Raw genomic sequence first — 217,442 nt, forward strand, 5'->3', positions numbered from 1 at the left:
TCGACCTGGGGCAGCTACGGGACGCGATACGACACCGAACCAAGTTGCGCCTTACCTATCACGCCGAGGGAGGCGAGCGGACGGAACGCACAGTTTGGCCGATCGTCCTGGGCTACTCCGACGCAAGGCGCGTTCTCATCTCATGGTGCGAGCGTCGAGGGAGCTTCCGACACTTTCGCACTGACCGGATCGCAGCGGTGGAGCGAGTCGACCAACGCGTGCCGGAAGCACGCAACGCATTGATGCGCAAATGGAGAGCATGGCGAGCAGCCGAACTAGCGAAAGCCAGATGATCGTCGCTGCGGCCTCTTACTTGCCGGCGCATCCACCCATGCGCCATGACCGCGGGGGCACGCCGGGGCAACTGTCCACGCAGGCTGGCTCTACGCTGCAAGCCGCTCGGCGACGACTGCTCGATTGCGCCCTTGGCGCTTCGCCCGATAGAGAGCCTCGTCCGCGAGCTCGATGAGATCGGCTCCCCGGGTGATCGCCGGAGTATAGCCCGCGATACCGAACGACATGCTGACGCTCGGCAGTTCTACGCTTCCGGTCCGGACCTTAAGGTTCGTGATCGCCGCTCGCAGGCCCTCCACGCGGGCTGCGATCGCCTCCGCGGAGGCTCCTGGGGCTATGATGGTGAACTCCTCGCCGCCATATCGGCAGACGACATCCCCGTCGCGAAAATGCTTCTGCATCTCAGCTGCCACGGATCGGAGCACGGCGTCGCCGGCGTCATGTCCATGCTCGTCGTTGAAGCGCTTGAAGTGATCGACGTCGCACATGATCAGCGCCATCGGCGCTCCGCCCCGGGCCGCTCGCGCGAGCTCCATCGTCAGCGTCTCGTCAAGGTAGCGGCGGTTGAAGAGCGACGTGAGCGGATCGCGGATCGTCTGCTCGCGCAGGTCACGTTGAAGCATGTGGTTCACCAGGGCTGAGCCGACCTCTCGGCTAAGCATGGTCATCCGGAAGCGCTCAGCCGCGGGCAGAATGTCGGCGAGGTGGATCATCCCGATCACTTCGCCCCCGGCCAGCAATGGCTCACAGTGCGACTTCGAGCCTATCGGAACGTGGCTGCACGTCAGGTCCGTGCCCTGCGATTCAACAACGTGGGTGCGGACCAGACGAAGGCCCCAGCAGGCGTGGGGTTCGAACCACTCCGGCAAATCGTCTGCGTCACCCCATTTCGCGATCCGAACCAGCTGATTTCGGCTGTTGCTGTGCGCATAGACGCCGCCCGTCGACCCCGTCAGTACCTGGGGTACGAAGCACTCGATCACCTTGGCAAACTCCGCATCGGAGCGAGACGCCAGCAATCGAAGCGACATCGCATCCAATCGATCTACCACGGCGCTTCGGGTCTCGAGAGCCGATGATCTCTCCTCGAGCGCCAAGTTCGCCAGGTGCAGGTGATCCTCGCTCACTCGCTGCTGCTCCATCGCAGCACCTAGTCGCTCGGCCATCTGATTGTACCCATTGGCGATCGAGGAGAATTCAGCAGCCCCGATCTTGTGGTCGTGCATGCGGGCGGACAGGTCGCCCCTCCCGAATGCGTTCATCGTGTTCAACATCTCGGCCGTCGGCCGCCGTATGGCGCGGACCATGTAGATCTTGGATCCGACGATCAGCAGGATGATGAGGGGAACGCCGAACGCAACCGAACGACGATTATACCGGAATAGCGACTCCGCGCGCGAGGTACGGGCATCCAGGAGTGCGCGCTCGGCCTGCAGCATCTCGTTCTTGCTGTTCTCGACCTGGGCCATCAGCGCTTCTGCCTGTCGGCTGCGCTCCTGCATATCGGCCTTGCTCAACTGGGCGTATTTGCCTGCGCTCAGCTGCGAGAGCCCAAATTGCATGAAGCCGACCCGTTTGCGGACCGCATCGCGAAGCTTCTGAGCTCGGTCATTTTGACGCGAGTTGTCCGCGGTGATGCGGACCAGCTCGTCCAAGTCCCTTGACGCGTCACGAAGAAGAGCAGGGGTGTCCGAGGAGAACGAGGGATCATCGCTGATGATGGAGGCGCGGAGTTCGGACTCCGCGCGGCGGACGAGGTCGACGGGCCGGGAGGTGAGTTCAAGAACGCGCTGCGTATGCTGCACCCAGCGATACCCGCTCTCCATCTCGGATGAGGACAGCATGAGCAAGGATGCCAGTGCGGCCAGCGCCAGGGTCATGACCACCCCTACGGCATAGATCTTCCCCGACAAGGATTTAAGCATTGTCGTTCCCCCGGCAGGCAAGTCGAACGATCGAGCTCGCATCCGACGTCCCGAATGGTCCTACTTGAACCTTGAGCCGGTCCTCGAGCGCTCGAACGACCCCGGACGCCAGCTCGCGCAGCTGATCGATTCGCTCCGACGGCACTTCGGGAAGGGGGGCGTCGTTCAAGACGCACAGCGCGCCGACTGCGGCACCCGATACCATCAGGCGTATGCCGACGTACGAACGAATCTCTGAGGCGCCGAGAACGAGAGGATTACCGGCAAACCGCTCGTCCACGCGGGCATCCTTGACGATCATCGGCGTATCGGCATGTATGGTGTGCCCACAGAACGCCACCGCTCGCGACGTGAAGTCGACATCCAGACCGTGTCGGGCCGGCAGCCACTGGCGAGCGTCGTCAAGCAGCGTCATAGCGGCATAGCGCACCCGGAAGAGGTCCGCTGCGGCATCCACAGCCGTTTGGAGCGGGCCCAAGGGCAGGCTCCGCTCGAGCAGCCTCTGGACGACCTGCTGGCGGTACGCCTCATTCTCGGGATAAGGGGCCGGACTATAGAAATTTGATCTCACCTGCGGACACTTAGCGCCAGCAGCTTGCAGGTTTGCCGCCAGCAGCATCGGGATTTCTACGGATGTGCCAGGTGAAGTGCCCCAGTTTGCTCTCGGCTAGCTGAGCAACTGGCGCACTAGATTGCCTGAAGCAAACGATACTGGCGTCTCAACGCGTCGTTCACGTTCCGCAGGTTGCCCGGTGGCGGTAGCAATCACGCCGCCGCGCTGAGCTCCGCACGGAGGCTCATCTTCGCCCGGAGACTGTCGCGATGCGCATCCCTGCGCTCTGCTCCTTGCCAATCATGATCGACGAGTCAGTGCGTCGAGGCATCAGCTCTTCTGGCGGCTGACGATCTTCTCGCTCTCACATAACGCACAGGTGCCGCGGCGTCGCTCGATGCCGCACGTTCCGCTGAGCTGCCGAACGGCCTGCTCGACAACCACATCAGGGGCGAGTCCTAGGCGCTCGACGATGCATTGGTCACATATGGCTTCCGGTTGCAAACGGGAGATCAGGGCACGTATGTTGTCGAGCGCATGCACGCGTGCACCATAAAAGATTTCAGCCTGCGCGGAAGAGCCCCCGCGCTCCTCATAGCGAAGGAAGTCCGGTAGCAATGTCACCCCTGAGGGTGCGAGGCATGGTTGCCACCCCGGAATTGTCAGGGGAACTTCCGGGGCGGCGGAGCCTGTATAGGATCGGATGCTTAACGACTCCCTCTCGGTCGGTCATATGATCGACGAGTGCAGCCGCACCTCCCAAACCTCTGATCATGCACTCGAGTTGCGCGATGCGCCACTGACGGCGGTACCGTTCGCCCGCAATTCCCTGAGTTTCCGACCCCCGAGAGAGGTGAGGCGAGAGATTGGTCAACGGCTCAGGTGCTCGCGAACGTCCTCAGCTCGATCACCCACGGCATGTAGTGCCTCCGCGAGCTTTTCCTTGGAGACGCCAAAGGACGCCATCCAGTCCTGGACCTCGTAATCCTCGTGGAGGGAGATCCGATTACGATCCTGGGCGCCTGCCTTCAGTCGATCGCCTGCGATTTTCCTCTTGATCCGACGATCGCTCAAACCATCTCTCGGATCAATGCAGTGATGTGGCATGGCAGCCATCTTAGGCTGCCTGTTCGCTCACCGGCCAAAGCCCACTCGGCGACGATTCCAGATCGAACTCCTCCTCGATTGCCCAGGCCGCATCCGAGAGCCTTTCGCCCAGCATCCAGTGTTCGTCGCGCTCCAGACCCGGGGGCAGCTTCTCGGCGATCGCCTTCTCCCGCTCCTCTGCTTCGTGAAGGACGCGAGCACGCACTTCTGCCAGCTCTCGTGGATCCAACATCGATACTCTCCTCGGCGACAACGTTGCGTCCGCTGAGCAGGAAACGGCTATTTCAGGCAGAGAGTTGCCGGCAATGTACCCGGTCCCAATCGCAGAATCGCCTTCAGTCTGCCGGCTACAACCTCAGCCAAGGGTTAAGGCACATCATCGAGGTTAAATTGTAAGAATGTCGGCTAGGCGTTCTTCTGCGGCACAGAGATGCGCGCCATCGAGCTCTTCGGGCAGTGGTCCGTCACAATCCTCGAGTTGAAGAAGATCGAATCAGGGATCGGCTAGCGGTCGGCTCGCGCTGCAGCTGCTACTTCGCCACTGAATCGAAGTGGCGGCTGAGGACGGAGTTCCTTGCGGCCATGCGTTCCCACATCTGCGCGCTCTCACTATGCTTTCGCCGCACGTTCTCGAGCTGCGTTGCATCCGCAGCTTCGCGGTGCTCGCGGGCTCGCTCCAGACAGTAGGTCGGGCTCTCACTCGTTCCGCTATCCTTTTTCGAGAGCGTAGAACGTGATGATCCGCGGATCGTTGCAGCTCAAGTTCTTAACCTCGATTTATTAAGGCCCGGCGAAAGCCGAGTATCCTTCCATGATGGCGCGGCCTGCGGCGGTCGTCGTGACCATCATGCTCGCGGAAACTGGTCACAGGCATATGGATGCCCATGATCGCAGAGCCTTGCATGTTCCAAGAGGTGTTCATAATGTGCGCCTATGAGGGATGATCTACTCGACTTCACGATCCGGGCTTCTGCATTCCTAAAGATTCTTGCTGGGCGGACGCGCAGTATGTTGATCTGGGAGCTTCTAGACGGCGAGAAGTCAGTCACGGCACTGGCCGACGCGGTTGGTGCCAGCGCAACAGCTGTTTCCCAGCAGCTCGCGATCCTGAAAGGGGAGGGTCTCGTATCATCGCGACGGAGCGGTCAGAAGGTATTCTACTCGCTCACGAGCGAGGAGGCGAGGCGCTTCGTATCATCCATTCTGGAGATACTTCGGCATAATGCGAGCACCGCGGACATCGAGTTGGCGCAGCCCCAGGCAGCCTAGGCCTTTCCAGTTGATTTCCCTTGTGCCAGCCGAGAAGTAGCCGCGCGCTCTTCATCTACTTGCCGCGTACAATAAGTTGGCTGGGAGCGCCCGGTGGTGGAGGGGCTTCATTGACGCTATTTCTGCCCGTCAGGGTCCGTCTTGCATGAACCGGGCGATAGTGAGCGAACACTCTATCATCAACGTGGAAGCTGCTGATGAGTAAACTCGATCTCAAGAAGGAACGAAAGGCGTTGTTCAGTGCGACGTTGAACACATTCGAGCTCATTGAAGCGCCAGCGGTTCGCTACCTAATGGCGGACGGGCACGGCGATCCGAACTCGGTCGCAGCCTACAGAGAGGCAGTGGAGAGTCTCTATGCAACGGCCTACGCCATCAAGTTCATGTGCAAGCAGGAGCGGCGGGACTTCGTCGTTGCGCCGCTTGAAGGGCTCTGGTCAGCCCCGGATCCGGAGACCTTCACTCGTCGGCAGAAGGACGATTGGGACTGGACGATGATGATCATGGTCCCAGACTTCGTCGATGAGGATCATCTCGCGCAAGGGAAAGCCAAGAGTGCACGTAAACTGCAACACCTGGCAGAAACACTGAGACTGCAGACGTTGGCGGAGGGGCTCTGCCTGCAGGCGCTCCATGTCGGGTCCTATGACGAAGAAGGGCCGCTCCTGGCGAAATTGCACGACGACATCATGCCAGAGCGCGGCTACACCTTCAACGGACGGCATCACGAAGTCTATCTGGGGGATCCAAGAAAGACTTTGCCTGCAAAGCTGAAAACGATCATCCGTCAGCCCGTCCGAGAGGGGCCTTAAGCGGCCGAACCCGGCCTGTCCGGCCGCCGCGGAATGCCTGCGCATGACCGCTATCTGGCTTCCACATCGTCGACTCCTATCCCCAGCTCAGAGTCGAAGCGTCTGGGGGGGGGTCAGCGGCGGCTGGCGCAGCGGCGTCGTTCTCCTAGGCTTGAATTGAGACCGCTGATCTTAGTGAACAGCATCAATCGAAGGTGCCCCGAAACTTCGCTTCCGCGTCGGCGCGGGTATTGAACTCGATCATGACGCCGCCAGGTGCGCGGAGAAAAAATCTGGATCCTCGCTCATGGTGGAACACATCCGTCTCCGCCACGAACCCGTCACGCTCCAGTCGATGATGCATAGCCTGAACGTCTGCCGTAAGCGTGTTCAGCAGGCCGCCTTGCGGCATCGTCGATAGCCGGGATGCTTGCCGCCTTTGACGAGGGCGGTGCTGGTGCAGGAAGTTTCGGGTTCTACGGCCAGTCCTACGAGCACTCGTATGACTGGCCGCATGGAAATAGTCGGCCGCGTGTCGGGTCGGCGGCGATGGTCGGACGCGGAGAAGCTGGAAATCCTGGCGGAGGCATTCCGGCCTGGGGCCAGGGTCTGCGATGTGATCGCCCGGCGCGAGGTGTCGAGCAGCCTGATCTATACGTGGCGCAAGCAGTTGCGGGTCGGCAAGCTGGCCGGGACTGCAGCGTCGCTGCCGGTGTTCGCCGAGGTTCGGCTCGCGGAGCCGATCGTGCCGGCGTCACCGCCGGTGCCGTGTTCGTCGGGGCGCATCGATATCGCGTTGCCCGGCGGCGTGCGGATCAGCGTCGACGGCGGGGTGGATGCGGATGCGCTGGCACGGGTGTTGTCGGTGCTGCGGTGAGCCCGGCGCCGTTGCCGACGCGGGTTTATCTGGCGTGCGGCGTGACCGACATGCGCAAGGGCTTCGACGGTCTGGCGGTGCTGGTGCAGCAGGTGCTGGCGGAAAACCCGCATTCCGGCGCGCTGTTCGCGTTTCGGGGCAAGCGCGGGCATCTGGTCAAGCTGCTGTGGTTCGACGGGCAAGGCCTTTGCCTGTTTTCCAAGCGGCTCGACCGGGGCCGTTTCGTCTGGCCGGTGACGGCGAGCGGCACGGTGGTGCTGACGCCGGCGCAATTGTCGATGCTGCTGGAGGGCATCGACTGGCGCCGGCCCGAGAGGACCTGCACGCCGACGCTGGCGGGCTGAAACCGGCTGTTTTGCGTCGGTTTTGCTCGCCTGAAGCGCTGCGATCTGCTAGCAAATCCGGGTGTCGGAAGCGCCCGTTTCCCCTATTGATGCCACCGCGCGGATCGCCGCGCTGGAGGCGTCGCTCGCCCGGGCCAATGCCGCGCTCGCCGCCCGCGATCTGCTCATCGACAGCTTGCGCGGGCAGATCGCCCGGCTGCGGCGGATGAAGTTCGGCGCCTCCTCCGAGAAGCTGGGCCGCGAGATCGAGCAGCTCGAACTGGCGCTGGAAGAGCTGGAAGCCGAGCGCGACGCGGCGCCGGTAGAGGCGCGCCCGTCGGAGGCGACGGCGCGGCCGGCACCGGTCCGCAGCCTCCCGGCGCATCTGCCGCGCGAGGACGTTGTCCACGAACCGGCCTCGGGCACCTGCACCTGCCCGGATTGCGGCGGCGCGTTGCGCCGGCTGGGCGTGGATGCCCATGAGATTCTCGACGTGGTGCCGGTGCGCTGGCGGGTGGTGCGCAACGTCCGCCCAAAATATAGCTGCCAGGTCTGCGAAAAGATCGTCCAGGCACCCGCGCCGGCCAGCGCCGTCGCGCGCGGCAAGGCCAGCTTCGCGACGCTCGCGCATGTCGTGATATCCAAGTTCGAGCACCACCTGCCGCTGTACCGGCAGGCAGAAATGATGGCGGCGCAAGGGCTCGATATCGACCGCTCGACGCTGGCCGGCTGGGCCGGACAGGCCGCAGCCTTGCTCGATCCGGTCGTCGCTCGCATCCGTGACGAAGTTCTACACGCCGACAAGATCCATGCCGACGACACCCCGGTGCCGGTGCTCGATCCCGGCCGCGGCAAGACCGCAACCGGGCGGCTATGGGTGTACGCGGCCGACGACCAGGCCTCGGGCAGCGCGGCGCCGCGCGCGACCTGGTATCGCTTCACGCCGGACCGCACCGCGGCGCACCCGCTGGCGCATCTCGCCGGCTTTCGCGGCTTCCTCCAGGCCGATGCCTATGCCGGCTATGACGGGCTCTACCGGGGCGGTGTGACCGAGGTGGCCTGCTGGGCGCATTTCAGGCGCAAGATCTTCGACCTGCATGAGCGCACCGCCACGCCGCTGACCACCGACATTCTGGAGCGGATCGGCGCGCTCTACGCCGTCGAGGCCGAGGTGCGCGGCCAGCCGCCGGATATTCGGCAGCGGGCACGGCAGGAGCGCAGCAAGCCGCTGGTCGGCGCCTTGCGCGACGTGCTCGATGTCGCACTGCGTCGTCTGTCGCCCAAATCCGACATGGCGAAGGCCATCGCCTATGGCACCAAGCGCTGGCCGGCACTGTCGCGCTTCCTGGGCGATGGCCGGCTGGAGATCGACAACAACATCGCGGAACGCGCGCTGCGCGGCATCGCCATCGGCCGCCGCAACTGGCTGTTCGCCGGCTCCCGCGTGGGCGGTGAACGTGCCGCCGCCATCTACACCGTCATCCAGACCTGCAAGGCCAACGGTGTCGACCCGCAGGCCTATATCGCCGACGTCATCGCGAAGATCGCCGATAACTGGCCTGCTAGCCGCTGGGACGAACTCCTGCCGCGGAACTGGGCACCGCCAGCAGATCAACCAACTGCGCAAGCCGCATAATCTGCGGCCTGCTGACTACGCTTACCGTCTGCCACGTCTTCGAGCTCTAGACCGATATGGAATGAGATGGGCCAAATGGCGCGGTTCGGATCGTCTGCTACGTTGTGCGAGAACGGCCGGCCCGGCTTTGCCGCCCCAACCGTCCGAATGGTTGGGGCATCAGCCCGCGCGGATTCGATGACGACATCAAGGCCTGGCCGCTTCAAGATGGCGAAGCGGGCTTCGCGCATCGAGATCGAGAAACCGAGATATCGCTCGAAGAATTTCGAGGTGGCGCTCACGTCGTCGCTGGGGAAGCTCATGTGATTGAGCTCTCCCGATGGTACGAGTGGCACCGTAGGCTCTGGCATAGCAAGTTCCTTCATCCAGCAGGTCGAGCTATGATGCGAGCGTGATCCAACTCCTGCAATTCGCATTCACGGAGTTGAGTTCGTGATGGCCCCCATGCTGGTAACATGTTGCAACCAGCCAGAAACCTGCCTTAGCCCCGCGGTCGAGCCCCCCGTGCTCAATCGGGGCAGTCGCATTAGGGGCAACTGCCATCAAAAAGTGCAGTGCGCTACACCGTCGAGACGCCTCTTCACGGCAAACAGGTTCGGGGCCGCAGAAGGTCGCCCGCAACCACGCCGTTCCCATCCCCCGCAGCTACAATGATGCGAATCTTATGGAAAGAGCGGCTGTCCCGCTGACCGGGCGCGAGATGAAGGGTACGGATCGATCTGCCCTACGCGCTCAGCTAAGATCTTGCCCTCCACTTCGTCCACCAAGGCAATGTTTCCGCCAACATGCCAGGGCAGCGAAGCAGCTCTTCCAATGTCCACTCTAGATGCGCGATGACCTGTTCGAGCACGGGCGCGTCTCCGGAGTCGTCCATGTCGGCGCGGAGCTGTGACAACGCAGCGATATCGGAGGCGAGCTGTTCCAGTTCGGCAAGCATGTGAGCCGAGTACTTGGATTGCAGACCTTCCCCGCTCACTGGGCCTTCAGCTCCACTGCTGCCTTGTCCTTTCACAAGCCATTCTCGCCCTAGAGGTTGAGATGACGTGTCACCGAGCATCGGTTCAAGTCCGAACGAAGTAGCTCGCCATATGGCCACGGACCATCCTCAAATTTTCTTCCACCATCCGATCGTCTACTCGGGCAAGTGTCGGTTCATACAGCGGATCCCGCAAGCGACCGGCTGCAAGTTCGATATTCAGGAACCGCAACGCCGTTGGCGTGTATTCCAATGTCATACATCGTCTTCGGAGGTCGAATGCTGCGTCGGCAGACACGTACCATTTCGCTCAATCAGGTACTTTCACGCTTTGTAAACGACGACGTGTCGGTCCGGCATCGCTTCAGCGCCAGCGGCGTCGTTCGCACCGGCCTGCGCGCGCTCACCGAGCGCCTGGCAGGCCGCCGAGCCGTGTGCGATGAAGCAGCTTGCGGATGATCGATGGGGGACTGGCGCAACAGATCGTCGAAAGCTCGACCGACTTTGCCATCATCAGCTTCGATCGAGACGGGATCATCACGAGCTGGAACCCAGGGGCCAGCTCGATCCTCGGCTGGTCGTCGCAGGAAGCGACCGGGCAGCATGGTCGCATCATCTTCACGGAGGAGGACCAGGCCGCTGGCTCTCCGGAACATGAGATGGAGCGGGCATGGAAGGATGGCCGAGCGATCGACGAGCGTTTTCACCTGAGGAACGATGGCAGCCGGTTCTGGGGATCCGGACTGATGATGCCGCTCAGCGACGGCGCGGGCTTCGTGAAGATCGTCCGCGATCGGACTAGGGAGCGCGAGACCGAGCATCGCCTGGCGGCATTGACCGATGCGCTGCCTGGGTTCGTGTTCGAGGCCGACGCCGATGGTCACTATGTTCAGACGAACGCGCGCTTCAAGACCTACACCGGGCGCGAAGATGCAGGCCTTCTCGGAGACAAGTGGCTGGAGACGATCCATCCTAAACACCGCGACCGAGCGCGAGAGGCCTGGGGCGAAGCAGTTCGCACGGGCAAGACCTTCGAACAGACCTTCATGGTCGCTCGCTCTGATGGCGAATACCGCTGCTTCGCCTGTCGCGGCATTCCTCAGGCCGATGAACAGGGCCGGGTGCTCCGCTGGATTGGAACGTGCATCGATGTGGAAAACGATGCGCAGGCAAAGGCGCTCCTCGAGGACCTCAATCTCTCGCTCGAACATGCCGTCACCGACCAGGTCGCAGCCCTGGAGGAGTCACAGCGGACCTTGGTTGCAGAGGTCGCCGAGCGCGAGCGCATCGAGGAGGCGCTGCGTCAGAGCCAGAAGATGGAGGCGATTGGTCAGCTCACCGGCGGCGTCGCACACGACTTCAACAATCTTCTGACCGTAATCCTTGGCAGCATCAATCTGCTCGAGCGGCCTGACCTCACCGAGGAGAAACGCGAACGATACATCAGTTCGATCAAGGAAACGGCGGAGCGGGCTGCCAAGCTCACGAACCAGCTCCTAGCGTTCGCGCGCCGGCAGCCACTTCAGGCCCAGCATTTCGACGTCGTCGAACGCATCCAGCGGGGAATGGACGTGCTCCGAACGGTGTCGGGGTCTCGCGTCGAGATCAGCCTGCAGATCAACTGCGAGCCCTGCATCGTTGACGCCGATCCGAACCAATTCGAGACTGCTATCCTCAATATGGCCGTCAACGCGCGTGATGCGATGGACGGTGAAGGGCGGCTGACGATCCTCGTGGAGGAGCGCGACGGCATCCCGGCAACCCGCGGTCACGCCGCGGCCGAGGGGCAGTTCGTTTCCATCGCAGTCAGCGACACCGGCACTGGGATCAGCGAGGAGAATCTTGCGAAGGTCTTCGAGCCCTTCTTCACCACCAAGGATGTGGGCAAGGGAACCGGCCTCGGGCTCAGCCAGGTGTTTGGATTCGCGAAGCAGTCAGGCGGCGAGATCGTCATCGACGGCGGTGCTGGCAACGGCGCCACGTTCACGCTATATCTGCCGCGCGCTGACGATCGCGAGAATCGTGGGGATCCCGACATCGCGCCTCCGACTGCGGATGCTCCGCACTCCGGTGGAGGGTGCGTGCTGCTGGTGGAGGACAATCAGCATGTCGGCGAGTTCGCGGCGCACCTTATCGGGGATCTCGGCTACGGCAATATGTGGGTGCCGAGCGGGCATGAAGCTCTGGCACTGATTGAGGCCAACCCGGACAACTTCGACATCGTGTTCACTGACGTGGTCATGCCGGGCATGTCCGGCATCGAACTCGCGGAAACGCTGCGCAGTCGCTTCCCGAACCTGCCGGTGGTGCTGACGAGTGGATACAGTCATGTGCTAGCTGCCGAAGGCTCCCACGGTTTCGAACTGCTACAAAAGCCCTATACCGCGGACGGCCTAGCCCGGGTGCTGCGAAGCGCGACTGGAAGATAACTGGATAGCATGACCGACATGAACGATCCGGAAGCGCGTCGGCTTGCCGCGCTGGCCCGCTACGGCGCGATGGACACGCCGCGAGAACCGGCATTCGACGAGGTGGCGGCACTCGCGGCCAAGCTATGCGACGCACCGATCGCCGTGGTGAACCTCATCGGCGATGGTCGACAGTTCTTCAAGGCAGAGGTCGGTCTCGGTGTCCGCGAGACGCCACTGGAAGGCTCCTTCTGCGCAAAGGCGATCCTCGCGGAAGACTTCCTGCTCGTCCCAGACGCCACGCAGGATCCTCGCTTCGACTGCAATCCTCTCGTCGTGGGCGAGCCGCATCTGCGCTTCTACGCCGGCGCCCTGCTGAAGACGGAGGACGGGCTACCAATCGGCACGCTCTGCGTGCTCGATCATCGCCCCAGGGAGCTCACCGATCTGCAGCAGGAAGCACTACGCGTCTTGGCTCGGCAGGTGATGGCGCAGCTCGAGCTCCGGCGTGCGTTGAACGAGAAGAGCAGGGAGCTAGGGGTGGCAGAGGCGGCCGAGAAGCGGCTCCGTCAGACCCAGGCGGAGCTGGCGGATAGCGAGGCGCGCTTTCGCAACATGGCCGACAACACGCCGGTGATGATGTGGGTCACCGATCCAGATGGATCCTGCACCTACCTCAATCGGGTGTGGTACGACTTCACCGGCCAGAGCGAGGAAGAGGCGCTCGGCTACGGTTGGCTCGATGCCACGCATCCGGATGACAGGGCATCGGCAGAACAGGCGTTCGTCGAGGCCAACGCTGCGCGACGGCCATATCGCGGGGAGTTTCGGCTCCGCCGATCTAACGGAACGTATCGTTGGGCGATCGACGCGGCGACGCCGCGCTTCGGCAACAACGGCGAATATCTTGGATATGTCGGCTCTGTCATTGACATCGACGAGCGCCGAGAGGCTGAAGACGCGCTCCGCAGCGCCAAGAACCTGCTGGAAGCCGTCATGCAGGCCGTCCCGGGCGTGGTGTACGCCAAGGACCGCCATGGCAGGATGCTTGCCGCGAACCGCGGCACCGTAGAGCTGGTCGGCAAGCCGCTCTCCGCGATCCTGGGTCGTACCGATCGCGAGTTCCTCGACGATCCGGAGCAGGGCGAAGCGGTGATGGCGAACGACTCCCGAGTGATGGCCGAGAATCGGACCGAAGCCATAGAGGAGGAGGTGACCTACCCTGATGGACGCTGCGCCACCTGGCTGTCCACCAAGGCCCCCTTCCGTGACGCAGACGGCGTGGTGGTCGGACTCGTAGGCTCGTCCATAGACATAACCGAGCGCAAACGTTCCGAAGAGCGCCTTCGACATAGTGAGGCGCAGTTCCGGCTCATGGCCGACGCGGTGCCGCAGATCGTCTGGATCACCGACGCCCAAGGCAGGATGGAGTTCTTCAACAAGCAGTGGGCGGATTACGTTGGCGTGCCCAACGTTCCGCCGACCGCCGCCGACGTTTCGGCAAGCTATGTTCACCCCGACGACGACGCGCGCACCATGGCAGCGTTTGATCAGGCGCGGCGTTCGGGGGAGGTCGTCCAGGTCGAACACCGTATCCGGCGGGCCGATGGGGTATATCGCTGGTTCCTCGTTCGCGCGGAGCCGTACCGGGACGAGGGGACGGGCGAGATCCTTCGGTGGTTCGGCGCGTCGATGGACATTCAGGACCGGAAGACGGCCGAGGAGGCGCTGGTGGAGCTGAACGACACGCTGGAACGGCGCGTCGAGGCTGCGATGGCGGACCGCGATCGCACGTGGAACAACGCTCGCGACCTTCTGCTCGTAGTCGGAACCGATGGCTTCTTCCGCGCCGTCAATCCGGCTTGGACGCAGATCCTTGGCTGGCGTCCGGAGGAACTCGTCGGGCGATCGTACCTCGACCTCATTCACCCCGAAGATCACCCCTCGAGCCAAGGAGCGCTGGCCACGGCCTCGACACGGGAGTTGCCGGTCTATGAGAACCGCTACCGTCACAAGGACGGCAGCTTCCGCTGGATTTCGTGGGTTGCCGCACCCGAAGCGGACCTGATCTACGCGTCCGGACGGGACGTAACGGCCGACAAGGAGCGCCAAGCCCAGCTTGAGGCCGCGCAGGAACAGCTTCGGCAGGCGCAGAAGATGGAGGCGGTCGGCCAGCTCACCGGTGGTATCGCGCACGACTTCAACAATCTGCTCACCGGCGTGATCGGCTCGCTGGACATGATGCAGCGTCAGTTTGCTAAGGGCGACCTGAGCAAGATGGAGCGATACACGACGACGGCGATCACGTCTGCCAACCGTGCAGCTGCGCTCACCCATCGCCTGCTCGCATTCTCCCGTCGCCAGCCGCTCGACCCCAAGCCCGTCAATGCGAACCGCCTTGTAACGGGAATGGAAGAGCTGCTGCGTAGGACCATCGGCGAAGCAGTGCGACTCGAGATCGTGACTGCTGGAGGCCTGTGGCAGACGCTTTGCGACCCGCACCAGCTGGAGAGTGCGGTCCTCAATCTGGCAATCAACGCGCGCGATGCGATGCCCACCGGGGGCACCTTGACCATCGAGACGTGCAACGCGCATCTCGACGACGCCTACGCGGCTCGGCAACGTGAGGTGAAGCCTGGGCAGTATGTGTGCATCTGCGTGACGGACACCGGCGTTGGCATGTCGGCTGACACGATCAGCAAGGCCTTCGAGCCCTTCTTCACCACCAAGCCGATTGGGCAGGGTACCGGCTTGGGGCTCTCGATGATCTATGGCTTCGCGCGGCAGTCAGAAGGCTATGCAAAGATCTACTCGGAGGTGGAGAAGGGGACCACGTTCAAGCTCTACCTGCCGCGGCATTACGGCGACGGCGAGGAGGAGGATGTCCATGGCGTAGAGCTGGGCGACGAGCTGCGCGCGGAGCGCGGCGAGGTCGTTCTGGTCGTGGAAGACGAGACCGCCGTCCGATCGCTGGTCGTCGATGTTCTGGAGGAGCTGGGGTACCGTGCAATAGAGGCCGTTGACGGTCCGTCCGGTCTGAAGGTGCTGCAGTCCAGACGGCGCATCGACCTGCTCGTCACCGACATCGGCCTGCCCGGCCTGAACGGGCGCCAGCTCGCCGACGCGGCGCGCGAGCGGCGTCCAGAGCTCAAGATCCTGTTCATGACCGGCTATGCCGAGAACGCCACCATCGCCAACGGCTTTCTCGATCCCGGCATGTCGATGATGACGAAGCCGTTTGCGATCGATGCGCTTGCAACGCGCATCCGCAGCATCATCGAGGCGAACTGAGCAGCATGGTCGAGGCAGCGCACGCGCGGCAAGTATGGCGCTGCTGCAAGTCGTAGTACAGCTACCTGGGAACGGGTGCATTCCGTCGCTGTTTCCGCTGAACCCAGGCGACGCATGGCGGCTGCCGCGCGACGCGTATTTGGACGATCCGCCTGCATGACCGACCTCCTCAAGCTGCCGCACCGTCTCGATGCCGAAACGCATACTTGTCGCGCGATCATCGAGACGCCGCGAGGACATCGCTCGAAGTTCGACTACGATGCGGAGAGCGGTCTCTTCGAGCTTGCCGGCGTTCTGCCGGCCGGCATGGCCTTTCCCCTGGCGTTCGGGTTCATACCCGCGACGAAGGCGGAGGACGGGGATCCCGTCGACATTCTCGTGCTCGCCGACGAAGATCTGCCTGTCGGCTGCATGGTGACGGTTCGCCTGCTGGGCGTGATCGAAGCCGAACAGACCGAAGAGGGAAAGACGTGCCGCAATGACCGGCTGATCGGCAAGGTCGCGAAATCCCACACGTATCGCGATGTCGCAAGCCTGCAGGTCCTGGGCTCGGCGTTCACCGACGACCTCGCCCTGTTCTTCCAGACGTACAACCAGCTTCGCGGACGCGAGTTCAAGGTATTGGCGGTCGGAGACGCGCATAGAGCGGTCGAACTGATCCGCGAAGCTCAGCGCTGATGGATCGGCGCAGACGAGAGAGGCGATGGGAGTAGTTCGCGCGCTGATTACGCCCCCGACTCATCACTGCAGGCCTTGATGTCTGAAAATTGGCGATAAACATATTGAAAACACGGCCGTATGCGTCGTCATCGTCTCGCGTGACGAGCTCTTGTATCACGGTGTTGAAACCATTGATCGAGATGAAAGGTTATTCTGATCGCCTGATGTACGACTGGCGGCTAGTAATCCTCAAACAGCACATTCCGGCTTATCTCGGCGTGAGGCACTCGGAGACCGCGCTGGATGCAGCAGTCGGCGATCTATCGATGTTCGATCTGGATCCGCGGGAGGCCTGCCGCTGGTTATGGAGTGGCGATCGCTCTCGCTCTGGTAGGCCTTCTCGTTCGCCTCGCGCTTGGCCCCACCTTTCTCGGTTTTCCCTTCATCACGTTCACGCCCGCGGTACTCGCCGCAGGCTATGTGGCCGGCGCTCGGGCGGGCTTAGCCTGCGCCGCTACGTCTGCAGCCTTAGCTTGGTTCTTCCTTGTGGTTCCGTTCGAGAAATCGGGGGTGACCTCGCCTCATGGCCTCATCGCCATTGGGGTATTCCTCACCAACGCCGTTCTGATCGTGCTCGTCGTCAGTGGAATGAACAGGGCATATGCTCGAGCGGTGTTCATCGAGGAGGAGCGAGCGCGATCGAACGTTCAGCTCGAGCAGCGTGTCGCGGAGCGTACGCGCCAGCTGTCCGAAGCCAATCAGGCTCGGCTGGCCGAAGTGGATGCGCGGCGCGAGGCCGAGGCGCGCGCCGCACAGGCTGACCGGCTAGACGCGGTCGGGCGCCTAACGGGGGGCGTCGCGCACGACTTCAACAACATGCTCGCGGTCATCATCGGGAATCTGGAACTGACGGAGGCAAAGCTCAATCGCGGCGACGTGGATGTGATACGTCACATAGATGGAGCGATGGACGGAGCGCGTCGGAGCGCGACGCTGACTCGCCGACTGCTTGCATTCGCGCGCCTTCAGCCCCTTGACCCAGTGGTCACGCAGATCAACGAACTGATAAAGGGCATCGAGGAACTGCTCATCCGAACCCTTGGCGAGCGCGTCTCGATCGAGTGTAAGCTTGATCCTGATTTGTGGCACGCCTACGTGGATCCGGGGCAACTCGAAGGCGCTCTCGTAAACCTGGCGGTAAATGCGCGAGACGCGATGCCGGATGGCGGATGCCTCCAGATCCGAACCTGCAACGTGAGGGGTTTGCAGGCGAACGACAGCCCGCCAAATCTCGTCGGCCACGATCATGTCGTCATCGAGGTAACTGACACCGGCACCGGCATGTCCGAGGAGGTGCAGGCGCGGGCATTCGAACCCTTCTTCACGACTAAGGAACCGGGTAGAGGTACAGGTCTCGGGCTCAGCCAGCTCTACGGGTTCATGAGGCAGTCTGGCGGCGGCGCGAAAATCCGCTCGAGCCTTGGGAGCGGAACGACCATTTCCCTATTCCTCCCTCGCTGCGAAGCTCCACCCGCGACTCTACAGGCAATACCAGAGGAGAAGGCGGAGACGGCTCCGCGCGCTGAAGGCGGCGAGACAATTCTCGTCGTCGAGGACGAGGACAGGGTGCGCAAGGCGGCTTCCGAGACACTTCAGGAACTTGGCTATCGGATTCTTGAGGCGAGCGACGGAACGCAGGCGCTCGAGCTGCTCTCCAGAGGCATATTGGTTGATCTCGTGTTGAGCGATATCGTCATGCCCGGAATGAGCGGCAGCGAGCTTGCTGACATCGTGCGAAGGCAGCGCCCGGAGATGCTCTTCCTGTTCATGAGCGGCTACTCAGCGGATCAGTTCGGTGAGCGAAACCAAGGAGGCGGCGATCGCATCGACCTGCTCACGAAACCGTTCACGAGAGACAGGCTCGCACGACATGTCCGGAAGCTACTGGATAGCTCCACATGAAAATCGCGATGCTATGCGACGCTCGTCCTGCACCCAGGTGGGGAAGCCTCGGTGCTCCATATGGAGGTCAGCGCCTTGAAGAACGTTTGCGCATGCTTTCGGTGCTGAACCAACCTGATCTGAGTTGGTTCAGAGCACATGCAGCTGTCATATCCTATTTTTGAAGAGCGGCTGGTCATGCGGCTTGCCGCGTTGGCAGAACTGTCTCTCTCGGACCGCGTCAAGGTGCGGGAAGCGGCGCAATCATCCTTTGTCATTTCTGAAGAGAAGCAACTGAAGCTGAGCGGCCCATCCGGTCGAAGCCGACTTCTGGTACTGGATGGGTGGCTTGCGCGGTCGACGTCTCATCGGGATGGTCGGCGGCAGATCATCGGCTTCTACGTGCCGGGCGATGTGATCACTCCCGGTACTGCGCTGAACTTTGCGATCACGACGGATCTCACTTCCGTGGGGCAGGCCACGCTGTGCCCGGCTCCCGAAGGGCAGTCCCTCGCCAGTGCGTATGTAGCGGCAGCAGCGGTCGAACAGGCGTATCTGCATCGGCAGGTGGTGCGCCTTGGGCGCATGAACGCGTTTGAGCGGGTGGAGGACTGGATGTGGGAAATGCGTGATCGGCTCTTGCTCTCAGGAATGGCGCAGCCTGAAGCGTTTCAGCTTCCGATCACGCAGGACATCCTCGCAGACGTTCTCGGCCTCACGCCGGTGCATGTGAATCGAACCTTGAAGCTTCTAAGGGAAGTGGGGGTGCTTACCTGGCGATCGGGATATGTCCGCTTCGCTCATGAAGGAGCCCCTTCGCAAATGGCTTGCGAGGAGCTTGGCCGCCGGACCAGTCGCACGAGGAACGGCACACCATTTGCGGGGCAGGCATGACCTGAGTGAGAACATCTCTCGAGCACTGTTCGGGAGCATGTTCCATGCGTTAGCTCTCGGAAAATCGAGAGGTCCGTGGGTGACTGTAGATCCCGATCGCCGACATGCGGCGGTCGAAAGTTGGCCGCTGGCAGTGGCCGGCAACACTCGGCAGGTGTCTCCCGCTCGCATCGAGGAAGCCAGCATATAGTCTTTGTACCTAGTTGCGGAGCCGTTCACGCCACGGCAGAAAGTGCGACCGGAAGCACGTCCCTTGAGGATGGCCGGGTCGCACTGGCGCCGCAGCTTGCCGTTTTGGCTGCGCGCGACGGCATGAAGAGCCCGTACGTCCCGCGTGCGGGCTCTTCTAGCTTCTGGCCTGCGTAGGGACCGGTGACGGCCGGTGGCAGGCCGACCTGCCGCTCGGGATGACTAGTCGAGATTGGGCTTGCGCCCATGGCCAAGTCACTGGTCCATCTCATGTGCGGGTGTTCACAGGCAAGCGACGACCGCCGACGTACCACCTACCTGCGCGTCGGCAGCGCTCCGTGGCGACAGACGGTCCGATGCTCAATCGAACGTCGCCACGTTGAGCACGTCTCGCACCCAGACAGGCATGTTCCAGCGGTTGCGACCGGCTCCATCGTGCGCGATCAGATACGGGACCGTGCTTCCTGCGTAGATCGCGATTACTGTGTCTGCGGACCAGCGGAGCGGGTCCCGCCCGGCACGTTCTCTGCCGACCGCGGAAGTAGCTGTGGCCTTGCCCTTCATCCTCTCGCCAACCGTCGCCGTCCAGACTTCCCCATCATGCCTGAACGTGATCGAGTAGATGCGCTCTTCCGCCGGCAGGGGAGTGCCGCCGACAAAAGCTGCCATGCCGTAATATGCCTCCTCCTGGTGAGCAGCATCGACCAGGGGAATGAAAAAGCTGGGCATCGAACCTTCCTGGAATCGTGCCTGTCGGATCCGTACCGCTCCCTGATCAGCATATGGATCACAGGGGTCTAGTCTAAACCATCGGTCTTCCGTGTCGGTCACAGGCCTATGCTGCATCGCATAAGCAGCGAACGATATAACTTTCTAGCGAAAACAGGGGGGACATCAAAAGCTTTCGTAGCCCGACCCGTGTGGCCACCTCCGGTAGGAGATGGTTCGTGGAAAATTACAAATCACCGATTTCGTCGCTTCGATGCGGCTCGGTCGCGACATTATCAGCGGCGGTCCTCGCCATGCTGCCGGCGCAGGTACTTGCCGGTAGCCATCCGCCCGACGACCGCCCAGCAACGCCACCGGCCGCATGTCAGCATACTCGATAACCACGGCGATCGCCGGTGCATCGTCGAGATTCCGGCAGAAGTTCTTTTCGCTCGCAGCGAGGTAGATGCTGTCTGGGTCGAGCGTAGCCGCCGCGATCTGCGTCTCCGCAACAGCGACCGACGCCCCCGGAGAGCCACGTATACCTTACGACCTCGGCGAGACTCTTTCCTATTTTCTCGAGCCGACCTTGCACCCTCCAGGTGGAAGCACTGCCACTCGCGCTGCCAACCGGAACAACTTGGCCGCGAACATCAATAGCTCATGGAGACGTTATGCTCATGCTCATCGACCTTGCCGCACGGGAACTCACCGCTTCGCCCATGCTGCAGAGCGCCGGTCCCTTTGTCTACCGTGAAGTGGCGCCAGGAACACCATATATAGTTGTGCACGTCACAAAACAGAACACCGACCAGAACGCCGTGCGCGCGGTCGCCGGGGACAAAGGGCAGCAGACAGGCCAAGCTGCTCGCAGGAGCGATCACGTCGTCCAGCACGTTGTGCTCATGCCAGACCATGACCGAAGGATCACGGCTAACGATGTCGAAGTCAGGGTAGCTCACCCTTATGGAGCGCGCGATGGCGGGCGTGCTGCCAGAATTGCGGATTTTGGCCGGCCAGGGCATGTCGGGGTCCCACATGATCTCGAGATAGGCTCTGCTCGTCCGTCTAGCCTGAGCGATCATCGCAAAGCTGGCGTTGGTCGCCCTCCCGGCGTCAGAAGCGGCAAAGAGGGCGACGATGATGCCAATCACGCTCACCAGCCCCAGGACGGTGACCAGCATGCCACTCAGCCGAGCCCACCAAGCAGCATCGGCCGAAATGGCATTGTATTCGACCGCGATCAGATTGGCGGCTCGCGCTTCGCGCAGCTGGAGGCGAGCAAGGCACAAGGTCGCGCTCTTCTCCTCAGCCTCGCCCTGGCCGTCGCCGCCGCGGTGTGCATCCTTACGGGCCGCCGCGTTCTGACCATAGCGGGTTTCACAGCGTTGATCTTCGCTGTTCTGTACGTCGGCGTAATAGGGATGAGCATTGTACGTGATCGCCCCCACTTTTAGGCTATTCGGATTCTCGTGTGGAAAGCTCCACCCTTAGAAATCCTGGTACGGTCGCTGGAGGCTAGGCCGCCAGCGGGTCCGCGTTCACGGGACCACGCTCGCCGCGACCGGCCACGTTGCGGTCCCCGAGGCGCCTAGCCGCCTCGTGCACGGCGAAGCCGCGCTGCAATATGTTGATCGCCGCATTATGATCCCGCTGGAGGTCAAGGCCGCAACCACATCGGTAGCGGTCCCTACCCAGCTGCGCGGCGTCCACGACGCCGCACGCGGAACACGTCCGGGACGTGTTCCTGGGATCGATCGCGACCACCTCGCCACCGGCTCTCTCAGCCTTGTAGCGCAGCATCGCGATCAGACGGCCCGGAGCGGCATCCGCCAAGCTCCGGTTGAGGCCACGCTTCTGCATGACCTGCACGCCCGGTTCGGCCAGCGAGCCGCTAGCCGATCGGGTCATGTTCTTGAGGTTGAGCGCCTCGACGAAGATCGTCGAGGCGGAACGCGCGATGGCGTTCGCCACGTCGTGCATGCAGGTGGTGCGGATGTTGCGCACGTGCCGCTGTTCCCGCTGCAGCCGGGCTCGGACCTTCCGCCGACGCCGGGATCCCTGCTGGCACCGCGCCAGCGCGCGGGCCGCGCGGCGCAGCGCCTTCTCCCGCTGTCTGCGAGGTCGGTGGTTTTCAAAGAACACGCCATCCGAGGTCGCCGCCAGCCAGTTCACGCCGACGTCCACGCCGATTGCGGTGCTGGCCCTGGAATGACCCGGAGCCGTTTCCGTCTTGATTGTCAACGCTACGCGCCAGACGTTGCCTTCGCGCGTGAATACCGCAGACTTGAGGACCGCATCGTCCGGGAGTGGGCGATGCATCCGCATCCGCAGTCCACCCACGATGCCGCCGCTGAACAGCAGCCGACCGTTCCGAACGCGGAGACCATCCTTCTGGTGGAAGCCGAAACTCCGCCAGCGCGCTTCGCTCCTAAAGCGCGGGAAGCCTGCCTTGCCGGCCTTGGCCTTTACACGCTTGAAGAACGCCCGCATCGCGTCGTCAAGCCGCTTGAGCGTCCACTTTGAGACATCGTAAGGAACACCGCTGTAGGTCGGGTCGAAGCCGCGAATCTCGGTGAGCGCCCTGGTCTGGTCGTTTAGGCCGATGGACACCTTCGCCCGCCGCCAGGCGTCACGGCGCTCCTGCAGCGCCGCGTTGTACAGGAACCGCTGGTCCTTCAGGATCTTCGCCAGCGCCGCGTGCTGCGCACGCGTGGGCTGGAGACGATAGACGTGGGTCAGGATCTGCTGCGGCATTGTGACATAGACCTAGTGGACACGGTATGTTCTTTTAGAGGGGAGGTCGACAGGAAGCCGACTCCGTTCATGACCACGAAGAGCAGGATGACTGACAGCGTTCCTCCAAGGGCATAATCACGACCGCTAAGACTTCTAAAAGCCTCGGCCATCCGCTCCGTAAGATAACTTCCCGTGGAATCGACGTCTTCTTGGATCATGCAGTCGCTGTACCGAGAAGATGCTGCCGAAAGGTTGAGGACGTTCCAGCGAGAGCGCTGACAAGCAACCTGCGAGCTTGCCGTGTCCGGTGGGAAACCCCAAGGACTGTGCTCGCCAGCCGGCGCATCCTACCCGCACGCGTTCCGTAGGACAGGCGCTGATGCCGCACGTAGCGGGGGGTAAACGCCAAAACTGCCTTCGAAAGGAATATGCTTGAGTGGACGCGCGCCAGTCCGGCCGACGGCGCGATCAGCATCGACGTCAGGGCCACCTCAAGACGGCGACGGGCGGCATGGCCGAACTCGAGACGACGCGGTCCATCACCCTGCCGGCCTGGTGAGGATCCATCGCGGACACCGCTACGTGCAATCGCTTCAGGAACTAGGAACCTAACGCTTGGAACGCTTTTCCCGCTTGATCCAGGCTGCTAGCTCAGCGAGGGCGCTGGCCAGGCCAGCCTTGCTGATGGCAACATCCCATGGACGAGCCCTCAGGCTGGCATCGTAGTTGTGGAGGAAGAAGCGCGACTTCGTTGCGCCCAGGCCCTTCTCCGCTGCCATCTTCAACTCTCGACGACATTCGGCAGCAAGGAGGTTGGCTGCAGCTTCCATTTTGCGCCTTCTCGCTTCATCCGCCAGGTTATGAAGGGCTGCATCCAAACCAGCCTGCGAGTTACGAGCGAGAACGATTGGAGCATCCGCATCCGGAGGCGTGTAGAGCCAATCCCGAGCCGCCTCTTCTAAGGCATCGAACGCCGCGATGCTCAGCGTGCGCTCCCGAGCATCTGCTTCACCCTGCGCCCGGCTTCGTTCCCGGTTCCTTGCCCGGCGAAGCGCGCCCTCCACCGGTAGGCCGAGCAGTGTCCTCGCGGGAGCGCCATCCTGCATCATCCGTTCGATTGCCTGAAGCGCGTCTCGCAGCTCCTGCCACCGGGCTTGTGGCGCTTTCAGAAATGCATGAAGCGAGCGCCCCAGATCCGGTATGTTCCGCGTCTCCCACTGGCTGCGATCGAAGGCACCCTGCTCATCGGGAGGTATCAGGCTCAGGATAGTATCCAGAGCCTGATCGACCGTCTTCCTGCGACGCTTGCGGACGAGCCACTGCTCCTGCTGCTTCGCGAGGCTTTCCGCGCGGTCGTCGGCGACCTCGAAGCCGCCGCCACCATCCCGTTGCAGGATGTATTGGTCGCATAGGTACTGCAGGTAGTCTTCGATGGCGTCCCGCGGCAGCTTCCCTACCAGTCCTCTGCTGCGAAGCGCGCGTGCCACGTGCTCCGGCACCTCCATCTCGAACGGCTCGCCGATGCAGTCGGAGATCGATCGTACTGCTGCATCGAGGTCGAAGTTGGGAAGATGGAATTCGTCGCCAATCTCGACCTGGACTCGGCGGATGAGCAACGCAGCCTGCCATCTGGTGCTTGGGACGGTGAAACCGTCCGTAAAAGCGCTAGGCAGAAGGAGCGGCGCGAGCTGGGCGTCAGCCCGTACGCCCTGCAGCTCGTCGAAGCCTGCACCTGTCGTACTGTGACGCGCACGTTGCAGAGCCACTTCAAACTTGCGTGTCTCTGCATCAAGTGCACGCCTCGCGCGCGCCTCCTCTGCTCGAGATGTGGCGGCGAGCCGTTCGGCGGCCCTGCGCCTCATTGCTTCTTCCGCGACGGCGTGTCTGGCGATCTGAGCCTGGAGACGCTCCTTCGCCTCTTCGACCTTGGGGTTGAAGAGCCACTCGCGAGGGGCGCCGTCGATCAGGGCGCGCTCGATCTCCCGCCGATCGCTGCTCTTCCGCCAGGCCGACATGTCGATCTGTAGAGCCGCGATTCCTCGTTCCTGCAGCTTCTCGATCTTCTCGGGCCCGCAGGCATGCGTGACCAGGACCTCGACGAGCAGCTTGCGGCCATCGGGCGCGGTCAGCACCACGTCGGGCACGATGTCGCCCATGAACTTCTCAAGCTCTGCGTGGGTGAAGGTAAACACACGCTCGTCGTAGGTCTGCAGTCGCCGCCTGCCTACCATTGCTGCCACGGATGGCAGAAGCAGGCGCAGCTCTCTTCCAAGCACTTCTTTGGCCCAGCTGTGCGCGTTGGTCTCAGGGTTGTACCCGCACCCCCCGCCCTTGGCATGATGTCCAAAGTGCGGAATGTTGAAGTCGCCCCTGCGTGCGATCAACGTGCCTCCGCAAGCAGGGCAGGAACACTGACAGGCGAGACCTCGGGGAACGCTCGACACATGCACGAGCGATCCATCTGGACGTATGCCGTAGACGAGTTCGGCGCCGAATGCTGCGAAGGCGCTATGATCGACCAGTCCGAAAGGATTCGAGCCGGGACCATCCTCTTCAACCATGGCGTGTATCTACCCGACGTGCTGGATGACCGCAGACCAAGATCGCGATCGCCCCTTCGACAAGAAGGGCGAGCATGCCGAAGGCGTGCGGGAGGTCAAGGGCGCAACAAAGCTGCTTCAGTCCGGACAGGCCGGCCGTTGCCTGCAGGAGCAGTTCGGCTGCGCGGAACGACCGTCCTCCTCCTCTCGTTCCAGGGCGAACTTCTGACAGGTTGAGGCATGAACAGCATCATTGGCTTCATAGCTCCGGCCGCGACGATGATCGCGGCCATGATGACCGCTGCGAACGTCAGCGTGCGCGTGACAGGCTGGGGGTTCGTGATCTTCACGATAGGATCGGTCTGCTGGTCGATCCTGGGCGTCTCCAGCGGACAGACAGGACTTCTCGTCTCCAACGTATTCCTCACCGCCGTCAACGCCATCGGGATCTACCGGTGGCTGGGGCGGCAGGCCAAGTTCGTCGACGGAAGCATGCGGGCTACACGAGTGTCCAAGCAGAAGGCCGGGCCTACCCTCGTAGCCGCCGGCTCGCTCCTGAACGCCTCGGTTCACGACGTGTCGGGACAGGCGATCGGCACCGTTGTCGACGCCATGCTCAGCAGCGAGGACAACAGTCTGGTGTATCTGGTCGTGTCTTGTGGCGGCCTAGGCGGACTTGGAGAAACGCTCCATGCTCTGGATCCCAGGAACTTCACCGTCGAACCGGGAAGAGTGCAGACGAATCTAACCGGGGACGCATTCGACCGTATGCCGGAGGTGCCGGCGGACCGGTGGCCCTCGCGTCTCCCAAGAGTCGCTTAGTGCAGAGCTTGCGACCCGTGGATATCTGCGCCGCAGAGGCTTCTGGCGAAGCCATCGGTCCAATCACCGGAAAGGGGACGGGCCTGATGGATGGTCAGTCTTGGAATCCTGGTTCGCCGCAAGGACCTGATTTCCATTCGCAGGAGGAACGGGGGGCACAGCCTCTTGTTTGTGCAAGCGATCCAAAGCGGAGACTTGAACATGTCGATCGTCGATTCTGTAATCGCAGCCGTCACCCCGCCCGAGACTGAGGATGCACGTCTCAGGGCTACGCAGGAAGCGAAGGCCGTGGCACGTTCAGGTGACTGGCTATCTCAGATCCTTGAGCATCACCGCGGCATCGAAGCGCAGTTCGAGCGGCTGAGAGCGGCCGCTCCGGCAGATCGTCCTCGTGAGCAGAAGCAGCTGGGGCTTCTTCTGACGGCCCATGCGGTTGCTGAGGAAGCTGCAGTATATCCGGCTCTGGCCGCGGATCACCAGGTCGGGCATGCGGAACTGGCCTACCAGGAGCAATCGGCCGCCAAGATGGAAATGGGCCTGCTCGAGCGCCTTGATCCAGCGAGCGACGACTATCACGACAAGCTCGAGCATATCCGCGGCGCTGTCCTGCACCACGTGTATTCGGAAGAAGGCACCTGGTACATCAAGCTGGCCAGATCCGCACCGGCTGCCGACCAGCAACGCATCACGGAACGGTATGCGGAGGAATATGCCCGCTACATGGGCGCCGACGCGCAGCTCTTCTCCCGCTGAAGCGCGGAGAGCGGCAGCACTTCCGGGAATCCTTCTAGACGTGCCTTGCAGTAGCAGGCACGTATAATTCGGAGGCGGGGACCTTCGTCGTTGCCACGCTAGCTTCGGAAATGAAGAATGCACCAAGTCCCCCGAGGCCAATTTTTCCGACCCTGTGTACTGACGGCCGCTATATAGTTGACGATGATCGCCTGGCCGCTAACAAAGGCTGGCGGAGGTCAGCTTTTGGCTTCCGAAATCCTAAAAGGGAAGGGTAGCCCGTTGCTGGAAGAGAATGCATCAAGCCCCGTTGAACTTGCGACTGAGCTCACGGTAGCTTGGCTGATCAATCAGAACAACCGCATCAATGCGGACGAGGTTCCTGAATTCCTGCGCACGATGCACCGCACGATAACCGAGCTCTCGTCGGGCTCGCAACATGCTGAGCCGGAACAGGAGGGGAGCGTACCTACTACCGAGTTCACGCCAGCGGTCTCGGTTCGCAAGTCTCTCTCGTCAAAAGATCACATCATCTCCATGATCGACGGCAAGCCATACCGGACGCTGCGCCGGCATCTCTCGACGCACGGCCTGACCCCCGAGGAATATCGCGAGCGTTACAACCTCAGGGCGGACTACCCGATGGTAGCGCCCAGCTATTCCGAAGCTCGTCGGGCGATGGCTCACAAGATCGGTCTTGGTGCTAAGGGCCGGAAGAGCAAATCGTCCGCTCCTGCTACCGTCAAGCCCAGTGCTCGTAAGGCTCGCAACACCGAGGCCTCGGAGAGCTGACGCTCCCGCGCACCGGGCGGGGGCGTCCGGTGCGCGATTGCCCACGCGCTTTGACTCAGTGCAGGCGCCTTGCAGACGCCTCAAGCGTCTCCACCGCGGCCTCCTTGATGTGGAGCCATGCGTCCACGCGCTCGACGTCTCCCAGCGCTTGCTGATTGTTGATCTGCGCGTCGATGACGATCGTTACCTCGTCACCGTACTGCTCGATCAGTTCATGAGCGATGAGATACGTCTTGATTTGATCTTCTCGGGTCAACGCATACTCCCTTCGCATGAAGTCAGAGAAGGCCGAGGGTGCTGTGGGACACGAACGTCGCCGAACAATGTTCGTCCGAGCCTAAAAATTAGATATTCGCTGAGATCGTTCGGCCGTGTCAGGCCGCAATCGGCAAAGATGCGGCTTCTGCCTGACGCGAATAGCGCCGCTGAATAACTGTCAACGATGTGAGAACGCTGCTCAACGCAGCCTCACTGATATCGCCGTCACGCCGTTTGCCTTTAAGGACGCCATCTTCCAGGAGCCTCTCCAATGCGGAGCGAGCCCGCGACACGCGACTCTTCACGGTGCCCAACATTACGCCGGTAACTTCAGCCGCCTCTTCATACGACATGCCCGCAGCCGCGACCAATATGAGCGCTTCGCGCTGATCTGGGGGAATCTGCTGAAGCGCTCGCATCACGTCACGAAGCTCTACGGTGCTGTCCTGTTCAGCAGGCGCAGCCAGCACGCGATCCGCAACGAGATCGTTCCACTCACCCACGAATCGCCTGCGGCGAACCAGCGTGAAATAATAGTTTCGCAGGATCGTGAATGTCCAGGCTTTGAAGTTTGTACCGGCCTGGAACCGCTGGCGTGCTATCCACGCCTTAAGCATTGTCTCCTGGACAAGGTCGTCGGCGACATCTCGGTCCCCACTTAGACCTCGCGCGAACGCCCGGAGGTCAGGAATGACGGCCTGCAGCTGTTCCCTGAACTGCGTGTCGGTGAGCGTCGTGACGCTCGCCTCGCCTGCAACGGCTTCTTGCATGGTTCCCCAATCCATCAGTGTGATCTGTCGACGGAAACGTTTCGTATGGGCAACCGTTCCTCGCGAGTGCTCTGGGCCTTGGTACTCTTCGGCGGCCAATCGCTCACCCGTTCTCGACAGCGCGCCGCCGACGCAGACAATAGGGACGAACGTGCGCGCCGCTGAGCGTGCGGGGTCAGCAAGCCCCTGCGATGGCGATGAGCCAGGTTGCGCCACGCAAACTCACTAGCACACACGGACTGTTCCCTTTATGTTCTCAAGCCGACTCGGAGCTTGTGGTCGCGGCCAAAACACTTTAGAATGAGTCAAGGGTAAGCGGAGGCAGACCGTGATTTTCGAGCATTGGTCGCGGCGCCTTGGTTTGGCCGCGACTCCACTTTTTGGCCCGCATGCGGCACGCGAGCATGTGGCGATGCTTGACGGGGTCGCCGGCAGCTTCGTTCTCTCGGATGCCGTCGCATCCTCCGTTGACGATGTACGCAACTCAGACGTTGGGCGCAGCTGGTCGTGGTCCGCGATGATGCGGCATCATGTTCTAGTCGATGCGGATAATGTGACGGTTACATCCTCCAGTGGGAGCTCGCCGGATCGCATCCGCCGCCGGGCTGTCGAGGACGATCTTGAGGGTTTCCTTGCCTTCCTGGAGCGCAAGGGCTCACCGTCCGCGGACGTGGTCGATCATGTCATCGGCAGCTTCCAGGGGCTGCGCGCCCGGGTGACAGGATCTGACACAGCTCAGCTCAACGCTTTCCTTGCGTTAATTGCTCTTCGACTGGCAAATCCAACCGTGCCAGCGGACGACATGCCAGACCTGGTTGGACAGCTGTCGGAGAATGCTCAGGCCTTCGGACTTGACCCCAATGGCATCGAGGAAGCGACCGTCTCTGTCGATCTTGCGAGGAAGTTCTTCGCAACGCTGCTGCAGGACAGCCGTAGCGGGCGAGAGCTGCGCATCGACCTTACGGTGCGACACGCTGGAGCGGAGCTGTTCCAGGCGGCGCACCTTGCCCCGCCCGTACAGCCGGCGCAAGGTGAGCTCTGGGGGATGTCTGCTACTGGCGTGCGCGTCCGCCCCCACAGCCTTAAGGAAATCGCCTATACGCCCGTCGGACTTGCGCGGATTCTGGCCGAACAGTCACTGCAAGGGTGTAAGATCGGCGCGGACGGGTACCTGACCATCATGGATCCTACCTGCGGCTCCGGGTCGTTCCTCGTTGAAGCGATCGCGGCTCTTCAGCGCACCGGATGGAAGAGCAAGGTCCGCGTGGTTGGGTACGACATCTCGCCAACAGCGATTGCGACAGCGCGTTTTGCGATCGCCTGCGCAAGGCGCGACGGGATTGATTTCGAGGTAGACGCCGTACTGGAACAGAGGGATTTTCTCGACAACGAGCAGGAGGTCGCGCCTGCTCAGGTGATCCTGATGAATCCGCCCTTTCGATCCTGGCCTGACATGAGCAAGGCCGAACAAGGCGCAGTCCGCGCGAGTCTTGGTGCCGACTACCGGGGGCGCCCCGACAAGAGCATGGCGTTCATCCAGCGCGCCGTGCGGTCGGCCGAAAATGGCGCGATCATATCGGCGCTTCTTCCTGGAGGCGTGCTCGCCAGCGAAAGCGGCCGCGCATGGCGGGAGAGCCTCGCGAAACTGGCGACGCCGAGGATGATCGGCACCTTCGGCGATCACAGTCTGTTCCGCTTCGCGACCGTAAACGCCTGCGCTCTGTCACTAGTGAAGGGCGCCGACGCGAACTTGGCGCACGACAGCGACGTGCAGATGATGTGGGCGTCTGAGATTCAGGGCGCGGCATCAACTGCGCTGCGCACGCTCAGGCGGGAGAGAATGACAGGCGAGCTCGTGAGCGCAGCGCCTGCGTCGCGTGGCGAACTGTCGTGGAATCTCTATGCAACTCCGCTTCAGGATATGCTTCTCAAGCCTAACTGGCTACCAGCTCCCGGGCTTCTCAAAGCAGAGGAGCGCGAGGCGCTTGGGGCACTGCGGACGCGCGTGAATGATCTTTTCACGGTGCACACCGGCGTTCGCGCAGGTGAACGCAAGGCTTTCATCCTCACATCGGCTGAACTGGATGATCTGCCTGCAGCGGAGCGTCACGCGTTCCGCCCGATCGCCGAGAAGCGGTCGATTGCTGGCGGCGCGGTGAACCCGACCGAGTATCTGTTCTCGGTTGGCGAGGACATCATGACCGAGGCTGAGCTGAAAAGGGCAGCCCCGTGCTACTACGAGCGCCATCTGCTCCCCGCCAAGTCCGCTTTAGGAAGCCGCGCTCGCGCCGGCGAGCGTTGGTGGAGGCAATCAGAACCTCGAAACAAATGGCGTACGAGCGCCGAACCTCGGATCGTGAGCCGGCAGTGGATAAAAAACGATGGCTTCGCTGTCGACAGGGATGGGGCCTTTGCGGTCGTCCAGGGGTTCGCATGGTTTCCGACAACTGTCTTGAAGCGCGCGATCAAAGCTGCACCTGACGCCGGCGAGCTGGTGGAAGTGCTAGGTCTATATACCGTGCTCATGAGCTCGGACGTCTTCTTTAGGGTGGCTAGAGAGTACTCAACAAACGCCGGAGGGGGGCAGATCACGTTGCAGCAGAAGCACGTCAATCACGTGCCGCTTCCACTAATACCTGACGTCATCGTTCAGAAGCCGCATTTGCTGGATGAAATTCTGGGCTGGCGCGGGCAGTTCCCGGAGCTCGATCGACGAAACGCGTTCGCAGCCGCGTGCTACGGCTTCACCATCGAAGCATGATGTTGCGCACGCTCACCGCTACGCCAAAAGACCTGGAAGCGATGCGGGATCGACTGAGATCAGAGATACACAGCGCGCTGGAGCTCTCCCGACAAGACTATGTGACGTTCGAGTGCGTCAGCGTTCCAAATGGCCGTGAGCAGACCTATCAATTCGTGTGCGACCGGCACGGAGAACTCGCGCTCGACGACCGAGGCGCTGAGCTGCCCGTACTCGAGATCGTCTCAGGCCGGGGTTGGCGGGCCCTGCTCGGCCTTTCAGTCACCTGGGCGCGCCAAACTGAGAGCCGAAGCCGATTCCTCGGATGCCAACTGATCCTGTTCCTCGAGCGGCTGCCACGCTCACAATCATCTCCTGCCAAGCAGGTCATGCGGCTGGAGTGGGAGGCGCTGGACCTGAATTCGAACTACGACAACGACATCGCACACCCGCATTGGCAGATGGATCTCGCAAACTTCGCCGAGGTACGAACAGACAAGTTCATCCACTCAGAGCCTCGGGTACGGGACAGCATCATCCCTGCGACCGACGTGCCCGACCTGTCATGGTCATCGAAGCTCCACTTGGCAGCAACCGCCAGATGGATGACGGCCCCTTGGGGCAAGGAGCGGCCACTCCCGCACGTATCCGGCCCGCAGAACATGGATGAACTGCTATCCTGGATGGCTTCTTCGTGCCGCTACGTTCGCTTCCAGCTTGAGGAGGCTTTTGGAGAGTGATGGGACGTTTCGACGTGTTGCGCTCCTCGCATCCGCACCATCCCAGCCTGCAGGTTTCCGCCAGATCTCCTTCACGCCACGTCGGCGGTTTACCTGCTCAGCCTTAGCGGCCCGGGAAAACCATCAGGCAACCTGTGAAGTGGCTGAGTCAGGCAGTGAACGCCGCCACCGCACGCGGCGAACTGGGAGATATCCACGACGTCGACGAGGAAGCCCGATGCTCGCAGGATCGTAGCGACGATCTCGGAACTGGCTATCACGCGACGCGCGCCCAGTGATAGGACGTTGCAGCCCAGTCTACCTGCCTCCGTGGCTGGCGCCGGCAAGATGGTGATCCCGCACGCGCGTACCGCACTCACGAAGGTTGGATCAAGGAGGTCGATGCAGCCGATGGCTTCCTGTTGCCCTACCATGCAGAAGATCGTGTCGAGGTGAAGATGGTCGGAGTGGAAAGGGCAGATGATCACCTGCCACCCTGCCTGCCTGAATGGTAAGGCAAACTCCTCAACACCTGCCGCTGAACTGCGCTCACCGGACATGCCGACGAACAGAAGCCCTTGCCGCGCGACACAGACGTCTCCGCCCTCGAGCGTACCCCGCACGATCTGCCTGAATGGAATGCGAGCTGTGTTTAGCGCCGCTATATGAGCATCCACCTCGCCGCGGCGGTGAGGCATCGCCGGGTTGAGGACCACATGGCCGAATGGCGTCGATACGCCAATGTCCCTGGTAAAGCACATGTCTGCCACGTCGGGCGAGGGCTCAAGCACGTGACAGCGTACGTCGTGCCGTCGAAGGAGCCGTATAAGCGCCGCGTGTTGCCCAAGCGCCGTCGACCTGCATGCCGTGAACCCGCCCTCCAGGCTCGAGCGCGTAACCGCGCAGCACGGGACGGGTGCAAGATAGTGGGGTGGACACAGGATCACGTCGGTCAGGCGATCGGTCTCGGCTTGAACGAAGCTACGGACCGCGTTGGGCGGCCGCAAACCGATGCTCGGCCCGTCAAGATGATCGAAGTTGGCCTTCATCACTCCTCCTCGATGTTCGCGAACTATGCCGAGTGGCTTTCGCTGATCTTGCGCTCGAGGTGCCCGCGCTCGTGATCATGCACAAGCTGGCTAAGGGAGGGCTCGTCGAGATCGGCCAAGACATCAGACAGTTTGTCGTGCGGCGCCGCTGAGGGAGCGAAGGACGCTCCGTAGATCTTTCGAAGCGAGCTTACCAAGGTGTTGCCATGCTTGCGGCTGATTTCCCCATTCTTATCACGGTGACGACCGTGGAGGCCCGGCTGTTCCATATATCTTCGTCCTAGCTGCACTGCTTGAGCAGCTGAAACGCGAGACCACGTTTGCGGCTCCCTTCGGCAACGAGCGCTGACACCTTAGTGGCGCTCGATCGACCTGATCCCGCAAACTTCAGTTCGGTCGCCCACCATCCCGTTGGCCTCGCGCCAGAACCGGCACTCAAGTGCTTCACATGACGCTGCTAGCGAGGGGATCCTGCCGAGAAAGACGGCGGCGGGGCGGCATAGCGGTTGGCGAGGCGTCGGCAGTATTCGACGCGGCAGAACATGCGTCCTACGGCGCTAAGATCCTTGTAGAGGTTCCACCTAGGGCAGCTTCTCCCGCGTCAGTTGACCCTTCGCGCCCGTGGGAATCAGCACCCTGCCGCTCGTTGGGGTTCCGATACCACTAGGGTAATAGGGGGCGGCAGGCGCCCGTTTTCGATCAACCTAAGCCGTTCACAGGGTCTGGCGCGTGACATAGAGGCCCGACGCATCCTTCCAACGGTAGCCTGCCTGCAGCACATCGGCGATGCCGCTGATCACTCGGCGGTCCTCGCGCCGCGGCACGCATAGCCGCTGCTCACGATCTTTGCCCATACGGGCTGATATGAGCGTAGCCCGAACCTACATCATGGAATGTGCAAGCGCTGTCGCGGGCCGAAGAGAGGCATACGGTGGAAGGTGCAAGGAGAAGCAAACTTGAGATATGCAACGACGCGATATGAAGCCGGCGAGGGCGATCGCCAGCTTAATCTCTTCTCCTTCGACGGCACCTACAGATGCCTCTCTTTTGCATCTGATGAAGGCGTCGCTGCGGCTCTGATGCCCGGTAGAGCCGAGGCCGACTGTATCGCAATCGAATCCGGGATCCTTCCCGTCGGCGCAACGTTCGCGACCGCTGCCCGTGCCGCTGAGGCAGCGAGCATCCTTGCGCCGACGCAAAGTGACGCGAATCGTAAGGCCCATCCGCTAGAAGAGGTCCGATTGAAGTTTTCGCAGAGCTTGCTGATTGCGAGGAGCGCGCAAATTGACGAGGCTCGAAGCGCGCAGGCGCGACAGCGCCACGCAGACGACGCGCGTCGCTACGAGTCGCTTGTCGCTGCGATAACGCAGGCAGCTTCTCAGGGAGGTCTCCATTGACCCAAGCCCGTGGGGCTCCGCCTCAGCTCAGCCGCAATGTCGCTGCGCTGCCATTGTGACGACACCTCGATGAGAGGAAAACGCCTTCGCATCCTGCACCAGCCATGCCAGGCGTGATAAGTGGGTGATCCCTGGGGCGTGCCCGCCGGTCAAGAGCCTGGTCTGCTCAGCTCGAGAGGAGACGAACCGCTGAACGATCCGGAGGGTTCGACATGTGGGTCTCAATGGCCCTTGTGGCACCCGCAGTAGGGGTTGTGAGCCGGATCGGTCGTGATGCGATAATCCGCGTCGCAGCCGTAAGGGTGCGTTGTGGCTTAAGCTTTCTACGACGAATCGCGTGGGTTGCTCACGCCTATACAAGATGAGGAGTGGAAGGGCGGTGGCCACCCTACACAAAACTCCGCAAAGTTGATTATCAAACCGCACACGACGCGCGTTCTACGCTCTCGTTAGGGCGTCTAACGTGCGTAAACGTGCGCTAGGGGCACGTAAGCGTGCAGATCGCCTCTGCTAATGTGTGCGATTAATTTGGCTTGGAAGGGGATGGTGCCCGGGGACGGAGTCGAACCGCCGACACTGCGATTTTCAGTCGCATGCTCTACCAACTGAGCTACCCGGGCACACCGGCGGAACCGCCGGGGAGCGCGCCTGTTAGTCGGGGAATTCGTGGCTGTCCAGCCCCGATTGCACATTTGTTTGCGCAGGCTCGCCGGGCACGCGATAGCCCTCGCCCAGCCATTGCAGCAGGTCGCGATCCTTGCAGCCGCGGCTGCAGAAAGGCTTGAAGTCGGCGGCGGTGGGCTTGCCGCAGATCGGGCAGGCGTCGCGGGGCATGCGGGTCACTCCTTGGGGGTCACGAACCGGACCGTGCCGCCCATGCGGCGGGCCAGCGTCTCGGTCCAGTCGGGCTCGCGCGCCAGACGTCGGGCGATTCGGCTATCGACCATATGGGTAGCCGGGACCGGCGGGGGAAGGCGTTCCAGCCGGCGCAGTTCGGCCCGGGCGGCGGCGCCGACAGGATCGGCGTGGAGAATCTCGGGAAGCGAGGGGCGGCTGCGGCGGCGGACGATCTGGAGGAAGCCGAAGCCGTTCACCGCGGTGCGCTCGAAGGGCTGGGGCAGGGCGGCGTCGATCGCCTCGGCGACGGCATTGCGGGCGCCTTTGCTGCTCAGCGTCGGGAAATCGATACCGATCGAGCCGCCGATGCCGAACCGCTCGACCGCGCGGGCGACGGCATGGGCGGCGGCGATGGAGAGCGGTTCGAGCGGGCCGGAGCCGTCGACGTCGAACAACGTCATGGCCGGAGTGGGGCTCATCCGCAGCGCACCGCCGGGGAAGGCGATCTCGCCGGTATAGGCTTCGTCGAGCAGCTCGGACCAGCCCGCCTCTTCCAGCAGGTCGGCTTCGTACGGGCCGAGCCGGCGTACCGGCTGGCCGCTGGCGGTGATACGGGCCAGCAGGTCGGGGCCGTCGCCCAGCGGGGCGTCGGCCGGCGCGGGCACGGCCTTGGGGAGCTTGGCGCGGCCCGGTTCGGGGATCGCCTCGCGGACGATCTTCACCCTGAGCGGCGCGCCCTGGGTGATGCCCTTGGGCAGCGGATCGCACAGCACCTCGCCGCCTTGCTCAAGCGTCACCTTGCCGGTGGACTTGTCCGTCAGCCGTGCCGCGCAGATGGCGCCGACCTGGGGCCGCGTGCCCGCCAGTTCGATTCGCGCCTTCCAGATGGTGCCACGCGCGACGAGGGCGGCGCGATTCTCGCCGATCCCCGCCTCGTACAGCCACTCAGCCAAGGGGATAGCCGGCACCGGCGAGCAGGGCGCGCGCCTCGAACACCGGCAGGCCGACCACGCCCGAATGGCTGCCGGAGAGGAAGCGCACGAACGCCTCGGCCTTGCCCTGAATGGCATAGCCGCCCGCCTTGCCCATGCCTTCGCCGCTGGCGACATACCAGTCGATATCGGCATCGCTGAGGCGCTTGAACGCTACGACGGTGTCGGACACGCGGGTGCGGGCCTTGCCGTCCGCGCCGATCACGCAAAGCGCGGAAAGGCAGTGGTGGCGGCGGCCGGAGAGCAGCGCCAGCATCCGGCGCAGATCTGCCTCGTCCGCGGGCTTGCCGAGGATGCGGCGGCCGACGGCGATGGTGGTATCGCCGGCGAGGACGATCTCGTCGGGCGCACGGTCGACCGCATGCGCCTTGGCGGTGGCGACGCGCAGCACATAGGGTCGCGGCAGCTCGCCGGGGCGGACATCCTCGTCCACGTCCGGGGCGGCAACGCGATCAGGCGCGGCGCCGATCCGGGTGAGCAGATCGAGCCGTCGCGGCGAAGTGGAAGCGAGCACGAGCCGCATGGGCGGCACCCGCTTACTTGAAGCGGTAAGTGATGCGGCCCTTGGTCAGGTCGTAGGGCGTCAGCTCGACGAGCACCTCGTCGCCCACCAGGACACGGATGCGGTTCTTGCGCATCTTGCCGGCGGTGTGGCCGAGAATCTCATGGTCGTTCTCGAGCCGGACGCGGAACATGGCGTTGGGGAGAAGCTCCACAACCTGTCCACGCATTTCAAGCAGTTCTTCTTTGGCCAAAAAATGCCTCTCAGGGATTAGCGCGCGTAAAAGTGCGTCGCCCTTACAGCGCTGGAAGGAAAAAGGGAAGGTGGCGCGGAGCGGACGCGTCTCCACGTGATACATGGCTATTTGATGCCGGAAGGGCAAGGCAGACAGCAAATCCCCCTCCCGCGCGCAGGAGGGGGGAAGGTCAGGCCTAGTGCGTGCCGCCGCCGGCCAGGGCCGCGAGGAGCAGCAGGGCGACGATGTTGGTGATCTTGATCATCGGATTGACCGCAGGCCCGGCGGTATCCTTGTACGGATCGCCCACCGTGTCGCCGGTCACCGCGGCCTTGTGGGCGTCGCTGCCCTTGCCGCCGTAATTGCCGTCCTCGATGTACTTCTTGGCATTGTCCCAGGCGCCGCCGCCGCTGGTCATCGAGATGGCGACGAACAGGCCGGAGACGATCACGCCCAGCAGCATCGCGCCCACCGTGGCGAAGCCCTGTTCCTTGCCCGCCACCGCGGCGATCAGGAAGTAGACGATGATCGGGCTCAGCACCGGGAGCAGCGACGGCACGATCATCTCGCGGATCGCCGCCTTGGTGACGATGTCGACCGTGCGGGCATAGTTGGGCCGGCTGGTGCCTGCCATGATGCCCGGATTGTCGCGGAACTGGGCGCGGACGTCCTCCACCACCGATCCGGCGGCGCGGCCGACCGCAGTCATCCCGAACGCGCCGAACAGATAGGGAAGCAGCGCGCCGAGCAGCAGGCCGACAATGATGTACGGGTTGGAGAGCGAGAAGTTGACCGGCCCGGTCAGCCCCAGCGCGTCGCGATAATGATCGAGGTCGGTGGTATAGGCGCCGAACAGCACCAGCGCCGCCAGCGCCGCCGAGCCGATCGCATAGCCCTTGGTCACCGCCTTGGTGGTGTTGCCCACCGCGTCGAGCGCGTCGGTCTTGTGGCGAACCTCGTCTTCCAGACCCGCCATTTCGGCGATGCCGCCGGCATTGTCGGTCACCGGACCATAGGCGTCGAGCGCTACCACCATACCGGCCAGCGCCAGCAGGGAGGTTGCAGCGAAGGCAACCCCGAGGATGCCGGCGATCTGATAGGTGGCGATCACCGCGACGACGATCACCAGCGTCGGCAGCGCGGTCGATTCGAGGCTGATCGCAAGGCCCTGGATGACATTGGTGCCGTGGCCGGTCACCGAGGCCTTGGCGATCGACTTTACCGGGCGGAAATTGGTGCCGGTGTAATATTCGGTGATCCAGACCAGCAGGCCGGTAACGGCCAGCCCGATCATCATGCACCAGAACAGGCCCATGCCGGTGACGTTCGGCATCGCCGCCGCAGCCGCCACGGCATCGGCCGAGAGCGTGCTGCCGTCGAGCAGCGCCGAGGGCTCGCCGAGCGACCCGATCGCATCCTGCATCCGGCCGCCCAGCACATAATAAGTGACGCCGTAGATTGCCGGCACGGAAAGGATCACCGTGGTCCAGAAACCCTTGTAGAGCGCGCCCATGATCGACTGGTTGCTGCCGAGGCGGACCATGTAGGTGCCGAGGATCGAGGTGAGGATGCACACGCCGCCGACGAGCAGCGGCAGCGCCATCAGCCGGGTGAGCAGCGCCGTGTCGATTCCGCGCATCAGCAGCGCGATCGTCACCATGGTGAGGCCGAGCGTGACGACATATGTCTCGAACAGATCGGCCGCCATGCCGGCGCAGTCGCCGACATTGTCGCCGACATTATCGGCGATGACGGCAGGATTGCGGGGATCGTCCTCCGGAATGCCCGCTTCCACCTTGCCGACCAGATCGGCGCCGACGTCGGCCGCCTTGGTGAAGATGCCGCCGCCGAGCCGCGCGAAAATGGAAATGAGCGAGGCGCCGAAGGCCAGCGTGGACAAGGTGAGCACGACGAGACGGTCGCCCGGCGCATGATGCGCCACCTCTACCAGATACCAGAACAGCACCGCGATCGAGAGCAGGCCCAGGCCTGCCACCAGCATGCCGGTGATGGCACCCGAGCGAAAGGCGAGGGTGAGCCCTCCCTGCAGGCTGCCGCGCGCGGCCTCGGCCGTACGCACATTCGCGCGGACCGAGATGTTCATGCCGACGAAACCGGCCACGCCGGACAGGATCGCGCCGATCAGAAAGCCGATCGTGGGGATCAGCCCCAGCGTCAGGAACAGCACGACACCCACCACGGCGCCGACCACGGCGATGGCGGTATATTGCCGCGTCAGATAGGCCTTGGCGCCTTCCTGGATCGCGGCGGCGATGTCCTGCATCTTGGCGTTGCCTGCCGGTGCGCGCAGCACCTGCTGGCTGGTGATGAAGCCATAAGCCACGGCGATCAGGCCGCAGACGATGGCGAAATAGACGATCGTCATAGAGTGACATCCTCCCCTGCACTTGCGGGTCGCGGCGCGCGCCGGATCAGTCCAGTCTCGTCCGCAAGGGCAGAGCGTAAAGCAATAGGGGGTTCGCGCAAGGCGGTTGGGGTAATGGAGGTGCGCGGAATGTCTGCCCAAATTCCAACGTCATCCCCGCGAAGGCGGGGATCCATTCGCCTGTGCGTCAGCGGCTAGAGCCGATCGGGCGACCCCAATGGATCCCCGCCTTCGCGGGGATGCCGGCTGTAGGGGCGCGGGGAGAGGGCAGTTCGTTACCGCGCGCCGGCGATAATCCGGCGGACGCCTTCCAGCACCATGCCATACACCAGGTGCGATGCCGCACCGTACGCATGAATCGACGCCGGTGTTTCCGCCGGACCGCTGCCGAGACCCAGCGCCGGCACCGCGCCTTCGTCAAGCAGGGCGGAGGTGACCACGCCATAGGCACCGCCGAAGCCCGAGGCCGCCTCTGGCCGGTATTCGGTGATCAGGCCGTAGATGCCGCCCAGCACGCCGCCGACGATGTAATGCACCGCCTGTCCCGAGGCTTCGCGATACGGCTCCGGCACCTTGTCGCCCGTCGTTGCCTCGACCACCGCGTCCGCGGCCTTGACCGTCGCCGGGTCGCCCTTGCTCTGGTCTTCCTTGGGGATCAGCTTGCTCGCCTGGCTCTGGAACGCGGCCATTGCAGCCGAGGCGACGAGGCCGGCGGTCACGCCCGCGAGAAGGCCGATCAGGGGACGGGGATTCGATGCCATGCGTGCTGCTCCAAACGGGGATGCGACGGGGCGCCGCACCGGGGAAGGCGCGCCCTGCCGAAAGCGATCAGTAGCGGATGCGCTCCGCCTTGACCTGATCCCTGGCGAGGAACGCCTGGACACTGTCGGCACCCGCCAGATGGCCGGCGCCCACTGCCAAGAACACCGTTCCCGGCTTTTGGAGCCGTGCCTCGATCCATTTCGCCCAGCGCGCATTGCGATCGGTCAGCAGGATCTTCGCCAGTTCCGGCGTGTCGCGCATGCCTTCGTTCATCGTCGCGCCCAGCGCTTCGGGATCGCCGGCGGCCCATTGATCGATCATCCGGCCCAGTTCGCTCCCGAGCTTGGGATAATCTTCCACGGCAGAACCGAGGAAGGCGAGCTGCAGTGCCGGTGGCATGCTGGCGAAATAGCCAAGCTGCTGTTCGGCGGTTTCCAGCCCGATGATTGGCTTGCCGGCGTCCTTGGCGGCGGCAGTCAGCACCTTTTCGGCGCCGCTGGCCGGATCATAGCCGAGCTTGGGCAGCCCGGCGACGCTGAGCGTGATCCCCGCGACCCAGGGCTGCAGCGCATCGAAGGCTGCCGGGGGCACGCCGATGTCCGCCATCGCCTTCAGATAGGCGTCGCGCCTCTCGGCGGGCAACTGCTCGGCGATCGGCTTGGATCCGGCCGGCGCCATGGCGGTCTTCACCAGCAGGCCCTGCATCGCGGCGGGATCCGGCTCGATCAGTTCGAGCACCAGCGTGTCGCTCTTGTCGAACGCCGCCTTCACCGCCGAATCGAACCAGCTCAGGCCCGGCTTCAGCACATGGACGGTGCCGAACAGATAGATGGTGGTATCGGCATCCTTGACCACCCACAGCGCCGGATCGGCCGGGCGGCTCTGCACCGCAGGCGCAGCAGCCGGAGCAGCCGGAGCAGCCTGGCTCCAGGCGAGCGGGCTGAACAGCAGCGCGATCGGCGCGGCGGCGACGGCGAACAGCGACTTCAACTTCACGCCGGAAACTCCCCCGAATGGGCCGGCGGAGCCCCGCGCTGCGCCGGTGTGCTGGTCTTATATCACGCTTTCAACCGCGCCGCATGCCACGCGACATGCTCAGCGAGGAAGGTCGAGACGAAATAATAGCTGTGGTCATAGCCCGGCTGGAGCCGCAGCGTCAGCGGGATGCCCGCGGCCGCGCAGGCATCGGCCAGCAGCTGCGGGCGGAGTTGCTCGGCGAGGAACGCGTCGGCGTCGCCCTGATCGACCAGCAGATCGGGCAGGCGGGCGCCGTCCTCGATCAGCGCCACGGCATCATGGGTGCGCCATGCGGCGGGGTTGTCGCCCAGATAGCCGCCCAGCGCCTTCCGGCCCCAGGCAACCTGGCCCGGCGCGACGATCGGCGCAAAGGCCGAGACGCTGCGGAACCGCTCGGGATTGCGCAAGGCGATGGTAAGCGCACCGTGCCCGCCCATCGAATGGCCGGTAATGCCCTGTCGGGTCAGGTCGGCCATCGGAAACTCGGCGGCGAGGAGCGCGGGCAGTTCGTCCTCGATATAGGTGCGCATGTGGAAATGCTCGGCCCAGGGCGCCTGGGTGGCGTCGACATAGAAGCCGGCGCCCTGGCCGAAATCATAGTCGGGCACGTCGATCACGCCTTCGCCGCGCGGACTCGTGTCGGGGGCGACGAAGATCACGCCGGCTTCGGCGCAGGCGCGGCGATACTCGCCCTTCTCGGTCACGTTGGCATGGGTGCAGGTGAGCCCCGAGAGGTACCAGAGCACCGGCAGCTTCGCCCCGTCCTCATGAGGCGGCACATAGACCGAGAAGGTCATCGGCGTGCCCGTCGCGGCGGAGGCGTGGCGGTACACGCCCTGCACCCCGCCATACGCCCTGTTGGTCGACAGCGTCTCCATCAGGCGCGGACCGGATGGACGGCGCAGAGCTTGTTCCCGGATGGATCACGAAGATAGGCGAGGTAGAGCTGGCGACCGCCGGTTGCGTTGCGAACGCCCGCCGGATCTTCGATCGCGGTGCCGCCCTGCGCAACACCCGCTGCCTGCCAGGCGTCGACCAGATCCGTCGACGCGGCGAAGAAGCCGATCGTCCCGCCATTGGCGCAACTTGCCGGTTCCCCGTTGATCGGGCGGGTGATCAGCAGGCGGCCCCCGCCATGGACGTAGAGGACCCGGCCGGCTTCATCGACGACACCCTCGGGCACGCCCAGCACGCCCAGCGTCGCGTCGTAAAAGGCCTTGGCGGCGTCGATATCGTCTGCGCCGAGCATCACATGGGTGAACATCGCTTGGTCTCCTCTCAGTAGACGACGACGCTGCGGATGCTTTCGCCCGCATGCATCAGGTCGAACCCCTTGTTGATCTCTTCCAGCGTCAGGATGTGCGTGATCATCGGGTCGATCGCGATCTTGCCGTTCATGTACCAGTCGACGATCTTCGGCACATCGGTCCGGCCCTTGGCGCCGCCGAATGCGGTGCCCTTCCAGACGCGACCCGTGACCAGCTGGAACGGGCGGGTGCTGATTTCCTTGCCCGCCTCGGCCACGCCGATGATGATCGATTCGCCCCAGCCGCGATGGCAGCATTCGAGCGCGGTGCGCATCACTTCGGTATTGCCGGTCGCGTCGAAGCTGTAGTCGGCACCGCCGTCGGTCAGCTCGACCACCTTGGCGACGATCTGTTCGCGCGACATGCCCTTGGTGTTGAGGAAGTGGGTCATGCCGAACTTGCGGCCCCATTCCTCGCGGTCCGAGTTGACGTCGATGCCGATGATCTGGCCTGCGCCGGCGAGCCGCGCGCCCTGGATCACGTTGAGGCCGATGCCGCCCAGCCCGAACACCACGACGGTCTCGCCCACCTGCACCTTGGCGGTGTTGACCACCGCGCCGACGCCGGTGGTGACGCCGCAGCCGATATAGCAGCTGGTCTGGAAGGGCGCGTCCTGGCGGATCTTGGCGACGGCGATCTCGGGCAGCACGGTGAAGTTCGAGAAGGTCGAGCAGCCCATGTAATGGAAGATCGGCTGGCCCTTGTAGCTGAAGCGCGTGGTGCCGTCGGGCATCAGGCCCTTGCCCTGGGTGGCGCGGATCGCGGTGCACAGGTTGGTCTTGCCCGACAGGCACGACTTACACTGGCGGCATTCGGGCGTGTAGAGCGGGATCACATGGTCGCCCGGCTTCACGCTGGTGACGCCGGCGCCCACCTCGCGGACGATGCCGGCGCCTTCATGGCCGAGCACCGAGGGAAACAGGCCCTCCGAATCGAGGCCATCCAGCGTGTACGCATCGGTGTGGCACAGGCCGGTGGCCATGATCTCGACCAGCACTTCGCCGGGCTTGGGGCCTTCCAGATCGAGTTCGACGATCTCCAGCGGCTTCTTCGCTTCGAAGGCGACGGCGGCGCGGGTCTTCATGGCCGGTTCTCCTGTAGGGCTTGGTTGGCCCGCCTGATCCTTCAATCGGTGGCGGGTTGCAACCCGTGGCGATTCGTTTCGTTGGCGGCGGGACCATACCGAAGTGCAGTTGCGTGTTCGCGCAGAAAGGCGCTGGTGTGGCAACGCTTATGGGAGACCTGCCGATGCCGCCCCTCGTCCTCGCGCTGCTGATCGGCATCGTCGCCGGCATGCGCACCATGACCGCGCCGATGGCGATTTCCTGGGCGGCCTATGCCGGCTGGCTGCCGCTTTCGGGCACCTGGCTCGGCTGGCTGGGCTGGTGGGGGACGCCGTGGATCTTCACCCTGCTCGCGATCGGCGAATATGTGGCGGACAAGTTGCCGACCACGCCCAGCCGCAAGTCGCCGCCGGGGTTCATCGGGCGGATGCTCTCCGGCGCGCTGTGCGGCGCGGCGATCGGGCTGGCGGCGAGTTCGCTGCCGTTCTGCATTGCCGCCGGCGTGCTGGGCGCGGTGATCGGCACCTTCGGCGGCTATGCGGCGCGGATGGGGCTGTGCCGGGCCTTTGGCGCCGACATGCCCGCCGCACTGGTCGAGGATCTTGCGGCGATCGGAGTCGCGGCGTTCGCGGTGGCGTCGCTGTGAGCCGCCGGTTCGACGCGATCGTGATCGGCGCGGGGCAGGCGGGAACGCCGCTCGCCGGGCGGCTGAGCGATGCAGGCATGTCCGTCGCGCTGATCGAACGGCATCTGCTCGGCGGCACCTGCGTCAACACCGGCTGCAAGCCGACCAAGACCTGGGTCGCCAGCGCCTATGCCGCGCACATGGCCAGGCGCGCCGCCGATTTCGGCGTGACGATCGACGGCGAAGTGAGCATCGACTTCGCCAGGGTGCGGTCGCGCGCGGACAAGATCTCCGCCGATTCGCGCGCGTCGCTGCGCCAGTGGATCGACGGGATGGCGCATTGCACGCTGTTCTTCGGCCAGGCCCGGTTCGAGTCGCCGCGCCGGGTGCGGGTGGGCGAAGAGGTGCTGGAGGCCGACCGCATCTTTCTCAATGTCGGCGGCCGCGCGCTGGTGCCGGACATGCCGGGTGTCGACGACGTGCCGTTCCTCACCAACAGCACGATCCTCAAGCTCGATGCGGTGCCGCGGCACCTGGTGGTGGTCGGCGGCAGCTATATCGGGCTGGAGTTCGGCCAAATGTTCCGCCGCTTCGGCGCCGAGGTGACGATCGTCGAGAAGGGACCCAAGCTGATCGGCCGCGAGGATCCCGAGATATCGGACGCAGTGCGCGACATCCTGGAGGCCGAAGGCATTGCGATCCGCACCGGCGCCGAATGCATCCGCTTTTCGCGCCAAGGCGACGACGTGCTCGTCGGCGTCGACTGCCACGAGGGCAGCCCCGAAGTGCTGGGCAGCCATGTGCTGCTCGCGGTGGGGCGCACGCCCAATATCGACGATCTCGGGCTGGAGGCGGCCGGCGTGGAAACCGATGCGCGCGGCTACATCCAGGTCGACGACCGCCTGCGCACCAATGTCGACGGCATCTGGGCGATGGGCGACTGCAACGGTCGCGGCGCCTTCACCCACACCGCATACAACGACTTCGAGATTGTCGCCGACAATCTGCTCGACGGGGCCGACCGCAAGGTGACCGACCGCATCCCGGCGTACGCGCTCTATATCGACCCGCCGCTCGGTCGCGTCGGCTTGGGCGAGGCGGAGGCCAGGAAGGCGGGGCACCGCATCGAGGTAGGCCGGCGGCCGATGACGCGCGTGGGCCGCGCGGTGGAGAAGGACGAGACGCTCGGCTTCATGAAGCTGGTGAGCGACGCCGATACCGGCAGGATCCTCGGCGGTGCGATCCTGGGCACCAGCGGCGACGAGGCGATCCACGGCGTGCTCGACCTGATGGTGAAGCAGGGTACCGCGACCGACCTGGCGCATGCAGTGCATATCCACCCCACCGTATCCGAGCTATTGCCGACCATCGCCGGCGAGCGGAAGCCGGCCTGACGAGGAGCCGCCCGATGGACGAGGACAGCAAGCTCACCCGCTCCAAGCGCGCCTGGGCCGAGGCGGGCAAGTTCCTTACCGGCCGCACCGCGCGCGCCGAGGCGGAGCGGCTGCCGCCAGGGCAGCATCTGGTGACCAACTGGCCGGTGCTCGATCTCGGCCGCCAGCCCGAGGTGCGCACCGAACGCTGGCGCTTGACGATCGACGGCATGGTCGCCCGGCCGCTGACGCTCGACTGGCCGGCCTTCGAGGCGCTGGCGACCGACGAGCGGGTGAGCGACATCCACTGCGTCACCAGCTGGTCGCGCTATGACAATCGCTGGGCCGGCGTTGCCACGGCGCGGCTGCTGGAGATGGTCGAGCCGCGCGAGGAAGCCGCGGCGGTGATGCTGCACGGCTATGACGGCTACACCACCAACCTGCTGCTCGCCGATTTCGCTGCGCCCGACGCGCTGATCGCGCACCGCTGGGAAGGCAAGCCGCTCCACCGCGACCATGGCGGCCCGGCGCGGCTGGTGGTGCCGCACCTCTATTTCTGGAAGAGCGCCAAGTGGATTTCGCGGATCGAGGTGATCGGGCGCGATCGGCCGGGCTTCTGGGAAGTGAACGGCTATCATCTGCGCGGCGACCCTTGGGCCGAGGAACGCTATTCGCGCTGAGCCGAACGTGAATACGTACCAATCCGCATGCCGTCGACGCGCGCGGCTCCATATTTTGGCTGCATGCGTTGTAGCGTCTGCCATTTCCGCCCCTGTTCGCCACCTGTGGTGCGCGCATGAAGGAGGGTGTTCCCATTCAGGCCCGGGCGGTGCGCGAGCGCGTGTTGCTGGTCGATTCGCAGGACGATTCGCGTCGCGCGCTGCAATTGCTGCTGCAGGGCTGCGGCATGGAAGTGCGCGCCTTCGCTTCTGCCGCCGCCGCGATGGCGGAGGCGACGCTCGACCAGATCCGCACGCTCCTGATCGCACGCGATCTCTCGGATGGCGACGCGATCCACCTGCTGCGGCAGCTTGCCCTGCGCGGGTGGCAGGGCCGCGCGATCCTGATCGGCCGCAGCCATGCCGAACTGGATGAGGACGCCCGCGCCGCGGGCTTTGTCGGTGTGGTGAAGAAGCCGGTCGGGCGGCTCGAGTTGCTCGGCGCGCTGGCGCGATGAACTTTCCGCTGCCGCAGTTCGACGGCCCCGTGCGTCCGGCGCTCGGCGATCGGCTGCGGCTGCGCGTCCCGGAGGCGCTGGCGACGCTGTTGCTGCTGGTATCGGGACTGGCTCTCGCGCCGCTGGTCTCGCGCGGCGAGCGGCATGTGCTGGTCGGCGTGCTGCTCGCCTGGGCGGCGGCAATCCTGCTGCTCGCAGCCTATAGCCGTGCCTTGCGCCGCCGATTGCGCGCCGAGGAGGCGGATGCCCGCCGCCGCGCCGATCGTGCCGACGAACTCGCCGCCGAGCTGAACCTGCTGATCGACGGTGCGGTCGGCTATGCCATCTACACCGTGGATCCCAAGGGCCGCGTATCCTTCTGGAACGAAGGCGCGCGCCGGCTGAAAGGTTGGCAGGAGGAAGAGGTTCTCGGGCGCGACATGGCGCTGTTCTATCCGGGCTCGGCGGTGGCCGCCGGCAAGCCGCGCGCCGATCTCGACGCTGCCTTGCGCGACGGCAAGTTCGAGGAGGAGGACTGGCGCCTTCGCAAGGACGGCAGCGAGTTCCTCGCCCAGGTGCTGATCACCCCCCTGCGCGGCCCAGACGGGCGATTGCGCGGCTATGGCAAGGTGATCCGCGACATTACCGAGCAGCGCGCCAGCGAGCGCCAGGCGACTGCCGCCGCCAACCATCTTCGCTCGATCCTGGCGACGGTGCTCGACGCCATGGTGATCATCGACGAGCGCGGCAACATCGTCTCGTTCAGCGCGGCGGCCGAACGCCTGTTCGGCTATGCCGAGGAAGAGGTGGTCGGCGCCAATATCAGCCTGCTGATGCCGACCAGCGACGGCCATCAGCATGACGGCTATATCCGCCGGTATCTGGAGACCGGCGAGCGACGGATTATCGGCACGGGCCGCACCGTGACCGCCAGGCGCCGCGACGGATCCACCTTCCCGATCGAATTGTCGGTGGGCGAGGCGATCACCGAGGGCGAGCGCGTGTTCACCGGCTTCATCCGCGACCTCAGCGACAAGCAGCAGGCGGAGCAGCGGATCGAGGAACTGCGCTCCGGCCTGATCCATGCCGCCCGGGTGAGCGCGATGGGCACCATGGCCTCCACCCTCGCGCATGAACTCAACCAGCCGATCACCGCCGTCGTCAACTATGTGCAGGGCGTCTCCAACCTGATCGACGGCGACAATCCGGACGACTTGCCGGTGATCCGCGAGGCGCTGGCGGATACCGCCCAGGAAGCGCTGCGCGCGGGCACCATCGTGCGGCGCCTGCGCGAATTCGTCGCGCGCGGCGAGGTGGAGAAAAGCGTCGAGCACATTCCCGACCTGGTCGACGAGGCGTGCAAGCTCGCGCTGATCGGCGCACGCGAGAAGGGGGTGCTGGCCGAGTTCCTGTTCGATCCGATCGCAGGGCCCGTGCTGGTCGATCGCATCCAGATCCAGCAGGTGCTGATCAACCTGATGCGCAATGCCATCGAGGCGATGGCCGAATCGCCCGAGCGCCGGCTGACCGTGTTGAGTCGGGTGGAATCGCCCGGCTTCGTGCGGGTGACGGTGGCGGATACCGGGCCCGGCGTCGCGCCGGAGGTGGCGGAGGACCTGTTCCGCGCCTTCCACAGCACCAAGACGGACGGCATGGGCCTCGGCCTCTCGATCTGCCGCACCATCGTGGAGGCCAATGGCGGCCGCATCTGGCTGGAGCCCCGCGCCGGCGGCGGCAGCTGCTTCCACTTCACCCTCGTCCATGTAGAAGAAGGATCCGCCCCGTGACCGACAAGCGCCTCGTCCATATCGTCGATGACGAGGATGGCGTCCGCCGCTCCGCAAGCTTCATGCTCAAGACTTCGGGGTTCGCGGTGCAGACCTGGCCCTCGGGCGTCGCGTTCCTCAAGGAGGCGCGCCATGTCGAGCCTGGTTGCGTGCTGCTCGACGTGCGGATGCCGGAGATGGACGGGCTGGAGGTGCAGCAGGAACTCCACGCGCGCGGCATCGCGCTGCCGGTAATCGTGCTGACCGGGCACGGCGATGTCTCGCTGGCGGTGAAGGCGATGAAGGCCGGCGCGGTCGACTTCCTCGAAAAGCCGATGGAGAGCGGCGCCCTGATCGACGCGATCAATCGCGGCTTCGAGCGGCTGGAGGCCGCCGAGGACGTCAAGGCGCGCGCGGCCGATGCCGAAACGCTGCTCGGCGCGCTGACCGTGCGCGAACGCGAGGTGCTGGACGGGCTGGCGCAAGGCTATCCGAACAAGACCATCGCCTACGACCTCGGCATCTCGGCGCGGACGGTGGAAGTGCACCGCGCGAACGTGATGGCGAAGCTGGGGGCGAAGAGCCTGTCCGAGGCGCTGCGAATCGCATTTGCAGCGGGGTTGGGGGCAGGCTAAACGATTGCAGTATCGTGCATTCTCCGCGCCTTTGCGGTATAAGGGAAAGGGACTCGGGGGAGTGCGGGATCGACCTTGCTGACAGGGAGCGGGAACGATGACGATGCGACTGGAATCCAACCTTGGCACGGGCATGATGCCCGACGCGGAAGAGAGCATCCGGGCCTGGTCTTCGGGCTTGTTCACTGCCTGGTGCGACGCGGTGGTGACGCCGTGGCACCTGGTGCCCGAGCCGACCACCCACCAGCGCGATGCGGGCGAGCGGCTATCGATTCCGGAGGCGCTGGAAAGCGGGGCGCTGTCGCTCTTCGCCTGAGGCCAGGGTGGCTTCAGGGCAGGGGACAAGGGCTGGTCGCACCACCGGCGAGCGGCTAGAGCGTTCTCAAGTTGACCGTTCACGATCAACGGCTCGGAAAATGCTGCGATCAAACAGCTAGAGCCTTTTCGCCCAAGGCGAAAACGCTCTAGCCTGCAGTGCATGGAAGCACGTCTCTTTCAGCTCGCTTCGTTCACCAGCAGGCGGTTCGCCGGCAACCCGGCGGCGGTGATGCTGTTCGACAGCGATCCGCCGAGCGATCTTTGTCAGGCATTGGCGGCCGAGAACAATCTGGCGGAAACGGCCTTCCTCGTGCCGCAGGGTGAGGACTATCGCCTCCGCTGGTTCACCCCCACGGTCGAGGTGCCGCTCTGCGGCCATGCGACCCTTGCCAGCGCCGCAGTGGTGCTGGAGCGGCTTGCGCCTGAACGGGAGCAGGTGGTGTTCCATTCGGCAAGCGGCCCGTTGACCGTGCGCCGTTCCGGCATCGGCTATGTCATGGACTTCCCGGTGCGCCGCTGTGTGCCGGCCGATGCACCCGCGGGGCTCTCCGAAGCGCTGGGTGCCGTGCCGGAGGAGGTGGTGTGGGACGGCTTCAACTTCGTCGCGCGCCTCGCTTCGGCCGAGGCGGTGCGTCGGCTGGTTCCGGATCTTGCCGCGATCGCCCGGCTCCCCGCCGCCGGCGTGATCGTGACGGCGCCCGGCGAGGGCGACCATGACTGCGTCAGCCGCTATTTCGCCCCCGCCAAAGGCATTCCCGAAGATCCGGTGACTGGCGGCGCGCATTGTGCGCTGGCGCCCTTCTGGTCCGAGCGACTGGGCAAGACCGAACTGCACGCGTTCCAGGCCTCGCCGCGCGGCGGGGAGATGTGGTGCCGGCTTCGCGGGGACCGCGTCGACCTGGAAGGCGCGTGCCTGTTCTATCTCGAAGGCGTGGCGCGGTGGTGACCGTCCATTCCGGTTCCTGCCATTGCGGCGGCGTGCGCTTCACCATTGCGCATGAACCGGACGAACTGACGACCTGCGACTGCTCGCTCTGCGTGAAGCGCAACGCGGTGATGGTGAAGGTGCCGGAAGCGGCGCTTCGGATCGAGGCGGGCGAGGCGCTGCTCGCCACCTATCAATGGAACACGATGCGGGCGAAGCATCATTTCTGCAGCCGCTGCGGCATCTATGTGTTCCACCGCAAGCGCGCCGCACCGGACCAGTATGGCGTCAACGTCTTCTGCCTGGACGGCTTCGATGCTGCCGCGCTGCCCCTGCGAGCTACCGAAGGCGTGGGCATGACGCTGGTCGGGGACGCGCCGCGCCGGGAATGGTCGGGGCCGCGAGAGGCTTCATGATCGGATCTGGGCGATCAGCGGATTGGTTCGGTTACGTCCAGTTAAGGTCAATCCGGGTTCAGCTAGCTTGTCGGGATGAACGAAGGATACAAGTCGGGTGGCACACCGGGGGGCAAGTGGGGCTGCGCCTTGGCTGCGATAGTAGGCGTGCCCCTCTTGGGTTTGATTATCTTACTGAGTGCATGGGGCGATTGCGCTTCAGACGTATCCTGCCACCATGATCCGAACTGGCTTTTGATCTTGGCAGCGTTGGCAACTGCCGCGGTTGTTGGCTTCATATCCCGCGCGCTGATCAACGCTGCGATTCGCCGCTGGACCAACGGCAGCTAACCACCAAGCCTCACCAGTCTGCACATGCCGCTGAGGCGTCGTTATCGCCCGCTGCTAGAGTACCAGCGTAAGGAAGCGGCTGTGTGGATCCTCGCGATAGTCGCCGAAGGGCGCGCAGGGAACGAAGCCGTAGCGGGTGTAAAGCCGGATCGCCGGTTCGAACGCCGGCGCGGTGCCTGTCTCCAGGCTCAGCCGCGTCAGCCCGCGCGCCCGGGCCGTGGCGAGAATATGCTCCAGCATCGTCGCGCCGACGCCCTTGCCGAGCCGTGCGGGCACGGTGCGCATCGACTTCACTTCCCCGTGCGTCGCATCGAGCTGCTTGAGCGCGCCCATGCCGAGCAGGTCCGCCCCCTCCCAGGCGCTCCAGAAGGTGACGTCCGCCGCCTGGAGGCCCGAAAGGTCGAGAAAGTGGCAGCTTTCCGCCGGCGAGTTGGCGAGCATGCCGGTGGCGTGCAGGCACAGGAGATCCTGCACCTGGCCATCGTCCAGCCCGCCTTCCCGGATCGTGATCACAGCGTGTCGATCATCCCGGCCAGCGTCTCCAGGCAGGCATGGGCGAGCAGCTTGCTGCGGATCGGCGACCAGCCGAACTCCGGGTCGGCGTTCGCATCATGGTCCTTGAACGGCATTTCCAGCGTCATCGACACTGCACCGAACCGCTCGGCGAGCTGGTTGGTCGACATGGCGAGGTTGGCCTTGCCCGGGGGCGACTTGTCATAGCCGAGTTCGGTCTGGAAATCGGGCGTGTGCGCGGCGAGGCGACGGCCGAATTCGTAGAACTTCTCGCCGAGTTCGTCGGTCCAGCTCGGAATGCCCTCGAATCCGGCGAGGAAATTGGCCGGAATCGCCTCGTCGCCGTGCACGTCCATGGCAAAGTCCACGCCTGTTGCGTCCATCGCGTTGCGCACCGCGAGCACTTCCGGGCTGCGCTCCGGCGTGGGCGTGTGCCATTCGCGGTTGAGGTTCACCCCCGCCGCATTGGTGCGCAGATGGCCGCGGCGCGAGCCGTCCGGGTTCATGTTGGGCACGCAGTGGAAGGTGGCCTTCTGCCGCAGCGTGCTCGCCACGGCATTATCCTCGTCGGTGAGGAATTCCAGCGCGCCTTCCATCCACCATTCGGCCATGCTCTCGCCCGGATGCTGGCGGGCATAGAGCCAGACCTGCTTGGGGCCTTCGCCGATGCTGAGGCAGTCGATCGGCTGGCCGTCCAGCGTCTCGCCCAGCTGGCGGTGCGTCACGCCCTCGGCAAGCGCGATGCGGCTGACCAGATCATGGTGCCGCTCCATCGAATAGGGCGCGAAATAGGCGAACCAGGTGAGGTCCGTCTGGAAATGATGGGTGAAGCTGAGGATGCCGCCGGCATAGTCCGTCTCCGCCATCCGCCACGATTCGCGGTCCGCCGACCAGCGCGCCTTGTAGCCCGGCCAGCCGAAGGGATAGGCCGAGCTGCCCGCATTGAGGATGCGGAAGGTCAGCGTCCGCCCCTTCGCGCCGGCGACGCGGAAGTGGAACCACTGGAAGAAGTCCGACTGGTGATCGAGGACGATCTCGCAGTCGACCCGGTCGCCTTCGATGGCGACCACGCGGATGTTGCCGCTGTCGAACGCGGCGCTGATCTGGATGCTCATTTGACCGTCGTAGTGATCCCGGACTCGCCGGGGAAGTCCTTGAACAGCGCCGCGGCGAGGCGCTGGGCGGTGGCAGCGGGCTGGTTGTCCTTGATGCCCACGCCCGTCGTCTCGGCGCGGCCTTCCCAGATCACGCTCTCGCCGGCGCGGCGGCGCAGCTGCACCCAGAGCTGCGAGACGAGGATCTCGTTGGTCTTGCGCTTGCCGAGCCCGAAGGAGAAGCCGCCGCCCAGGCCGACGCCGCCGCCCCGGCCGCCGCCGAAGCTGCCGCCGCCCAGGCCGATCGACACCGGCGAGGGTTCGCGCACCACGCCGCGCGAGGCGCGGGTGAACGATACCGAGGCGATATAGCCCGCCGGACGATCGCTGGTTGCCGGGACATAGCCCTGCTTGCTCAGCTCGGCCTGCACCGCATCGGCATAGGCGCGGAACTCCGGCGTCACGTCCATCGCGCCCGACATCGGCATGATCGAGACGGTGGTTCGCTCGAACGGCTCGCTCAGATGATAGCGGGTAACGTCGATCGGCGGGCGACCGCCGGTGGAGGTGCAGCCGGCGGCAAGCGCGGGCAGGGTGGCGAGCAGGGCAAGACGCAGATACGGATTCACGAACACGCACTCCTGTTTCGTGGGCGCAACGGGTGTATCCTGCCGGCACAAGCCGGGTCGAGCGGAATTGCGAGGCCCATCGGCGGTGGAACGTTCGAGGACGGCGATCGGCTGCATCCAGCACACGCGGCCTTGACTTCCCGCCCCCGCGCTTATAGGCGAGCCGCTCTTTCCGGCATTCCAGATAATTTGAGAAGCGAATCGGTCATGAAGATCGTCAATTCATTGAAGTCGCTCAAGGGGCGGCACCGCGACAACCGCGTGATCCGCCGCCGTGGCCGGATCTACGTGATCAACAAGACGCAGAAGCGTTTCAAGGCACGTCAGGGCTGAGCCCACACGTGGGGACTGCGCCGCACGCCGTCATCTTCGACGTCGGCAACGTTCTTTTCCCTTGGGAACCGCGGCGTTTGTACGAGCGCCTGTTCGACAACGAGCAGGCGCTCGACGCGTTTCTGTCGCAGGTCGTCACCAAGGAATGGCATTTCCAGCATGACGCTGGCCGCCCCTTCGTCGAGACATCGGCGGAGCTGAGCGCGCTGTACCCCGAGCATGCCGACAAGATCGCGCTCTGGGGGCCGCAGTTCGGCGACCAGTTGGGGCCGCCGATCCCGGGCATGGCCGAGCTGGTCGAGGAACTCGATTCGGCGGGCGTGCCGCTGTACGGCATCACCAATTTCTCCGGCGAGTTCTGGCGCGCCTGGATGCCGCAGGTCGAATGGCTGTTCGGCCGCTTCCAGGATATCGTCGTCTCGGGCGACGAGAAGCTGGTGAAGCCCGATCCCGCCATCTACGCGCTGGCGCTGGAGCGATTCGGGTTGCAGGGCCCGGACGCGGTGTTCGTCGACGACTTAGCCGTGAATGTCGAAGCCGCGCGGGCGCAGGGCATCCACGGCGTGGTGTTCACCGGCGCCGAGGCGTTCCGCGCCGAGCTGGTGCGGCTGGGCGTGCTTGCCGGCTGAGGGCTGGCAGCTTTCCTTTCCTCCTCCGACTCCGAGCGCCGGCGGCTATCGCGCGGGATTCCTGCTTTCGGTGTACAGCCGGCAAGCTGCCGCAGGGTGGTTGGGTGGTGACAATCGAGGGCACCAGCGACCGCCGCGGTCGGAAGGCCCCGATCGGCCCTCTGGCGCTGCACGACGCGCGGGTTGGGCTGCCCAATCGCGTGCAGTTCCATGGCTCGCCGAATGCCAAACTGGCCTCCATCGACGACGGGCAGTCGCAGGTGATGGCTTCGGTCGATCTGTACCCGTTCAAGGAGATCAGCCGCTCGCTTGGTCGTGCCAACGGCGACAGGCTGCTGCGCTGGGCACGCCCGCGGCTGCGGTACTATTCCACCGCAGCATTCATCCCCTTCGCCGAAGAAGCGAGCGAGATCATACCCCGGAGTGAGTGGCTGCTGCGCGTGGCCTGCAGCGAAGCGGCGGGCCGGGCTTCGGACAGCGTGTTGCGGTGAGCCTGTTGCGGCGGGATGTGATCAGCAGCGTTGCAGATATAAGGGGCGTCGTAGATCTCGTCGACGACGCCCCTTTGCTGTGACCGGACGCCGATCAGGCCGAATAGGCGACGCGGACCAAGCGGCGACGGCGCAGTGCGCCACCGGAAATTGCGAAGCCGCCGATCAGCATGGCCCAGGCGGCGGGTTCGGGGACGGCGGAGTCGCCGCGGATCACCCAGGTTTCTGCATACCAGACATTGCCGCCGGCGGTGCCGAACACGGCGCCACTCTGCGCATCGCCATAGTCGCAGTGCGAGTAGGAGGCGGTGAACCATGCCGAGGCGCAGGCGAAGGAGTTCCATGTTCCGAAATTGGTCACCGAAGGTCCGGCGGCCAGTTCGGTTGCGGTCGGAAGGCGCCAGCCCAGCGTACCTTGATAGCTAAGGTTGATTGCCGAGCCGTCACCACAGGTCTCGCCCTTGTAGCCGCCGCTCGGCGGGCAGGGGCTGGCCCACGCCCAGTCATTCCCTCCGAAAGTGATATAGTTGGCGGTTGGCACCGGCGCGTTGATCTGCGCGAATGCCGGAACGGGCGCGCCAAAGATGATAGCCGCGATGGCTAGCTTATTGATGTTCATCAGAATCCCCTCGATGCATGAATGGCAAGTGATTCTATTTTATGGCGCCCGACGCTAAAATAATCTGATCCATTTCGGGAGTCAAACTGCGGTCATTGCAAGAGAAGGCCTAGATTAAACCTCGTTTCGCTCGCGTAACCGTCGCGAAATTTGGGAAAACTACTGATATTGTTGTGCGTTGGGAGGGTCTTCTAAGGATTCAGAAGCGCGGCAGGCGCAAGTAGAGACTCGCCTGGCTCGGAATGAATAAGAACAATGCGCTGGAGAGGAGGTTTGCCCCCGGGCGATACTGCTCGCGTTCAGCCGTGGTGAACGCGGAAATGCAGGCAAGACACCGGCATCGCGTCTGGCCTGCCGGCACTCGGAAGCCGTGCCGGGTCTACGGGGTTTCCGGTCGTCTCAGAGGAAGTCTACCTGCTCCACCGTGCGAAAATCGCCGTCGGCAGCTCCAGCCCGCGTGCTTCTTCCCGCACCGTCAGCTCGCCGGCCTCGACCGTGCCCCCCTTGTCCGCCATCGCCTGGCGGACCAGTTCGCCGATCGCCAGCGCCGACATGCGCACCGCGTAGACCGTCAGGAACAGGAAGCGCGAATCCGCATCCAGCAGCTTGGCCACGTCGTCGATCAGTGCCGGCAGGCCTTCCTCCAGCTTCCACACCTCGCCGTTGGGCCCGCGGCCCCATTTCGGCGGATCGAGGATGATGCCGTCATAGCGGCGGCCGCGGCGTACTTCGCGCGCGCTGAATTTCATCGCGTCGTCGATCATCCAGCGGATCGGCTTGTCGGTCATGTTCGAGAGCTGGGCGTTGGCCTTGCCCTCCATCACCGATTTCTTGGAGGCGTCGACATGCGTCACCTTCGCGCCCGCCGCCGCCAGCGCCAGCGAGCCGACGCCGGTATAGCCGAACAGGTTCATGCACTCAGGGCTGTCCATGCCGTCGATCCGGCCGCGCATCCAGTCCCATACCGGCGCCATGTCCGGGAAGAAGCCGAGATGGCGGAAGGGCGTGGTCTGGGCGGTGAAGCGCACCTCGCGCCATGCCAGCGGCCAGCCCTCGCGCGGGGTAGGCTTCAGATACTCCCAGCGGCCGCCGCCATCCTCGTCGGAGCCGGGGACGAACTCGGCATGCGCGTCCCAGTCGGCCGAGGCGGGCGCCCACATCGCCTGGGGCTCGGGTCGAATGAAGCGATAGGCGCCGTAGCGCTCCAGCTTGCGGCCATGGCCGGAGTCGATCAGCCCATAGTCCGCCCAGGGTTCGCCGGTGAGGGTGACGAGTTTCATGCCTTCGCGTGCGCCCGCTCGGCGATATAGCCGGTGATCGCGCCGAATTCGGCGGGAAGCGTGTCGTAGCGCTCCTGGCGATCGAACAGGTCGCCGATGCGGTTCGGCACGTGCGGGCGGACGCCAGTGGCGCGCTCGACCGCGTCGCGGAACTTGGCGGGGTGGGCGGTGGCGAGGGTCACTACCGGCACATCGGCGGGCAGGCCGGCGCGCTGGGCGGCGGCGAGGCCGATCGCGGTGTGCGGGTCGATCACCTGCGCGGCCTCGGCACAGGCCCAGCGCATCGCCTCGTTCATGCCGTCGGCATCGATGGCGTCGCTGGTGAACAGCTTCGACGCGCCTTCCCGCTGCACATTGGTGAGCTGCATCGCGCGGGTCGATTCGAAGCCGCGCATCTGATCGGCCACCGGCGCGCCGGCGAGGTCCGCCAGCAGCCGCTCGAAGTTCGAGCTGACCTGGATGTCCATCGAGGGGGCGGCGGTGGGGGTGACGGTGCCCGCCGAATAGTCGCCGGCCGACAGCGCGCGGTGGAGGATGTCGTTGACGTTGGTCGCCACCACCAGCTTCGCCACCGGCAGCCCCATCCGCGCGGCGACATAGCCGGCGAAGACGTCGCCGAAATTGCCGGTGGGCACCGAGAAGGCGACGGCGCGCTCGGGCGCGCCCAGGCGCGCGGCGGCGTAGAAATAATAGACCACCTGCGCCATCAGCCGGGCCCAGTTGATCGAGTTGACCGCGCTCAGCTGGAAACGGCCGGCAAAGTCGCGATCGTTGAACATCGCCTTCACCAGCGCCTGGGCATCGTCGAAGCTGCCGTCGATCGCGATGTTGTGGACATTGGGGGCGAGCACCGTGGTCATCTGCCGGCGCTGGACGTCGGACACGCGGCCCTGCGGGTGCAGCATGAAGATGTCCACGCCGATGCGGCCTGCCACCGCGTCGATCGCCGCGCTGCCGGTGTCGCCCGAGGTCGCGCCGACGATGGTGAGGTGCTGATTGGTGCCGACCAGGAACTTCTCGAACAGCAACCCGAGCAGCTGGAGCGCCACATCCTTGAAGGCGAGGGTCGGGCCGTGGAACAGCTCGAGCAGCCAATGCTGCGCATCGAGCTGGACCAGCGGGGTCACCGCGGCATGGGCGAAGCGGCCATAGGCCTGGGTGCAGAGCTCGCGCAGCTCGTCCTCGCTCAGGTCCGGCGTGACGAAGGGCAGCATGACCCGCACCGCCGTCTCGACATAGGAGAGACCGCGCATGGCGGCGATATCCTCGGCCGAGAAATGCGGCCATTCGGTCGGGACGTAGAGGCCGCCGTCGCTGGCGAGGCCGGTGAGGGTGACGTCGCGAAAGCCCAGCAAGGGCGCGCCGCCGCGGGTGCTGTGATACTGCATGGCCGCCGGCGTTACCGGGCGAGGGGCGACACGACAAGATAGCTGTCCTTGGGGGCGGCTTGCCATTGTTGCGGGGCGGGGTGTTCCGTGCGGGATCCCGCCTGCGTATAGGCGCGTTCCGTACAGCCTTCCCGATGGAGAGAGATGATGGCCTATCCCCAGCCCTGGCATGCCGATGCCGACCGTTATGATGGCCGTATGCCCTATCGCCGCTGCGGTGTGAGCGGGCTCGACCTGCCGGCGATCAGCCTGGGGCTCTGGCAGAATTTCGGCGGCACCGATGTGTTTGAAAATGCCCGCGCGATGCTGCGCCGGGCGTTCGATCGCGGCGTGACCCACTTCGATCTCGCGAACAACTACGGCCCGCCCTATGGCTCCGCCGAAGAGAATTTCGGCCGCGTGCTGGCGACCGACTTCGCGCAGCATCGCGACGAGCTGATCATCTCCACCAAGGCGGGATGGGACATGTGGCCGGGGCCCTATGGGGACGTGGGCGGCAGCAAGAAGTATCTGATCGCCTCGTGCGACCAGAGCCTCAAGCGGATGGGCCTCGACTATGTCGACATCTTCTACTCGCACCGCGTCGACCCGAAGACGCCGCTGGAGGAAACGATGGGCGCGCTCGCCCAGATCCACCGCCAGGGCAAGGCGCTCTACGTGGGCATCTCCAGCTATTCGCCCGAGCTGACCCGGCAGGCGGCCGCGATCCTCGCGGACTACAAGGTGCCGTTGCTGATCCACCAGCCGAGCTATTCGATGCTCAACCGCTGGATCGAGGAGAGCCTGCTCGACACGCTCGAAGACTTGGGCACCGGCTGCATCGCCTTCTCGCCGCTCGCGCAGGGAATGCTGACGCGGAAATACCTCAACGGCGTGCCCGAGGATGCCCGCGCGGCGAAGGGCGGTTCGCTCAACACTGCGCTGCTCTCCGACGAGAATATCGCCCGTATCCGCGCGCTCAACGCCATCGCCGAGCAGCGCGGCCAGACGCTCGCCCAGATGGCGATCGCCTGGGTGCTGCGTGATCCCCGCGTCACCTCGGCGCTGGTCGGCGCGCGGACGGTGCAGCAGCTCGACGATTCGCTCGATGCAGTGAAGAACCTCAGCTTCACGGCCGAGGAACTGGCCGCGATCGACACCCATGCCACCGAAGGCGCGATCGATCTGTGGAAGGTTTCGTCCATGCTCGAGGAGCTGCCCCAGCGATGAGCGTCGCCTTCCGCCGCGAGAGCGACGAGGAACACAAGGAACCCAAGTTCGAGCTGCCGCTGCCGCCGGGACCCAATCTGGTCACGGCGGCGGGGCCGGCGCTGATCGCGGGCAAGGTCGCCGCACTGGAAGCGGCGATCGAGGCCGAGGGCGAGGCGGAGGCCAAGGAGGTGCTGAAGCGTGAGCTCCGCTACTGGAACACCCGCGCCGCCACCGCGCAGGTCGCACCGCCGATCGAGGACGGCGTGGCGGGGATCGGTGCGCGGGTGCGAATCCGGCTCAACGGACGCGAGCGAGTGATCGAGATCGTCGGCCATGACGAGGCTGATCCCGCGGCCGACCGGCTGGCCTTCCAGGCACCGCTGGCGCACGCGCTGCTGGGGGCGGAAGAGGGCGAGCGGGTGGACTTCGGCGGCAAGGCCGAGGCGATCGAGGTGCTGGGGGTGGAGGCGATTTAGGTCCGGCCCCTGAAGATCGGCGCGTTCTGGAGGAGGGCGTGAAGGGCTGAATGTGGTGGCTAGCGGACATCGCGCGCATCTGGCTATGCTACTCCGATGGTCGTCTTCAGCGAACTCTACGGGGGATATGAAATCAGTTGGCGGGAAACCGGCGAGCAGTTTGTTGCGCTCGTTCGTTTGCCTCGGGAAGAGCGCCCACCAGCCTTGATTAGAGCAACGGTCAGCGAGGGCATGTCCGTGCTGAAATCGCGAACTCGCGCGGCTATCGATGCGGGAGAGATTGAGCGCTACAGACCTACGCTCTGAACGTAGGCAGGCGTCCGCTAATGGGGCGGTAGCCGACATCATCGGCGCCCAGGCTCTCAAAAAAGGAAGCAGGGCTCAGACGTCGTAATCGCGCGCTCGTGCGTTCCTGCGGTGCAAGGAAGGAAAAACCGATGAACCCGACACGCACGCCCGGCAACGCGCCCGACCCTGGCGATATGGCCACCGAGCCTCCTTTCGGAACGCCGAAGGATAATCCGGCGGAGCATGAGCTTCCGGACGAGGATGCGGAAGCGCTTGGTGACTTCGCCTAGCCCATCCGCGAAGTTGGCGCCTAGTGGGCGTTTCTGACACGCCGCACTGGATCCCTTTGCCTGGTCTTTCTGCTCCCAAGCCCCCTCCCGCAGGTGGGAGGGGGGTGAGATGAAGGGAGGGCGCTCAGCCCTCCAGCGCGGCCAGATCGAACGCGATCACGTCCTGGCGCTGGGTGCCGAGGCCCGAAATGCCCAGTTCCATCACGTCGCCCGGCTTGAGGAAGATCTTCTCCGGCTTCTGGCCCTCGCCGACGCCCGGGGGCGTGCCGGTGATCAGCAGGTCGCCGGGGTGGAGCGTGATGAAGCGGCTCATGTACGCGATGCATTCCGCCACCGGGAAAATCATCGTCGCGGTGTTGCCGGTCTGCATGCGCTTGCCGTTGAGGTCGAGATACATGTCGAGCGCCTGGCAGTCGGCGATCTCGTCCGGGGTGACCAGCCACGGGCCGACGGGGCCGAAGGTGTCGCAGCCCTTGCCCTTGTCCCACTGGCTGCCAAGCTCCTTCTGGAACGCGCGCTCGGACACGTCGTTGGCGAGGACATAGCCGGCGACATGATCCAGCGCATCGGCCTGGTCGACATGGCGGCAGGTCTTGCCGATGATCACGCCCAGTTCGACTTCCCAGTCGCTCTTCTGCGAGCCCTTGGGGATCATCACGGGATCGTTCGGGCCGGTGAGGCACGAGATCGCCTTGGTGAAGAAGATCGGTTCGGGCGGCGGCTCGAGGCCGGCTTCGCGCGCGTGATCGGCATAGTTGAGCCCGATCGCGAGGAACTTGCCGATACCCGCGACCGGCACGCCGAGGCGCGGATTGCCTTCGACCACCGGCAGCGTAGCGGGATCGACCGCGCGGATCCGCTCGATCACGTCGACGGTGAGATCGGGTACCAGCCCGGTCAGGTCGCGGATACGGCCCTCGGCATCGAGCAGGCCGGGCTTTTCGGCACCGCGCGGGCCATAGCGAAGCAACTTCATGCAAGCGTCCTCATTCAGAAAAGACAGACGATTGCGCACTAGCGCGCATGTCCGCGCGGCCAAAGCGGGATTTGCCGGTTTGGCGGATACAGGAGGCATGGCAGGGGCGAGCGGAAGGCGCTCGGAAGCGGTGGCGGCGAAGCCGCGTCTTCCCCGCAGCCGTCATCCCGGCGGAAGCCGGGATCCAGACGCCGCTCGGGCGCGGCAAGAGCCGCAACGGAGACCCCGATGGATCCCGGCTTTCGCCGGGATGACGGTCGGGGCGGCGCGGGCTGCCTAGCGGCTCAGCTGACCCGGCGGAGGTGCTTGCCGCCATAGCGGTGCCCGAGATAGTCGGCGAGGCGCTGGACATAGTTGCGCGCGTTCGCCGCCTTGTCCGGGCAGCAGGGCAGGGGGTTCTTGCTGATGCCGGCGGCGCGGCGCTCGACCTTCTGGCAGAGCAGCTCGATGTCCTGCCGCGAGAGCAGGTTCTTCTCCCGCATCACGCAGAGCAGACCTTCGAGGATGATCATGCTCTCGTCTGCGGCCTGCACCGGCAGTGCGGGCAGGCCCGGGTCTTGGTCCGGCTGGGTTTCGTTGGGCGACACGACACCTCTCCTTCTCCTGTTTGGATCCAGAGAGTATGCCGATTTTTGCAGCTGGCAAGCGCCTAGTCGAGGCCGCCGCCTAAGGTTCTGTACAGGGTTACCAGATTGGTCGCGCGGGTCAGCCGGGTGGTGACCAGCTGCTGCTCGGCAGCATAGGCGCTGCGCTGCGAATCGAGCGCGGTGAGGAAGGAATCCACCCCCGCCCGGTAGCGCGCGTCGGACAGGCGGGCAGCGACTTCCGCTGCATTCGCCCGCGCGCTCTGCGCTCGCAGCTGCTCGTCGATCGTGCCGCGCTGGGCCAACGCATCGGCGACTTCGCGGAAGGCGGTCTGGATCGTCCTCTGATAGGTCGCCACCGCCGCGTCGCGCGAGGCCCTGGAATAGGCGAGGTTCGCCTGGTTCTTGCCGAAGTTGAAGATGCTGAGCGATGCCGTGGGCGAGACCGCGTAGGTGTCGGTGCCCGATCCGAACAGCTTGCCGATCGTCGATGCGATCGAACCGGCCGTGGCGGTGAGCGAGAGGCTGGGGAAGAACGCCGCGCGGGCGGCGCCGATATTGGCGTTCTGCGCGATCAACTGGTGCTCGGCCTGCAGCACGTCGGGCCGGCGCAGCAGCACTTCCGACGGCACGTTGCCGGGCAGCGCGTCGATCGTTGCCTTTGCGTCGCCCAGCGTCTCGGGCAGCAGCTCGGCCGCGACCGGCGCGCCGGTCAGCAGCTGGAGCGCGTTGATGTCCTGCGCGATCCGCGTCTGCGCCGTCGCCACGTCGTTGCGGGCGGACTCGTAGTTGGTCTCCGCCTGCCGCGATTCGAGTTCGGAGGCCGTGCCGATGCGCAACTGGGCGCGGGTCAGCTCCAGCGACTGCTGGAAGGCCTGCAGCGTGTTCTGCGCGATGGCGAGCTGCTCGCGATCCGAGGCGAGGGTCAGCCAGGCACTGGCGATCTCCCCGATCAGCGAGACGCGCGTGGCACGCTGCGCCTCGGTACTGGCGAAATATTGCTCCTGCGCAGCGCGGCTCAGGTTGCGAACGCGGCCGAACAGGTCAAGCTCGAACGAGGTGATCCCGCCCGAGACGCTGAAGTTCTGCACGTCCTGAACGCCGCCGCCCCCCAGCGCACCGCCCGCGCTCGCCGCGAACTGGGCGGTGTTGGTGTAGGTGCCGGTCCCGCTGACGCCGATCGCGGGGAACAGGTCCGCGCGCTGCGCCCGGTACTGGGCCCGTGCCCGCAGCACGTTGGCGGCGGCGAGGCGCAGATCCTGGTTGTTGTCGAGGCCGAGCTGGATCACCCGGCGCAGGCGATCGTCGACGAAGAAGTCGCGCCAGCCGATCTTGCTGATGTCGGGCGCATCGGTGGCGGCGGCCGGGTAGACGCCGCCTTGCGGCAGCGCCGCCGGCACGGCCGGCTCCGGACGGGCGTATTTCGGAGCGAGGTTGCAGGCCGAGAGCGCGGTGCTCGCGGCCAGCGCGAGAAGCAGGGGGAAGCGGTTGGTCACGGCCGTCAGGCTCCCTGGGGCGCCGAGGCGCCGCCGTCATGGGTGGTTGCGGGGGGCGTCTTGCCCTTGTTGCGGCGGCGATCGAACAGACCGCGCACCACCACGAAGAACATCGGCACGAAGAAGATCGCGAGCACGGTGGCGGAGAGCATGCCGCCCACCACCGAGCGGCCGATCGCATTCTGGCCGCCGGCACCCGCGCCGGTGGTGATCGCCAGCGGCAGCACGCCGAAGATGAAGGCGAGGCTGGTCATCAGGATCGGGCGCAGACGGAGCTTGGCGGCTTCGATCGCCGCGTCGAAGGCGCTCATGCCCTCGCGCATCCGCTCCTCGGCGAATTCGACGATCAGGATCGCATTCTTCGCCGACACGCCGATCGTGGTGATCAGGCCGACCTGCAGGTAAATGTCGTTGTTGAGTCCCGTGAGCTTGGCCGCGAGCAGCGCGCCGACCACGCCGAGCGGCACCACCAGGATGACCGAGATCGGCACTGACCAGCTCTCGTACAGCGCGGCAAGGCAGAGGAACACGATCAGCAGCGACAGCGCGTACAGCGACGGTGCCTGGCCGCCCGACAGGCGTTCCTCGTAGGAAAGGCCCGTCCATTCGAGCGAGGTGCCCGGGGGCAGCTTGGCGTGGATCGCCTCCATCGCCTCCATCGCGACGCCGGTCGACACGCCCGGGGCGGGCGAGCCGAGGATTTCCATCGACGGCAGGCCGTTATAGCGGGTGAGCTGCACCGGTGCCTGCTCCCAGCTGAGCGTGGAGAAGGCAGTGAACGGCGTCATCTCCCCGGTGGCACCGCGAACATACAGGTTCGCAATGTCCTCCGGCGCCAGGCGGTACGGGGAATCCGCCTGGATGTAGACGCGCTTGACGCGGCCGCGGTCGACGAAGTCGTTCACATAGGCGCCGCCCCATGCGGTGGCGATGGTGCTGTTGACCGAGGAGAGGTCGAGGCCGAGCGCCTTGGCCTTGTCCTGATCGATGTCGACCTTGAGCTGGGGCGCGTCCTCCAGCGAGTTCGGGCGCACGCCGACCAGGCGGTGATCCTGCATCGCCATGCCGAGCATCATGTTGCGCGCCTGGAGCAGGCGTTCATGGCCGATGCCGCCGGTATCGACGAGTTGCAGGTCGAAGCCGGTCGCGTTGCCCAGCTCCTGCACCGCGGGCGGGGTGACCGCGAAGATCTGGCCATCGCGATATTGCGAGAAGGCGCCCATCGCGCGGCCGACCATCGACTGCGCCGAATTGGCACTGCCCTTTCGGTCCGCCCAGTCCTTCAGCGGGATGAACACCAGGCCGCTGTTCTGGCCGGCGCCCGCAAAGCTGAAGCCGTTGATGGTGAAGACGCCCTGCACGTTACCCGCTTCCTGCTTGAGGAAATGGTCGCGGACCAGGTCGAGGCCCTTGTCGGTGCGTGCCGAGGTGGCGCCTGCCGGGCCCTGTACCAGCGCGATGGCCATGCCCTGGTCTTCTTCGGGCAGGAAGCCCGAGGGCAGGCGAAGGAACAGGAAGGCCATGCCGCCGATGATCAGCAGATAGACCAGCCCCGAGCGCTTCCAGCTGCGCGCGGTACTGCGCACGCCCTTTTCGTAGCGGCGCTGGCCGTTGTCGAACTTCTCGTTGAACCAGCGGAAGAAGCGCGCGAGCGGGCCGGTACGCTCGGCCGTGTCGGGATCATGCGGCTTGAGGATGGTCGCGCAGAGCGCCGGCGTGAGTACCAGCGCCACGAACACCGAAAGCACCATCGCCGATACGATCGTGATCGAGAACTGGCGGTAGATCACGCCGGTCGAACCGCCGAAGAACGCCATGGGCAGGAACACTGCCGACAGGACGAGGGCGATGCCGACCAGCGCGCTGGTGATCTCGTCCATCGACTTGCGGGCGGCATCGACGGGGCTGAGATGCTCGGTAGTGATCAGGCGCTCGACATTCTCGACGACAACGATCGCGTCGTCGACGAGCAAGCCGATCGCCAGCACCATGCCGAACAGGGTCAGCGTGTTGATCGAATAGCCGGCGATCGCCATCACCGCGAAGGTGCCGAGCAGCACCACCGGCACCGCGATCGTCGGGATCAGCGTGGCGCGGAAGTTCTGCAGGAACAGGAACATCACCAGGAAGACGAGCACCACCGCTTCGACCAGCGTGTGCACCACCTGCTCGACCGACAGGCGGACAAACGGCGTGGTGTCGTACGGGTAGGTGACCTTGATGTCGGCCGGGAAGGTCTTGGCAATCTCGTTCACGCGTGCCTTGACCGCGTCGACCGTGGTCAGCGCGTTGGCGCCGGGAGCGAGCTTGATGCCGATGCCGGAGCCGGGCTTGCCGTTCCACTTCGACTCGAAGCCATAGCTTTCCGCGCCCAGCTCGACGCGCGCGACGTCGGCGAGCCGCACGACCGAGCCGTCGGCACCGCTCTTCAGGCGGATCTGGGAGAACTGGTCGGGCGTGGTGAGGCGCGACTGGACGGAGACGGTGGCGTTGAGCATCTGCTCCTTCGGCGCCGGGCGCGCGCCCAGCTGGCCGGCGGAGACCTGCGCGTTCTGCGCGCGGACCGCGGAGGTCACGTCATCGACGGTGAGCGCGTATTTGGTGAGCTTCACCGGATCGACCCAGATGCGCATCGCGTACTGCGAACCAAAGATCTGGGTGTCGCCGACGCCGTTCACGCGGGACAGCGGATCCTGCAGCTTCGACACGGCATAGTCGGCGAGATCGGTGCCGCTGTGCGAGCCGTCTTCCGAATAGAGACCGATGACTACCAGGAAGTTCTGGGTGGCCTTGGCGACCTGGATGCCCTGCTGCTGCACTTCCTGCGGCAGGAGCGGGGTGGCCGCCTGCAGCTTGTTCTGCACCTGCACCTGCGCGATGTCCGGGTCGGTGCCCTGCTCGAAGGTGAGCGTGATGGTCACCGTGCCGGCGGACGAGGACGAAGACGAGAAGTAGCGAAGGTGGTCGATCCCCTTCATCTGCTGCTCTATGATCTGCGTCGTCGTGTTTTCCAGCGTCTTGGCATCGGCGCCCGGATAGGTCGCGGTGATCGAGACGGCGGGCGGCGCGATGGTGGGGAACTGCGCGATCGGCAGCGAGCGGATGGCGAGGATGCCCGCCAGCATGATGATGATCGCGATGACCCATGCGAAGATGGGGCGATCGATGAAATAGCGCGACATGGGCGTTTACTTCCCCTGGGCGGGCTGGGCGCCCGACTGGCCCTGGGCGGGCTTGCCGCCCGACTGGCCCTGCGCGGGCGCGGCGCCGGGCTGGCCCTGGGCCGGCTTGGCGTTCGGGTTCCAGGGCTGCGGGGTGACCGGCATGCCCGGGCGCAGCATCATCGCGCCCTCGACGATCACCTTGTCACCCGGCTTCACGCCGTCGGTGACGATCCAGGCGTCGCCCGCGGTGCGGCTGGTCTGGATCGGGCGCGGCTCGATCTTGTTCTCGGCGCCCACCACCAGCACCATCGGGTTGCCGCGCTCGTCGCGGCTCACCGCACGCTGCGGCACCAGCATCGCGTTCTGCTGCGTGCCCTCGATCAGGTGCGCGCGGACGAACATGCCGGGGAGGAGCAGGCCGTTGGGGTTGGGGAACAGCGCGCGGATGACCTGGCTGCCGGTCGCCGTGTCTACGGTCACGTCGGCGAAGCGCATCGTGCCCTGCGGGCCGTAATCGGTACCGTCCTCGAGCTTCAGTGCCACCTTGGCGTTGCCGTCGCGGGCGACCTGGCCGGCCATGATCGACTGGCGCAGCTTCAGGATGTCGGCGCTCGACTGCTGGATGTCGACATAGATCGGGTCGAGCCGCTGGATGGTCGTCAGCGGATCGGCCTGGGCGGCGGAGACCAGCGCGCCGGTGGTGAACACGGACCGGCCGATCTTGCCGCTGATCGGCGCACGGATGGTCGTGCGAGCGAGATCGATCTCGGCAGTGGCGAGCGCGGCGCGCTGCGCCGCTACGTCGGCGCGCGCCTGCGCGGCGCTGGCGAGCGCGTTCTCGGCTTCCTGCTTCGAGATCGCGTTGATCTTGACGAGTTCGCCATAGCGGCGGGCGAGCGCCTCGCTGCTGGCAATCGTCGCCTGGGCGCGCGTGAGCGCGGCGCGGGCACTGGCAACGGCGGCGCGATAGGGCGCGGCGTCGATCCGGTAGAGCGGCTGCCCCTGACGCACCATGTCGCCTTCGGTGAACAGCCGTTCGAGGATGATGCCGTTGACCTGCGGGCGGACGTCCGAGCTCTCATAGGGGCTCAGTCGGCCGGGCAGCTCACTGGTGAGCGGCACGGCCTGTTGCTGGACGACGATATAGGAGACCGGCGGCGGCGCCGCCTGCTGGCCGCCGGCGGCGCCGGGGGCCCCGGCGCCCTGCTGCTGGGACTGACCGCCACAGGCGGCGAGAACAAGCGCGAGTGCCGGCGCGGTGTGACGGAGAAAAGTCATGCGGGTGCCTGCCGTTATGTGTTATGTGAGTGAACGTTCGCTCACATTCGCCGCTACTGCGAAGCGAGTGACTCGGTCAAGACGATTCTATAGGTGGCTTGGATGGCAGAAACCATGGAAAGCGGCGGGGTTCCGCACCGCGAGAAGGCTTTGATGCGCCGCCAAAAAATCGTGTCGGCGGCGCGCAGGTTGTTCATTGCGAACGGTTTTCACGCAACCGGCGTGGCCCAGATCGCCAAGGAATCGGGCATTGCGGTAGGTCAAATTTATCGCGATTTTTCTTCGAAGGAAGCGATTGTCGCGGAGATCGTGCAGGCCGACTGCATGGAATTCCTGGGAGATGACGAGCTTCGGCGGGGGATCGCCACCAACGACCCCGTGCCTGTATGGTCCTGGATCGACAGTTTCATCGACTCGGAGCCTGACGAATCCGATCCGCTCTTTGCAGAGATCGTCGCGGAATCGGCGCGGAACGAGCGTGTGGCGGCGATCTTCGAAGGCACGCGGGACGAGGTCCGCGAGACGATGTTCGCCGCGCTGGAAGTGCTGGCGCCCGGAGACCATCTTGCGCAGCGCCGGCAGGCGCTGATCGACCTGGTCTTGTCGATCTCGCTCGGGCTGACGCAGCACCGTTTCCTCGGCGATCCGCGCGATACCAAATGCGCCGCGGAACTTGCGCTCAAGATGCTGCGCGCGGAAGTCGAGGCGATGCGGGCGGCAGCCGCGCGCTGACGTCCCGCTTTCTGGAAACAGCTCCCAGGATGTGCGATAAAGCATCATGACTTACTCACCGTCGCCTCGGATTGCGCTATTCGTTACCTGCCTGGTCGATGCGATGCGGCCGCGCGTAGGCTTTGCGGCACTGCGGGCACTGGCGGATGCCGGGTGCGAAGTGGTGGTGCCCGAGGCGCAGACCTGCTGCGGGCAGCCGGCGCTCAATTCGGGCGACCGCGCGGCTGCGACGGACTTTGCCCGGCGCAACGTGGCGATGCTGGAGGCGTATGCCGCGATCGTCGTTCCCTCCGGGAGCTGCGCGGGGACGATCCGCTGCCATTATCCCGAGCTGCTTGCCGACGATCCTGAATGGGCGGCGCGCGCCGAGGCGGTCGCGGCCAAGACCTGGGAAATCCTCGCCTATCTCGATGCGCGCGGCTGGCGGCCCGAGGGCGTGGCGCTGCCGGCAACCGCAACCTATCATGACAGCTGCTCCGGGCTGCGCGAACTCGGCATCAAGGCGCAGCCGCGGCGGCTGCTCGGGGCGGTGGACGGGCTGGATCTGGTGCCGCTCTCGGGCGAGGAGACGTGCTGCGGCTTCGGCGGCACCTTTTGCGTGAAATACCCCGCCATCTCCAATGCCATCGCCGACGAGAAGGCGGCGGCAGTGGAGGCTACGGGTGCGGGGCTGCTGCTCGCGGGGGATCTCGGCTGCCTGATGAACATGGCCGGCAAGCTCCACCGGCGCGGCGCCGAGGTGCGCGCCTTCCACACGATCGAGGTGCTGGCCGGCATGGCCGACGGCCCGGCGATCGGGGAAGCGCAATGAGCGGCACGTTTGACGTGCGGGTCGATGCCGCGCTGGCCGACCGCCAGCTCAAGGTGGCGGTCGAGCGCACCGCCGGTACTGCCGAGGCCAAGCGGAGCGCGGCGATCGGCGCCTGGCCCAGCTTCGCCGCAGCGCGCGAGCGGGCGGCGGCGATCAAGGACCATGTAATCGCCAATCTGGGCAGCTACCTCGTCCAGTTCGAGGCGGCGGCGACGGCGGCGGGGGCGACGGTCCACTGGGCTGCCACCGCCGACGAGGCCTGTGCAATCGTCGTCGACATCTGCCGCAAGGCCGGCGCGAAGAGCGTCGCCCGCTCCAAGTCGATGCTCGGCGAGGAGATCGGCCTGCCGCACGCGCTGGAGGCAGCAGGGATCGGCCGGGTCGAGACCGATCTGGCCGAACACATCATCCAGCTGGCGGGCGAGCGGCCCTCGCACATCATCTGGCCGGCGATGCACAAGACGCGCGAGCAGGTCTCCGCGCTGTTCCACGCCCGCCACCGCGAGCCGCATGTCGAGGAAAACATCGTCGCGATGGCGGCGAGTGCCCGGCGGCAGCTGCGGGGCGAGATGCTGGGCGCGGATGTCGGCATCTCGGGCGCCAATTTCCTGATCGCCGATTCGGGCCAGGTTTGCACCGTCACCAACGAGGGCAATGCCGAGCTCTCGCTGGTGCCGCCGCGCGTGCATATCGTGACCGCGGGGATCGAGAAGCTGGTCCCGTCGATGGACCATGCGGTGCATCTGCTGCGGCTGCTCGCCCGATCGGCGACCGGCGCGGCGCTCACGCAATATACCACCTTCTATGCCGGGCCGAAGCGGGCAGGGGATCGCGACGGGCCGGAGGAGATGCACATCGTGCTGGTCGACAATGGCCGCAGCGCGATGCGCGACGCGGGGCTGGCGGAGATGCTCCGCTGCATCCGCTGCGGCGCGTGCATGAACCATTGCGTGGTATTCCGCCAGATCGGCGGCCATGCCTATGGTGGCACCTATCCGGGGCCGATGGGATCGGTGCTGACGCCGGCGCTCGACGGGCTGGCGGCGAGCCGCGACTTGCCCAACGCCTGCACCATGAACGGCAAGTGCCAGGAGGTGTGCCCGGTCGCGATCCCCCTGCCGACGCTGCTGCGCGGCTGGCGCGAGAAGAGCTGGCGCGAGGGGCTGGAGCCGGTGACGCTGCGCTCAGGGCTCGGCCTCTGGGCCTGGGCGGCGCGGCGGCCGTGGCTGTATCGCGCCGGGGTGCGCTGGGCGATCCGGGCGATGCGGCTGGCCGGGCGCGGCTGGATCGCGAAGCTGCCGCTGGCCGGCGGCTGGACCGGCGGGCGCGACTTCCCGGCACCGGCGGCGGAGAGCTTCATGGACCGCTATCGAAAGGGCGAACGATGAGCGCACGCGACGCGATCCTGGCGCGGCTGGGGCCGGCGCGGGCGGCGGAGGACCTGGCTGCAGAGGCGGCGGCGCTGCTGACGGGCGAGGAACGCGAACGGCCGGCAGGGCCGGAGGATCTGGTGGCGCGCTTCCTCGCGCAGCTGGCGCTGCCGAGCGTGGCGGCGACGCATGCGCGGATCGGCTCGCTGGCGGTATTGCCGGCGGCGGTGGCGGAGTATCTCGCCGCCGAGGGCGCGGCACCGTCGCTATGGCTGCCGCCCGACGCGCGGGTGGCGGGGCTCGACTGGTCCGGGCTGGAGCGGCTGGCGGCATGCCCCATCGATGACGGCGCGGTGCTCGCCTTCGCCCGCGCCGGAGTGGCGGAGACGGGTTCGCTGGTGTTTGAGACTTCGCCGGAAGCGCCAATGCTCCCCAACTTCCTGGCGCTGCGGCACATCGTCGTGCTGGAAGTCGCCGGGCTGGTCCGCTGGCTGGAGGACGCCGCCCCGGGGGGGACGGTGCCGCGCGCGCACTATTGGGTAACGGGCGTCAGCGGCACGACCGACATCGAAGGCACCTATGTCCGCGGCGCGCATGGCCCGCGGTTTCTGCATGTTGTGCTGGTGGGGTGATGAGCCCAGTTAGGCTCGCAAAGCGGTAGGTATGCGGTTAAAGTTAGTGAATGCAAGAAGACGGAGCTTACGCGGAACGATACGTCGCCTTTATGGATGTTCTCGGCTTTAGTCAGCTCGTTCAACAGGCGGATGCCGACGACGGTAAAAGGCAGGTAATAAGGAGTATAATCTGGACGCTCAGAGAGACCTTCGTGCAAGCGCCCCCGTCGACAGGGTTTCAATTCACTCAATTTTATGATTGTGTCGTGCTATCTGCCGACAGAACAGATCTGGGGCTAGTCGCATTATGCTCTGGTTGCGTCCGCTTGGCTGGCAACCTTATGGCCGACGGTATTTTACTCCGGGGCGGAGTAGCAGTCGGCAACTTGCTTCACACGAGAGATAAGCTTTTTGGAACAGGTCTTCTGAAGGCTTATTCGGGCGACGCATCTGGGTCGCCGCCCCGAATATCGCTCTGCAAAGATGCCCAAGCCGACGCGCACAGATTCAATCTAACCCATCTGATCCGCCTGGATCCTATGGATCTGACAGCCATGGTCCACACGCTTTGGGAGTATCAGAATTTCGACAGCAGCTTGGATGCCTTTGAAGACGTAGAGCTGAGAGGGCTGATGGTGGCTAGCCATATCAGGTCGAATTCTACCGACATGAGCCTTCCTGCATCAGTACGAGCAAAGTGGCGATGGCTTCGCTTCTATTGGAATGATGTGATGCAGGATCATCAGTATTTCAGCTTGGTGGAATAGAACGCGCTTGGATTGAATGGGCCTACGCCCGAACATGGCAAATCGTCTGACTAGCAAATTCAATGCCCCGCCGTCACCAACTCCACATCCCCCGCCGTCCCCGTCGCGCGCAGGCCGAAGCCCAGCACCACCAGGAACGCCACCGCCGGCACCAGCAGCGCCAGGTTGATCCCCGCCAGGTCGGACAGATGCCCCATCGCCGCGGTCAGCACTGCGCCGCCGATGATCGCCATTACGATCAGCGAGGCGCCGATCTGCTTGAGCGGGCCCAGGCCGCCGATGCCGATCGCGAAGATCGTCGGGAACTGGATCGACATGAAGAAGCTCGCCGCGACCAGCGCGTAGAGCCCGGTCGTCCCGCCGACGAACACCGCCACCGCTGCCAGCACTGCCGAGAGCCCCGAGAACACCACCAGCAGCTGCGGCGCCGGGACCTTGCCGAGCATCGCCGCGCCGACGAACCGGCCCACGCCGAACAGCACCAGGCTGGCGAACAGATAGTCGGCCGCGCCCTGCTCGGTCAGGCCGGGCAGGTTCACCTGAGCGTAGCGGATCGTGTAGCTCCACAGCCCCACCTGCGCCCCGACATAGAAGAACTGCGCCACCACCGCGAACACCAAGGTCCGGTCCCGCAGCACGGTGCCGAGCGCCTCGCCCGTCGGCACGGCGGGCGCGTCGCCGTCCCTGCGGTTGTCCGGGAACGCGATCAGCGCGGCGGCGATCGCGAAGGCGAGCACCACCAGCCCGATCACCAGATAGGGCGTCTGCACCGAGGCGAGCTCGCCGCGCAGCGTTGCGGTCCGCTCGGCGGCGGACATCGCGGCCAGCGCCTTCTCGTCCTGCGCGAAGCTGGAGAGAATGAAGTATTTCCCCACCAGCACCCCGAAGATCGTGCCGAGCGGGTTGGCTGCCTGGGCGAAGTTGAGCCGGCGGGCGGCGGTTTCCGGGCTGCCGAGTTCGGCGATCAGCGGGCTGGCGGAGGTCTCGAGGAAGGCGAGGCCGCAGGCGATCACGAACAGCGCGGCAAGGAACCAGCGATACTCGCCGAAATGCGTTGCCGGATAGAAGAGCAGCGCGCCGATCGCGTAGAGCGTCAGTCCGGTGACGATCGCGGTCTTGTAGCCGCGCCGCCGCGCGAGCATCGCCGCGGGCGTCGCGAGCAGGAAATAGCCCAGATAGAAAGCCTGCTGCACGAAGCTCGTCTCGAAGTCGCTCAGCGTGAAGGCGCGGCGGAAATGCGCGATCAGGATGTCATTCAGGTTGTTCGCCATGCCCCAAAGGAAGAACAGCGAGACCGTCAGGATAATGGCGGGGGTGTAGCGTCCGGCCTTGCTGGCCATGGGTCCTCTCCTTGGTGCGACGCCCCTGTTGGGGTCATTCGATGGCGCGGTCCAGATGCGTGTAGCCGCCGTCGACGAACAGCCACTGGCCGGTGGTGTGGCTGGCCCGATCGGAAAGCAGGAACAACGCGGTGTCGGCAATCTCTTCCGGCGTGGTGAAGCGGTGGCCGAAGGGCACGCGTCGTTCGATCTCCTCGCGCCGCGCAGCGGGGTCGTCGAAGCTCTTCAGCCATTCGGCATAGGCGGGGGTCTCGACCTCCGCCGGCACGATCGCGTTGACGCGGATGCCGTCGCCGCGCAGCGCCACCGCCCATTCGCGGGTCAGCGCCAGCACCGCACCCTTGGCGGCGGCATAGGCACTGGTGTGCCCCTGGCCGGTGATGGCGGTCTTCGAGCTTATATTGACGATCGCCCCGCGCGCCTTCTGCAGATGCGGGAGCGCCGCGCGCGCCATGCCGAAATAATGGACAAGGTTGATGTCGAGCGAGGCGCGGAACTGCGCCGGGGTCGCCTCGAAGCCGAGATTGTCGTTCAGCCCCGCATTGTTGACCAGCCCGTCGATCCGGCCCCAGCGCGCCGCCACTGCGCCGACCGCGGCGATCACGGCATCGTCCTCGGCCAGCTCGCAGGGGTGGAACAGCCAGTCCTCGCCGAGCTGTGCGACCAGCTCGGGCGGCGGCGCTTCGCGCGAGATAAGGGCGGGCCGGGCGCCTTCGCGCGCCAACCCCGCCGCGATGGCCGCGCCGATCCCCGACGAGCCGCCGGTGACGATCACGACCTTGCCGGCGAGCCCCAGGTTCATGCGCCGAACCGGTACTGGACGAGCGTCTCCGGCTTCATCTGGATCGAATAGCCCGGCTGCTGGGGCGGCATATACGCCGCGTCCTTGATCACGCACGGCTCCAGGAAATGCTCGTGGAGATGATCCACATACTCGATCACGCGTCCGTCCATGGTGCCGGCAAAGCACAGATAGTCGATCATCGACAAGTGCTGGACGTATTCGCACAGCCCCACGCCGCCGGCATGCGGGCACACCGGCAGGCCGTAGCGTGCGGCGAGCAGCAGCACCGCCAGCGCCTCGTTCACGCCGCCGATGCGACAGGCGTCGAGCTGGATCACGTCGACCGCCCCGACCGCCATGAATTGTTTGAACAGGATGCGGTTCTGGCACATCTCGCCGGTCGCGACCTGCACCTGGCCGATCCCGTCGCGGATCGCCTTGTGGCCGAGCACGTCGTCGGGGCTGGTCGGCTCCTCGATGAACCAGGGCTTCGCGAAGGCAAGCGCGTTTACCCACTCGATCGCCTGGCCGACCTCCCACACCTGGTTGGCGTCGATCATCAGCTTGCGATCGGGCCCCAGCACTTCGCGCGCGATCCGGACGCGGCGGATATCGTCCTCCAGGTCGCGCCCGACCTTGAGCTTGATATGGTCGAAGCCGGCATCGACCGCTTCCTGCGCGAGGCGGCGCAATTTCTCGTCCGGGTAGCCGAGCCAGCCCGCCGACGTGGTGTAGCAGGGATAGCCGGTCGCCTCGAGCGTGGCGACGCGCTCAGCCTTGCCCGCCGCGCGCTCGGTGAGCAGGGCGAGTGCCTGCTCGGGCGTGATCGCATCGGTGAGGTAGCGGAAGTCGATCGCGCGGACGAGCTGCTCGGGCGTCATGTCCGCCACCAGCTTCCACACCGGCTTGCCCTCGGCCTTGGCCCAGAGATCCCAGATCGCGTTGACCACCGCGCCCGTGGCGAGGTGCATCGCGCCCTTGTCCGGCCCGATCCAGCGCAGCTGGCTGTCGCCGGTCAGGTGCCGCCACATCCGCGCGGGCTCCTCGGCGATCCAGGCGAGGTCGAGCCCGATGACGAGGTGGCGCATCGCCTCGATCGCGGCGACGCAGATGTCGTTGCCGCGGCCGATGGTGAAGGTGAGGCCATGGCCTTCGAGGCCGGGCACGTCGGTCTCCAGGATGACATAGGCCGCCGAATAATCGGGGTCCGGGTTCATCGCGTCGGAGCCGTCGAGCGAGGCGCTGGTCGGGAAGCGGAGGTCGACCGTGCGCAGGCCGGTGATGCGGGCGTGCAGAGTCATCAGTTCACCCACCCGCCGTCGATCACATGCACCGCGCCGGTGGTGAAGGCGGCCTCGTCGCTGGCGAGGTAGCAGACCAGCGCGGCGATCTCGTCCTCGCGGCCAAGCCGGCCCATCGGCTGGCGGGCGACAAAGGCGGCATGCGCGTCTTCGACGGCGATGCCCTGCGTTGCTGCCTGTTCGGCCACGCGCTGGCGCAGGCTGGGCGTGTCGACGGTGCCCGGGCACACGGCGTTGCAGCGGATGCCCTTGGCAACGAAGTCCGCCGCTACTGCCTTGGTCAGGCCAATGACGGCGGCCTTGGAAGCGCCATAGGCATAGCGATTGGGAATGCCCTTCACGCTGGAAGCGATCGAGGACATGTTGACGATCGCGCCGCCGCCCCGCTCCAGCATGGCCGGCAGGAAGGCGCGGATCATGCGGTGCATGGCGTGGACGTTGAGATCGAAGGAGAGGTTCCAGTCGTCTTCACTGCCGTCGAGGATCGATCCGGCAGCGACGAAGCCGGCGATGTTGGCGAGCGCGTCGATCGCGCCGATCTTCCCAGGCAAATCCGCGATCGCTGCGGCGTCCAGCAGGTCGAGCACCACGGGCTCCACGCCGTTCATCGTCGCAAGCGCGTCGCCGTCGCGATCCAGCGCGAACACGCGAGCGCCTTCGTCCCGCAGCCGCAGCGCCGTCGCGCGGCCGATGCCGTGCCCTGCCGCGGTTACGAGCGCGGTCTTGTTCCGGAAACGCATCGCCTCTCCATCTCCCTAATAGTTTTCATATGTCAAAACGACTTTCAACTTCTTAGCCAGAAGCGACGCGCGTTCGCAAGTGGCATGACACCGCCCGCCACTTTGGTTAGCGTGCCGGCATGACCGATACCGCACCACCCGCTTCAGCCGACAAGTCGCCCGCCTACGCCGCGCCTGCGCTGGAAAAGGCGATCGACGTGATCGAACTACTCGGCACCGAGCCGCAGGGGCTGACGATCAGCGAGATCGCGCAGCGGCTGGGGCGCTCGATCAGCGAGCTGTTCCGCATCATCGTGGTGCTGGATCGCCGGGGATGGCTGCACAAGGACAGCGTGAGCGATCGGTACCGCGTCACCTATCGCGTGCTCGAGATTGCGCACCGCGCGACGCCCGCGCAGGAACTCACCCATGTCGCGACGCCGTTGATGCACAGCCTGGCGGCAGCGACGGTGCAATCCTGCCACCTGGTGGTGGTGAACGGCACGCGCGGGCTGATCGTCGCGCGGCAGGAAAGCCCGGGTCAGACGGGGTTCGCCGTGCGGCTGGGGACCGAGATCGATCTGCTGACCAGCTGCTCCGGCCATGTGCTGCTCGCGGCGATGGACGAGGAGCGCCGCGCTGCGCTTTACCCGAAGGGGCTGCCGAAGGGGCTGGCGGAGCGGCTGCACGCCGTGCGGGCCAAGGGGTATGAGTCGATTCCCAGCGCGCGCATGGCCGGCGTGTCCGACATGAGCTGCCCGATCTTCGGGTTCGACGGGCATGTCGTCGCGGCGCTCACCATTCCGTTCCTCGCCGCGATCGACGACGCACCGCATGTTTCGCACGACGAGGCGCTTGCGTTGCTCCGGGAGACGGCGACGGCGATCTCGTCCGCGCTGGGCTGGTTCGATCGCGGCGACGCACCGGTGGTGCCCAGCGTTTCGATCGCCAGTCCGGGACGCCGTCGTCGGGTGCGGGCGACGGAGGCCTGAAGGGCGACCGTCGCCGCGGCCGTCAGCCCGGCGTGACGACGTAGTAGATGTTATAGCCGACGAACACCGTCGCGATGATCGCCAGGATGATCAGCGCGATGGCGCTCAGGCCCTTGCGGGCGCGCTTTTCGACGGGTTCGCTTCTCGGGTCCATGCTGCACGCCTTGTCGTTGAATCCTCAACGAAAGACGCGCAGCAGCCCGGATCGTTGCGTCAGCCGGCGAGCAGCCCCGATCGCCGTGCATAGGCGGCGAACAGCGTCGGCCAGGCAGAGGCCGGCACCGTCTTGGGCAGGCGCACGCCGAAGCCGTGGCCCCCTTGATCGAAGGCGTGGAGCTCAGCCGGGCGCTTGGCGGCGAGCATCGCCTGGTACAGCGCCAGACTGTTCGCGATCGGCACGAGCCCGTCGTCGCTGGCATGGGCAAGGAAGATCGGCGACGTATCCGCAGTGACGCGGTTCTCCACCGATGCGGCGGCGAGTGCCGCCGTATCGGCGCCGGTATCGAACAGATTGTCGCGCGAACCGCCATGGGTGAAAGGCGCCGCGAGGCTGACCACCGGATAGATCAGGCCCGCGAGGTCGGGGCGGGCGGAGAGCTGGTCGGCGGCGTCCACCGGCGCATAGACGCGCTCGGCATGGCGCGTCGCCAGGCTGCCGGTGAGGTGGCCGCCGGCCGAAAAGCCGATCGCCAGCACCTTCGCCGGATCGACGGCGTACCGCTTGGCCGAGGCGCGGATCAGGCGCAGGCCGCGCTGCGCATCGGCAAGCGGCACCGTCGCGCGGTTGGCCCAGCCCTCGGTGGGCAGGCGGTAGCGCAGGATGAAGGCGGTGATGCCGATGGCGTTCAGCCAGCGTGCCTGCTCCTCGCCCTCATTGTCGATCGCCAGGAAGCCATAGCCGCCGCCTGGGACGAGCATCACCGCAGTGCCGTTCGGCTGGGCCGGACGGCGGACGGTGAGCGAGGGCTGGCCGACGCCGGTCAGCCACCGGTCGTTGAAGGCCGGGTCCTTGGAGCGCTGGTCGTACTTTGGCGTCGGCAGGGTCGCGGGCGAGCCCGGTGGCGATCCCGGCCACAGCGGCAGCACCTCATCCTGCGCGGCGCCCTGTGCCTGAGCCGGCAGCGCGGACAGGCCGGCGGCAAGCGCCATGCCGCCCAGCAGGTGGCGACGGTTAAGTTCTTGCGAGATCATCTGTTCCTCCCCGGAGCACGAGTTATGTCGCTGGTTATGCACCATGAAGGGAGGGTGCTTCCACCAGCAAAAGTAAATTTCAAAAGAGCGGTTTCCTTCCGCTTCTGGTAGCGCTAACCCGTTCGAGCACGATCGTAAACGGGGCCATGGGGCTCCGCGACGGGAGGGGAGAGTAATGGCGCGTTCCATGTCGCTCGGCATGCTCGCGGTGCTGGCCGTCGCGGCCGCGCCGATGCCGGCCGTGGCGCAGGCCCAGATCCCCTATCGCTGGGCCAATGTGACGGTGGGTGCCGGCGGTTACGCGCCGGGAATCGTGTTCAGCCCGGCCGAACGCGGGCTCGCCTATCTGCGCACCGACATGGGGGGCGCCTATCGCTGGGATGCCGCTGCAGCCCGATGGGTGCCGCTGCAGGATGGCAACGTTGTCTCCAGCTATATGGGCATCGAGAGCATCGCCCCCGATCCGCACGATCCGGCTGTGGTCACCATGGCGGCAGGCATGGGCGCGAACGCCCCGGCAGCGATCCTCCGATCGGAGAATCGCGGCGCGACGTGGACGGTGACGCCGGTGCCCTTCGCGATGGGCGGCAACGAGGCTGGCCGCGGTCTTGGCGAGCGGCTGGCGGTCGACCCGAATCGCACGACCACCCTGTTCTTCGGCTCCCGCCATGACGGCCTGTGGCGAAGCGACGATTCGGGCGCGCACTGGACCAAGCTCACTGCGTTTCCGGTGGCGGGACTGGGCAAGCCGGCGCCGCGGCAGACGCATGGCGGCGTGGCATTTGTGCTGTGCGATCCGTCCAGCGGCACGCCCGGCGCCGCATCGCGGCGGATCTGGGCGGGTGTCGCCGATCCTGGCGCCGTGCACCTCTACCGCTCCGAGGATGGCGGCGCGACGTGGGTGGCGGTCGCGGGCCCCGGGCCGGAGATGCTGGCGGTCAAGGCGGCGATCGCGGCGGACGGTACGCTCTATGTCGGCTATGCCACCGGCATCGGTCAGAGCGACGCGCTGGACGGGGCGGTATGGCGCTTCACCCCGGAGGGCAGGGGGCAGGCGATCACGCCGCCGGATCACCGCGAGGGCGGCATCCTGGGCGTCGCGGTCGCCGCCTCGGCGCCGGGCACCGTGGCGATCAGCACGCTCGATCGGTACAAGCTGGGCGACACGCTGTGGCTGTCGCGCGACGGCGGCGCGCACTGGGACGATCTCGGCCCCCGGAGCCGGCGCGACATCACCGCGTCGCCCTTCCTGCTCCACGAGGGCAAGGGCGCGGACTTCGGCCACTGGATCACCGGCCTTGCCATCGATCCCTTCGATGCCGGGCACATCGCCTACACGACGGGCGCAACCGTCTATGCAACGGGCGCGGCGGGGCAGGCGAGCGTCGCCTGGGCGCCCTGGGTGCGCGGCATCGAGCAGACCGCGATCATCACGCTCATCTCGCCGACCGGGGGCGCGCATCTCGTTTCCGGTTTCGGCGATCTCGCCGGCTTCGTGCACGACGATTTCGCCGTCTCGCCGCAGCCGAGCTTCGCCAACCCCTATCTCTCCAACACCAACACGCTCGATTATGCGGGCGGCAAGCCGCGGGTGATCGTGCGCAGCGGCAGCCTGTACGCCAATCGCCCGCGCGATGCCTCGCTCGGCAGGTCCGAGGATGGCGGGCGCAGCTGGGTGCCGGTGAAGGTGCCTGCAATGGGCAACCCGCCGGCCCGTGCCGACCTGAACGGCGAGGCGGCGATCAGCGTCTCCGCCGATGGCGGGACGATGCTGGTGGGAACGCCCGAGCCGCTGCGCACCCGCGACGGCGGCAAGAGCTGGCTGCGCGTGGAGGGGCTGCCGGGCAGCACGCGGGCGACGGCGGACAAGGTTGATCCGGCCCGCTTCTATGCGGTGAGCGACACCCGAATACTGGGCTCGCGCGATGGCGGCGCGCATTTCGTGCCGCTCGCCGGGCGCGGGCTCCCGGCCGATCTCTCGGCGGCGCGGATCCGCAACCGCGAGCAGCAGTCGACGCTGGTCGCCTCGCCCTTCGCGGCGGGCGAGCTGTGGCTGAAGCTGGGCGGCCAGCTGTGGCGCAGCACCGATGGCGGCGAATCGTTCCGGCCAGTCAGCGGTGCGCTGCAGGTGGAGTTGTTCGGGCTGGGGAAGGGGCAGGGGCGTGACCCTGCGCTCTACGCCGTGGGCACGATGGACGGGCTGCGCGCCGTGTGGCGCTCGGACGATCTGGGGAAACATTGGCAGCGGATCAACGACGACAGGCACCAATGGGGCCTGCGGTTCCGCGTGATTTCGGGCGACCCGCGTATCGCCGGCCGGGTATATCTCGGCACGGACGGGCGCGGGTTGTTCTATGGCGATCCGGCAGGGGAGACGAAATGAGGAAGCATTTGCTTGGGGGCGCGGCGCTTGCGCTGCTGCTGGCCGGCACGGCGACGGCGCAGACCGCAACGCCGGTGCCGCACATCGAGACGAAGAATGGCCGCCATGCGCTGATCGTCGACGGCGCACCGTTCCTGATGCTGGGCGCACAGGTCAACAACTCCAGCAACTATGCCGAGCCGCTGGCCACCGCCTGGCCCGTGCTCGACCGCATGCATGCCAATACGGTGGAAGTGCCGATCGCCTGGCAGCAGGTGGAGCCGCGCGAGGGCGAGTTCGACCTCAGCTTCCTCCAGACGCTGCTCGATCAGGCGCGGGCGCACGACAAGCGCGTGGTGCTCCTGTGGTTCGGCACGTGGAAGAACACCAGCTATGCCTATACGCCCGACTGGGTGAAGCTGGACTCGAAGCGCTTCCCGCGGATGAAGACGCGTGACGGCAAGGACCACGGCGTGCTGAGCGCCCATGGCGCGGAGACGCTGAAGGCGGACATGCGTGCCTTTGTGAAGGTGATGGAGTATCTGCGCGACCATGATCCGCAGAATACCGTGATCCTGGTCCAGCCGGAGAACGAGACCGGCAGCTACCGCAATCCGCGCGATTATTCTGCCGAGGGCAACCGGCTGTTCGCGCAGGCAATCCCGGCGGAACTGGCGAAGAAGACGGGGAAGCGCGGCACCTGGGCCCAGGCGTTCGGCGCGCAGGCGGATCGCGCGTTCAACAGCTGGTACGTGGCGCGTTATGTCAACGCCATCGCCGCCGCGGGCAAGGCGGTGAAGCCGCTCCCCATGTACGTCAACGCAGCCCTTGCCGGCGCCTCCAACGTGCCCGATCCGGACGGCGTGGCGAGCGGCGGCCCGCAGCAGGACGTGCTGGACATCTGGAAGGCGGCCGCACCCGCGCTCGATTTCGCCGCACCTGATCTCTACGATCGCAGCAGCGAGAACGTCTCGCTCTACCTCGAAAAATATGCCCGCCCCGACAACGCGCTGATGGTGCCGGAGATCGGTAACGCGCGCGATTTCGCCCGCTTCTTCTACGAGGCGCTGGGCCGCGGCGCGATCGGCTTCGCGCCGTTCGGGATGGACGCGACGGGCTATTTCAACTTCCCGCTCGGCGCGCGCGACCTCGATCCGGCGACGGTGGATGCCTTCGCGCTCCCCTATCGCACGCTGGGCAGCATCGCGCGGGACTGGGCACGTATCGCCTATACCCGCCCGACTTGGGGCGTGGCCAAGCCGGACGACAACAAGCCGCGCAGCACCACGCTGGGCGGCTGGCAGATCACCGCCAGCTGGGGCGAGTGGCAGTTCGGCATGAAGGAATGGACCTTCCTCAAGACCGATCCGACGCCCTGGGGCGCGGAGAAGATCGGCGGCGTGGCCGTCGCGCAGCTTTCCGACAACGAGTTCCTGGTGGTGGGCGACCATGTCCGCGTCACCTTCTCGGCGGCGGAAGGCAGCGCTCCCAACGGCATCATGCTGCGAGCCGAGGAAGGAACTTTCGTCGACGGCAAGTGGCAGACGACGCGAATCTGGAACGGCGACCAGACCGATTACGGGCTCAACCTGATCGATCGACCGCAGGTTCTGAAGGTTACCATGGGCCGCTATCGTTGAGCGGCAGAAATAGAAGAAACGCAGGAGGTTTGGGCATGAAGAGGGTTTGGATCGCGGCGCTGCTGGCAGGCAGCGCGATGACGTCGGCGCAGGCGGCGCAGGAAAACGGCTATAGCCGCACCGACGGCGGGGTGGTGGTCACGCCGACCGGCGGCGCTGCCGCCAGGGTCGAAGTGACCGTGCATGGCGACGGCATCTTCCATGTCGTAGCGCTGCCCAAGGGCGTCGATACCGGCACGCTCGCCCCCAGCCTGATGGCGCCCAATCCGCCGGCCGCCGGCGCGTTCGAGGTGTCCCAGGCGAATGGCCATGTGCTGGTGAAGGCCAAGCGCGCCACCGCCGATGTCGAGCTCGCCACCGGCCGTGTCCGCTTCACCGATGCCAAGGGCCGCGAGCTGCTCGCCGAATCCGGCCAGACCGCGTTCAAGCCGGTCACTGTCGAGGGCAAGCCGTTCGTCTCGATCAGCCAGCAGTTCAACCGCGGCACGGACGAGGGGCTGTACGGCCTCGGCCAGCACCAGAATGCGCAGATGAACTATAATGGCGAGGACGTCGAACTCGCCCAGCACAACATGGACATCGCCGTGCCGTTCGTCGTCTCGACGCGCAGCTACGGCCTGCTGTGGGACAATGCGAGCATCAGCCGCTTCGGCAATCCCAAGCCCTACACACTGGTGGGCGAGGGGCTGAAGGTGTCCAGCGACGGCAAGCCCGGCTGGAAGGCTGAATATTTCCTCGACGGCAAACCGGCGGTCACCCGCCAGGAAGCCACGATCAACTACCAGTATATCAAGGATCAGAAGAACTGGCCGGAAGCGGCCAAGGCGCAGACCGTCGCGGCGACGGGCGGCCAGAACACCGCCGGCAACGCGGTGCAGAAGCAGACGGTGATGTGGACCGGCGACGTCCAGCCGGAGGTGACCGGCACCCACAAGTTCCAGCTCTATGGCTCGAGCTACTACAAGGTCTATGCCGACGGGAAGCTGGTGCTCGATCGCTGGCGGCAGAACTGGAACCCCTGGTACGCCAATTTCGACCTGCCGATGGTCAAGGGCAAGCCGGTGCAGATCCGCATCGAGTGGGAACCGAACGCCGGCTACATGGCGCTGCTCCACAATGATCCGCTGCCCGCGCAGGACCGCCATTCGGTGTGGTTCACCAGCGAGGTGGGCCAGGCCAAGAACTATTGGTTCGTGCCCGCCGACACGCTGGACGGCGTGATCGCCGGCTATCGCCAGATCACCGGCAAGGCCGAGATGATGCCCAAGTGGGTCTATGGCTTCTGGCAGTCGCGCCAGCGCTACGACACCGCCGCGGAAGTGACCGGCGTGGTCGACAAGTACCGGTCGCTCAACATCCCGCTCGACAACATCGTGCTCGACTGGCGCTACTGGCGCGACGATGACTGGGGCAGCCACAAGTTCGATCCCACGCGCTTCGCCGATCCCAAGGCGATGATCGACAAGGTGCACGACCAGCACGCCAACTTCATGATCTCGGTCTGGCCGAAATTCTACCCGACCACCGACACTTACAAGGAGCTGAACGCCGCAGGTGCGGCCTATCAGGGCAATCTGCGCCAGGGGAACAAGGACTGGGTGGGCCCGGGCTACGCCAACACCTTCTACGATCCCTATTCGGCAGAAGGCCGCCGCATCTTCTGGAAGCAGATCCAGGAGCGCCTCGGCGTGCTGGGCACCGATGCCTGGTGGGCCGACGCCAGCGAGCCGGACATGCACTCGAACCTCTCGATCCCCGAGCGGATCGACACCATGGGGCCAACTGCGATCGGGCCGGCCGAGCAGTATTTCAACAGCTACCCGCTGATGAACGCGCGCGCCTTCTTCGAGGGCTGGCGGAGCTTCAAGCCCGACGTGCGGCCGTTCCTGCTGACTCGTTCGGGCTTTGGCGGCCTGCAGCGCTATGGTGCGGCGATCTGGTCGGGCGACGTTGCGACCCGCTGGTATGATCTGCGCGCGCAGATCTCGGCCGGCGTCAACGCATCGATGTCGGGCATCCCGAACTGGACGCATGACATTGGCGGCTTCGCGGTCGAGCCACGCTTCGAAACCAAGAACCCGAAGCCGGAAGACCTCGCCGAATGGCGCGAGCTCAACCTGCGCTGGTTCCAGTTCGGTGCGTTCAGCCCGCTGTTCCGCAGCCATGGCGAGGCGCCGTATCGCGAGATCTACGAGATTTCGCCCGAAGGCTCGCCGATGCGCGCCTCGATGGTGTGGTACGACCAGCTCCGCTACCGCCTGATGCCCTATATCTACACGGTGGGCGCCGACACCTACATGAAGGACGGCAGCATCATGCGGGGCATGGCGATGGACTTCCCCGCAGATGCCAAGGCCCGCACGATCAACGACCAGTATCTGTTCGGCGACGCCTTCCTCGTCGCGCCGGTGACCGAGTACAAGGCGCGCAGCCGCACCGTGTACTTCCCCGGCACCGGCACCTGGTACGACTTCGGTACGGGCAAGACCTATCGCGGCGGCACCATCGCCGGGATCGCCGCGCCGGCGGAGCGCATGCCGCTCTTCGTCAAGGCGGGCGCGATCGTGCCGATGGGCCCGGTGACGCAATATGTGGACCAGCAGCGCGACGCGCCGCTGACCATCACCGTCTATACCGGCGCGAATGGCCAGTTCTCGCTCTATGAGGATGACGGCCGCAGCGAGCAGTACAAGTCGGGTGCGTTCAGCCGCATCCCGCTGGCCTATGACGACAAGGCGGGTACGCTGACCATCGGCGCGCGCGAAGGAAAGGGCTGGGCCGGCATGCCCGCCGCCCGCAGCTTCCGCGTGAAGTGGGTGAGCGCCGGCAAGCCGGTGACCGACGACAACGGCTTCGATACCGAGGTTCGGTACGAAGGCGGTGCCCTCGTGGTGAAGCGGGGCTGACATGATCGCAGCAGGGTGGCGGCGCCGTGAAGTGCTGGCGGGGCTTGCTGCCCTGCCAGCGGTCGCACGCGCGCAGGTGGTGGCGCAGGGGCCGGTCCAGGCGAGCTGGCCGTCGCTGGTGGCGAATTATCGCTATCCGGACTGGTTCCGCGACGCCAAGTTCGGGATCTGGTCGCACTGGGGCCCGCAGGCGGTGCCCGAGCAGGGCGACTGGTACGGGCGCTTCCTGTACATGCAGGGGCATCCGGCCTCGGATTTCCATCGCAAGGCCTATGGCCACCCTGCCGATGTCGGCTTCATGGAGGTCCAGAACCGCTGGACCGCCGAGCGCTGGGACCCCGACGGTCTGATGCAGCGCTATGTGAAGGCAGGCGCGAAATACTTCGTGTCGCTCGCCTGCCATCACGACAATCTCGATTGCTACGACAGCGCGCATCACCCGTGGAACAGCCTGCGCGTGGGGCCGAAACGCGACGTGGTGGGCATCTGGGAGAAGGCGGCGCGCGGCGCCGGGCTGCGCTTCGGCGTCTCCAACCATGCCTCGCACAGCTGGCACTGGTACCAGCCGGCCTATGCCTATGATCCCGAGGGGCCGCGCAAGGGCGAGCGCTATGACGCGTTCCGCCTGACCAAGGCCGACGGCGCGGGGAAATGGTGGGAGGGGCTGGATCCGCAGCTGCTCTACACCGGCAGGCACATGGTCGCGCCGGACGGCATCGACAGCGCCGCCGCGATGGGCAAGTGGCACGATGCGAACGACGGCCAGTGGCTCGAGACGGTGCCGCCGGGCGACATCGACTATGCCAAGCGCTGGCTGCTGCGCCAGGTGGATCTGGTCACCAAGTACAAGCCCGATTTCTGCTATTTCGACAATTACGAGCTGCCCTTCGGTCCGATCGGGCTGGCGGCGGTGGCGGACTATTACAACCGCTCGATCGACTGGCACGGCAAGGTGGACGTGGTCGCCACCGCGAAGCAGCTGAAACCCTATGCCCGCTTCGGCCTGGTGCAGGACGTGGAGCGCGGCTTTTCCGACCATCTGTGGGACGAACCCTGGCAGACCGATACCTGCCTGGGGGACTGGTTCTACAAGCGCAGCCTCTACACCGACAAGGCGTACAAGTCGGCGGGCGACGTGCTGCAGCGGCTGGCGGACGTGGTGTCGAAAAACGGCAACCTGCTGCTCTCGGTGCCGCAGCGCGGCGACGGCACGATCGATTCCGAGGAAGAGAAGATCCTCGACGATCTGGGTGCCTGGATGGCGGTGAATGGCGAAGCGATCTTCGGCACGCGGCCGTGGCGCGTCTATGGCGAAGGGCCGACCCAGCTCGCCTCGGGCATGCAGAACGAAGGCGGCTTCAAGGGCTTCACCGAGCAGGATGTGCGCTTCACCACCAAGGGCGATGCGCTCTACCTGTTTTTCCTCAAAGCGCCGAGCGCGCCGGTGACGGTGCAGGCGCTGGGGCTGAAGGCGGGCAGGGTAGCGCGAGCGCGGCTGCTGGGCGGCGGCGACGTGGCCTTCCGCCAATCGGAGGCGGGCCTGACGGTCACGCTGCCCAAGGGACTGGGCACGGTGCCGGTCGTGCGGATCGACGGCCTGCGCCGGGCCTGAAAGGCGCGGGGGCGGCCCGGCGGGGCCGCTCCCAATCCCTCTTTGTCATTCCCGCGAAGGCGGGAATCCATTTGCCAGGACGCTTGGGACAGGAACGGCGCTGGCGACCCCAATGGATCCCCGCCTGCGCGGGGATGACCATGGTATGTGGAAGGAGGGCGGGCTGTGCCGCCGCATGGCCCTTGCGGGCGAATTCTTCTGTCAGAAGGGGAAAATGGTGCTGCCGGCGAGGATTGAACTCGCGACCTCAGCCTTACCAAGGATGCGCTCTACCACTGAGCTACGGCAGCACTGTTTTCCAACCGCGGCGACCAGCGCCGTGCGGGAGGGGCCTATTTGCGGGGCGGCGGGTGATTGTCAACCCGCATTGCGAAGGTTTATCGCTTTTCGCATGAAGGATGTGGATAAGCAGGCCCGATTGGCCGAAAAACTGCGCGAAAACCTGCGGCGGCGGAAAGCGCAGGCGCGCGAGGCCAAGGCGGAAGCGGCCGGGCAGGGGGCAGAAGCGCCCCCCGAATCGGCGAACTGAAACGATCCTCCCCCGAACGGGGTGGATCTGGCCCCCTTAGCCGATCGGCGCGCACTTCGCTTCGAGCCAGGCGCGGTCCTCGCCCTCCAGCTGCGGGCCGACGATCGCCAGCACCTCGGCATGGTAGGCATCCAGCCAGCTACGCTCCTCGGGCGTCAGCAGCGCAGGGAGGATCAGGCTGCGCTCGATCGGTGCGAAGGTGAGCGTCTCGAACGCCAGCATCGGCTTGTCGCCGCCGGGGATGGTCCGCTCGACGATGTGCACCAGATTCTCGATGCGGATGCCGTATTCGCCCGCCTTGTAATAGCCGGGCTCGTTCGAGAGGAACATGCCCGCCCGTAGCGGCTCCAGCGCCTGTCCGCCCGGATAGGAGGGCGGCGCGATGCGCTGCGGGCCTTCGTGCACCGAGAGATACGCGCCGACGCCGTGGCCGGTGCCATGCGCGAAATCGAGGCCCGCTTCCCATAGCGGCCGGCGCGCGAAGCCGTCGATCTGCGCCCCGGTAGTGCTGTCGGGGAAGATGGCGGTGGCGATGGCGATATGGCCCTTGAGCACGCGCGTGAAGCGATCCTTCATCTCGCTGCTCGCCTCGCCCACCGGCATCACGCGGGTGACGTCGGTGGTGCCGTCGCCGTACTGGCCGCCCGAATCGATCAGGAACAGCTGGCCCCGCTCGATCGGCAGGCTCGATTCTTCGGTCACCTTGTAGTGCGGGATCGCGCCGTTCGGGCCGGTGGCGGAGATGGTGTCGAAGGACAGGTCCTTCAGCTTGCCGGTCGCCTCGCGGAATTCGCGCAGCTTGTCGGCTGCCGACAGCTCGGTGAGGCCGCCCTGCGGCGCGGTTTCCTCGAACCACTTCAGAAACCGGCTGAGTGCTGCGCCGTCGCGCGCCTGCGCCGCCTTGTGCCCGGCGACTTCGGCGGGGTTCTTGATCGCCTTGGCGAGGATCACCGGATCGCGCAGCGCGACGACGGTGGCGCCGCCCGCCTCCAGGCCATCGAAGATCGCCGAAACGGCCGTGCCGGGATCGGCGACCACGCGCTTGCCGGCGAACCCGCCGAGCGCGCCCGCGAAGGCGGCGCGATCCTGGATGCGCACGGCATTGCCGAGGTGCTGGCGCACCGCATCGGTCACCTTCTCGGGTGCGACGAACAGATCGGCGGTCCCGTCGGCATGGATCACGGTATAGGCGAGCGCGACGGGCGTGTGGGTCACGTCGTCGCCGCGGATGTTGAAGGTCCAGGCGATCGAATCGAGCGCGGCGATCACTACCGCATCGGCGTGGCGGGCCTGGAGCCAGTCGGCAATCTCGGCGCGCTTGGCGGCGGAGGACTTGCCGGCCAGCACCTCGTCGAGCACCGCCAGCGGCGCGTCGGACGGGCTGGGCTGGTCGGCCCACACAGCGTCGATCGGATTGCGGGGGACGGGAACGAGGGTGGCGCCCTTCTCGGCCAGCGCCTTGCGCGCCTCTTCCACCCAGGCGCGGGTGTGGAGCCAGGGATCATAGCCGATGCGGCCGCCATCGGTGGCATGCGCGCCAAGCCAGTCGGCGACGCTGGTCGCGGGGACACCCACATATTCCCAGTGATCCGCCGAGACCTGCTGGCGGACCTGAAGGGTGTAGCGCCCGTCCGTAAAGATCGCAGCTTCCTGCGGCAACACTACCGCGGTGCCGGCCGAGCCCTGGAAGCCGGTAAGCCAGGCGAGGCGCTGGGCGTATGCGCCGACATATTCGGACATGTGCTCGTCGGTGAGCGGCACGACGAAACCGTCGAGCGCGTCTTGCGCCAGTTGGGCGCGCAGCGCGTTCAGACGATCGGCATAGCTGGACATACGCGTACTTCCTGCATCTTCGGGGGCGGCGCGGAGCGCGCCGCGAGATGGCCGGTTTCTGGCCGATGCAGGCAGGTTTGGAAAGGGGCGGGACCGGGCCCGCCCCCAAGGTCACTCAGCGACGGACGCGCACATAGGTGCAGCGGTTCTTCGCGGTCATCGAGCGATCGATCGCTCGGCCGCCCAGCGCACCGGCGACACCGCCGGCCGCCGCACCCAGCAGGCCACCGCCGACGATCGCCGGGCCGGCGACCGCGCCGGCAACGCCACCGGCGATAAGCCCGGCCTCGCCCTTCGACTTGCGGCACTTCTTCACATAGCGATAGTTGCGGCTGGACTTGGACTTGCCTTCGTAGCGCGACTGGGCGCTGGCGACACTGATCGGCATTGCGACCGGCATCACCAGGGCGAAGGCGGCGAGTGCGGCAATTGTCTTACGCATATTCGGACCCCATCTTTGGTTCGTGTTCGATGCCTATCAATGTGCCATGCCACATTTCGGTTGCATGAACCCGCAACGATCGGGCCTCCTCCGGTGATTTCCGGAGGCTCCAGGGCGCGGGGCGCGGCGGCGGCGATCGCGGTGGAGGCGCTGCTCGCGGCGCTGCTGTTCGCCGGATTGCGGACGCAGGTGGTTTCCCGCGACGATCCGACGAACCTGCTGAGCTTCGACGTGCCGCCACCCCCGCCGCCGCCGGCGCCCGAACCCGCGAAGCGGCGCGCAGCGCCCAGGGTCGAGGGCGCATCGGCACCGCCCAACCGCGTCTCCAAGGCAACCGAGGTCGTCGCACCGCCGCCGCCGGTGGTCCTCCAGCCGCCGCCGCTGGTGACGGCGCCGAAGCCGGCCACGGCCAGCGACTCGTCCTCCGGCGCGGCACCGACAGCCGGTCCCGGGAGCGGTGCGGGCGGTGAAGGTGCGGGCACCGGCAGCGGCGGGCGCGGCAATGGCTCCGGCGGCGGGGGCGGGGTGCCGCTGCGCTGGATCGGGGGCGGAATCTCCGATGCCGATTATCCCCGCGGTGCGCTGAACGCCGGGGCGAGCGGTACGGTGGGGCTGCGCTTCGTGGTTGGCGTGGACGGGCGCGTATCGAGCTGCACCGTCACGCGGTCGAGCGGCAATCGCGACCTGGACGAGACCACCTGCAACCTGATTCGCAAGCGCTTCCGGTACGTGCCGAGCAAGGATGCGGCCGGGCGCCCCTATGCCGACACCGTGATCGGCGAGCATCGCTGGGATCTGTACGAGCGGCCGGATGGGAGTGAGTGAGTACTGTAAATCCTCCCCTGCAAGGGGAGGTGGCATGCCGAAGGCATGACGGAGGGGTGTCCACGCTGGAATTGCTCCCCGCCGCCGCCACGTCGACACCCCTCCACCACCGCCTTCGGCGGCGGTCCCCCTCCCCCTCCGGGGGAGGATCACACGCTATCCCGCCACCAGCGCGTCGATCGCGGCAGCCAGCTGGAGGTCTCTTGTCGAAAGTCCGCCCGCGTCGTGCGTGGTCAGCAGGATGTCGACCCGGTTCCAAACATTGGACCATTCGGGATGATGGTCCGCCTTCTCCGCGATCAGTGCGACCCGAGTCATGAATCCGAACGCTTCGGTGAAGTCGGCGAACAGAAAGCGGCGGGTGATCGCGTCGCGCCCCGGTTCATAGGTCCAGGCCGGAAGTGCCGCGAGCGATTCGTCGCGCAGGCCGTCGGTCAAACGCGCTACCATGTCATCCCCTCCTTGCTCGTTCTCTGCCCAACCGCCTATGCATTCGGCCATGCCGGAGCAAGCGCCAACCTTCGCCCCCGATGCGGCCCTGATCGAACGCCTCGCCCGCGCTGCCCTTGCGCGCATCCCTGCACCCTTCCAGCCGCATCTGGCCGACGTGGTGCTGCTGGTGGAGGAGTTCGCCGACGAGGAGACGCTCGACGCGCTGGGCATCGATGATCCCTTCGGCCTGAGCGGCCTCTATCACGGGCGGCCGATCGGCGAGAAGTCCGCGTTCGATTCGGGCGGGCTGCCCGATCGCATTCACCTCTATCGCCGCGCCATCCTCGACGAATGGGTGGAAACCGGCGAATCGCTGGAGCGGCTGGTCCATCATGTGGTGGTGCATGAGGTCGGCCACCATTTCGGCCTGTCGGATGACGACATGCACGCGCTGGAAGACGCCGCCGATTGAACCCATGCCTCGCCTTTGAAGACGTGACCTGCCTGCGCGGTGGGCGGATCCTGTTCGAGGGCCTGCATTTCGCGCTGGAGCGCGGCGCTGCGGGGCTGGTGCTGGGGCCCAATGGTGTCGGCAAGTCGAGCCTGATCCGTATCGCCGCCGGGCTTCTCGCGCCGCTGGGCGGCCGGGTGACGGGGGAGGGCGAAAGGACGCTGCTCAGCGAGACTGCCGCGCTGGATGCGGAGCGTACGCTGGCCGGCGCGCTGGGATTCTGGGCCAGGCTCGATGGGCGCGGGGATGCTGTGGCCGGCGCGCTGGAGGCGGTGGGGCTGACAGACATCGCCGATGTGCCCGTGCGGCTGCTCTCTACGGGCCAGCGGCGGCGCGCGGCGTTCGCGCGGGTGCTGGCGAGCGGGGCGCCGGTCTGGCTGCTCGACGAGCCCGCCAACGGCCTGGACCTGGCATCGGTTGCGATGCTCGAGTCGCGGATCGCGGAGCACCGCGCGCGGGGCGGCATCGTGCTGGTTGCCACGCACCAGCCGATCGCATTGCCGGGTGCGCAGGAGATTCGCTGGTGACCGCGCTGGTCTGGCGCGAGCTGCGGCGGGCCTGGAGCAGCGGTGGACTGGTGCTGCCGATCGCCTTCTTCCTGCTGGTCGCGATCCTGTTCCCCTTCGCGGTGGGGCCCGACGGGCGGCTGCTCGCGCGGATCGGCGGCGGGGTGATCTGGGCCGCCGCGCTGCTCGCGGCACTGCTCCCGGTGGAGCGGCTGGTCACACCCGATGCCGAGAGCGGGGTGCTCGATCAGCTGGTCGTTCGCGGCTTTTCCGATGCGGGCATCGCTGCGGCGAAGATGCTGGGGCACTGGCTGGGCTTCGGCCCCGCGCTGCTGGCGGCGACCTGCGTCGCGGCGGCGCTGCTGCATGTGCCGGGGACGGCGCTGGGGACGATCCTGCTGGGGCTTGCCATCGGCACGCCGGGGCTGGCGGCACTGGGCGTGGCGACGGCGGCGCTGGTGGCGGGCTTACGCGGCGCGGGCGCGCTGGCGGGTCTGGTGATGCTGCCCTTCGCGGTGCCGCTGCTGATCTTCGGCGCGGGGGCCACCGGCGGCGAGCCGGGCGCGATCAAGCTGCTCGCGGCGATCAGCCTGGTGCTGGTAGCGGGCTGCCCCTTCGTTGCCGGCGCGGCGATGCGGATGGGGCGGGGATAAGCCCCTCCCGCCGAAGCGGGAGGGGCGCGGGACTCAGTTGCCTTCCGGCCCGGTATAGTTGGTCAGCTCGTCGCCGAGCAGCGTGACGACATGCAGCACATTGGTCGAACCGGGCGTCTTGAACGGGACGCCGGCGCAGACGATCACGCGGTCGCCCGCCTTGGCCAGGCCGTGGCGGAGCGCCATGCGCTTGGCCTTGGCCACCATCTCCTCGAACGAGTCGACGTCGCGGGTGTTCACTGCATGGGTGCCCCACAGCAGACCCAGGCGGCGCGCGGTGTCGCGTTCCGGGGTCAGCACCAGGATCGGCACCAGCGGCCGCTCGCGCGCGATGCGGCGGGCGGTCGAGCCCGAGCTGGTGAAGCAGATGATCGCCGAGGCCGAGACCGTCGCCGCGATGTTCTTCGCCGCTTCGGCAAGTGCGTCGGCGGTCGTCGGATCGGGCTTGGTGACGGTGAAGTGGACGCGGTCGCCATGCGCCGGATCGCGCTCCACCGCATCGGCGATCGAGTTCATCATCGACACCGATTCGATCGGCCACTTGCCCGCGGCGCTTTCGGCCGAGAGCATGATCGCGTCGGCGCCGTCATAGACCGCGGTCGCCACGTCCGACACTTCGGCGCGGGTGGGCGAGGGGCTCTCGATCATCGATTCGAGCATCTGCGTCGCGACGATCACCGGGCGACCCAGGCGACGCGCCGATTCGACGATCCGCTTCTGCAGCGGCGGCACGGTCTGCGGCGGAAGCTCGACGCCGAGGTCGCCGCGCGCGACCATCACGCCGTCGCACTGCTCCAGGATCTCCTCGAGGCGGGCGATGGCGCTCGGCTTCTCGATCTTGGCGAGCAGCGCGGCCTTGCCGCCGATCAGGCGGCGGGCCTCCATCAGATCCTCCGGGCGCTGGACGAAGCTGAGCGCGATCCAGTCGGCGCCCTGTTCCACCGCGAAGCTGAGGTCGCTGCGGTCCTTCTCGGTGAGCGCGGCGAGCGGCAGCACCATGTCGGGAACGTTGAGGCCCTTGTTGTTCGACAGCGCGCCGCCGACCTCCACGATCGTGGTCAGGCGATCCGCCGTCGCGTCGGTCACGCGCAGCACGAGCTTGCCGTCGTCCAGCAGCAGGCGGGCATCGGCATGGGCGGCCTCGAAGATCTCGCGGTGCGGCAGCTCGACGCGGGTGGCGTCACCCGGCGTCGGATCACGGTCGAGCGTGAACTGGTGGCCGGTGACCAGCGTCACCTTGCCCTCGGCGAACTTGCCGACGCGGAGCTTCGGCCCCTGAAGGTCGGCGAGAATCGTGGTCGGGCGGCCGGTGGTCGCCTCCATCGCGCGGATCGCCTCGAACAGCGGGATCTTCGACGCCTGGTCGCCATGGCTCATGTTGATGCGGAACGCATCGGCGCCGGCGCGGAACAGCTTCTCGATCATTTCGGGGGACGCGCTGGCGGGTCCCAAGGTTGCCAGAACGCGCACCTTGCGCGAGCGGGGGGAGATCGCCTGTGTCATCGTTGTCTTCCTCGGCTTGTGCGTGCCCGCCTCTAGTCCCAAATGCGTTAACATCAACTCCGGAGGTGCCGAATGGATGAACTTGATCGCTTGGACGACGCAACCGCGGCCAAAGCGTTCCGTCGGCTGGTGCGCCATCTGCGCCACCGTCACGACGCCCAGAACATTGATCTGATGGGGCTTTCTGGCTTTTGCCGGAACTGCCTGGGCGACTGGATCCACGAGGCGAACCCGAGCATCGCCAAGGCCGATGCGCGCCGAATCGTCTATGGGATGGAGCAGTCCGACTGGAAGGCGAAGTACCAGAGCGAGGCGACCCCCGAGCAATTGGCGCGGATGGAAGAGAGCCTGAAGAAGAACGAGGGCCGCGACGCCGAGCTCGACGAGGCGCTTGACGAGAGCTTCCCGGCCAGTGATCCTCCCAGCATGACCGACCCCCACGCCTGAGTTGGGCCTGAACTGGGGGCGCGACAGGGGGAGACGGGAATGAAGACGTTGTTGCTGGCCGCGCTGGCATGTTCCGTGGCCGTTCCCGCCCTTGCCCAGACAGCGCCCAAGGTCACCTATGTCCAGGCCGGGCGGCTGCTCGACCGGCCCGGCCAGGCGGCGCGCGGTGCCAGCACATTGATCCTGCGCGACGGCAAGGTCGCCGAGGTGCGCGACGGCTTCGTCGCGCCCGAGGCAGGGGCGGCGCTGGTCGACCTGCGCGACAAGTTCGTGCTGCCGGGGTTGATCGACCTGCATGTCCACCTCTTCTCGGAAGGGGATCCGCTGAAGGAGCGGATGAACGCGCTCACTGAGGACGAGGCCGATGAATTCGTCACCGGAATCGAGGATGCCCGGCGCGATCTGGAGGCAGGGTTCACCACGGTCCGCGACCTCGGCAGCAATCCGCGTGCGATCCGGGCACTGCGCGATGCGGTGGAGCGCGGTGCGATCGCGGGGCCGCGAATCGTCAACGCGGGGCGGATGATTTCGGTCTCCGGTGGGCACGGCGACGGCACCAACGGGCTTGCCGAGGAATTTGCCGAAGCGGTGGCGCACCGCCAGATCAACACCTGCAACGGCGCCGACGATTGCCGCCGCGCGGTGCGCCAGCAGGTCGGGCTGGGCGCGCAGGTGATCAAGTTCGCCGCGACCGGTGGCGTGCTCTCCAACGTCGCCGGGGGCCTGGGCAAGCAGATGTCCGACGAGGAAATGAAGGCGATCGTCGATACGGCGCACGCCTTTGGCCGCCGCGTCGCGGTGCATGCCCATGCCGCCGAGGGGGTGCGCGGGGCCGTGGAGGCGGGCGCCGATTCGATCGAGCATGGCAGCTTCCTCGACGATGCGACCATCGCGGCGATGAAGGCACATGGCACCTGGCTGGTGCCGACGATGATCGCGCCTGTCACCGCACTCGCCAATGCCCGCGCCGGCAAGCTGCCGCCCGCGACCATTCCGAAGGCCGAGGCGGCCGCAGCGGCTGCAGCGGCGAGCCACGCCCGGGCGATCAAGGCGGGCGTGAAGGTTGCCTTCGGCACCGACACCGGCGTGTCGCGGCACGGCGAAAACGCCAGGGAGTTCGCGCTGCTGGTGCGCGCGGGGCTCACGCCGGCGGGAGCGATTCGCGCGGCGACGCTGGACGCCGCCGATGCGCTCGGCCGCAAGGACCAGCTCGGCTCGCTCGAACCCGGCAAGGCGGCCGACCTGATCGCGGTTTCGGGCGACCCGCTGCAGGACGTGACCGTGCTGGAACATGTCAACACGGTGGTGCGCGCAGGAGTGGTGCACAAGCTGGGCGGCAAGCGGCAGGTGTTCCCGCAGGACTAAGGTTGAGCGAAGGCGCCGGCTGGCGTACAGGGCCCGCCGGATTCCTTTCCCTTCGGACGATCCAGCCGGCGCGACGCTCGCGCGGCATGCCTCGTCCGATCCCATGCTTCAGGAGCTAGAACACCCATGTCCGACAATATTTCCGCCGAGCAGCTCCGCCTCCTGATCGAGCGTGTCGAGCGTCTCGAAGAGGAGAAGAAGGGCATCGCCGACGACATCAAGGACGTCTATGCCGAAGCCAAGTCGACCGGCTTCGACGTGAAGACGATGCGCACCATCGTCCGCCTGCGGAAGATGGAGAAGCATCACCGCGAAGAGGCCGAGATGCTGCTCGAGACCTACAAGCAGGCGCTGGGCATCTGAGCCCCGCGATGGCGCTCGCCGGGCTTCCGCGCTAAGGCGAGCGCTTTCCACCCCCTCCAGACCGCAGGCAGTTCGGGTTCACCATGGCAGGCCATTCCAAATTCAAGAACATCATGCACCGCAAGGGCGCGCAGGATAAGAAGCGCTCGGCGATGTTCTCCAAGCTCAGCCGCGAAATCACCGTGGCGGCAAAGATGGGTCTGCCGGACCCGGACATGAACCCGCGCCTGCGCGCCGCGATCAACGCCGCCAAGGCGCAGTCGATGCCCAAGGACAATATCCAGCGCGCGATCGACAAGGCGAGCAAGGGCGAAGGCGATAACTATGAAGAGATCCGCTACGAGGGCTTCGGCCCCGCCGGCGTCTCGCTGATCATCGAGGCGCTGACCGACAACCGCAACCGCACCGCGACCAACGTGCGCACGGCTGTGTCGAAGAACGGCGGCAATCTCGGCACGGCGGGTTCGGTGAGCCACGGCTTCGACCGCCTCGGCCTGATCTCCTATCCGGCGAGCGCCGGCGACGCCGAGAAGGTGTTCGAGGCGGCACTGGAAGCGGGCGCCGAGGACGTCACCAGCAGCGAGGATGGCCACGAGATCTGGACCGCGCAGGGCGACCTGCACGAAGTCGCCAAGGCGCTGGAGCCGGTGCTCGGCGAATCCGAAGGCGCCAAGCTCGCCTGGCGGCCGCAGACCGTGGTGGCGGTGGGCGCCGACGACGCGGGGACTTTGTTCAAGCTGCTCGACGCGCTGGATGACGACGACGACGTGCAGACGGTGTGGGGGAACTACGAGATCCCCGACGACGTGATGGAAAAGCTGGGGTAAGCTGGCTGGAACTTAAGCCCCTCCCCTTCAGGGGAGGGGTTGGGGTGGGGGCTGACCGAGTAGCCAAATGCCCCGCTGGTGGTGCATGCTGTCTCCTCAGGGAGGGCAGGGATGGTCACCGAAGCCCAGCTATATGCCCGCGCAAAGGAAGTGCGCCGCAATCCGACGGAGTTGGAGAAGCGTCTCTGGCGGCATCTCTCCAGCACCCAGCTCGGCCATAAATTCCGCCGGCAGCAGGTGGTATTCCCCTACATCTGCGACTTCTTCTGCCCGGCCAAAGGGCTGGTGGTCGAGGTCGACGGCGACACGCATGATCTGGCCTATGACGATCGTCGTGATGCGTTTCTCCTGAGCCAAGGATTTCTCGCCCTGCATTTCTCCAATCATGACGTGTTCGGCAACATGGACGGGGTGCTCGCGGCGATTGTCGAGGCACTCAAAACCCGCCCAGACCGCTGGTCCGCCGTGCCCCACCCCAACCCCTCCCCTGAAGGGGAGGGGCTTGAGCGATGATCATCCTGGGCCTCGATCCCGGCCTCGGGACCACCGGCTGGGGGCTGATCCGGGCCGAGGGGAACCGCCTTAGCCATCTCGGCCATGGCAAGCTCGTCACCGACACCAAGGCCACGCTGCCGCGCCGGCTCGCCCATCTGGACGCCATGCTCGCCGCGCTGATCAACGATCACGCGCCCGAGGCTGCCGCGGTCGAGGAGGTGTTCGTCAATTCCAACGCGCAGTCTACGCTCAAGCTCGGCCAGGCGCGCGGGGTGGTGCTGTGTGCCGCTGCGCGCGTGGGAATCGACGTGGGCGAGTATAAGCCTAGCACGGTCAAGAAGTCGGTCGTGGGCGTCGGCAATGCCGACAAGGACCAGGTCCATGCGATGGTCTCCCGGCTGATGCCGGGGGTGAAGATCGTCGGTGCCGATGCGGCCGACGCGCTGGCGGTGGCGATCTGCCATGCGCATCACCTCGCGAGTGCGCGGTTCGGGGTTCTTCGGTAGTACCTGGCTACCCTTACTCACCCTCACCCTTCCGGCGCTTCCGCGCCTCCCTCCCTCTCCCGCAGGCGGGAGAGGGACTGCTGATGCCCTCTCCCGCCTGCGGGAGAGGGAGGGGCCCGCCGCCGAAGGCGGTGGGGAGGGTGAGGGTGGCTGGGTGCCGCAAACCCAACCACAAACAAAAAGGCCGAAGCGTCGCCGCCCCGGCCCTTCCGTAAACCCATCCGCTGGCGGATCAGTACACCCGCTTCTTCGGCTTGATGTAGTCGATTGCGTCGGTGAGCGTGTAGTCGTGCACCGGGCGATAATCGATCGCGGTGGCGCCGCCCTTGCCGCCCCAGCCGTCGAACGTCGCAATCGTGTGCTTCATCCAGCCGGCGTCGTCGCGCTCGGGGAAGTCCTCGTGCATGTGCGCGCCGCGGCTTTCCTTGCGGTTGATCGCGCTGCGGATCGTCACCATCGCCTGGCCGAGCAGGTTGTCCAGCTCGAGCGTCTCGACGAGATCGGTGTTCCACACCAGCGAGCGATCGCTGACCGCCACGTCCTGCAGGCCCGCATAGACCTGGTCCATGTGCGCCACGCCCTCGGCCATCAGCTCCTCGGTGCGGAACACGGCGCAGTGGCGCTGCATCGTCTTCTGCATGTCGGCGCGCAGTTGCGACGTACGCGTGCCGCCGTTCGCGTTGCGGAAATGGTCGAGACGACCCAGCGCCAGCGCTTCCGAATCCTTCGGCAGCGGGTGGTGCGGGGTGTTGGGCTTCAGGATATCGACGATCCGCTTGCCGGTCGCGCGGCCGAACACCACGAGGTCGATCAGCGAGTTGGAGCCGAGGCGGTTGGCGCCGTGGACCGACACGCAGGCCGCTTCGCCGACCGCGAACAGGCCGGGGACCACCGCATCCGGGTTGCCGTCCTTCAGGTGGACGACTTCGCCGTGATAGTTGGTCGGGATGCCGCCCATATTGTAGTGGACGGTCGGGACCACCGGCAGCGGCTGGCGCGTGAGGTCGACGCCGGCGAAGACCTTGCCGGTCTCGGTGATGCCGGGCAGGCGCTCTGCCAGGATCTTCGGGTCGATATGGTTGAGGTGAAGGAAGATATGGTCCTTCTCCTTGCCCACGCCGCGACCTTCGCGGATCTCCATCGCCATGGAACGCGACACGACGTCGCGGCTGGCGAGATCCTTGGCGGACGGCGCATAGCGCTCCATGAAGCGCTCACCCTCCGAATTGGTGAGATAGCCGCCTTCGCCGCGCGCACCCTCGGTGATCAGCACGCCCGCGCCGTAGATGCCGGTCGGGTGGAACTGGACGAACTCCATGTCCTGCAGCGGCAGGCCGGCGCGGAGCACCATCGCATTGCCGTCGCCGGTGCAGGTGTGCGCCGAGGTGGCCGACTGGTAGACGCGGCCATAGCCGCCGGTCGCCAGCACCACCGCATGGCTGCGGAAGCGGTGGATCGAGCCGTCTTCCATGCACAGCGCGATCACGCCGCGGCACTCGCCGTTTTCCATGATCAGGTCGAGAGCGAAATATTCGATGAAGAAGTCCGCGTCGTACTTCAGGCTCTGCTGGTACAGCGTGTGCAGCATCGCATGGCCGGTACGGTCCGCCGCGGCGCAGGTGCGCTGCGCGGGCGGGCCTTCGCCCATGTTCTGCATCATGCCGCCGAACGGGCGCTGGTAGATCTTGCCCTCGTCGGTGCGGCTGAACGGCATGCCGGCATGCTCGAGCTCGTACACCGCAGCCGGGGCCTCGCGGGTGAGATACTCGATCGCGTCCTGGTCGCCGAGCCAGTCGGAGCCCTTGACGGTGTCGTACATGTGCCAGGTCCAGTGGTCCGGACCCATGTTGCCGAGGCTGGCGGCGATGCCGCCCTGCGCCGCGACCGTGTGGCTGCGCGTCGGGAACACCTTGGTGATGCAGGCGGTCTTGAGGCCCGACTGCGCCACTTCCATCACCGCGCGGAGGCCCGAGCCACCCGCGCCGACGACGACGGTGTCATAGATATGATCGATGATCTTGTAGGCGGCGGGCATCAGGCAGCCACTCCAACGGAGGTGAAGGCGATCTTCAGGATCGAGAAGATCGCGAGCACGCGGACGGTGATCGTGAAATATTCGAGCAGGACGATCAGCACGAAGCGCGTCTCGTTGTGCTGATAATCCTCGATCACGACCTGCAGGCCGTGACGGAAGTGGAAGGTGACGCTGAGCACCAGGAGGATCAGCGGCACCGCGACCAGCGGCTGGGCGATCCAGCCGGCGACGGTCGCATAGTCATAGCCCGGCAGCAGGGCGATCGAGACGATCAGCCACAGCACCAGCAGCAGGTTGGATCCGGCGGAAACCTTGTGCTTCCACCATTCGCCCGCGCCTTCATGCGCGGAGCCGAGGCCGCGGACGCGACCGAGCCGGGTACCGTTACCCATGGGCCTTCTCCAGAAGCACGACCCAGAAGATCGCAGTGGCGACGATGCTGAACGCGAAGGTCATGAGCGCGCTGCGCTTGTTGGCGCGCAGCTCGAAATTCGCGCCGGCATCGAGGAACAGGTGGCGGGTGCCCGAGGCCATGTGCTGGAAGAACGACAGGCTCAGGCCGATCCCGACAATGTAGCCGAGGATGTTGAGCTGGCCGTTCTGCAGCGTGAACACGTCCAGGAACGTCGCATAGGCATCAGGGCCATAGGCGAGTGCGACCAGCCACCACACGAAGAGGCCGGTACCCACCGTCGCCATGCCGGAGCCGGTGGCGCGGTGGAGGATCGAGACCGCCATGTGCGGTCCCCATTTGTAAATGCCGAGATGCGGCGACAGCGGTCGTGCCGTGTTGCGGACGTTGGCCAACGATAAATCCTTTCGGTCGACGCGGGCTTCCTTAATCCCGCCAGACGAGGATGCAAGACGGATTGCCCTTAGGTTCAGCCGGGCGGTGGGTGCAAGATGTTGCGGACCGGCAATGGCACAGCGGCTCCTAACCGCCTCTTAACCACTGGACCGGCATAGCTTGTGGCCGATGCGGCCGAAGCCCGGCCGCCGACCGGGGACAAGATGTACGTGAGCGATTCGGCTTCCACCCAGGCGCTTGCCGCAGCAGGCACGATGACCGCGCGGATCGATGTTGCGGCGCGGCTGCATGTGTTCGACTTCGAAGGCTCGCTCCAGCAGTCGAGCCGTGAATGCTGGGATATATTGGAGCCCGAGATTGAAGCGGTGTCCGCCGCCTATTGGCATCAATGGATACGGTGTTTCCCGGAGGAACGGGACTGGGCGCCCTCCGACACCGCGAAGATGATCGATGTGGGCGTGGTCTTCCTGCGCGCCCGATTCCTGGAGACCACCGCCAAGACGTGGATCGAGTCGATCGAGCGTTCCGTGGCGGCTGCCTATGAACAGGGCGTGCCGCCGATGGCGCTCCTGGCCATGATCAGCGCGAGCGACCGGGCGGCGCTGGAAGTGCTAATCCGCCGGGTGGAAGGCGCCGATCCGCGGCTGCCTGCGCTGATCGACACGCTGATGCGGCTGTCGGCGCTGGAAGCCGACATCACCGTCGAAATCTACAACATGTACCGCGAGCACAGCGCCCAGGTGGCGCGCGATCGGCTGGCCAGCGAGTTCCGGGACTCGATCGGCGCGACCGTCGAGCAGGCGTCGCGCGGCGGCGAGGAACTGCGCGGCCAGGCGGTGCACACCTCGGCCTCGGCCCGCGGCATGCTCGGCAAGGCCAGCGAAGTCGCGGCAGCGGCCGAGCAATCTGCCGTGGCGATGCGCGAGGCGGCGATGACCGCGGCGGGGCTTATCCGCGCGATCGAAGATGCCCGTACCGAAGTGGAGGCAGCGGCAGCGATCGCCACGCGCGCGAGCGGCCAGGCAAGCGACGCGGTGGGGATGAGCGAAATGCTCTCCGATCACGCCAAGTCGATCGAATCGATCCTCGGCCTCATCCGTGACATCGCCGGGCAGACCAATCTGCTCGCGCTGAACGCGACGATCGAGGCCGCGCGGGCAGGGGACGCAGGCCGGGGCTTCGCGGTGGTCGCGCAGGAAGTGAAGAGCCTCGCCAGCCAGACGGCGCGGGCGACGGACGACATCGCCGCCAAGATCGCGGCCATCCAGTCCGCCACCCGCTCGACGGTGGAGACCAATGCCTCGATCCGCGAAACCGTCTCGGAAGTGCAGGAAAGCGCCAACCGCATCCGCTCCGCGATGGAGGTGCAGGCGCAGACCGTGACGGCGATTACCGCCGCGGTCGACGAAACCGCGCTCGCGGCGGATTCGATGTCCGCGACGATCAGCGCGATCCGGGCGGACACCGAGGCGGTGGCCTCCGAAATCGATCGCGTCGGCCAGGGCTTTGCGGCGCTGGATGCGCAGCTTGGAACGTTGAAGGGCAGCGCCGGCGAGTTTGTCGCCAAGGTAGCCGCCTGAGGAGAGGGATTATGTCGGCAACGTCGGAGCAGGGGCGAGGCGGCGACTGCACGCGGTCGCCGCAGGAATGGCGCGCGGAATATGACTGGGACGGGACGATGGTGGCCTCCTGTGCCGACATCGCCGCCTTGCTTGGCGATTCGCATTACATCATCGCCCGGCGCTGCCAGGCGCAGCTGCGGAACAGCGCAATCGGCACGCGGCTCCTGCGCGAATATGGCGAGGAACCGCATGTCGAAGCAGGCGCGCACTACAGCCGGGTGAAGTTCGAGCAGCTCTTCGGCGCGGAATGGTCGCGCCTGGTAAGCGATTATGCCGCCGGCACCTATCTGCTGGGCATCCCGCTCTCTACGCTCATCGCCCAGTTCGCCTATGCCCATGCGCAGACGATGGATGTTCTGCGCGAGAAGCTCGGCGCCGACTCCGCGCGGCTCGCCCGCCTGTGTGACACGGTGCAGCGCATCGCCCTGGCCGAAGTGGACCTGATGACGGCGCATCTCGGCGCGCGTGAGACCGCGACGATACATGCCGAACGCCGGGCGCGATCCGACCAGTTCCGCGCGAGCATCGCCGAGTCGATCGAGGGTGCCACGATGCTCGGCAACCGCATCCGCGTGCAGGCGCAGGGCGCATCGAGCGCCGCGCGCGGCATGCTTGGCAAGGCGAGTGAAGTAGCCGCGGCGGCAGAGCAGTCGGCGGTGGCGATGCGCGAGGCGGCCATGACGGCAGCCGGGCTGATCCGCGCGATCGAGGATGCCCGCACCGAAGTGGAAGCGGCGGCGGGGATCGCGACGCGCGCGAGCGGCCAGGCAACCGAGGCCGTGGGAATGAGCGAGATGCTCTCCGATCACGCCAAGTCGATCGAATCCATCCTGGGCCTGATCCGCGACATCGCCGGGCAGACCAACCTGCTCGCCCTGAACGCGACGATCGAGGCGGCACGGGCGGGGGATGCCGGTCGCGGATTCGCGGTCGTGGCGCAGGAAGTGAAGAGCCTCGCCAGCCAGACGGCGCGGGCGACGGACGACATTGCGGCGAAGATCGCGGCGATCCAGTCGGCCACGCGCTCGACGGTGGAAACCAACGCCTCGATCCGCACCACCGTGTCCGAGGTTCAGGAAAGCGCCAACCGTATCCGCACTGCGATGGAGGTGCAGGCGCAGACGGTGACGGCAATCACTGCGGCGGTGGACGAGACTGCGCTTGCGGCGGATTCGATGTCCGCCACGATCGGCGCCATCCGCGAGGACACCAAGAGCGTGACGAGCGAAATCGACACGCTGCAGCACGACGTGACCGAGGTGGACGATCGGCTGAACCAGCTGCGCGCGGCGGCGGACACCTTCTCGACTGCGGTGGCTGCCTGATCAGGGGCGCAGCCGCGGCTTGATCCGCGGCCCCCGCCTGTGTCATCGCTGGTCGATGTCCCGCAGCTTTCCCTGTGCCGCACTGCTGTTGCTCGCCGGTGTCGCGCCCGCCCGCGCGCAGCAGGAGGATCGCCAGGCGTGGGAACAGCTGAACGTCATCGTGCCGGTGACTGAGCGGGTCCGCGTGACGCTCGAGCAGATCGCGCGTACCAGCGATCGGCAGGAGGGCATCTACACCACCGAATATGGCGCACTGCTGGGCTGGCAGATCGCCAAGGGCGTGGAATTCGGCATCGGCTATCGCCGGGTGGGGTTCCACAGTGCGAACCTTGCCGCCGACGAGGACCGCGTTCGCCAGCAAGTCGTGTTCAACCGTGGACGCGTTGCCGGGCGCTTCCGGATCGACGAGCGGTTCAGCACGGTCGGCAGCGGGATCGGGGTGCGAATTCGGCCGCTGCTCCGCTACAACCTGCCGCTGGGCCGGCCGCGACTGGCGCTGTTCGCCAGCCATGAAAGCTTCCTGCTCCCCAACAGCACGCGCTGGGGGCAGCGGGCCGGCTATGAGCGGATGCGCAATCTGCTGGGCGTCGCGGTGCCGCTGGGCAAGGCCCTCAACGCCGATATCGGCTATCTCAATCAATATCGCTTCGGCCGGGCGGGGGCGCGGCCGCAGATGGACCATGCGCTCAGCGTACAGCTGACGCTCAATCTCGGCGCGCTGGGCGTGGCGGTGCTGCACGACTGAGGCCTGCGTGCCGGGGTGACGCGCCCCCGCGCCCGCGCTAGGGCTTGCCGTATGAAGACCCATATCCTCCTCACCGGCAGCAGCCGGGGCATCGGCGCGGCGACGGCGGCGCTGCTCGGCGAAGACGCGCGCGTGGCGCTGGTCGGCCAGGGCACGCGCAGCGGCATCCCGGCTGACTTCACCGATCCTGCCGCGCCGCAAGCGCTCTGGGCCCAGGCGCTCGACGCGCTGGACGGCCGGATCGACGTGCTGATCAACAATGCCGGCATCTTCGAGGCCAATCCGCTCGATGCGCCTCATGACGACTGGGTCGACGGCTGGGAGCGCACGATGCGCGTCAACCTCACTGCCTCGGCCGAGCTTTGCCGGCTCGCCGTGCGGCACTGGCAGGAACGGGAAACCGGCGGCCGCATCGTCAACGTCGCCAGCCGCGCCGCCTATCGCGGCGACAGCCCGGCGCACTGGCACTATGCGGCGTCCAAAGCGGGCATGGTCGGCATGACCAAGTCGATCGCGCGCGGCTATGCGGCGCAGGGCATCCTTGCCTTCGCAATCTGCCCCGGTTTCACGATGACCGGCATGGCCGAGGACTATCTGGAGAGCCGCGGCGGCGACAAGCTGCTGGCCGACATTCCGCTCGGCCGCGTGGCCACCCCGGAGGAGATTGCCGCCATTGCCAGGTTCTGCGCGCTCGATGCGCCCCCCTCGATGACCGGCGCGGTGCTGGACGCCAATGGAGCCAGCTATGTCCGCTGAAATCGACAGCTGGAAGGTCAGCCTGCCCTGCACCCGCGCCGAGGCCGAGGCGATCGATGCGGGCACGATCGAGATCGACGCCGTGCTGATGACCACCGAGACGGTGGAGGACGATGTCGAGCATTGGCGGCTCGACGCCTATATGGAGCATGAGCCCGATGCAGCGATGCTCGCCACGCTGAAGGCGCTGGTGCCGAGTGCGGCGGGTACCGAGCCGCAGGTCGAGGCGCTGACCGCGCAGGACTGGGTGACGCTCAGCCAGGAAGGGCTGGAGCCGATCCGCGAGGGGCGCTTCGTCGTCCACACCAGCGCGCATCCGGTGGCTTCGCCGGAGGGTGGCCGCGCATTCCTGATCGATGCGGGCCGCGCGTTCGGCACCGGGCACCATGCAACGACCTCGGGCTGCCTGGCGATGCTCGACGGGCTTTCGGAACGGCAGTTCGCCAACATCATCGATGTGGGCACGGGCACCGGCCTGCTGGCGTTCGCCGGCGCGCATCTCTGGCCGGAGGCGGCGGTGATGGCGACCGACATCGATCCCGCCGCGGTCGACGTCACCCGCGAAAATGCGGTGGCGAACGGAATCGAGGGGGTGGATCTGATCGTGGCGGACGGTGCGCTGTCCGACGCGATCACCGCCAGGGCGCCGTACGACCTCGTCATTGCCAACATCCTTGCCGGGCCGCTGGTCTCGATGGCGCCCGAGCTTGCCGCGATCGCCGCGCCCGATGCGACGATCGTGCTGGCGGGACTGCTGGAGACGCAGCGCCCGCAGGTGGTGGAAGCGTTCGAGGGGTGCGGCTGCACGCTCGAAGCGATCGACCGTCGCGGCGACTGGACGATCCTGCGGCTTGCAGCCGGCGCGACGCGCTATGTCCCGGTCACCCCGCCCGATCCCAAGGGCCGTGACGGCTGGGCACTGGATATCTGAGGTCCGGCGACGTCGTTGCCTCGCAGCGAAGAGAGGGATTTCTCAGAGGTGCGGGGGAGCAAATTCCAGAAAGACCATCGTCATTCCCGCGAAGGCGGGAATCCATTGGCCGGTGCGTTCGAGGAAAGAACGGAGGCATCAGGATCAATGGATCCCCGCCTTCGCGGGGATGACGGGGTAATTTGCGAAATGCGATTGCTCTGCCTTGATGGCGGAGGAAGTCTCCGCCGCTCAGCCCCGGTGCTGGCTGACGTAGCGCACGATATCCTCCGGCGTGCGGAACACCGCGTCGGGGGACATGCCGGTCAGCAGGTCCTCGGCGGCATAGCCCCACAGCACCGATCCGGCGCGCATGCCGACTTCGCGCGCGGCATCCACGTCGCGGGTCTCGTCGCCGATGGCCAGCGCGGCGTGCGGTGCGACGCCCATCTTGCGCAGCACCCGGCGGAACTTCGGCGCCTTGCCGAACAGCGATGATCCGCAGGCATAGCAATGGATCTTGGCGGCGTAGCGCGGGCCCAGGATCTTGCGCGCATTCTCCTCCGAGTTGGAGGTGACCAGCGCCAGCTTCACGCCCATGTCGACCAGGCGTTCCAGCAAATTGGGCGTGCCGGGGAACAGCTCGATCCGGTGCGCCTCGCGGCTCACCAGCTTGCGGACATAGCGGGCGATCCACGGCATCTTCCAGCGCGCGATGCCGAGGAACTCGATCACCTCGCGCGAGCTCTTGCGGCGGAGCAGCTCCACCTCGTCGGGCGCGATCTTGCGGAAGCGGAAGCGTTCGGCGAGGTCATTGGCGACGGAGACGAACCAGTCGCCGCTGTCGGACAAGGTGCCGTCAAAGTCGAAGATGACGAGGTCGAGAGGTCGGGTCGCGATGGCGCCCGTGTCAGCCATGTCCGCTACCAGTTCCATGCATCCGGCACTCCGCCCCGTTGCCCAACTCAATCTGTACCGTACTGTGCTCGATCCGAAAATCGTGCACGAGCAGCTGCTGAAGATTAATCAGAAATGCGTCACCCGGATGACCATCGGGCATGACGAGATGGGCGGTGAGGGCAGCCTCGGTGGTGCTCATCGGCCAGACATGGAGATCGTGGACCCGCGTGACGCCGGGCTGGGCAAGCAACGTGCGCTCCACCGCTTCCAGGTCGATGCGATCGGGCACCGCCTGCAGCGCCATGGTGAGCGATTCGCGCAGCAACCCCCAGGTGCCGACCAGGATCACCACGACGACCAGCAGGCTGATCGCCGGATCGATCCAGCGCAGCCCGGTCCACCAGATCAGCGCGCCGGCGACCACCACCGCCGCCGATACGCCAGCATCGGCCGCCATGTGGAGATAGGCGCCGCGGACATTGATGTCGTGATCGCGGCCGCGGGCGAAGAGCAGCGCCGTGCCGAGATTCACGACGATGCCCGCGCCCGCCACCAGCATCACCGGGATCGGCGCCACGGCGGGCGGATCGGCGAAGCGCTGGACCGTCTCCAGCAGGATCGCGCCGATCGCAATCAGCAGCAGCAGCGCATTGGCGAGCGCGGCGAGGATCGAGGAAGCGCCCAGGCCATAGGTGAAGCGCGGCGTCGCCGGGCGCTTGCCGAGCTCCGCGCCGACCCAGGCGATCAGCAGGCCGAGCACGTCGGACAGGTTGTGGCCGGCGTCGGCCAGCAGCGCCATCGAATTGGTCCACAGCCCGGCGCCACCTTCGATCAGCACGAAGGCGATGTTGAGCGCGGTGCCAATCGCAAAGGCGCGGCCGAAATCGGCGGGCGCATGGCTGTGGCCGTGGCCATGGCCGTGGCCGTGCCCGTGGCCGTGTGAATGGCCGTGGTGATGGCCGTGTGCGTGATTTCCCGACATGTCAGGCGATCCTAGCGGGCGTCCCCCATGTGATGCTAGCGCATTGGGAGGAAAGTGTTTCGGCAGCCGTGCCCAAGCCGCCGTGCCCCTGCGAAAGCAGGGGCCCAGGGTAGGAGAGGACGCCGCTTGCGACCCTGGGCCCCTGCTTTCGCAGGGGCACGAAGTACGGAAGGTGCCCTATCGGACCGATCCGGTTCAGCGGCGTTTGCGCTTGCCGTCCATCGGGTTGAACGCAGGCGGCCTGATCGTCACCAGCTCGCTGCGCTCGATTACCCCATCCTTGTTCTTGTCGAACCGCGTCCAGATCTGCGCGAATCGATCCTGGAATTCGGCCCAGCTCACCTTGTTGTCCCCGTCGCGATCGAGCTCGAAGGGGCTGGGCAGGGTGTTGCGATCCCCCATCCAGCGCAGCGACCAGTCCGAATAGGCGATGTAGCCGAGCATGCCGCTATGGCCGGTATCGGCGCTGTCGAAGCTGCGCTTGAGCCCGGCATCGAACTCCGCGCGGGTGACGCGGGCGTCGCCGTCCGCGTCGAACCCGGCGACCAGCAGCGCAACCGGCTCGGCGATCACCGTCGCCTGGGGCTGCGCACCGGGCGCGTTGACCGTTATCGGGTCGGGCGCGGGCCGTTGCTGGGCGGCGGCGGGCAGGGCGGCGGTGCAGGCGGCGAGCAGCAGGAACAGGCGCATGGGATTCCCTTCAGCGGACGGGGAGCAACAGGCTCGAATCCCCATAGCTGTAGAAGCGATAGCCGGTTTCGATCGCATGGGCATAGGCCGCCTGCATGCGATCCAGGCCCATCAGCGCCGAGACCAGCATGAACAGCGTCGAGCGCGGCAGGTGGAAGTTGGTCACGAGCCCGTCGACGCCCTTGAAGCGATAGCCCGGCGTGATGAAGATCGCGGTGTCGCCCTCGAACGGCTGGATCACGCGGTTCTCGTCCGCCGCGCTCTCCAGCAGGCGCAGGCTGGTGGTGCCCACCGCGATGATGCGGTTGCCCGCCGCGCGCACGGCGTTGAGCCTATCGGCGACTTCCGGCGTGATGCGGCCCCATTCGGCATGCATCTTGTGGTCGGCGGTATCCTCCGCCTTGACCGGCAGGAAGGTGCCCGCGCCGACGTGCAGGGTCAGCGTGGTGTGGCCGGTGCCTGCCGCCTCCAGCGAGGCCATCAGCGCGGGCGTGAAGTGCAGCGCCGCGGTGGGTGCGGCGACGGCGCCCGGCTCCGCCGCGAACATCGTCTGGTAATCGTCGGCATCGCGCGCGTCGGTCGGGCGCTTCGAGGCGATATAGGGGGGCAGCGGCATGCGGCCGCAGCGCTCGAGCAGCAGCTCGACCGGCTCGTCGCCCTGGAAGTCGAGCGCGAAGCTGCCGTCCTCGGCGCGGTCCGAGGCGATGGCGATCGCATCAGGGCCAAAATTGATCGCATCGCCGTCGCGCAGCCGCTTGGCGTTGCGGATGAAGGCACGCCAGCGGCGCGGCCCCTCGCGCTTGTGGAGCGTCGCGCCGATCCGTGCCTCACCGCGCGTCCCCTCCAGCTGGGCGGGGATCACGCGGGTATCGTTGAACACCAGGCAGTCGCCGGGGCGGAGCTGCGCCGCCAGGTCGCGCACGATTGCGTCGCGCGTTTCCGTGCCGTCGAGCACCAGCAGGCGGGCGGAGTCGCGCGGGGAGGCCGGGCGAAGCGCAATCCGCTCGTTCGGCAGGTCGAAATCGAAAAGGTCGACGTTCACGGGATCCGCGCGATCACTTCTTCTTCGGCGCCGGCTTCTTCGCGGCAGGCAACGGCTTCGTGGCGGGAACGCTCGGGCCCACCGGGATCAGCGTCGGGCCCGTTGCCGCCGGGGCGGCAGGGGCGAGCGGCTGATAGGCCGGGGGATTGTCCGACTGGATATAGGCGTGGATGATCACGGTCGGATGCTGCGGCGGCTCACCGCGCTCGATCTTGTCGACCCACTCCATGCCAGAGGTGACGCGGCCGAACACGGTATAGTCGTGGTCGAACGCCAGCTTGGGCTGCATCATGATGAAGAACTGGCTGTTCGCGCTGTTCTCCGCCTCGGTCTTCTGCTCGGGCGTGGCGTTGTCGGCCGCGCCGCGGCGCGCCGCGGACACAGTACCGCGGACATGCGGCAGCGAGCTGAACTCGGCGGGCACGTTGGGCAGGTCCGAATCGCCGGTGCCGTCGCCCTTGGGATCGCCGCCCTGGGCGATGTTGTAAGGATCGTCGACGACGCGGTGGAAGGTCAGGCCGTCATAGAAATGGCGGCGGGTAAGCGTCTTGATCCGCTCGACCATCTTCGGCGCCACGTCCGGGCGCAGGCGGATCAGCACGCGGCCGCCGGTCGACAGGTCCAGCACCCAGGTATTCTCCGGGTCGGCGGGAACCAGAACCGAGGGGCGCGTGTTAGCGTCGGAGTTGACGCCCTTCAGCGGCTCGATGACGGGCTTTGGCTTGCCCCCGCCACCCTGGGCCAGCGCCGGCACGGCGAACAGCGTGGCGGCCATGGCGGCCATCGTGGCTAGGAAACGCATCGAACTTCCCACTCGTTTTCTGGTGAATGCGCGGCTCTACCGCAATCGCCGGGCAGCGCAAAGCCCGGCTGACGGCATGGTGCGGTTAGTTGCTGCCCTTGCGCCCGAGCAGTTCGACGCGGGCGGCGACATCGGCTTCCACGGCCTCGGTGACGAAGCGGTGGATCGGGCCGCCGTACATCGCGATCTCCTTCACCAGCCGGCTGGCAATCGGCTGGAGCGAGACATCGGCCATCAGGAAGACGGTCTCGATCCGGTCATTGATCTGCTGGTTCATGCCCGCCATCTGATATTCATACTCGAAGTCGGCGACGGCGCGCAGGCCGCGGACGATCACGCTGGCGCGCTCGCGCTCGGCAAAGTCCATCAGCAGCGAATCGAAGCTGACCACTTCGATCGTGCCGGGCAGCCCCTCCACCTCGCGCCGCACCATCGCCATCCGCTCCTCGACGGTGAACATCGGCGACTTGGACGGGTTGGTGGTCACGCCGATCACCAGCCGGTCGACGAGCTTCGCGCCGCGCCGGATGATGTCCATATGGCCGCGGGTGATCGGATCGAAGGTGCCGGGATAGACCCCGATACGGCTGTGCATGCGGGTTCTCCCCCGGTCCTTACCGGTCGCGTTCGAGCGTGAAGCGCGCCACGTCGCGCAGCAGATCGGCCTCGGGGCCATAGGCGTGGAGATGGGCGATCGCCTGGTCGACCAGCATGCGCGCCTGTTCGCGCGCACGATCGATGCCGAGCAGCGACAGGAAGGTTTCCTTGCCCGCCGCGCCGTCCTTGCCCAGCTTCTTGCCGACCAGGGCCTCGTCGCCCTCGGCGTCCAGGATATCGTCGACGATCTGGAAGGCGAGGCCGATGTCGCGGGCATAGCCGCGCAGACCCGTGCGCGCCTCGGGCGAGACGCGGCCGAGGATCGCGGCGCATTCGACGGCGCAGCTGATCAGCGCGCCGGTCTTCATCGCCTGCAGCCGGGTGACGGTGGCGAGGTCGAAGCTGGCCTTCTCCGCCTCCAGGTCCATCATCTGGCCACCTGCCATGCCCGATGGGCCGGAGGCGCGGGCGAGTTCGGCGATCAGCTCCACCCGCACATAGGGGTCCGGATGCGTCGCCTCATGGCCGAGGATTTCGAAGGCGAGCGCGTGGAGGCAGTCGCCCGCGAGAATCGCCGTCGCTTCGTCGAACGCCTTGTGCACGGTAGGCTTGCCGCGGCGCATGTCGTCATTGTCCATCGCGGGCAGATCGTCGTGGATCAGCGAATAGACATGGATGCATTCCAGCGCGGTCGCCACGCGCGCGGCGCACTGCCTGTCCACGGAGAAGAGCTGTGCGGTGGCGAAGACCAGCAGCGGGCGCAGCCGCTTGCCGCCGCCGATCGCGGCGTGGCGCATCGCGCGGTACAGGTCGGCGCGAGGATCATCCGGCACTTCGAGCAGCCGGTCGAACTGGGCGTCGATCTCGGCTGCGACCTGGCGCAGCGCCGATTCGAGGGGGAGCGAGGCATGGGTCACGCTCGCCACGCCTCAGCCGGCCGCGAAGGGGGTAGTACCGGCGGCGCGGCCGTCGGCATCGGTGCGGATCGCCTCGATCCGGGCCTGCGCCGCATCCAGGCGCGCCGCGCATTGCCGGCGCAACTGGTCGCCGCGTTCATAGAGGTCGATCGCCTCCTGCAAGGCCGCTTCCCCGCTCTCCAGCCGGCTCACGATCTTCTCCAGTTCCTTCAGCGCCTCTTCAAAGGAGAGCGCCGTGATATCCGCTTGGTCGGTCATGGTGCCGCTATGCGGCAGGGTGGGGCCCGATGGCAACCGGGCCCCGCCGCTATTTACTGGCTGGCCGGCTTGGTGCGGTAGCGATCGAACCAGGCGAGGATCGCCGCCGCCTTGGCGGCCGACTGGCTGGGTCTTGCGGTGAAGCCCCCATGGCTGGCGCCGGGCACCTTCACCAGCGCGGTCGGCACGCCGCGGATCTGGAGCGCGGCATAATATTGCTCCGATTCGCTCACCGGGGTGCGATAGTCCTCGCTGCCGACGACGACCATCGTCGGCGTCTTGACGTTGCCTACCAGGCTGAGCGGCGAGCGGTTCCAATAGCTCATCGGATCTTCCCAGGGCTGCTTGGCAAACCAGTAGCGCGAAGTGAAGCCGGTTGCGTCCATGGTCAGCGCCTCGCTGATCCAGTTGATCACCGGCTTCTGCGTGGCCGCGGCCTTGAAACGGTCGTTCTTGCCGACGATCCAGGCGGTGAGCACGCCGCCGCCCGATCCGCCGGTGACGAACAGATTGTCCGGATCGGCGACACCCGCGGCGACCGCGGCATCCACCGCGGCCATGAGGTCGCCGTAATCGTCGCCGGGATATTTCTTGTCGATCAGGTCGGCAAATTCCTCGCCGTACGAGGTGCTGCCGCGCGGATTGGCGTAGAGCACCGCATAGCCGTGCGCGGCGTAGAGCTGATAGTCGGTCGAGAAGCCCGGGCCATAGGCGGTGTGCGGTCCCCCATGGATCTCCAGGATGGTCGGCACGCGCGTGCCGGGCTTCACGCCGGGCGGGGTGACCAGCCAGGCGTCGATCTTGCGGCCGTCGGGCGCCGTAACGGCAAGCGGCGTCACCGGTGCGAGCGTCTTGGCGGCAAGCAGATTGTCGTTGAGCCGGGTGAGGCGGCGGCCGTTCACATAGATGTCGGCCGGATGCAGCGCGTCGCCGCCGGTATAGGCGATGATGCCGGCCGCCGAGACCGAGAAATCGCCGCCGGTATAGGGCCGGTCTAGCCCGCCGCCGGTGAGGCCGGTCGCGACGGTGCTCGCCTTCCCGTCGAGGCCGATGCGGGCGACCTGCTTGCGGCCATGGTCATCGTACGAGACGAACAGGCTGCGCCCGTCCTTTGCCCACACCGCGCTGTCGATGCTCTTGTCGAGTCCGGCGGTGAGCGAGCGGCCGCCGCTGCCGTCGCGGTTCATCACATAGAGCTGGGTGTTCTGGAAGCTGCGGTGCGTATCGTCAAAGCCGAGATAGGCGATGCGGGCCCCATCGGGGGAGAGCACCGGCGCGGCATCAGGGCCGTAGCGCCTGGTGATCTGGGTGAGCGTACCGGAGGTGACGTCGACGGCGTAGATCTCGCTGTCGTTGGGCTCGCGCTCCCAATCCTGGCGGCGGTTGCTGCCGAAGAAGACCGTGCGGCCGTCGTTCGACCAGGCAAGCGGGCCGGCATCGTCGTTCTTGCCGAAGGTCACCTGGCGCGGCGCGCCGCCGTCCGCCGAGACGACGAAGATGTGGTCCGACCCCGGCTTGAGATAGCCGCCGCCATCGGCGCGGTAGGTGACGCGGTCGATTACCTCCAGCGGCTCTGCCCATTTGGCGCCTTCGGGCTTGGGCGGCTGGCTGCCGAGCTTCATGCCTTCGCTCGGCACGGTCATGGTATAGGCAATCTGCGTGCCGTCCGGCGACCAGGCGATGTTCTGGGGACTGTCCGGCAGGCCGGTGACACGCGCGGTGGCCCCGGTTGCCATCCAGCGGACGAACAGCTGCGGCGCGCCACCCTCGGCGCTGGAGACATAGGCGAGCCTTGTGCCGTCGGGCGACCAGCGCGGCTGGCTGTGCGATCCGGTGCCGGCAACGAGCGGGGTCTGCTGGCCGGTCTTCACGTCGACCAGCCAGATGCTCGCGCGGCCGCGATCGGTCATGATGTCGGCCGACTGGCGGACATAGGCGACCTTGCCGCCGTCCGGGCTGATCTGCGGATCGCTCGCCTGTTCGAGCGCGAACAGGTCGCTGCCGGTGAAGCGGCGGGTGGGCCCCTCCTGGGCCAGGGCGGGAACGGGGGCCACGGTGCTGAGCAGCAGGGCGAGCGGGATGAGGCGCATGGAGGTCTCCGGCAAGACAGATGCGGCATCGTGTTCGGGCGCGGAGCGCTTGGCAAGTCGGTACGCGGACATTCGACGGCGGTATGATTGCGGGAGCGGCACCCCATGCCTAGGTCCGCGTTTGAGAGCGCGAAGGAGACTTGCGGATGTTCGAAATCATCAATCCGGCGACCGGCGAGACCGTCGATCGCATCGCCGAGCTGGACGATGCCGGGATCGAGGCGGCGCTGGCGCGTGCGGCGGCCGGGTACAAGCAGTGGCGCGAAACCTCGATCGAGACGCGCACCGCGCTGCTCGGCAAGATCGCCGACGCATGGGAAGCCAACAAGCAGCACCTCGCCGAACTGGCGGTGCGCGAAATGGGCAAGACGATCACCGCGGGCCTGGCCGAGGTGGAGAAGTGCATCTCCGGCTTCCGCCACTATGTCGAGCATGGCCCTGCCTATCTGGCGCCGAACACGGTGAAGACGCCGACCGGCCATGCCGTGGCGCGCTGGCTGCCGCTGGGCCCGGTGCTGGCGGTGATGCCATGGAACTTCCCCTATTGGCAGGCGGTACGCTTCCTCGCGCCGACGATCCTCGCCGGCAACGTCGCGCTGCTCAAGCACGCCTCCAGCGTGCAGGGCTGCGCGGCGGCGATGGAGGCGATGGTGCGCGAGGCCGGGGCGCCCGAGGGGCTGTTCCAGAACCTCGCGATCAAGTCCGACAAGGTCGATGCGATCATCGCGGACAAGCGGGTGGTGGCGGTGACGCTCACCGGCTCGGAGGGTGCGGGCGCAAAGGTCGCCGAAGCAGCGGGCCGCGCGCTCAAGAAGGTGGTGCTGGAGCTGGGCGGCTCCGATCCGTTCATCGTCATGCCCTCGGCCGACCTCGATGCGGCGGTGAAGACCGCGGTGACGGCGCGGGTGCAGAATGCCGGCCAGAGCTGCATCTGCTCCAAGCGGATGATCGTCCACGCGGACGTCTACGACGCCTTCCTCGCGAAGTTCGTCGCGGGCATGGAGGCCGTGAAGATCGGCGATCCGATGGACAAGGAGACGGTGATGGGGCCGCTTTCCAGCGTGCAGCAGCGCGACACCGTGGTGGAGCAGATCGCCAAGGCGCAGGCTGCCGGGGCCAAGCTGCTCACCGGCGGCACGAAGATCGACCGGGAAGGCGCGTGGATGACGCCGGGCGTGCTGGTCGACCTCGATCCCGAGAGCGACGTTGCGAAGGAAGAGATCTTCGGCCCGGTCGCGGCGGTTTACAAGGTCGCCGACATCGACGAGGCCATCGCGGTGGCCAACGATGTTCCGTACGGCCTGGGCTCGTCGGTGTGGACGCAGGACGAGGCCGAGATCGAGCGGTTCGCGCGGGATATCGAGGCGGGGATGACGGCGGTCAATTCGCTGCTCGCGTCGGTGCCCGAGGCGCCGTTCGGCGGCGTTAAGCTCTCCGGCCATGGCCGCGAGCTCGGCCCCTGGGGGCTGCACGAGTTCATGAACCTGAAGGCGGTGATGTTCGGCGGCGGCAAGCCGGGGGATTGAGGGACCAGCAGCCTCAGCCCTTCCCCTTCAGAAGAGGGGTTGGGGTGGGGCAGTGTCTCGCAGAGACCAAGCCGCGTTCTGGAATCCCTCCAACCCCCAACCCCTCCTCCAAGGAGGAGGGGCTAGAGGACGGGACTCACCGCTCCGCCTTCACCTCGGCCAGCAGGTCCTTGCGGCTGAGCTTGCCGATCATCGTCTTCGGCAGGCTGTCGCGGATCACCACTTCCTTGACGCGCTCGTGCTTGCCGAGCTGCGCGTTCAGCCAGTCGCACATCTCCTTCGCGTCCGCCGTCATGCCGTCGTTCAGCGCGACATAGGCGTGGGGCAGTTCGCCGTGATAGGGATCGGGCAGGCCGAGGACGAGCGTCTCCTTCACCGCCGGATGGGTGTAGAGCACGCCCTCGATCTGGCTGGGGAACACCTTGAACCCGCCGACCGCGATCATGTCCTTCAGCCGGTCGACGATCTGGATATAGCCGTCCTCGTCGATGATGCCGACATCGCCGGTGCGCAGCCAGTGATCGTCGACGAAGGTGCCGACATCCGCCTCGGGCCGGTTCCAGTAGCCGCGCATGATCTGCGGCCCCTGGACGACGATCTCGCCCGGCTCGCCTTCGGGGGCGGGCTTGCGCGGATCTTCCTTGTCGACCAGCCGCACGCGCGTGCCGGCGATCGGCTGCCCGATCGTGCCGCTCTTGTTCAGCCCGACATAGGGATTGGCCGACACCACGCCCGAGCTTTCCGACAGGCCATAGCCTTCGATGATGTGCGCCCCGGTGATCGATTCCCAGTTGAGCTTGAGCTGCTCGGGCAGCGGCGCGCCGCCCGAGATGCAGAAGCGCAAGGACGAGAAGTCGCTGGGTTTCATGCCCGGTGCATCGAGCAGCGCCTGGTACATGGTCGGCACGCCAGGCAGCGAGCGGGGCTTGGTGCGGCGCAGTTCGGTGAGCACCTGCTGGGCGTTGAACCGCGGCAGCATCACGATCTTGCCGCCGGTGATCACCGTGCGGTTGAGCACGCAGGTATTGGCGAAGACGTGGAAGAAGGGCAGCACGCCCAGCACCGAATCATCGGCTTGTCCGAGTTCCGGATCGAGTTCCGCCACCTGGCGCGCATTGGCCGAAAGGTTCTGATGCGTCAGCACCGCCCCCTTGGGCGTGCCGGTCGTGCCCCCGGTATATTGGATCAGCGCGACGTCCTGCTCGGGATTGATCTCGGGGCGCGTGCAATCGCCCTTGTTGGCGATCAGCCTGGAAAAGGCGAGGATGCGCGCGTCGTGCGGCTTGGCGGTGACTTCGCTGCCGCGGAACAGCTGGTAGAAGAGCGACTTGGCGGTAGGCAGCGCACCGGCGACCGAACCGACCACCAGCCGTTCGAGATCGCTCTTTTCCAGCACCTTGAGCGCGGTGGGGAGCAGGGCGGTGGCGGACAGGGTGAAGAGCAGCCTGGTGCCCGAGTCGGCTACCTGCGCGGCGAGTTCCTCGACCGAGTAGAGCGGCGAGAAGTTCACCACCGTCGCCCCCAGCTTGAGGATGCCGTAATAGGCGGCGACGTAATGCGGCACATTGGGCAGGAACAGCCCGATCCGGTCGCCCGGGCCATAGCCCAGCGCGCGCAGGCCGCAGGCGACGCGATTGGCGCCGTCCAGCGTCTCGCCATAGCTGTAGATGCGACCCATGAAATCGAGCAAGGGCGCGTGCGGATGGGCGGCCGCGCTCTCCTCGAACAGGTCTACCATGGACCGCGGCGCGTAGCTGCGATCCCACTCTCCTGGATGCCGATAGGCGGTCTTCCAGACCATTTCGGGCTTTGTCATTGACATCAGTGTAAGCAACCCGATTTTGCCATGCAAGCGCGGTTTTCACCGCACATGCAGAGTCATCGCGCGTGCTGCGCGTCCTGTCTCTACGGCACTATCCGGGGTTGGTTCCGCACTTCAGCGGGCGAGTTGGCGGCTCCAGGTGACGAGCACCGAAACGGCGAGAATGCCCAGGTCGACCGCCGCGTGCACCTGCTGCGGCGCGGTGTCGCCCGCGCGGTGGGTGAGGATCGTGAGATCGGCATGGGGGCGCGGCGGGCGCACGACTGCAACCAGGAGCGCAATTGCTCCGGCGACCAGCAACAGGCGCTTGTGACGCGACATGGTTCCCCTCTTCCCTCGGCGTTCGTCTACACCCGGCGACACGCGCGGGCAAGCTCAAGCCGCGTCGAGTCGCAGCGCCCGGGCACGGTCCCGGCCGGCCGCCTTGGCTTCGAACAGCGCGCAGTCCGCACACCGATAGAGCGCCTTCCAGTCCAGATCGGTCGCAAGCGAACCGCTGCAGGTGCCGATGCTTGCGGTGATGGTCAGATCGAAGGGCATGCGCACCTTGCGCAGCGTGGCGAGCAGGGCATCGGCCTCGATCCGCTGTGCCGCCGGCGTGACCAGCGCAAATTCCTCGCCGCCCATGCGGGCGACCAGCACCGGATCGGGCGCGGCGTTCCGCAGGGCGGCGGCGAACAGGCGCAGCACCTCGTCGCCGCCGTCATGGCCGAGCGTTTCGTTGACGCGCTTGAAGTGATCGATATCGATCAGCAGCAGTTGCTGTTGCTCGCTGCGGCCGATCGCGCGTTGCAGGAAGGCGCGGCGATTGAGCAGGCCGGTGAGCGGATCGATATCGGCGAGATTGCGCGCGATGATCTCGCGGGTGAGCGCGGCATCGCGTTCGTCCCGCAGGAACTTGATCCGATAGGCCACCGCCAGCGACGAGACGAGTGCCTCCATCCCCATCGACAGGATCGTGGAGTTGTCGATCCAGAAATTCCACGGGACAAAGTTGAGCGCCGCGCTGATCCGCACTGCCGCCAGCAGGATCGGCGCGCTCCACGCGACGGCGAACAGCCAGAGGAAATTGGATCGCCGCTGCCACGCGCCCCACAGCGTGGGAATGACGATGGCGAGCAGCCCGCCGAACGCGAGCGTATACAGCAGATCGGCGATCCGCAGATGCACGGCACCCAGCAGCGCGGCGGCCATGGCGGAGAACGGCACGGCCATGGCGGCGATCTGGCTGGCGCGATCCAGCCAGCGTGGCATCGGCTGGTCTTCGAAGAAGCTGCGGGTGAACAGCGCCGCTGCCCCGCCGGCGAGGCCGATGAACACATAGTTGAAGCGGAGGCGATCGTTGTTCGCGAGCATCGGTGCCACCCAGGCAAAGGCGCCGGACGAAGTGAACGTATAGCCTAGCAACGCCGCCAGCAGCATGCAGTAATGCAGCTGGAACCGGTGCCGCATCGCGCACCAGAGCGCGAGATTATAGACGATCAGCGCCGCGGCCATGCCCGCGAAGAAGGTGTAGAGCGCGGCCAGCACGAGATTGGCGCGCCCGCCCTCCCGTTCGGTGGCGATGCGAACCCCGGAGGCGATGCCGCGCAGGTTGGCGGCGCCCTTCACATGGAACAGCGCGCGGACCAGCGCGGGGTCGCGCACCGGCACCGACAGCTGGCCAATGGCGCCGAGCTGGAGCAGCGGGCTGATGCCGCGCTGATCGCTCTGCCAGCTGCGCACCGTGCCGTCGGCATAGAGAAGGTGGATCGCGAGGCTGTCCTGCCAGAGGCTGGCAAAGCGCAGGGCGAGGGGCTCGGCAAAGGTCGACCGCCGATCGATCGACGTGGTGATTGCCCAGAAATCGCCGGAACCGAAGCGGTGCTGCGGAGTCGTACAGTCGAATCGTTCCGGGTGCCGGATCAGCTCGTCCATCCGCTGCCCTCTGTCCACCAGCAGGCACGTGCCAAGTGGTTGACCGGCAACGCCCGCTTGGGCATGTGCCGGGGGCACGATGCACGCGAGCAGCGCGGCAAACGCGATGCAGAGCAGCCGGCGGGAAAGGGCGCTAACCATGATGGCGTCGCTACGCCTGTCGGACAAAGAAGACGTAAATGAGGCCGATGCCTGGCACTGCTGACATCGCCGGAATGCCTCGAAGCCACCGCCCCGACACCAGCCCGGGCGCCGGCGCCGTTTCCGCGAGCAGCCGGTTGGGCGTGGTGGACGTGCTGCGCGGCTTCGCGCTGATGGCATTGTTCCTGGTGCACGTCATCGAAAGTTACGAGCTGTTCTGGGCGGTCGAAAAGCCGGGCTGGATCACCGACATCGTCTTCGCGCTGTTCATGGGCAAGAGCTTTTCGCTACTGGCGCTATGCTTCGGCTTCAGCTTCTTCATCCTGATGGATCGGGCGGCGCGCCGCGGCGAGGACTTCACCGCGCGTTTCGCCTGGCGCCTGCTCCTGCTGGAATGCATCGGGTTTCTGCACGCGCTGATCTACCGGGGCGACATCATGCAGACGCTGGCGGCGATCGGCTTTCTGCTCCTGCTGTTCAACCGGGTGCGGAGCAACGGGCTGCTGCTGGGCGGGGCGGTGTTCTGCCTGATCGGCCCCAGCCTGATCGTGCAGCTGGTGGCCGGGGCGCTGGGGGCGGGCTGGGCGAATGCGCCGGCGCAGTCCTCGGTCGATCCCGGCATGCCGGTATATCTGAGCGGCGACCTCTGGCAGGTGCTGCGGATCAATCTATGGGCCGGGCAGCAATCCAAATACTGGTTCTTCCTCGAATATGGCCGGATGGTGCAGATCCTGGGCCTGTATCTGCTGGGGCTGGTGCTGGGGCGCACCAATTTCTTCGGCGACCTCGCGAAGAGCCGCGCGTGGCGGCTCCCGGCGCTGGTTGTCGCCGGCTTGCTGGCGGTGCTGCTCTTTATCGGCCGCGAGCCGGCGCGCGAGGCTTTTGCCGGGCTGAGACTGGGGCTGGGGGCAGACCGCGCCTTCTGGGCGCTCATCAACATGTGGCTGGACCTGGCGGGTACCGCCTTCTGGGCGCTGCTGGTGATCGCGCTCTATGACGGTGCAGGACGCCGGCTGGTGCAGCCGCTCGCCGCGCCGGGGCGGCTGACGCTCACCTACTACATCCTGCAATCGGCCGTCTTCGTGCCGATCTTCTACCATTATGGGCTGGGCAAATATGACGACTGGGATGCCGCGACCCGGCTATGGATCGGGCTGGCGGCGATCGCGGTGCAGATCGTCGTCGCCCACTGGTGGCTGGCGCGCTTCCAATATGGCCCGATCGAGTGGGTCTGGCGGGCGCTGACCTACCTCCGCCGCGACGTGCCCTTTCGCCGCAGGGACCAGGCTCCGACGCGCTGACACGCCGGAGCCTGCCGGTCAGATATCCTGCACGAGCCGGCCGTAGAGTTCCGGCCGGCGATCGCGGAAGAAGCCGAAGGCGGCGCGGTGGCGCTTCACCCGATCGATGTCGAGCGTCGCGGTGATCACGCCCTCTTCCGCACGGTCCAGCTCGGCGAGGATGTCGCCGCGCTCGTCGGTGATGAAGCTGGTGCCGTAGAAGGTCTGGCCATGTTCGGTCCCGACGCGATTGGCGGCGATCACCGGCACCACGTTGGACACGGCATGGCCCACCATCGCACGGCGCCACAGCCGGGCGGTGTCGAGGCTGTCGTCATGCGGCTCGCTGCCGATCGCGGTCGGGTAGAAGAGCAGTTCGGCGCCCATCAGCATCATCGCGCGCGCGGTTTCCGGGTACCATTGGTCCCAGCACACGCCCACGCCCAGCTTGGCACCGGGGCCGTCCCACACCTTGAACCCGGTGTTGCCGGGGCGGAAGTAGAACTTCTCCTCATAGCCGGGGCCGTCGGGAATGTGGCTCTTGCGGTACACGCCCGAGACCTTGCCGTCGGGTCCGATCATCGCGAGGCTGTTATAGTGGTGCGGGCCATCGGCCTCGAAGAAGCTGGTCGGGATGTGGATGGCGAGTTCCGCGGCCAGGGCCTGCATTGCCAGCACCGCCTTGTGCTCGGTCACCGGCTTGGCGTTGGCGAACAGCCCCTCGTCCTCGACGCGGCAGAAATATTCGCCCTCGAACAGCTCGGGCGGCAGCACGACCTGCGCGCCGCGGCCTGCCGCTTCACGAACCATTTCGGTCACGCGCGCGATGTTCGCATCGATATCATTCGAGAAGGCGAGCTGCAGCGCGCCGACAGTGATCTTGGTCATGCCGCGCCATGTAGTGGATGGTGTCCCGGAATCCAGCCCCGAACTGCGGGCCCTCCGGGCGTACCCTCGTAGAGTCCACCAAAGATGCAGATCTGCAGTCACGGCTGCGAAACGGCTCTATAACACAGGGAAGAACAGCAGGCGCTTCGGGGCTCCGCCCACCCGACTACGCGTATCCCGCGCAGGGGAACGCTCCGAGGAGCCCTCAACAGCGCGGTCGCCTTGATGCCTGAGATTGCCCAATGACCATCAAACAGAAACTCCTCGGCTGCCTCGCCCTGTTCGGGGTCGCGACGCTGCTGCTCGTCGGCCTCGGCTACTGGTCCGCCCGCTCCAGCGAGCGCGCATTGGCGACGCTCCTGGCCGACAGGGTGGTGCCCCTGGGGCAACTGAAGATCGTGGCCGACCGGTATGCGGTGCAGATCGTCGATACCGCGCACAAGGCCCGCAACGGCAATATCGGGTTCGACGAGGCGAGCCGGAACGTGGCCGCGGGCAGCACCGCGCTGCACAAGGCATGGGCCGACTATCGCGCCACGCGGATTGCGGGCGATGAAAGCAAGCTGGCCGTCGAAGCCGAAGCCCGGATGAAAATCGCCGACGAGAAGGTCGAGCGCCTCAGCGGGATCCTTCGCACTGGCGACGCTGCCGCTCTGGACGGCTTCGTTCGCCACGAGCTCTATCCCGCGATCGATCCCGTATCGGAGACGATCAACCAGCTGGTCGATCTGCAGATCAAAATCTCCGGCGAGGTCGCGAACCAGGCGCGGGAAGCCGCGAAAGCTGCCCGGCTGGGCATGGCCGCGCTGGCCGTTCTGGCCGGCATCGTGCTAGCCATCTCCTTCCTGACGATCACGCGCAAGGTCATCGCGCCGATCCGGAAGCTGGCGGAGATCATCACCGAGCGCGCGCGCGCATCTGGCGAGGCGGCGCTGCCGCACCTGGAACAGCAGGACGAGATCGGCGACATCACCCGCTCGGTGGATGGCTTCCTGAAGGCGGCGATCGCCAAGGAGCGCGATCGCGCCGCCGCGTCCGCTGCCGAGCAGGCCACCGTCACCGGGGCGCTGCGCGACAGCCTCGCCGCGCTCAAGGCCGGCGATCTTACCCGCCCCGTCACTGCGCATTTCCCCCCGGCTTATGCCGAGCTGAAGAGCAACTTCAACGAGGCGCTGGACAATCTGCGCACGTTGATCGGCACCGTGATTCAAAGCGCGCAGGGGATCAGCACCGGCTCGAAGGATATCGCCCAGGCATCCGAGGATCTCGCCCGGCGCACGGAGAGCACCGCGGCGTCGCTCGCCGAAACCGCGGCGTCGATCGGTGAGATCGACGGCCGGCTGAAGGCCACTGCGGCGGCGGCAGGCGACACGGTCGAACGCGCCAACGGCGCGATCCGGACGGTGCAGGGTGGCCGTGCGATCACCGACGAGGCGGTGCAGGCGATGGGCCGCGTGGCGGACAGTGCCAAGGGCATCGACAGTGTCATCGAAGGCCTGGACAAGATCGCCTTCCAGACGCGCGTGCTAGCAATGAACGCCGCGGTGGAAGCAGGGCGTGCCGGTGAGGCCGGCCGCGGCTTTGCGGTGGTGGCGGACCTCGTCTCCGCGCTGGCGATGCGGGCAGAGGAGGAAGCCAAGCGTGCCCGGGATCAGCTGACCGTCACCCAGTCGGAGATCGGCACCGCGGTGGAGGCGGTGCAGAAGGTGGACGGCGCGCTGTCGAACATTTCGGAGGACGTCGCGCAGGTGCACCAGCTGCTGGGCAACATGGCGACCGACAACAATGCCCAGGCCGCGGCAATCGTGCAGGTGACCACGGCGGTGCACACGATGGACAGCGCCACCCAGCAGAATGCGGCCATGGTCGAGGAAACCTCGGCGGCAGCCCGCAACCTCTCGAACGAGACGCGCCTGCTCAGCGACCAGGCGACCCGGTTCCGGGTCTCGCGCGAAGGCGGCGGCGCATCGCTGCACGGGAAGTTCGCGACACCCGCCGAGGCCCGTCCGCTGCCTGCCGCTGCGGTCCGCGCGATGACTCGCGATGTCGAGGACTGGCAGAGCTTCTGACGCCGGGCGGCTCAGAGCGTGATGCCGAACCGTGCCAGTGCTGCGGCAGTGGCGAGATAGAGCAGGATGGTGAGCGCGACGCCGGCGAGCAGGGCGGGTGCGAAGCCCGTGCCCGCGCGCAGCAGCGCGGGCACCAGCAGGAACATCGGCAGCGAGGGCAGGACGTACCAGAAGGTCGCCTGGAGATGGTCGGCCACGCGCGCCGGGTCGTGGGTGTCGCGCCACAGCCAGAGTACCCCGAGGAGGGAGATCAGCGGCAGCGACGCGACCAGCGCGCCGAACGCGGGACTGCGCCGGGCGATCATTGCCACGGCGGCGATGATCAGCCCGGAGAGCAGCGCGCGAACGGCGAAGGCGGTCACCCGATGGTCGGGATTTGCTGCGAGATGCAGTGGAAGCTGCCCCCGCCGGTGAGGATGTGGTCGGCCCGCTGCCCGACGATGGTGCGCCCGGGGAAGATGTCCTGCAGCGTCTCGATCGCTGCCTGGTCGTTCGGCTGGCCGTACAGCGGCACCACCACGGCGGCATTGCCGATGTAGAAGTTCATGTAGCTGGCCGGGATCGGCTCGCCATCCTCGTCCGGCACCGTGCCGGGGGAGGGCATCCGCACCACCTCGACACCGAATGCCTCGGCGCGCGCGACCGCGTCCGCGTAGACTGCGGCGTTGGGGTCGTCCTCGGCGGGCGTGGGGATCAGCAGACGGTTGGGGCCGATGAAGCGGGCGAGGTTGTCGACATGGCCGTCGGTATGGTCGTTGGCGAGGCCGTCGCCCAGCCACAGCACGCGATCATAGCCGAGATCGGCCGCCAGCTTCGCCTCGATGCCCGCGCGGTCGAGATCGGGGTTGCGGTTGGGGTTGAGCACGCACTGTTCGGTGGTGACGCACAGCCCGGTGCCGTCCCCGTCGATCGCGCCGCCTTCCAGGATCCAGCCATGTTTGGCGGTCGCGAGCTTGCGATGCGCGGCGAGGCGCGCGCCGATCGTGTCGTCGCCTTCGAGGTCGTACTTGCCGCCCCAGCCATTGAAGCCGAAGTCTTGCGCGACGCCGTCGCCGGTGATGATGCCGGCGGTGTCGCGCAGCCAGATGTCCCCGAACAGTTCGGTCACCACCTCGGCGGCGTCGCCGGCCATGATGCGGGCGGCTTCGGCGGCGGCGTCATCGGCCGCAACCAGGATCACGCGCTCGCCGCGGCCTTCGGCATGGACCGCGCGGGCGAAGGCGATCACTTCTTCACGGGCGGGCTCCAGGTCTTCGACCCAGAGGTCAGCATGGCTGGGAAAGCCGATCCAGACCGCATCATGCGGCGCCCATTCGGGGGGAGGAGTACGAGTCATGGCGCGGCCTTTACCCCCGTAGCGTGACAGGGGAAAGGCCGGGCGTTCCCACCCAACCAGCCGTCATCCCCGCAAAGGCGGGGATCCATTGTCCTGTGCGTTCGCAGCAGGAGCCGCGCGGTCCTGGCAAATGGATTCCCGCCTTCGCGGGAATGACGGCGTAGAGAGACGGGGGTTACTGCGTCGCGCGCGCCTTGTCGCGGATGCTGCGGAATTCGGCGTCCTTGAACCAGTTCGGCCAGCTGCTGCCCTCGGCCAGCGCGCGACCCAGGCCGTAATAGATCCGCAGATCCGACAGCGCGCCGTCCCAGTTCCACTTGGGATCATATTCGTCCTGCGGCTTGTGGTAGCGCTGGTCCGTATAGTCTTCCGCCGCCTTGGCGCCGGCCGCCTTGCCGCCGACGACCAGATCGTCGCCGCTCTCGCCATAGAGCATCGGCACGCCCAGCTTGGCGAAGCTGAAATGATCCGAGCGGTAATAGCTGCCCTTCTCGGGCGTCGATTCCACGCCGATCACGCGGCCCTCGGCGGCGACCAGCGGCTTCACCATCTCTTCCAGCTCGGACTTGCCGGCACCGACCAGCACGAAGTCCTTCGCCTTGCCGTGGATGTTGAGCCCGTCCATGTTCACGCCGCCGACGGTCTTGGCGAGCGGGTAGACCGGATGCTCGGCATAATATTGCGAGCCGATCAGCCCCTGTTCCTCGGCGGTCACCGCCAGGAACACCATGCTGCGCTTGGCCGGCCCTGTCTTGGCATTGGCCTCGGCGAGCGCGACCAGCCCCGCGGTGCCGGTGGCATTGTCGACCGCGCCGTTGCAGATGTCGTCGCCGTTCACCGGCTTGCAGCGGCCGAGATGGTCCCAATGCGCAGAGAACAGCACCACCTCGTCCGGCTTCGCGGTGCCGGGCAGGATGCCGACGACGTTCTTCGAGGCCTGGCGCTTGATCCCGACGCCGAAGCTGGCCGAGGCCTTCACCCCTAGCGGCACCGCCTTGAAGCCCTTGTGCTTGGCCGCCTCGACCAGCGCGGCATAGTCCTTGCCCGCGCTGGCGAAGAGCGCCTTGGCCGAATCCTGCTGGATCCAGCCGATCAGCTGCGACTGGTCGGTATGATCGCCGGGCGTGTCCTGCTCGAGCTTGGGGCCGCCCCAGCTGCTCTCCACCACGCCCCAGCCATAGGCGGCCGGCTCGGTGTCATGGATGATGATCGCGCCCGCCGCGCCCTGGCGGGCGGCTTCCTCGTACTTGTAGGTCCAGCGGCCATAATAGGTCATCGCCCGGCCGCCGAAGGGGCCATCCAGCGTCATCGTCTGCCAGTCCGGATCGTTGATCAGGATGACGACCGTCTTCCCCTTCACGTCCAGCCCGGCATAGTCGTTCCAGCCGCGCTCGGGCGCGTTGATGCCGTAGCCGACGAACACGACCTCACTGTCCTTCAGGTCGATCTTCGGGGTGACGCGATAGGTGGAGAACACCGCCTCGCTGCCATAGGCCAGCGATACCGGCGTCTTGCCGCCGGTAAAGGCGAGCTTGCTGGGGCTCTGCACGCTGAGTTCGACCAGCGGCACATCCTGCACCCATTGCCCATTGTTGCCGGGCTTGAGCCCCGCCTTCTGGAAACGCTCGATCAGATAGGCGATCGTCTTGTCCTCGCCCGCGCTGGTCGGCTTGCGCCCTTCGAACGCGTCGGAGGAGAGCGTCTGGGTGACGGTCTTCAGCGTGTCGAGCGAAATGGCCGGGGCGGCGGTCTGCGCCTGGGCGGCGGCTGCGGTCGAGAGCAGGGCAAGGGCAAGCAACGAGAAGCGCATGGAATTCCTCCTGGTGCGCCTGTTCTGCGGATTCGTGCCCGTCCGCACAACGAAAAAGGGCGGCCCCGAAGGACCGCCCCGTTTCTCGTTTCCCGAAGGAGCCGAATTAGCGCGAGTAGAACTCGACGACCAGGTTCGGTTCCATCTTCACCGGATACGGCACTTCGTCGAGCGTCGGCACGCGGGTGAAGGTGACCTTCGCCGCACCGTCCGGCGCGACATAGTCGGGGATGTCGCGCTCGGCCAGGCTCTGCGCTTCCATGACGAGCGCCATTTCCTGCGCCTTGCCGCTCAGGCTGATTTCCTGGCCCGGCTTGATGCGGCGCGAACCGATGTTGCACTTCTCGCCGTCGACGCGGACATGGCCGTGGTTGACCAGCTGGCGGGCCGCGAAGATCGTCGGCGCGAACTTGGCGCGGTAGACGATCATGTCGAGGCGCTGCTCGAGCAGGCCGATCAGGTTCTGACCGGTGTCGCCCTTCATCTTCGAGGCGTCTTCGTACGAGCGCTTGAACTGCTTCTCGGTGATGTCGCCGTAATAGCCCTTGAGCTTCTGCTTGGCGCGCAGCTGGATGCCGAAGTCCGACATCTTGCCCTTGCGGCGCTGGCCGTGCTGGCCCGGGCCGTATTCGCGCTTGTTCACCGGGGACTTCGGACGACCCCAGATGTTTTCGCCCATGCGGCGATCGAGCTTATGCTTGGCGCTGGAGCGCTTCGACATGTCAATTCCTTACCAATTGCTGTGACGTTGACCCGGGCGGCGAACCGTCCTGATCGCGATCCCGGTTTCGCCTGTGCCTTTTCCGTGGAAAGAGCGCAGGGCCACCGCTTCACCGGGGGTGCGGGGCCAATTGCGAAGGGGCGCGCCTAGCGGGACGGGGCGGGCGAGTCAAGTCCGGCCCATTCGGCGCGGACCTGCGGGTCGGGTTCGTGCGCGGCGCGGGCATCGCCTTCTGTTCGCCAGCGTACCGGATCAAGCCTTTCCAGCGCCCATGCGGCCGCACCGCGCACCACCGGCGCGGGATCGTCGAGCAGTGCCAGCACCCGCGCCAGCAACCGCACGCTGCCGCTGTTGCCTGCGGCGATGAGGCAGTTGCGCATCATCCGGTCGCGGCCGATGCGCTTGATCGGCGAGCCGGCGAAAACCGCGCGGAAGCTCGCATCGTCGAGCGCCAGCAGGTCGGCGAGGTAGGGCACGGTCAGCTCGGCGCGCGGGTGGAAGGCGAGGTTGGCCTGTGCTGCGGTGGCGAACTTGTTCCACGGGCACACCGCCAGGCAATCGTCGCAGCCATAGATGCGGTTGCCGATGCCTTGGCGAAATTCGTGCGGGATCGGGCCCTTGTTCTCGATGGTGAGGTAGGAGATGCACCGGCGGGCATCGATGCGGTAGGGCGCGGGAAAGGCACCCGTCGGGCAAGCGGTCTGGCAGGCGTCGCAGCTGCCGCAGCCGCCACCGCTCGGGCCGTCCGAGGCGAGGTCCAGCGTGGTGTAGATCGCGCCGAGGAACAGCCAGCTGCCATGGCTGCGGCTCACCAGATTGGTATGCTTGCCCTGCCAGCCGAGCCCGGCGGCTTCCGACAGCGGCTTTTCCATCACCGGGGCAGTGTCGACGAACACCTTCACGTCGGCGCCCGGCACCTCGGCGACCAGCCAGCGGGCAAGCTCCTTCAGCCGGCGCTTCACCACGTCGTGATAGTCGGAGCCTTGCGCATAGACCGAGATGCGCCCGACCTCGCCTTCCCCCGCCAGCGCAAGCGGATCGTTGGCGGGGGCATAGCTCATGCCCAGCGCGATCACCGATCGCACCTCCGGCCACAAGCCCTTGGGGCTGCCGCGCTGTTCGGCGCGCTCCTCCATCCACAGCATGTCGGCGTGCGCGCCCTCGCGCAGCCATTGGCGGAGTCGCTCGGCGGTCTGCGGCGCGGCGTCGGCATGTGCGATGCCGCACGCCGCGAAGCCGATCTCGCGCGCCTTTGCCTTCAGCTGTTCTTCGATGGACTTGTCTTGCCGCACGCGCACCCGCTACCACGTTGTGATTGCAAGGGGGAGGCAAAGTGCAGGAACTGGCCGTGAGTGCCTCCGGGCTCGTGAAACGCTTTGGCGAGCGTCGTGCCGTGGATGGCGTGCGTATCGCCGTTCCCGAAGGCCTGATCTACGGGGTGCTCGGGCCCAATGGCGCGGGCAAGACCACCACGCTGCGCATGCTGCTCGGCATCATCGAGCCGGACGAAGGTGAGCGCACGCTGCTCGGCAGCCGCCACCCGCGCGACATGAGCGACCATGTCGGCTACCTCCCCGAGGAACGCGGCCTCTACCCCAACATGAAGTGCCGCGAGGCGATCGCCTTCATGGGCGCGCTGCGCGGGCTGCCCTGGGCCGCTGGCCGCAAGCGGGCAGGGGAGCTGCTGGAAAGCGCGGGCCTCGGCCACGCCGCCGACGACAAGATCCGAAAGCTTTCCAAGGGCATGGCGCAGCTGGTGCAGCTGCTCGGCTCGGTGGTGCACGAACCCGACCTGCTGGTGCTCGACGAACCCTTTTCCGGGCTCGACCCGGTCAACCAGGAGCGGCTGGAGCTGCTCATCCGCGGCCAGCGCGATCGTGGCGCGACCATCCTTTTCTCCACCCATGTCATGGCGCATGCCGAGCGGCTGTGCGAGCGCATCTCGGTGATCGCCGGCGGCAGGGTGCGGTTCGAGGGTACGGTCGACGAAGCTCGCGCCCTGCTGCCGCTGCGTGCCCGCTACACGCCGCATCATGATGCCGATGCGATCGGGGCGATGTTGCCCGCCGATGCGGTCCGGGAAGGGGGGAGCTGGCGCTTCACCGTGCCCGACGGCGGGATCGAGGCGCTGCTGGTTCGGCTGATCGAGGCCGGACACGGCATTTCCGGCCTGTCGATCGAGCGGCCCGGGCTGCACGACGCCTTTGTCCGCATCGTCGGTGAAGAAGCCGCCGCCGCCGCCGCCCAGCCGGAGACGATCGCATGATGCCGCGCTTCCTCCGCCACGCGCTGACCATCGCCCGCCGGGACCTCACCGCGACGGTGATGACGCCGACCTTCCTGCTCTTCCTGCTGAGCCCGCTGCTGATGATCGGCTTCGGCATCATCGGCGGGCTGAGCGGCCAGGCTGCCGGGGCCGCCGGCGAGGCCCGGCAGGTGATCGTCGCGATCGTGCCCGCCGGCCAGCAGGACGGCGTGCGCGCCGCAGATCGCGAACTGCGCAGCGTGTTCAGCCGCGATTCCGCTCGGCCCAAGTTGCAGCTGGAAGCGCCGCAAGGTGACGCGGCGCGGCAGGCCCGGGCGCTGTTCGACTCGGACGCGATCGAAGCGGCGGCGGTGCTCTATGGTTCCCTCGAGCACCCGACCGTGCTTCGGCGCGCGGGTGCCGAAGCGGAGGGCCGCTATCTCGCCGCGCTCGCCGCGCAGACGCTGCGGGCCGAACGTGCCGGCGGCATCCGCAGCACGCCGCGCTTCGAGACCATCGCCGTCGAGGCCCCTACCGTCAGCGGGCGCGGGCAGGCGGCATACTTCTCCACCTTCGCGATCTTCCTCGTCACGCTGATGCTTTCGGGCCAGGCGGTCGGCGCGATGGCCGAGGAGCGCTCGAACAAGGTGATCGAGATCCTCGCTGCGGCGGTGCCGCTGGAAAGCGTGTTCTTCGGCAAGCTGCTCGGCGCCTTCGGCTCGGCGCTGCTGTTCGTCGCTTTCTGGGGGACGCTCGTGGCCAACCTGCCGCGGCTGCTGCCCGGCGATGCTGCGGGCGTGCTGACCAGCCTGAGCGTCGCGGTGGGGCCGATCTTCCCGCTGCTGCTCGTCGGCTATTTCGTCATGGCCTATCTGTTGCAGAGCGCGGTGTTCCTGGGGGTGGGCTCGCTTGCCTCCACCCAGCGCGAGATCCAGATGCTGTCGCTGCCGATCACGATCTTCCAGTTCGCGATGTTCGGCATGGCCTCCTATGCCGCGGGCAATCCGGGGAGCTGGGTAGCGATGGCGGCGGAGATCGTGCCGTTCAGCTCGCCCATGGCGATGGCTGCGCGCGCGGCGAACGCGCCGGAACTGTGGCCGCACGCGCTCGCCTTCGTCTGGCAGGCACTGTGGGTGGCGGGGACGCTCACCATCGCGGCGCGGCTGTTCCGGCGCGGGGTGCTCAAGTCCGGGAGTCCGAAGCTGGGGAAGCGGGCGGCAGTGTGAAATCCTCTCTCTCGAGGGAGAGGATAGGGAAGCTTGGCGCGGCAGCGCCAGCGCAGCTTGGAGAGGGTGAGCGGCTGCGCAGCAGCCGCGCGAGGCAGCGCCTTGCTTTGCCCCTCTCCCTCCCACCGCTGCGGCGGCGGGCCCCTCCCTCTCCCCGTCGGGGAGAGGGAAAGAAGCGTCAGTGCGCCGCGTCGTCGATCGCGTTGCCGGTGCGGTCCACGCCGTTTGCCAGCGCGTCGCCGGTGTCGTCGGCCCCCTCGCGGATCGCCTTGCCCGCCGCATCGGCGCGGTTTTCGATCCGGTCGCCGAGCCGGTCTGCGGCGTAGGCCAGCGAATCGCCGGCACGATCGAGCGAGTTATCCACCCGGTCCTCGGTGCTCGGCGAGCAGGCGGCAAGGCCGAGGGCGAGCGCCGGCAAAAGAAGGGACAGAGTCTTCGGCATATGGTCTCCTGGGTGTCTAGCCAGCGGGCGCACACGCGCGTAGAGGGCGCGCCATGCAACACCGCATCGCCCTCGCATCGGATCACGCCGCCTTCGCCATGAAGGCAGAACTCGCCGATTGGTTGCGCGGTCTCGGCCATGACGTGCTCGATCTGGGCACCAACGGCCCCGAGAGCGTCGACTATCCGGACTATGGCTACCGCCTCGGCAAGGCGATCGAGAGCGGCGAGGCGCGCTTCGGCATCGCGCTGTGCGGGTCGGGCATCGGCATCTCGATCGCGGTCAACCGCAACCCGGCTGCCCGCTGCGCGCTCGTCTCCGAGCCGCTCTCTGCCGGCCTTGCGCGCGAGCACAACGACGCCAATGTCATCGCCCTCGGCGCGCGGATGATCGGCATCGAGATGGCCAAGGCGTGCATCACCCAATTTCTCGAAACGGCTTTCCTCGGGGATCGGCACGTCCGCCGCGTGGAGAAGCTGAGCAACCCCGAAAGGAGCCCCGCATGAGCACCAACCCCGTTACGGCAGGCCTTCAGCCGGATGGCTTCTTCACCAAATCGCTGGCCGAGGTCGATCCGGCGGTGTTCGCCGGCGTCGAGCATGAAATGGCGCGCGAACAGCACCAGATCGAGCTGATCGCCTCTGAGAACATCGTCTCCAAGGCGGTGCTCGAGGCGCAGGGCTCGGTCTTCACCAACAAGTACGCCGAGGGCTATCCGGGCAAGCGCTACTACCAGGGCTGTCACCCGTCCGACGAGGTGGAGCAGCTGGCGATCGATCGCGCCAAGCAGCTGTTCAACTGCGGCTTCGCGAACGTCCAGCCGCACTCGGGCGCGCAGGCCAATGGCGCGGTGATGCTCGCGCTGACCAAGCCGGGCGACACCATCCTCGGCCTCAGTCTCGATGCCGGCGGCCACCTGACCCACGGCGCCCGCGCGGCGATGAGCGGCAAGTGGTTCAACGCGGTCCAGTACGGCGTGCGCCCGGACGATCACCTGATCGACTATGACCAAGTCGCCGCGCTCGCCCGTGAGCACAAGCCCAAGCTCATCATCACCGGCGGCTCGGCCTATCCGCGCCAGATCGATTTCGCCCGCTTCCGCGCGATTGCGGACGAAGTCGGCGCGCTGTTCATGGTCGACATGGCGCACTTTGCGGGCCTCGTCGCCGGCGGCGTGCACCCGACGCCGTTCGGCCATGCCCATGTCGTCACCACCACCACGCACAAGACGCTGCGCGGCCCCCGTGGCGGCATGATCATGACCAATGACGAGGCGATCGCCAAGAAGATCAACTCGGCGGTGTTCCCGGGCCTGCAGGGTGGCCCGCTGATGCACGTGATCGCCGCCAAGGCCGTCGCGTTCGGCGAGGCGCTGCAGCCCGAGTTCGAGAGCTATGCCGCGGCGGTCGTCGAGAACGCCAAGGTGCTGGCGGCAACGCTCAAGGAGCGCGGTGCGAACCTCGTCTCGGGCGGCACCGACACGCACCTCGCGCTGGTTGATCTCACCCCGCTGGGCGTGACCGGCAAGGACGCCGACGAGGCGCTGGAGCGCGCGGCGATCACCTGCAACAAGAACGGCATCCCCAACGATCCGCTGCCGCCGATGAAGACCAGCGGTATCCGCGTCGGCTCGCCGGCGGGCACCACCCGTGGCTTCGGCCCCGCCGAGTTCCGCGAGATCGGCAACATGGTCGCCGACGTGCTCGACGGGCTGCGGACCAAGGGCGAGGCGGGCGACGCCGCGGTCGAGGCCGATGTGAAGGCCCGCGTCCGCGCGCTGTGCGAACGCTTCCCGATCTACGGCGGCTGATGCAGCTTCTCCCTCTCCCCGCTTGCGGGGAGAGGGCCGGGGAGAGGGGCCTGAAAGGCCTTTCCCCACTGCCCCTCTCCCCCCGCCGCTTCGCGGCTCCTCCCTCTCCCCGATGGGGAGAGGGCTGATATGCGCTGCCCCTTCTGTTCGAATGAAGCCAGCCAGGTAAAGGATAGCCGCCCCACCGACGACGGGGCGGCGATCCGCAGGCGCCGGCAGTGCGAGGCGTGCGGCGCGCGCTTCACTACCTTCGAGCGCATCCAGTTGCGTGACCTGACCGTCGTGAAGAGCGGAGACCGCCGCGAGCCGTTCGAGCGCGAGAAGCTGATGCGTTCGGTCTCCACCGCGTGCCGCAAGCGGCCGATCCAGCCCGCGCAGATCGAGCGACTGGTCTCCGGCATCCAGCGCCAGCTGGAGACGACGGGCGAGAGCGAGATCCCCTCCCAGCGCATCGGCGAGCTGGTGATGGAAGCGCTCAAGGGCTTGGATTCGGTAGCCTATATCCGCTTCGCCAGCGTGTATAAGGATTTCCGGGAGGCGAAGGATTTCGAGGAATTCGCCGGTAACGTCAGCGAGGTCGGCAAAAGTTGAATTCCCCCGTGATCGTGCTCGTCCGCCCGCAGCTGGGCGAGAATATCGGCAAGGCCGCGCGCGCCATGCTCAACTTCGGGCTGACCGAGATGCGGCTGGTTTCGCCGCGTGACGGCTGGCCCAACCCCTCGGCAGGGCCTGCGGCGAGCGGCGCCGACATCGTGCTGGAAAAGGCACAGGTGTTCGACAGCGTCGCCGATGCGGTGGCGGACTGCACGCATGTCTATGCCACCACGGTGCGCAAGCGGGGCGTGACCAAGCCGGTGGTGACGCCCGAGATCGCTGCGCGCGAGATCCATGGCGCGCCGACGCGCAGCGCGATCCTGTTCGGGCCGGAGCGTTCGGGCCTGGAGACCGACGATGTGGCGCTTGCCCGCACGATCATCACCGTGCCCATCAACCCCGAATTCGGTTCGCTGAACCTGGCGCAGGCGGTGATCCTGGTCGCCTATGAATGGTCGAAGCATGTCGGGCTGGAGAGCCCGCCGCTGGTCGATCTGGAGCCGCCGGCGTCGCAGGAGGAACTGGACGGGATGATCGGCCAGCTCGACGCGATGCTCGAAGATTCGGGCTATTTCTTCCCGCCGGCCCGCGTGCCTTCGACCAAGCGCACGCTGCGCACGCTGCTCACCAAGCCGCGCTGGTCGAGCCAGGAATTGCGCACGCTGCGCGGCGTGCTGTCCGCGCTTGATGGCCGGAAGCGGCACCGGGCGGAGTAGGACGAGCGGCCAGAAGCACGCTGTGACCTTGTCGTCGTCATTCCCGCGAAGGCGGGAATCCATTCGCCTGTGCGCTGGAGGAAAGAACCTCGGGGTCAGCGCCAATGGATCCCCGCCTACGCGGGGATGACGAAGTATCTGTGAGAAGGTCAGCTCCCCCTTCCACGTCGGGAGGGGGAGCATCTCTCAACCCTCAGCGGCGCGGCGGGCCCTTGCGGAAGCCGCCGGGCTTGCCGTTGGCGTTGCTGCGGTTCGGCGGACCGCGACGCACCGGGCCGTCGGCACGCGCGCCCGGCTGCGGTGCATCGGTCGCACGCTCGATGCGGATGCCGTCATCGTCGTCGCCCGCGGTGCGCGCGAACTTGTCGACCGCGGCCGAGAACTTCGCCGCCAGCGGGGCCGGGATCTGGAAGTGCGTCTCGTTCGCCGCGATGCGGATCGCGCCGACTTCGTTGCGGGTGATATGCCCGCGGCGGCAGATCAGCGGCAGGATCCAGCGCGGATCGGCGTTCTGGCGACGGCCGATGTCCATACGGAACCACACCGTGTCGTCGAAGCCGGGGCGATGACGCTCCTGCTGCGCGGCGCGGCGCGCCTCCGGGGTCGCCTCGATCAGCTCTTCGGGCTCGGGCAGCTGCGAGCGGTGCGCGCGGACCAGCGCGGCGGCGATCTCGGCCGGCGTCTTCTCGGCGAGCAGGCGCTCGGCGAGGGCCACGTCTTCCTCATCCGTCTCGATCGGCTGGAGCAACGCGGCGATCAGCCGCTCGCGGTCTGCCGCGCGGATCTGCTCGGGCGTCGGCGCGTCGATCCAGACCGCGGGGATGCGCGCGCCGTGCAGCATCTGCTCGACGCGGCGGCGGCGCGGATAGGGGACGATGAGGACGGCGGTGCCCTTCTTGCCCGCGCGGCCGGTACGGCCCGAACGGTGCTGCAGGGTTTCCGCATCGCGCGGCAGCTCGACATGGACGACGAGCGTGAGCGTCGGCAGATCGATGCCGCGCGCGGCAACGTCGGTGGCGACGCAGACGCGGGCGCGGCGATCGCGCAGCGCCTGCAGCGCATGGTTGCGCTCGGACTGCGAATGCTCGCCGGACAGCGCCACGGCCGCGAAGCCGCGCTCCATCAGGCTGGCGTGCAGGTGGCGGACATTGTCGCGCGTCGCGCAGAACAGGATCGCCGTTTCCGCCTCGTGCAGGCGCAGCAGGTTGATCACGACATGCTCGATATCGGCCGGGGCGACGGTCACCGCCTGGTAGCTGATGTCGCCATGGCCGCGATCGTCGCTCTTGGTGGTGATCTGGAAGGCGTTGCGCTGGTAGCGCTTGGCCAGTGCCACGATCGGGCGTGGCATCGTCGCCGAGAAGAGCAGCGTGCGGCGGTCTTCCGGCGTTGCGTCGAGGATCGCTTCCAGCTCTTCGCGGAAGCCCATGTCGAGCATTTCGTCCGCCTCGTCGAGCACGGCGGCGCGGAGGCTGGAGAGGTCGAGCGCACCACGCTCGAGGTGGTCGCGCAGACGGCCGGGGGTGCCGACGACGATATGCGCGCCGTGATTCAGCGTGCGGCGCTCCTTGGAGGCGTCCATGCCGCCCACGCAGGTGGCGATGCGCGCGCCTGCCGGGCTGTAGAGCCAGATCAACTCGCGGCTGACCTGCAGCGCGAGTTCGCGCGTCGGCGCGATGATGAGGGCGAGCGGCGCACCGGCGGGCGGCAGCATCTCTTCGCCGGCGAGCAGTTCGGGCGCCATGGCGAGGCCGAAGGCGACCGTCTTGCCCGAGCCCGTCTGGGCGGAAACGATCAGGTCGCGGCCCGCGGCCTGGTCTTCCAGGACGGCGGACTGGACGGGGGTCAGCGTGGAATAGCCACGCTGTTCCAGCGCCTCGGCGAGGCGCGTCGGTAGATTCGAAATAGACATTGAGACCCTAAAATTGGGGCTACGCGCGGCGCACCGCAAGCCCGATACAGTGTTGCAGGCGCGCCCCTCTAACCTCGCGCGCGATCGATCAGCCAGACGGCGAGCGTGAGGGCGAACCCCACCGCCAGCCCGGCCAGCAGCCCCACCGTCGCTTGCCCGCGTAGGGCGCCGACCACTGCGCCGGCGAGAATGCTCGCCGTCAACAGGAAGCCGCCGGCCATCGGCGAACGCGAAGGGGTGGACTGCATGGGGTCCTTTGCCACGAAATGCCGCCGCGCGCCAGCCCGGCACATGGTTGCTTGCGCGTTCACCAGCCTCGTCCACCGCCGGGGAAGGGAAACCGGTGTATCAGCGCGGCACGGGCTAGGGGGCTCGGCCTTGTGTTGGAGTTGGAATGGACGTCTATCCCTATCTGAGCGATCGGGACGAAGTGCACGACGCGGCAGATCTGATTCGCCGCTTCGGCCATGCGGCCTGCGGGGAAGCCGCGGCGCGCGCCGAGGCGAGCCGCGATCTCGGCAATGTCGTGCATTTCTGCCGCTGGCGCCAGATCGAACGGCTGGTGGTCCTGCTGTCCGTTCCCAAGGTGCTGGGCACAGTGCATTGAGCGCGGCCTGAGCACACGACAGCGAAAGCATATCCTCCCCCTTTCCGACCCGCTTCGCTGCCGACCTCCCCCGGGCGGGGGAGGAAACACCAAGGCCGCAGGAGCGGTACAAGCCGGTTTGGGCGCAGAAACCGGGACGTGCCGGTTTGCCGACAACGCTATGCCTCTCCACAACCAAGGAGACCGACATGGCATTTCGCGTTCAAGGCATCGATCCTGCACCGTTCGAGCACCTCATGGGTCTTTCCGACGAAGCCTTGGCCGAGCGGGGCATCCGGCGCTACACCGTCGACGCCACGCCCGGCTTTCCCGATCGCATCGGAGTGCGCGATCTCGAACCCGGCGAGACGGCACTGCTGCTGCACTACGAGCATCAGCCGGCCGACACGCCGTACCGCGCCAGCCACGCGATCTTCCTCGGCGAGCAATCGCGAACCCGGCTCGACCTGATCGACGCGTTACCGGAGGCGATCCGCATCCGGCCGATCTCGCTGCGCGCCTTCAATGCCGAAGGCGAAATGGTCGATGCCGATCTCGCCGACGGATCCGCGCTGGAGCCGCTAATCCTGCGCTTCCTTGCACGTGCCGACGTGGCCTATCTCCACGCGCATTATGCCAAGCGCGGCTGCTACGCCGCCCGTGTCGAGCGAAGCGAATGACCTCGCGGCGCTAGGGCCGGACCCAAGACCCGTGGGCAGCGTTCCATTCCTCGCACCCCTGCCGCGAGGAACGCTTGACCACACCCCAGATCCTGTCGCTCGTCGTGCTGGCTGGCATGATGCTGCTCTTTATATCGGGCAAGCTTCGCTACGACATGGTGGCGGTGCTGGCGCTGCTTGCCGCGATCGCGGTGGGCGTGGTGAAGCCCAAGGAAGCGTTCACCGGCTTTTCCGACGACATCGTGATCATCGTTGCATCGGCACTCGTGCTCTCCGCTGCCGTCCAGCGATCCGGCGTGATCGAGCGGGCGATGCTGCTGCTCCAGCGGCGGGTGACGCGGGTGCGCTCGCAATTGCTGCTGCTCAGCGCCAGCGTCGGCTTCGCCTCGGCGCTGGTAAAGAATATCGGCGCGCTGGCGATGATGATGCCGGTGGCCTTCCAGATGGCCAAGCGCTCCAAGGCTTCGCCGGCCACCTTCCTGATGCCGATGTCGTTCGCCTCGCTGCTCGGCGGCCTCATCACCCTGATCGGCACCTCGCCCAACATCATCGTCAGCCGCGTCCGCGAGGAGATGACGGGTCAGCCCTTCGGCATGTTCGATTATGCGCCGGTGGGGCTCGGCCTCACGCTGGTGGGTCTCGTCTTCCTGCGCTTCGCCTATCGCCTGATCCCCCGCGACCGCCGCGCCGCGCCGACTCTGGGCGAGGCGATGGACATCGAGGACTATGTCACCGAAGCCGCCGTCCCCGAAGGGGCTGCCGCCGTCGGCGAGACCGTTGCCGAATTCCGCGAGCGGCACGACCATGCCGTGGCGGTGACCACCATCCTGCGCGGCGGGATCCGCAGCACGCCCTTTCCCGACAACAGGCTGCGCGCCGACGACGTGCTGATCCTGGCCGGCGCGCCGGATGATCTCGAACGGGTGATCGCCACCGATGCGCTGGTGCTGGAGGGACAGGACCGCGCCAAGCCGGAAGGAAACACCAGTGAAGTCGGTGTGATCGAGGCGGTGATCGGCACCGACTCGGCGCTGATCGGCCGTACCGCCGGCAGGCTCGGCCTGCACGAGCGGTTCGGCGTGAACCTGATCGCGGTATCGCGCCAGGGCGAGCGGCTGTCGGCGCGGCTCGGCGATATCGAGTTGCGCGCCGGTGACGTGATCGTGCTGCAAGGGCCGCTCGACCTGCTGTTCGAGCGGCTGGGCGAGCTCGGCTGCCTGCCGCTCGCCCAGCGCGAGCTGCGGCTCGGCAGTGCGCGGAAAGGCCTGTTGCCGCTCGCCATCCTCGGCGTGGCGATGGCGGCGACGGCGACCGGCTATGTGCCGGTGGCCGTCGCATTCTTCGCGGCGGCGGGCCTCACCATCCTGCTCGGTGCGCTGCCGGTGCGCGAGGCGTACGAGCATATCGAATGGCCTATCCTGGTGATGCTCGGGGCACTGATTCCCGTGAGCGATTCGCTGCGCACCACGGGTGCCAGCAAGGTGATCGGAGACAATCTCGGCCATCTCGCCGCCACGCTGCCGCCCTGGGGGGCGGTTGCGCTGATCCTGGCGGCGGCAATGGCGGTGACGCCGTTCCTCAACAACGCCGCGACCGTGCTGGTGATGGCGCCGATCGCCGCCACCTTCGCGGGCGAGCTCGGCTACCGGCCAGAGGCGTTCCTGATGGCGACGGCGGTGGGCGCGGGCTGCGACTTCCTCACGCCGATCGGCCACCAGTGCAACACGCTGGTGATGGGGCCTGGCGGCTATAAGTTCGGGGATTATGCCCGGCTGGGGGCGCCCTTGTCGCTGCTTGTCCTGGTGATAGGGACGATGCTGATCATGGCCGTGTGGCCGGTGCATTGAAGAAGGATTGGGCGATGGCAAGGATGATGCGCTTCGAGCAGACCGGTGGCCCCGAGGTTCTGCAGTGGGTCGACGTCGACCTGGCCGATCCCGGTCCCGGCGAAGTGCGGCTGCGCACCGAAGCGGCGGGCCTCAATTTCATCGACGTGTATCACCGCACCGGCGTGTATCCGGCGCAGCTGCCCTCGGGCATCGGTGTCGAGGGCGCGGGGGTCATCGAAGCGGTGGGCGCAGGGGTCTCCGGCTTCGCGGTCGGGGATCGCGCGGCGACCTTCGGGCCGACGCTGGGGGCCTATGCCACCGCGCGCAACCTCAAGGCCGACAGCCTGTTCAAGCTGCCGGACGATATCAGCAGCGAGACTGCCGCCGCCGTGCTGCTCAAGGGCTGCACCGTGGAGTTCATGGTCGAGCGTGCCGCCAAGGTGCAGCCCGGCATGACGGTGCTGGTCCACAGTGCCGCCGGCGGCGTCGGCCAGATCGCGGTCGGCTGGCTGAAGGGGATCGGCGCGACGGTGATCGGGACGGTGGGCCACGAGGCCAAGGTGGAGAAGGCGCGCGCGGTCGGCTGCGACCATGTGCTGCTCTCGCGGCAGGACGATGTCGGCGCGCGGGTGAAGGATATCACCGGCGGCGCGGGCGTCCCCGTGGTGTTCGACGGGATCGGCAAGGCGACGTGGGAAGCCTCGCTCGCCGCGGCGGCGCGGCGCGGGCTGATCATCAGCTATGGCAATGCCAGCGGATCGGTGGAGGGCGTCAAGCTCGCCACGCTCAACCAGCATGGCTCGCTGTTCGTCACCCGGCCGAAGCTGTTCGATTACTATGTCACGCCGGAAGAACGCGCCGCTGGTGCAGCGCGCCTCTTCGAGATGCTGGAGAAGGGCTTGGTGAAGCCGGAGATCGGCCAGCGCTTCGCACTGCAGGACGCGGCGGAAGCGCATCGTGCCATCGAGGGCGGACAGACGACGGGATCGACGATCCTGCTGCCATAGGATCGTCTATTCGGCGCGGCGGCATCAGACATAAGAGCACGTCATCCCCCGAAGGCGGGGATCCATTGGCGCTGAAGCCGCGGTTCTTTCCTCCGACGCACAGGCGAATGGATTCCCGCCTTCGCGGGAATGACGACGATTTCGTGTGGGCGGGCGGACTGCCCCTTTACTTCCGCTTGCTGAGCGCCGCGACGCAGCTCGCCTGGTCAAGCGGGCTGCCGTCGCGCTGGCGCGCATCCACCCAGGTCACGGCCGCCGCACCGCCGCCACGCTCGGGCGGGTAGAGATAGGCATCGAGTACGCAAATCGGCCCGACGAACTGCAGCTTGCGGCCCTTCCCCTCGGTCACGTCCAGACGGGGCTGGCCGAAGCGGGCCAGCAGCTGGGCGGCATTGAGGCCACGGATCGGCGCGAGGTTCGCCGGTTGCTCCGGCACCGGCACCCGGCCGGGCACGGGCAGCGGGCCGGCCGGGCGGGCGGGCGGCACGGTGCCCGAACAGGCGGCGAGCAGCAGCGCGACCAGCGGCACGGACGGCTTGGCGATACGCATGGGGTTCAAACGGCTTTCCCTTGGTTGCACTCTTTGCGGCCTCTCTCTACGGCGACGCCAATTCAATTGGAGCCCCAAACCTTGACCAATCCCAGCTTTGACGTGGTCGCGATCGGCAATGCCATCGTCGACATTCTCGCCCAGGCCGACGACGCCTTCATCGAATCGATCGGCGTACCCAAGGGTTCGATGCAGCTGATGTTCTCGCCCGAAGAGGCAGACGCGCTCTACGCCAAGATGGGCCCGGGCCGCGAGGTTTCCGGCGGCTCGGCGGCGAACACCGTCGCGGGCATCGCGGCACTCGGCGGCAAGGCGGCGTTCATCGGCCAGGTGGCGGACGATCAGCTCGGCACCGTCTTCGCGCACGACATCCGCGCGGCGGGCGTGCATTTCGACACCGCGGTGCGCCCCGGCCAGCCGACCACCGCGCGCTGCCTGATCTTCGTGACGCCGGACGGCCAGCGCACGATGAACACCTTCCTCGGCGCCTCGCAGTTCCTGCCGGCCGCCGCGCTGGACGAGACGATGATCGCGAACGGCGCGATCCTCTATCTCGAAGGCTATCTGTGGGATCCGGAAGAGCCGCGCGCCGCGATGCGCAAGGCGATCGACATCGCCCGTGCCGCGGGCCGCAAGGTCGCCTTCACCCTGTCGGACGTGTTCTGCATCTCGCGCCACGGCGACGATTTCCGCAAGCTGATCGCCGACGGCCTGATCGACATCCTGTTCGCCAACGAGGCCGAGCTGCTCGCGCTGTGCGGGCATGAGGATTTTGAGGCAGCGGTGCAGCACATCCATGGCAAGGTGCCGCTACTCGTCGTCACCCGCAGCGAGAAGGGTGCGATTGCCCTGCAGGGCGACGAGCGGGTCGAAGTTCCCGCCGAGCCGATCAGCGCGCTGGTCGACACCACCGGTGCGGGCGACATGTTCGCCGCGGGCTTCCTGCACGGCCAGGCCCAGGGCAGGGGCCTGGAAGAGTCGCTCCGCCTCGGCGCGATCTGCGCAGCGGAAATCATCCAGCACTACGGCGCCCGCGCCGAGAAGGACCTGAAGGCGCTCGCCGCCGCCAAGGTCGGCTGAGGCTTTCCGCTTCACCCAAAGAAGAAGGGCCGGAGGATCGCTCCTCCGGCCCTTTCTTTTTGTGCATGCGATCCGGAGATCAGGCGTCCTTGTAGCCCGGCGTATGCGCGTCGCCGATCGGCGGCACCGGCTGGGGCGGGGCGTCCGCATCCGCTTCCGGCACGTCGACGATGCCGCGGCCGACATGGCTGCGCGAACGGCTATAGGAGTAATAGACCACCAGGCCGACGGCCGCCCAGCCGAAGAACAGCCCGATCGTCGGTCCGGAGAGGCTGAAGAACAGATACACGCAGCCCGCGATCGCGATCGGCGCCGTCACCATGATTGCCGGGGTGCGGAACGGACGATGGCGGCTCGGATCGGTCTTGCGCAGCACGATCACCGCGATGGACACCGCCGCGAAGGCGAACAGCGTGCCCGAATTCGACACGTCGGCCAGCAGGCCCACCGGGAAGAAGGCGGCGAACAGCGACACGAAGATGCCGGTGAGAATGGTGATGACGTGCGGCGTGTGGAACTTCGGGTGCACGCGCGAGAAGAACTCGGGCAGCAGGCCGTCGCGGCTCATCACGAAGAAGATGCGGGTCTGGCCGAACATCATCATCAGGATGACCGAAGGCAGGGCGATGATCGCCGCGGCACCCACCAGCCAGCCGAGGAACGGATGGCCGATCGACCGCAGCGTCCAGGCCAGCGCCTCCTTCGAGCAGACCACCGCCTGTTCGGAAAGCGCCGCACACGCCTGCGACAGTGCCGGCGTGCCGGGCGAGAGGACTTCGCCGGCGGGACCATGGACCGGCTGCGCGCCGACGGTGCCGATCACGCCGGAGGCGACCAGCATGTAGAAGATGGTGCAGATGGCGAGGCTGCCGATCAGGCCGATCGGCATGTTGCGCTGCGGGTTCTTGGTTTCCTCCGCGGCGGTCGAGACCGCGTCGAAGCCGACATAGGCGAAGAAGATCGAGGCGGCGGCGCCCGAGATGCCGGCAAAGCCGAGCGGGGCGAACGGCGTGAACTGGCCGGTCTTCAGCACCGGAATCGTGACGATCACGAACATCGCCAGCGCGAGGATCTTGATGCCGACCAGCACCGCGTTGACCGTGGCGCTCTCCTTGGTGCCCTTGACCAGCAGCGCGGTGACGATCGCGGCCACCGCCATTGCCGGCAGGTTGATCATGCCGCCGTCGAACGGTCCGCGGATCAGCGCCAGCGGCACCTCGATGCCGAAATTATGCTGGATGAAGCCCATCATGTAGCCGGACCAGCCGACCGATACGGCCCCCGCCGCAATCGCATATTCGAGGATCAGCGCCCAGCCGACCATCCAGGCGACCAGCTCGCCCATCACCGCATAGCTGTAGGTGTAGGCGGAACCCGAAACCGGCACCATCGCCGCCATTTCGGCGTAACAAAGGGCTGCCACCGCGCAGACGAAGCCGGCGATGACGAACGAGACCATCATGCCCGGGCCGGCCTTCTGGGCGGCTTCGGCGGTGAGCACGAAGATGCCGGTGCCGATCACCGCGCCGATGCCGAGCATGGTCAGCTGGAAGGCGCCGAGCGAGCGGTGGAGCGACTTCTTTTCGGCGGTAGCTAGAATGGCATCGAGAGGCTTTACGCGCCCGAATATCATTTCCCTGATCCCCTATGCGGCGAGCGTTGCGCCGCCCCCAAATTGGTAAAGGCGCGAGCCTAGCCCCAAACGCGGCCCGCGCAATCCCTTACGGCGTGCCGATGCGAAACAATGTTGCGCCCGTGCGCAATTACCGGGCGAGCATCGGCCCGAGCGGCTGCCCGGCGAAGATATGGACGTGCAGGTGCGGCACTTCCTGGCCCGCATCGAGGCCGGTGTTGGCGAGCAGGCGATAGCCGGGTTCCACCATGCCCGCTGCCCGGGCCACTTCGCCTACCGCCCGAACGAAACCGGCGATCTCGGCATCCGTGGCATTTCCCGAGAAGTCGTCCCAGCTGACATAGGCTCCGGTGGGGATGACCAGCAGGTGGTGCGGCGCCTGGGGCGCGATGTCGTGGAAGGCGATGGCGTATGCGTCCTCATAGACCTTCTTCGCCGGGATCTCCCCGCGCAGGATCTTCGCGAAGACGTTCTGGTCGTCATAGGGCTGGGTCGGGTCGATCGGCATTGGTGAGCTCCTTCGATCCTCCCCTGCAAGGGGAGGTGGCGCGCGCAGCGCGACGGAGGGGTGTAACCGGTCGAGCCCGAAGTCCCCGCTCTCAGCGGGGACACCCCTCCGTCAGGCCTGCGGCCTTCCACCTCCCCTTACAGGGGAGGATCGAGGGGCGGGAAGTGCCTAACCGTTCCGCGCCGCCTTTTCGGCGATGCCGGACACGCCCTCGCGCCGCGCCAGCTCGGCGCGCACGTCGTCGAGGCCGAGCCCCATGTCGGCGAGCAGCACGAGCAGGTGGAAGATCAGGTCCGCCGACTCCTTCACCAGTTCCTCGCGATCGTCCTGGATCGCGGCGATCACCGCTTCGGTGGCTTCCTCGCCCAGCTTCTGCGCGATCTTGGCGCGGCCGCGGGCGGTGAGCTTGGCGACATAGCTGGTCGCGGGATCGCCCAGGCGGCGGTCGCGGATGGTCTGTTCGAGCGTGTCGAGAAGGTCGGCCATGGTCTCCGGCTGCGGGAGGCGTGCGGCGCTGTCAATCCTGGGGCGCGGGATTGCGGTGCTTCCCTTATGGTAGCTGCGAGCGATTCGCGGCAGCAGGGCGGGATGACGATGGTGCAGGAACGCGAATCGGGGGCAGGGCAGGGGCGGCTGTCGCGGCCCTTGTGGCTGGTGCTGGGGTTGGTGTTCGTGGCGCTAGGCTTCATCGGCGCGCTGCTGCCGCTGATGCCGACGACGATCTTCCTGATCCTCGCCGCCGGGTGCTTCGCCCGCTCCTCGCCGCGGCTGGAAGCGTGGCTGCTCGACCATCCGCGATTCGGGCCGACGCTGGTGGCGTGGCGCGAACAGGGCGCGATCCCGCGCAAGGGCAAGGCGATGGCGTGCGCGGGCATGGCGCTCGGCTACGGCCTGTTCGCCTGGGGCGCGCGGCCGGGGCCGTGGCTGGCGGTCGGCGTGGCGGCGGCGATGCTGGGGTGCGCGTGGTATGTGCTGAGCCGGCCGACGGCGGTTTGAGTCGGGCGATGCGTGCTCGCGACTGCTTTGAAGGGGCGCGGAATGGCTGAAAGTGGTGGAGAGCGGACGTTCGCGGATCAGACTTCCCGCGTCCATTCATCCCCGATCAGAAGCTCGAGCTCGCGTTCGGCTGCGCTTAGATCGCCAAACAAGCCGCTCAATAGTCGGTCTTCCATCCAGTAGGGCTGAGTACCGTCCTCAAGGGTTGCACCGTCGTGAACGATTACAAATAGTCCGTCTGGTCGCTTCCGGACTGAGTAGCGCGTCAGACCGTCAGACGCGACGAACATGCAGACCGTGATGCCAGTGACGTTCATTCGGCAATCCTAACGCCGCAAAAGTATGTCCGCTACTGGGCGCTAGGCGACATCCGGGAGTCTACCTCCGAACCGGAATCCCCGCCGCCGCCAGCGCGGCATGCGCTTCCGCAATCGTCGCCTGGCCGAAGTGGAAGATCGAGGCCGCCAGCACCGCCGAGGCATGGCCGTCGCGGATACCCGCGACGAGATCGTCCAGCCCGCCGACGCCGCCCGAGGCGACCACCGGCACCGTCACCTGGTCGGCGATGGTGCGGATGAGCTCCAGGTCATAGCCGTCGCGGGTGCCGTCGCGGTCCATCGAGGTGACGAGCAGCTCGCCCGCGCCCAGTTCGGCAAGGCGCAGCGCGTGCTCGACCGCGTCGATCCCGGTTTCGCGGCGGCCGCCATGGGTGAACACCTCCCAGCGCCCGTCGCCGGTCCGCCGCGCGTCGACCGAGGCGACGACGCACTGGCTCCCCATGCGGTCGGCGATCTCGGCCACCACTTCCGGCCGCGACACCGCGGCGCTGTTCACCGCAACCTTGTCCGCGCCCGCCAGCAGCAGCGCGCGGGCATCCTCGACGCTGCGCACGCCGCCGCCGACGGTGAGCGGCATGAAGCACACCTCGGCGGTGCGGCGCACCACGTCGAGGATCGTGCCGCGCGCCTCGTGGCTGGCGGTGATGTCGAGGAAGCAGAGCTCGTCGGCGCCCGCCGCGTCATAGGCGCGGGCCTGCTCGACCGGATCGCCGGCGTCGCGCAGCTCGACGAAGTTGACGCCCTTGACGACACGGCCGTTCGCCACGTCGAGGCAGGGGATCACGCGGGCGCGAACGGTCATGCGCGGGTCTCCGGCATTGGGGCAGGATGGGTTTCACGCGAAGGCGCGAAGGCACGAAGAAGAGAAGGCTGGTTCACGCGGAGGCGCGGAGACGCGGAGGTTTGGCAGCCAGCGGCGGCGACAGCCGCCAAACTCCACCCTTCAGCGCGCTGAAGATGCTGCGGGAACGTGCCGCTGCCGCGGCAAATTTCTCTCTCCGCGTCTCCGCGCCTCCGCGTGAACCAAATCTTCTTCGCGCCTTCGCGCCTTCGCGTGAACCTCATGCGTCCCCGCGGCCCGCCGCAATCGCCTCGGCGAGGTCGAGCCGGCCGTCATAGAGCGCGCGGCCCGAGATCACGCCTTCGATGCCGTCGGCTACATGCTTCCGCAGCGCATGGATGTCGTGGATGTCGGTAACGCCGCCACTGGCGATCACCGGGATCGAGACGGCGCGGGCGAGCGCCACGGTCGCCTCGACATTGCAGCCCTTGAGCAGGCCGTCGCGACCGACATCGGTGAACAGCAGCGCAGCGACGCCGGCGTCCTCGAAGCGGCGGGCGAGATCGACCACGCTCACGTCCGACACATCGGCCCAGCCATGCGTGGCGACCATGCCGTCACGCGCGTCCACCGCGACCACGACCTGGCCGGGATGCGCGCGCGCGGCTTCGCGGACGAGGTCCGGATTCTCCAGCGCGGCGGTGCCGATCACGACGCGGGTAACACCCATGTCGAGCCAGCGCGCGATCGACTCGCGGTTTCGGATGCCGCCGCCGAGCTGCACCTTGCCCGGCGTGTTCGCGAGGATCCCGGCGACGGCCTGGCCGTTCACCGACTCGCCCGCGAACGCGCCATCGAGGTCAACGACGTGCAGCCATTCGGCACCGGCTTGGGCGAACAGCGCGGCCTGGGCGGCGGGGTCGTCGCCGTACACCGTGGCGCGGGCCATGTCGCCTTCGGCGAGGCGAACGACCTGGCCGGCCTTGAGATCGATGGCGGGGAAGATGTGCAGGGTCATTGGTGTTTCCAAACTGCCTTGTCGTTTGAGGCAGGCTTATTGCGACGGATGTCGAAGGAGAAAGCGCCCGCCAAGAAACCGCCGTCATTCCCGCGAAGGCGGGAATCCATTCGCCGGACCGCCAGGGGAAGGAACTTTGAATTCAGCGCCAATGGATCCCCGCCTTCGCGGGGATGACGGGTTGGTTTGCAGCCCCCGACAGCTCCACAACACACGGGAATGAGGCAAGGCATTCTAAGGCGTCCAGGCGAGGAATCGTTCGAGCAGCGCGATGCCGTAGCGCTGGCTCTTTTCGGGGTGGAACTGCAGGCCGACGATATTGTCGCGGCCGATCGCGGCGGTCACCGGGCCGCCATGTTCGGTGGTGGCGAGCACGCCCGCGCCGTCAAAGGCGAAGCTGTGGAGGAAATAGGCTTCGCCGCGCTCGATCAGCGGGTGGTCGGCCACCGGCACCACGTCGTTCCAGCCCATGTGCGGCACGCGCAGATCCGCGCTGGCGGGAAGCTGGCGCACCGTGCCGGGAATCCAGCCGAGCCCGGCATGGCTGCCCAGTTCCTCGCCGGTGGTGGCGAGCAGCTGCATGCCGACGCACACGCCGAGGAACGGCACCGCGTCGCGCAGCACCCGCGTCTCCAGCGCCTCGATCATGCCCGGCAGCGCGCGCAGGCCGGAGGCGCAGGCGCCGAACGCCCCGACGCCGGGCAGCACCACGCGGTCTGCACCCAGCACCACGGCCGGGTCGGCGGTCACCGCGATGTTGGCCGCACCCGCGGCCTTCAGCGCATTGTGGACCGAGTGGAGGTTGCCCGCGCCGTAATCGATCAGCGCGACGCTCACTGGCCGAGCGCTTCCAGCCCCGGCGCGAGGATGCTCGGGGCGACTTCGATGAATTCGTACTCGGCCGCACCGGCGGTCGCGAAGGGGTCGCCGGCTGCCCAGGCCCTCACTTCTTCCAGTGATCCGCGCGCCATGAACAGCCCGCCGGTCACCGGCACCTTGCGGCCCGCCATCAGAAGGCGGCCATCGGCAAGACCCTGCTTGAGCCAGTCGACATGCGCGGGGCGCAGCGCGTCGATCTGGGCAATGTCCACCTTGTAGGTCAGCAGCACGAGGATCATCACAGCACTCCCTTGGTCGACGGGATGGCATCCGCCTTGCGCGGATCGATCTCCACCGCCTCGCGCAGCGCGCGGGCGAGACCCTTGAACGCGGCTTCGGCGATATGGTGGTTGTTGCTCCCGTACAGCGTCTCGACGTGCAGCGTCACGCCGGCGGTCTGGGCGAAGCTGTGGAACCAGTGCTCGAACATCTCGGTATCCATCTCGCCGAGCTTCTTCTGCGAGAATTCGGTCTTCCACACGAGATAGGGGCGGCCGGAAATGTCGATCGCGACGCGGGTCAGCGTCTCGTCCATCGGCGACAGCGCATCGGCGTAGCGGCGGATGCCCTTCTTGTCGCCGAGTGCCTTGGCAATGGCTTCGCCGATCGCGAGCCCGGTGTCCTCCACCGTATGGTGCTGGTCGATATGGAGGTCGCCCACCGTCTTCACGTCCATGTCGATCAGCGAGTGACGGCTGAGCTGCTCGAGCATGTGATCGAAGAATCCGATGCCCGTGTGGATGGTGTAGACGCCGGTGCCGTCGAGATTGACGGTGACGTCGATCGAGGTTTCGCTGGTCTTCCGGCTGATCGTCGCGGTGCGCATGCGGGTGCACATAACGTGGCCAGCGGTGCATGCAATCTTGACCGCAATTTTCCAGCCGCTACCCAAGGGGGCATGACAGGGACCGTGCCCGATAGTTTGATTCCGTATGACGAGATCGTGCAGGAGGCCCTGCGCGCCGTGGTGGGCCGTGTGCTCGGCTCGGTGGCGCAGTCGGGCGGCCTGCCGGGCGCGCATCATTTCTACATCACCTTCAAGACGCAGGCGCCCGGGGTCGACATCCCGCAGCGGCTGATGGAGCGGTTCCCGGACGAGATGACCATCGTCCTCCAGCACCGCTACTGGGACCTGACGGTGGACGACCGGAAATTCTCGGTAGGGCTCAGCTTCAACCAGATCCCGTCGATCCTGACGATTCCGTTCGCGGCCATCACGGGCTTCCACGATCCGGCGGTGAATTTCGAGCTGCGCTTCCAGGCGAGCGAAGGCCCCGAGGGCCCCGAACCGCACGAGCATGACGACGCCGAAAATGACGGCGACGGCCCGGTGGCCAAGCCGGCCGAGGACGGCTCGAACGTCGTGTCGGTGGACTTCAAGCGGAAGAAGTAAGGGCAGAGTCGGCCGCGGCTGCTCCCTTCCGCAGGAGAACTGCACCCCTACCTCTCGTTAGGAAGCAGAAGGTTTCGTTTCTGGCGCGCGTAGCGGCGATCGATGCGCGGAGGGGCTTCATGGGCGACGCGATTTGGCTGTTTACGGCGCTCCCGACCTGGTATCTTGGTGCAGCCATGATGCCTTTTAGTGGCGGTGTGCTGACCCTTGTGCCCGCGATCGGACTGTTCGCCTTTGCCGTCGGGATCGTGCTTTGTGCGATAATGCGTCGGCGTGCGCTATTGTGGTTCCTGGCGCTCTTCGCTGCAAGTGAACTGCTGGTAGCGCTTGCCGGAATCATGCGCGGCGAGGTGCGTGCCGTTGGCAGCTCAACCCCGCTCAGCCTTGGTCTAAACCTATTCCTGGGCGCGCAGATCCTAGCCTCTGGCTACCTCATCTACCGGATCAAAGGCGCAAGGGCGCCAGCTGCCGCCTTGAGTGTGTTTAGTGTCACCTATGCCGCTACGGCGGCCTTCGTCGCCAGCATGTCGTTCAGCGATAGTTGGCTGTGATATCTCGGTAATAGCCAAACATTGGCGGGCAGGCGCTTGCTGGCGCCCAATCCGCGAGTCTCCCCTAAATCAGTCCCTTCGCCCTTAGACTCGCATGGCCTTCGCTGCCGATGATGATGTGATCGTGCACCACGATGCCGAGCGGCTTGCCCGCCTCGGCAATCTTGCGCGTCACATCGATGTCGGCGCGGCTCGGGCTCGGGTCGCCCGAGGGGTGGTTGTGGACCAGGATCAGCGCCGCCGAGCCCAGATGCAGCGCCCGGGCGATCACCTGGCGGACATAGAGCGGTGCCTCGTCGATCGAACCTTCGTTCATCAATTCGTCCCGGATCAGCATGTTCCGGGTGTTCAGATGGAGCACGCGCACCCGCTCGATCGCGTGCGGGGCCATGTCGGCGCGCAGATAGTCGAGCAGCGCCTGCCAGTTCGCCAGCACCGGCTGTTCGCGGACCCTGGCCTGGAGCAGCCGCAACGCTGCGGCATGAACGGCCTTCAGCGCAGCGATCTGGGTGTCCTTCACCCCCTCGATCCGCAGCATCGCCTCCGCATCGGCGGCGAGCAGGCCGGGCAGGCCGCCAAACTCCTTCAGCAGCGTCTTGGCAAGCGGCTTGGTGTCCTTGCGCGGGATGGTCAGCGCCAGCAGATATTCGATCAGCTCGTGATCGAGCAGCGCCTCCGGTCCGCCCTCGAACAGGCGTTGCCGCAGCCGCGCGCGGTGGCCGCTATTGTCGGGAGGGTCGGCAGACATCCCCGCGACTATGCAGGTGCGGCGGCAGGCCTGCAATCCACCGGCACGAAGCGGGCGCGTGCGGGAGGGGCTGGCGACCGGCCATGGCATCGCGCCGGACACAAACGGCGGATTTCCGCGCCTGCGAACACGGCTGGCGCACATGAATCGGCAATGAAGCGCAGGATGCTGCAACGGTTGACTCGGTCGATTGGTCTTCCTAAAGCGCCATCACGTCGCGGCCATTGGCTTGCGATGCTGTATGTCGCCCGCCCGCTGCGCGGCGGCTTTTTCATATCTGGATCGCCGTGCTCGCTTTGTCTGACGACCCTATCCGTTCCGACCTCGACCGACGCATCGCCGATGCGAAGGCAGCGGTGCGTGATGGCCAGACGCCGGTGCGCAAGCCCGAAAAGGGCTACAAGCAGGGCTCGCGGGTGCTCGCCGAACTGATCGGCGCACCGCTGGGCGGCGGGGTGATCGGCTTCGCGCTGGATCGCTGGCTGGATACGAGCCCGTGGGGGCTCCTGATCCTGCTGGTGCTCAGCGTGATCGTGGCGTTTCGCAACATCTACAAGATTTCGAAGGAGCGCGCAGAGTGAGCGCCGGCAAAATCGATCCGATGGAGCAGTTCAAGGTCGAGCCCGTACTGGGCCGGCATATCGACCTGTTCGGCTATGACATCTCCTTCACCAACTCGGCGCTGTTCATGTTCGTGGTCGCCGCGCTGCTGTTCCTCTTCATGGTGGGCGGCATGCAGCGCAAGCTGATCCCGGGCAAGTGGCAGCTGATGGTGGAAGGCGCGGTCGGGTTCATCGACTCGATGGTCAACGTGAACATCGGCAAGGGCGGCAAGAAGTTCGCGCCGTACATCTTCTCGCTGTTCTTCTTCATCCTGTTCGCCAACCTGGTCGGCGTGCTGCCGCTGGCGGTGCTGCCGGGGCTGCACACCTTCGCGGTGACCAGCCATATCACGGTCACCGCGGTGCTCGCCTTCTTCTCGTTCGGCATCGTCCTCGCGGTCGGCCTGATCAAGCACGGCTTCAAGTTCTTCTCGCTGTTCGTGCCGCACGGCGCGCCGGGCTGGCTGATGCCGGTGATCATCCCCGTCGAGCTGGTCTCGTTCCTGGTGCGTCCGTTCTCGCTGGGTCTGCGACTGTTCGTCGCGATGACCGCGGGGCACATCCTGCTCGAGGTGTTTGGCAGCTTCGTCGTCCAGGGCTTCACCAGCGGCACGCCGCTTGGCGGCCTGGTGGGTGTGCTGAGCTTCGCCATGATCGTCGGCGTCAGCGCGCTCGAGCTGCTGGTCTGCGCGATTCAGGCCTATGTCTTCGCGCTGCTGACCTCGCTGTATCTCCACGACGCGGTGCACCTGCACTAAGTCGACCCGTTTTCGCTTTGAATTTTAAGATTATCTAGGGAGCTAGAAATGACTGATCTGGGTGCAATGTACATCGGTGCCGGCCTGGCTGCGATCGGTATCGGCCTCGCCGCGCTCGGCGTGGGCAACGTGTTCGGTTCGTTCCTCGAAGGCGCGCTGCGCAACCCGGGTGCGGCAGACGGCCAGCAGGGCCGCCTGTTCATCGGTTTCGCCGCGTCGGAACTGCTGGGCCTGATCGCGTTCGTCGTCGCGATCCTGATCCTCTTCGTCGTCAAGTAAGCAGAACGGAGGCCTCGGCCGATGCCCCAGTTAGATCAGATCCCGGAGATCTACGCCTCGCAGGTCTTCTGGCTCGCGATCGTATTTGCCCTGATCTACTTCGGGATCGGCAAGGCGATGGTCCCGAAGATCGAGCGGACGATGGAAGATCGCTCCGCTCGCATCGCCGGCGACCTCGCGGCAGCCGAAGCGGCGCGCGACGCCGCCCGCGCTGCGGACGAGGCCTATCAGGCGGGGCTGGAAGCTGCCCGTGCCGAGGCGCTGCGGGTGACCGCCGGCGCCAAGGCGCAGGCGGCGACCGCCGCCGAAGCCAAGCTCAAGGCTGCCACCGCGGCCGATGAGGCGCGGCTGGCCGATGCGACCCGCACGATCGCCGAGCGCGAGCAGGCGGCGATCGGCGAAATCGAAGCGGCGACGGTCGAGGCCGTCGAAGCGATCGTCGCCCGCGTCTCGGGTGTCGCGGTCGACCGCGCCAGCGTCGAACAGAAGGTGAAGGCGGCGCTTGCCCATGGCTGAACATACTGAATCGATGACCGCCTCGACCGGCACCGCCGAACTCCACCACGAGCCGGCAGTGTTCGGCGTGATCACCGCCCCGGGCTTCGTGGCGCTGTCCATGCTGGTCGTGGTGCTGATCATCCTGGTCAAGAAGGTGCCGAGCATGATCGGCGCCATGCTCGACAAGCAGATTTCCAAGATCCGCACCCAGCTCGACGAAGCGTCGAAGCTGCGCGCGGAAGCCGAGGCGATGCTCGCCGAGGCGAAGGCGCGCACTGCGTCGAGCGATGCGGACGCCAAGGCCGTCATCGCCAATGCCCAGGCCGAGGCTGCTGCGATGCAGGCCAAGGCAGAGGCGGATGCGGCGGAGCTGATCGCGCGTCGTACCCGGATGGCCGAGGACAAGATCGCCGCCGCCGAGCGCAGCGCGATCCAGGCGATCCGGACCAAGGCCGCCGATGCCGCCACGACCGCCGCCGCTGCGGTGATCGCGGAAAAGCACGGCGCCGAGGCCGACAAGGCGCTGGTCGACAAGACCATCGCCGGGCTGGGCCGGCTCAACTGAGCTGGCCAGCCACGCGGCCCGTGCTAAGGGCGTGCGATGGCTGAACCGAAATCCTATCGCTGGCTGAGCGCCGGTGCCCTGGTGGCACTGGCGCTCGCTGCATTTGTAGCGGTGGTGGCGCTGCGCCACGCCGCCGACGATCACGCACGTGCAACCGACGTGAAGGCCCGCGCCGACGAGACGATGCGGCGGATCGAGGCGCAGGTGGATCAGCTGGAGAATGAAGCTGGGGCGAAGTAGCGCGCCATACATTCTCCCGTCGCGGAGACGGCGGATGGCAGTGGCGTGATAGGTGCGGCGCTTTACCAAACTACCAACGTCATTCCCGCGAAGGCGGGAATCCATTCGCTTGTACGGTCGGTGAAAAGATTCGGGGCGCCAGCGCCAATGGATCCCCGCCTTGGCGGGGATGACAGGGTGTTTTGCCGAAGAGCCGGTACCCTGCCCTGCGCATTGGATAAGGCTTATCCCAATGCCGAGCCGCCCTTGAGATTATATGGCATCCCGCCGCTCGCCCCCCTACATCGGCGGCAATGAACGACCCCAATTCACCCGATCGTTTCAACGAGGAAAAGGCCACCTTCGCGGTGCGCGGTGCGGAGACGCCGGATCTTGAAGCCGGCGTCGCCGCGATCCGCAACGTGCTGCAGACATTGCCGATCCGCCCGGGCGTCTACCGCATGCAGGATGCCCGCGGCGACGTGCTGTACGTCGGCAAGGCGCGCGCGCTGAAGAACCGGGTGACCAACTACACCCAGGTCAACCGCCTCTCGAAGCGGCTCCAGCGCATGGTCGCGCAGACCCGGTCGATGACGATCGTCACCACCAACAACGAGGCCGAGGCGCTGCTGCTCGAGGCGCAGCTGATCAAGCGCTATCGGCCGCCCTACAATGTGCTGCTGCGCGACGATAAGTCGTTCCCGTTCATCCTGCTGCGCCAGGACCACGACTTTGCGCGCGTCCAGCTCCATCGCGGCGCGCGGCGCGCCAAGGGCGACTATTTCGGCCCGTTCGCCGGCGCGGGGCAGGTGCGCAAGACGCTCAACGCGCTGCAGAAGCTGTTCCTGCTGCGCAGCTGCACCGACGGCTTTTTCGCCAGCCGCGACCGGCCCTGCCTGCTCTACCAGATTCGCCGCTGCTCGGCGCCGTGCGTCGGCCGCATCGACCAGGAGGGCTATGCCGAGCTGGTCGGCGACGCGCGCGACTTCCTCCAGGGCAAGTCGACCAAGGTGCAGGCCAAGCTCGGCGAGCAGATGCAGGCAGCCGCGGAGAATCTGGATTTCGAGCTGGCCGCGATCCTGCGCGATCGGTTGAAGGCGCTCACCTTCATCCAGGGCACCCAGGCCATCAACGCCGAGGGGGTGGGCGACGCCGACATCTTCGCGATGGCATGCAAGTCGGGCGTGATCGGCATCGAGGCCTTCTTCATCCGCGGCGGCCAGAATTGGGGGCACCGCAGCTTCTTCCCCAGCCACACCCAGGACGTGCCCGAGGACGAGGTGCTCGCCGCCTTCCTGATGCAGTTCTACGAGGAAGTGCCGCCGGCCCGGAACGTGTTCATCGATCGCGAGCTGGCGGAGGCCGAGCTTCTGGCGGAGGCGATGGGCGAGCGCGCCGGCCACAAGGTTGCGCTGTCGGTCCCCCAGCGCGGCACCCGTCGCCGCCTGCTCGACCAGGCCAAGCGCAACGCCGAGGAGGCGCTCGATCGCCGCCTCGCCGAGAGCACGACTCAGGCCAGGCTGCTCCGCGAAATGGCCGATCTGTTCGACCTGCCCGAGCCGCCGAACCGCATCGAGGTTTACGACAACAGCCACATCCAGGGCACCAACGCGGTGGGCGCGATGATCGTCGCCGGGCCGGAGGGCTTCCGCAAGAGCCAGTATCGCAAGTTCAACATCAAGCGCCCCGAAACCATCGCCGGCGACGATTACGGCATGATGCGCGAGGTGCTCAGCCGCCGCTTCGCCCGCGCGCAGGACGAGGATCCCGATCGGAGCCAGGGCGACTGGCCGGATCTGGTGCTGCTCGACGGCGGCCGCGGCCAGCTCAACGCGGCCAAGGCGGTGCTGGAGGATCTCGGCATCGAAGACGTCTGCATGGTCGGCGTCGCCAAGGGCCCGCACCATGGGCGGGACGGGCGCGAGGTATTTCATCTGATGGACGGCAGCGAGCGGATGCTGCCGGTCAACGCGCCGCTGCTCTTCTACCTCCAGCGGCTGCGCGACGAGGTCCACCGCTTCGTCATCGGCGCGCACCGCGACAAGCGCGCCAAGGCGATCGGGGCAAGCCCGCTGGACGAGGTTCCCGGCATCGGCCCGGCGCGCAAGAAGGCGCTGCTGATGCACTTCGGCACGGCGCGCGCGGTGCGCAACGCCAGCCTGGAGGATCTGCAGAAGGCGCCGGGTGTCTCGGCCGGCGTGGCGCAGCAGGTCTACGACTTCTACCACAGCCGGTAGGCCAATCGGTTCGTCGCGAACGAAGGGCACTTGAGCGCCGCGCAGCATCCGCTACGCTCCGCCTCCGATCTGAGGGGGAGTTTCATGCGGGGGCGTTCAGTGTTGGTGGCCGTGTTGTTGTCCACGGCCGGGGTGGCGCATGCCGGCGACAAGCCGCTGTATCAGGCGGCACCCGCCTGGGTGCTTGCGGCGCCGACGCTGGATGTTGCCAAGCTCGACGATTCCGCACCCGTGCTGCAGATCTTCGATCAGCAGCAGCGTTTGGAAGACGGGCAGGTCGCGATCTACCTCGAAAGCGCGGTCCGCATCGCCTCGCCGCAGATGCTCACGCAGAGCGGCACGCTGCCGCTGCAATGGGATCCGTCCAGGGGCGACCTGATCATCCACAAGCTGCAGATCCTGCGGGCGGGCGAGCGGGTGGACCTGCTCGCCAAGGGCACGCGCTTCAACGTGATCCAGCGCGAGCAGAAGCTGGAGCAGTTCGCGCTCGACGGCACGTTGACGGCCACCGTGGCGCTGGAGGGGCTCCGGGTCGGCGACGTGGTCGATGTCGCCTTCACGATTACCCGCAAGGATCCCATCCTCGGCAAGGAGATGATGAGCGTCGTGCCCATGGTACCGGCGCCCGCCAAGCTCGGTTTCGGTCGCGCGCGGCTGCTGTGGAAGGAAGGGGTTCCGCTGGCGTGGCGCGACTATTCCGGCGGGGTGTTCGGCTCGGTCGACCGCCGGGGTGCGGAACCGAAGCTGGTCGCCGGTGGCTATCGCGAACTCACCTTGTCGCTGCCGACGGCCAAACCTGTCGAACTGCCGGATGACGCGCCGGCACGGTACAAGCCGCTACCGATGCTCGAGGTGAGCACCTATGCCGATTGGGCGACGCTGTCGCGCACGATGGCGCCCTATTATCGCAGCGAAGGCGCGATTGCGCCGGGCAGCCCGCTCGCCGGGGAAGTTTCCCGGATCGCCGCTGCCAGCAAGGATCCGCGCACGCGCGCCGCAATGGCGCTGCGGCTGGTACAGGATCAGGTCCGTTACCTGTTCCGCGGCATGGACAATGGCAATTACCGCCCCCAGGCCCCGGCAGAGACCTGGACGCTGCGCTATGGCGACTGCAAGGCCAAGACGCTCCTGCTGGTATCGCTGCTCCGTGCGCTGGAGGTCGAGGCCGAGCCGGCGCTGGTCAGCAGCGGGCTGGGCGATCTGGTCGCCTCGCGGCTGCCCTCGCCGGGTGCGTTCGACCATGTCATCGTCCGCGCGACGATCGACGGCAAGACGCTGTGGCTGGACGGCACCCAGGGCGGCTCGCGCGTCGAGGATCTGGACGACGTGCCGCCGTTCCGTACCGCGCTGCCGATCCGCGCAGGCGGGGCCGGGCTGGAAGCCATGCCGATGCGACCGCCCGCGCGGCCTGGGCAGCAGGTCTCGGTAACCCTCGACGCAACTGCCGGCATCGAATTCCCGCAGCTCTTCACGATCCGCATCGTCTATAGCGGTGCGATGGCGGAGGCGCTGCGCGGCGCCCGCTCGCAGATCGACAAGGACAAGCTCGCCGAGTTCCTCGACCCCCAGATTTCCGCGGTGCTGGGCAATCACAGTGCCTTCGACCAGAAGATGGAGGACGATTCCACCGGCGGCACCGTGACGGTCACGGCCAGCGGCGTGGCCTATCAGGACTGGAACTATGATCGCGGACGCTACCGCCTGCTGCTCGATACGACCGCGCAGGGACTGAGCTTCGCACCCAATCGTGCCCGCACCGCGTGGAAGACGATCCCGGCGGTGAGCGGAGCGCCGTCCGACGTTTGGGTGGAGCGGCGCTGGAAGCTCGCCGAGGGCGGCAAGGGCTTCACGCTGGAGGGCCAGCAGACGCTGCCGGCAACGCTGGCCGGCATGCAGCTGGCGCGCAAAGTGGTGCTGGGTGACGGCTGGCTCTCGCTGCAGGACCGGACGACGACCGGGCTGCAGGAAGTGGCACCGGCCGAAATTCCGGCGGCGCGGGCCGAAGTGGCGCGGGTGAAGGCCAATCCGCTGCGGCTGGTCGCGCCGGCGGACCACCCGGCACGCTGGGAGGTGATCGGCACTGCGCGGGCTGACGGGCGGCTGAAGCCGATCCTGGACGCCTATGGCAAGGCGATCGCCGCCAAGCCCGACGACCCCGACAGCTATACCAACCGCGCATGGTTCCACGAGACGATCTATGACCGAGAGTCGGCGATCGCGGATCTGACCAAGGCGATCGAGCTGGCGCCGACGGCGGACATGTATCTCCGCCGCGCCGACGCCGAATATGCACTGCGCCGCGACGACAAGGCGCTGGCCGATGTGCAGGCCGCGCTGGAGCTGGAGCCCGATTCGGGCGGTGGGACCAGCACGCTGGCGGTGTTCAAGCGCGACCGGGGCCAGATGGACGAAGCGCGCGCGCTCATCGAGGCGCGGATCGACCAGGGGGGCGAGAAGAAGCTGGGCTGGCAGATGGAGCTGGCCAGTCTGCTGGGCGATGGCGGGCAGGTCGACGATGCGATCGCGGTGCTCGACGAGGCAATCGCGGCGGCGCCGGGCAATGCCGCCTTGCTCAACAGCCGCTGCTGGATCCGCGCGACGCACAATGTGGCGATCGACCAGGCGCTGAAGGATTGCACCAGCGGGGTGGAACTGAGCAGCAGCTCGGCGGCGATCCTCGACAGCCGCGCCATGGTCTATTTCCGTATGGGCAAGCTGGATGCGGCGCTCGCCGATCTCGACGCGGCGCTGCGGGCGAGCCCCGAACAGTCCGCGAGCCTCTACATGCGCGGCGTGATCGGCAGGCGGACCAAGGCGAAGGACGCCGATGCCTATCTCGCCGCCGCGCGGATGATCGAGCCGCGCGTCGACGAACGCTTCGCCCGCTTCGGGATCAAGCCCTAGGCCGCTTTGCCATTTCTTCACCCGGCTGGGCTAGGCCGGTGCGTACTGGTCCCCTGTCTCCGGGGCGATGGCGAGACGCACCGCAATGCCCACCACCGTGTTCCTGACGATCGATACCGAGCTGATGTGGCGCCACCACGTCGCCGGTCTCGATCTGGCGGAGGTCGCAGCCCGGTCGTTCGAGCCGGCGGGGGTGGGGGTCGGCTGGCAGCTGGAACGGCTGGCGGCGCACGGGCTCAAGGCCTGTTTCTTCGTCGATCCGGTGCCGGCGCTGGTCCACGGGATCGCGCCGATCGCCACCGTGGTGCGGGCGATCCGCGCGGCGGGGCAGGAGGTGCAGCTGCACCTCCACCCCAACTGGACGGGCGCGAGCGCCACGGATCGCACGCGCATGCCGCGCCGCTTCGACCTGGTCGATTACGGCCCCGAGGAGCAGCACGCGCTGATCCGCCGGGCCCGCGCGCTGCTGGTGCAGGCCGGCGCGCCGCCGCCGATCGCCTTTCGCGGCGGCAGCTACGCAGCGAACGACGCCACCCTGGCGGCGCTGGCGGCCGAGGGCTTCGCCTATGATTCGAGCCACAACGGCTCCGAACATCCCTGGCCTAGCGCCATCGGCCTCCCGCCGCACCGGATCTCCCCGGTGCTCCACCAGGGGCTGATCGAAGTGCCGGTGACGCTGATCGATACCGGCACGGCGCTGCGGCACTTCCAGATCTGCGCGCTCTCCGCCCGCGAGATGCGCGCGGCGCTGGAGCACGCGGTGTCGCAGCGACACGCGGCGCTGACGATCATCAGCCACGGCTTCGAGCTGGCCAATCGCGCGGGAACGCGGCCCAACGCCGTGCATGTCGGCCGGTTCGAGGCGCTGTGCCGGATGCTGGCGGAACGGCGCGACGTGCTGCCGACGGCGCATTTCGCGGACCGCCCCGCGCTGTCGCTGGACCAGCAGGACGCGCCGCTCGGCCCGAGCAGATTGCGCACCCGGCTGCGTCAGGCCGAGCAGCTCTGGTCGAACCTGATCGAGGAGCGCGCGGGATGAGCGTGGCGCAGCCGGTGGCGCTGCGGTTCATGATCGGCGCGCGGACGCTGGCGTCGGCGCGGCGGCGGCTGGTGCGGGTGCCGCTGACGCTCGCCGAGGCGCGGCAGGGCGCGTGCCCGGCATTGCCGCCGCTGCCGCCGGACGCGCAAGGGTATCTGGTCACCTCGCTGCCGGACGCGGCGCGCGCAGCCTTGCGCCACGCGGGCATGCTGGCGCTGGTGCGGCAGCGCTACACCCGATTTCATGTCGATCTGTCGCTGGGGTTCGATGCGTGGTTCGCCGGCCTCTCGGCGAACACCCGGCAGGGGCTCAGGCGCAAGGCGCGGCGGATCGCGGCGCAGGTGCAGCGGTTCCGGACGCCCGAGGAGATGGCCGTCTTCCACCCGCTTGCCCGCACGCTCTCCGCACGGACCTATCAGGAGCGCTTGCTCGGCGCGGGCCTGCCCGACGATCTTGCCGGGCTGCAGCGGCTGGCGGCGGCGGATGCGGTGCGCGCCTGGCTGCTGATGATGGGCGATCGTCCCGTCGCCTATCTCTGCTGCCCGTTGGTGGGGGACACCGTGCTCTACGCCCATGTCGGGCATGATCCGGAGGTTGCCGCGCACGCCCCGGGTTCGGTGCTGCAGCTGGAGGCGCTGCGCGACCTGTTCGCCGAGGGGCGGTTCGCCTGGTTCGACTTCACCGAGGGCGAGGGACAGCACAAGCGCCAGATGGCAAGCGGCGGGGTCGCGTGTGTCGACCTGATGCTGCTGCGGCCAACGCTGGCCAATCGCGCGCTGATCGCGGCCCTTGCGGGCTTCGACGGCACGGTGGCCGCCGGCAAGCGCGCCGTCACCGCCCTAGGCGCGGAGCGGCTCGCACGGCGGCTGCGCCGGGGCTGAGCGCAGGCTCAGTCCAGCGGCACGCGGTCCACGCGCGCAGCGGAGAGGCCGTAATAGTTGGAGACGCGATCGGCATAGGCCTGGGTGAATTCCGGCGCGTTGCTCGCCCAGCTGGGGCCGCCTTCCAGCACGCGACGGTCGATCGTGACGATATAGTCGTCGCCGGTCGCATCGTAGGAAATCAGCTCGAAGGGCAGGGGGTAGTAGCTTTTGCCCATGCCCAGGAAGCCGCCCAGGCTGAGCACCGCATAGAGCGTGCGGCCGCTGCCCTTCTCGACCATGAAGGCCTGGACCTGCCCCAGCGAGTCGCCGTCACGGCTGCGCACCTTGAGCCCGTCGACGCGGGCGGTGACGAGCAGGCTGTTGGTTTCGGGCGTATCGGACATGGTCGAACTTCCTTCTGGGCGCATGCTTGCGCACCGGGAAATGCTCGACACCGGCTTATCGTTCCGCAAACGCGATGACCGATGGGGAGGCTTAGCGCCGCTCCAGCGCGCTCTGCGCGGCCGCGCGCTCGGCCGGGCTCATCCGGCGTTCCAGCACGGCGACGGCGTTCGGCGCGGCCTGGTGGCGAAGGGTCGTCGCCCGCTTCAGCCATACCCAGGCCTGTACCACGTCCTTGTCGCCGCCCTGGCCCTGGATCTGCATTGCGGCAAGATCCACCATCCCGTCGGCATCGCCGCGTTTCGCACCCTGCTCGAACCAGCGGCGCGCGGCCACTGGGTCCTTAGCCACCTGCCTGCCTTCGTAGAAATAGGTGCCGAGCGCGGTCATCGCGCCCGCGCTCCCGGCAATCGCCGCGCGCTTGTAGAGGCCGAGCGCCTGTTCGGGATCCGCCTTCACGCCTTCGCCAAGATCGAAGGCGCGGGCGAGGGCATAAAGCGCTTCCGGATGTTCATGCCTGGCGGCAGCACGATACCAGGCAATGGCCTGCGGCCGATCCTGCTGTACGCCATCATCGCCGGTCTCCAGCATCTGGGCGAGCGCGACCTGCGCCGAGGGCAGGTCCAGCTTGGCCGCCTGGCGGTAATAGGATGCCGCCTTGGCGGGATCGCGCGGCACGTCGATCCCGTCGCGGTACAGATCGCCCAGCATCTTGGCCGCCGGCACATGGCCGTTCTCCAGCGCGCGGGCGAACCATTTGCGCGAAGCCTCCGGATTTCGGGGGATGCCCTTGTAGCCGGTGCGATAGACATTACCGAGGATCACCGAGGCCTCGCCCGAGGCGGTGTTGAGTTCAGGCACTTCGGGATTGAACATCGGCGTGTCGGTGATGGGGTTGAAGCGGGCAGTCGCCGCCTTTTCCAGCCAGCGCACGCCTTCGGACGGGTCGGACTGCTCGCCCAGGCCCATCAGATAGAGCTTGCCGATATACAGTGCCGCCTCGTCCCCGCCGGCACCCAGCGGCAGCTTGTTGGCAGCGCGTTTGAACCAGGGGAGAGACTCCGCGAAGCGACGCTGGTCGAACAGCAGGATGGCGATGGGCAGCGTATCGTCATGCAAAATGCGCGAGGCGCGCGTGTCGGTCTTGCCCGTCGGCCCGCTGAATTCGATCGGAATGCTGGCCGGGCGGCTGGTCACTTCCGGGCTGCCCGCATTGGGCTGATAGCGGGTGCGGCAAGCGGCGGCGATCTCGTCCGCCGACGTAGTGGCGGGGGTGGGCGTGCTGCCGACCCCGTTGCCATCGGCTGCGCTTCCGTCTCCGCTCGAATCGGCGGTGCCGTTGGCGTCATTGAGCGCGCCGGAGAAGAGCGCGAGCGTGCCGAACCGGCTCTTGGGCGGCGTGGGCAAGGGGGAGCCGGGCGGCACCAGCGGCGGCGCGGTGTAGTCCGGGTTTCGCGGCAGTCGGGTGGGCAGGTACACCGTCGGCCCCAGCACGTCCTTGCCCGCGGCGGCGCTGCTCAGCGCGGCGAAATAGGGATTGCGGGCCAGCGCCTCGCACATTGCCGAACGCTGCGCCTCGGCGGCGGGCATTCGCTGCGCGCGAATGATCACATCCTGCTGTTTTTGAGCATCGGTTTGCGCGCTGGCGGGAATGGCAAGAAATATGCTCGCGCCAGCAAGCAACGGTGCGGCCAGACGGCCCAACTTCCGATCCATCCCCATGATCTTGCCTCGTGTTGCGCAAACTGCGCGGTGGGCGTTGACGGGATTAGGTCAGAAGTCGGCCGGCTTGTCCAGCAGGTTCAGCGCCGCTTGCCGAACCAGATGACGTGGCGCGGGCCCTTGCCGTTCTGGCGGGCGCGCACCGCGACTTCCTCGACCAGGAAGCCGCTGTCGCGCATCCGGCGGGCGAAGGCGGGATCGGGGGCGGCCGACCAGACGGCAAGGATGCCGCCGGGGCGAAGCGCCTGGCGCGCGGAATCGAGGCCGCGCATCGAATAGAGGCTGTCGTTGCCGATACGGGTCAGCCCGTCGGGGCCGTTGTCGACGTCGAGCAGGATCGCGTCATACGCATTCTGGCCATCGGCAATCACCCGGCCGACATCGTCGAACACGATCTTCACGCGCGGATCGTCGAGGCACCCGTTGGTGAGCGCCGCCATCGGCCCGCGCGCCCACTCGACGATCTTCGGGACCAGCTCGGCCACCGTGACCTTGGCGTTGCCGCCGAGCACCGCCAGCGCGGCGCGGAGGGTGAAGCCCATGCCATAGCCGCCGATCAGCACCCGTGCCTCGCGCTTGCCGAGCCGTTCGAGCGTCATCACCGCCAGCGCTTCTTCCGAACCGCTCATCCGGCTGTTCATCAGCTCGTTGCGTTCGAGCACGATCATGTGATCGTCGCCCCGGCGAAACAGCCGCAGCGGTTCGCCGCCGGGGACGTCGGCGGTATCGAGCAGTTCGCGCGGGGTCATTGGTTTGTCCGAAAGTGCGGGCTGAAAATCATGTCACCCTCACCCTTCCGCGGCTTCGCCGCTCCCTCCCTCTCCCGATGGGAGAGGGAAGGGGCCCGCCGCCGCAGGCGGTGGGAAGGGTGAGGGGGACGCAACTGCGGCTTGCCTGCGATGCCCGTGCTGCCCTGCGCCGTCAGGTGGCTCAACCCAGGGCCGCCTTCAGCTTGGCGAAGAAGCCGCTCGACTGCGGGCATTCCTCGCCCGTTTCGGTCTTGCGGAATTCCTCCAGCAGCTCGCGCTGCTTGGCCGTCAGCTTGGTCGGCGTCTCGACTTCCAGACGGACCACCAGGTCGCCGCGACCACGGCCCTGCAGCACCGGCATGCCGGCGCCCCGATGGCGCATCTCGCGGCCGGACTGGGTGCCGGCATGGATCTTGATCACATGTTCCTCGCCGTCGAGGCCCGGGATGCGGATCTCGCCGCCCAGTGCCGCGGTGGTGAAGCTGATCGGCGCATTGGCGTACAGCGTCGTGCCCTGCCGCTCGTAGAGCGAATGGCGCGTCACGTGGAGGAAGATGTAGAGATCGCCTGCCGGTGCCCCGCGCGCGCCGGCCTCGCCTTCGCCGGTCAGGCGAATGCGGGTGCCTTCGTCGACGCCGGGCGGAATCTCGATCTTGAGCGTCTTGGTCTTGTCGGTCCGGCCCTCGCCGCGGCAGCTGCGGCAGGGTTCGGCGATCACCTCGCCGGCGCCGTGGCAGGCGGGGCAGGTGCGCTCGACCATGAAGAAGCCCTGCTGCGCGCGCACCTTGCCGTGGCCGGCGCAGGTGGTGCAGGTCTTGGCCTTGGTGCCGGGCGTCGCGCCCGATCCCTGGCAGCTGTCGCACGGGCCTGAGACGTCGATGGTGATGTCGGTCGAATGGCCGTGGAACGCCTGTTCGAGCGAGATTTCCATGTCGTAGCGCAGATCCGCGCCGCGCCGCTGGGGACGGCCGCCGCCGCGGGCACCGCCGCCCATGAACTCGCCGAACACGCTTTCGAAAATGTCGCTGAACGCGCCGAAATCGCCCTGGCCGCCGTGATGGCCGCCGCCGCCATTCTGGAAGGCGGCATGGCCGAAGCGGTCATACGCCGCGCGCTTCTGGGGGTCCTTCAGGCAGTCATAGGCTTCGCTGATCGCCTTGAACCTGGCTTCGGAATCCTTGCACCCGGCATTCTTGTCCGGGTGATATTTCATCGCGAGCTTGCGGTAGGACGACTTGATCGTCGCATCGTCCGCGCTGCGCTCGACTTCGAGCAGTTCGTAATAATCGACTTCGGTGGTCATCCAGCAAGCCCTCTCCCCATCAGGGGAAAGGGAGAGGGGCGCCGCCGATGCCCGATCGCACCGCCTCGCCCCGCTCCCCTGCTCCCCGGCCCTCTCCCCGGCGGGGAGAGGGAGGGGCAATAGTTACGCCTTGTTGTCGTCCACTTCCGAGAACTCGGCGTCGACCACTTCCTCAGCCCCGGCTTCGCCGCCGGCCGCGGCACCCGCGTTCGGCGAGGCGTTTTCGGCAGCCTGCTTCTCGTAGATCGCCTGGCCGAGCTTCATCGCCACCTGGGCGAGGTTCTGGGCCTTGGCGGTCATCGCATCGGCATCGCCGCTCTCGATCGCCGACTTGGTCTCGGCGATTGCCGCCTCGATCTCGCCCTTCAGCGACGCGTCGACCTTGTCGCCATTCTCCTGGAGCTGGCGCTCCGTGGTGTGGACGAGGCTCTCGGCGTTGTTCTTGGCTTCGGCCGCGGCACGACGCTTCTTGTCCTCTTCGGCGAACTTCTCGGCATCGCGCACCATCTGCTCGATGTCGGAGTCGTTCAGGCCGCCCGAGGCCTGGATGCGGATCTGCTGCTCCTTGCCGGTGCCCTTGTCCTTGGCGGACACGTTGACGATGCCGTTCGCGTCGATGTCGAAGGTGACTTCGATCTGCGGCACGCCGCGCGGCGCCGGCGGGATGCCGACCAGGTCGAACTGGCCGAGCATCTTGTTGTCGGCCGCCATTTCGCGTTCGCCCTGGAAGACGCGGATCGTCACCGCCTGCTGATTGTCATCGGCAGTCGAGTAGACCTGCGACTTCTTGGTCGGGATCGTGGTGTTGCGGTCGATCATGCGGGTGAACACGCCGCCCAGCGTCTCGATGCCGAGGCTCAGCGGGGTCACGTCGAGCAGCAGCACGTCCTTGACGTCGCCCTGGAGCACGCCGGCCTGGATCGCCGCGCCGATGGCGACGACTTCGTCCGGATTGACGCCGGTGTGCGGCTCCTTGCCGAAGAAGTCCTTCACGACCTGACGGACCTTGGGCATGCGGGTCATGCCGCCGACGAGCACGACTTCGTCGATCGCCTCGGCCTTGACGCCCGCATCGGCCAGCGCCTTGCGGCACGGCTCGAGGGTGCGCTTGATCAGGTCGTCGACCAGACGCTCGAGGTCGGCGCGGGTGATCGTCTCCACCAGGTGCAGCGGGGTGGTCGCGCCACCTTCCATGCGGGCGGTGATGAAGGGCAGGTTGATCTCGGTCGTCGCGGCGGACGACAGCTCGATCTTCGCCTTCTCGGCCGATTCCTTCAGCCGCTGCAGCGCCAGCTTGTCGGTGCGGAGGTCGAGGCCTTCCTTCTTCTTGAACTGGTCGGCCAGATAGTCGACGATCTTGTTGTCGAAGTCCTCACCGCCAAGGAACGTATCCCCATTCGTCGCCTTCACTTCGAACACGCCGTCGCCGATTTCCAGCACGGAGATGTCGAAGGTGCCGCCGCCAAGGTCATAAACCACGATGGTCTTGTTGTTGTCCTTGTCGAGGCCATAAGCGAGCGCGGCCGCCGTCGGCTCGTTGATGATGCGCAGCACTTCGAGGCCCGCGATCTTGCCGGCGTCCTTGGTCGCCTGGCGCTGCGCGTCGTTGAAGTAGGCGGGAACGGTGATCACCGCCTGCGTCACGCTCTCGCCGAGGTACGACTCGGCGGTTTCCTTCATCTTCTGCAGGATGAAGGCCGAGATCTGCGACGGGCTGTATTCCTCGCCGCCCGCCTTGACCCAGGCGTCGCCGTTCGTGCCGCGCGCGATCGTGTAGGGCACCAGCTCGGTGTCCTTCTTGGTCACGGGGTCGTCGAAGCGGCGGCCGATCAGGCGCTTCACTGCGAAGATGGTGTTGTCCGGGTTGGTCACCGCCTGGCGCTTGGCCGGCTGGCCGATCAGCCGCTCGCCATCCTTGGCGAAGGCGACGATCGACGGCGTGGTGCGTGCGCCTTCGACATTCTCGATGACCTTGGGCTTGCCGCCTTCCATCACCGCAACGCAGCTGTTGGTCGTGCCCAGGTCGATACCGATAACTTTAGCCATGGTCCTCGTTGGCCCCCACAATCGAAACAAAAGGGTTCATAAGCGTTATCCAGATGCCGGCCCCAGAAGAGGCGACCGCCGTCCAGATGTCCGAGGGGGGATATAGGTGCGTCGTGCCTTGCCGCAAGACGCCTGGGTTTCTACAAGATTTCCCAAATCAAAGAGGGAGGATGCCGAATGCGCACTCTGGCGGGGCTTGTGACGGTTCTGGTGCTGGGGGCGTGTTCGCCCCAGGCGGACGGCGTAAAGGTGGACGGCGCGTGGATCCGCCTGCCCGCGGTGGCCGGCCAGCCGGGCGCGGCATACTTTACGCTGCACGGTGGGCGCGAGGCAGAAACGCTGGTCAGCGTCTCCACCCGAGCGGCGGACCGTGCGGAGCTGCACGACAGCGCCAAGGATGGTGGCGGCGTGACCAAGATGACGCAGATTGCCAGCCTGGACCTGCCGGTCGGGTCCCAGGTGAAGTTCGTGCCGGGCGGCAAGCACGTCATGCTGCTCGGGCTGGTGCCGAACGTCCATGCCGGCGAGAAGGTGCCGCTGACGCTGCGCTTCGCCAGCGGGCACGAGGTGACGGCAGTAGCGGATGTCGCGGTGCCGGGCGCGGAGCAGCGCTAGGCACCTTCGGACCTGTCCGCTCTAGCTCCCCCTGCCACGAGCGATGGGGGAGCTAGCATCGGAGCCGATCAGACCTCAGAACGACAGGCGTGCCCGTCCGAGTACGCGGTTGCCGCTGTGCTGCAGGTCGGCATAGGGCGACGAGACCGCGCGATTCGTGTCGATGTCGGTCCCGACATAGTCCACGCCGAGCGTCAGCGGGCCAGTGACGTGTTCCACGCCGATCCGCCAGTCGGTATAGCCGCCCGTCGGACGCAGCCGTGCCGCGCGTGCGTCGTCCGTGCTGCCCGTCGTGCGGCCGATCGCACCCGAGACGGTGAACGGCGTCGACGGAATGCCAACCGAGGCGCCTGCGTGCAGGTACAGATTGTCGCCGCCGATCGGGCCCTGGTCCGGGGCATAGATCGCGCCGCCGGTCAGTTGCAGCGGCCCCAGCGAGAACGCGCCGTCGGCGCCGACCTCGACATAGTCCATTGCCCGCGCGGCGCCGGTAAAGACATGACCGGTGACGAAGCCGCGCAGCTTGAACGCACCAAGGTCAAAGCCGCGCCCTGCTTCCAGGTCGAACACCGTGTCGGCACCGGCATGGCGGCTCGATTGACGTACCATCGCGACCCGCGCCGAGGCATCGAAGCCGAGGATGGATGCAGACAGGTCGCCCGAGGCGCTGAGCTGATTCTCGCTCCAGCTGAGGCCGCGGCGGCTCTCGTCGGTGGAGAGTTCGACACCGCCGGAAACCTTGGGCAGCACCTGGGCGTGGGCGGCGATCGGCAAGGCGAGCGCCGCCAGAGCGGCAACGGTAAGCGGGATACGCATCAGCTGTTACTTGGTCCTATATGATTGAGTTCGGCGCGCAGCGCCTCGGCATCCTGCCGAGCCAGCGCCTCGACCGCGCCTCGCATGTCTTTCGTCGCGCTGGCAACGTCCTTTGCGATGACCGCGCGATTGGCGGTGCACCAGCCGGGGCGGCTTCCCGCGATGACACCTTCCTGACGCAGCGCGCGCCGGAGCGTGCCCGCCGCGTGACCGGCCTGGCGATCGACCAGCAGATCGGCCTGCCAGCGGCAGCGCAGCGTAGAGGCGCGGCCCCCCGGGCCAGCAACGCCGAGCTGCTCGTGGCGAACATCGACGCGCATGCGATAGTCGGCATGGACCGGGCCAGCATCATGGTCGATGCGCACGCTGTGCGTGATTTCGGAAAAGGGGGCGGCGAGCAGCAGCCCCAGAATCAACGGGATCATGGCTCTTCTCCTGCGGTTGCTCCGGCCGTCTCGCCGGTAGCGATGAGAGCATTGCGCGCCGGATCGCGGTGAATGCAAGTTAACTAGTGTTGCTGGTCCGGCTTGGGATCGCGCGTCGGGACGCCTACATCGTTGGCGAAACAAGCGGAGGAAAACAGTGACGGCCACGCGCACCGAAACCGATTCGATCGGCGCGATCGAAGTTCCCGCCGGCGCCTATTGGGGCGCGCAGACCCAGCGATCGATCCAGAATTTTCCGTTCGGGCCCGAGGAGCGGATGCCGATCGGCATCGTCCATGCCCAAGCGATCGTGAAGCAGGCCGCGGCGCGGGTGAACGTGAAGCACGGGCTCGATCCCAAGATCGCCGAGGTGATCGACCAGGTCGCGCAGGAAGTGATCGACGGCAAGCTCGACGACCAGTTCCCGCTGGTGATCTGGCAGACCGGCAGCGGCACCCAGACCAACATGAACGTCAACGAGGTGATCGCCGGCCGCGCCAACGAGATCCTCAGCGGCAAGAGGGGCGGCAAGAGCCCGATCCACCCGAACGACCATGTCAACATGGCGCAATCGTCGAACGACAGCTTCCCGACCGCGCTGCACATCGCAGCGGCGCGTGCGGTGACGCTGGACCTGTTCCCGGCGCTGGAGCGGCTGCACACCTCGCTCGACCGCAAGGCGCATGAGTGGGATCACATCGTCAAGATCGGCCGCACCCATCTGCAGGACGCGACGCCGCTGACGCTGGGGCAGGAATTTTCGGGCTATGCCGCGATGCTCGCCTCGGCGCGGGCGCGGTTCCAGAGCGTGCTGGAGCTCGACATCTTCAAGCTGGCGCTGGGCGGCACGGCGGTGGGCACCGGGCTCAACTCGCCGCCGGGCTATGCCGAGGATGTGGCGGCGGAAATCGCCAAGATCACCGGGCTCCCCTTCGTCTCGGCACCGAACAAGTTCGAGATGCTGGCGACCAAGGACCAGCTGGTGAACCTGTCCGGCGTCTGCAACACGCTGGCCGTGTCGCTCACCAAGATCGCCAACGACATCCGCCTGCTCGGTTCCGGCCCCCGTTCGGGCCTCGGCGAGCTGGAGCTGCCGGCGAACGAGCCGGGCAGCTCGATCATGCCGGGCAAGGTGAACCCCACCCAGAGCGAGTCGCTGACGATGGTTGCGGCGCAGGTGATCGGCAATCACACCGCCGTCACCGTCGGCGGCATGCAGGGCCATTTCGAACTCAACGTGTTCAAGCCGCTGATCGGCGCCAATGTGCTGCGCTCGATCACGCTGATGGCGATCGGCATGACCAACTTCGCCGAGCGCGCGGTGGACGGTGCGGTGGCGAACGAGGCGCGGATCAAGGAACTGGTCGATCGCTCACTGATGCTGGTCACCGCGCTTGCGCCCGCGATCGGCTACGACAATGCGGCAAAGATCGCCAAGAACGCGCATGAGAAGGGGCTTACGCTGAAAGAGTCTGGGCTGGCCCTCGGGCTCGTCGACGAAGCGACGTTCGACAAGTTCGTCCGGCCCGAGACGATGATCGGCCGTTGATCGGCTGCGGCGAGCGGCGGGAACGTGCGCGCCGCATCGCCGTTCTTTCGGCGAAGGAGATGAACATGATCGGCAAGGCAATCGCAGGTTGGATCGGCAGCCGCATCGACCGTCGCGACGGCGAGGGCGGTACGCTGGGCGCGGTGGTCGGCGTGGCGACCTGGGAAGTCGCCAAGCGCGTGGTGCCGGCGGCGCTCGTCCTGGGCGCCGGCGCGGTGGGCGCGGCCTATCTGAAGCGCAAGTTGGCGACCGAGCATGGTCCCGATACGGGCCTAGGCGCATAACCGGCCATGGCGCCCGGGCTTGACGGCCCGGGTGCCGCTACGCCAAAGGCCCGCATGGCCCATACGCACCAGAACGACCCGCATGGATTCCATCGCCGCGGGGTTTTGTTTGTCCTTTCCTCGCCGTCGGGCGCTGGCAAGTCGACCATCGCCCGCAAGCTGCTGGCAGCTGAACCCGATCTCGCCGTCTCCGTTTCGGTGACCACGCGCGAGCCGCGGCCGGGCGAAGTGAACGGGGTCGACTATACGTTCGTCGATGTGGAGCGGTTCCGCGAGATGGTCTCGCAGCACCATTTCATCGAATGGGCGCACGTCTTCAAGCATCGCTACGGTACGCCCAAGGGCCCGGTCGACGCGGTGCTCGCCACCGGTCGTGACATGCTGTTCGACATCGACTGGCAGGGTGCGCAGCAGCTCCACCAGACGATGGGGGGCGACGTGGTGCGCGTGTTCATCCTGCCGCCATCGATGGCGGAGCTCCACCGCCGCCTCGAAGGCCGCCAGACCGATTCGCCCGAGGTGATCGCCCACCGCATGGCCCGCGCCTCCAACGAGGTGAGCCACTGGGACGGCTATGACTATGTCCTCGTCAACGACGATGCCGACAAATGCTTCGAGGCGGTGCACACCATCCTCAAGGCCGAGCGACTCAAGCGCTCGCGCCAGACCGGCCTGATCGGCTTCATCCGCGGTCTGATGAAGCGCGGCGACCCAACCGGGGAGTCCTCGGACGTCCTCTGAGTTCTGCTAGAGCAGGCTGAGGAACCGCGCCGCCGCGTCGAAATCGGCGCGGCGAACGTCGCGGGCGCGGGTGGCGAGTTCGTCCTCGCCCCATTGCTCGGCCTGCCAGTCCTCGTCGAGCTGGGCGGCGCGCCACACCGTCTCCCGGTCCGCTGCGCCTTCGAGCAGTGCCAGCGCGGCGACAAGCGAGCCGCTGATCGTCACCAGCGGGCTGAACGCGGCAAGCCGGAACGGGTCGAGCGCCGCGACCACCTCCTGCAGCCGCGCGATCGTCGCAGGCGGCTGCGGGCGGTGCATGATGCCGGCGGTCGTCTCGAAATGCACGTCGTAGCGGGTGCGCGCCCAGTCAAGCAGCGGGTCCCACTGCGCGGCCTGGCGCTCGACGAGCGGCTCGGGCAGTTCGGCGCGGTAGCAGAGCAGGTCGCTCTCGCCATAGCGCGCGAGGTCCGCCGCGAAGGGGGCGGGGTTCGGCGCGATCTGGTCGATCGCGGCGTTGGCGAGTCCGGTCAGCGGCATGGCGCGGGGATCGAGTTCCTCGCCGACGCTGCGCCATTCCTCGGCCACGGCTTCCGCCAGCTGCGGCGTCGGCAGCAGCAGGGCTGCGCGGGCAGGGGTGCGGACGGGGCGGCCATCGAGTTCGATCGCGCCGTCGACGATCGTCACGGTCTTCCAGAAACGTTTCATGCTTCGGGGGGTGTCCTCCAGCGGCGGGCGAGCATCCTGGGAATCGCCGCCATGACCCAGAACGAGGCGAGCATCAGTGCAATGCCCAGCATCGTCAGCTCGGTGGTCTTGGCACGGCCCAGGATCAGCAACGCCAGCACTGCGCCGGCGATGCCGACGCAGTTCGCGGCCATCATCAGGAAGTAGCGGTTGCGCGCTACGCGGTCTGCCTCGGTCACAGGGCCTCCAGATGCACCGGGATCGCCGATGCATGCGCCACGACCCGCACCGCGCCGGCCGCGTGTAGATCATGGGGAGTGTGGTAGCCCCATGCAACGCCCAAGGGGTGCGCATTGGCCGCGACGGCCATCGCCATGTCGAAGCTGGTGTCGCCGATCATCACCGTGGTCTCGGGTGCTGCACCTGCTTCTGCCATCGCGGTTTCGATCATCGACGGGTGCGGCTTGGAGGGGTGGCGATCGGCGGTCTGCAGCGTGACGAAGCGCTGGCGCAGGCCGTGCGCTTCCAGCACCCGGAGCAGCCCCCGATCCGACTTGCCGGTGGCGACGCCGAGCAGCCAGCCATTGGCGTCGAGCGTCTCGATCGCCTCGAGGATGCCGTCATAGAGTGGCTCGTCCTCGATATGACCGGCGGTGCGCAGGGCGAAATAGGCGCGCTTATATTCCTCGGCGAGGTTCCGGTGGAGATCGCCCTCGGCTTGCGGCAGCAACTGGGCGATCGCCTCGACCAGGCTCAGGCCGACGATGCGGCGGATCGACTCGCGGGGTGGGGGGGCGAGCTTCTGGCCTGTGAAGCAATGCTCCATGGCGAGGCAGATGCTCGCCTGGCTGTCGACCAGCGTGCCGTCGCAATCGAAGAGCGCGAGGCGGTTCATGCGAAAGTTTCCACCCATTGTACGTCATCCCGGCGAAAGCCGGGATCCATTCGCCACAACGTCGAAGCAGGAGCCGCAACGGCGACCCCAACGGATCCCGGCTTTTGCCGGGACGACGGCGAACGTTCAAACAAGGGCACGCTTACTTCTTCTCGCCCCGGCCCCGCCGTTCGCCGCGGCGTTCCTTGCGGTAGTTCTTGGCGTGGGCCTTGGCCTTCTGCTTGAGCAGTTCCTTGCTCATCGGCGGCGGGCCGTCGTCGATCTCGAGCGCATTGCCCACCGACAGATCGAAGCCGAGCGTGTGCATCGATTCCGCGAAATGGTGCGGCAGCTCGGCGCGCACGTCGATGCGGCCGCCATCGGGGTGGTCGATGCGGATGCGGCGCGCGTGGAGGTGCATCTTGCGGCTGATGCCACCGGTGAGGAACGCCTCCTGCAGCCCGTACTTGCCGTCGCCAACGATCGGGTGACCGATCGCTGCCATGTGGACGCGCAACTGGTGGGTGCGGCCGGTGAACGGCTGGAGCTCGACCCAGGCGCAGCGATTGCCGGCCTGCTCGATCACCCGGTAGCGGGTGCGGGCGGGCTGGCCCTCTTCGGTGTCGACCTGCATCTTCTCGCCGCCGGTGCCCGGCTGCTTGCCGATCGGCAGCTCGATGAAGCCGTCCTCGATCTCCGGCACGCCCATCACCAGCGCCCAGTAGATCTTGCGCGCCGTGCGGCTGGAGAAGCTTTTGGAAAAGAACGCCGCCGCGCGCGCCGAGCGGGCGACCAGCAGCGCGCCGGACGTGTCCTTGTCGAGCCGGTGGACCAGCTTGGGCCGGCCTTCGGCCTCGAACCACAGCCCGTCGAGCAGCTCGTCGACATGCTCGAAGGTCTTGGTGCCGCCCTGGGTGGCGAGGCCCGGCGGCTTGTTGAGCACCAGCGCGGCGTTGTCGCGGTGGATCACCAGCGACTGCGCGAACGCCGTCTGTTCCTCGCTGAGCGGCTTGGGCGCACGCTTGGCACGCGGGGCGGCGGCGGCGGCCTTGGCTGGCTCGGCCGGGGGGACGCGGATCTGCTGGCCGGCGGCGATGCGATCGCCCGGCGTGGCGCGCGAGCCGTCGACGCGGAGCTGGCCGGTGCGCGCCCAGCGCGAGACGAGGTTGAAGCTTACGTCCGGCAGATGCCGCTTGAACCAGCGATCGAGCCGGATGCCGTCATCGTCATAGCCGACGACGAACTGGCGGACGCCGTCCTCGGGCCCGCTCATGCCGTCACCGCCCGGGCGAAGGTCATGCCGATGGCAACCGCGCCGATCGCGCCGATCACCGAAGCGAGGACATAGCCGAGCGCCACGACCAGGTCGCCGCGCTCGATCATCGCGAAGGTCTCGAGCGAGAAGGAGGAGAAGGTGGTGAAGCCGCCGAGGACGCCGACGCCGAGCAGCAGCCGCGCCTGCTCGGCATTTTCGCCGAAGCGCAGCAGGCTGGCGCCGAGCAGCCCCATCAGGAAACCGCCAACGATGTTGACTGCGAGGGTCCCCCAGGGGAAGGCCGGGCCGAGCAGGGCGACGCCGGCGCGGCCAACGCCGTAGCGGGCCGCGGAGCCGATGGCCCCGCCGAGCATCACGAGAAAAAGATTGGGCATCGTGCGCCCCTAGCGCGAATCTCGCCAAAGGGGAACCTCGGGAAGCCCATACTATCGCGTGGAGGATGTGGGGCTCGAAAGGCGGGCGGCAAGCGGCTGGCCCTCCACCAGCGGGGCTGATGCCTGCCAGCATGGTTTCAGGCCGTTGCTGGCAGTGTGCCACCAGCGCGCATAGTCGCCCGCTTCCTGGCTTATGCTGAGCGGCGTGCCGTATCCGGCCTGCGTGGTGTTGCCTTGGACCGTGACAGTGGCGGAGTCCGAGACGAACATCCGGTCACCCGGTGGCACGAAGCGAACCGGGGGGAGGCTCCAAAGTGCCGTCACTGCGGTCGCCAGCGCCTTGCAGCGGGCACCGTCGATCCAGTCGTGTACCTGGGTTTCTGCCGTAGCACATTTGCCGTTCGCATCCTTGGCGCCGCACCAGTTGCGGTCACGCCGGATCCGCTCGGCGACCCATCGAGGGCTGCCCGTGCCCTGCGGCACACGCCCGATAATCACCTTCTCGTCGACGAGGACGCCGAGACCGCCGCCGACATTCGTCACGCTATATTTGGGGTTGAGCATGCGCGCGTCCTGACCGGCAGCGACGAGCATCAGAAGCAGGAGGGGGCTGGACAAGGGCAACATGGAAGACCTCCACTGCCGACAGGGGCGAATCGGCAAGGAGCGTATCATTCTGGATCGCCCGTAGCGAGAACACGCGCTGATTTGTGGTGTGCTGGGTTGATAACACACCATCGCTGTCCCATATCAACGGCATGTTCAACGTAGTTTCGCTGCTGATCGGGCTGGTGGCGCTGCCCTTTGCGCTGGTGGGGATCATCCCGTTCCCCTTCGTGCCGCTGATTAACTGGATCGCCTTTCCGATCGCGCTTACCGGCACGGTGGTGGGGATGCTCTCGCGGGACCGCGGGGCGGAACCTCAACCTGCTGATCGTGATCATCAGCGGGGTGCGGCTGATGCTCACGGGCGGGTTCATCTAGGCAAACAAAAAGGGGCCCGGCGAACCGGACCCCTCTTCGCGCAGGCCGTAAGGCCTTAGCGGCAGCGGACGTTGCCGCGGTCCACCGAGTGGCCGAGCGCGCCGCCTGCTGCGGCACCCAGCAGCGTGCCAAGCGTCGCATTGCCGCCCGAGGATAGCGCGTTGCCCAACAGGCCGCCGGCCACGCCGCCCACGATCAGGCCCGTCGTGCCGTCGTTGCGACGGCAATAATATCGGCCGTCATTGCCGCGATAGATCCGGTCGTTCCGGCTCAGCCGGCGCTCCTGATAATAGCGGCCGTCGCGATAATATTGGTCGGCATAATAGCGCTGCTGCCCGGGGCGGGGGCGATTATAGTCGTAGTTGCGATACCGCCGCCAATCACCCTGGGCCGCGCGGGCGCCGTTCTGCCGCCAGTCGCGCCGGTCGTCGCGGCGCGCTTCGTTGATGTCTTGGCGGCAATCGCGTGCCTCGCGACGAAACTCGCGCCGGCTGTCGGCATTGCGCAGATCATGTCGGCAATCCTGCCGTGCTTCCCGTTCGCGATGCCCCTGGGCAAGCGCCGGGGCGACGGGCAGGGTCAGCGCGGCCGCGGCGGCGAGTATCAGCATGCGCATCAGGGTACTCCAGATCGTTTCCAATGCGTGCCAAACGGTTCGCCGGCGCGGTCGGTTGCGTGAACAGGAAACTACATCAGGTTCATTCGGCGTCCATCGACGCTACACGTGCGTCGCCCGGATAGGCGAACAGCAGATCGCTGCCGACTTCCGCGTGGAGCGCGACATGGCCTTCCAGCGTCAGGCACTCGCCCGCCTTGAAGGCGATGCCGTCCACCACGCCTTCGCCCTTCACGGGGATCAGCCAGCCGGTGGTGCCTTCGGGCAGGGTGAAGCTGCGCTTCCCGCCTTCCCAGCGCTCGAGCACGAATTTCGGCCCCTCGACCAGGATCGTGCGGTTCGGCGCCACGGCGCCCGGCATCGGGTGGGGCACGAACGGCACCGGCTCCGATACGGCGATGCCCGCGTCCAGGTGCAGTTCGCGCGGGCGGCCATAATCATAGAGGCGATAGGTGGTCTCGCTGTTCTGCTGCACCTCGATCAGCGTGATGCCCGCGCCTATCGCGTGCACCGTGCCCGAGGCGGAGTAGAAAAAGTCGCCGGCCTTCACCGGCTTCCAGTCGAGCATCTCCTCGATCGAGCCGTCGAGGGCGCCGGCGCGCAGTTCTTCGCGACTATAGGGCTGCTTGGTGCCGAGTGCGATCGTCGAATCGGGCTGGGCGTCGAGGATGATCCAGCATTCGTCCTTGCCGCGCGGCAGGCCGGCAGCCTGGGCCTGCTCGTCGTTCGGGTGGACCTGGACCGACAATTTCTCGCTGGTGAACAGATACTTGATCAGCAGATCCGGCGTGGAGTTGCCCGGCGTCTGGAACCACACTTCGCCCACCGGCTCGCCATCAGCGGCGGGATCGGCAAAGCCCGGATACAAGGTGTGGCGGCCCCAGGGTTTTTCGACGCGGTGGGTGGCGAGAAGCGTGGCGGGCACGGAAGATCCCCTTCGAATACGGTCACGGAAACGGGAGCGCATGTGGCCCGAAGGAGGTTCCGCCGCAATCCCGCCCCGAAAAGGATTGTTTGCAGCCACGGCCCCGGTCTAAGAACCCCGCCATATGCGTAGTCCTCTGCCTCGCGCGCTTGCGTTCGCGCTTCTTCCGGTGTTCGCCCTCTCCGTCGCCGGCTGCGCCAAGCGCGGCGGGGTGAAGGATCTGCCTTACGTCGCTCGCGACGTCGGCACCTTGTACAGCACGGCCAAGCAGAAGCTGGACCAGCACCAGTACAAGCTTGCCGCGGCGCTGTTCGACGAGGTCGAGCGTCAGCATCCCTATTCGGTCTGGGCGCGCCGCGCGCAGCTGATGGGCGCGTTCAGCTATTATCTGAACCGCGACTATGCGGAATCGATCGCCTCGGCACAGCGCTTCCTGGCGGTCCACCCAGGCAATCGCGACGCGCCCTATGCCTATTATCTGATCGGCATTTCCTATTACGAGCAGATCAGCGACGTCACCCGCGACCAGAAGATCACCCAGCAGGCACTCGATTCGCTCGGCGAGCTGATTCGCCGTTATCCCAACTCGAAATACGCCGCCGATGCACGTCTGAAGCTCGATCTGGTACGCGACCATCTGGGCGGCAAGGAAATGGAAGTCGGCCGCTTCTACGAAAAGCGCGGCCAGTGGCTGGCGGCGACGCTGCGCTTCCGCAATGTGGTCGACAACTACCAGATGACCACGCACGTGCCGGAAGCGCTGATGCGCCTCACTGAAAGCTATCTGGCGATGGGCGTTCCCGAGGAAGCCAAGAAGGCAGCGGCGGTGCTGGGTACCAACTATCCGGGTACCGACTGGTACAAGCACGCCTATGAGCTGATGCAGGAAAATCAGGACAAGGTGGCGGCAGCGGCCAAGGCGAGCCCGCCGCCCAAGCCCGCAAGCTAAAACCACTTTCGTTCTACTCCTGTTCCTGCGATAGGGGGCCCGATGCTGACCGCGCTTTCCATTCGCGACGTGGTGCTGATCGAGGCGCTGGACCTGGAGTTCGGCGAAGGGCTAGGCGTGCTGACCGGCGAGACCGGGGCAGGCAAGTCGATCCTGCTCGATGCGCTGGGACTGGCCTTGGGCGCGCGTGCCGATAGCGGCCTGGTCCGCAGCGGTGCCGCGCAGGCGGTGGTGGTGGCGAGCTTCGTCCCGCCCGCCGCCGACAGCGCGATCGCCAACCTCTTCGCGCAGAATGGCATGGAGCTGGAGCCGGGCGAACCGTTGCTGATTCGCCGGCTGGTCAAGGCCGATGGCGGCAGCCGCGCCTTCGTGAACGACCAGCCTGCGTCCGCCGGGTTCCTCCGCGAGCTCGCCCCCCACCTGGTCGAAATCCACGGCCAGCATGATGATCGCGGCCTGCTCAATCCGCGCGGCCACCGGCTGCTGCTCGATGCGTTCGGGCGCTGCGATGTGGGACCCGTGGCGATCGCGCATCGCGCGTGGCGCGCAGCCGAGGATGCGCTGGCGGTGGCGCGGGCCGAGCAGGACAGCGCCGAGCGCGACCGCGAATGGCTCGAACACGCCGTCACCGAGCTTTCCGCGCTCGCGCCCGAGCAGGGCGAGGAGGAGCGGCTCGCCGAACGCCGCGCCTCGATGCAGCGCGGCGAAAAGATCGCGACCGACCTGCAGGGCATTGCCGATCTGCTGGAGGGCTCCGATGGCGCCCTTGCCCGCCTGCGGCAGGCAGCGCGGATCCTGGAGCGCGTGTCGGACGATCACGAAGCACTGGCCGAGGCGCTGGCGGCGATCGACCGCGCGATCACCGAAGGCAGCGAGGCGCAGGCCCAGGTGGACACGGCGGCCGAGGCCCTCGCCTTCGATCCCGCGGCGCTCGAGGCGGACGAAGCCCGCCTGTTCGAACTGCGCGCCGTCGCCCGGAAGCACCGGGTGCAGCCAGACGAGCTGCCCGCGCTGCTGGCGGAGCTGTCGGGGCGGTTCGATCGGCTGACCAGCGGTGGCGCCGGCATCGCCCGGCTGGAGAAGGCGGCGGCGGAAGCCCATGCTGCCTATCGCGAGGCGGCGCAGACCCTTTCCGCCGTGCGCGTGATGGCGGCAGCACGGCTCGATGCGGCGGTCGCGACGGAGCTCAAGCCGCTCAAGCTCGATTCCGCGCGCTTCCGCACCGTGGTGGAGCCGCTCGACGAGAACCAGTGGAGCGCCGCCGGCATGGACCGCGTGGAGTTCGAGGTATCGACCAACCCGGGCGCGCCGTTCGCACCGCTGATGAAGATCGCCAGCGGCGGCGAATTGTCGCGCTTCATCCTGGCGATGAAGGTGGCGCTGGCCGAGGAAGGCGGTGCGCGAACGCTGATCTTCGACGAGATCGATCGCGGCGTCGGCGGCGCTGTTGCCGATGCGATCGGCGAGCGGCTGGCGCGGCTGGCCCAGGGCTCGCAGCTGCTGGTGGTGACCCACAGCCCACAGGTCGCAGCGCGGGGCGCCCGGCACCTGCTGATCGCCAAGCGGCATGACGGGATCGTTACCCGCACCGGCGTGACGCCGCTCTCGCCCGAGCAGCGCCGCGAGGAGATCGCCCGCATGCTCTCCGGCGCGGAGATCACGCCCGAGGCGCGTGCGCAGGCGGAGCGGCTGCTCGCGGCCTGAACCTGAACGGACCGTGCCGGCTTGCGACAATTCGTGACGGAAAAGTGCGGTGCTTGGGACAAAGTGACGACATCGGCGTTCCACAACGGCTTTCGACCGCAGGGGCGGTCCAGTCGAATTGAGGAGTACCCGATGAAGAAGTTCATGCTGCTGATCGCCGGACTTGGTGTCGCGACTGCCGCCGTTCCCGCCTCCGCTGCGGCGTTCCAGGGTGGCTGGCAAAACATCAATGCGCGCCAGGATCGCATCGAACAGCGGATCGACCGGGGCATCCGCTCGGGCTCGCTCAGCCGCCGCGAGGCGACCCAGATCCGCAACGAATATCGCAGCCTGGTGCGGCTGGAGGCACGCTATCGCGCCTCGCGCCCCGGCCTGACGATGCAGGAGCGCCGCGATCTCGACCGCCGCTACGACGCGCTGTCGGCCAAGGTCCGCTACGAGAAGCACGATCGCAATAACCACCGCCGCTGATCGCGGCGATCGATCCAAGAGACGGGCCTCGCCCCAAGGCGGGGCCCGTCTCGTATCTGCCGCCTATGCCTTGGGCGGCGAGACGCGCTGGAGCAGCAGCCGCCACAAGGGGATGGTCGCCAGTGTCATCTGCGAGGCGAAGGGGAATATCAGCGCCATCGCGAATGCGGACATCGTGCCGAGCAGCGTCGCGAGCCCGCGCTGGCGAATGAGTCGGCAATGCGCCTTCGCCACCCGCTCGCCCACCACCGGCGCCGACGTTGCCAGCCGCTGCACCCAGATATTGGCGAGCGCGATCAGCATCATCCAGAAGGCGTACAGCGCCGAGGGCACCCGGTACCCGTAATATTCGGACGAAAAGGCGGTGAAGAACGGCATCGCCGCCACCGTGCTCAACATGCAGAGGTTGGGCAGGATCAGCCTTGGCGACCAGTGGCGCGCGCAGTCAAAGGCGCGGTGGTGGCCAGCCCAGAAAGCGCCGATCACGAAGAACGACACGAAGAAGCTGAGGAACTCCACCGAAAGCGGTGCGAGCGCCCGCAGGAACGCCGCGTCCGTATAGGGCGGGTGCACTTCCGGCACGTGGATCTCGATGATCAGTAGCGTGATCGCAATGGCGAACACTGCGTCCGAGAAGAAGATCAGTCGCTCGATCGCGTGGCCGGGGCCATGCGCTTCGGGCGCGTGCGTGGTCTGCATGGCGTGTTCCCCCTGGTTGCCCGGCGACCAGGATAGCAGGCGATCAGCTGTCCGTCTTCTTCGGCGTGCGGCGGGTGCGCGGCTTGATCGGACCGTCGGCCTTCTTGCGGGTACGACGCGGCGGCGGCGCCTTGGCGGAGCTGGGCGGAGCCGCTTCGGCGGTCGACGGGGCCGATTGAGCGACAGGGGCTGCGGGCTTGCGCGCGCGCCGGGCCGCGGCGGGCTTCGCCTCCGCCGTTCCTTCGGCGGGCGCGGCGGTGGTGCCGGTGGCCTGCTTGCGGATCCGCTTCACTGCCGGCTTGGCAGGCGTCGCCGCCGCTGCGGGTTCGGGGGGCGTCGGTTCCGCGGCGGGGATCGGCGCCGGTGCGGTTTCCGCCTTGCTGCCGTCCCCCTTGATGCGCTGGGCCAATGCGACAAGACCCGAGGCGAGCAGGTCGGCGACCACCGGATGCTTCGCGAGGGCGGTGAGCTGGCGGCGTGCATCCTTGGGCAGTTTAATGCCGTCGATCACCTTGGGCAGGAACGACGTCTTCTTGCCGTCCTTCTTCGCCTTCTTGTCTTTCTTGCCTGCCATGCCGCACCTCCCGGGCTGGGTGAAGCGGCCAGCTTCCGCCAAGCGATTCGTGCTGTCAACTTGGCGTCAGTGGTGGGTGGGCACGTCGCCTTCCCACTCGAACACGATGTCGAAGTCTGTCTCGGCGGGCCGGGCGCCGGCGCGGCGAAGGTGGCGTGGCGGCAGCGCGTTTGGCGAGGGCCGCCGACGCGGCGAGCGATAAGGTTTGGGCTTCTGCATCACGGGCTCCTTGCCTTCCCCGGCATCTGTCGAACCCTGCAGATTCGCTCAAGTTCCGCGACGGGCGGCGACGAGTCGCGCGAGGTGGTGGTACAATCGTTCGCTATTCGCTTCCCAGGTAAACGGTTCGGCAAGGCGGCGGACGGCGGAGGGCGCGGGCGGCGCGGCGAGCAGCGCGGCGATGCCGGCGGCGAGCGCTTCGGGCGTGCGCTCGACGATCCGCCCCGCGGCGTGCGCGGTCACCACCTGCCGTGCGCCACCGACGTCGGGGATGACGACGGGCGTGCCGCTGGCCAGCGCCTCCAGCCAGGCATTGGCCAGCCCTTCGGAGGAGGAGGCGAGTGCCATCACGTCGGCGGCCGCGAGCAGATCGGCGATCCGCTCAGGTGGAAGGGGGCCGCACAAACGGATTCGGTCGCCGCAGCCCAGCGCGGCGATCTGCGCCTCCAGGCGCTCTGCCTCCGGCCCCTGTCCGGCAATGGCGAGGTGAACGCCCGGCAGGCCGCTCACGGCGTCAATCAGCAGGTCGTGCCCCTTGAGCGGGATCAGCGCGCCGACAGAGGCGACCAGCGGACCATTGATCCCCAGCGCCTGCTTGGCGGCGGCGCGATCCCGGGGGGCGAAGCGGGCGAGGTCGACGCCGGTGACGATGCAGGCGGTGCGCTCGGCGGGCATGCCGAGCGCGATCATGTCGTCGCGCAGCGCGAGCGATACCGAGAGGAGGCCATCGGCTGACTGTCCCGCGCGCACGATCTGGCGGGCGATGGCGGGGCGGCGGGTCCATTGATGGATGTCGGAGCCACGCGCCTTGATCGACACCGGCACGTCGAAGGTCTTGCCGAGCGCAACGGCCGCGGGCCCGTCGGGGAAGAAGAATTCGGCGCTGATCACGTCGAAGGGGAAGGTGCGGCGCAGCTCGGCGAGCATCGGGCGGAGCGCGCGGGCGAGCATTGCGGCATGGACGCGTCCGCCGGTGCCGGGCAGGTTGAGGAAGCGGGGGCGATGGACGGCAAGGCCGCTCCAATCCTCGTGCGCGGGCTGGTCGGCAAGCGCGGCGTAGCGCGGGTGGCGGTCGAGCGGGAAGGGCGGCAGCCCGCGCGGGGCGACCACCCGGACCTCCACCCCGTCCCGTGCCGCTAGCGCCCGGGTCTGCCGCTCGACGAAGATGCCGAAATTCGGGCGCGCGGCGTCCGGGAACAGGGTGGAGAGGACGAGGACGCGAAGCATGCCCCGGGGTGTCTACCACCCCGGGGTTAATGCTTCAGCGCATCAGCGGCAGTTGCTGCCGCCCTTTTCAATCGCGCGGCCGGCCAGCGCGCCGGCGACGCCACCGAGCAGGGTGCCCGCCATCCGGTCACCGTCCCTGTCGATCGTGCGCCCAAGCAGCGCGCCGCCGACCGCGCCGACCACCGTGCCGGTGGTGCCGTCAGGCTTGCGGCAGTAACGGCGGCCGTCGCGGCCGCGCCACTCGCGATAGGCGTAACGGCGATCGTCGCGGTAGCGGCGGTCGTCACGGTAGCGGCGGTCGTCATGGCCGCGGTAATAGCGGTCCTGGCCGATTGCGGCCTTGGCCTCCGCCTGAGTGGCGGGCAGCACGACGGCAGCGGGAATGGCGAGCGCGGCGGCGCTGAGCGAAAGCAGAAGGGTACGCATGGGATACTCCCCGAATTGTTGTACATGAAACGAACGTGTCGGGCTTAGCCCCGGTTGCATGAACCCCATACTACGCGCCGTTCAGGCAGGAGGCAGACGCATGGACGAAGCCAGGGCGATCATCGCGCAGCTGGAACTGGCACCCCATCCCGAAGGAGGCTGGTATCGCGAGACGTGGCGGGCCGCGGCGGAGGGAGCGGGGCGCTCGCCCGGCACGGGGATCCTGTTCCTGCTCGAGGCCGGGCAACGCTCGCACTGGCACCGCGTGGATGCCGACGAGTTGTGGCTCTGGCACGCCGGATCGGCGCTGGAATTACAGGTCGAGGATGCGAGCGGCAGCGTAGAGCGGATGGCGCTGGGCGGTGATGTCCGCATGGGGCAGGTTCCGCAAGCTCGAGTCCCCGCCGGCCGCTGGCAGGCAACCGAGGCCTTGCAGGGCTGGGGACTGGTGAGCTGCGTCGTCGTGCCCGGCTTCGATTTCGCCGGGTTCGAACTGGCCCCACCGGGCTGGGCGCCACCGGGTCTCTGAACGCAGGTTATCCCCGTTATCCCCGTTATCCACAGCATCAACAGCCGCAAAAGGCGGTTTGCGCTTGGCGACTCGCTGCGAGCGAGACCATCTGGGCTGTAAGAAAGCTGGTAGCGCAGAGAGAAACTGGAGCGGCGTCAGTGGCTTGCGCGCTGGTGTCGGTGCTGGTCCCCTAGGGAAACTCTCCGATCCGGCAGGTGCGCGACAATCGCTCCGTCCGGCGGCGGTTCGCGTGCCGATCCGGTGACCGTCCCCCTGCCGGGCAGTTGCCGCAGGCCGCTGGCGGAGAGGGTGATGCGCTTCGGCGCAGTACCAGACCGGCCACCTTCGCATTTCGCAGCGCGCCACACCGAGATATTGCCCCGATTGGCAAGCGCCCTGCCGGCGCGCATAGCGGCGCCAACACGCATCGGGAGCATCGGCTTGGGACGCATTTTCGAACGGTTCGCGCAGAGCGTCGCCGGCTGGGCGGGGCGTCCGCCGGCCTTCGTCTTCGCCTTCCTGGTCATCATCGTCTGGGGGCTGAGCGGGCCGGTGTTCCACTGGTCGGACACCTGGCAGCTCGTGATCAACACCGGCACCACCATCGTCACCTTCCTGATGGTGTTCCTGATCCAGAATGCGCAAAATCGCGACGCCGCCGCATTGCAGGCCAAGCTGGACGAAGTGATCCGCGCGATCGACAAGGCGCGCAACGAATTTATCGGCATCGAGCATCTAAGCGAGAAGCAACTGCTCGAAATCCGCGATCGGCTGGAGCGCGAGTTCGGCGAGGCCGATCCGGCCCGGCACGAGGCGATCGAGAAGGTGATCTCGCGCCGCTGAGGCGGCTCAGCGCACCTGCCGGCGAACCTCGGCAAGGCGGGCGAGGGCAGCAGGGATCACCGGGCCGCCGCAATTGACCAGCTGGCGCGAAAACCGCGCCTGGATGATCTTCAGGCCGGTCTCGTCGATGGCGCGCTTGCGCAGGATCGCCGCGCGCGAATCGCCGTCGCGCCCGACCCCTTCGGGGGCGAGCATTACGCGCGGCGGATCTGCGATCACCTGCTCCATCGCCAGGTGGCCGGTATGGGTGAGGCCGTACTGCGCGGCCTGGTTGGAGAAGCCGGCGGTGGTCATCAGGTCGTCGAGCAGAGTCTTGCCGCCGGTGACGAGGTTGCCGCCGATCCAGAGCAGCGCGGGGGCCTTGGCGCCGCTCCAGCGCGTGGCTGCCACTGCCGCGTCGATGCGCGCGTTGAGCGCGGCGCCCTTGGCTGGCGCGCCCACCGCCTTCGCAAGCTCGCGCACCTGCGCCTTGCTGTCGGCGATCGAGGGCGGGATATCGAGATAGAGCACCTTCAGTCCGGCGCGGGCAAAGGCCTCGCGGGTCGAGGGCGCGGTGAAGCTGGTGGCCACCACCAGATCGGGCTTGAGGCCGATCACTTCCTCCGCGGTGCCGTTATTGCCGCGGAAGCGGTGGGCGACCTCGAGAGGGATCGAGGTGGAGTCCGCGCGCTGCGAATAATGGCTGATCGCCGCGATCCGCGACGGCGGCACCAGCTCCAGCAGCGTCGCATCCGCGCAGGGGTTCATCGAGACGATGCCCCCGCCACCCTGGGACGGCGCCGCCGCACAGCCCGCGAGCCCCAGGTAGGCGAGCAGCGCGGCGCCGAACCTCACTGGAAGCGCACCCGCACGCCGCCAAAGGCAGCGCGGGCATAGGTGCCATAGCCGGTGATCTGCTGATAGCGCACGTCGCCGACATTATCGACGCGGCCATAAACCGAAAGCAGTTTCGTCACCGGCATCTCCGCCCGCACGCTCGCCAGTGCATAGCCGTCGATCGCGGTCAGGTTGCCGGCGTCGTTGAAGCTGTCCCCCACCATCGTCACCGTGCCGCCGATCGCAAGGCCGAACGGGAAGCGATAATCGGCCGAGACATTGACTGTGTCGCGCGGGCGGCGCGGCAGATCGTTGCCGAGCATGCCCGCAGTGCGGTTCTGCGAGAGGACATGGGTGACGTTCGCCCGCACCGTCAGCGCCTTGACCGGCTGCAGCAGCGCTTCGATCTCGACGCCCTCGGCGCGGGTCTTGTTGAGGTTGTAATAGGTCGACGTATCGAAATTATAGTCGATCTGGTTGTCCGAATCCCGGTGGAACCAGGTGACGCCAAGCGCGAGCTTGCCGCCCGCCAGCATCTGCCGAACGCCTGCCTCGTAGCTCCTGGCGGTTTCGGGACGGAGGCTGCGGTCGCCATAGGCGCTGTAAAGCTGGTACAAGGTCGGCGCCTTGAATCCCTCGCCGAAGCTGGCGTGCAGCACCGTGTCCGCGGTCGGGCGAACGGCGATGTCGGCGTTCCACGTCCAGTGGCCGCCGAATGTGTCATGGTCGTCGTGGCGGCCGCCGCCCGTCAGCGTCAACGGCGCGACCGGGGTGACGATCGCCTGGCCGTAGAAGCTGGTGATGCCCACCGACGTGCGCCCCGCGCTGCCGAAGCCTTCGTCGTAGCGGATGCGGCTCCGCTCGTGCTCGGCACCGAAAACGAGGCGGAGCTGGTCGGCCAATGTCGCGTCCCCCTGATAGGTATAGCGCTCGGCGCGGCCGCGATAGCGATAGGCGACCGACGAGTCGTCATTGTAGCCGTCGCGGTGAATGTCCGAGAGGGCGAAGCCGATCCGGTTGCGCAGCTTTCCGCCGAGCGACTCGTTCCGGAGACCGGCATAGCCATAGACTTCCTGCGTCTTGGCATACTCGCCCGTGTCGCCAAAGTCATAGGTAGGCGGGGCATAGCCGTCGAGATCGACCTTGCTGTCGGCATAATAGCCGCGCAGATCGAGCGCGAGGCCGGGGGCCAGCTGCACCTGGACGTTGCCGGTCGCGCCGATCTGGCGGTATCCGTCTGCCTCCCTGCCATTCGCCGCCGCCGAAATGCCTTGGGTGGTGAGATAGCCCGCGGTCAGCCCCGCGGAAATACGGTCGTTGCCGCCCGCGAGCGCGGCATTGCCGTTGAACGTGCCGAACGATCCGCCCTCGGCATTGCCGCGCATGTGCAGACCCTGCGCGCCTTGCAGCGTGGTCACGTTGACGACGCCGCCAATGGCCTGGCTGCCCCAGATCACCGAATTGGGCCCGCGCAGCACCTCGACGCGCTCGACCGATCCGGCGAGCAGGCTGGCGAAGTTATACGCGCCACCGGTGGCGGAGGGATCGCCGACGCGGATGCCGTCGATCAGCACCAGCGTCTGGTCGGTCTGCGCGCCGCGGATGCTGAGTGCGGTCGACGTGCCGAGCCCGCCGTTGCGCACGACAGTCACGCCCGGCGTGGTGGCGAGCAGATCCGAAAGGGCAACGGTCTGGCGCTGCTCGATCTCGTCGCGGTCGATGATGGTGACCGAACGTCCGACCGCATCGGCGCGCTGCCGGACGCCGCTTGCGACGACGATGATGCGATCATCGTCGGGATCGGCATGGGCGGCCAGCGGCGCGAGCGCGGCGGTGGCGAACAGGGAAAGCTTCAAGAACTGCATGGGTACAGACACCTGGGCAGGGGAGCACGGCTCCCGCATGGGTTGGTGTCGCTCACACGGGGATTTCAGCCCCGATCACCCGGTGCACCCCGCCCGCGTGAAGGAATCGACGGTAGCGGGCAGGTCTCCTGGCTCCCGGGTCGTCGCAGGCGCGCCGCCTTCCCGGAAGCACGGGCTCCAGTGGCAGATTGGCGCGCCGGCTCACCGGCTACAGTTGCGGGGGCAGCCTCGGACTTGGACACCGAGTTCCCTTTTCACCCTCCCGTTGGGGGAGGGCACCCGTTACGCACCGATCTTTAGCGGCAAGCGGGGCAGGGCGGCAACCCGCAGCGGTATCACCACAGCACGCCGGTCTTGTCGGGCGTCGCCGGTTCGGGGGCGGGGTCGCCGATCGATTGCAGCAGATCAATCTCGATCGTGCGGCACATCGCGTTGAGCGGCAGGTCGTGCACGGTGTTGGCGAAGGGATCGACCAGGTCGTCGCCGATCGCGAGCACGGCCAGGAACATCAGGCCCGCGATGGTCGAGCCCAGCGGAGTCGCGACGCCTAGCGTTTCGACCAGGCCGATCGGCAACAATACGCAGAAGATGTGGGTAAAGGCCGTGGGCACGAAGCGGAATTGCATCGGCAGCGGCGTATTCTTCAGCCGCTCCATGCCGCCCTGGGCATTGGCGATGTCGACCAGCACGTTTTCCATCGAGCTTTGCTGGATCGAATCGATCCAGCCCTTTGATCGCGCGATCTCGATCCGTCGCCCGGTGCCGTCGACGATGCCGTTGGCGATATTGGTGCGGGCCAGTGCATAGTCCGCCTCGCCCTTGGAGAGGAAGCGCAGCACTTCCTGATCCGCCGATTGGCGGCGCAGCTGGCAGCGCAGCGCATTCACATAGGCAATCTGCCGCAGCACGATCGTCCGCTTGAGATCGACCGCCTCGCCTTCGGGCAGATAGTTGCGCGCCATCCGTGCGAGGTTGCGGCTGGCGTTGATCATGAGGCCCCAGAGGCTGCGGCCCTCCCACCAGCGCTGATAGGCCGAGTTGGAGCGGAAGCCGAGAAACAGTGCCAGCACCGATCCGAACAGCGTCAGCGGCAGCGAAGGCGCGCGGAACGGCAGCACGAAGTAGACGATGGTGACGATCACGTCCCAGATGAAGAGCAGCGCCAGCGGCTGCCACACTTCACGCAGGACCTGTCTGGCGCGGGGGGCGGTGGTGACGATCATGGCCGAACTCTACGCACGACGATTGCTTCAGGTCCGTTCAGCCGTCGTTCCGGTCCGGCGCGACGGTCGCCGCGTGCGACATGGCGGCCGCGGTGCCGCTTCCCGGGCGCAGGTGGAACCATTCCGGGCGATCGATTGCGATCAGGAACGCGAGGGTGCCAAGCCCGAACAGCAACAGCGCCACCGAGCTTCGGAGGCGTTCCATGCGGCGCGTTCGTTCATCCTGGTGCATCGTGGAGTCCTCTTCTGTGGTGAGGACCCAGAGCTAAGCAGCGAATTTAACACGGGAATGGACATTTGGTAACGTAAGTTTGCGCGCTGCACCATTCGCGTTGCGGCGCACCATTATTGCGACCAGCTGCTGTCGCCGCGCCGAGAGTCGCCACAGTGCATGCCTGCCGGAGCTTCTAACTTATGATTATTCCTCAGAGAGATGGTCCAGCCTTTTCGGAACGGCGGCGGGGGCGGGGCGTTCGCTTTCGGAACTTAGGAGGCCTGTATGATGAAGAAGCACCTTTTGATCTTGAGCGCCGCGCCGATCTTCGCGCTCGCTGCGTGTGGCGGCAACAGCAACGGCGGCACCGACGCCATGAACAGCGGCGACACGGTCACCAACCTCCCCGCGGGCGAGGCGATGGGCGACAATATGGGCACGATGAACGGCATGGACGGCAACGCCACCGCCGCTGCGCCGATGACCGGCCAGGATTTCGCCAACACGGTCGCTGCCAGCGACGCCTATGAAATCGCTGCCGGCAAGCTGGCCCAGCAAAAGGCGACGACGGACGACCTGAAGGACTTCGGCAAGGACATGGTCGAGGAACACACCAAGTCGACCGCGAAGCTCAAGGCCGCCGCGGGCAAGACAAGCCCGGCGATCACCCCCGCCCCGGCAATGACCGACGAGCAGCAGACGAATCTGAAGACGCTCCAGTCCGCGACCGGAACGGCGTTCGACACCGCGTACAAGAGCCAGCAGGTGGTCGCGCACGAAAAGGCGCTGGCCGCGGTGCGCGCCTATGCCGGCAGCGGCGACGTGCCGCAGCTGCGCGAGTTCGCCCACGACGCCGAGGGCATGATTTCGAACCATTACGACAAGATCAAGGGCATGTAAGCGCCCCCGGGGAGGTGGCCTCAGGCCGCTTCCCCGGTCGCTTCGATAAGCACCGGCGCGGCGACGGCGCCGGCGCCGCTCCCCATGTGCTTCAGTCGACCGTCGATATGGCCGCCCTGTTCGACCATGATCGTCTCATATTCGACGTCGCCGACAATCCGTGCGGTGCGCTCGACCGTGAGTTGGCGGGCGCGCACCGATCCTTCAATCGAACCGGCAAGCCGGGCGTCGTCGGCTTCGACTCGACCGAAGATCTGGCTTTCCGCCCCCTGTACCAGGCTGCCGCACCGCACATCGCCTTCGATGCGTCCGTCGATATGCAGGTCCGAGGTCGCGGTGAGATTGCCAGTGATGACGATGTCGGCGCCGAGGACCGAGAACTGGCCGCGCCGCGCATTCGCCTGGGCGCTGCTGCCGCCGGATGTTGCCCGATCTTCGCGATTACGACTGCCGTTGAACATCCGCATACCCCATTCGTGCCAATTCCGTAGCGTTGCGCTAGCATAGCCATGGCGGGCGGGCAGCCCCAGGAATGGGTTAACGCCGCAGGTGCGGCGGCCCGAGGGCGGCGGAGTTGACCGGATCGCCCCGCATCGGTATAGGCCGCCCGGTTCCGGGTAGGGCGATTCCTGCCTTGGGTACAAAGAGCTGAACGTTGCTGGAGACGCAATCGCCCGGGGGGCTGAGGCCTTCGGGGCTTTTTCGTATTCTGTCCAACAGGGCTCCAGCAAAGTAACCATCTGAAAGGTGAAGGGCTTCATGCCGACGATTAACCAGCTGGTCCGCAAGGGCCGCGAACCGCAGAAGGCCAAGTCCAAGGTCCCTGCGATGGAACAGAACCCGCAGAAGCGCGGCGTCTGCACCCGCGTGTACACGACGACCCCGAAGAAGCCGAACTCGGCACTTCGCAAGGTGGCCAAGGTCCGTCTGACCAACAGCCGCGAAGTCATCAGCTACATCCCGGGTGAAGGCCACAACCTGCAGGAGCACTCGGTCGTGCTCATCCGCGGTGGCCGTGTGCGCGATCTTCCCGGCGTCCGCTACCACGTCCTTCGCGGCGTGCTCGATACGCAGGGCGTCAAGGATCGTAAGCAGAGCCGTTCGAAGTACGGCGCGAAGCGTCCGAAGTAATCAGGCCATAGTAAGCCCCGGACGTGTTCCGGATCGGCTGAAGTTCAGAAGGAAATATTGAGATGGCACGTCGTCGTCGTCCCGAAAAGCGGGAAATCCTGCCCGATCCCGTCTACGGTGATCAGGTTCTGTCGAAGTTCATGAATTCGGTCATGCTGGACGGCAAGAAGGCCGTTGCAGAAGCGATCGTCTATGGCGCCCTGGAAACCGTCGAGCAGCGCGCCAAGCGCGAGCCGATCGGCGTCTTCCATGACGCGCTGAACAACGTGAAGCCCGGCATCGAAGTCCGCAGCCGCCGCGTCGGCGGTGCGACCTACCAGGTTCCGGTCGAAGTTCGTCCGGAGCGTGCGCAGGCGCTCGCGATCCGCTGGCTGATCGCCTCGGCCCGCAACCGCAGCGAGCACACCATGGCTGCCCGCCTCTCGGGCGAGCTGATGGATGCGGCGAACAACCGCGGCAACGCGGTGAAGAAGCGCGAAGACACGCACCGCATGGCGGAAGCGAACCGCGCCTTCAGCCACTACCGCTGGTAACTTTCGTACCTACATATTGGGGAGCTGGACGGTCCGGCTCCCCAAATTTTCAAGGAAACCACGATCATGGCCCGCAGCCATCCGCTCGAGCGTTACCGCAACATCGGCATCATGGCCCATATCGACGCCGGTAAGACGACCACGACCGAGCGTATCCTTTATTACACCGGCAAGTCCTACAAGATCGGCGAAGTGCATGAAGGCACGGCGACGATGGACTGGATGGAGCAGGAGCAGGAGCGCGGGATCACGATCACGTCTGCTGCTACCACGTGCTTCTGGCGCGCCCAGGACGGCAAGGGCGAAGAGCACCGCATCAACATCATCGACACCCCCGGCCACGTCGACTTCACGATTGAAGTCGAGCGTTCGCTGCGCGTGCTCGACGGTGCGGTTGCGTGCTTCGACGGCGTTGCCGGCGTTGAGCCGCAGTCGGAAACCGTGTGGCGCCAGGCCGACAAGTACGGCGTGCCGCGCATGTGCTTCATCAACAAGCTCGATCGCACCGGCGCCGACTTCTATTTCTGCGTGAACTCGATCATCGACCGTCTCGGCGCGCGTCCGGCGGTGCTGTATCTCCCGATCGGCATCGAGGGCGGCTTCAAGGGTCTCGTCGACCTGGTCGAGAACCGCGCGATCATCTGGCTCGAAGAGAGCCTGGGTGCGAAGTTCGAATATCAGGACATCCCGGCCGATCTGGCCGAGAAGGCCGCGAAGTATCGCAGCGACCTGATCGAGATGGCCGTCGAGCTCGATGACGAGCTGATGGAAGCGTATCTCGAAGGCAACGAGCCGAGCGTCGCCGACCTCAAGCGCCTGATCCGCAAGGGCACGCTCGAGATGGCGTTCGTTCCGGTCGTGTGCGGTTCGGCGTTCAAGAACAAGGGCGTGCAGCCCCTGCTCGACTCGGTGATCGACTATCTGCCGAGCCCGCTCGACGTTCCGGCGATCAAGGGCGTCAAGCTCGACGGCGAAACGCCGGACGAGCGTCCGTCCTCGGACACCGAGCCGTTCGCGGCGCTGGCGTTCAAGATCATGAACGACCCGTTCGTCGGCACCCTGACCTTCGCGCGCATCTATTCGGGCAAGCTCGAAGCGGCCACCACCGTGATGAACTCGGTGAAGGACAAGAAGGAAAAGGTCGGCCGCATGCTGCTGATGCATGCGAACAGCCGTGAGGACATCCAGGAAGCCTATGCGGGCGACATCGTCGCGCTCGCCGGCCTCAAGGATACCACGACCGGTGACACGCTCTGCGCGCAGAACGCCCCGATCATCCTCGAGCGGATGGAATTCCCCGAGCCCGTGATCGAGCTGTCGGTGGAGCCGAAGACCAAGGCGGACCAGGAAAAGATGGGCGTCGCGCTCAATCGTCTTGCCCGCGAGGACCCGTCGTTCCGCGTCTCGTCGGACTCGGAAAGCGGCCAGACCATCATCAAGGGCATGGGCGAGCTCCATCTCGAGATCCTGGTCGACCGCATGAAGCGCGAGTTCAAGGTCGAGGCAAATGTCGGCGCGCCGCAGGTGGCGTATCGCGAATATCTCGCGAAGCCGGTCGACATCGACTACACGCACAAGAAGCAGTCGGGCGGCACCGGCCAGTTCGGTCGCGTCAAGGTCAAGCTGACGCCGGGCGAGCGTGGTTCGGGCATCGTCTTCAAGGACGAGATCAAGGGCGGTAACATTCCGAAGGAATATATCCCCGCGATCGAAAAGGGCTTCCGCGAGACGGCAGCTACGGGCTCGCTGGTCGGCTTCCCGATCATCGACTTCGAAGTGCTGCTGTATGACGGTGCGTACCACGACGTCGACTCGTCGGCGCTGGCTTTCGAAATCACCGCCCGTGCAGCGATGCGCGAAGCGGCGCAGAAGTCCGGCATCAAGCTGCTCGAGCCGATCATGAAGGTCGAAGTCGTCACCCCGGAAGACTATCTGGGCGACGTCATCGGCGACATGAACAGCCGTCGTGGCCAGATCCAGGGCACGGACACCCGCGGTAATGCGCAGGCCGTCACTGCCATGGTGCCGCTGGCGAACATGTTCGGCTATGTGAACGCGCTCCGCTCGTTCACCCAGGGCCGCGCGCAGTACACGATGCAGTTCTCGCACTATGACGAAGTGCCGGCCAACGTCGCCGACGAAGTGAAGGCAAAGCTGGCGTAATCGGAAAACAGCCGCTATGGGGCCGCGTTCTCGCGAGTCCCCTGGCGGCACGGGAAATTGAATCAGAAGGTAGGAAGACAATGGCGAAGGCAAAGTTCGATCGGAGCAAACCGCACCTCAACATCGGCACCATCGGTCACGTCGACCATGGCAAGACGTCGCTGACGGCTGCGATCACGAAGATCCTGGCGGAGAACGTTGCGGGCAACGCAGCGGTCGATTTCGCGAACATCGACAAGGCTCCGGAAGAGCGCGAGCGCGGCATCACCATCTCGACCGCGCACGTCGAGTATGAGACGAACAGCCGTCACTACGCGCACGTCGACTGCCCGGGTCACGCTGACTACGTGAAGAACATGATCACCGGCGCAGCGCAGATGGACGGCGCGATCCTGGTGGTGGCAGCGACCGACGGTCCGATGCCGCAGACCAAGGAGCACATCCTGCTCGCCCGTCAGGTCGGCGTGCCGACCATGGTCGTGTTCCTCAACAAGTGCGACCTGGTCGACGACGAGGAAATCCTCGAGCTGGTCGAAATGGAAATCCGCGAAGAGCTCTCCAAGCGTGAGTTCGACGGCGACAACATTCCGATCATCCGTGGTTCGGCGACCGCCGCTCTGAACGGCACCGACGACAAGCTGGGCAAGGACGCCATCCTGGCGCTCATGGCCGCTGTCGACGAGTCGATCCCGGAGCCGGAGCGTCCGCTCGACAAGCCGTTCATGATGCCGATCGAAGACGTGTTCTCGATCTCGGGTCGCGGCACCGTGGTGACCGGCCGTGTCGAAACCGGCATCATCAAGGTTGGTGAAGAAGTCGAGATCGTCGGCATTCACGACACCCGCAAGACCACCGTCACGGGCGTGGAAATGTTCCGCAAGCTGCTCGACCAGGGCCAGGCCGGCGACAACGTCGGTGCGCTGCTGCGCGGCGTCGCTCGCGACGAGGTGGAGCGTGGTCAGGTTCTGGCGAAGCCGGGCTCGATCAAGCCGCACACCGAGTTCAAGTCGGAAGTTTACGTCCTGTCGAAGGACGAGGGTGGCCGTCACACGCCGTTCTTCGCGAACTATCGTCCGCAGTTCTACTTCCGTACCACGGACGTGACCGGCACCGTCGAGCTGCCCGAGGGCACCGAGATGGTGATGCCGGGCGACAACATCGCCCTCGGCGTCAAGCTGATCGCGCCGATCGCTATGGACGTCGGCCAGCGCTTCACCATCCGTGAGGGCGGTCGTACCGTCGGCGCGGGCGTGGTTGCCTCGATCGACAAGTAAGCATTTGCGGGCTTCGGCCCGCAGGTGACTGCAAAAAGGTTCCGCCCGGCACTCAGAAAATGAGTGTCGGGCGGTTGCCTTTTTATAGAAGGGCCGTTAAAGGCGCGCCCTTCGAGTTTTGAGTTCAACAGCAAGAGGCGGCCATCCAGCCGCCGTTCCGGTCCAACCGGCGCCGCCCGAATCGCTCCAGTAGCGGATGGGGCAGGGGCCGGGGCTTCGCCGGGATGGCAATTGGGTGCGTTGCCCCGCTCTTTCGCATCGGTAGGACCATGGAAACGCAGAATATCCGCATTCGCCTCAAGGCGTTCGATCACCGCGTGCTCGATCAGGCTGCCGGCGACATTGCCGACACCGCCCGCCGTACCGGCGCCCTTATCCGTGGCCCCATCCCGCTCCCGACTCACATCGACAAGTTCACGGTCAACCGTGGCCCGCACATCGATAAGAAGTCGCGCGAGCAGTTCGAGACGCGCACCTACAAGCGCATGCTCGACATCGTTCAGCCGACCCCGCAGACGGTGGACGCGCTCATGAAGCTCGACCTGGCCGCCGGCGTCGACGTCGAGATCAAGCTGGCCTGAGCCGGCTCCGGCCCCCGCGCTTCGCGGGGGCTTTTGGCGTTCACCCTTTAATGCGGTGGACATGGAAGCGTAGCTGACGTAAAGGCGCCGCTTCCTCGAGATTCGCGGCTCCATGCTTGGAGTCGCCATCCTCCTCGACCGGATCGTTTCCCGATCCAACGCAAGGAGTGGCGGGCCGGATCGGCTCGCAGCGACAAGGGATACCGCCGGCGGCTTTCGAGTGGCCGGGCCTGCGTCCCCCGTCTCTTCCACCGCGAGGTGGAGGTTCAGCCCGGACGGGGGCTTCGCAGTAAAACATTCAGGGTTGAACACGCACCCGCGGGAATGGTCCCGGGGGTGCCTCTGTAATAGGAGCAACAGGCCGATGCGCACTGGCGTTATCGCGAAGAAGATGGGGATGACCCGCCTGTTCCAGGACGACGGCCGGCACGTGCCGGTGACCGTTCTGGCACTGGAAGGCGTCCAGGTGGTGGCACAGCGCACCACCGACAAGGATGGCTATGTGGCCGTTCAGGTCGGCGCCGGCACGGCGAAGGCCAAGAACGTCGCCAAGCCGCAGCGCGGCCACTTCGGCAAGGCCGAAGTCGAGCCGAAGGCGATCCTCTGCGAATTCCGCGTCGAGGAAGATGGTCTGCTGGACGTGGGCGCCGAGATCTCGGCCGACCATTTCGTCGCAGGCCAGCTGGTCGACGTGTCGGGCCGTACCCAGGGTAAGGGTTTCGCCGGCGCCATGAAGCGTTGGGGCTTCGGCGGTCTGCGCGCCACCCACGGCGTTTCCGTCTCGCACCGTTCGCACGGTTCGACCGGTAACCGCCAGGATCCGGGTCGCGTCTTCAAGAACAAGAAGATGGCCGGTCACATGGGCGATCGCAATCGCACCCAGCAGAATCTGGAAGTGGTCGGCACCGATGCCGAGCGCGGCCTGATCTTCGTCAAGGGTTCGGTTCCGGGCTCGAAGGGCGGCTGGCTGATCGTGAAGGACGCCGTCAAGGTCGCCCGTCACGCCGAAGCGCCGTACCCCGCCGGTCTGAAGACCGTCGCGAACAGCAACGAGGCTCCCGCCGAAGCGCCCGCAGTGGCGGCTCCGGAAGCCACCGAAGGCCAGGAGGGCTAAGTGAAGGTCAAGGTTCAAACCCTCGACGCCGCCGAGAAGGGCGATATCGAGCTCAACGACGAGATCTTCGGTCTCGATCCGCGCGCCGACATCCTGCACCGCGTCGTCACCTGGCAGCTCGAGAAGCGTCGCGGCACTGCCCGTGGCACCCGCGAGCGTGCGGACGTTGCGCGTACGGGCAAGAAGTGGGGCCGTCAGAAGGGCGGTGGTACCGCTCGTCACGGCGATCGCCGCGCGCCGGTGTTCATCGGCGGTGGTAAGGCGCACGGTGCTCGTGTCCGCGACTTCAATCCGTCGCTGAACAAGAAGATCCGCGCGCTGGGCCTGAAGATGGCGCTGTCGAGCCACGCCAAGGCTGGTTCGCTGATCGTCATGGACAGCCTCGTCGTCGAGAACGGCAAGACCAAGGTCCTGGCCGGCAACCTCGAGAAGCTGGGCTTCGGCAAGAAGGCCCTGGTGATCGATGGCGACACCATCGAGAACAGCTTCGCGCTGGCGGCAGGCAACCTGCACCAGGTGGACGTGCTGCCGGCGATCGGCGCCAACGTCTACGATATCCTGAAGAGCGACACGCTGGTCCTGACCCGCGCTGCCGTCGAGAAGCTGGAGGCGCGCTTCAATGGCTAAGCAGTCCAAGCCGGTCGACATCCGTCACTACGACGTGGTGCTCGCCCCGCACATCACCGAAAAGTCGACGCTCGTCTCCGAGGCGAACGCCGTGGTCTTCAAGGTCGCCAACGACGCGACCAAGCCGGAGATCAAGGCTGCCGTCGAGGCGCTGTTCAACGTCAAGGTCACCGGCGTGAACACCCTCGTCCAGAAGGGCAAGACCAAGAAGTGGAAGGGCGCGCCCTACCGCCGTTCGGACTTTAAGAAAGCGGTCGTGACGCTCGCCCAGGGCGAACAGATCGACGTGACCACGGGGATCTGAGACCATGGCGCTCAAGAACTATAATCCGACGTCGCCGGGCGTCCGCGGGCTGATCCTGATCGACCGCTCGCAGCTCTTCAAGGGTCGCCCCGTCAAGGCGCTGACCGAAGGCAAGACCAAGACCGGCGGCCGCAACAACAAGGGCCATGTCACCTCGCGTGGCATCGGCGGCGGTCACAAGCAGCGCTATCGCATCGTCGATTTCAAGCGCCGCCTGTGGGACGTCGAGGGCACCGTCGAGCGGATCGAGTATGACCCGAACCGCACCGCCTTCATCGCGCTGATCAACTACGGCGCCGACGAAGCCGGCAAGGATCGTCTGGCCTACATCATCGCTCCGCAGCGTCTCGCTGTCGGCGACAAGGTGATCGCGGGCAAGAAGACCGACGTGAAGCCGGGCAACGCCATGGAGCTGGGCCAGATGCCGGTCGGCACCATCGTCCACAATGTGGAGATGAAGCCGGGCAAGGGCGGTCAGATCGCCCGTTCGGCCGGTGCGTACGTCCAGGTCGTCGGTCGTGACCGCGGCATGGTGATCGTGCGTCTGGGCTCGGGTGAGCAGCGCTACATCCACGCCGCCTGCATGGCGACCGTGGGTGCGGTGTCGAACCCCGACAACCAGAACCAGAACTTCGGTAAGGCCGGTCGTAGCCGCTGGCAGGGTTCGCGTCCGCTTACCCGCGGTGTCGCGAAGAACCCGGTCGACCACCCGCACGGCGGTGGTGAAGGCCGTACCTCGGGCGGCCGTCACCCGGTTACCCCGTGGGGCAAGCCGACCAAGGGTGCGCGCACCCGCCACAACAAGGCGACGGACAAGATGATCATCCGTTCGCGTCACGCGAAGAAGAAGGGCTGATAGATGGCTCGCTCCGTATGGAAGGGTCCGTTCGTGGACCTGCATCTGCTCAAGAAGGCAGAGACCGCTCAGGAAGCCGGCACCCGCGCTGGTCCGATCAAGACCTGGTCGCGTCGCTCGACGATCCTGCCGCAGTTCGTTGGCCTGACGTTCAACGTCTACAACGGCCGCAAGTTCGTGCCGGTGTCGGTCAACGAGGAAATGGTCGGCATGAAGCTCGGCGAGTTCGCCCCGACCCGTTTCTTCCCCGGCCACGCCGCGGACAAGAAGGGTAAGCGCTAATGAGCAAGCAGGCAGCCCCCCGCAAGGTCGGCGACAAGGAAGCCCTTGCCGTCGCCACCCAGATCCGTGGTTCGGCCCAGAAGCTGAACCTGGTCGCCGGGCTCATCCGTGGCCGCACCGCGGCTGAAGCGATGAACATCCTCGCCTTCTCGAAGAAGGCGATGGCGGTCGACGCGCGCAAGGTTCTGGCTTCGGCCATCGCCAATGCCGAGAACAACCACAACCTCGACGTCGACGCGCTCGTCGTCGCCGAGGCGTCGGTCGGCAAGTCGATCACGATGAAGCGCTTCGCGACGCGCGGCCGTGGCAAGTCCACCCGCATCCTGAAGCCGTTCAGCCGTCTGCGCATCGTCGTGCGCGAGCAGGAAGAAGCATAATGGGTCAGAAGAGCAATCCCATCGGTCTGCGCCTGCAGATCAACCGCACCTGGGACAGCCGCTGGTTCGCGGAAGGCCATGACTATGGCCGTCTGCTGCTGGAGGACCTCAAGATCCGCAAGTTCATCCTCAAGACGCTGCCGCAGGCCGCGATCTCGAAGGTGGTGATCGAGCGTCCGGCCAAGCTGTGCCGCATCTCGATCTTCGCGGCACGCCCCGGCGTGATCATCGGCAAGAAGGGCGCGGACATCGAGAAGCTTCGCAAGAAGCTTGGCGAGATGACCTCGTCGGACGTGTCGCTGAACATCGTCGAGATCCGCAAGCCGGAAGTGGATGCGAAGCTCGTCGCGCAGGGCGTGGCGGACCAGCTGGAGCGCCGTATCGCGTTCCGTCGTGCGATGAAGCGCGCGGTGCAGTCGGCACTCCGTCTCGGCGCCGAAGGCATTCGTATCACCTGCGCCGGCCGTCTGGGCGGCGCGGAAATCGCCCGCACCGAATGGTACCGTGAAGGCCGCGTTCCGCTGCACACGCTGCGCGCGAACGTCGACTATGCCGAGGCCGAAGCCCACACCGCCTATGGCGTGTGCGGCGTGAAGGTCTGGATCTTCAAGGGCGAAATCCTCGGTCACGATCCGATGGCGCAGGACCGGCTGAACCTCGAGGCACAGACCTCGGGCGTGCGCCCGTCGCGCGACGATCATCGCCGCTAAGGACTAGGACAGAACAATGCTGCAACCGAAGCGCACCAAGTTCCGTAAGGCCTTCAAGGGCCGCATTCATGGCGACGCCAAGGGTGGCACGGCGCTCAACTTCGGCTCCTATGGCCTGAAGGCGATGGAGCCCGAGCGGATCACCGCGCGCCAGATCGAGGCGGCTCGCCGCGCGATCACGCGTCACATCAAGCGTCAGGGTCGTCTCTGGATCCGCATCTTCCCGGACGTTCCCGTTTCGTCGAAGCCGGCCGAAGTCCGCATGGGCTCGGGTAAGGGTTCGCCGGAATTCTGGGTCGCCCGCGTCAAGCCCGGCCGCATCCTGTTCGAGCTGGACGGCGTGCCCGGCCCGCTCGCGGCGGAAGCGTTCGAGCGCGCTGCGATGAAGCTGCCGATCAAGACCAAGGTCGTCGCCCGCCTCGGCGACACGACGCACCTGGAGGGCTGAGAGAAATGACCAAGGCAACCGACTTTCGGGCCAACACCGACGACCAGCTCGCCGAGCAGCTGGGCAACCTGAAGCGCGAGCAGTTCAACCTGCGCTTCCAGGCCGCCACGAGCCAGCTCGAGAAGCCGACCCGCGTGCGGGAAGTGCGTCGCGACATCGCCCGTATCAAGACGCTGCAGAACGAGCGCTCGCGCTCGACTGCCAAGTAAGAGGACCGAGACCATGCCGAAGCGCGTGCTGACCGGGAACATCGTCTCGGACAAGGGCGACAAGACCGTGGTGGTTCTCGTGGAGCGTAAGGTGAAGCACCCGCTCTACGGGAAGATCATCCGCCGCTCGAAGAAGTACCACGCCCATGACGAGGCGAATGAGTACAAGGCCGGCGAGACCGTGCGCATCGAAGAGACTGCGCCGATCTCCAAGCTGAAGACCTGGAAGGTGATCGGGCGGGTCGATACCCACGCGACGCCGAACACGGTCGACGCATAATCGTCATCTCCGCTCTTGCGGAGAACTCAAGTTGCGGTCATAGGCCGCCGCTTTGGTGCCCCGGCCGCAAGGCCGGGGTGACGCATTAGAAACGGAACCACCGGGCGCGTCCCGGCAGGCCAAACGAGAAGGAACCGGATCGATGATCCAGATGCAGTCCAATCTCGACGTCGCTGACAACAGCGGCGCGAAGCGGGTGCAGTGCATCAAGGTGCTGGGCGGGTCGAAGCGTCGCTTCGCCGGCGTGGGCGACGTCATCGTCGTCAGCATCAAGGAAGCCGCTCCCCGCGGCAAGGTTAAGAAGGGCGACGTCCACCGCGCGGTTATCGTCCGCACGGCGAAGGACATCCGCCGCACCGACGGCTCGGTGATCCGTTTCGACGGTAACGCCGCCGTTCTGGTCAACAAGAACGAGGAGCCGATCGGCACCCGTATCTTTGGCCCGGTGGTCCGCGAGCTCCGCTCGAAGGGCTTCATGAAGATCATTTCGCTCGCCCCCGAGGTGCTGTGATGGCTGCTGCCAAGATCAAGAAGGGCGACAAGGTCGTTGTCCTGTCCGGCAAGGACAAGGGCAAGACCGGTGAGGTCGTCAAGTCGCTGCCGAAGGACGACAAGGTCGTCGTATCCGGCGTGAACATCGCCGTGCGCCACAAGAAGCCGACCCAGGGCGAGCCCCAGGGTGGCCTGGTGCGCATCGAAGCGCCGCTGCATGTCTCGAAGGTCGCGCACGTGACCGCCGACGGCAAGGCAACCCGCGTCCGTTTCGAAACCCGCGACGGCAAGAAGGTTCGCGTCGCCGTCAAGACCGGGGAGGTCATCAATGGCTGATACCTACACGCCCCGCCTGCGTAAGCTCTATGACGAGCAGATCGTCAAGGCGATGACCGAGAAGTTCGGCTACAAGAACGTCATGGAAATTCCGCGCATCGAAAAGATCGTGCTGAACATGGGCGTTGGCGAAGCCACCCAGGACAAGAAGAAGGTCGAGCAGGCCGCTTCTGAAATGGAACTGATCGCCGGCCAGAAGCCCGTCGTGACCAAGGCGAAGAAGTCGATCGCGCAGTTCAAGCTGCGTGAAGGCATGCCGATCGGTGCGAAGGTTACCCTTCGTCGTGAGCGCATGTACGAGTTCCTCGATCGTTTCATCACGATCGCGCTCCCGCGCGTCCGCGACTTCCGCGGCCTGAACCCGAAGTCGTTCGACGGTCGTGGCAACTATGCCTGCGGCCTGAAGGAACAGCTCGTGTTCCCCGAAATCAACTATGACCGCATCGACAAGGTGCGCGGCATGGACGTGATCGTTACCACCACTGCCAAGACGGATGACGAGGCTCGCGAGCTTCTCCGTCTCTTCGGTTTCCCGTTCCCGCAGGCGGACGGCGAAACGAAGCAGGCGGCGTAAGGAAGGAAGAACTTAAGTCATGGCGAAACTGAGTTCGATCAACAAGAACGAGCGTCGCAAGCAGCTGGTGAAGAAGTACGCCGGCAAGTACGCGAAGCTCAAGGCGATTGCGAACGACGAAAGCCTGGATGAGACCGAGCGTCTCATCGCACGGCTCAAGATGGCCGAGATTCCCCGCAACGGGAACCCGACCCGCATTCGCAACCGGTGTGAGCTGACGGGTCGTCCCCGCGCTTATTACCGCAAGTTCCGTCTCGCACGTGTCATGCTGCGCGATCTGGCCAACAAGGGCCTGATCCCGGGTGTCACGAAGTCGAGCTGGTAAAGGACACGCAAGATGGCAGTGACCGATCCCCTGGGTGACATGCTCACCCGCATCCGCAACGGTCAGCGCGCGCGCAAGGACTCTGTCCTGACGCCGGCGTCGAAGTTGCGTGTCCGTGTCCTCGACGTGCTTCAGCGCGAGGGCTATATTCGTGGCTACAGCGAAGAGCAGATGGGCCCCGCGGCCGGCATCCGCATCGAGCTGAAGTATTTCGAGGGCCAGCCGGCGATCAAGCACGTCGCGCGCATCTCGAAGCCGGGCCGCCGTGTCTATTCGGGTTCGCAGGAGCTTCCGCGCGTCCGTAACGGCCTCGGCATCACGATCGTCTCGACGCCTCGCGGTGTTCTGTCCGACGCCGAAGCGCGCGAACAGAATGTCGGCGGCGAAGTGCTCGCGGAGGTGTTCTGATGAGCCGCATCGGTAAGAAGCCGGTTCCCGTCCCTGCGGGCGTGACCGCGCAGGTCGAAGCCGGCCAGATCTCGGTGAAGGGGCCCAAGGGCACCCTCACCATGCCGCTGGCCGACGACATCAAGTACGAAGTGACCGACGGCGGCATCTCGGTGCAGCCGGCGAACGAGACCAAGCGCGCGCGTGCCTTCTGGGGCATGCAGCGTACCCTGGTGCAGAACCTCGTCACCGGCGTGACCACCGGCTTCACCAAGAAGCTGCTGATCACCGGCGTGGGCTATCGCGCCGCTTCGCAGGGCAAGGTCCTGAAGCTGCAGCTCGGCTATTCGCACGACGTCAACTTCGACATCCCGGAAGGGATCGAGATCAAGACGCCGGATCAGACCACGGTCGAGATCTCGGGCATCGACAAGCAGAAGGTCGGCCAGGTGGCCGCGGAAATCCGCCGTTGGCGCAAGCCGGAGCCCTATAAGGGCAAGGGCATCAAGTACGATGGCGAATTCATCTTCCGCAAGGAAGGGAAGAAGAAGTGATCAGCACCAAGGGTCTTTCGCTTTTCGAAAAGCGTCGTCGCCGCAACCGTACCGCGCTTCGTGCGCGGGCCGGTGGCCGTCCTCGTCTGTCGATCCATCGCTCGGGCAAGCACATCTATGCCCAGGTGATCGACGACGCCGCAGGTCGCACCGTCGCCTCGGCCTCCACGCTCGAGAAGGACGTGCGTGGCCAGACCGGCGCCACGATCGCCGCGGCACAGGAAGTGGGCAAGCGCGTTGCCGAGGCCGCCAAGGCCGCAGGCATCACCCAGGTCGTCTTCGACCGCGGTGGCTTCCTCTACCATGGTCGCGTCAAGGCGCTGGCGGATGCCGCGCGTGAGAGCGGATTGGAGTTCTAACGATGGCCGATGAAATCAACACGACCGAAGCACCGGTCGAGGCGCAGGACGCCGGCCAGGCGGCTCCCGACCAGCAGCAGCAGGGCCGTGGTTCACGTGGCGGCCGTGGCCGTGGCGGCCCGGGCGGCGGTGACAATCGTGGCCGTGGCGGCCGCGACGGCAACCGTGGTCGCCGCGACGATCGTCGCGGTGGTCCGCAGGACGACGGTGGCGAGGAGCTGATCGAAAAGCTCGTCCACATCAACCGCGTCTCGAAGACGGTGAAGGGCGGTAAGCGCTTCGGCTTCGCAGCGCTCGTCGTCGTCGGCGACGGCAAGGGCCGTGTCGGCTTCGGTCATGGCAAGGCGCGCGAAGTGCCGGAAGCCATCTCGAAGGCGACCGCTTCGGCGAAGAAGGCGATGATCCGCGTTCCGCTGAAGGAAGGCCGCACGCTGCACCACGACGGCAACGGCCATTTCGGCGCAGGCCGCGTGACCGTCCGTTCGGCGCCCCAGGGTACCGGCATCATCGCCGGCGGCCCGATGCGCGCGATCTTCGAATCGCTCGGCGTTGCCGATGTGGTGACCAAGTCGGTCGGCACGTCCAACCCGTACAACATGATCCGCGCCACGTTCGAGGCACTGGGTGAGCAGACTTCGCCGAAGTCGGTTGCGCAGCGCCGTGGCAAGAAGATCGCCGACCTGCTCGGCCGCGGTGGTTCGCAAACCGCCGAGGCGGACGCTGCGGCCGTTACGGAGTAAACGATCATGGCGAAGATCAAGATCAAGCAGATCGGCTCGCCGATCCGCCGCACCAAGGATCAGCGCGCGACGCTGATCGGCCTTGGCCTCAACAAGATGCACAAGGTTTCGGAGCTGGAAGACAGCCCCGAGGTCCGCGGCATGATCCGCAAGCTGCCGCACATGGTTGAGGTGATCGAGGGCTGAGCCTTCGGTCTGCCAAACCAGGCGACTTTAGGAAAAGGGCGGTGGGCAACCACCGCCCTTTTTCGTACGCAAAAGCTCAGTTAAAGCCACTTAGCACCATGTATAGCTTGATCAGGCTATACATGGTGCTAAATAGCTACATATGGATCCGGTCAGAAACCCGTTCGCCCCAGGGGCAGGTTCTCAGCCTCCCGAACTTGCGGGTCGTCAAGAGATCATCACGGCTGCCGACACGGCGCTCCAGCGGGTTTTGCTGGGCCGGCCCGCTCAGTCACAGATGCTGTTGGGCTTGCGCGGCGTCGGCAAGACGGTTCTTTTGAACAAGATCGAGCAGCTGGCCGAGGAGCATGGCTATCTGACCTCGTTCATCGAGGCGCCGGAGGATCGAAAGCTCGTTGATCTGCTCTATCCCAAGGTGCATCAGGTGCTGCGGAAACTATCGCTCACCGAGGGCGCCAAGTCTGCGACACATGCGGCGCTGCGTGCGCTGCGGAGCTTCGCCGGGAGCTTCAAGATCAGCGTAGGAGACTTCGAGGTCGCGGTCGATCCGGAGCCGGGCGTGGCGGACAGCGGCAACCTTGAATACGACGTGACCGAGCTTTTTCTGAAGGTCGGTGAGGCGGCAAAGGCGGCAGAGCGCGGGTGGGCGCTGTTAATCGACGAGGTTCAGTATCTGAGCACCGCGGAATTGGGGGCGTTGATCGTCGCCATTCATCGAGTGAACCAGAAAGCCCTCCCTGTTCTGATGTTCGGCGCTGGACTTCCCGCCATTGCGGCGTTGTCTGGAGATGCCAAATCCTATGCCGAGCGACTGTTCATTTTCCCGCAGGTGGATGCGTTGCGTAAGGAGGATGCCGTCAACGCTATTCGCCAACCGATCGAGGAGGAAGGTGAGTCCATTGACGCGGAGGTGCTCGATCGCATTGTGGCACTCACGCGAGGTTATCCCTACTTTCTTCAGGAGTGGGGCTATCAGGTCTGGAACGCCTCGGCAGCCTCGCCGATCGCTGAAGATTGCATTGACGCTGCTGGGACGGAGGCTTTGAGGCGACTGGACGAGGGCTTCTTCAAGGTTCGGATCGAGCGCCTCACGCCGAAAGAAAAGGAATATGTGATCGCGATGGCCCGCCTTGGGGCGGGCCCCTATCGGTCCTCCGACGTGGCCGAAATGTTGAACGAGAAGCTGACCACGCTAGGACCGCGGCGTGCGCAAATCATCGCTAAGGGAATGATTTATAGCCCCGCGCACGGGGACGTCGCCTTTACCGTTCCGCTGTTCGATGAGTATCTCAAGCGACACTGGCTTTGAGGCGCTTGTCGCCTGATAAACAAGAGTCGACATTCCCCCCGCTCGCCGCTATGAGCCCGCGCTTCCTATCAACGCGCGACAAAAGCGAAAGCGAGTGCACACATCATGAAGCTGAACGAACTCAACGACAACCAGGGCGCCCGTCATCGCCGCATGCGCATCGGCCGTGGTATCGGCTCGGGCAAGGGCAAGACCGGCGGCCGCGGCGTCAAGGGTCAGAAGAGCCGCGAAGGCGTCTCGATCAAGGGCTTCGAGGGCGGTCAGATGCCGCTCCACATGCGTCTGCCGAAGCGTGGCTTCAACAACATCTTCGCCAAGGACTATGCCGAGGTGAACCTGGGCGAGATCCAGAAGGCTGTCGATTCGGGCAAGCTGACCGGCACCGACATCGATCACGCCGCGCTGAAGGCCGCTGGCCTCGCCCGTGGCGGCAAGGACGGTGTCCGTCTGCTCGGCAAGGGTTCGCTCACCGCGAAGCTGAACTTCACCGTCGCCGGCGTCTCCGCCGGTGCGCGTGAGGCGGTCGAGAAGGCCGGTGGCTCGGTCACCGTGCCGGAGATCGTTCCGGCCGCCGAGAAGCACAAGGCGAAGCACCGCACGGCCCAGGCCGCTGCCAAGGCCGCCAAGCAGGGCTGACGAAATGCGAAGGCGGGGCTCCCAAGGCTCCGCCTTCCTTCGTGCTGGGCTTGCCCAAAGGCCGTTCTTTCTTCCTCGTCCACAGAAAAACGGCCCTTCGACAAGCTCAGGGCGATCGGGATTCGCGCGACAGGGCTTAGACAAGCCGCGCGCAGGCCCTATATGCATCCCCGCAGGGCGGGGGAGCGCCCGTCACTTATCCGGGACGAAGATACGAAATGGCATCCGCAGCCGACCAGCTGGCCTCCAGCATCAATCTGGCGAAGTTCAGCAAGGCCACCGACCTCAAGAAGCGCCTGTGGTTCACCCTCGGTGCGCTGATCGTCTTCCGCATGCTGAGCTATGTGCCGCTGCCGGGCATCGACCCGACCGCGCTCGGCCTGCTCGCGCAGCAGACGCAGGGCGGCGTGCTCGACTTCTTCAACAACTTCACCGGCGGCGCGCTGTCGCGCATGTCGATCGTGGCGATGGGCGTGATGCCCTACATCACCGCGTCGATCGTCGTGCAGTTAGCGACCTCGCTGTCGCCGCAGCTCAACGCGATCAAGAAGGAAGGCGAAAGCGGCCGCAAGCGGCTGAACCAGTACACCCGCTACGGCACCGTGCTGCTCACCTGCGTGCAGGGCTATTTCCTGGTGCAGGGGCTGCAAGCCGCAGGCGCCGCCAAGGGCCTGAGCCCGGTGGTTGAGCCCGGCCTGGCCTTCACCCTCACCGCGGTGGTCAGCCTTGTCGGCGGCACCATGTTCCTGATGTGGATCGGTGAGCAGATCACCAGCCGCGGCATCGGCAACGGCATTTCGCTGATCATCATGGCCGGCATCGTCGCGCGCCTGCCTGTCACGCTCGTCCAGCTGTTCGAGAGCGGCCGTTCGGGCTCGATCGATCCGCTGCGCCTGATTTTCGTGATCATCGGCGTTGCGCTGCTCGTGCTGTTCATCTGCTTCATGGAGCGCGCGCAGCGGCGCATCCTGATCCAGTATCCGAAGCGCCAGACCGCGCGCGGCGTCCAGGCGGAGCGCAGCCACCTGCCGCTCAAGCTGAACACCGCCGGCGTGATCCCCCCGATCTTCGCCTCGTCGCTGCTGCTGCTGCCGCTGACCATCACCCAGTTCGCCGGCCAGTCCGCGGGCGACAACTGGTGGGGCGACCTGATCTCGAACCTCAACATCTGGCTGCGCCACGGTTCGCCGATCTACATGTCGCTCTACGCGGCGGGCATCATCTTCTTCTCGTTCTTCTACACCGCGGTGGTCTTCAACCCCGAGGAAACCGCGGACAATCTGAAGCGCTATGGCGGCTTCGTCCCCGGCATCCGCCCGGGCAAGAACACCGAGCTGTATTTCGACTATGTGCTGACCCGCATCACCGTGATCGGTGCAGCCTATCTGACCATCATCTGCCTGGTCCCGGAATGGGCGTTCTCCGCGATGAGCATCCCGTTCCTGATGGGCGGCACTAGCCTTCTCATCGTCGTCAACGTAACCATGGATACGGTGACGCAGATCCAGTCGCACCTGCTGGCCCACCAGTATGGCGACCTGATCAAGAAGGCGAAGCTCAAGGGCGGCCGCGCGCGCTGATCGGCGCGCGGCACAAGGGGAGGTACCTGTTGAATATCATCCTGTTGGGTCCGCCGGGGGCCGGTAAGGGCACCCAGGCGAAGCGTCTCGAGACCGAGCGCGGCATGGTGCAGCTGTCCACGGGCGACATGCTGCGCGCCGCGGTGAAGGCGGGGACGCCCACGGGCCTGAAGGCCAAGGCAGTGATGGAGGCGGGCGAGCTCGTCTCCGACGAAATCGTCTCCGGCATCATCGGCGAGCGGCTCGACATGGCCGATACCGAGAAGGGCGCGATCTTCGACGGCTATCCGCGTACCTATGCGCAGGCCAAGTCGCTCGACGAACTGCTCTCTGCGCGGGGCCGCAAGCTCGACTATGTGATCGAGCTGCTGGTCAACGAAGAGGCGCTGGTCGACCGCGTCGAGGGCCGCTTCACCTGTGCGAAGTGCGGCGAGGGCTATCACGACAAGTACAAGCTGCCCAAGACGGACGGCGTGTGCGATGTGTGCGGTTCGACCGAGTTCAAGCGCCGCCCCGACGACAATGCCGAGACGGTGCGCACCCGCATGGCGGAGTACCGCGCCAAGACCGCGCCGATCCTGCCCTTCTACGAAGAGAAGGGGCTGGTCCGGCGAGTCGACGGCATGGCCGATATCGACGAGGTGACCCGGCAGATCGCCGCGGTGCTCGACGGGCAGGGATAACGGGAAGGGCGGGGGAGACCCCGCCCTTTCTGATTCGGGTGGTCGCTATGTCGGCTTGCGCCCAATAGCGGACATAGAGTGAGCCCTACTTAATTGAGCTTGGCCGCCCGGCGGTTACGATTGCAGTATGCAACCGTCCTTCAGCGTCTCGCTCCACGTTATGCCGAACCAGTGAGCTGCGAGGATAGCCGTTGGGCATCTCGTAGACAATCAGAGTAGCGCATTCGAAGAAGCGCCCGTCGTATCCTTGCGAGCAAAGGGTGTGCGGCACACTGACCATACCCTTGGGCTCCAAAGCAAGTGCGTCCTCTGTCCGAATGCGGTGGCTGAAGTACCGCCACTCACCTCGGACGAATGGTTCCATTTCCGATACCGTAGGCACCACTCCGGACTGCAACGCACCCTTAGGTTGCGCCCCTGCTGGTGCCACGCTCAACGGCGATGCGAAAATAGCGGATAGGACCAGAGCCGAGCGACGAAGCATGCCTCCTTTGTACACACACAACGTCCGCTTGCCACCAAAGACCGCCGTCATCCCGGCGAAAGCCGGGATCCATTCGCCGCTCGGTTGCAGCAAAAGCCAATAGCGAGGCCCCAATGGACTCCGGCTTTCGCCGGGGTGACAATGTGTGGGAGTGCGGGCGGCAGGGATCCGTTCTCACCCGGACCTGTGTTAGCCCCATCCCCCTATCCGAAACGGGACGCGCTTGGCCGTCGCACCCCTCGCCGCGCTTGGCCTGCCGGGAACCTTGCTATATAAGGAGGGTTCAGCATTTTCCGGCCCCGCGGCGCTTGACAGTTCGCCTGCGGCCCCGTATCTCGCCCAACTTCCGGAACAGTAGATTACGGCGGCGCTCCATCGCGTGCGTCGTGCCGCTGCATTTCGGAAGGCAACGCTACGAGATGGGGCGCCGCTGCCATGCAGTGCCCCGTGGAGCTGGGAGAATATATTTCATGGCACGTATTGCGGGTGTTAACATCCCGACCAACAAGCGCGTCGTCATCGCGCTGCAGTATATCCACGGCATTGGCGCGACCAAGGCCAAGGAACTGACCGAACAGCTGGGCATCGCGCCGGAGCGCCGCGTGCAGGACCTGAGCGATCAGGAAGTGCTGCAGATCCGCGAGGCGATCGACGCCGGCTACACCGTGGAAGGTGATCTTCGTCGCCAGGTGGCGATGAACATCAAGCGCCTGATGGACCTGGCCTGCTATCGCGGCCTGCGTCACCGCAAGGGCCTGCCGGTCCGTGGCCAGCGCACGCACACCAATGCGCGCACCCGCAAGGGCAAGGCCAAGCCGATCGCCGGCAAGAAGAAGTAAGCAGCGCTCCCCAGCGCGCACTTCTTCCCCCGAGGCCTCGCGCCTCCAGGCACCAAGCTTCTAGGTCAGGAAATTCCAAATGGCACGTGAACCGCAGCGTATTCGCCGTCGCGAACGCAAGAACATCACCGCCGGCGTCGCGCATGTGAACGCCAGCTTCAACAACACCATGATCACCATCACCGACGCGCAGGGCAACGCGATCAGCTGGTCCTCGGCCGGCATGATGGGCTTCAAGGGCTCGCGCAAGTCGACCCCGTATGCCGCCCAGGTCGCCGCCGAAGACGCCGGCCGCAAGGCCGCCGAGCACGGTGTTCGCACCCTCGAGGTCGAAGTGAAGGGTCCGGGTTCGGGCCGTGAGTCGGCGCTCCGCGCGCTGCAGGCCGTCGGCTTCCAGATCACCTCGATCCGGGACGTGACGCCGATCCCGCACAACGGCGTGCGTCCCTCGAAGCGTCGTCGCGTCTGATACGTCCTGCTTGCACCGTGGGCCCTGAGGCGGGTCCGCGGTCTTGCAGTAAATACCTGGCGGGGAATGCCTCTTCCCCGCCCAACATGAGGAAAGCCCGTGTCGGTCAACGCTAAGAACTGGCAGGAACTCAAGAAGCCCAACGGCCTCGAGAAGAAGCCCGGTGGCGATCCCAAGCGGAAGTCGACGTTCGTCGCCGAGCCGCTGGAGCGGGGCTTCGGCCTGACGCTCGGCAACGCGCTGCGGCGCGTGCTGCTGTCGTCGCTGCAGGGCGCGGCAGTCACCTCGATCAAGATCGAGAATGTGCTGCACGAATTCTCGTCGCTCGCCGGCGTGCGCGAGGACGTGACCGACATCGTCCTCAACGTGAAGCAGATCGCGCTCAAGATGCAGGGCGAAGGCCCGAAGCGTCTCCAGCTGTCGGCCACCGGCCCGGCGGAAGTGAAGGCGGGCGACATCGCGGTTTCGGGTGACATCGAAGTGATGAACCCCGAGCTGGTGATTTGCCACCTCGACGACGGCGCGACCCTGAACATGGAACTGACCGCGGACGTGGGTAAGGGCTATGTGCCCGCTACCGCGAACCGCCCGGCCGATGCGCCGATCGGCCTGATCCCGGTCGATGCGCTGTTCAGCCCGGTGCGTCAGGTCTCGTACAAGGTCGAGAACACCCGCGTCGGCCAGGAGCTCGATTACGACAAGCTCACGCTGACCGTCGAGACCGACGGCACGGTGACCCCGGAGGACTCGCTGGCCTATGCCGCGCGGATCCTGCAGGACCAGCTGGCGCTGTTCGTCCACTTCGACGATTCGTCGATCACCCGGGCAGCCCCGGTCGGCATGGCGCCGGCAGCGGCACCGGCGGAAGGTGCGGCCGGCGATGCCGCGCAGATCAACCGCTATCTGCTCAAGAAGGTCGACGAGCTCGAACTTTCGGTCCGCTCGGCCAACTGCCTCAAGAACGACAACATCATCTACATCGGCGATCTGGTCCAGAAGACCGAAGCCGAGATGCTGCGCACGCCGAACTTCGGCCGCAAGTCGCTCAACGAGATCAAGGAAGTCCTCTCCAGCATGGGCCTGCGCCTGGGCATGGAAATCCCGGGCTGGCCGCCCGAGAACATCGAGGAAATGGCCAAGAAGCTCGAGCAGGAGATCATGGGCTGAGCCCATGCTCCTTCGGAGGGAGCGTCGGGGCTGACCTGACCTTCCTCTGCTTCCCTACGGGTTTTGGGCGGTGGCCCGCTTCGCACCGCCTGGTCTGGGGTTCCGTCGAACGGCCCCTTAACGAACGAAGGAAATACACATGCGCCATCGTGTAGGCGGTCGTAAGCTGCAGCGTACCTCGGCTCACCGTATCGCTCTGTTCCGCAACATGAGCGCCGCGCTCATCAAGCACGAGCAGATCACCACCACCGTCGCCAAGGCGAAGGAACTGCGTCCCTACGTCGAGAAGCTGATCACCCTCGCCAAGAAGGGTGGCCTGTCGAACCGCCGTCTGGCGCACGCTCGCCTGATGGACGACGCCCAGCTGGTGAAGCTGTTCGACGTGCTCGCCGCGCGCTATGCCGATCGCAACGGCGGCTACACCCGCATCATCAAGGCCGGCATCCGCGCCTCGGACGCATCGCCGATGGCGATCATCGAGTTCGTCGATCGCGACGTTTCGGCCAAGGGCCAGGATTCGGGTCCCTTGATGTCGGACGAGGATTTCGACGAAGCCGCCTGATCGGCACTTCGTTCGGATCGAACAAGGGAAGGGCGGTCGCACCAGCGGCCGCCCTTTTCTTTTGGCCAGTCTTGCTTGTCGGCGACAGAGTTTCGTTTCGCTTGCAATCGCCCCGGCCCTCCCCATTTCCGCCGCCGAACAGGGTGCGCTGCCGCATCGGGCCGCGCTGGAGAAACAGCATGTCTCGCAAGTCCAGGCGGGTGCGCGCGTCCGCGCCGCTCGATATCGGTGCGTGGATCGCCGCGCTGCTGGCGCTCGCGCCGCTGGCCGCCCTTGCCTGGGCGATCGATCTGACCGGTCTGGCTTGAGCGCGGGTGCAGGGCTGCCTAGGGTAGGCGCATTCTCAGGGAGCCCTTGAATGCGCCGTGCATTGATCCTGCCGTTACTCTTCGCCAGCCCCGCCTTTGCCCAGACCACCAAGCCGGAGACCACCGCGCCGATGACCAAGTTCGCCTATCCCGAAACCCGCCGCGTCGACGTGGTGGACGAACAGTTCGGGGTGAAGGTCGCCGATCCCTATCGCTGGCTGGAAAACGACGTCCGCAACGACAAGGATGTCGCTGCGTGGGTCGAGGCCGAAAACAAGGTCACGGACGCCTATCTGGCGACGCTGCCGGGGCGCGAGGCGCTGAAAGGCCGGATCAAGCAGCTGTTCGATTACGAGCGTTTCGGCGTGCCCGAGCAGAAGGGCGGCCATTATTTCTACGCGCACAACAGCGGGCTGCAGAACCAGGCGGTGCTGTTCGTTCGGGACGGGCTCAAGGGCGAGGGCCGTGTGCTGATCGACCCCAATGGCTGGTCGAAGGACGGCGCGACGGCGCTCGCCGAATGGCTGCCGAGCGAGGACGGCAAGCTGCTCGCCTATTCGATCCAGGACGGCGGCACCGACTGGCGGACGATCAAGGTGCTCGACGTTGCCACCGGCAAGGACACCGGCGACACGGTCAGCTGGGCCAAGTTCACCATGGGCGTGGCCTGGGCGAAGGATGGCAGCGGCTTCTTCTATTCGCGCTATCCCGAGCCGCCCGCGGACGCCAAGTTCCAGGCGCTCAACGAGAATCACCGCGTCTATTTCCACAAGCTCGGGACGCAGCAGAGCGCTGACCGACTGGTTTATGAGACGCCCGCTACGCCCAAGCAGAGCCACTACGCAGGCATCACCGATGATGGCCGCTATCTGGTGATCACCACCAGCGAGGGCACGGACAACAAGAACCTCGTCCACATCGTCGATCTTCAGGATCCCGCCTGGAAGGCAAAGACGGTGATCGGCAAGCTGGAGCATGACTGGTCGCCAATCGGCAATGTCGGGACGAAGTTCTGGTTCGCGACCGACGACGGCGCGCCGCGCCAGCGCATCGTGACGATCGACCTCGCAGATCCTGCGCTGGCTCCGCACGAAGTGGTGCCCGAGCAGAAGGAGACGCTGGCGGGCCAGTCGATCGTGGGCGACCGGCTGATCCTCAGCTACATGGTCGACGCCGCCACCGAGGTGCGCCGCTATACGCTGGACGGCAAGGCCGACGGCAAGGTGGCACTTCCGGGGATCGGCACCGCAAGCGGCTTTGGCGGGCATCCGCACGAGGGCGAGACGTTCTTCGCCTTCACCAGCTTCAACTATCCGACCACGATCTTCCGCTACGACGTGAAGACCGGCAAGGCCGAGCCGTGGGCAAGCCCCAAGGTCGCGTTCGACCCGCAGGATTATGCGGTCGAACAGCGTTTCTACGCTTCCAAGGACGGCACCAAGGTGCCGATGTTCATCGTCAAGAAGAAGAGCGTCACCGGCCCCGCGCCGACGATCCTCTACGGCTATGGCGGGTTCAACATCCCGATCACCCCGGGCTTCTCGGCGGGCCGGCTGGCCTGGCTGGAGCAGGGCGGGGCGTTCGTCGTGGCCAACATCCGCGGCGGCGGCGAGTACGGCAAGGCGTGGCATGACGGCGGCCGCCTCGCCAACAAGCAGAATGTATTCGACGATTTCATCGGCGCGGGCGAGTTCCTCATCAAGGAGGGCATCACCGGCAAGGGCCAGCTGGCGATCCAGGGCGGCTCGAACGGCGGCCTGCTGGTCGGCGCGGTGACCAACCAGCGCCCGGACCTGTTCGCCGCGGCGCTGCCGGCGGTGGGCGTGATGGACATGACCCGCTTCGACCGGTTCACCGCCGGCCGCTACTGGGTCGACGATTATGGCTATCCGTCGAAGGAAGCGGACTTCAAGCGGCTCTACGCCTATTCGCCGTACCACAACATCAAGAGCGGCGTGGAATACCCGGCCATCCTGGTAAGCACGGCGGATACCGATGACCGCGTGGTGCCGGGCCACAGCTTCAAATATACGGCGGCGCTCCAGCATGCCCGGATCGGCGATCGGCCGCACCTGATCCGCATCGAGACTCGCGCCGGCCATGGCTCGGGCAAGCCGACCGACAAGGTGATCGAGGAAACCGCCGACCTCTGGGCGTTCGCCGCCAAGTGGACGGGGCTGACGATCAAGTAAGCAGGGGAGGGCGGCCATGTCCGGCAACGATCCGCGACGGGGCCGCCCCCTTACCAACGCCGAGCGGGCGCTGGCCCGGGGCATGTTCGGCGATGCAATCGACCTCGATCCGGTGCGTATCTACCGGCGGAAATGGTTTCCCTTTCAGCCGCGAAACGTGACGATGGCGCCGCGCGGGCATCTCCACTTCCATCCGGCGGGCGATGCCTATCGGGACTGCTTCGCCAGCGAAGGGCTGGGGTTGCAGGGGCATCTGATCCACGAGCTGGTGCATGTCTGGCAGCACCAGCACGGGCTGAATCTGGTGCTGCGGCGGCACCCGTTCTGCCGCTATCACTACAGCATCAAGCCGGGCTGGACGCTGGCGCGCTACGGCATCGAGCAGCAGGCGGAGATCGTTCGCCACGTCTTCCTGCTGCGGCAGGGCGCCGTGGTGCCAGGCGCGCCGCCGCTGGCGACGCTGGAGAGCATCCTGCCGTTCGGAACGGGGTAGGCTGCACGCGGCAGATTTCGGACGTCATCCCCGCGAAGGCGGGGATCCATTGGCGCTGATTGCGCGGCTCTTTTCCCAGCGTCCTGGCAAATGGATTTCCGCCTTCGCGGGAATGACGAGGGGCTTGGGGGTGGGGCGCAGGTCTACTCCGCCGGTGCTTCCCACAGCTCGATTGGATTGCCTTCCGGATCGTGGATGCGGGCAAAGCGCCCCGTCTCCGGCGTGTCCCACTCCGCCCGCGTCTCAATATCGACGCCCGCCGCGTTGAGCTGCTCGAGCAAGCTGTCCAGGTCGATCACCCGCAGGTTGAGCATCACCGGCTTGTCCGCGGCATAATAGCTGCTGTCCGCCGGGAAGGGCTGGAACACCACGCCGCCGGGTTCGGGATACCAGAACCAGGGGCTTGCCTCGCCGGCGGAATCGGTGCCGCACCCGCCGCCTACGCCCAGCATCTCCTGGTACCAGCGCTTCAGGCCCTCCGGATCCTGCGCGCGGAAGAAATAGCCGCCCAGCCCCACTACCGGCATGTCCGTCCCCCGATCAGGCGGCCTGGGCGATCTCCTCGCCGGCCGCGGCCTCCAGCAGACGCCGCTCGATCGTCTTGAGTCGCGACGTCGAGCTGATCTTATCGCCGATCAGGTCGGTCAGATAGAAGGTATCGACCGCGCGCTCGCCATAGGTGGCGACATGCGCCGAGTGGATCGTAACCTTCGACTGGAACAGTGCATTGGCGAGGCTGTAGAGCAAGGCCGGCCGGTCGCGGGCATTGACTTCGATGACGGTGAAGCGGTTCGACGCCTTGTTGTCGATGAACACGTTCGGTTCGATCGAGAACGCATCGGCGCGCGGGCGCACCGGCGCCTTGGTCTTTAGCCGTTCGGAAAGCCGCGCGCGGTTCGCCAGCGCATCCGCGATGCCGGTCTTGAGCCGGGTGAGCCGCGCTTCCTCGTCGAACGGCTGGCCGAACGGATCCTGCACCAGGAAATTGTCGAGCGCCATGCCGTCGCGCGTCGTGTGGATCCGCGCGTCGATGATATTGCCACCGGCGACATGGATGGCGCCGGCAATCCGGTAGAACAGGCCCGGATGGTCGGCGGCATAGACCGTGACCAGCGTCGCGCCGCGATCGGGATAGACCTGCGCCTCGACATGCAGCGTCGCGTCGCCCGCTTCGGCCACCATCGCGGCGTTGCGCGCCAGCACGTCGACCGGCTCGGCAATCCAGTAGCTTTCGGTGAAGCGCTTCTTGAACGCC

Annotated in this window: 243 protein-coding genes, 2 tRNA genes and 1 riboswitch (2 of these 246 cut by a window edge); of the genes, 135 read left to right on the plus strand and 110 right to left on the minus strand. The window is 66.4% G+C overall.

What is annotated here, in order from left to right; genetic code table 11:
* A protein-coding gene (locus V7E00_RS01025; RefSeq protein WP_066724011.1) for a helix-turn-helix transcriptional regulator crosses the window boundary here: on the plus strand, window positions 1-293 show its 3' portion. 412 nt of this gene lie to the left of the window's left edge; only the last 293 of its 705 coding nucleotides appear in the window; the start codon falls outside the window, past its left edge; it ends in the stop codon at window positions 291-293.
* Between the two features lie 90 nt (window positions 294-383).
* Here V7E00_RS01025 and V7E00_RS01030 read toward each other — a convergent pair whose 3' ends face one another.
* The 5 genes from V7E00_RS01030 to V7E00_RS01050 all read right to left on the minus strand — a co-directional run bounded on the left by V7E00_RS01030 (window position 384) and on the right by V7E00_RS01050 (window position 4,111).
* Window positions 384-2,174, minus strand: a complete 1,791-nt coding sequence (locus tag V7E00_RS01030; RefSeq protein WP_169804525.1) for a diguanylate cyclase — start codon at window positions 2,172-2,174, stop codon at window positions 384-386.
* A 37-nt stretch (window positions 2,175-2,211) separates the two neighbouring features.
* Window positions 2,212-2,838, minus strand: coding sequence for a GAF domain-containing protein (locus tag V7E00_RS01035; RefSeq protein WP_333570880.1), 627 nt, complete (start codon window positions 2,836-2,838; stop codon window positions 2,212-2,214).
* Window positions 2,839-3,102: 264 nt separating this feature from the next.
* The gene (locus V7E00_RS01040; protein ID WP_066724239.1) at window positions 3,103-3,315 is read right to left on the minus strand and encodes a hypothetical protein; all 213 of its coding nucleotides are present in this window, start codon (window positions 3,313-3,315) and stop codon (window positions 3,103-3,105) included.
* A 327-nt stretch (window positions 3,316-3,642) separates the two neighbouring features.
* Window positions 3,643-3,888 carry a DUF3606 domain-containing protein gene (locus V7E00_RS01045; protein WP_066724024.1) on the minus strand — a complete coding sequence of 82 codons (246 nt, stop codon included), beginning with the start codon at window positions 3,886-3,888 and terminating at the stop codon, window positions 3,643-3,645.
* 1 nt (window position 3,889) lies between these two features.
* Window positions 3,890-4,111 carry a hypothetical protein gene (locus tag V7E00_RS01050; protein ID WP_066724026.1) on the minus strand — a complete coding sequence of 74 codons (222 nt, stop codon included), beginning with the start codon at window positions 4,109-4,111 and terminating at the stop codon, window positions 3,890-3,892.
* Between the two features lie 701 nt (window positions 4,112-4,812).
* On the opposite strand from V7E00_RS01050, the gene V7E00_RS01055 reads away from it, so the two are divergent.
* The 5 genes from V7E00_RS01055 to tnpC all read left to right on the plus strand — a co-directional run bounded on the left by V7E00_RS01055 (window position 4,813) and on the right by tnpC (window position 8,775).
* Window positions 4,813-5,148 carry an ArsR/SmtB family transcription factor gene (locus V7E00_RS01055; RefSeq protein WP_066724029.1) on the plus strand — a complete coding sequence of 112 codons (336 nt, stop codon included), beginning with the start codon at window positions 4,813-4,815 and terminating at the stop codon, window positions 5,146-5,148.
* A gap of 197 nt (window positions 5,149-5,345) precedes the next feature.
* Complete coding sequence (locus tag V7E00_RS01060) at window positions 5,346-5,960, plus strand: GyrI-like domain-containing protein (RefSeq protein ID WP_066724032.1); 615 nt, start codon at window positions 5,346-5,348, stop codon at window positions 5,958-5,960.
* Window positions 5,961-6,453: 493 nt separating this feature from the next.
* Entirely contained in the window at window positions 6,454-6,816 is a 363-nt protein-coding gene (gene tnpA, locus V7E00_RS01065; protein WP_174539113.1) for an IS66-like element accessory protein TnpA, read from the plus strand.
* A gap of 11 nt (window positions 6,817-6,827) precedes the next feature.
* On the plus strand, window positions 6,828-7,160 hold the full coding sequence (gene tnpB / locus V7E00_RS01070; protein WP_157084721.1) for an IS66 family insertion sequence element accessory protein TnpB: 333 nt from the start codon (window positions 6,828-6,830) through the stop codon (window positions 7,158-7,160).
* Window positions 7,161-7,221: 61 nt separating this feature from the next.
* Window positions 7,222-8,775, plus strand: a complete 1,554-nt coding sequence (gene tnpC / locus V7E00_RS01075; protein ID WP_333570881.1) for an IS66 family transposase — start codon at window positions 7,222-7,224, stop codon at window positions 8,773-8,775.
* On the opposite strand, the gene V7E00_RS01080 is transcribed toward tnpC, so the two are convergent.
* Entirely contained in the window at window positions 8,751-9,077 is a 327-nt protein-coding gene (locus V7E00_RS01080) for a hypothetical protein (protein WP_157084722.1), read from the minus strand. The two genes, tnpC and V7E00_RS01080, sit on opposite strands and share 25 nt — an antisense overlap.
* 953 nt (window positions 9,078-10,030) lie before the next feature.
* On the opposite strand from V7E00_RS01080, the gene V7E00_RS01085 reads away from it, so the two are divergent.
* The 6 genes from V7E00_RS01085 (at window position 10,031) to V7E00_RS01110 (ending at window position 18,945) form a co-directional block, all read left to right on the plus strand.
* Window positions 10,031-10,210 (plus strand): hypothetical protein, encoded by a 180-nt coding sequence (locus V7E00_RS01085; protein ID WP_157084723.1) that lies wholly within the window; start codon window positions 10,031-10,033, stop codon window positions 10,208-10,210.
* Window positions 10,207-12,180, plus strand: a complete 1,974-nt coding sequence (locus V7E00_RS01090) for a hybrid sensor histidine kinase/response regulator (protein ID WP_084253493.1) — start codon at window positions 10,207-10,209, stop codon at window positions 12,178-12,180. Before V7E00_RS01085 ends, V7E00_RS01090 begins: the two co-directional genes overlap by 4 nt.
* 9 nt (window positions 12,181-12,189) lie before the next feature.
* Window positions 12,190-15,450 carry a PAS domain S-box protein gene (locus tag V7E00_RS01095; protein ID WP_084253494.1) on the plus strand — a complete coding sequence of 1,087 codons (3,261 nt, stop codon included), beginning with the start codon at window positions 12,190-12,192 and terminating at the stop codon, window positions 15,448-15,450.
* Window positions 15,451-15,606: 156 nt separating this feature from the next.
* Window positions 15,607-16,128 (plus strand): inorganic diphosphatase, encoded by a 522-nt coding sequence (locus tag V7E00_RS01100; RefSeq protein ID WP_066724056.1) that lies wholly within the window; start codon window positions 15,607-15,609, stop codon window positions 16,126-16,128.
* Window positions 16,129-16,413: 285 nt separating this feature from the next.
* Entirely contained in the window at window positions 16,414-18,072 is a 1,659-nt protein-coding gene (locus V7E00_RS01105) for a response regulator (RefSeq protein WP_084253496.1), read from the plus strand.
* 138 nt (window positions 18,073-18,210) lie between these two features.
* Window positions 18,211-18,945: a helix-turn-helix domain-containing protein gene (locus V7E00_RS01110; RefSeq protein WP_333570882.1), complete on the plus strand. Its 735-nt coding sequence runs from the start codon at window positions 18,211-18,213 to the stop codon at window positions 18,943-18,945.
* A 549-nt stretch (window positions 18,946-19,494) separates the two neighbouring features.
* Here the strand turns inward: V7E00_RS01110 and V7E00_RS01115 are convergent.
* From V7E00_RS01115 to V7E00_RS01125, 3 genes are all read right to left on the minus strand, one after another.
* On the minus strand, window positions 19,495-19,863 hold the full coding sequence (locus V7E00_RS01115; protein ID WP_066724062.1) for a hypothetical protein: 369 nt from the start codon (window positions 19,861-19,863) through the stop codon (window positions 19,495-19,497).
* Between the two features lie 632 nt (window positions 19,864-20,495).
* Complete coding sequence (locus tag V7E00_RS01120) at window positions 20,496-21,293, minus strand: hypothetical protein (protein ID WP_066724065.1); 798 nt, start codon at window positions 21,291-21,293, stop codon at window positions 20,496-20,498.
* 67 nt (window positions 21,294-21,360) lie between these two features.
* Window positions 21,361-22,599, minus strand: a complete 1,239-nt coding sequence (locus V7E00_RS01125; protein ID WP_333570883.1) for an RNA-guided endonuclease InsQ/TnpB family protein — start codon at window positions 22,597-22,599, stop codon at window positions 21,361-21,363.
* Between the two features lie 418 nt (window positions 22,600-23,017).
* On the opposite strand from V7E00_RS01125, the gene V7E00_RS01130 reads away from it, so the two are divergent.
* On the plus strand, window positions 23,018-23,140 hold the full coding sequence (locus V7E00_RS01130) for a hypothetical protein (protein WP_281179442.1): 123 nt from the start codon (window positions 23,018-23,020) through the stop codon (window positions 23,138-23,140).
* 49 nt (window positions 23,141-23,189) lie between these two features.
* On the opposite strand, the gene V7E00_RS01135 is transcribed toward V7E00_RS01130, so the two are convergent.
* The gene (locus V7E00_RS01135) at window positions 23,190-25,142 is read right to left on the minus strand and encodes a hypothetical protein (protein ID WP_333570884.1); all 1,953 of its coding nucleotides are present in this window, start codon (window positions 25,140-25,142) and stop codon (window positions 23,190-23,192) included.
* A gap of 25 nt (window positions 25,143-25,167) precedes the next feature.
* Here V7E00_RS01135 and V7E00_RS01140 point away from each other — a divergent pair, with 25 nt between their 5' ends.
* The 4 genes from V7E00_RS01140 (at window position 25,168) to V7E00_RS01155 (ending at window position 27,467) form a co-directional block, all read left to right on the plus strand.
* Entirely contained in the window at window positions 25,168-25,350 is a 183-nt protein-coding gene (locus V7E00_RS01140) for a hypothetical protein (protein WP_169804526.1), read from the plus strand.
* An 11-nt stretch (window positions 25,351-25,361) separates the two neighbouring features.
* A complete protein-coding gene (locus V7E00_RS01145; protein ID WP_066724075.1) occupies window positions 25,362-25,943 on the plus strand; it encodes a PRC-barrel domain-containing protein in 582 nt (193 codons plus the stop codon).
* A 201-nt stretch (window positions 25,944-26,144) separates the two neighbouring features.
* The gene (locus V7E00_RS01150) at window positions 26,145-26,696 is read left to right on the plus strand and encodes a hemerythrin domain-containing protein (RefSeq protein WP_066724246.1); all 552 of its coding nucleotides are present in this window, start codon (window positions 26,145-26,147) and stop codon (window positions 26,694-26,696) included.
* A 261-nt stretch (window positions 26,697-26,957) separates the two neighbouring features.
* Window positions 26,958-27,467 (plus strand): MucR family transcriptional regulator, encoded by a 510-nt coding sequence (locus V7E00_RS01155; RefSeq protein ID WP_066724076.1) that lies wholly within the window; start codon window positions 26,958-26,960, stop codon window positions 27,465-27,467.
* Window positions 27,468-27,522: 55 nt separating this feature from the next.
* Here V7E00_RS01155 and V7E00_RS01160 read toward each other — a convergent pair whose 3' ends face one another.
* Together V7E00_RS01160 and V7E00_RS01165 are read right to left on the minus strand one after the other, a co-directional pair.
* Complete coding sequence (locus tag V7E00_RS01160) at window positions 27,523-27,723, minus strand: hypothetical protein (protein ID WP_157084726.1); 201 nt, start codon at window positions 27,721-27,723, stop codon at window positions 27,523-27,525.
* A 118-nt stretch (window positions 27,724-27,841) separates the two neighbouring features.
* Window positions 27,842-28,495, minus strand: a complete 654-nt coding sequence (locus V7E00_RS01165) for a sigma-70 family RNA polymerase sigma factor (protein ID WP_066724249.1) — start codon at window positions 28,493-28,495, stop codon at window positions 27,842-27,844.
* A gap of 328 nt (window positions 28,496-28,823) precedes the next feature.
* Between V7E00_RS01165 and V7E00_RS01170 the strand changes: the two genes are divergently transcribed.
* Complete coding sequence (locus V7E00_RS01170; RefSeq protein WP_157084727.1) at window positions 28,824-31,256, plus strand: N-6 DNA methylase; 2,433 nt, start codon at window positions 28,824-28,826, stop codon at window positions 31,254-31,256.
* Window positions 31,253-31,975, plus strand: coding sequence for a hypothetical protein (locus V7E00_RS01175; RefSeq protein WP_066724084.1), 723 nt, complete (start codon window positions 31,253-31,255; stop codon window positions 31,973-31,975). Before V7E00_RS01170 ends, V7E00_RS01175 begins: the two co-directional genes overlap by 4 nt.
* A gap of 89 nt (window positions 31,976-32,064) precedes the next feature.
* On the opposite strand, the gene V7E00_RS01180 is transcribed toward V7E00_RS01175, so the two are convergent.
* From V7E00_RS01180 to V7E00_RS01245, 14 genes are all read right to left on the minus strand, one after another.
* Entirely contained in the window at window positions 32,065-33,003 is a 939-nt protein-coding gene (locus V7E00_RS01180) for a dimethylarginine dimethylaminohydrolase family protein (protein WP_066724087.1), read from the minus strand.
* 23 nt (window positions 33,004-33,026) lie between these two features.
* Window positions 33,027-33,272, minus strand: a complete 246-nt coding sequence (locus tag V7E00_RS01185) for a hypothetical protein (RefSeq protein WP_084253497.1) — start codon at window positions 33,270-33,272, stop codon at window positions 33,027-33,029.
* Window positions 33,273-33,716: 444 nt separating this feature from the next.
* Window positions 33,717-33,857 (minus strand): hypothetical protein, encoded by a 141-nt coding sequence (locus V7E00_RS01190; RefSeq protein ID WP_157084728.1) that lies wholly within the window; start codon window positions 33,855-33,857, stop codon window positions 33,717-33,719.
* 1,087 nt (window positions 33,858-34,944) lie between these two features.
* Window positions 34,945-35,020, minus strand: a tRNA-Phe gene (locus V7E00_RS01195).
* A gap of 31 nt (window positions 35,021-35,051) precedes the next feature.
* Window positions 35,052-35,234 (minus strand): DNA gyrase inhibitor YacG, encoded by a 183-nt coding sequence (locus V7E00_RS01200; protein WP_084584347.1) that lies wholly within the window; start codon window positions 35,232-35,234, stop codon window positions 35,052-35,054.
* Between the two features lie 5 nt (window positions 35,235-35,239).
* Window positions 35,240-36,190, minus strand: a complete 951-nt coding sequence (locus V7E00_RS01205) for a ribonuclease (protein WP_333570886.1) — start codon at window positions 36,188-36,190, stop codon at window positions 35,240-35,242.
* A complete protein-coding gene (locus V7E00_RS01210; protein WP_333570887.1) occupies window positions 36,183-36,752 on the minus strand; it encodes a Maf family protein in 570 nt (189 codons plus the stop codon). The genes V7E00_RS01205 and V7E00_RS01210 overlap by 8 nt, the downstream gene beginning before the upstream one ends.
* Window positions 36,753-36,765: 13 nt before the next feature.
* The gene (infA, locus tag V7E00_RS01215) at window positions 36,766-36,984 is read right to left on the minus strand and encodes a translation initiation factor IF-1 (RefSeq protein WP_003049127.1); all 219 of its coding nucleotides are present in this window, start codon (window positions 36,982-36,984) and stop codon (window positions 36,766-36,768) included.
* Between the two features lie 178 nt (window positions 36,985-37,162).
* On the minus strand, window positions 37,163-39,352 hold the full coding sequence (locus V7E00_RS01220; protein WP_333570888.1) for a sodium-translocating pyrophosphatase: 2,190 nt from the start codon (window positions 39,350-39,352) through the stop codon (window positions 37,163-37,165).
* Window positions 39,353-39,627: 275 nt separating this feature from the next.
* Window positions 39,628-40,113 carry a DUF1440 domain-containing protein gene (locus V7E00_RS01225; protein WP_333570889.1) on the minus strand — a complete coding sequence of 162 codons (486 nt, stop codon included), beginning with the start codon at window positions 40,111-40,113 and terminating at the stop codon, window positions 39,628-39,630.
* 67 nt (window positions 40,114-40,180) lie between these two features.
* Window positions 40,181-41,110, minus strand: a complete 930-nt coding sequence (locus V7E00_RS01230) for a TraB/GumN family protein (protein ID WP_333570890.1) — start codon at window positions 41,108-41,110, stop codon at window positions 40,181-40,183.
* A gap of 62 nt (window positions 41,111-41,172) precedes the next feature.
* Window positions 41,173-42,009, minus strand: a complete 837-nt coding sequence (gene fghA / locus V7E00_RS01235) for an S-formylglutathione hydrolase (RefSeq protein WP_333570891.1) — start codon at window positions 42,007-42,009, stop codon at window positions 41,173-41,175.
* Entirely contained in the window at window positions 42,009-42,395 is a 387-nt protein-coding gene (locus V7E00_RS01240) for a VOC family protein (protein ID WP_333570892.1), read from the minus strand. The genes fghA and V7E00_RS01240 overlap by 1 nt, the downstream gene beginning before the upstream one ends.
* A gap of 14 nt (window positions 42,396-42,409) precedes the next feature.
* On the minus strand, window positions 42,410-43,522 hold the full coding sequence (locus V7E00_RS01245; RefSeq protein ID WP_333570893.1) for an S-(hydroxymethyl)glutathione dehydrogenase/class III alcohol dehydrogenase: 1,113 nt from the start codon (window positions 43,520-43,522) through the stop codon (window positions 42,410-42,412).
* Between the two features lie 137 nt (window positions 43,523-43,659).
* Here V7E00_RS01245 and V7E00_RS01250 point away from each other — a divergent pair, with 137 nt between their 5' ends.
* The 10 genes from V7E00_RS01250 (at window position 43,660) to V7E00_RS01295 (ending at window position 51,046) form a co-directional block, all read left to right on the plus strand.
* Window positions 43,660-44,148: a DUF4126 domain-containing protein gene (locus V7E00_RS01250; RefSeq protein ID WP_333570894.1), complete on the plus strand. Its 489-nt coding sequence runs from the start codon at window positions 43,660-43,662 to the stop codon at window positions 44,146-44,148.
* Window positions 44,145-45,521, plus strand: coding sequence for an FAD-containing oxidoreductase (locus V7E00_RS01255; RefSeq protein WP_333570895.1), 1,377 nt, complete (start codon window positions 44,145-44,147; stop codon window positions 45,519-45,521). Before V7E00_RS01250 ends, V7E00_RS01255 begins: the two co-directional genes overlap by 4 nt.
* Before the next feature lie 14 nt (window positions 45,522-45,535).
* Window positions 45,536-46,180, plus strand: a complete 645-nt coding sequence (locus V7E00_RS01260; RefSeq protein ID WP_333570896.1) for a sulfite oxidase-like oxidoreductase — start codon at window positions 45,536-45,538, stop codon at window positions 46,178-46,180.
* A gap of 116 nt (window positions 46,181-46,296) precedes the next feature.
* On the plus strand, window positions 46,297-46,677 hold the full coding sequence (locus tag V7E00_RS01265) for a response regulator (protein WP_333570897.1): 381 nt from the start codon (window positions 46,297-46,299) through the stop codon (window positions 46,675-46,677).
* Complete coding sequence (locus tag V7E00_RS01270) at window positions 46,674-48,443, plus strand: PAS domain-containing sensor histidine kinase (RefSeq protein WP_333570898.1); 1,770 nt, start codon at window positions 46,674-46,676, stop codon at window positions 48,441-48,443. Before V7E00_RS01265 ends, V7E00_RS01270 begins: the two co-directional genes overlap by 4 nt.
* Window positions 48,440-49,057: a response regulator transcription factor gene (locus V7E00_RS01275; RefSeq protein WP_333570899.1), complete on the plus strand. Its 618-nt coding sequence runs from the start codon at window positions 48,440-48,442 to the stop codon at window positions 49,055-49,057. The genes V7E00_RS01270 and V7E00_RS01275 overlap by 4 nt, the downstream gene beginning before the upstream one ends.
* 97 nt (window positions 49,058-49,154) lie before the next feature.
* Window positions 49,155-49,373 (plus strand): hypothetical protein, encoded by a 219-nt coding sequence (locus V7E00_RS01280; RefSeq protein ID WP_333570900.1) that lies wholly within the window; start codon window positions 49,155-49,157, stop codon window positions 49,371-49,373.
* A gap of 162 nt (window positions 49,374-49,535) precedes the next feature.
* The gene (locus V7E00_RS01285; protein ID WP_333570901.1) at window positions 49,536-50,321 is read left to right on the plus strand and encodes a PhzF family phenazine biosynthesis protein; all 786 of its coding nucleotides are present in this window, start codon (window positions 49,536-49,538) and stop codon (window positions 50,319-50,321) included.
* Window positions 50,318-50,716 carry a GFA family protein gene (locus tag V7E00_RS01290; protein ID WP_333570902.1) on the plus strand — a complete coding sequence of 133 codons (399 nt, stop codon included), beginning with the start codon at window positions 50,318-50,320 and terminating at the stop codon, window positions 50,714-50,716. Before V7E00_RS01285 ends, V7E00_RS01290 begins: the two co-directional genes overlap by 4 nt.
* A 75-nt stretch (window positions 50,717-50,791) precedes the next feature.
* On the plus strand, window positions 50,792-51,046 hold the full coding sequence (locus V7E00_RS01295; protein ID WP_333570903.1) for a hypothetical protein: 255 nt from the start codon (window positions 50,792-50,794) through the stop codon (window positions 51,044-51,046).
* 54 nt (window positions 51,047-51,100) lie between these two features.
* Here V7E00_RS01295 and V7E00_RS01300 read toward each other — a convergent pair whose 3' ends face one another.
* From V7E00_RS01300 to V7E00_RS01310, 3 genes are read right to left on the minus strand one after another with little or no spacing between them, the layout of a single operon-like run.
* Window positions 51,101-51,559, minus strand: coding sequence for a GNAT family N-acetyltransferase (locus V7E00_RS01300; protein WP_333570904.1), 459 nt, complete (start codon window positions 51,557-51,559; stop codon window positions 51,101-51,103).
* On the minus strand, window positions 51,556-52,674 hold the full coding sequence (locus tag V7E00_RS01305) for a M14 family metallopeptidase (RefSeq protein ID WP_333570905.1): 1,119 nt from the start codon (window positions 52,672-52,674) through the stop codon (window positions 51,556-51,558). Before V7E00_RS01305 ends, V7E00_RS01300 begins: the two co-directional genes overlap by 4 nt.
* On the minus strand, window positions 52,671-53,282 hold the full coding sequence (locus tag V7E00_RS01310) for a DUF4136 domain-containing protein (RefSeq protein WP_333570906.1): 612 nt from the start codon (window positions 53,280-53,282) through the stop codon (window positions 52,671-52,673). Before V7E00_RS01310 ends, V7E00_RS01305 begins: the two co-directional genes overlap by 4 nt.
* A 207-nt stretch (window positions 53,283-53,489) precedes the next feature.
* Here V7E00_RS01310 and ykgO point away from each other — a divergent pair, with 207 nt between their 5' ends.
* The 3 genes from ykgO to V7E00_RS01325 all read left to right on the plus strand — a co-directional run bounded on the left by ykgO (window position 53,490) and on the right by V7E00_RS01325 (window position 54,735).
* On the plus strand, window positions 53,490-53,615 hold the full coding sequence (gene ykgO / locus V7E00_RS01315) for a type B 50S ribosomal protein L36 (protein ID WP_010543750.1): 126 nt from the start codon (window positions 53,490-53,492) through the stop codon (window positions 53,613-53,615).
* Between the two features lie 8 nt (window positions 53,616-53,623).
* Window positions 53,624-54,244, plus strand: coding sequence for an HAD family hydrolase (locus V7E00_RS01320; protein WP_333570907.1), 621 nt, complete (start codon window positions 53,624-53,626; stop codon window positions 54,242-54,244).
* Window positions 54,245-54,351: 107 nt separating this feature from the next.
* Window positions 54,352-54,735 (plus strand): diguanylate cyclase domain-containing protein, encoded by a 384-nt coding sequence (locus tag V7E00_RS01325; protein WP_333570908.1) that lies wholly within the window; start codon window positions 54,352-54,354, stop codon window positions 54,733-54,735.
* 94 nt (window positions 54,736-54,829) lie between these two features.
* On the opposite strand, the gene V7E00_RS01330 is transcribed toward V7E00_RS01325, so the two are convergent.
* The 3 genes from V7E00_RS01330 to thrC form a co-directional block, all read right to left on the minus strand.
* Complete coding sequence (locus V7E00_RS01330) at window positions 54,830-55,354, minus strand: PEPxxWA-CTERM sorting domain-containing protein (RefSeq protein ID WP_333570909.1); 525 nt, start codon at window positions 55,352-55,354, stop codon at window positions 54,830-54,832.
* A 410-nt stretch (window positions 55,355-55,764) separates the two neighbouring features.
* Window positions 55,765-56,634, minus strand: coding sequence for a class I SAM-dependent methyltransferase (locus V7E00_RS01335; protein ID WP_333570910.1), 870 nt, complete (start codon window positions 56,632-56,634; stop codon window positions 55,765-55,767).
* Window positions 56,631-58,022, minus strand: a complete 1,392-nt coding sequence (gene thrC / locus V7E00_RS01340) for a threonine synthase (protein WP_333570911.1) — start codon at window positions 58,020-58,022, stop codon at window positions 56,631-56,633. Before thrC ends, V7E00_RS01335 begins: the two co-directional genes overlap by 4 nt.
* Window positions 58,023-58,169: 147 nt before the next feature.
* On the opposite strand from thrC, the gene mgrA reads away from it, so the two are divergent.
* From mgrA to V7E00_RS01360, 4 genes are all read left to right on the plus strand, one after another.
* Window positions 58,170-59,231: an L-glyceraldehyde 3-phosphate reductase gene (mgrA, locus tag V7E00_RS01345; RefSeq protein WP_333572357.1), complete on the plus strand. Its 1,062-nt coding sequence runs from the start codon at window positions 58,170-58,172 to the stop codon at window positions 59,229-59,231.
* Window positions 59,228-59,689, plus strand: coding sequence for a GreA/GreB family elongation factor (locus V7E00_RS01350; RefSeq protein ID WP_333570912.1), 462 nt, complete (start codon window positions 59,228-59,230; stop codon window positions 59,687-59,689). Before mgrA ends, V7E00_RS01350 begins: the two co-directional genes overlap by 4 nt.
* Window positions 59,690-59,785: 96 nt before the next feature.
* Window positions 59,786-59,995 carry a hypothetical protein gene (locus tag V7E00_RS01355; RefSeq protein ID WP_333570913.1) on the plus strand — a complete coding sequence of 70 codons (210 nt, stop codon included), beginning with the start codon at window positions 59,786-59,788 and terminating at the stop codon, window positions 59,993-59,995.
* A 131-nt stretch (window positions 59,996-60,126) separates the two neighbouring features.
* Window positions 60,127-60,267 carry a hypothetical protein gene (locus V7E00_RS01360; RefSeq protein WP_333570914.1) on the plus strand — a complete coding sequence of 47 codons (141 nt, stop codon included), beginning with the start codon at window positions 60,127-60,129 and terminating at the stop codon, window positions 60,265-60,267.
* Between the two features lie 124 nt (window positions 60,268-60,391).
* On the opposite strand, the gene V7E00_RS01365 is transcribed toward V7E00_RS01360, so the two are convergent.
* The 5 genes from V7E00_RS01365 to V7E00_RS01385 all read right to left on the minus strand — a co-directional run bounded on the left by V7E00_RS01365 (window position 60,392) and on the right by V7E00_RS01385 (window position 67,765).
* On the minus strand, window positions 60,392-61,243 hold the full coding sequence (locus tag V7E00_RS01365) for a fumarylacetoacetate hydrolase family protein (RefSeq protein ID WP_333570915.1): 852 nt from the start codon (window positions 61,241-61,243) through the stop codon (window positions 60,392-60,394).
* Between the two features lie 284 nt (window positions 61,244-61,527).
* A complete protein-coding gene (locus V7E00_RS01370) occupies window positions 61,528-61,830 on the minus strand; it encodes a hypothetical protein (protein ID WP_333570916.1) in 303 nt (100 codons plus the stop codon).
* 62 nt (window positions 61,831-61,892) lie between these two features.
* Window positions 61,893-63,323, minus strand: coding sequence for an efflux transporter outer membrane subunit (locus tag V7E00_RS01375; RefSeq protein ID WP_333570917.1), 1,431 nt, complete (start codon window positions 63,321-63,323; stop codon window positions 61,893-61,895).
* Window positions 63,324-63,328: 5 nt separating this feature from the next.
* Entirely contained in the window at window positions 63,329-66,505 is a 3,177-nt protein-coding gene (locus V7E00_RS01380) for an efflux RND transporter permease subunit (RefSeq protein WP_333570918.1), read from the minus strand.
* A gap of 6 nt (window positions 66,506-66,511) precedes the next feature.
* Complete coding sequence (locus tag V7E00_RS01385; protein WP_333570919.1) at window positions 66,512-67,765, minus strand: efflux RND transporter periplasmic adaptor subunit; 1,254 nt, start codon at window positions 67,763-67,765, stop codon at window positions 66,512-66,514.
* 102 nt (window positions 67,766-67,867) lie between these two features.
* Between V7E00_RS01385 and V7E00_RS01390 the strand changes: the two genes are divergently transcribed.
* The 5 genes from V7E00_RS01390 to V7E00_RS01410 are packed head-to-tail and all read left to right on the plus strand — an operon-like array spanning window position 67,868 to window position 72,059.
* A complete protein-coding gene (locus V7E00_RS01390; RefSeq protein ID WP_333570920.1) occupies window positions 67,868-68,497 on the plus strand; it encodes a TetR/AcrR family transcriptional regulator in 630 nt (209 codons plus the stop codon).
* Window positions 68,498-68,543: 46 nt separating this feature from the next.
* Window positions 68,544-69,308 carry a (Fe-S)-binding protein gene (locus V7E00_RS01395; RefSeq protein ID WP_333570921.1) on the plus strand — a complete coding sequence of 255 codons (765 nt, stop codon included), beginning with the start codon at window positions 68,544-68,546 and terminating at the stop codon, window positions 69,306-69,308.
* On the plus strand, window positions 69,305-70,696 hold the full coding sequence (locus V7E00_RS01400; RefSeq protein WP_333570922.1) for a lactate utilization protein B: 1,392 nt from the start codon (window positions 69,305-69,307) through the stop codon (window positions 70,694-70,696). The genes V7E00_RS01395 and V7E00_RS01400 overlap by 4 nt, the downstream gene beginning before the upstream one ends.
* Entirely contained in the window at window positions 70,693-71,310 is a 618-nt protein-coding gene (locus V7E00_RS01405; protein ID WP_333570923.1) for a LutC/YkgG family protein, read from the plus strand. The genes V7E00_RS01400 and V7E00_RS01405 overlap by 4 nt, the downstream gene beginning before the upstream one ends.
* Before the next feature lie 50 nt (window positions 71,311-71,360).
* Entirely contained in the window at window positions 71,361-72,059 is a 699-nt protein-coding gene (locus V7E00_RS01410) for a hypothetical protein (protein ID WP_333570924.1), read from the plus strand.
* A 59-nt stretch (window positions 72,060-72,118) separates the two neighbouring features.
* Here V7E00_RS01410 and fucP read toward each other — a convergent pair whose 3' ends face one another.
* Genes fucP through V7E00_RS01430 form a run of 4 tightly spaced genes read right to left on the minus strand, consistent with a single transcriptional unit; the run spans window position 72,119 to window position 76,224 of the window.
* Complete coding sequence (gene fucP / locus V7E00_RS01415; protein WP_333570925.1) at window positions 72,119-73,399, minus strand: L-fucose:H+ symporter permease; 1,281 nt, start codon at window positions 73,397-73,399, stop codon at window positions 72,119-72,121.
* A 34-nt stretch (window positions 73,400-73,433) separates the two neighbouring features.
* Window positions 73,434-74,201, minus strand: coding sequence for an SDR family oxidoreductase (locus V7E00_RS01420; protein ID WP_333570926.1), 768 nt, complete (start codon window positions 74,199-74,201; stop codon window positions 73,434-73,436).
* Window positions 74,198-75,484 (minus strand): L-fuconate dehydratase, encoded by a 1,287-nt coding sequence (locus V7E00_RS01425; protein ID WP_333570927.1) that lies wholly within the window; start codon window positions 75,482-75,484, stop codon window positions 74,198-74,200. The genes V7E00_RS01420 and V7E00_RS01425 overlap by 4 nt, the downstream gene beginning before the upstream one ends.
* Window positions 75,484-76,224 (minus strand): SDR family oxidoreductase, encoded by a 741-nt coding sequence (locus V7E00_RS01430; protein ID WP_333570928.1) that lies wholly within the window; start codon window positions 76,222-76,224, stop codon window positions 75,484-75,486. The genes V7E00_RS01425 and V7E00_RS01430 overlap by 1 nt, the downstream gene beginning before the upstream one ends.
* 119 nt (window positions 76,225-76,343) lie before the next feature.
* On the opposite strand from V7E00_RS01430, the gene V7E00_RS01435 reads away from it, so the two are divergent.
* Window positions 76,344-77,195: an IclR family transcriptional regulator gene (locus V7E00_RS01435; protein ID WP_333570929.1), complete on the plus strand. Its 852-nt coding sequence runs from the start codon at window positions 76,344-76,346 to the stop codon at window positions 77,193-77,195.
* A gap of 22 nt (window positions 77,196-77,217) precedes the next feature.
* Here the strand turns inward: V7E00_RS01435 and V7E00_RS01440 are convergent, their stop codons facing one another.
* Window positions 77,218-77,349 (minus strand): hypothetical protein, encoded by a 132-nt coding sequence (locus V7E00_RS01440; protein WP_333570930.1) that lies wholly within the window; start codon window positions 77,347-77,349, stop codon window positions 77,218-77,220.
* Window positions 77,350-77,408: 59 nt separating this feature from the next.
* Window positions 77,409-78,386, minus strand: a complete 978-nt coding sequence (locus V7E00_RS01445) for an alpha/beta hydrolase (protein WP_333570931.1) — start codon at window positions 78,384-78,386, stop codon at window positions 77,409-77,411.
* Between the two features lie 175 nt (window positions 78,387-78,561).
* On the opposite strand from V7E00_RS01445, the gene V7E00_RS01450 reads away from it, so the two are divergent.
* Genes V7E00_RS01450 through V7E00_RS01465 form a run of 4 tightly spaced genes read left to right on the plus strand, consistent with a single transcriptional unit; the run spans window position 78,562 to window position 86,906 of the window.
* Window positions 78,562-80,769 carry a WD40/YVTN/BNR-like repeat-containing protein gene (locus tag V7E00_RS01450; protein ID WP_333570932.1) on the plus strand — a complete coding sequence of 736 codons (2,208 nt, stop codon included), beginning with the start codon at window positions 78,562-78,564 and terminating at the stop codon, window positions 80,767-80,769.
* Window positions 80,766-82,388 carry a DUF5597 domain-containing protein gene (locus V7E00_RS01455; protein WP_333570933.1) on the plus strand — a complete coding sequence of 541 codons (1,623 nt, stop codon included), beginning with the start codon at window positions 80,766-80,768 and terminating at the stop codon, window positions 82,386-82,388. The genes V7E00_RS01450 and V7E00_RS01455 overlap by 4 nt, the downstream gene beginning before the upstream one ends.
* 35 nt (window positions 82,389-82,423) lie before the next feature.
* Entirely contained in the window at window positions 82,424-85,294 is a 2,871-nt protein-coding gene (locus V7E00_RS01460; protein ID WP_333570934.1) for a TIM-barrel domain-containing protein, read from the plus strand.
* 1 nt (window position 85,295) lies between these two features.
* Window positions 85,296-86,906, plus strand: coding sequence for an alpha-L-fucosidase (locus V7E00_RS01465; RefSeq protein ID WP_333570935.1), 1,611 nt, complete (start codon window positions 85,296-85,298; stop codon window positions 86,904-86,906).
* 215 nt (window positions 86,907-87,121) lie between these two features.
* On the opposite strand, the gene V7E00_RS01470 is transcribed toward V7E00_RS01465, so the two are convergent.
* A tRNA-Thr gene (locus V7E00_RS01470) sits at window positions 87,122-87,196 on the minus strand.
* A 101-nt stretch (window positions 87,197-87,297) separates the two neighbouring features.
* Here V7E00_RS01470 and V7E00_RS01475 point away from each other — a divergent pair.
* Window positions 87,298-87,435, plus strand: coding sequence for a hypothetical protein (locus V7E00_RS01475; protein ID WP_333570936.1), 138 nt, complete (start codon window positions 87,298-87,300; stop codon window positions 87,433-87,435).
* Between the two features lie 36 nt (window positions 87,436-87,471).
* Here the strand turns inward: V7E00_RS01475 and V7E00_RS01480 are convergent, their stop codons facing one another.
* The gene (locus V7E00_RS01480) at window positions 87,472-89,268 is read right to left on the minus strand and encodes an aminopeptidase P family protein (RefSeq protein WP_333570937.1); all 1,797 of its coding nucleotides are present in this window, start codon (window positions 89,266-89,268) and stop codon (window positions 87,472-87,474) included.
* A gap of 115 nt (window positions 89,269-89,383) precedes the next feature.
* On the minus strand, window positions 89,384-89,710 hold the full coding sequence (locus tag V7E00_RS01485; protein WP_333570938.1) for a hypothetical protein: 327 nt from the start codon (window positions 89,708-89,710) through the stop codon (window positions 89,384-89,386).
* Window positions 89,711-89,803: 93 nt separating this feature from the next.
* On the opposite strand from V7E00_RS01485, the gene V7E00_RS01490 reads away from it, so the two are divergent.
* The gene (locus V7E00_RS01490; RefSeq protein WP_333570939.1) at window positions 89,804-90,535 is read left to right on the plus strand and encodes an energy transducer TonB; all 732 of its coding nucleotides are present in this window, start codon (window positions 89,804-89,806) and stop codon (window positions 90,533-90,535) included.
* A 156-nt stretch (window positions 90,536-90,691) separates the two neighbouring features.
* Here V7E00_RS01490 and V7E00_RS01495 read toward each other — a convergent pair whose 3' ends face one another.
* Window positions 90,692-90,985: a 4a-hydroxytetrahydrobiopterin dehydratase gene (locus V7E00_RS01495; protein ID WP_333570940.1), complete on the minus strand. Its 294-nt coding sequence runs from the start codon at window positions 90,983-90,985 to the stop codon at window positions 90,692-90,694.
* A gap of 49 nt (window positions 90,986-91,034) precedes the next feature.
* Between V7E00_RS01495 and V7E00_RS01500 the strand changes: the two genes are divergently transcribed.
* From V7E00_RS01500 to V7E00_RS01510, 3 genes are read left to right on the plus strand one after another with little or no spacing between them, the layout of a single operon-like run.
* The gene (locus V7E00_RS01500) at window positions 91,035-91,439 is read left to right on the plus strand and encodes a metallopeptidase family protein (RefSeq protein WP_333570941.1); all 405 of its coding nucleotides are present in this window, start codon (window positions 91,035-91,037) and stop codon (window positions 91,437-91,439) included.
* On the plus strand, window positions 91,436-92,005 hold the full coding sequence (ccmA, locus tag V7E00_RS01505; protein WP_333570942.1) for a heme ABC exporter ATP-binding protein CcmA: 570 nt from the start codon (window positions 91,436-91,438) through the stop codon (window positions 92,003-92,005). The genes V7E00_RS01500 and ccmA overlap by 4 nt, the downstream gene beginning before the upstream one ends.
* Entirely contained in the window at window positions 92,002-92,637 is a 636-nt protein-coding gene (locus V7E00_RS01510) for a heme exporter protein CcmB (protein ID WP_333570943.1), read from the plus strand. Before ccmA ends, V7E00_RS01510 begins: the two co-directional genes overlap by 4 nt.
* 33 nt (window positions 92,638-92,670) lie before the next feature.
* Here the strand turns inward: V7E00_RS01510 and pyk are convergent, their stop codons facing one another.
* Window positions 92,671-94,140: a pyruvate kinase gene (gene pyk / locus V7E00_RS01515; RefSeq protein WP_333570944.1), complete on the minus strand. Its 1,470-nt coding sequence runs from the start codon at window positions 94,138-94,140 to the stop codon at window positions 92,671-92,673.
* A 90-nt stretch (window positions 94,141-94,230) separates the two neighbouring features.
* Here pyk and V7E00_RS01520 point away from each other — a divergent pair, with 90 nt between their 5' ends.
* From V7E00_RS01520 to ruvC, 6 genes are all read left to right on the plus strand, one after another.
* Window positions 94,231-94,587: a DUF1244 domain-containing protein gene (locus V7E00_RS01520; protein ID WP_333570945.1), complete on the plus strand. Its 357-nt coding sequence runs from the start codon at window positions 94,231-94,233 to the stop codon at window positions 94,585-94,587.
* 39 nt (window positions 94,588-94,626) lie between these two features.
* Window positions 94,627-95,952: a metal-dependent hydrolase family protein gene (locus tag V7E00_RS01525; protein WP_333570946.1), complete on the plus strand. Its 1,326-nt coding sequence runs from the start codon at window positions 94,627-94,629 to the stop codon at window positions 95,950-95,952.
* Window positions 95,953-96,078: 126 nt separating this feature from the next.
* The gene (locus V7E00_RS01530; protein ID WP_010543233.1) at window positions 96,079-96,315 is read left to right on the plus strand and encodes a DUF2312 domain-containing protein; all 237 of its coding nucleotides are present in this window, start codon (window positions 96,079-96,081) and stop codon (window positions 96,313-96,315) included.
* Between the two features lie 83 nt (window positions 96,316-96,398).
* Entirely contained in the window at window positions 96,399-97,142 is a 744-nt protein-coding gene (locus V7E00_RS01535) for a YebC/PmpR family DNA-binding transcriptional regulator (RefSeq protein WP_333570947.1), read from the plus strand.
* 111 nt (window positions 97,143-97,253) lie between these two features.
* A complete protein-coding gene (locus V7E00_RS01540; RefSeq protein ID WP_333570948.1) occupies window positions 97,254-97,655 on the plus strand; it encodes an endonuclease domain-containing protein in 402 nt (133 codons plus the stop codon).
* On the plus strand, window positions 97,652-98,143 hold the full coding sequence (ruvC, locus tag V7E00_RS01545; protein ID WP_333570949.1) for a crossover junction endodeoxyribonuclease RuvC: 492 nt from the start codon (window positions 97,652-97,654) through the stop codon (window positions 98,141-98,143). The genes V7E00_RS01540 and ruvC overlap by 4 nt, the downstream gene beginning before the upstream one ends.
* A 232-nt stretch (window positions 98,144-98,375) precedes the next feature.
* Here ruvC and sdhA read toward each other — a convergent pair whose 3' ends face one another.
* Genes sdhA through sdhC form a run of 3 tightly spaced genes read right to left on the minus strand, consistent with a single transcriptional unit; the run spans window position 98,376 to window position 100,985 of the window.
* Entirely contained in the window at window positions 98,376-100,178 is a 1,803-nt protein-coding gene (gene sdhA / locus V7E00_RS01550) for a succinate dehydrogenase flavoprotein subunit (protein WP_333570950.1), read from the minus strand.
* The gene (sdhD, locus tag V7E00_RS01555) at window positions 100,178-100,570 is read right to left on the minus strand and encodes a succinate dehydrogenase, hydrophobic membrane anchor protein (protein WP_333570951.1); all 393 of its coding nucleotides are present in this window, start codon (window positions 100,568-100,570) and stop codon (window positions 100,178-100,180) included. The genes sdhA and sdhD overlap by 1 nt, the downstream gene beginning before the upstream one ends.
* Window positions 100,563-100,985, minus strand: a complete 423-nt coding sequence (gene sdhC, locus V7E00_RS01560) for a succinate dehydrogenase, cytochrome b556 subunit (RefSeq protein ID WP_333570952.1) — start codon at window positions 100,983-100,985, stop codon at window positions 100,563-100,565. The genes sdhD and sdhC overlap by 8 nt, the downstream gene beginning before the upstream one ends.
* A 255-nt stretch (window positions 100,986-101,240) precedes the next feature.
* Here sdhC and V7E00_RS01565 point away from each other — a divergent pair, with 255 nt between their 5' ends.
* The 5 genes from V7E00_RS01565 to V7E00_RS01585 are packed head-to-tail and all read left to right on the plus strand — an operon-like array spanning window position 101,241 to window position 106,365.
* Window positions 101,241-102,566: a methyl-accepting chemotaxis protein gene (locus tag V7E00_RS01565; protein WP_333572358.1), complete on the plus strand. Its 1,326-nt coding sequence runs from the start codon at window positions 101,241-101,243 to the stop codon at window positions 102,564-102,566.
* An 11-nt stretch (window positions 102,567-102,577) separates the two neighbouring features.
* Window positions 102,578-103,933: a methyl-accepting chemotaxis protein gene (locus V7E00_RS01570; protein ID WP_333570953.1), complete on the plus strand. Its 1,356-nt coding sequence runs from the start codon at window positions 102,578-102,580 to the stop codon at window positions 103,931-103,933.
* A 55-nt stretch (window positions 103,934-103,988) separates the two neighbouring features.
* A complete protein-coding gene (locus V7E00_RS01575) occupies window positions 103,989-104,678 on the plus strand; it encodes a DUF2490 domain-containing protein (protein WP_333570954.1) in 690 nt (229 codons plus the stop codon).
* A gap of 51 nt (window positions 104,679-104,729) precedes the next feature.
* Entirely contained in the window at window positions 104,730-105,434 is a 705-nt protein-coding gene (locus tag V7E00_RS01580; protein WP_333570955.1) for an SDR family NAD(P)-dependent oxidoreductase, read from the plus strand.
* Complete coding sequence (locus V7E00_RS01585; RefSeq protein WP_333570956.1) at window positions 105,424-106,365, plus strand: 50S ribosomal protein L11 methyltransferase; 942 nt, start codon at window positions 105,424-105,426, stop codon at window positions 106,363-106,365. Before V7E00_RS01580 ends, V7E00_RS01585 begins: the two co-directional genes overlap by 11 nt.
* A gap of 231 nt (window positions 106,366-106,596) precedes the next feature.
* Here the strand turns inward: V7E00_RS01585 and V7E00_RS01590 are convergent, their stop codons facing one another.
* The 9 genes from V7E00_RS01590 to V7E00_RS01630 form a co-directional block, all read right to left on the minus strand.
* A complete protein-coding gene (locus V7E00_RS01590) occupies window positions 106,597-107,262 on the minus strand; it encodes an HAD hydrolase-like protein (protein WP_333570957.1) in 666 nt (221 codons plus the stop codon).
* Window positions 107,255-108,226 (minus strand): cation diffusion facilitator family transporter, encoded by a 972-nt coding sequence (locus V7E00_RS01595; protein WP_333570958.1) that lies wholly within the window; start codon window positions 108,224-108,226, stop codon window positions 107,255-107,257. The genes V7E00_RS01590 and V7E00_RS01595 overlap by 8 nt, the downstream gene beginning before the upstream one ends.
* Before the next feature lie 195 nt (window positions 108,227-108,421).
* Window positions 108,422-108,916, minus strand: coding sequence for an EF-hand domain-containing protein (locus tag V7E00_RS01600; RefSeq protein ID WP_333570959.1), 495 nt, complete (start codon window positions 108,914-108,916; stop codon window positions 108,422-108,424).
* A 10-nt stretch (window positions 108,917-108,926) separates the two neighbouring features.
* A complete protein-coding gene (gene queA / locus V7E00_RS01605; RefSeq protein ID WP_333570960.1) occupies window positions 108,927-109,958 on the minus strand; it encodes a tRNA preQ1(34) S-adenosylmethionine ribosyltransferase-isomerase QueA in 1,032 nt (343 codons plus the stop codon).
* Window positions 109,959-109,971: 13 nt separating this feature from the next.
* Window positions 109,972-110,760: a peptidylprolyl isomerase gene (locus V7E00_RS01610; RefSeq protein ID WP_333570961.1), complete on the minus strand. Its 789-nt coding sequence runs from the start codon at window positions 110,758-110,760 to the stop codon at window positions 109,972-109,974.
* A gap of 85 nt (window positions 110,761-110,845) precedes the next feature.
* Window positions 110,846-111,355, minus strand: coding sequence for a pantetheine-phosphate adenylyltransferase (gene coaD / locus V7E00_RS01615; protein WP_125974136.1), 510 nt, complete (start codon window positions 111,353-111,355; stop codon window positions 110,846-110,848).
* A gap of 19 nt (window positions 111,356-111,374) precedes the next feature.
* Entirely contained in the window at window positions 111,375-112,283 is a 909-nt protein-coding gene (locus V7E00_RS01620; RefSeq protein WP_333570962.1) for a polyprenyl synthetase family protein, read from the minus strand.
* A 3-nt stretch (window positions 112,284-112,286) separates the two neighbouring features.
* Complete coding sequence (locus tag V7E00_RS01625) at window positions 112,287-112,532, minus strand: exodeoxyribonuclease VII small subunit (RefSeq protein WP_064312561.1); 246 nt, start codon at window positions 112,530-112,532, stop codon at window positions 112,287-112,289.
* A 53-nt stretch (window positions 112,533-112,585) separates the two neighbouring features.
* Window positions 112,586-114,622 (minus strand): S9 family peptidase, encoded by a 2,037-nt coding sequence (locus tag V7E00_RS01630; RefSeq protein WP_333570963.1) that lies wholly within the window; start codon window positions 114,620-114,622, stop codon window positions 112,586-112,588.
* A gap of 146 nt (window positions 114,623-114,768) precedes the next feature.
* On the opposite strand from V7E00_RS01630, the gene V7E00_RS01635 reads away from it, so the two are divergent.
* A complete protein-coding gene (locus V7E00_RS01635) occupies window positions 114,769-116,148 on the plus strand; it encodes an NAD-dependent succinate-semialdehyde dehydrogenase (protein WP_333570964.1) in 1,380 nt (459 codons plus the stop codon).
* 136 nt (window positions 116,149-116,284) lie between these two features.
* Here the strand turns inward: V7E00_RS01635 and V7E00_RS01640 are convergent, their stop codons facing one another.
* The 3 genes from V7E00_RS01640 to V7E00_RS01650 all read right to left on the minus strand — a co-directional run bounded on the left by V7E00_RS01640 (window position 116,285) and on the right by V7E00_RS01650 (window position 120,028).
* Window positions 116,285-117,964, minus strand: coding sequence for a long-chain-fatty-acid--CoA ligase (locus V7E00_RS01640; RefSeq protein WP_333570965.1), 1,680 nt, complete (start codon window positions 117,962-117,964; stop codon window positions 116,285-116,287).
* A gap of 120 nt (window positions 117,965-118,084) precedes the next feature.
* Window positions 118,085-118,291 (minus strand): hypothetical protein, encoded by a 207-nt coding sequence (locus V7E00_RS01645; protein WP_333570966.1) that lies wholly within the window; start codon window positions 118,289-118,291, stop codon window positions 118,085-118,087.
* A 54-nt stretch (window positions 118,292-118,345) separates the two neighbouring features.
* Window positions 118,346-120,028, minus strand: a complete 1,683-nt coding sequence (locus V7E00_RS01650) for a GGDEF domain-containing protein (RefSeq protein WP_333570967.1) — start codon at window positions 120,026-120,028, stop codon at window positions 118,346-118,348.
* Window positions 120,029-120,102: 74 nt separating this feature from the next.
* Here V7E00_RS01650 and V7E00_RS01655 point away from each other — a divergent pair, with 74 nt between their 5' ends.
* Window positions 120,103-121,329, plus strand: a complete 1,227-nt coding sequence (locus tag V7E00_RS01655) for a DUF418 domain-containing protein (protein WP_333570968.1) — start codon at window positions 120,103-120,105, stop codon at window positions 121,327-121,329.
* A gap of 18 nt (window positions 121,330-121,347) precedes the next feature.
* On the opposite strand, the gene aguB is transcribed toward V7E00_RS01655, so the two are convergent.
* On the minus strand, window positions 121,348-122,196 hold the full coding sequence (gene aguB, locus V7E00_RS01660; protein ID WP_333570969.1) for an N-carbamoylputrescine amidase: 849 nt from the start codon (window positions 122,194-122,196) through the stop codon (window positions 121,348-121,350).
* Window positions 122,197-122,438: 242 nt separating this feature from the next.
* Between aguB and V7E00_RS01665 the strand changes: the two genes are divergently transcribed.
* The gene (locus tag V7E00_RS01665; protein WP_333570970.1) at window positions 122,439-124,265 is read left to right on the plus strand and encodes a methyl-accepting chemotaxis protein; all 1,827 of its coding nucleotides are present in this window, start codon (window positions 122,439-122,441) and stop codon (window positions 124,263-124,265) included.
* Window positions 124,266-124,276: 11 nt separating this feature from the next.
* On the opposite strand, the gene V7E00_RS01670 is transcribed toward V7E00_RS01665, so the two are convergent.
* From V7E00_RS01670 to queG, 5 genes are all read right to left on the minus strand, one after another.
* The gene (locus tag V7E00_RS01670; RefSeq protein WP_333570971.1) at window positions 124,277-124,627 is read right to left on the minus strand and encodes a DUF3147 family protein; all 351 of its coding nucleotides are present in this window, start codon (window positions 124,625-124,627) and stop codon (window positions 124,277-124,279) included.
* Complete coding sequence (locus V7E00_RS01675) at window positions 124,624-125,601, minus strand: agmatine deiminase family protein (protein ID WP_333570972.1); 978 nt, start codon at window positions 125,599-125,601, stop codon at window positions 124,624-124,626. The genes V7E00_RS01670 and V7E00_RS01675 overlap by 4 nt, the downstream gene beginning before the upstream one ends.
* Window positions 125,602-125,776: 175 nt before the next feature.
* On the minus strand, window positions 125,777-127,411 hold the full coding sequence (locus V7E00_RS01680) for a M28 family metallopeptidase (RefSeq protein ID WP_333570973.1): 1,635 nt from the start codon (window positions 127,409-127,411) through the stop codon (window positions 125,777-125,779).
* A 106-nt stretch (window positions 127,412-127,517) separates the two neighbouring features.
* Window positions 127,518-128,132, minus strand: a complete 615-nt coding sequence (gene rpsD / locus V7E00_RS01685; protein WP_066720121.1) for a 30S ribosomal protein S4 — start codon at window positions 128,130-128,132, stop codon at window positions 127,518-127,520.
* 146 nt (window positions 128,133-128,278) lie between these two features.
* Window positions 128,279-129,424: a tRNA epoxyqueuosine(34) reductase QueG gene (gene queG / locus V7E00_RS01690; RefSeq protein ID WP_333570974.1), complete on the minus strand. Its 1,146-nt coding sequence runs from the start codon at window positions 129,422-129,424 to the stop codon at window positions 128,279-128,281.
* 41 nt (window positions 129,425-129,465) lie between these two features.
* Between queG and V7E00_RS01695 the strand changes: the two genes are divergently transcribed.
* Complete coding sequence (locus V7E00_RS01695; protein WP_333570975.1) at window positions 129,466-130,398, plus strand: ABC transporter ATP-binding protein; 933 nt, start codon at window positions 129,466-129,468, stop codon at window positions 130,396-130,398.
* On the plus strand, window positions 130,395-131,603 hold the full coding sequence (locus V7E00_RS01700; protein WP_333570976.1) for an ABC transporter permease: 1,209 nt from the start codon (window positions 130,395-130,397) through the stop codon (window positions 131,601-131,603). The genes V7E00_RS01695 and V7E00_RS01700 overlap by 4 nt, the downstream gene beginning before the upstream one ends.
* Before the next feature lie 178 nt (window positions 131,604-131,781).
* Here V7E00_RS01700 and V7E00_RS01705 read toward each other — a convergent pair whose 3' ends face one another.
* Window positions 131,782-132,045: a hypothetical protein gene (locus V7E00_RS01705; protein WP_333570977.1), complete on the minus strand. Its 264-nt coding sequence runs from the start codon at window positions 132,043-132,045 to the stop codon at window positions 131,782-131,784.
* Between the two features lie 53 nt (window positions 132,046-132,098).
* Here V7E00_RS01705 and rpiB point away from each other — a divergent pair, with 53 nt between their 5' ends.
* The 4 genes from rpiB to V7E00_RS01725 all read left to right on the plus strand — a co-directional run bounded on the left by rpiB (window position 132,099) and on the right by V7E00_RS01725 (window position 135,165).
* The gene (rpiB, locus tag V7E00_RS01710) at window positions 132,099-132,551 is read left to right on the plus strand and encodes a ribose 5-phosphate isomerase B (protein WP_333570978.1); all 453 of its coding nucleotides are present in this window, start codon (window positions 132,099-132,101) and stop codon (window positions 132,549-132,551) included.
* Entirely contained in the window at window positions 132,548-133,855 is a 1,308-nt protein-coding gene (gene glyA / locus V7E00_RS01715) for a serine hydroxymethyltransferase (RefSeq protein WP_333570979.1), read from the plus strand. The genes rpiB and glyA overlap by 4 nt, the downstream gene beginning before the upstream one ends.
* A gap of 129 nt (window positions 133,856-133,984) precedes the next feature.
* Window positions 133,985-134,446, plus strand: coding sequence for a transcriptional regulator NrdR (nrdR, locus tag V7E00_RS01720; protein WP_064311935.1), 462 nt, complete (start codon window positions 133,985-133,987; stop codon window positions 134,444-134,446).
* Window positions 134,443-135,165, plus strand: coding sequence for an RNA methyltransferase (locus V7E00_RS01725; protein ID WP_443019127.1), 723 nt, complete (start codon window positions 134,443-134,445; stop codon window positions 135,163-135,165). The genes nrdR and V7E00_RS01725 overlap by 4 nt, the downstream gene beginning before the upstream one ends.
* Before the next feature lie 193 nt (window positions 135,166-135,358).
* Here V7E00_RS01725 and V7E00_RS01730 read toward each other — a convergent pair whose 3' ends face one another.
* Together V7E00_RS01730 and V7E00_RS01735 are read right to left on the minus strand one after the other, a co-directional pair.
* The gene (locus V7E00_RS01730; protein WP_333570981.1) at window positions 135,359-137,077 is read right to left on the minus strand and encodes a DEAD/DEAH box helicase; all 1,719 of its coding nucleotides are present in this window, start codon (window positions 137,075-137,077) and stop codon (window positions 135,359-135,361) included.
* A gap of 68 nt (window positions 137,078-137,145) precedes the next feature.
* Entirely contained in the window at window positions 137,146-137,325 is a 180-nt protein-coding gene (locus V7E00_RS01735) for a hypothetical protein (protein ID WP_333570982.1), read from the minus strand.
* A 146-nt stretch (window positions 137,326-137,471) separates the two neighbouring features.
* On the opposite strand from V7E00_RS01735, the gene V7E00_RS01740 reads away from it, so the two are divergent.
* The 4 genes from V7E00_RS01740 to V7E00_RS01755 all read left to right on the plus strand — a co-directional run bounded on the left by V7E00_RS01740 (window position 137,472) and on the right by V7E00_RS01755 (window position 141,179).
* Window positions 137,472-137,684, plus strand: coding sequence for a hypothetical protein (locus tag V7E00_RS01740; protein WP_066720093.1), 213 nt, complete (start codon window positions 137,472-137,474; stop codon window positions 137,682-137,684).
* 188 nt (window positions 137,685-137,872) lie between these two features.
* Window positions 137,873-138,343, plus strand: coding sequence for a DUF1203 domain-containing protein (locus V7E00_RS01745; protein WP_333570983.1), 471 nt, complete (start codon window positions 137,873-137,875; stop codon window positions 138,341-138,343).
* 74 nt (window positions 138,344-138,417) lie between these two features.
* A complete protein-coding gene (locus V7E00_RS01750; protein WP_333570984.1) occupies window positions 138,418-140,190 on the plus strand; it encodes an SLC13 family permease in 1,773 nt (590 codons plus the stop codon).
* A 14-nt stretch (window positions 140,191-140,204) separates the two neighbouring features.
* The gene (locus V7E00_RS01755; RefSeq protein ID WP_333570985.1) at window positions 140,205-141,179 is read left to right on the plus strand and encodes a quinone oxidoreductase family protein; all 975 of its coding nucleotides are present in this window, start codon (window positions 140,205-140,207) and stop codon (window positions 141,177-141,179) included.
* 166 nt (window positions 141,180-141,345) lie between these two features.
* Here the strand turns inward: V7E00_RS01755 and V7E00_RS01760 are convergent, their stop codons facing one another.
* Complete coding sequence (locus tag V7E00_RS01760) at window positions 141,346-141,729, minus strand: hypothetical protein (RefSeq protein ID WP_443019128.1); 384 nt, start codon at window positions 141,727-141,729, stop codon at window positions 141,346-141,348.
* Between the two features lie 81 nt (window positions 141,730-141,810).
* Between V7E00_RS01760 and V7E00_RS01765 the strand changes: the two genes are divergently transcribed.
* A complete protein-coding gene (locus V7E00_RS01765) occupies window positions 141,811-142,809 on the plus strand; it encodes an adenosine kinase (protein ID WP_333570987.1) in 999 nt (332 codons plus the stop codon).
* Between the two features lie 79 nt (window positions 142,810-142,888).
* Here V7E00_RS01765 and V7E00_RS01770 read toward each other — a convergent pair whose 3' ends face one another.
* From V7E00_RS01770 to V7E00_RS01780, 3 genes are all read right to left on the minus strand, one after another.
* On the minus strand, window positions 142,889-144,442 hold the full coding sequence (locus V7E00_RS01770; protein ID WP_333570988.1) for an amino acid permease: 1,554 nt from the start codon (window positions 144,440-144,442) through the stop codon (window positions 142,889-142,891).
* Between the two features lie 130 nt (window positions 144,443-144,572).
* Window positions 144,573-144,950, minus strand: coding sequence for a histidine triad nucleotide-binding protein (locus tag V7E00_RS01775; protein ID WP_333570989.1), 378 nt, complete (start codon window positions 144,948-144,950; stop codon window positions 144,573-144,575).
* Window positions 144,951-145,118: 168 nt separating this feature from the next.
* Entirely contained in the window at window positions 145,119-145,436 is a 318-nt protein-coding gene (locus tag V7E00_RS01780; protein WP_333570990.1) for a phosphoribosyl-ATP diphosphatase, read from the minus strand.
* 108 nt (window positions 145,437-145,544) lie between these two features.
* Here V7E00_RS01780 and V7E00_RS01785 point away from each other — a divergent pair, with 108 nt between their 5' ends.
* The gene (locus V7E00_RS01785) at window positions 145,545-145,946 is read left to right on the plus strand and encodes a YbaN family protein (RefSeq protein ID WP_443019167.1); all 402 of its coding nucleotides are present in this window, start codon (window positions 145,545-145,547) and stop codon (window positions 145,944-145,946) included.
* A 77-nt stretch (window positions 145,947-146,023) separates the two neighbouring features.
* Here V7E00_RS01785 and V7E00_RS01790 read toward each other — a convergent pair whose 3' ends face one another.
* The 6 genes from V7E00_RS01790 to hisB form a co-directional block, all read right to left on the minus strand.
* Window positions 146,024-146,263, minus strand: a complete 240-nt coding sequence (locus tag V7E00_RS01790; RefSeq protein ID WP_333570991.1) for a hypothetical protein — start codon at window positions 146,261-146,263, stop codon at window positions 146,024-146,026.
* A gap of 61 nt (window positions 146,264-146,324) precedes the next feature.
* On the minus strand, window positions 146,325-147,086 hold the full coding sequence (gene hisF, locus V7E00_RS01795) for an imidazole glycerol phosphate synthase subunit HisF (RefSeq protein ID WP_333570992.1): 762 nt from the start codon (window positions 147,084-147,086) through the stop codon (window positions 146,325-146,327).
* 259 nt (window positions 147,087-147,345) lie between these two features.
* Complete coding sequence (gene hisA, locus V7E00_RS01800; RefSeq protein ID WP_333570993.1) at window positions 147,346-148,083, minus strand: 1-(5-phosphoribosyl)-5-[(5-phosphoribosylamino)methylideneamino]imidazole-4-carboxamide isomerase; 738 nt, start codon at window positions 148,081-148,083, stop codon at window positions 147,346-147,348.
* Between the two features lie 234 nt (window positions 148,084-148,317).
* The gene (gene hisH / locus V7E00_RS01805) at window positions 148,318-148,920 is read right to left on the minus strand and encodes an imidazole glycerol phosphate synthase subunit HisH (RefSeq protein ID WP_333570994.1); all 603 of its coding nucleotides are present in this window, start codon (window positions 148,918-148,920) and stop codon (window positions 148,318-148,320) included.
* Window positions 148,917-149,201, minus strand: coding sequence for a YciI family protein (locus V7E00_RS01810; RefSeq protein ID WP_333570995.1), 285 nt, complete (start codon window positions 149,199-149,201; stop codon window positions 148,917-148,919). The genes hisH and V7E00_RS01810 overlap by 4 nt, the downstream gene beginning before the upstream one ends.
* Complete coding sequence (gene hisB / locus V7E00_RS01815; RefSeq protein ID WP_333570996.1) at window positions 149,201-149,788, minus strand: imidazoleglycerol-phosphate dehydratase HisB; 588 nt, start codon at window positions 149,786-149,788, stop codon at window positions 149,201-149,203. Before hisB ends, V7E00_RS01810 begins: the two co-directional genes overlap by 1 nt.
* A gap of 72 nt (window positions 149,789-149,860) precedes the next feature.
* Here hisB and V7E00_RS01820 point away from each other — a divergent pair, with 72 nt between their 5' ends.
* Together V7E00_RS01820 and V7E00_RS01825 are read left to right on the plus strand one after the other, a co-directional pair.
* Entirely contained in the window at window positions 149,861-150,355 is a 495-nt protein-coding gene (locus V7E00_RS01820) for an SspB family protein (RefSeq protein ID WP_333570997.1), read from the plus strand.
* Between the two features lie 119 nt (window positions 150,356-150,474).
* Complete coding sequence (locus V7E00_RS01825; RefSeq protein WP_333570998.1) at window positions 150,475-150,906, plus strand: hypothetical protein; 432 nt, start codon at window positions 150,475-150,477, stop codon at window positions 150,904-150,906.
* A gap of 64 nt (window positions 150,907-150,970) precedes the next feature.
* Here V7E00_RS01825 and radC read toward each other — a convergent pair whose 3' ends face one another.
* Window positions 150,971-151,654 carry a RadC family protein gene (radC, locus tag V7E00_RS01830; protein WP_333570999.1) on the minus strand — a complete coding sequence of 228 codons (684 nt, stop codon included), beginning with the start codon at window positions 151,652-151,654 and terminating at the stop codon, window positions 150,971-150,973.
* Between the two features lie 287 nt (window positions 151,655-151,941).
* Here radC and V7E00_RS01835 point away from each other — a divergent pair, with 287 nt between their 5' ends.
* From V7E00_RS01835 to V7E00_RS01880, 10 genes are all read left to right on the plus strand, one after another.
* Window positions 151,942-152,235 carry an AtpZ/AtpI family protein gene (locus V7E00_RS01835; RefSeq protein ID WP_443019129.1) on the plus strand — a complete coding sequence of 98 codons (294 nt, stop codon included), beginning with the start codon at window positions 151,942-151,944 and terminating at the stop codon, window positions 152,233-152,235.
* Window positions 152,236-152,255: 20 nt separating this feature from the next.
* A complete protein-coding gene (locus V7E00_RS01840; RefSeq protein ID WP_333572361.1) occupies window positions 152,256-153,014 on the plus strand; it encodes a F0F1 ATP synthase subunit A in 759 nt (252 codons plus the stop codon).
* Window positions 153,015-153,080: 66 nt separating this feature from the next.
* Window positions 153,081-153,293: a F0F1 ATP synthase subunit C gene (locus V7E00_RS01845; protein ID WP_010544368.1), complete on the plus strand. Its 213-nt coding sequence runs from the start codon at window positions 153,081-153,083 to the stop codon at window positions 153,291-153,293.
* A gap of 21 nt (window positions 153,294-153,314) precedes the next feature.
* On the plus strand, window positions 153,315-153,809 hold the full coding sequence (locus V7E00_RS01850; RefSeq protein WP_333571000.1) for a F0F1 ATP synthase subunit B family protein: 495 nt from the start codon (window positions 153,315-153,317) through the stop codon (window positions 153,807-153,809).
* Window positions 153,802-154,356, plus strand: a complete 555-nt coding sequence (locus V7E00_RS01855; RefSeq protein WP_333571001.1) for a F0F1 ATP synthase subunit B family protein — start codon at window positions 153,802-153,804, stop codon at window positions 154,354-154,356. Before V7E00_RS01850 ends, V7E00_RS01855 begins: the two co-directional genes overlap by 8 nt.
* Before the next feature lie 36 nt (window positions 154,357-154,392).
* Window positions 154,393-154,596, plus strand: coding sequence for a hypothetical protein (locus V7E00_RS01860; protein ID WP_333571002.1), 204 nt, complete (start codon window positions 154,393-154,395; stop codon window positions 154,594-154,596).
* Window positions 154,597-154,889: 293 nt separating this feature from the next.
* Window positions 154,890-156,812: an excinuclease ABC subunit UvrC gene (uvrC, locus tag V7E00_RS01865; RefSeq protein ID WP_333571003.1), complete on the plus strand. Its 1,923-nt coding sequence runs from the start codon at window positions 154,890-154,892 to the stop codon at window positions 156,810-156,812.
* Between the two features lie 84 nt (window positions 156,813-156,896).
* Window positions 156,897-159,716, plus strand: coding sequence for a DUF3857 domain-containing protein (locus V7E00_RS01870; protein WP_333571004.1), 2,820 nt, complete (start codon window positions 156,897-156,899; stop codon window positions 159,714-159,716).
* Window positions 159,717-159,801: 85 nt separating this feature from the next.
* A complete protein-coding gene (locus tag V7E00_RS01875) occupies window positions 159,802-160,755 on the plus strand; it encodes a polysaccharide deacetylase (RefSeq protein WP_333571005.1) in 954 nt (317 codons plus the stop codon).
* The gene (locus V7E00_RS01880; RefSeq protein WP_333571006.1) at window positions 160,752-161,636 is read left to right on the plus strand and encodes a GNAT family N-acetyltransferase; all 885 of its coding nucleotides are present in this window, start codon (window positions 160,752-160,754) and stop codon (window positions 161,634-161,636) included. Before V7E00_RS01875 ends, V7E00_RS01880 begins: the two co-directional genes overlap by 4 nt.
* Before the next feature lie 8 nt (window positions 161,637-161,644).
* Here the strand turns inward: V7E00_RS01880 and V7E00_RS01885 are convergent, their stop codons facing one another.
* From V7E00_RS01885 to dnaK, 5 genes are all read right to left on the minus strand, one after another.
* Window positions 161,645-162,022: a PRC-barrel domain-containing protein gene (locus V7E00_RS01885; protein WP_333571007.1), complete on the minus strand. Its 378-nt coding sequence runs from the start codon at window positions 162,020-162,022 to the stop codon at window positions 161,645-161,647.
* A 91-nt stretch (window positions 162,023-162,113) separates the two neighbouring features.
* On the minus strand, window positions 162,114-163,736 hold the full coding sequence (locus tag V7E00_RS01890) for an SEL1-like repeat protein (RefSeq protein WP_333571008.1): 1,623 nt from the start codon (window positions 163,734-163,736) through the stop codon (window positions 162,114-162,116).
* Window positions 163,737-163,822: 86 nt separating this feature from the next.
* The gene (locus tag V7E00_RS01895) at window positions 163,823-164,491 is read right to left on the minus strand and encodes a spermidine synthase (RefSeq protein WP_333571009.1); all 669 of its coding nucleotides are present in this window, start codon (window positions 164,489-164,491) and stop codon (window positions 163,823-163,825) included.
* Window positions 164,492-164,672: 181 nt separating this feature from the next.
* Entirely contained in the window at window positions 164,673-165,794 is a 1,122-nt protein-coding gene (gene dnaJ, locus V7E00_RS01900) for a molecular chaperone DnaJ (RefSeq protein ID WP_333571010.1), read from the minus strand.
* Between the two features lie 123 nt (window positions 165,795-165,917).
* The gene (dnaK, locus tag V7E00_RS01905) at window positions 165,918-167,840 is read right to left on the minus strand and encodes a molecular chaperone DnaK (protein WP_333571011.1); all 1,923 of its coding nucleotides are present in this window, start codon (window positions 167,838-167,840) and stop codon (window positions 165,918-165,920) included.
* Window positions 167,841-168,017: 177 nt separating this feature from the next.
* On the opposite strand from dnaK, the gene V7E00_RS01910 reads away from it, so the two are divergent.
* On the plus strand, window positions 168,018-168,455 hold the full coding sequence (locus V7E00_RS01910; RefSeq protein WP_333571012.1) for a copper chaperone PCu(A)C: 438 nt from the start codon (window positions 168,018-168,020) through the stop codon (window positions 168,453-168,455).
* A gap of 75 nt (window positions 168,456-168,530) precedes the next feature.
* Here the strand turns inward: V7E00_RS01910 and V7E00_RS01915 are convergent, their stop codons facing one another.
* Together V7E00_RS01915 and V7E00_RS01920 are read right to left on the minus strand one after the other, a co-directional pair.
* Window positions 168,531-169,271, minus strand: a complete 741-nt coding sequence (locus V7E00_RS01915; RefSeq protein WP_333571013.1) for a TorF family putative porin — start codon at window positions 169,269-169,271, stop codon at window positions 168,531-168,533.
* Window positions 169,271-169,696, minus strand: a complete 426-nt coding sequence (locus V7E00_RS01920; protein WP_333571014.1) for a hypothetical protein — start codon at window positions 169,694-169,696, stop codon at window positions 169,271-169,273. Before V7E00_RS01920 ends, V7E00_RS01915 begins: the two co-directional genes overlap by 1 nt.
* A gap of 157 nt (window positions 169,697-169,853) precedes the next feature.
* Between V7E00_RS01920 and fumC the strand changes: the two genes are divergently transcribed.
* From fumC to gmk, 3 genes are all read left to right on the plus strand, one after another.
* Window positions 169,854-171,245: a class II fumarate hydratase gene (fumC, locus tag V7E00_RS01925; RefSeq protein ID WP_333571015.1), complete on the plus strand. Its 1,392-nt coding sequence runs from the start codon at window positions 169,854-169,856 to the stop codon at window positions 171,243-171,245.
* Between the two features lie 65 nt (window positions 171,246-171,310).
* Entirely contained in the window at window positions 171,311-171,529 is a 219-nt protein-coding gene (locus tag V7E00_RS01930; RefSeq protein ID WP_333571016.1) for a hypothetical protein, read from the plus strand.
* 54 nt (window positions 171,530-171,583) lie between these two features.
* On the plus strand, window positions 171,584-172,270 hold the full coding sequence (gmk, locus tag V7E00_RS01935) for a guanylate kinase (protein ID WP_264609745.1): 687 nt from the start codon (window positions 171,584-171,586) through the stop codon (window positions 172,268-172,270).
* A 6-nt stretch (window positions 172,271-172,276) separates the two neighbouring features.
* On the opposite strand, the gene V7E00_RS01940 is transcribed toward gmk, so the two are convergent.
* The 6 genes from V7E00_RS01940 to V7E00_RS01965 all read right to left on the minus strand — a co-directional run bounded on the left by V7E00_RS01940 (window position 172,277) and on the right by V7E00_RS01965 (window position 176,084).
* Window positions 172,277-172,954, minus strand: a complete 678-nt coding sequence (locus V7E00_RS01940; RefSeq protein WP_333571017.1) for an ATP12 family chaperone protein — start codon at window positions 172,952-172,954, stop codon at window positions 172,277-172,279.
* On the minus strand, window positions 172,951-173,172 hold the full coding sequence (locus V7E00_RS01945; RefSeq protein ID WP_333571018.1) for a hypothetical protein: 222 nt from the start codon (window positions 173,170-173,172) through the stop codon (window positions 172,951-172,953). Before V7E00_RS01945 ends, V7E00_RS01940 begins: the two co-directional genes overlap by 4 nt.
* Window positions 173,169-173,828 carry an HAD-IA family hydrolase gene (locus V7E00_RS01950; RefSeq protein ID WP_333571019.1) on the minus strand — a complete coding sequence of 220 codons (660 nt, stop codon included), beginning with the start codon at window positions 173,826-173,828 and terminating at the stop codon, window positions 173,169-173,171. The genes V7E00_RS01945 and V7E00_RS01950 overlap by 4 nt, the downstream gene beginning before the upstream one ends.
* A gap of 142 nt (window positions 173,829-173,970) precedes the next feature.
* Window positions 173,971-175,080, minus strand: coding sequence for an RluA family pseudouridine synthase (locus V7E00_RS01955; protein ID WP_333571020.1), 1,110 nt, complete (start codon window positions 175,078-175,080; stop codon window positions 173,971-173,973).
* Window positions 175,077-175,457 carry a fluoride efflux transporter CrcB gene (crcB, locus tag V7E00_RS01960; RefSeq protein WP_333571021.1) on the minus strand — a complete coding sequence of 127 codons (381 nt, stop codon included), beginning with the start codon at window positions 175,455-175,457 and terminating at the stop codon, window positions 175,077-175,079. Before crcB ends, V7E00_RS01955 begins: the two co-directional genes overlap by 4 nt.
* Before the next feature lie 51 nt (window positions 175,458-175,508).
* On the minus strand, window positions 175,509-176,084 hold the full coding sequence (locus tag V7E00_RS01965; protein ID WP_333571022.1) for a hypothetical protein: 576 nt from the start codon (window positions 176,082-176,084) through the stop codon (window positions 175,509-175,511).
* 131 nt (window positions 176,085-176,215) lie between these two features.
* Between V7E00_RS01965 and V7E00_RS01970 the strand changes: the two genes are divergently transcribed.
* Entirely contained in the window at window positions 176,216-176,500 is a 285-nt protein-coding gene (locus V7E00_RS01970; protein WP_333571023.1) for a hypothetical protein, read from the plus strand.
* Here V7E00_RS01970 and V7E00_RS01975 read toward each other — a convergent pair.
* Both V7E00_RS01975 and V7E00_RS01980 read right to left on the minus strand, forming a co-directional pair.
* The gene (locus V7E00_RS01975; protein WP_333571024.1) at window positions 176,497-177,057 is read right to left on the minus strand and encodes a glycine zipper 2TM domain-containing protein; all 561 of its coding nucleotides are present in this window, start codon (window positions 177,055-177,057) and stop codon (window positions 176,497-176,499) included. The two genes, V7E00_RS01970 and V7E00_RS01975, sit on opposite strands and share 4 nt — an antisense overlap.
* A gap of 82 nt (window positions 177,058-177,139) precedes the next feature.
* Entirely contained in the window at window positions 177,140-177,982 is an 843-nt protein-coding gene (locus tag V7E00_RS01980; RefSeq protein ID WP_333571025.1) for a class I mannose-6-phosphate isomerase, read from the minus strand.
* A gap of 124 nt (window positions 177,983-178,106) precedes the next feature.
* Here V7E00_RS01980 and V7E00_RS01985 point away from each other — a divergent pair, with 124 nt between their 5' ends.
* From V7E00_RS01985 to V7E00_RS01995, 3 genes are all read left to right on the plus strand, one after another.
* Entirely contained in the window at window positions 178,107-178,931 is an 825-nt protein-coding gene (locus tag V7E00_RS01985; RefSeq protein ID WP_333571026.1) for an outer membrane protein assembly factor BamD, read from the plus strand.
* A 42-nt stretch (window positions 178,932-178,973) separates the two neighbouring features.
* Window positions 178,974-180,635 carry a DNA repair protein RecN gene (gene recN / locus V7E00_RS01990; protein ID WP_333571027.1) on the plus strand — a complete coding sequence of 554 codons (1,662 nt, stop codon included), beginning with the start codon at window positions 178,974-178,976 and terminating at the stop codon, window positions 180,633-180,635.
* Between the two features lie 132 nt (window positions 180,636-180,767).
* Window positions 180,768-181,106 (plus strand): hypothetical protein, encoded by a 339-nt coding sequence (locus V7E00_RS01995; RefSeq protein WP_333571028.1) that lies wholly within the window; start codon window positions 180,768-180,770, stop codon window positions 181,104-181,106.
* 63 nt (window positions 181,107-181,169) lie between these two features.
* Here V7E00_RS01995 and V7E00_RS02000 read toward each other — a convergent pair whose 3' ends face one another.
* The 5 genes from V7E00_RS02000 to V7E00_RS02020 all read right to left on the minus strand — a co-directional run bounded on the left by V7E00_RS02000 (window position 181,170) and on the right by V7E00_RS02020 (window position 184,251).
* The gene (locus tag V7E00_RS02000) at window positions 181,170-181,805 is read right to left on the minus strand and encodes a TMEM175 family protein (RefSeq protein WP_333571029.1); all 636 of its coding nucleotides are present in this window, start codon (window positions 181,803-181,805) and stop codon (window positions 181,170-181,172) included.
* A gap of 43 nt (window positions 181,806-181,848) precedes the next feature.
* Entirely contained in the window at window positions 181,849-182,379 is a 531-nt protein-coding gene (locus tag V7E00_RS02005; protein WP_333571030.1) for a hypothetical protein, read from the minus strand.
* Window positions 182,380-182,445: 66 nt separating this feature from the next.
* Window positions 182,446-182,598, minus strand: a complete 153-nt coding sequence (locus V7E00_RS02010; protein WP_333571031.1) for a hypothetical protein — start codon at window positions 182,596-182,598, stop codon at window positions 182,446-182,448.
* 48 nt (window positions 182,599-182,646) lie between these two features.
* A complete protein-coding gene (locus tag V7E00_RS02015) occupies window positions 182,647-183,825 on the minus strand; it encodes a glycosyltransferase (RefSeq protein ID WP_333571032.1) in 1,179 nt (392 codons plus the stop codon).
* 42 nt (window positions 183,826-183,867) lie between these two features.
* Window positions 183,868-184,251, minus strand: coding sequence for a glycine zipper 2TM domain-containing protein (locus V7E00_RS02020; protein ID WP_333571033.1), 384 nt, complete (start codon window positions 184,249-184,251; stop codon window positions 183,868-183,870).
* Between the two features lie 100 nt (window positions 184,252-184,351).
* On the opposite strand from V7E00_RS02020, the gene V7E00_RS02025 reads away from it, so the two are divergent.
* Together V7E00_RS02025 and V7E00_RS02030 are read left to right on the plus strand one after the other, a co-directional pair.
* Window positions 184,352-184,780, plus strand: a complete 429-nt coding sequence (locus V7E00_RS02025) for a cupin domain-containing protein (protein ID WP_333571034.1) — start codon at window positions 184,352-184,354, stop codon at window positions 184,778-184,780.
* Window positions 184,781-185,203: 423 nt separating this feature from the next.
* Window positions 185,204-185,605: a low affinity iron permease family protein gene (locus V7E00_RS02030; protein WP_333571035.1), complete on the plus strand. Its 402-nt coding sequence runs from the start codon at window positions 185,204-185,206 to the stop codon at window positions 185,603-185,605.
* Between the two features lie 6 nt (window positions 185,606-185,611).
* Here the strand turns inward: V7E00_RS02030 and V7E00_RS02035 are convergent, their stop codons facing one another.
* The 4 genes from V7E00_RS02035 to V7E00_RS02050 form a co-directional block, all read right to left on the minus strand.
* The gene (locus V7E00_RS02035) at window positions 185,612-186,439 is read right to left on the minus strand and encodes an ABC transporter substrate-binding protein (protein WP_333571036.1); all 828 of its coding nucleotides are present in this window, start codon (window positions 186,437-186,439) and stop codon (window positions 185,612-185,614) included.
* A complete protein-coding gene (locus V7E00_RS02040; RefSeq protein WP_333571037.1) occupies window positions 186,436-188,286 on the minus strand; it encodes a TonB-dependent receptor plug domain-containing protein in 1,851 nt (616 codons plus the stop codon). The genes V7E00_RS02035 and V7E00_RS02040 overlap by 4 nt, the downstream gene beginning before the upstream one ends.
* A 101-nt stretch (window positions 188,287-188,387) precedes the next feature.
* Window positions 188,388-188,584, minus strand: a riboswitch (cobalamin riboswitch).
* Between the two features lie 37 nt (window positions 188,585-188,621).
* Window positions 188,622-189,509 carry a bestrophin family protein gene (locus tag V7E00_RS02045; protein WP_333571038.1) on the minus strand — a complete coding sequence of 296 codons (888 nt, stop codon included), beginning with the start codon at window positions 189,507-189,509 and terminating at the stop codon, window positions 188,622-188,624.
* 37 nt (window positions 189,510-189,546) lie between these two features.
* Complete coding sequence (locus V7E00_RS02050) at window positions 189,547-189,714, minus strand: hypothetical protein (RefSeq protein WP_333571039.1); 168 nt, start codon at window positions 189,712-189,714, stop codon at window positions 189,547-189,549.
* Window positions 189,715-190,008: 294 nt separating this feature from the next.
* Between V7E00_RS02050 and V7E00_RS02055 the strand changes: the two genes are divergently transcribed.
* Window positions 190,009-190,623, plus strand: a complete 615-nt coding sequence (locus tag V7E00_RS02055; RefSeq protein WP_333571040.1) for a DUF4142 domain-containing protein — start codon at window positions 190,009-190,011, stop codon at window positions 190,621-190,623.
* Between the two features lie 20 nt (window positions 190,624-190,643).
* On the opposite strand, the gene V7E00_RS02060 is transcribed toward V7E00_RS02055, so the two are convergent.
* A complete protein-coding gene (locus tag V7E00_RS02060; protein ID WP_333571041.1) occupies window positions 190,644-191,084 on the minus strand; it encodes a bactofilin family protein in 441 nt (146 codons plus the stop codon).
* A 298-nt stretch (window positions 191,085-191,382) separates the two neighbouring features.
* Between V7E00_RS02060 and rpsL the strand changes: the two genes are divergently transcribed.
* The 35 genes from rpsL to V7E00_RS02235 all read left to right on the plus strand — a co-directional run bounded on the left by rpsL (window position 191,383) and on the right by V7E00_RS02235 (window position 216,187).
* Window positions 191,383-191,754, plus strand: a complete 372-nt coding sequence (rpsL, locus tag V7E00_RS02065) for a 30S ribosomal protein S12 (RefSeq protein ID WP_010545715.1) — start codon at window positions 191,383-191,385, stop codon at window positions 191,752-191,754.
* A gap of 62 nt (window positions 191,755-191,816) precedes the next feature.
* A complete protein-coding gene (rpsG, locus tag V7E00_RS02070) occupies window positions 191,817-192,287 on the plus strand; it encodes a 30S ribosomal protein S7 (protein ID WP_168845191.1) in 471 nt (156 codons plus the stop codon).
* A 66-nt stretch (window positions 192,288-192,353) separates the two neighbouring features.
* On the plus strand, window positions 192,354-194,450 hold the full coding sequence (fusA, locus tag V7E00_RS02075; protein ID WP_333571042.1) for an elongation factor G: 2,097 nt from the start codon (window positions 192,354-192,356) through the stop codon (window positions 194,448-194,450).
* 80 nt (window positions 194,451-194,530) lie between these two features.
* Window positions 194,531-195,724 (plus strand): elongation factor Tu, encoded by a 1,194-nt coding sequence (gene tuf / locus V7E00_RS02080; RefSeq protein ID WP_010545718.1) that lies wholly within the window; start codon window positions 194,531-194,533, stop codon window positions 195,722-195,724.
* Between the two features lie 269 nt (window positions 195,725-195,993).
* Entirely contained in the window at window positions 195,994-196,305 is a 312-nt protein-coding gene (gene rpsJ / locus V7E00_RS02085; protein WP_010545719.1) for a 30S ribosomal protein S10, read from the plus strand.
* Between the two features lie 364 nt (window positions 196,306-196,669).
* A complete protein-coding gene (gene rplC / locus V7E00_RS02090; RefSeq protein ID WP_121074307.1) occupies window positions 196,670-197,419 on the plus strand; it encodes a 50S ribosomal protein L3 in 750 nt (249 codons plus the stop codon).
* On the plus strand, window positions 197,420-198,046 hold the full coding sequence (gene rplD / locus V7E00_RS02095; protein ID WP_168845189.1) for a 50S ribosomal protein L4: 627 nt from the start codon (window positions 197,420-197,422) through the stop codon (window positions 198,044-198,046). It abuts the gene before it with no gap.
* Window positions 198,039-198,350, plus strand: coding sequence for a 50S ribosomal protein L23 (locus tag V7E00_RS02100; RefSeq protein ID WP_010545722.1), 312 nt, complete (start codon window positions 198,039-198,041; stop codon window positions 198,348-198,350). The genes rplD and V7E00_RS02100 overlap by 8 nt, the downstream gene beginning before the upstream one ends.
* Before the next feature lie 4 nt (window positions 198,351-198,354).
* The gene (rplB, locus tag V7E00_RS02105) at window positions 198,355-199,206 is read left to right on the plus strand and encodes a 50S ribosomal protein L2 (RefSeq protein WP_333571043.1); all 852 of its coding nucleotides are present in this window, start codon (window positions 198,355-198,357) and stop codon (window positions 199,204-199,206) included.
* Between the two features lie 3 nt (window positions 199,207-199,209).
* On the plus strand, window positions 199,210-199,488 hold the full coding sequence (gene rpsS / locus V7E00_RS02110) for a 30S ribosomal protein S19 (protein WP_333571044.1): 279 nt from the start codon (window positions 199,210-199,212) through the stop codon (window positions 199,486-199,488).
* Complete coding sequence (gene rplV / locus V7E00_RS02115) at window positions 199,488-199,865, plus strand: 50S ribosomal protein L22 (RefSeq protein ID WP_010545725.1); 378 nt, start codon at window positions 199,488-199,490, stop codon at window positions 199,863-199,865. The genes rpsS and rplV overlap by 1 nt, the downstream gene beginning before the upstream one ends.
* Window positions 199,865-200,575, plus strand: a complete 711-nt coding sequence (rpsC, locus tag V7E00_RS02120; protein WP_333571045.1) for a 30S ribosomal protein S3 — start codon at window positions 199,865-199,867, stop codon at window positions 200,573-200,575. Before rplV ends, rpsC begins: the two co-directional genes overlap by 1 nt.
* 16 nt (window positions 200,576-200,591) lie before the next feature.
* Window positions 200,592-201,023 carry a 50S ribosomal protein L16 gene (gene rplP, locus V7E00_RS02125; protein ID WP_064313338.1) on the plus strand — a complete coding sequence of 144 codons (432 nt, stop codon included), beginning with the start codon at window positions 200,592-200,594 and terminating at the stop codon, window positions 201,021-201,023.
* 5 nt (window positions 201,024-201,028) lie between these two features.
* Window positions 201,029-201,232 carry a 50S ribosomal protein L29 gene (rpmC, locus tag V7E00_RS02130; RefSeq protein ID WP_010545728.1) on the plus strand — a complete coding sequence of 68 codons (204 nt, stop codon included), beginning with the start codon at window positions 201,029-201,031 and terminating at the stop codon, window positions 201,230-201,232.
* A 13-nt stretch (window positions 201,233-201,245) separates the two neighbouring features.
* The gene (gene rpsQ / locus V7E00_RS02135; RefSeq protein WP_010545729.1) at window positions 201,246-201,512 is read left to right on the plus strand and encodes a 30S ribosomal protein S17; all 267 of its coding nucleotides are present in this window, start codon (window positions 201,246-201,248) and stop codon (window positions 201,510-201,512) included.
* A 142-nt stretch (window positions 201,513-201,654) separates the two neighbouring features.
* On the plus strand, window positions 201,655-202,023 hold the full coding sequence (rplN, locus tag V7E00_RS02140; RefSeq protein ID WP_010545730.1) for a 50S ribosomal protein L14: 369 nt from the start codon (window positions 201,655-201,657) through the stop codon (window positions 202,021-202,023).
* Window positions 202,023-202,340 carry a 50S ribosomal protein L24 gene (gene rplX / locus V7E00_RS02145; protein WP_066719888.1) on the plus strand — a complete coding sequence of 106 codons (318 nt, stop codon included), beginning with the start codon at window positions 202,023-202,025 and terminating at the stop codon, window positions 202,338-202,340. Before rplN ends, rplX begins: the two co-directional genes overlap by 1 nt.
* Window positions 202,333-202,914, plus strand: a complete 582-nt coding sequence (gene rplE / locus V7E00_RS02150) for a 50S ribosomal protein L5 (protein WP_333571046.1) — start codon at window positions 202,333-202,335, stop codon at window positions 202,912-202,914. Before rplX ends, rplE begins: the two co-directional genes overlap by 8 nt.
* A gap of 19 nt (window positions 202,915-202,933) precedes the next feature.
* On the plus strand, window positions 202,934-203,239 hold the full coding sequence (gene rpsN / locus V7E00_RS02155; protein WP_010545733.1) for a 30S ribosomal protein S14: 306 nt from the start codon (window positions 202,934-202,936) through the stop codon (window positions 203,237-203,239).
* A gap of 12 nt (window positions 203,240-203,251) precedes the next feature.
* Window positions 203,252-203,647 carry a 30S ribosomal protein S8 gene (gene rpsH, locus V7E00_RS02160; protein ID WP_010545734.1) on the plus strand — a complete coding sequence of 132 codons (396 nt, stop codon included), beginning with the start codon at window positions 203,252-203,254 and terminating at the stop codon, window positions 203,645-203,647.
* A complete protein-coding gene (gene rplF / locus V7E00_RS02165; RefSeq protein ID WP_093294263.1) occupies window positions 203,647-204,180 on the plus strand; it encodes a 50S ribosomal protein L6 in 534 nt (177 codons plus the stop codon). Before rpsH ends, rplF begins: the two co-directional genes overlap by 1 nt.
* Window positions 204,180-204,539 carry a 50S ribosomal protein L18 gene (rplR, locus tag V7E00_RS02170; RefSeq protein WP_174539078.1) on the plus strand — a complete coding sequence of 120 codons (360 nt, stop codon included), beginning with the start codon at window positions 204,180-204,182 and terminating at the stop codon, window positions 204,537-204,539. Before rplF ends, rplR begins: the two co-directional genes overlap by 1 nt.
* 2 nt (window positions 204,540-204,541) lie before the next feature.
* The gene (rpsE, locus tag V7E00_RS02175) at window positions 204,542-205,279 is read left to right on the plus strand and encodes a 30S ribosomal protein S5 (protein ID WP_333571047.1); all 738 of its coding nucleotides are present in this window, start codon (window positions 204,542-204,544) and stop codon (window positions 205,277-205,279) included.
* Window positions 205,280-205,285: 6 nt separating this feature from the next.
* A complete protein-coding gene (gene rpmD, locus V7E00_RS02180) occupies window positions 205,286-205,465 on the plus strand; it encodes a 50S ribosomal protein L30 (RefSeq protein WP_019369689.1) in 180 nt (59 codons plus the stop codon).
* 142 nt (window positions 205,466-205,607) lie between these two features.
* On the plus strand, window positions 205,608-206,774 hold the full coding sequence (locus V7E00_RS02185) for an ATP-binding protein (RefSeq protein ID WP_333571048.1): 1,167 nt from the start codon (window positions 205,608-205,610) through the stop codon (window positions 206,772-206,774).
* A gap of 105 nt (window positions 206,775-206,879) precedes the next feature.
* Window positions 206,880-207,410, plus strand: coding sequence for a 50S ribosomal protein L15 (rplO, locus tag V7E00_RS02190; protein WP_084583901.1), 531 nt, complete (start codon window positions 206,880-206,882; stop codon window positions 207,408-207,410).
* A 218-nt stretch (window positions 207,411-207,628) separates the two neighbouring features.
* Window positions 207,629-208,990 carry a preprotein translocase subunit SecY gene (gene secY, locus V7E00_RS02195; RefSeq protein ID WP_333571049.1) on the plus strand — a complete coding sequence of 454 codons (1,362 nt, stop codon included), beginning with the start codon at window positions 207,629-207,631 and terminating at the stop codon, window positions 208,988-208,990.
* A 29-nt stretch (window positions 208,991-209,019) separates the two neighbouring features.
* Entirely contained in the window at window positions 209,020-209,673 is a 654-nt protein-coding gene (locus V7E00_RS02200) for an adenylate kinase (RefSeq protein WP_333571050.1), read from the plus strand.
* Window positions 209,674-210,627: 954 nt separating this feature from the next.
* The gene (gene rpsM / locus V7E00_RS02205; protein ID WP_333571051.1) at window positions 210,628-210,996 is read left to right on the plus strand and encodes a 30S ribosomal protein S13; all 369 of its coding nucleotides are present in this window, start codon (window positions 210,628-210,630) and stop codon (window positions 210,994-210,996) included.
* 79 nt (window positions 210,997-211,075) lie between these two features.
* Window positions 211,076-211,465, plus strand: a complete 390-nt coding sequence (rpsK, locus tag V7E00_RS02210) for a 30S ribosomal protein S11 (RefSeq protein ID WP_010545745.1) — start codon at window positions 211,076-211,078, stop codon at window positions 211,463-211,465.
* 99 nt (window positions 211,466-211,564) lie between these two features.
* The gene (locus V7E00_RS02215; RefSeq protein WP_168845183.1) at window positions 211,565-212,632 is read left to right on the plus strand and encodes a DNA-directed RNA polymerase subunit alpha; all 1,068 of its coding nucleotides are present in this window, start codon (window positions 211,565-211,567) and stop codon (window positions 212,630-212,632) included.
* Between the two features lie 139 nt (window positions 212,633-212,771).
* Entirely contained in the window at window positions 212,772-213,194 is a 423-nt protein-coding gene (gene rplQ / locus V7E00_RS02220; protein WP_333571052.1) for a 50S ribosomal protein L17, read from the plus strand.
* Window positions 213,195-213,373: 179 nt separating this feature from the next.
* Entirely contained in the window at window positions 213,374-213,502 is a 129-nt protein-coding gene (locus V7E00_RS02225) for a hypothetical protein (RefSeq protein WP_333571053.1), read from the plus strand.
* A gap of 50 nt (window positions 213,503-213,552) precedes the next feature.
* Entirely contained in the window at window positions 213,553-215,694 is a 2,142-nt protein-coding gene (locus tag V7E00_RS02230) for a prolyl oligopeptidase family serine peptidase (protein WP_333571054.1), read from the plus strand.
* A gap of 16 nt (window positions 215,695-215,710) precedes the next feature.
* On the plus strand, window positions 215,711-216,187 hold the full coding sequence (locus V7E00_RS02235; protein ID WP_333571055.1) for a vgr related protein: 477 nt from the start codon (window positions 215,711-215,713) through the stop codon (window positions 216,185-216,187).
* Window positions 216,188-216,330: 143 nt separating this feature from the next.
* Here V7E00_RS02235 and V7E00_RS02240 read toward each other — a convergent pair whose 3' ends face one another.
* Entirely contained in the window at window positions 216,331-216,714 is a 384-nt protein-coding gene (locus V7E00_RS02240; RefSeq protein WP_333571056.1) for a VOC family protein, read from the minus strand.
* Window positions 216,715-216,727: 13 nt separating this feature from the next.
* A protein-coding gene (locus tag V7E00_RS02245; protein WP_333571057.1) for a [protein-PII] uridylyltransferase crosses the window boundary here: on the minus strand, window positions 216,728-217,442 show its 3' end. The gene runs 2,033 nt beyond the window's last position; the window shows 715 of its 2,748 coding nt (coding positions 2,034-2,748); its start codon lies off the right edge, out of view; its stop codon occupies window positions 216,728-216,730.

The sequence above is a fragment of the Sphingomonas sp. genome (assembly GCF_036731925.1).
GTDB lineage: Bacteria > Pseudomonadota > Alphaproteobacteria > Sphingomonadales > Sphingomonadaceae > Sphingomonas.

Excerpts from the sequence above, each read along its gene's own strand:
- V7E00_RS01030 (WP_169804525.1), bottom strand. The coding sequence starts at position 2,174 with ATGACCCTGGCGCTGGCCGCACTGGCATCCTTGCTCATGCTGTCCTCA.
- V7E00_RS01035 (WP_333570880.1), bottom strand. The coding sequence starts at position 2,838 with ATGCTGCTGGCGGCAAACCTGCAAGCTGCTGGCGCTAAGTGTCCGCAG.
- V7E00_RS01045 (WP_066724024.1), bottom strand. The coding sequence starts at position 3,888 with ATGGCTGCCATGCCACATCACTGCATTGATCCGAGAGATGGTTTGAGC.
- V7E00_RS01050 (WP_066724026.1), bottom strand. The coding sequence starts at position 4,111 with ATGTTGGATCCACGAGAGCTGGCAGAAGTGCGTGCTCGCGTCCTTCAC.
- V7E00_RS01055 (WP_066724029.1), top strand. The coding sequence starts at position 4,813 with ATGAGGGATGATCTACTCGACTTCACGATCCGGGCTTCTGCATTCCTA.
- V7E00_RS01060 (WP_066724032.1), top strand. The coding sequence starts at position 5,346 with ATGAGTAAACTCGATCTCAAGAAGGAACGAAAGGCGTTGTTCAGTGCG.
- tnpA (WP_174539113.1), top strand. The coding sequence starts at position 6,454 with ATGGAAATAGTCGGCCGCGTGTCGGGTCGGCGGCGATGGTCGGACGCG.
- V7E00_RS01080 (WP_157084722.1), bottom strand. The coding sequence starts at position 9,077 with ATGAGCTTCCCCAGCGACGACGTGAGCGCCACCTCGAAATTCTTCGAG.
- V7E00_RS01085 (WP_157084723.1), top strand. The coding sequence starts at position 10,031 with ATGCTGCGTCGGCAGACACGTACCATTTCGCTCAATCAGGTACTTTCA.
- V7E00_RS01090 (WP_084253493.1), top strand. The coding sequence starts at position 10,207 with ATGATCGATGGGGGACTGGCGCAACAGATCGTCGAAAGCTCGACCGAC.
- V7E00_RS01095 (WP_084253494.1), top strand. The coding sequence starts at position 12,190 with ATGACCGACATGAACGATCCGGAAGCGCGTCGGCTTGCCGCGCTGGCC.
- V7E00_RS01100 (WP_066724056.1), top strand. The coding sequence starts at position 15,607 with ATGACCGACCTCCTCAAGCTGCCGCACCGTCTCGATGCCGAAACGCAT.
- V7E00_RS01105 (WP_084253496.1), top strand. The coding sequence starts at position 16,414 with ATGCAGCAGTCGGCGATCTATCGATGTTCGATCTGGATCCGCGGGAGG.
- V7E00_RS01110 (WP_333570882.1), top strand. The coding sequence starts at position 18,211 with ATGCAGCTGTCATATCCTATTTTTGAAGAGCGGCTGGTCATGCGGCTT.
- V7E00_RS01115 (WP_066724062.1), bottom strand. The coding sequence starts at position 19,863 with ATGCCCAGCTTTTTCATTCCCCTGGTCGATGCTGCTCACCAGGAGGAG.
- V7E00_RS01125 (WP_333570883.1), bottom strand. The coding sequence starts at position 22,599 with ATGCCGCAGCAGATCCTGACCCACGTCTATCGTCTCCAGCCCACGCGT.
- V7E00_RS01135 (WP_333570884.1), bottom strand. The coding sequence starts at position 25,142 with ATGGTTGAAGAGGATGGTCCCGGCTCGAATCCTTTCGGACTGGTCGAT.
- V7E00_RS01140 (WP_169804526.1), top strand. The coding sequence starts at position 25,168 with ATGACCGCAGACCAAGATCGCGATCGCCCCTTCGACAAGAAGGGCGAG.
- V7E00_RS01145 (WP_066724075.1), top strand. The coding sequence starts at position 25,362 with ATGAACAGCATCATTGGCTTCATAGCTCCGGCCGCGACGATGATCGCG.
- V7E00_RS01150 (WP_066724246.1), top strand. The coding sequence starts at position 26,145 with ATGTCGATCGTCGATTCTGTAATCGCAGCCGTCACCCCGCCCGAGACT.
- V7E00_RS01165 (WP_066724249.1), bottom strand. The coding sequence starts at position 28,495 with ATGCAAGAAGCCGTTGCAGGCGAGGCGAGCGTCACGACGCTCACCGAC.
- V7E00_RS01175 (WP_066724084.1), top strand. The coding sequence starts at position 31,253 with ATGATGTTGCGCACGCTCACCGCTACGCCAAAAGACCTGGAAGCGATG.
- V7E00_RS01180 (WP_066724087.1), bottom strand. The coding sequence starts at position 33,003 with ATGAAGGCCAACTTCGATCATCTTGACGGGCCGAGCATCGGTTTGCGG.
- V7E00_RS01185 (WP_084253497.1), bottom strand. The coding sequence starts at position 33,272 with ATGGAACAGCCGGGCCTCCACGGTCGTCACCGTGATAAGAATGGGGAA.
- V7E00_RS01190 (WP_157084728.1), bottom strand. The coding sequence starts at position 33,857 with ATGGGCAAAGATCGTGAGCAGCGGCTATGCGTGCCGCGGCGCGAGGAC.
- V7E00_RS01200 (WP_084584347.1), bottom strand. The coding sequence starts at position 35,234 with ATGCCCCGCGACGCCTGCCCGATCTGCGGCAAGCCCACCGCCGCCGAC.
- V7E00_RS01210 (WP_333570887.1), bottom strand. The coding sequence starts at position 36,752 with ATGCGGCTCGTGCTCGCTTCCACTTCGCCGCGACGGCTCGATCTGCTC.
- V7E00_RS01220 (WP_333570888.1), bottom strand. The coding sequence starts at position 39,352 with ATGACGATCGTCTATTTCGCCATCGTCTGCGGCCTGATCGCCGTGGCT.
- V7E00_RS01225 (WP_333570889.1), bottom strand. The coding sequence starts at position 40,113 with ATGGCATCGAATCCCCGTCCCCTGATCGGCCTTCTCGCGGGCGTGACC.
- fghA (WP_333570891.1), bottom strand. The coding sequence starts at position 42,009 with ATGGAGACGCTGTCGACCAACAGGGCGTATGGCGGGGTGCAGGGCGTG.
- V7E00_RS01240 (WP_333570892.1), bottom strand. The coding sequence starts at position 42,395 with ATGTTCACCCATGTGATGCTCGGCGCAGACGATATCGACGCCGCCAAG.
- V7E00_RS01245 (WP_333570893.1), bottom strand. The coding sequence starts at position 43,522 with ATGAAGACCCGCGCCGCCGTCGCCTTCGAAGCGAAGAAGCCGCTGGAG.
- V7E00_RS01260 (WP_333570896.1), top strand. The coding sequence starts at position 45,536 with ATGGACGAGGACAGCAAGCTCACCCGCTCCAAGCGCGCCTGGGCCGAG.
- V7E00_RS01265 (WP_333570897.1), top strand. The coding sequence starts at position 46,297 with ATGAAGGAGGGTGTTCCCATTCAGGCCCGGGCGGTGCGCGAGCGCGTG.
- V7E00_RS01270 (WP_333570898.1), top strand. The coding sequence starts at position 46,674 with ATGAACTTTCCGCTGCCGCAGTTCGACGGCCCCGTGCGTCCGGCGCTC.
- V7E00_RS01280 (WP_333570900.1), top strand. The coding sequence starts at position 49,155 with ATGACGATGCGACTGGAATCCAACCTTGGCACGGGCATGATGCCCGAC.
- V7E00_RS01285 (WP_333570901.1), top strand. The coding sequence starts at position 49,536 with ATGGAAGCACGTCTCTTTCAGCTCGCTTCGTTCACCAGCAGGCGGTTC.
- V7E00_RS01295 (WP_333570903.1), top strand. The coding sequence starts at position 50,792 with ATGAACGAAGGATACAAGTCGGGTGGCACACCGGGGGGCAAGTGGGGC.
- V7E00_RS01305 (WP_333570905.1), bottom strand. The coding sequence starts at position 52,674 with ATGAGCATCCAGATCAGCGCCGCGTTCGACAGCGGCAACATCCGCGTG.
- ykgO (WP_010543750.1), top strand. The coding sequence starts at position 53,490 with ATGAAGATCGTCAATTCATTGAAGTCGCTCAAGGGGCGGCACCGCGAC.
- V7E00_RS01330 (WP_333570909.1), bottom strand. The coding sequence starts at position 55,354 with ATGAACATCAATAAGCTAGCCATCGCGGCTATCATCTTTGGCGCGCCC.
- V7E00_RS01335 (WP_333570910.1), bottom strand. The coding sequence starts at position 56,634 with ATGAAACTCGTCACCCTCACCGGCGAACCCTGGGCGGACTATGGGCTG.
- thrC (WP_333570911.1), bottom strand. The coding sequence starts at position 58,022 with ATGCAGTATCACAGCACCCGCGGCGGCGCGCCCTTGCTGGGCTTTCGC.
- mgrA (WP_333572357.1), top strand. The coding sequence starts at position 58,170 with ATGGCCTATCCCCAGCCCTGGCATGCCGATGCCGACCGTTATGATGGC.
- V7E00_RS01350 (WP_333570912.1), top strand. The coding sequence starts at position 59,228 with ATGAGCGTCGCCTTCCGCCGCGAGAGCGACGAGGAACACAAGGAACCC.
- V7E00_RS01355 (WP_333570913.1), top strand. The coding sequence starts at position 59,786 with ATGGTCGTCTTCAGCGAACTCTACGGGGGATATGAAATCAGTTGGCGG.
- V7E00_RS01360 (WP_333570914.1), top strand. The coding sequence starts at position 60,127 with ATGAACCCGACACGCACGCCCGGCAACGCGCCCGACCCTGGCGATATG.
- V7E00_RS01365 (WP_333570915.1), bottom strand. The coding sequence starts at position 61,243 with ATGAAGTTGCTTCGCTATGGCCCGCGCGGTGCCGAAAAGCCCGGCCTG.
- V7E00_RS01380 (WP_333570918.1), bottom strand. The coding sequence starts at position 66,505 with ATGTCGCGCTATTTCATCGATCGCCCCATCTTCGCATGGGTCATCGCG.
- V7E00_RS01385 (WP_333570919.1), bottom strand. The coding sequence starts at position 67,765 with ATGACTTTTCTCCGTCACACCGCGCCGGCACTCGCGCTTGTTCTCGCC.
- V7E00_RS01390 (WP_333570920.1), top strand. The coding sequence starts at position 67,868 with ATGGCAGAAACCATGGAAAGCGGCGGGGTTCCGCACCGCGAGAAGGCT.
- V7E00_RS01395 (WP_333570921.1), top strand. The coding sequence starts at position 68,544 with ATGACTTACTCACCGTCGCCTCGGATTGCGCTATTCGTTACCTGCCTG.
- V7E00_RS01400 (WP_333570922.1), top strand. The coding sequence starts at position 69,305 with ATGAGCGGCACGTTTGACGTGCGGGTCGATGCCGCGCTGGCCGACCGC.
- V7E00_RS01405 (WP_333570923.1), top strand. The coding sequence starts at position 70,693 with ATGAGCGCACGCGACGCGATCCTGGCGCGGCTGGGGCCGGCGCGGGCG.
- V7E00_RS01410 (WP_333570924.1), top strand. The coding sequence starts at position 71,361 with ATGCAAGAAGACGGAGCTTACGCGGAACGATACGTCGCCTTTATGGAT.
- fucP (WP_333570925.1), bottom strand. The coding sequence starts at position 73,399 with ATGGCCAGCAAGGCCGGACGCTACACCCCCGCCATTATCCTGACGGTC.
- V7E00_RS01420 (WP_333570926.1), bottom strand. The coding sequence starts at position 74,201 with ATGAACCTGGGGCTCGCCGGCAAGGTCGTGATCGTCACCGGCGGCTCG.
- V7E00_RS01425 (WP_333570927.1), bottom strand. The coding sequence starts at position 75,484 with ATGACTCTGCACGCCCGCATCACCGGCCTGCGCACGGTCGACCTCCGC.
- V7E00_RS01430 (WP_333570928.1), bottom strand. The coding sequence starts at position 76,224 with ATGCGTTTCCGGAACAAGACCGCGCTCGTAACCGCGGCAGGGCACGGC.
- V7E00_RS01435 (WP_333570929.1), top strand. The coding sequence starts at position 76,344 with ATGACCGATACCGCACCACCCGCTTCAGCCGACAAGTCGCCCGCCTAC.
- V7E00_RS01440 (WP_333570930.1), bottom strand. The coding sequence starts at position 77,349 with ATGGACCCGAGAAGCGAACCCGTCGAAAAGCGCGCCCGCAAGGGCCTG.
- V7E00_RS01445 (WP_333570931.1), bottom strand. The coding sequence starts at position 78,386 with ATGATCTCGCAAGAACTTAACCGTCGCCACCTGCTGGGCGGCATGGCG.
- V7E00_RS01450 (WP_333570932.1), top strand. The coding sequence starts at position 78,562 with ATGGCGCGTTCCATGTCGCTCGGCATGCTCGCGGTGCTGGCCGTCGCG.
- V7E00_RS01455 (WP_333570933.1), top strand. The coding sequence starts at position 80,766 with ATGAGGAAGCATTTGCTTGGGGGCGCGGCGCTTGCGCTGCTGCTGGCC.
- V7E00_RS01460 (WP_333570934.1), top strand. The coding sequence starts at position 82,424 with ATGAAGAGGGTTTGGATCGCGGCGCTGCTGGCAGGCAGCGCGATGACG.
- V7E00_RS01465 (WP_333570935.1), top strand. The coding sequence starts at position 85,296 with ATGATCGCAGCAGGGTGGCGGCGCCGTGAAGTGCTGGCGGGGCTTGCT.
- V7E00_RS01475 (WP_333570936.1), top strand. The coding sequence starts at position 87,298 with ATGAAGGATGTGGATAAGCAGGCCCGATTGGCCGAAAAACTGCGCGAA.
- V7E00_RS01480 (WP_333570937.1), bottom strand. The coding sequence starts at position 89,268 with ATGTCCAGCTATGCCGATCGTCTGAACGCGCTGCGCGCCCAACTGGCG.
- V7E00_RS01485 (WP_333570938.1), bottom strand. The coding sequence starts at position 89,710 with ATGCGTAAGACAATTGCCGCACTCGCCGCCTTCGCCCTGGTGATGCCG.
- V7E00_RS01495 (WP_333570940.1), bottom strand. The coding sequence starts at position 90,985 with ATGGTAGCGCGTTTGACCGACGGCCTGCGCGACGAATCGCTCGCGGCA.
- V7E00_RS01500 (WP_333570941.1), top strand. The coding sequence starts at position 91,035 with ATGCCGGAGCAAGCGCCAACCTTCGCCCCCGATGCGGCCCTGATCGAA.
- pyk (WP_333570944.1), bottom strand. The coding sequence starts at position 94,140 with ATGACACAGGCGATCTCCCCCCGCTCGCGCAAGGTGCGCGTTCTGGCA.
- V7E00_RS01525 (WP_333570946.1), top strand. The coding sequence starts at position 94,627 with ATGAAGACGTTGTTGCTGGCCGCGCTGGCATGTTCCGTGGCCGTTCCC.
- V7E00_RS01530 (WP_010543233.1), top strand. The coding sequence starts at position 96,079 with ATGTCCGACAATATTTCCGCCGAGCAGCTCCGCCTCCTGATCGAGCGT.
- V7E00_RS01535 (WP_333570947.1), top strand. The coding sequence starts at position 96,399 with ATGGCAGGCCATTCCAAATTCAAGAACATCATGCACCGCAAGGGCGCG.
- V7E00_RS01540 (WP_333570948.1), top strand. The coding sequence starts at position 97,254 with ATGGTCACCGAAGCCCAGCTATATGCCCGCGCAAAGGAAGTGCGCCGC.
- ruvC (WP_333570949.1), top strand. The coding sequence starts at position 97,652 with ATGATCATCCTGGGCCTCGATCCCGGCCTCGGGACCACCGGCTGGGGG.
- sdhA (WP_333570950.1), bottom strand. The coding sequence starts at position 100,178 with ATGCCCGCCGCCTACAAGATCATCGATCATATCTATGACACCGTCGTC.
- sdhD (WP_333570951.1), bottom strand. The coding sequence starts at position 100,570 with ATGGGTAACGGTACCCGGCTCGGTCGCGTCCGCGGCCTCGGCTCCGCG.
- V7E00_RS01565 (WP_333572358.1), top strand. The coding sequence starts at position 101,241 with ATGACCGCGCGGATCGATGTTGCGGCGCGGCTGCATGTGTTCGACTTC.
- V7E00_RS01570 (WP_333570953.1), top strand. The coding sequence starts at position 102,578 with ATGTCGGCAACGTCGGAGCAGGGGCGAGGCGGCGACTGCACGCGGTCG.
- V7E00_RS01575 (WP_333570954.1), top strand. The coding sequence starts at position 103,989 with ATGTCCCGCAGCTTTCCCTGTGCCGCACTGCTGTTGCTCGCCGGTGTC.
- V7E00_RS01580 (WP_333570955.1), top strand. The coding sequence starts at position 104,730 with ATGAAGACCCATATCCTCCTCACCGGCAGCAGCCGGGGCATCGGCGCG.
- V7E00_RS01585 (WP_333570956.1), top strand. The coding sequence starts at position 105,424 with ATGTCCGCTGAAATCGACAGCTGGAAGGTCAGCCTGCCCTGCACCCGC.
- V7E00_RS01590 (WP_333570957.1), bottom strand. The coding sequence starts at position 107,262 with ATGGCTGACACGGGCGCCATCGCGACCCGACCTCTCGACCTCGTCATC.
- V7E00_RS01595 (WP_333570958.1), bottom strand. The coding sequence starts at position 108,226 with ATGTCGGGAAATCACGCACACGGCCATCACCACGGCCATTCACACGGC.
- V7E00_RS01600 (WP_333570959.1), bottom strand. The coding sequence starts at position 108,916 with ATGCGCCTGTTCCTGCTGCTCGCCGCCTGCACCGCCGCCCTGCCCGCC.
- V7E00_RS01610 (WP_333570961.1), bottom strand. The coding sequence starts at position 110,760 with ATGCGTTTCCTAGCCACGATGGCCGCCATGGCCGCCACGCTGTTCGCC.
- coaD (WP_125974136.1), bottom strand. The coding sequence starts at position 111,355 with ATGCACAGCCGTATCGGGGTCTATCCCGGCACCTTCGATCCGATCACC.
- V7E00_RS01625 (WP_064312561.1), bottom strand. The coding sequence starts at position 112,532 with ATGACCGACCAAGCGGATATCACGGCGCTCTCCTTTGAAGAGGCGCTG.
- V7E00_RS01630 (WP_333570963.1), bottom strand. The coding sequence starts at position 114,622 with ATGCGCCTCATCCCGCTCGCCCTGCTGCTCAGCACCGTGGCCCCCGTT.
- V7E00_RS01635 (WP_333570964.1), top strand. The coding sequence starts at position 114,769 with ATGTTCGAAATCATCAATCCGGCGACCGGCGAGACCGTCGATCGCATC.
- V7E00_RS01640 (WP_333570965.1), bottom strand. The coding sequence starts at position 117,964 with ATGACAAAGCCCGAAATGGTCTGGAAGACCGCCTATCGGCATCCAGGA.
- V7E00_RS01645 (WP_333570966.1), bottom strand. The coding sequence starts at position 118,291 with ATGTCGCGTCACAAGCGCCTGTTGCTGGTCGCCGGAGCAATTGCGCTC.
- V7E00_RS01650 (WP_333570967.1), bottom strand. The coding sequence starts at position 120,028 with ATGGTTAGCGCCCTTTCCCGCCGGCTGCTCTGCATCGCGTTTGCCGCG.
- V7E00_RS01655 (WP_333570968.1), top strand. The coding sequence starts at position 120,103 with ATGCCTCGAAGCCACCGCCCCGACACCAGCCCGGGCGCCGGCGCCGTT.
- aguB (WP_333570969.1), bottom strand. The coding sequence starts at position 122,196 with ATGACCAAGATCACTGTCGGCGCGCTGCAGCTCGCCTTCTCGAATGAT.
- V7E00_RS01665 (WP_333570970.1), top strand. The coding sequence starts at position 122,439 with ATGACCATCAAACAGAAACTCCTCGGCTGCCTCGCCCTGTTCGGGGTC.
- V7E00_RS01675 (WP_333570972.1), bottom strand. The coding sequence starts at position 125,601 with ATGACTCGTACTCCTCCCCCCGAATGGGCGCCGCATGATGCGGTCTGG.
- V7E00_RS01680 (WP_333570973.1), bottom strand. The coding sequence starts at position 127,411 with ATGCGCTTCTCGTTGCTTGCCCTTGCCCTGCTCTCGACCGCAGCCGCC.
- rpsD (WP_066720121.1), bottom strand. The coding sequence starts at position 128,132 with ATGTCGAAGCGCTCCAGCGCCAAGCATAAGCTCGATCGCCGCATGGGC.
- V7E00_RS01700 (WP_333570976.1), top strand. The coding sequence starts at position 130,395 with ATGATGCCGCGCTTCCTCCGCCACGCGCTGACCATCGCCCGCCGGGAC.
- V7E00_RS01705 (WP_333570977.1), bottom strand. The coding sequence starts at position 132,045 with ATGCCGAAGACTCTGTCCCTTCTTTTGCCGGCGCTCGCCCTCGGCCTT.
- rpiB (WP_333570978.1), top strand. The coding sequence starts at position 132,099 with ATGCAACACCGCATCGCCCTCGCATCGGATCACGCCGCCTTCGCCATG.
- glyA (WP_333570979.1), top strand. The coding sequence starts at position 132,548 with ATGAGCACCAACCCCGTTACGGCAGGCCTTCAGCCGGATGGCTTCTTC.
- nrdR (WP_064311935.1), top strand. The coding sequence starts at position 133,985 with ATGCGCTGCCCCTTCTGTTCGAATGAAGCCAGCCAGGTAAAGGATAGC.
- V7E00_RS01730 (WP_333570981.1), bottom strand. The coding sequence starts at position 137,077 with ATGTCTATTTCGAATCTACCGACGCGCCTCGCCGAGGCGCTGGAACAG.
- V7E00_RS01735 (WP_333570982.1), bottom strand. The coding sequence starts at position 137,325 with ATGCAGTCCACCCCTTCGCGTTCGCCGATGGCCGGCGGCTTCCTGTTG.
- V7E00_RS01740 (WP_066720093.1), top strand. The coding sequence starts at position 137,472 with ATGGACGTCTATCCCTATCTGAGCGATCGGGACGAAGTGCACGACGCG.
- V7E00_RS01745 (WP_333570983.1), top strand. The coding sequence starts at position 137,873 with ATGGCATTTCGCGTTCAAGGCATCGATCCTGCACCGTTCGAGCACCTC.
- V7E00_RS01755 (WP_333570985.1), top strand. The coding sequence starts at position 140,205 with ATGGCAAGGATGATGCGCTTCGAGCAGACCGGTGGCCCCGAGGTTCTG.
- V7E00_RS01760 (WP_443019128.1), bottom strand. The coding sequence starts at position 141,729 with ATGCGTATCGCCAAGCCGTCCGTGCCGCTGGTCGCGCTGCTGCTCGCC.
- V7E00_RS01770 (WP_333570988.1), bottom strand. The coding sequence starts at position 144,442 with ATGATATTCGGGCGCGTAAAGCCTCTCGATGCCATTCTAGCTACCGCC.
- V7E00_RS01775 (WP_333570989.1), bottom strand. The coding sequence starts at position 144,950 with ATGCCGATCGACCCGACCCAGCCCTATGACGACCAGAACGTCTTCGCG.
- V7E00_RS01780 (WP_333570990.1), bottom strand. The coding sequence starts at position 145,436 with ATGGCCGACCTTCTCGACACGCTCGAACAGACCATCCGCGACCGCCGC.
- V7E00_RS01785 (WP_443019167.1), top strand. The coding sequence starts at position 145,545 with ATGGTGCAGGAACGCGAATCGGGGGCAGGGCAGGGGCGGCTGTCGCGG.
- V7E00_RS01790 (WP_333570991.1), bottom strand. The coding sequence starts at position 146,263 with ATGAACGTCACTGGCATCACGGTCTGCATGTTCGTCGCGTCTGACGGT.
- hisF (WP_333570992.1), bottom strand. The coding sequence starts at position 147,086 with ATGACCGTTCGCGCCCGCGTGATCCCCTGCCTCGACGTGGCGAACGGC.
- hisA (WP_333570993.1), bottom strand. The coding sequence starts at position 148,083 with ATGACCCTGCACATCTTCCCCGCCATCGATCTCAAGGCCGGCCAGGTC.
- V7E00_RS01810 (WP_333570995.1), bottom strand. The coding sequence starts at position 149,201 with ATGATCCTCGTGCTGCTGACCTACAAGGTGGACATTGCCCAGATCGAC.
- hisB (WP_333570996.1), bottom strand. The coding sequence starts at position 149,788 with ATGCGCACCGCGACGATCAGCCGGAAGACCAGCGAAACCTCGATCGAC.
- V7E00_RS01820 (WP_333570997.1), top strand. The coding sequence starts at position 149,861 with ATGACAGGGACCGTGCCCGATAGTTTGATTCCGTATGACGAGATCGTG.
- V7E00_RS01825 (WP_333570998.1), top strand. The coding sequence starts at position 150,475 with ATGGGCGACGCGATTTGGCTGTTTACGGCGCTCCCGACCTGGTATCTT.
- radC (WP_333570999.1), bottom strand. The coding sequence starts at position 151,654 with ATGTCTGCCGACCCTCCCGACAATAGCGGCCACCGCGCGCGGCTGCGG.
- V7E00_RS01840 (WP_333572361.1), top strand. The coding sequence starts at position 152,256 with ATGGAGCAGTTCAAGGTCGAGCCCGTACTGGGCCGGCATATCGACCTG.
- V7E00_RS01845 (WP_010544368.1), top strand. The coding sequence starts at position 153,081 with ATGTACATCGGTGCCGGCCTGGCTGCGATCGGTATCGGCCTCGCCGCG.
- V7E00_RS01850 (WP_333571000.1), top strand. The coding sequence starts at position 153,315 with ATGCCCCAGTTAGATCAGATCCCGGAGATCTACGCCTCGCAGGTCTTC.
- V7E00_RS01855 (WP_333571001.1), top strand. The coding sequence starts at position 153,802 with ATGGCTGAACATACTGAATCGATGACCGCCTCGACCGGCACCGCCGAA.
- V7E00_RS01860 (WP_333571002.1), top strand. The coding sequence starts at position 154,393 with ATGGCTGAACCGAAATCCTATCGCTGGCTGAGCGCCGGTGCCCTGGTG.
- uvrC (WP_333571003.1), top strand. The coding sequence starts at position 154,890 with ATGAACGACCCCAATTCACCCGATCGTTTCAACGAGGAAAAGGCCACC.
- V7E00_RS01870 (WP_333571004.1), top strand. The coding sequence starts at position 156,897 with ATGCGGGGGCGTTCAGTGTTGGTGGCCGTGTTGTTGTCCACGGCCGGG.
- V7E00_RS01875 (WP_333571005.1), top strand. The coding sequence starts at position 159,802 with ATGCCCACCACCGTGTTCCTGACGATCGATACCGAGCTGATGTGGCGC.
- V7E00_RS01880 (WP_333571006.1), top strand. The coding sequence starts at position 160,752 with ATGAGCGTGGCGCAGCCGGTGGCGCTGCGGTTCATGATCGGCGCGCGG.
- V7E00_RS01885 (WP_333571007.1), bottom strand. The coding sequence starts at position 162,022 with ATGTCCGATACGCCCGAAACCAACAGCCTGCTCGTCACCGCCCGCGTC.
- V7E00_RS01890 (WP_333571008.1), bottom strand. The coding sequence starts at position 163,736 with ATGGATCGGAAGTTGGGCCGTCTGGCCGCACCGTTGCTTGCTGGCGCG.
- V7E00_RS01895 (WP_333571009.1), bottom strand. The coding sequence starts at position 164,491 with ATGACCCCGCGCGAACTGCTCGATACCGCCGACGTCCCCGGCGGCGAA.
- dnaJ (WP_333571010.1), bottom strand. The coding sequence starts at position 165,794 with ATGACCACCGAAGTCGATTATTACGAACTGCTCGAAGTCGAGCGCAGC.
- dnaK (WP_333571011.1), bottom strand. The coding sequence starts at position 167,840 with ATGGCTAAAGTTATCGGTATCGACCTGGGCACGACCAACAGCTGCGTT.
- V7E00_RS01910 (WP_333571012.1), top strand. The coding sequence starts at position 168,018 with ATGCGCACTCTGGCGGGGCTTGTGACGGTTCTGGTGCTGGGGGCGTGT.
- V7E00_RS01915 (WP_333571013.1), bottom strand. The coding sequence starts at position 169,271 with ATGCGTATCCCGCTTACCGTTGCCGCTCTGGCGGCGCTCGCCTTGCCG.
- V7E00_RS01920 (WP_333571014.1), bottom strand. The coding sequence starts at position 169,696 with ATGATCCCGTTGATTCTGGGGCTGCTGCTCGCCGCCCCCTTTTCCGAA.
- V7E00_RS01930 (WP_333571016.1), top strand. The coding sequence starts at position 171,311 with ATGATCGGCAAGGCAATCGCAGGTTGGATCGGCAGCCGCATCGACCGT.
- gmk (WP_264609745.1), top strand. The coding sequence starts at position 171,584 with ATGGCCCATACGCACCAGAACGACCCGCATGGATTCCATCGCCGCGGG.
- V7E00_RS01940 (WP_333571017.1), bottom strand. The coding sequence starts at position 172,954 with ATGAAACGTTTCTGGAAGACCGTGACGATCGTCGACGGCGCGATCGAA.
- V7E00_RS01950 (WP_333571019.1), bottom strand. The coding sequence starts at position 173,828 with ATGAACCGCCTCGCGCTCTTCGATTGCGACGGCACGCTGGTCGACAGC.
- V7E00_RS01955 (WP_333571020.1), bottom strand. The coding sequence starts at position 175,080 with ATGAGCGGGCCCGAGGACGGCGTCCGCCAGTTCGTCGTCGGCTATGAC.
- crcB (WP_333571021.1), bottom strand. The coding sequence starts at position 175,457 with ATGCCCAATCTTTTTCTCGTGATGCTCGGCGGGGCCATCGGCTCCGCG.
- V7E00_RS01965 (WP_333571022.1), bottom strand. The coding sequence starts at position 176,084 with ATGTTGCCCTTGTCCAGCCCCCTCCTGCTTCTGATGCTCGTCGCTGCC.
- V7E00_RS01970 (WP_333571023.1), top strand. The coding sequence starts at position 176,216 with ATGTTCAACGTAGTTTCGCTGCTGATCGGGCTGGTGGCGCTGCCCTTT.
- V7E00_RS01975 (WP_333571024.1), bottom strand. The coding sequence starts at position 177,057 with ATGCGCATGCTGATACTCGCCGCCGCGGCCGCGCTGACCCTGCCCGTC.
- V7E00_RS01985 (WP_333571026.1), top strand. The coding sequence starts at position 178,107 with ATGCGTAGTCCTCTGCCTCGCGCGCTTGCGTTCGCGCTTCTTCCGGTG.
- recN (WP_333571027.1), top strand. The coding sequence starts at position 178,974 with ATGCTGACCGCGCTTTCCATTCGCGACGTGGTGCTGATCGAGGCGCTG.
- V7E00_RS01995 (WP_333571028.1), top strand. The coding sequence starts at position 180,768 with ATGAAGAAGTTCATGCTGCTGATCGCCGGACTTGGTGTCGCGACTGCC.
- V7E00_RS02000 (WP_333571029.1), bottom strand. The coding sequence starts at position 181,805 with ATGCAGACCACGCACGCGCCCGAAGCGCATGGCCCCGGCCACGCGATC.
- V7E00_RS02005 (WP_333571030.1), bottom strand. The coding sequence starts at position 182,379 with ATGGCAGGCAAGAAAGACAAGAAGGCGAAGAAGGACGGCAAGAAGACG.
- V7E00_RS02010 (WP_333571031.1), bottom strand. The coding sequence starts at position 182,598 with ATGCAGAAGCCCAAACCTTATCGCTCGCCGCGTCGGCGGCCCTCGCCA.
- V7E00_RS02015 (WP_333571032.1), bottom strand. The coding sequence starts at position 183,825 with ATGCTTCGCGTCCTCGTCCTCTCCACCCTGTTCCCGGACGCCGCGCGC.
- V7E00_RS02020 (WP_333571033.1), bottom strand. The coding sequence starts at position 184,251 with ATGCGTACCCTTCTGCTTTCGCTCAGCGCCGCCGCGCTCGCCATTCCC.
- V7E00_RS02025 (WP_333571034.1), top strand. The coding sequence starts at position 184,352 with ATGGACGAAGCCAGGGCGATCATCGCGCAGCTGGAACTGGCACCCCAT.
- V7E00_RS02040 (WP_333571037.1), bottom strand. The coding sequence starts at position 188,286 with ATGCAGTTCTTGAAGCTTTCCCTGTTCGCCACCGCCGCGCTCGCGCCG.
- V7E00_RS02045 (WP_333571038.1), bottom strand. The coding sequence starts at position 189,509 with ATGATCGTCACCACCGCCCCCCGCGCCAGACAGGTCCTGCGTGAAGTG.
- V7E00_RS02050 (WP_333571039.1), bottom strand. The coding sequence starts at position 189,714 with ATGGAACGCCTCCGAAGCTCGGTGGCGCTGTTGCTGTTCGGGCTTGGC.
- V7E00_RS02055 (WP_333571040.1), top strand. The coding sequence starts at position 190,009 with ATGATGAAGAAGCACCTTTTGATCTTGAGCGCCGCGCCGATCTTCGCG.
- V7E00_RS02060 (WP_333571041.1), bottom strand. The coding sequence starts at position 191,084 with ATGTTCAACGGCAGTCGTAATCGCGAAGATCGGGCAACATCCGGCGGC.
- rpsL (WP_010545715.1), top strand. The coding sequence starts at position 191,383 with ATGCCGACGATTAACCAGCTGGTCCGCAAGGGCCGCGAACCGCAGAAG.
- rpsG (WP_168845191.1), top strand. The coding sequence starts at position 191,817 with ATGGCACGTCGTCGTCGTCCCGAAAAGCGGGAAATCCTGCCCGATCCC.
- fusA (WP_333571042.1), top strand. The coding sequence starts at position 192,354 with ATGGCCCGCAGCCATCCGCTCGAGCGTTACCGCAACATCGGCATCATG.
- tuf (WP_010545718.1), top strand. The coding sequence starts at position 194,531 with ATGGCGAAGGCAAAGTTCGATCGGAGCAAACCGCACCTCAACATCGGC.
- rpsJ (WP_010545719.1), top strand. The coding sequence starts at position 195,994 with ATGGAAACGCAGAATATCCGCATTCGCCTCAAGGCGTTCGATCACCGC.
- rplC (WP_121074307.1), top strand. The coding sequence starts at position 196,670 with ATGCGCACTGGCGTTATCGCGAAGAAGATGGGGATGACCCGCCTGTTC.
- V7E00_RS02100 (WP_010545722.1), top strand. The coding sequence starts at position 198,039 with ATGGCTAAGCAGTCCAAGCCGGTCGACATCCGTCACTACGACGTGGTG.
- rplB (WP_333571043.1), top strand. The coding sequence starts at position 198,355 with ATGGCGCTCAAGAACTATAATCCGACGTCGCCGGGCGTCCGCGGGCTG.
- rpsS (WP_333571044.1), top strand. The coding sequence starts at position 199,210 with ATGGCTCGCTCCGTATGGAAGGGTCCGTTCGTGGACCTGCATCTGCTC.
- rplV (WP_010545725.1), top strand. The coding sequence starts at position 199,488 with ATGAGCAAGCAGGCAGCCCCCCGCAAGGTCGGCGACAAGGAAGCCCTT.
- rpsC (WP_333571045.1), top strand. The coding sequence starts at position 199,865 with ATGGGTCAGAAGAGCAATCCCATCGGTCTGCGCCTGCAGATCAACCGC.
- rplP (WP_064313338.1), top strand. The coding sequence starts at position 200,592 with ATGCTGCAACCGAAGCGCACCAAGTTCCGTAAGGCCTTCAAGGGCCGC.
- rpmC (WP_010545728.1), top strand. The coding sequence starts at position 201,029 with ATGACCAAGGCAACCGACTTTCGGGCCAACACCGACGACCAGCTCGCC.
- rpsQ (WP_010545729.1), top strand. The coding sequence starts at position 201,246 with ATGCCGAAGCGCGTGCTGACCGGGAACATCGTCTCGGACAAGGGCGAC.
- rplN (WP_010545730.1), top strand. The coding sequence starts at position 201,655 with ATGATCCAGATGCAGTCCAATCTCGACGTCGCTGACAACAGCGGCGCG.
- rplX (WP_066719888.1), top strand. The coding sequence starts at position 202,023 with ATGGCTGCTGCCAAGATCAAGAAGGGCGACAAGGTCGTTGTCCTGTCC.
- rplE (WP_333571046.1), top strand. The coding sequence starts at position 202,333 with ATGGCTGATACCTACACGCCCCGCCTGCGTAAGCTCTATGACGAGCAG.
- rpsN (WP_010545733.1), top strand. The coding sequence starts at position 202,934 with ATGGCGAAACTGAGTTCGATCAACAAGAACGAGCGTCGCAAGCAGCTG.
- rpsH (WP_010545734.1), top strand. The coding sequence starts at position 203,252 with ATGGCAGTGACCGATCCCCTGGGTGACATGCTCACCCGCATCCGCAAC.
- rplF (WP_093294263.1), top strand. The coding sequence starts at position 203,647 with ATGAGCCGCATCGGTAAGAAGCCGGTTCCCGTCCCTGCGGGCGTGACC.
- rpsE (WP_333571047.1), top strand. The coding sequence starts at position 204,542 with ATGGCCGATGAAATCAACACGACCGAAGCACCGGTCGAGGCGCAGGAC.
- rpmD (WP_019369689.1), top strand. The coding sequence starts at position 205,286 with ATGGCGAAGATCAAGATCAAGCAGATCGGCTCGCCGATCCGCCGCACC.
- V7E00_RS02185 (WP_333571048.1), top strand. The coding sequence starts at position 205,608 with ATGGATCCGGTCAGAAACCCGTTCGCCCCAGGGGCAGGTTCTCAGCCT.
- rplO (WP_084583901.1), top strand. The coding sequence starts at position 206,880 with ATGAAGCTGAACGAACTCAACGACAACCAGGGCGCCCGTCATCGCCGC.
- secY (WP_333571049.1), top strand. The coding sequence starts at position 207,629 with ATGGCATCCGCAGCCGACCAGCTGGCCTCCAGCATCAATCTGGCGAAG.
- rpsM (WP_333571051.1), top strand. The coding sequence starts at position 210,628 with ATGGCACGTATTGCGGGTGTTAACATCCCGACCAACAAGCGCGTCGTC.
- rpsK (WP_010545745.1), top strand. The coding sequence starts at position 211,076 with ATGGCACGTGAACCGCAGCGTATTCGCCGTCGCGAACGCAAGAACATC.
- rplQ (WP_333571052.1), top strand. The coding sequence starts at position 212,772 with ATGCGCCATCGTGTAGGCGGTCGTAAGCTGCAGCGTACCTCGGCTCAC.
- V7E00_RS02225 (WP_333571053.1), top strand. The coding sequence starts at position 213,374 with ATGTCTCGCAAGTCCAGGCGGGTGCGCGCGTCCGCGCCGCTCGATATC.
- V7E00_RS02230 (WP_333571054.1), top strand. The coding sequence starts at position 213,553 with ATGCGCCGTGCATTGATCCTGCCGTTACTCTTCGCCAGCCCCGCCTTT.
- V7E00_RS02235 (WP_333571055.1), top strand. The coding sequence starts at position 215,711 with ATGTCCGGCAACGATCCGCGACGGGGCCGCCCCCTTACCAACGCCGAG.
- V7E00_RS02240 (WP_333571056.1), bottom strand. The coding sequence starts at position 216,714 with ATGCCGGTAGTGGGGCTGGGCGGCTATTTCTTCCGCGCGCAGGATCCG.